152 protein-coding genes, 10 tRNA genes and 3 rRNA genes (1 of these 165 cut by a window edge) are annotated in these 165,443 nt (G+C 45.7%); 97 read left to right on the forward strand and 68 right to left on the reverse strand.

Features of this window, described 5'->3' with window-relative positions:
* Positions 1 to 820: the 5' portion of a site-specific integrase gene (locus BQ7489_RS13885; protein ID WP_072531541.1), read on the reverse strand. The gene continues 398 nt to the left of window position 1, outside the view; only the first 820 of its 1,218 coding nucleotides appear in the window; its start codon is at positions 818 to 820; its stop codon lies off the left edge, out of view.
* A gap of 269 nt (positions 821 to 1,089) precedes the next feature.
* Positions 1,090 to 1,165: transfer RNA gene (locus BQ7489_RS13890), tRNA-Lys, on the reverse strand.
* Between the two features lie 295 nt (positions 1,166 to 1,460).
* Between BQ7489_RS13890 and BQ7489_RS13895 the strand changes: the two genes are divergently transcribed.
* The 3 genes from BQ7489_RS13895 (at position 1,461) to pth2 (ending at position 4,030) form a co-directional block, all read left to right on the forward strand.
* Positions 1,461 to 2,135 (forward strand): zinc metallopeptidase, encoded by a 675-nt coding sequence (locus tag BQ7489_RS13895; protein WP_072531542.1) that lies wholly within the window; start codon positions 1,461 to 1,463, stop codon positions 2,133 to 2,135.
* A gap of 111 nt (positions 2,136 to 2,246) precedes the next feature.
* Positions 2,247 to 3,611, forward strand: coding sequence for a histidine--tRNA ligase (gene hisS, locus BQ7489_RS13900; protein ID WP_072531543.1), 1,365 nt, complete (start codon positions 2,247 to 2,249; stop codon positions 3,609 to 3,611).
* Positions 3,612 to 3,616: 5 nt separating this feature from the next.
* Positions 3,617 to 4,030: an aminoacyl-tRNA hydrolase gene (gene pth2, locus BQ7489_RS13905; RefSeq protein ID WP_072532199.1), complete on the forward strand. Its 414-nt coding sequence runs from the start codon at positions 3,617 to 3,619 to the stop codon at positions 4,028 to 4,030.
* Positions 4,031 to 4,102: 72 nt separating this feature from the next.
* Here the strand turns inward: pth2 and BQ7489_RS13910 are convergent, their stop codons facing one another.
* Positions 4,103 to 5,497, reverse strand: a complete 1,395-nt coding sequence (locus BQ7489_RS13910; protein WP_072531544.1) for a DNA recombination protein RmuC — start codon at positions 5,495 to 5,497, stop codon at positions 4,103 to 4,105.
* Between the two features lie 207 nt (positions 5,498 to 5,704).
* Here BQ7489_RS13910 and BQ7489_RS13915 point away from each other — a divergent pair, with 207 nt between their 5' ends.
* The 3 genes from BQ7489_RS13915 (at position 5,705) to BQ7489_RS13925 (ending at position 8,286) form a co-directional block, all read left to right on the forward strand.
* Positions 5,705 to 5,977 carry a co-chaperone GroES gene (locus BQ7489_RS13915; protein WP_007562047.1) on the forward strand — a complete coding sequence of 91 codons (273 nt, stop codon included), beginning with the start codon at positions 5,705 to 5,707 and terminating at the stop codon, positions 5,975 to 5,977.
* A 34-nt stretch (positions 5,978 to 6,011) separates the two neighbouring features.
* On the forward strand, positions 6,012 to 7,649 hold the full coding sequence (groL, locus tag BQ7489_RS13920) for a chaperonin GroEL (protein WP_072531545.1): 1,638 nt from the start codon (positions 6,012 to 6,014) through the stop codon (positions 7,647 to 7,649).
* Between the two features lie 169 nt (positions 7,650 to 7,818).
* Positions 7,819 to 8,286 (forward strand): nucleoside deaminase, encoded by a 468-nt coding sequence (locus BQ7489_RS13925; protein ID WP_072531547.1) that lies wholly within the window; start codon positions 7,819 to 7,821, stop codon positions 8,284 to 8,286.
* A gap of 289 nt (positions 8,287 to 8,575) precedes the next feature.
* Here BQ7489_RS13925 and BQ7489_RS13930 read toward each other — a convergent pair whose 3' ends face one another.
* The 4 genes from BQ7489_RS13930 to rsmA form a co-directional block, all read right to left on the reverse strand.
* Positions 8,576 to 9,073, reverse strand: a complete 498-nt coding sequence (locus BQ7489_RS13930) for an NUDIX hydrolase (RefSeq protein WP_072531550.1) — start codon at positions 9,071 to 9,073, stop codon at positions 8,576 to 8,578.
* 113 nt (positions 9,074 to 9,186) lie between these two features.
* Complete coding sequence (locus tag BQ7489_RS13935; protein WP_072531552.1) at positions 9,187 to 10,992, reverse strand: DUF349 domain-containing protein; 1,806 nt, start codon at positions 10,990 to 10,992, stop codon at positions 9,187 to 9,189.
* A gap of 122 nt (positions 10,993 to 11,114) precedes the next feature.
* Positions 11,115 to 12,455, reverse strand: coding sequence for a magnesium transporter (mgtE, locus tag BQ7489_RS13940; protein ID WP_072531554.1), 1,341 nt, complete (start codon positions 12,453 to 12,455; stop codon positions 11,115 to 11,117).
* Positions 12,456 to 12,511: 56 nt separating this feature from the next.
* The gene (gene rsmA / locus BQ7489_RS13945) at positions 12,512 to 13,321 is read right to left on the reverse strand and encodes a 16S rRNA (adenine(1518)-N(6)/adenine(1519)-N(6))-dimethyltransferase RsmA (protein ID WP_072531557.1); all 810 of its coding nucleotides are present in this window, start codon (positions 13,319 to 13,321) and stop codon (positions 12,512 to 12,514) included.
* Between the two features lie 101 nt (positions 13,322 to 13,422).
* On the opposite strand from rsmA, the gene BQ7489_RS13950 reads away from it, so the two are divergent.
* Together BQ7489_RS13950 and BQ7489_RS13955 are read left to right on the forward strand one after the other, a co-directional pair.
* The gene (locus BQ7489_RS13950; protein WP_072531559.1) at positions 13,423 to 14,421 is read left to right on the forward strand and encodes a lysylphosphatidylglycerol synthase transmembrane domain-containing protein; all 999 of its coding nucleotides are present in this window, start codon (positions 13,423 to 13,425) and stop codon (positions 14,419 to 14,421) included.
* Between the two features lie 4 nt (positions 14,422 to 14,425).
* Positions 14,426 to 15,886 (forward strand): aminoacyl-histidine dipeptidase, encoded by a 1,461-nt coding sequence (locus BQ7489_RS13955; RefSeq protein ID WP_072531561.1) that lies wholly within the window; start codon positions 14,426 to 14,428, stop codon positions 15,884 to 15,886.
* 54 nt (positions 15,887 to 15,940) lie between these two features.
* On the opposite strand, the gene BQ7489_RS13960 is transcribed toward BQ7489_RS13955, so the two are convergent.
* Positions 15,941 to 16,969 carry a DUF4435 domain-containing protein gene (locus BQ7489_RS13960; protein WP_072531563.1) on the reverse strand — a complete coding sequence of 343 codons (1,029 nt, stop codon included), beginning with the start codon at positions 16,967 to 16,969 and terminating at the stop codon, positions 15,941 to 15,943.
* A 12-nt stretch (positions 16,970 to 16,981) separates the two neighbouring features.
* Complete coding sequence (locus BQ7489_RS13965; RefSeq protein ID WP_072531564.1) at positions 16,982 to 17,806, reverse strand: AAA family ATPase; 825 nt, start codon at positions 17,804 to 17,806, stop codon at positions 16,982 to 16,984.
* Positions 17,807 to 17,923: 117 nt separating this feature from the next.
* Here BQ7489_RS13965 and BQ7489_RS13970 point away from each other — a divergent pair, with 117 nt between their 5' ends.
* From BQ7489_RS13970 to mscL, 4 genes are all read left to right on the forward strand, one after another.
* Entirely contained in the window at positions 17,924 to 18,853 is a 930-nt protein-coding gene (locus BQ7489_RS13970) for a DMT family transporter (protein ID WP_072532200.1), read from the forward strand.
* Positions 18,850 to 20,745: an AAA domain-containing protein gene (locus tag BQ7489_RS13975; protein WP_072531565.1), complete on the forward strand. Its 1,896-nt coding sequence runs from the start codon at positions 18,850 to 18,852 to the stop codon at positions 20,743 to 20,745. Before BQ7489_RS13970 ends, BQ7489_RS13975 begins: the two co-directional genes overlap by 4 nt.
* Before the next feature lie 119 nt (positions 20,746 to 20,864).
* Complete coding sequence (locus tag BQ7489_RS13980) at positions 20,865 to 22,463, forward strand: aspartate:alanine exchanger family transporter (RefSeq protein WP_072531567.1); 1,599 nt, start codon at positions 20,865 to 20,867, stop codon at positions 22,461 to 22,463.
* Positions 22,464 to 22,514: 51 nt separating this feature from the next.
* Positions 22,515 to 22,949, forward strand: coding sequence for a large-conductance mechanosensitive channel protein MscL (gene mscL, locus BQ7489_RS13985; protein ID WP_072531569.1), 435 nt, complete (start codon positions 22,515 to 22,517; stop codon positions 22,947 to 22,949).
* Positions 22,950 to 22,951: 2 nt separating this feature from the next.
* Here the strand turns inward: mscL and BQ7489_RS13990 are convergent, their stop codons facing one another.
* The 8 genes from BQ7489_RS13990 to BQ7489_RS14025 all read right to left on the reverse strand — a co-directional run bounded on the left by BQ7489_RS13990 (position 22,952) and on the right by BQ7489_RS14025 (position 31,590).
* A complete protein-coding gene (locus BQ7489_RS13990) occupies positions 22,952 to 23,857 on the reverse strand; it encodes an AraC family transcriptional regulator (RefSeq protein WP_072531571.1) in 906 nt (301 codons plus the stop codon).
* Positions 23,858 to 24,020: 163 nt separating this feature from the next.
* Entirely contained in the window at positions 24,021 to 25,175 is a 1,155-nt protein-coding gene (gene fucO, locus BQ7489_RS13995) for a lactaldehyde reductase (protein WP_072531572.1), read from the reverse strand.
* Between the two features lie 18 nt (positions 25,176 to 25,193).
* Complete coding sequence (rhaD, locus tag BQ7489_RS14000) at positions 25,194 to 26,003, reverse strand: rhamnulose-1-phosphate aldolase (RefSeq protein WP_072532201.1); 810 nt, start codon at positions 26,001 to 26,003, stop codon at positions 25,194 to 25,196.
* 16 nt (positions 26,004 to 26,019) lie between these two features.
* On the reverse strand, positions 26,020 to 27,057 hold the full coding sequence (rhaT, locus tag BQ7489_RS14005) for an L-rhamnose/proton symporter RhaT (protein WP_072531573.1): 1,038 nt from the start codon (positions 27,055 to 27,057) through the stop codon (positions 26,020 to 26,022).
* A gap of 86 nt (positions 27,058 to 27,143) precedes the next feature.
* Positions 27,144 to 28,400 carry an L-rhamnose isomerase gene (locus tag BQ7489_RS14010; RefSeq protein WP_072531574.1) on the reverse strand — a complete coding sequence of 419 codons (1,257 nt, stop codon included), beginning with the start codon at positions 28,398 to 28,400 and terminating at the stop codon, positions 27,144 to 27,146.
* 24 nt (positions 28,401 to 28,424) lie between these two features.
* Positions 28,425 to 29,885: a rhamnulokinase gene (locus BQ7489_RS14015; RefSeq protein WP_072531575.1), complete on the reverse strand. Its 1,461-nt coding sequence runs from the start codon at positions 29,883 to 29,885 to the stop codon at positions 28,425 to 28,427.
* Between the two features lie 125 nt (positions 29,886 to 30,010).
* A complete protein-coding gene (locus tag BQ7489_RS14020; protein WP_072531576.1) occupies positions 30,011 to 30,379 on the reverse strand; it encodes a thioesterase family protein in 369 nt (122 codons plus the stop codon).
* A gap of 11 nt (positions 30,380 to 30,390) precedes the next feature.
* Positions 30,391 to 31,590: a mechanosensitive ion channel family protein gene (locus BQ7489_RS14025; protein ID WP_072531577.1), complete on the reverse strand. Its 1,200-nt coding sequence runs from the start codon at positions 31,588 to 31,590 to the stop codon at positions 30,391 to 30,393.
* A gap of 153 nt (positions 31,591 to 31,743) precedes the next feature.
* Between BQ7489_RS14025 and BQ7489_RS14030 the strand changes: the two genes are divergently transcribed.
* The 4 genes from BQ7489_RS14030 (at position 31,744) to BQ7489_RS14045 (ending at position 35,967) form a co-directional block, all read left to right on the forward strand.
* Positions 31,744 to 32,223, forward strand: coding sequence for a peroxiredoxin family protein (locus BQ7489_RS14030; RefSeq protein WP_239496961.1), 480 nt, complete (start codon positions 31,744 to 31,746; stop codon positions 32,221 to 32,223).
* A gap of 125 nt (positions 32,224 to 32,348) precedes the next feature.
* Positions 32,349 to 33,236 (forward strand): electron transfer flavoprotein subunit beta/FixA family protein, encoded by an 888-nt coding sequence (locus BQ7489_RS14035; RefSeq protein WP_072531579.1) that lies wholly within the window; start codon positions 32,349 to 32,351, stop codon positions 33,234 to 33,236.
* Between the two features lie 5 nt (positions 33,237 to 33,241).
* Positions 33,242 to 34,261, forward strand: coding sequence for an electron transfer flavoprotein subunit alpha/FixB family protein (locus tag BQ7489_RS14040; RefSeq protein ID WP_072531580.1), 1,020 nt, complete (start codon positions 33,242 to 33,244; stop codon positions 34,259 to 34,261).
* Positions 34,261 to 35,967, forward strand: coding sequence for an acyl-CoA dehydrogenase family protein (locus BQ7489_RS14045; protein ID WP_072531581.1), 1,707 nt, complete (start codon positions 34,261 to 34,263; stop codon positions 35,965 to 35,967). Before BQ7489_RS14040 ends, BQ7489_RS14045 begins: the two co-directional genes overlap by 1 nt.
* 85 nt (positions 35,968 to 36,052) lie before the next feature.
* Here the strand turns inward: BQ7489_RS14045 and BQ7489_RS14050 are convergent, their stop codons facing one another.
* Together BQ7489_RS14050 and BQ7489_RS14055 are read right to left on the reverse strand one after the other, a co-directional pair.
* Positions 36,053 to 36,406: a hypothetical protein gene (locus tag BQ7489_RS14050; RefSeq protein ID WP_072531582.1), complete on the reverse strand. Its 354-nt coding sequence runs from the start codon at positions 36,404 to 36,406 to the stop codon at positions 36,053 to 36,055.
* The gene (locus tag BQ7489_RS14055; protein WP_072532202.1) at positions 36,406 to 36,951 is read right to left on the reverse strand and encodes an RNA polymerase sigma factor; all 546 of its coding nucleotides are present in this window, start codon (positions 36,949 to 36,951) and stop codon (positions 36,406 to 36,408) included. The genes BQ7489_RS14050 and BQ7489_RS14055 overlap by 1 nt, the downstream gene beginning before the upstream one ends.
* Positions 36,952 to 37,097: 146 nt before the next feature.
* Between BQ7489_RS14055 and BQ7489_RS14060 the strand changes: the two genes are divergently transcribed.
* Positions 37,098 to 37,496, forward strand: a complete 399-nt coding sequence (locus BQ7489_RS14060) for a DUF6249 domain-containing protein (protein ID WP_083580620.1) — start codon at positions 37,098 to 37,100, stop codon at positions 37,494 to 37,496.
* A 70-nt stretch (positions 37,497 to 37,566) separates the two neighbouring features.
* On the opposite strand, the gene BQ7489_RS14065 is transcribed toward BQ7489_RS14060, so the two are convergent.
* Both BQ7489_RS14065 and BQ7489_RS14070 read right to left on the reverse strand, forming a co-directional pair.
* On the reverse strand, positions 37,567 to 38,637 hold the full coding sequence (locus tag BQ7489_RS14065) for an alpha/beta hydrolase (RefSeq protein ID WP_072531583.1): 1,071 nt from the start codon (positions 38,635 to 38,637) through the stop codon (positions 37,567 to 37,569).
* Positions 38,630 to 39,472 (reverse strand): carboxymuconolactone decarboxylase family protein, encoded by an 843-nt coding sequence (locus tag BQ7489_RS14070; protein ID WP_072531584.1) that lies wholly within the window; start codon positions 39,470 to 39,472, stop codon positions 38,630 to 38,632. The genes BQ7489_RS14065 and BQ7489_RS14070 overlap by 8 nt, the downstream gene beginning before the upstream one ends.
* Positions 39,473 to 39,637: 165 nt before the next feature.
* Here BQ7489_RS14070 and BQ7489_RS14075 point away from each other — a divergent pair, with 165 nt between their 5' ends.
* Together BQ7489_RS14075 and BQ7489_RS14080 are read left to right on the forward strand one after the other, a co-directional pair.
* The gene (locus tag BQ7489_RS14075; protein WP_072531585.1) at positions 39,638 to 40,534 is read left to right on the forward strand and encodes a helix-turn-helix domain-containing protein; all 897 of its coding nucleotides are present in this window, start codon (positions 39,638 to 39,640) and stop codon (positions 40,532 to 40,534) included.
* Positions 40,535 to 40,555: 21 nt separating this feature from the next.
* Positions 40,556 to 40,957 (forward strand): BamJ family beta-barrel-assembly machinery protein, encoded by a 402-nt coding sequence (locus BQ7489_RS14080; RefSeq protein WP_072531586.1) that lies wholly within the window; start codon positions 40,556 to 40,558, stop codon positions 40,955 to 40,957.
* 54 nt (positions 40,958 to 41,011) lie between these two features.
* Here the strand turns inward: BQ7489_RS14080 and BQ7489_RS14085 are convergent, their stop codons facing one another.
* Positions 41,012 to 42,460: a glycoside hydrolase family 28 protein gene (locus BQ7489_RS14085; protein ID WP_083580624.1), complete on the reverse strand. Its 1,449-nt coding sequence runs from the start codon at positions 42,458 to 42,460 to the stop codon at positions 41,012 to 41,014.
* 23 nt (positions 42,461 to 42,483) lie between these two features.
* The gene (locus BQ7489_RS14090; protein ID WP_072531587.1) at positions 42,484 to 43,713 is read right to left on the reverse strand and encodes an anaerobic sulfatase-maturation protein; all 1,230 of its coding nucleotides are present in this window, start codon (positions 43,711 to 43,713) and stop codon (positions 42,484 to 42,486) included.
* A gap of 879 nt (positions 43,714 to 44,592) precedes the next feature.
* Here BQ7489_RS14090 and BQ7489_RS14105 point away from each other — a divergent pair.
* The 5 genes from BQ7489_RS14105 to cls all read left to right on the forward strand — a co-directional run bounded on the left by BQ7489_RS14105 (position 44,593) and on the right by cls (position 52,058).
* Positions 44,593 to 46,120: ribosomal RNA gene (locus tag BQ7489_RS14105) — 16S ribosomal RNA — on the forward strand.
* A 229-nt stretch (positions 46,121 to 46,349) separates the two neighbouring features.
* Positions 46,350 to 49,233 (forward strand): 23S ribosomal RNA (locus BQ7489_RS14110).
* 94 nt (positions 49,234 to 49,327) lie between these two features.
* Positions 49,328 to 49,438 (forward strand): 5S ribosomal RNA (gene rrf, locus BQ7489_RS14115).
* Together the 16S, 23S and 5S rRNA genes form the textbook arrangement of a ribosomal RNA operon.
* A 310-nt stretch (positions 49,439 to 49,748) precedes the next feature.
* The gene (locus BQ7489_RS14120) at positions 49,749 to 50,390 is read left to right on the forward strand and encodes a MarC family protein (protein WP_072531590.1); all 642 of its coding nucleotides are present in this window, start codon (positions 49,749 to 49,751) and stop codon (positions 50,388 to 50,390) included.
* 246 nt (positions 50,391 to 50,636) lie between these two features.
* Positions 50,637 to 52,058, forward strand: a complete 1,422-nt coding sequence (gene cls / locus BQ7489_RS14125; protein WP_072532205.1) for a cardiolipin synthase — start codon at positions 50,637 to 50,639, stop codon at positions 52,056 to 52,058.
* Here cls and BQ7489_RS14130 read toward each other — a convergent pair.
* The 3 genes from BQ7489_RS14130 to BQ7489_RS14140 are packed head-to-tail and all read right to left on the reverse strand — an operon-like array spanning position 52,018 to position 54,088.
* Positions 52,018 to 52,584 (reverse strand): RsmD family RNA methyltransferase, encoded by a 567-nt coding sequence (locus BQ7489_RS14130; RefSeq protein ID WP_072531591.1) that lies wholly within the window; start codon positions 52,582 to 52,584, stop codon positions 52,018 to 52,020. The genes cls and BQ7489_RS14130 overlap by 41 nt on opposite strands.
* Positions 52,575 to 53,393 (reverse strand): DUF3822 family protein, encoded by an 819-nt coding sequence (locus tag BQ7489_RS14135; RefSeq protein WP_072531592.1) that lies wholly within the window; start codon positions 53,391 to 53,393, stop codon positions 52,575 to 52,577. The genes BQ7489_RS14130 and BQ7489_RS14135 overlap by 10 nt, the downstream gene beginning before the upstream one ends.
* An 8-nt stretch (positions 53,394 to 53,401) precedes the next feature.
* The gene (locus BQ7489_RS14140; RefSeq protein WP_072531593.1) at positions 53,402 to 54,088 is read right to left on the reverse strand and encodes a hypothetical protein; all 687 of its coding nucleotides are present in this window, start codon (positions 54,086 to 54,088) and stop codon (positions 53,402 to 53,404) included.
* Positions 54,089 to 54,184: 96 nt separating this feature from the next.
* Between BQ7489_RS14140 and BQ7489_RS14145 the strand changes: the two genes are divergently transcribed.
* A complete protein-coding gene (locus tag BQ7489_RS14145) occupies positions 54,185 to 55,606 on the forward strand; it encodes an ATP-dependent DNA helicase (protein ID WP_072531594.1) in 1,422 nt (473 codons plus the stop codon).
* Positions 55,607 to 55,666: 60 nt separating this feature from the next.
* Here BQ7489_RS14145 and BQ7489_RS14150 read toward each other — a convergent pair.
* The 8 genes from BQ7489_RS14150 to BQ7489_RS14185 all read right to left on the reverse strand — a co-directional run bounded on the left by BQ7489_RS14150 (position 55,667) and on the right by BQ7489_RS14185 (position 62,515).
* Positions 55,667 to 55,748 (reverse strand) — tRNA-Leu (locus BQ7489_RS14150).
* Between the two features lie 75 nt (positions 55,749 to 55,823).
* Positions 55,824 to 56,864, reverse strand: a complete 1,041-nt coding sequence (locus BQ7489_RS14155; protein ID WP_072531595.1) for a S41 family peptidase — start codon at positions 56,862 to 56,864, stop codon at positions 55,824 to 55,826.
* A gap of 2 nt (positions 56,865 to 56,866) precedes the next feature.
* Entirely contained in the window at positions 56,867 to 57,718 is an 852-nt protein-coding gene (locus BQ7489_RS14160) for a DUF3316 domain-containing protein (protein WP_072531596.1), read from the reverse strand.
* Between the two features lie 12 nt (positions 57,719 to 57,730).
* Positions 57,731 to 60,361, reverse strand: coding sequence for a DNA gyrase/topoisomerase IV subunit A (locus tag BQ7489_RS14165; protein ID WP_072531597.1), 2,631 nt, complete (start codon positions 60,359 to 60,361; stop codon positions 57,731 to 57,733).
* A 272-nt stretch (positions 60,362 to 60,633) separates the two neighbouring features.
* Positions 60,634 to 60,873: a hypothetical protein gene (locus BQ7489_RS14170; RefSeq protein WP_162617815.1), complete on the reverse strand. Its 240-nt coding sequence runs from the start codon at positions 60,871 to 60,873 to the stop codon at positions 60,634 to 60,636.
* A 139-nt stretch (positions 60,874 to 61,012) separates the two neighbouring features.
* Positions 61,013 to 61,312 carry a hypothetical protein gene (locus tag BQ7489_RS14175; RefSeq protein ID WP_072531599.1) on the reverse strand — a complete coding sequence of 100 codons (300 nt, stop codon included), beginning with the start codon at positions 61,310 to 61,312 and terminating at the stop codon, positions 61,013 to 61,015.
* 63 nt (positions 61,313 to 61,375) lie between these two features.
* Complete coding sequence (locus tag BQ7489_RS14180) at positions 61,376 to 61,828, reverse strand: HU family DNA-binding protein (protein WP_072531600.1); 453 nt, start codon at positions 61,826 to 61,828, stop codon at positions 61,376 to 61,378.
* A gap of 243 nt (positions 61,829 to 62,071) precedes the next feature.
* A complete protein-coding gene (locus BQ7489_RS14185; protein WP_072531601.1) occupies positions 62,072 to 62,515 on the reverse strand; it encodes an HU family DNA-binding protein in 444 nt (147 codons plus the stop codon).
* Positions 62,516 to 63,465: 950 nt separating this feature from the next.
* On the opposite strand from BQ7489_RS14185, the gene BQ7489_RS14190 reads away from it, so the two are divergent.
* From BQ7489_RS14190 to BQ7489_RS14210, 5 genes are all read left to right on the forward strand, one after another.
* Positions 63,466 to 64,404 carry a hypothetical protein gene (locus BQ7489_RS14190; protein WP_162617816.1) on the forward strand — a complete coding sequence of 313 codons (939 nt, stop codon included), beginning with the start codon at positions 63,466 to 63,468 and terminating at the stop codon, positions 64,402 to 64,404.
* 12 nt (positions 64,405 to 64,416) lie between these two features.
* Positions 64,417 to 65,223, forward strand: a complete 807-nt coding sequence (locus BQ7489_RS14195; protein ID WP_072531603.1) for a hypothetical protein — start codon at positions 64,417 to 64,419, stop codon at positions 65,221 to 65,223.
* 12 nt (positions 65,224 to 65,235) lie between these two features.
* Positions 65,236 to 65,778 (forward strand): hypothetical protein, encoded by a 543-nt coding sequence (locus tag BQ7489_RS14200; protein WP_072531604.1) that lies wholly within the window; start codon positions 65,236 to 65,238, stop codon positions 65,776 to 65,778.
* Positions 65,779 to 66,065: 287 nt separating this feature from the next.
* Entirely contained in the window at positions 66,066 to 66,647 is a 582-nt protein-coding gene (locus tag BQ7489_RS14205; RefSeq protein ID WP_083580626.1) for a Panacea domain-containing protein, read from the forward strand.
* A gap of 90 nt (positions 66,648 to 66,737) precedes the next feature.
* Complete coding sequence (locus BQ7489_RS14210) at positions 66,738 to 67,124, forward strand: hypothetical protein (protein ID WP_083580628.1); 387 nt, start codon at positions 66,738 to 66,740, stop codon at positions 67,122 to 67,124.
* Positions 67,125 to 67,252: 128 nt separating this feature from the next.
* On the opposite strand, the gene BQ7489_RS14215 is transcribed toward BQ7489_RS14210, so the two are convergent.
* From BQ7489_RS14215 to BQ7489_RS14225, 3 genes are all read right to left on the reverse strand, one after another.
* Complete coding sequence (locus BQ7489_RS14215; RefSeq protein WP_072531605.1) at positions 67,253 to 67,828, reverse strand: porin family protein; 576 nt, start codon at positions 67,826 to 67,828, stop codon at positions 67,253 to 67,255.
* A gap of 122 nt (positions 67,829 to 67,950) precedes the next feature.
* Positions 67,951 to 68,487 (reverse strand): hypothetical protein, encoded by a 537-nt coding sequence (locus tag BQ7489_RS14220; RefSeq protein WP_072531606.1) that lies wholly within the window; start codon positions 68,485 to 68,487, stop codon positions 67,951 to 67,953.
* Between the two features lie 250 nt (positions 68,488 to 68,737).
* Positions 68,738 to 69,907 carry a serine hydrolase domain-containing protein gene (locus BQ7489_RS14225; protein ID WP_072531607.1) on the reverse strand — a complete coding sequence of 390 codons (1,170 nt, stop codon included), beginning with the start codon at positions 69,905 to 69,907 and terminating at the stop codon, positions 68,738 to 68,740.
* A gap of 235 nt (positions 69,908 to 70,142) precedes the next feature.
* On the opposite strand from BQ7489_RS14225, the gene BQ7489_RS14230 reads away from it, so the two are divergent.
* From BQ7489_RS14230 to BQ7489_RS14250, 4 genes are all read left to right on the forward strand, one after another.
* On the forward strand, positions 70,143 to 70,427 hold the full coding sequence (locus BQ7489_RS14230) for a hypothetical protein (RefSeq protein ID WP_072531608.1): 285 nt from the start codon (positions 70,143 to 70,145) through the stop codon (positions 70,425 to 70,427).
* 58 nt (positions 70,428 to 70,485) lie between these two features.
* Complete coding sequence (locus BQ7489_RS14235; RefSeq protein WP_072531609.1) at positions 70,486 to 70,809, forward strand: hypothetical protein; 324 nt, start codon at positions 70,486 to 70,488, stop codon at positions 70,807 to 70,809.
* A gap of 54 nt (positions 70,810 to 70,863) precedes the next feature.
* The gene (locus BQ7489_RS14245) at positions 70,864 to 73,311 is read left to right on the forward strand and encodes a BT4734/BF3469 family protein (protein ID WP_083580630.1); all 2,448 of its coding nucleotides are present in this window, start codon (positions 70,864 to 70,866) and stop codon (positions 73,309 to 73,311) included.
* 78 nt (positions 73,312 to 73,389) lie between these two features.
* Entirely contained in the window at positions 73,390 to 73,803 is a 414-nt protein-coding gene (locus BQ7489_RS14250; RefSeq protein WP_072531610.1) for a DUF5675 family protein, read from the forward strand.
* Positions 73,804 to 73,943: 140 nt separating this feature from the next.
* Here BQ7489_RS14250 and BQ7489_RS14255 read toward each other — a convergent pair whose 3' ends face one another.
* Positions 73,944 to 75,293 carry an MATE family efflux transporter gene (locus tag BQ7489_RS14255; protein ID WP_394334083.1) on the reverse strand — a complete coding sequence of 450 codons (1,350 nt, stop codon included), beginning with the start codon at positions 75,291 to 75,293 and terminating at the stop codon, positions 73,944 to 73,946.
* A gap of 277 nt (positions 75,294 to 75,570) precedes the next feature.
* On the opposite strand from BQ7489_RS14255, the gene BQ7489_RS14260 reads away from it, so the two are divergent.
* Together BQ7489_RS14260 and BQ7489_RS14265 are read left to right on the forward strand one after the other, a co-directional pair.
* Positions 75,571 to 77,115: a glycine--tRNA ligase gene (locus tag BQ7489_RS14260; protein WP_072531611.1), complete on the forward strand. Its 1,545-nt coding sequence runs from the start codon at positions 75,571 to 75,573 to the stop codon at positions 77,113 to 77,115.
* Positions 77,116 to 77,131: 16 nt separating this feature from the next.
* Positions 77,132 to 77,788 (forward strand): BamJ family beta-barrel-assembly machinery protein, encoded by a 657-nt coding sequence (locus tag BQ7489_RS14265; RefSeq protein ID WP_072531612.1) that lies wholly within the window; start codon positions 77,132 to 77,134, stop codon positions 77,786 to 77,788.
* A gap of 35 nt (positions 77,789 to 77,823) precedes the next feature.
* On the opposite strand, the gene BQ7489_RS14270 is transcribed toward BQ7489_RS14265, so the two are convergent.
* Positions 77,824 to 78,687: an AraC family transcriptional regulator gene (locus tag BQ7489_RS14270; protein WP_162617817.1), complete on the reverse strand. Its 864-nt coding sequence runs from the start codon at positions 78,685 to 78,687 to the stop codon at positions 77,824 to 77,826.
* A 98-nt stretch (positions 78,688 to 78,785) separates the two neighbouring features.
* Here BQ7489_RS14270 and BQ7489_RS14275 point away from each other — a divergent pair, with 98 nt between their 5' ends.
* From BQ7489_RS14275 to BQ7489_RS14285, 3 genes are all read left to right on the forward strand, one after another.
* Complete coding sequence (locus BQ7489_RS14275) at positions 78,786 to 79,745, forward strand: DMT family transporter (protein WP_072531614.1); 960 nt, start codon at positions 78,786 to 78,788, stop codon at positions 79,743 to 79,745.
* Between the two features lie 92 nt (positions 79,746 to 79,837).
* Entirely contained in the window at positions 79,838 to 80,389 is a 552-nt protein-coding gene (locus tag BQ7489_RS14280; RefSeq protein ID WP_072531615.1) for a phosphatase PAP2 family protein, read from the forward strand.
* Between the two features lie 45 nt (positions 80,390 to 80,434).
* Positions 80,435 to 82,144 carry a GH35 family beta-galactosidase gene (locus BQ7489_RS14285; protein WP_072531616.1) on the forward strand — a complete coding sequence of 570 codons (1,710 nt, stop codon included), beginning with the start codon at positions 80,435 to 80,437 and terminating at the stop codon, positions 82,142 to 82,144.
* A 97-nt stretch (positions 82,145 to 82,241) separates the two neighbouring features.
* On the opposite strand, the gene BQ7489_RS17480 is transcribed toward BQ7489_RS14285, so the two are convergent.
* The 11 genes from BQ7489_RS17480 to BQ7489_RS14335 all read right to left on the reverse strand — a co-directional run bounded on the left by BQ7489_RS17480 (position 82,242) and on the right by BQ7489_RS14335 (position 95,160).
* A complete protein-coding gene (locus tag BQ7489_RS17480) occupies positions 82,242 to 82,397 on the reverse strand; it encodes an ACT domain-containing protein (protein ID WP_204352756.1) in 156 nt (51 codons plus the stop codon).
* A 12-nt stretch (positions 82,398 to 82,409) separates the two neighbouring features.
* Positions 82,410 to 84,695 carry a TonB-dependent receptor gene (locus BQ7489_RS14290; protein WP_072532209.1) on the reverse strand — a complete coding sequence of 762 codons (2,286 nt, stop codon included), beginning with the start codon at positions 84,693 to 84,695 and terminating at the stop codon, positions 82,410 to 82,412.
* Between the two features lie 503 nt (positions 84,696 to 85,198).
* Positions 85,199 to 86,758, reverse strand: a complete 1,560-nt coding sequence (locus BQ7489_RS14295; RefSeq protein ID WP_083580632.1) for a tetratricopeptide repeat protein — start codon at positions 86,756 to 86,758, stop codon at positions 85,199 to 85,201.
* A 22-nt stretch (positions 86,759 to 86,780) separates the two neighbouring features.
* Positions 86,781 to 87,200, reverse strand: coding sequence for an ACT domain-containing protein (locus BQ7489_RS14300; RefSeq protein ID WP_072531617.1), 420 nt, complete (start codon positions 87,198 to 87,200; stop codon positions 86,781 to 86,783).
* Between the two features lie 18 nt (positions 87,201 to 87,218).
* Positions 87,219 to 88,520: a phenylacetate--CoA ligase family protein gene (locus tag BQ7489_RS14305; RefSeq protein WP_072531618.1), complete on the reverse strand. Its 1,302-nt coding sequence runs from the start codon at positions 88,518 to 88,520 to the stop codon at positions 87,219 to 87,221.
* A 48-nt stretch (positions 88,521 to 88,568) separates the two neighbouring features.
* Entirely contained in the window at positions 88,569 to 89,888 is a 1,320-nt protein-coding gene (locus tag BQ7489_RS14310) for an aminotransferase class I/II-fold pyridoxal phosphate-dependent enzyme (RefSeq protein ID WP_072531619.1), read from the reverse strand.
* Between the two features lie 12 nt (positions 89,889 to 89,900).
* Entirely contained in the window at positions 89,901 to 90,485 is a 585-nt protein-coding gene (locus BQ7489_RS14315; protein ID WP_072531620.1) for an indolepyruvate oxidoreductase subunit beta, read from the reverse strand.
* A gap of 2 nt (positions 90,486 to 90,487) precedes the next feature.
* Positions 90,488 to 92,092: a thiamine pyrophosphate-dependent enzyme gene (locus BQ7489_RS14320; protein WP_204352774.1), complete on the reverse strand. Its 1,605-nt coding sequence runs from the start codon at positions 92,090 to 92,092 to the stop codon at positions 90,488 to 90,490.
* A gap of 3 nt (positions 92,093 to 92,095) precedes the next feature.
* Positions 92,096 to 92,881: an amidohydrolase gene (locus BQ7489_RS17485; protein WP_072531622.1), complete on the reverse strand. Its 786-nt coding sequence runs from the start codon at positions 92,879 to 92,881 to the stop codon at positions 92,096 to 92,098.
* Between the two features lie 37 nt (positions 92,882 to 92,918).
* Positions 92,919 to 94,571: an AMP-binding protein gene (locus BQ7489_RS14330; protein WP_072531623.1), complete on the reverse strand. Its 1,653-nt coding sequence runs from the start codon at positions 94,569 to 94,571 to the stop codon at positions 92,919 to 92,921.
* A 10-nt stretch (positions 94,572 to 94,581) separates the two neighbouring features.
* Positions 94,582 to 95,160 carry a helix-turn-helix domain-containing protein gene (locus tag BQ7489_RS14335; RefSeq protein WP_072531624.1) on the reverse strand — a complete coding sequence of 193 codons (579 nt, stop codon included), beginning with the start codon at positions 95,158 to 95,160 and terminating at the stop codon, positions 94,582 to 94,584.
* Positions 95,161 to 95,949: 789 nt separating this feature from the next.
* Here BQ7489_RS14335 and BQ7489_RS14340 point away from each other — a divergent pair.
* The 11 genes from BQ7489_RS14340 (at position 95,950) to BQ7489_RS14390 (ending at position 111,226) form a co-directional block, all read left to right on the forward strand.
* The gene (locus tag BQ7489_RS14340; protein ID WP_072531625.1) at positions 95,950 to 96,540 is read left to right on the forward strand and encodes a DUF3575 domain-containing protein; all 591 of its coding nucleotides are present in this window, start codon (positions 95,950 to 95,952) and stop codon (positions 96,538 to 96,540) included.
* Positions 96,541 to 96,561: 21 nt separating this feature from the next.
* Positions 96,562 to 98,004, forward strand: a complete 1,443-nt coding sequence (locus BQ7489_RS14345; protein WP_072532211.1) for a DUF3868 domain-containing protein — start codon at positions 96,562 to 96,564, stop codon at positions 98,002 to 98,004.
* Between the two features lie 26 nt (positions 98,005 to 98,030).
* Complete coding sequence (locus BQ7489_RS14350; protein ID WP_072532212.1) at positions 98,031 to 99,671, forward strand: Mfa1 family fimbria major subunit; 1,641 nt, start codon at positions 98,031 to 98,033, stop codon at positions 99,669 to 99,671.
* Between the two features lie 13 nt (positions 99,672 to 99,684).
* Entirely contained in the window at positions 99,685 to 100,695 is a 1,011-nt protein-coding gene (locus BQ7489_RS14355; protein WP_072531626.1) for a FimB/Mfa2 family fimbrial subunit, read from the forward strand.
* A complete protein-coding gene (locus BQ7489_RS14360; RefSeq protein WP_162617818.1) occupies positions 100,692 to 101,909 on the forward strand; it encodes a hypothetical protein in 1,218 nt (405 codons plus the stop codon). The genes BQ7489_RS14355 and BQ7489_RS14360 overlap by 4 nt, the downstream gene beginning before the upstream one ends.
* A gap of 33 nt (positions 101,910 to 101,942) precedes the next feature.
* Entirely contained in the window at positions 101,943 to 103,085 is a 1,143-nt protein-coding gene (locus BQ7489_RS14365) for a fimbrillin family protein (RefSeq protein ID WP_162617819.1), read from the forward strand.
* Positions 103,082 to 104,419 carry a hypothetical protein gene (locus BQ7489_RS14370; protein WP_072531629.1) on the forward strand — a complete coding sequence of 446 codons (1,338 nt, stop codon included), beginning with the start codon at positions 103,082 to 103,084 and terminating at the stop codon, positions 104,417 to 104,419. Before BQ7489_RS14365 ends, BQ7489_RS14370 begins: the two co-directional genes overlap by 4 nt.
* Positions 104,409 to 106,181, forward strand: coding sequence for a hypothetical protein (locus tag BQ7489_RS14375; RefSeq protein WP_072531630.1), 1,773 nt, complete (start codon positions 104,409 to 104,411; stop codon positions 106,179 to 106,181). Before BQ7489_RS14370 ends, BQ7489_RS14375 begins: the two co-directional genes overlap by 11 nt.
* 1 nt (position 106,182) lies before the next feature.
* On the forward strand, positions 106,183 to 108,498 hold the full coding sequence (locus tag BQ7489_RS14380) for a fimbrillin family protein (protein ID WP_072531631.1): 2,316 nt from the start codon (positions 106,183 to 106,185) through the stop codon (positions 108,496 to 108,498).
* 47 nt (positions 108,499 to 108,545) lie between these two features.
* Positions 108,546 to 110,003: a fimbrillin family protein gene (locus BQ7489_RS14385; RefSeq protein ID WP_162617820.1), complete on the forward strand. Its 1,458-nt coding sequence runs from the start codon at positions 108,546 to 108,548 to the stop codon at positions 110,001 to 110,003.
* A gap of 401 nt (positions 110,004 to 110,404) precedes the next feature.
* On the forward strand, positions 110,405 to 111,226 hold the full coding sequence (locus BQ7489_RS14390; RefSeq protein ID WP_162617821.1) for a zinc ribbon domain-containing protein: 822 nt from the start codon (positions 110,405 to 110,407) through the stop codon (positions 111,224 to 111,226).
* A gap of 134 nt (positions 111,227 to 111,360) precedes the next feature.
* Here BQ7489_RS14390 and BQ7489_RS14395 read toward each other — a convergent pair whose 3' ends face one another.
* Together BQ7489_RS14395 and BQ7489_RS14400 are read right to left on the reverse strand one after the other, a co-directional pair.
* The gene (locus BQ7489_RS14395; protein WP_072531634.1) at positions 111,361 to 111,789 is read right to left on the reverse strand and encodes an amino acid-binding protein; all 429 of its coding nucleotides are present in this window, start codon (positions 111,787 to 111,789) and stop codon (positions 111,361 to 111,363) included.
* A 23-nt stretch (positions 111,790 to 111,812) separates the two neighbouring features.
* Complete coding sequence (locus BQ7489_RS14400) at positions 111,813 to 113,111, reverse strand: phenylacetate--CoA ligase family protein (protein WP_072531635.1); 1,299 nt, start codon at positions 113,109 to 113,111, stop codon at positions 111,813 to 111,815.
* Positions 113,112 to 113,407: 296 nt separating this feature from the next.
* On the opposite strand from BQ7489_RS14400, the gene BQ7489_RS14405 reads away from it, so the two are divergent.
* The 7 genes from BQ7489_RS14405 (at position 113,408) to BQ7489_RS14435 (ending at position 117,275) form a co-directional block, all read left to right on the forward strand.
* Positions 113,408 to 113,836, forward strand: a complete 429-nt coding sequence (locus BQ7489_RS14405; RefSeq protein ID WP_072531636.1) for a DUF3836 domain-containing protein — start codon at positions 113,408 to 113,410, stop codon at positions 113,834 to 113,836.
* Positions 113,837 to 113,872: 36 nt separating this feature from the next.
* Positions 113,873 to 114,478, forward strand: coding sequence for a DUF2975 domain-containing protein (locus BQ7489_RS14410; RefSeq protein WP_083580636.1), 606 nt, complete (start codon positions 113,873 to 113,875; stop codon positions 114,476 to 114,478).
* Between the two features lie 12 nt (positions 114,479 to 114,490).
* Positions 114,491 to 114,931: a DUF2975 domain-containing protein gene (locus BQ7489_RS14415; protein WP_083580638.1), complete on the forward strand. Its 441-nt coding sequence runs from the start codon at positions 114,491 to 114,493 to the stop codon at positions 114,929 to 114,931.
* A 22-nt stretch (positions 114,932 to 114,953) separates the two neighbouring features.
* The gene (locus BQ7489_RS14420; RefSeq protein WP_072531639.1) at positions 114,954 to 115,160 is read left to right on the forward strand and encodes a helix-turn-helix domain-containing protein; all 207 of its coding nucleotides are present in this window, start codon (positions 114,954 to 114,956) and stop codon (positions 115,158 to 115,160) included.
* 121 nt (positions 115,161 to 115,281) lie between these two features.
* A complete protein-coding gene (locus BQ7489_RS14425; RefSeq protein WP_072531640.1) occupies positions 115,282 to 116,223 on the forward strand; it encodes a hypothetical protein in 942 nt (313 codons plus the stop codon).
* Positions 116,214 to 116,879 (forward strand): ABC transporter ATP-binding protein, encoded by a 666-nt coding sequence (locus BQ7489_RS14430; RefSeq protein WP_239496962.1) that lies wholly within the window; start codon positions 116,214 to 116,216, stop codon positions 116,877 to 116,879. The genes BQ7489_RS14425 and BQ7489_RS14430 overlap by 10 nt, the downstream gene beginning before the upstream one ends.
* A gap of 12 nt (positions 116,880 to 116,891) precedes the next feature.
* Entirely contained in the window at positions 116,892 to 117,275 is a 384-nt protein-coding gene (locus tag BQ7489_RS14435) for a hypothetical protein (RefSeq protein ID WP_072531641.1), read from the forward strand.
* Between the two features lie 45 nt (positions 117,276 to 117,320).
* Here the strand turns inward: BQ7489_RS14435 and BQ7489_RS14440 are convergent.
* Positions 117,321 to 117,405 (reverse strand) — tRNA-Ser (locus BQ7489_RS14440).
* 161 nt (positions 117,406 to 117,566) lie between these two features.
* Here BQ7489_RS14440 and BQ7489_RS14445 point away from each other — a divergent pair.
* The 13 genes from BQ7489_RS14445 to BQ7489_RS14505 all read left to right on the forward strand — a co-directional run bounded on the left by BQ7489_RS14445 (position 117,567) and on the right by BQ7489_RS14505 (position 124,580).
* Complete coding sequence (locus tag BQ7489_RS14445; RefSeq protein WP_072531642.1) at positions 117,567 to 117,839, forward strand: ACT domain-containing protein; 273 nt, start codon at positions 117,567 to 117,569, stop codon at positions 117,837 to 117,839.
* A 26-nt stretch (positions 117,840 to 117,865) separates the two neighbouring features.
* The gene (locus tag BQ7489_RS14450) at positions 117,866 to 119,230 is read left to right on the forward strand and encodes a PFL family protein (RefSeq protein ID WP_072531643.1); all 1,365 of its coding nucleotides are present in this window, start codon (positions 117,866 to 117,868) and stop codon (positions 119,228 to 119,230) included.
* 6 nt (positions 119,231 to 119,236) lie between these two features.
* Positions 119,237 to 121,636 carry an ATP-dependent helicase gene (locus BQ7489_RS14455; protein WP_072531644.1) on the forward strand — a complete coding sequence of 800 codons (2,400 nt, stop codon included), beginning with the start codon at positions 119,237 to 119,239 and terminating at the stop codon, positions 121,634 to 121,636.
* 42 nt (positions 121,637 to 121,678) lie between these two features.
* Positions 121,679 to 122,842 (forward strand): carboxynorspermidine decarboxylase, encoded by a 1,164-nt coding sequence (nspC, locus tag BQ7489_RS14460; RefSeq protein ID WP_072531645.1) that lies wholly within the window; start codon positions 121,679 to 121,681, stop codon positions 122,840 to 122,842.
* A gap of 110 nt (positions 122,843 to 122,952) precedes the next feature.
* Positions 122,953 to 123,025: transfer RNA gene (locus BQ7489_RS14465), tRNA-Gly, on the forward strand.
* Between the two features lie 29 nt (positions 123,026 to 123,054).
* A tRNA-Leu gene (locus BQ7489_RS14470) sits at positions 123,055 to 123,138 on the forward strand.
* Between the two features lie 23 nt (positions 123,139 to 123,161).
* Positions 123,162 to 123,245, forward strand: a tRNA-Leu gene (locus tag BQ7489_RS14475).
* A gap of 8 nt (positions 123,246 to 123,253) precedes the next feature.
* Positions 123,254 to 123,326, forward strand: a tRNA-Gly gene (locus BQ7489_RS14480).
* 30 nt (positions 123,327 to 123,356) lie between these two features.
* Positions 123,357 to 123,440, forward strand: a tRNA-Leu gene (locus BQ7489_RS14485).
* Positions 123,441 to 123,445: 5 nt separating this feature from the next.
* Positions 123,446 to 123,518, forward strand: a tRNA-Gly gene (locus BQ7489_RS14490).
* A 26-nt stretch (positions 123,519 to 123,544) separates the two neighbouring features.
* A tRNA-Gly gene (locus BQ7489_RS14495) sits at positions 123,545 to 123,617 on the forward strand.
* A gap of 106 nt (positions 123,618 to 123,723) precedes the next feature.
* Positions 123,724 to 123,933 (forward strand): hypothetical protein, encoded by a 210-nt coding sequence (locus BQ7489_RS14500; RefSeq protein WP_072531646.1) that lies wholly within the window; start codon positions 123,724 to 123,726, stop codon positions 123,931 to 123,933.
* 38 nt (positions 123,934 to 123,971) lie between these two features.
* Positions 123,972 to 124,580, forward strand: a complete 609-nt coding sequence (locus tag BQ7489_RS14505; RefSeq protein ID WP_072531647.1) for a riboflavin synthase — start codon at positions 123,972 to 123,974, stop codon at positions 124,578 to 124,580.
* A 59-nt stretch (positions 124,581 to 124,639) separates the two neighbouring features.
* Here BQ7489_RS14505 and BQ7489_RS14510 read toward each other — a convergent pair whose 3' ends face one another.
* From BQ7489_RS14510 to BQ7489_RS14530, 5 genes are all read right to left on the reverse strand, one after another.
* Positions 124,640 to 125,413 (reverse strand): prephenate dehydrogenase, encoded by a 774-nt coding sequence (locus tag BQ7489_RS14510; protein ID WP_072531648.1) that lies wholly within the window; start codon positions 125,411 to 125,413, stop codon positions 124,640 to 124,642.
* Between the two features lie 25 nt (positions 125,414 to 125,438).
* Positions 125,439 to 126,506: a bifunctional 3-deoxy-7-phosphoheptulonate synthase/chorismate mutase type II gene (locus BQ7489_RS14515; protein ID WP_072531649.1), complete on the reverse strand. Its 1,068-nt coding sequence runs from the start codon at positions 126,504 to 126,506 to the stop codon at positions 125,439 to 125,441.
* A 27-nt stretch (positions 126,507 to 126,533) separates the two neighbouring features.
* Positions 126,534 to 127,730 carry a pyridoxal phosphate-dependent aminotransferase gene (locus BQ7489_RS14520; RefSeq protein ID WP_072531650.1) on the reverse strand — a complete coding sequence of 399 codons (1,197 nt, stop codon included), beginning with the start codon at positions 127,728 to 127,730 and terminating at the stop codon, positions 126,534 to 126,536.
* Positions 127,705 to 128,547: a prephenate dehydratase gene (locus tag BQ7489_RS14525; RefSeq protein ID WP_072531651.1), complete on the reverse strand. Its 843-nt coding sequence runs from the start codon at positions 128,545 to 128,547 to the stop codon at positions 127,705 to 127,707. Before BQ7489_RS14525 ends, BQ7489_RS14520 begins: the two co-directional genes overlap by 26 nt.
* 283 nt (positions 128,548 to 128,830) lie before the next feature.
* Positions 128,831 to 129,787, reverse strand: coding sequence for a tetratricopeptide repeat protein (locus tag BQ7489_RS14530; RefSeq protein WP_072531652.1), 957 nt, complete (start codon positions 129,785 to 129,787; stop codon positions 128,831 to 128,833).
* Between the two features lie 124 nt (positions 129,788 to 129,911).
* Here BQ7489_RS14530 and BQ7489_RS14535 point away from each other — a divergent pair, with 124 nt between their 5' ends.
* From BQ7489_RS14535 to BQ7489_RS14550, 4 genes are read left to right on the forward strand one after another with little or no spacing between them, the layout of a single operon-like run.
* The gene (locus BQ7489_RS14535; RefSeq protein ID WP_072531653.1) at positions 129,912 to 130,613 is read left to right on the forward strand and encodes a TapB family protein; all 702 of its coding nucleotides are present in this window, start codon (positions 129,912 to 129,914) and stop codon (positions 130,611 to 130,613) included.
* Positions 130,614 to 130,666: 53 nt separating this feature from the next.
* A complete protein-coding gene (locus tag BQ7489_RS14540; protein WP_072531654.1) occupies positions 130,667 to 131,563 on the forward strand; it encodes a DMT family transporter in 897 nt (298 codons plus the stop codon).
* The gene (locus tag BQ7489_RS14545; protein WP_072531655.1) at positions 131,560 to 133,200 is read left to right on the forward strand and encodes an AAA family ATPase; all 1,641 of its coding nucleotides are present in this window, start codon (positions 131,560 to 131,562) and stop codon (positions 133,198 to 133,200) included. Before BQ7489_RS14540 ends, BQ7489_RS14545 begins: the two co-directional genes overlap by 4 nt.
* Positions 133,115 to 134,491, forward strand: a complete 1,377-nt coding sequence (locus BQ7489_RS14550) for a vWA domain-containing protein (RefSeq protein WP_072531656.1) — start codon at positions 133,115 to 133,117, stop codon at positions 134,489 to 134,491. The genes BQ7489_RS14545 and BQ7489_RS14550 overlap by 86 nt, the downstream gene beginning before the upstream one ends.
* Here the strand turns inward: BQ7489_RS14550 and BQ7489_RS14555 are convergent.
* From BQ7489_RS14555 to BQ7489_RS14570, 4 genes are all read right to left on the reverse strand, one after another.
* Positions 134,488 to 136,389, reverse strand: a complete 1,902-nt coding sequence (locus tag BQ7489_RS14555; RefSeq protein ID WP_072532214.1) for a RecQ family ATP-dependent DNA helicase — start codon at positions 136,387 to 136,389, stop codon at positions 134,488 to 134,490. The two genes, BQ7489_RS14550 and BQ7489_RS14555, sit on opposite strands and share 4 nt — an antisense overlap.
* 81 nt (positions 136,390 to 136,470) lie before the next feature.
* Positions 136,471 to 138,192, reverse strand: coding sequence for a single-stranded-DNA-specific exonuclease RecJ (gene recJ / locus BQ7489_RS14560; protein ID WP_072531657.1), 1,722 nt, complete (start codon positions 138,190 to 138,192; stop codon positions 136,471 to 136,473).
* A 222-nt stretch (positions 138,193 to 138,414) separates the two neighbouring features.
* On the reverse strand, positions 138,415 to 139,605 hold the full coding sequence (locus BQ7489_RS14565) for a C1 family peptidase (RefSeq protein ID WP_072531658.1): 1,191 nt from the start codon (positions 139,603 to 139,605) through the stop codon (positions 138,415 to 138,417).
* Between the two features lie 42 nt (positions 139,606 to 139,647).
* Entirely contained in the window at positions 139,648 to 141,039 is a 1,392-nt protein-coding gene (locus BQ7489_RS14570; RefSeq protein WP_072531659.1) for an aminopeptidase P family protein, read from the reverse strand.
* A 135-nt stretch (positions 141,040 to 141,174) separates the two neighbouring features.
* On the opposite strand from BQ7489_RS14570, the gene BQ7489_RS14575 reads away from it, so the two are divergent.
* Entirely contained in the window at positions 141,175 to 142,023 is an 849-nt protein-coding gene (locus BQ7489_RS14575) for a patatin-like phospholipase family protein (protein ID WP_072531660.1), read from the forward strand.
* Positions 142,024 to 142,095: 72 nt separating this feature from the next.
* On the opposite strand, the gene rny is transcribed toward BQ7489_RS14575, so the two are convergent.
* The 3 genes from rny to BQ7489_RS14590 all read right to left on the reverse strand — a co-directional run bounded on the left by rny (position 142,096) and on the right by BQ7489_RS14590 (position 144,360).
* Positions 142,096 to 143,628: a ribonuclease Y gene (rny, locus tag BQ7489_RS14580; protein WP_072531661.1), complete on the reverse strand. Its 1,533-nt coding sequence runs from the start codon at positions 143,626 to 143,628 to the stop codon at positions 142,096 to 142,098.
* Between the two features lie 107 nt (positions 143,629 to 143,735).
* Positions 143,736 to 144,044 carry a cell division protein ZapA gene (locus BQ7489_RS14585; RefSeq protein ID WP_072531662.1) on the reverse strand — a complete coding sequence of 103 codons (309 nt, stop codon included), beginning with the start codon at positions 144,042 to 144,044 and terminating at the stop codon, positions 143,736 to 143,738.
* A 22-nt stretch (positions 144,045 to 144,066) separates the two neighbouring features.
* Positions 144,067 to 144,360, reverse strand: coding sequence for a hypothetical protein (locus BQ7489_RS14590; protein ID WP_072532215.1), 294 nt, complete (start codon positions 144,358 to 144,360; stop codon positions 144,067 to 144,069).
* Between the two features lie 203 nt (positions 144,361 to 144,563).
* Here BQ7489_RS14590 and BQ7489_RS14595 point away from each other — a divergent pair, with 203 nt between their 5' ends.
* Together BQ7489_RS14595 and BQ7489_RS14600 are read left to right on the forward strand one after the other, a co-directional pair.
* Entirely contained in the window at positions 144,564 to 144,896 is a 333-nt protein-coding gene (locus tag BQ7489_RS14595; RefSeq protein ID WP_072531663.1) for a 6-pyruvoyl trahydropterin synthase family protein, read from the forward strand.
* Positions 144,883 to 145,428, forward strand: a complete 546-nt coding sequence (locus BQ7489_RS14600; RefSeq protein ID WP_072531664.1) for a 7-carboxy-7-deazaguanine synthase QueE — start codon at positions 144,883 to 144,885, stop codon at positions 145,426 to 145,428. The genes BQ7489_RS14595 and BQ7489_RS14600 overlap by 14 nt, the downstream gene beginning before the upstream one ends.
* A 148-nt stretch (positions 145,429 to 145,576) precedes the next feature.
* Here the strand turns inward: BQ7489_RS14600 and BQ7489_RS14605 are convergent, their stop codons facing one another.
* A complete protein-coding gene (locus tag BQ7489_RS14605; RefSeq protein WP_072531665.1) occupies positions 145,577 to 145,945 on the reverse strand; it encodes a helix-turn-helix domain-containing protein in 369 nt (122 codons plus the stop codon).
* A complete protein-coding gene (locus BQ7489_RS14610; protein WP_072531666.1) occupies positions 145,945 to 146,289 on the reverse strand; it encodes a helix-turn-helix domain-containing protein in 345 nt (114 codons plus the stop codon). Before BQ7489_RS14610 ends, BQ7489_RS14605 begins: the two co-directional genes overlap by 1 nt.
* Positions 146,290 to 146,441: 152 nt before the next feature.
* Between BQ7489_RS14610 and BQ7489_RS14615 the strand changes: the two genes are divergently transcribed.
* The 19 genes from BQ7489_RS14615 to BQ7489_RS14710 all read left to right on the forward strand — a co-directional run bounded on the left by BQ7489_RS14615 (position 146,442) and on the right by BQ7489_RS14710 (position 162,416).
* The gene (locus tag BQ7489_RS14615; RefSeq protein WP_072531667.1) at positions 146,442 to 146,636 is read left to right on the forward strand and encodes a hypothetical protein; all 195 of its coding nucleotides are present in this window, start codon (positions 146,442 to 146,444) and stop codon (positions 146,634 to 146,636) included.
* Complete coding sequence (locus BQ7489_RS14620; RefSeq protein ID WP_072531668.1) at positions 146,620 to 147,180, forward strand: response regulator transcription factor; 561 nt, start codon at positions 146,620 to 146,622, stop codon at positions 147,178 to 147,180. Before BQ7489_RS14615 ends, BQ7489_RS14620 begins: the two co-directional genes overlap by 17 nt.
* 204 nt (positions 147,181 to 147,384) lie before the next feature.
* Positions 147,385 to 147,612, forward strand: a complete 228-nt coding sequence (locus tag BQ7489_RS14625; protein ID WP_072531669.1) for a hypothetical protein — start codon at positions 147,385 to 147,387, stop codon at positions 147,610 to 147,612.
* Positions 147,609 to 147,866 (forward strand): hypothetical protein, encoded by a 258-nt coding sequence (locus BQ7489_RS14630; RefSeq protein WP_083580640.1) that lies wholly within the window; start codon positions 147,609 to 147,611, stop codon positions 147,864 to 147,866. Before BQ7489_RS14625 ends, BQ7489_RS14630 begins: the two co-directional genes overlap by 4 nt.
* Before the next feature lie 61 nt (positions 147,867 to 147,927).
* Positions 147,928 to 151,128, forward strand: a complete 3,201-nt coding sequence (dnaG, locus tag BQ7489_RS14635; protein WP_072531670.1) for a DNA primase — start codon at positions 147,928 to 147,930, stop codon at positions 151,126 to 151,128.
* Between the two features lie 462 nt (positions 151,129 to 151,590).
* Positions 151,591 to 152,073, forward strand: a complete 483-nt coding sequence (locus BQ7489_RS14640; RefSeq protein ID WP_072532217.1) for a hypothetical protein — start codon at positions 151,591 to 151,593, stop codon at positions 152,071 to 152,073.
* A 57-nt stretch (positions 152,074 to 152,130) separates the two neighbouring features.
* Positions 152,131 to 152,547, forward strand: coding sequence for a hypothetical protein (locus BQ7489_RS14645; RefSeq protein WP_162617822.1), 417 nt, complete (start codon positions 152,131 to 152,133; stop codon positions 152,545 to 152,547).
* Between the two features lie 57 nt (positions 152,548 to 152,604).
* Positions 152,605 to 153,636, forward strand: coding sequence for a Clp protease ClpP (locus tag BQ7489_RS14650; RefSeq protein ID WP_072531672.1), 1,032 nt, complete (start codon positions 152,605 to 152,607; stop codon positions 153,634 to 153,636).
* A gap of 1 nt (position 153,637) precedes the next feature.
* Positions 153,638 to 154,633, forward strand: a complete 996-nt coding sequence (locus BQ7489_RS14655; RefSeq protein WP_072531673.1) for a hypothetical protein — start codon at positions 153,638 to 153,640, stop codon at positions 154,631 to 154,633.
* Positions 154,634 to 154,636: 3 nt separating this feature from the next.
* Positions 154,637 to 155,239 (forward strand): hypothetical protein, encoded by a 603-nt coding sequence (locus tag BQ7489_RS14660; protein WP_072531674.1) that lies wholly within the window; start codon positions 154,637 to 154,639, stop codon positions 155,237 to 155,239.
* 19 nt (positions 155,240 to 155,258) lie between these two features.
* Positions 155,259 to 156,059 carry a hypothetical protein gene (locus BQ7489_RS14665; protein WP_072531675.1) on the forward strand — a complete coding sequence of 267 codons (801 nt, stop codon included), beginning with the start codon at positions 155,259 to 155,261 and terminating at the stop codon, positions 156,057 to 156,059.
* The gene (locus tag BQ7489_RS14670; RefSeq protein WP_072543054.1) at positions 156,056 to 156,556 is read left to right on the forward strand and encodes a hypothetical protein; all 501 of its coding nucleotides are present in this window, start codon (positions 156,056 to 156,058) and stop codon (positions 156,554 to 156,556) included. The genes BQ7489_RS14665 and BQ7489_RS14670 overlap by 4 nt, the downstream gene beginning before the upstream one ends.
* Entirely contained in the window at positions 156,531 to 156,812 is a 282-nt protein-coding gene (locus BQ7489_RS14675) for a hypothetical protein (RefSeq protein WP_072531677.1), read from the forward strand. The genes BQ7489_RS14670 and BQ7489_RS14675 overlap by 26 nt, the downstream gene beginning before the upstream one ends.
* 2 nt (positions 156,813 to 156,814) lie before the next feature.
* Positions 156,815 to 157,438, forward strand: coding sequence for a hypothetical protein (locus tag BQ7489_RS14680; protein WP_072531678.1), 624 nt, complete (start codon positions 156,815 to 156,817; stop codon positions 157,436 to 157,438).
* A complete protein-coding gene (locus tag BQ7489_RS14685) occupies positions 157,435 to 159,042 on the forward strand; it encodes a hypothetical protein (protein ID WP_072531679.1) in 1,608 nt (535 codons plus the stop codon). Before BQ7489_RS14680 ends, BQ7489_RS14685 begins: the two co-directional genes overlap by 4 nt.
* Before the next feature lie 811 nt (positions 159,043 to 159,853).
* A complete protein-coding gene (locus BQ7489_RS14695; RefSeq protein ID WP_072531681.1) occupies positions 159,854 to 160,405 on the forward strand; it encodes a phosphoribosyltransferase in 552 nt (183 codons plus the stop codon).
* Positions 160,406 to 160,424: 19 nt separating this feature from the next.
* On the forward strand, positions 160,425 to 161,030 hold the full coding sequence (locus BQ7489_RS14700; RefSeq protein WP_072531682.1) for a JAB domain-containing protein: 606 nt from the start codon (positions 160,425 to 160,427) through the stop codon (positions 161,028 to 161,030).
* A gap of 319 nt (positions 161,031 to 161,349) precedes the next feature.
* Positions 161,350 to 161,907 carry a SocA family protein gene (locus BQ7489_RS14705; protein WP_239496963.1) on the forward strand — a complete coding sequence of 186 codons (558 nt, stop codon included), beginning with the start codon at positions 161,350 to 161,352 and terminating at the stop codon, positions 161,905 to 161,907.
* 8 nt (positions 161,908 to 161,915) lie between these two features.
* Positions 161,916 to 162,416 (forward strand): hypothetical protein, encoded by a 501-nt coding sequence (locus BQ7489_RS14710; RefSeq protein WP_072531683.1) that lies wholly within the window; start codon positions 161,916 to 161,918, stop codon positions 162,414 to 162,416.
* Positions 162,417 to 162,445: 29 nt separating this feature from the next.
* Here the strand turns inward: BQ7489_RS14710 and BQ7489_RS14715 are convergent, their stop codons facing one another.
* Positions 162,446 to 163,609, reverse strand: coding sequence for an IS4 family transposase (locus BQ7489_RS14715; protein WP_072531684.1), 1,164 nt, complete (start codon positions 163,607 to 163,609; stop codon positions 162,446 to 162,448).
* A gap of 121 nt (positions 163,610 to 163,730) precedes the next feature.
* Between BQ7489_RS14715 and BQ7489_RS14720 the strand changes: the two genes are divergently transcribed.
* Positions 163,731 to 165,170, forward strand: a complete 1,440-nt coding sequence (locus BQ7489_RS14720; RefSeq protein ID WP_072531685.1) for a hypothetical protein — start codon at positions 163,731 to 163,733, stop codon at positions 165,168 to 165,170.
* Positions 165,171 to 165,443: the final 273 nt, after the last annotated feature.

The raw sequence follows: 165,443 nt of genomic DNA on the forward strand, positions 1-165,443 counted from the left end.
AGGAAACCTTTATGTTCTCTGCCCGCAACTCGCACACATCCACATACGACAAGCCAGTATAACAGCTAAAAATGAACATATCACGCACCTGCTCCAGCCGCTTGCTAGCAAAAGTTTTTTGATATATGCGGTCTAATTCTGCCTGTTCAAGAAAATCTCTTTCTACATACTCAAATTTCAGTTTATATGCCCCGAATGGATTAAAAGTAATCAGTCCCAAGTTGTGGGCAAACAGAACAACAGTCCTAAACCGCTGTATAAACTTCATGGCTGTATTGTGGGTACACGGATAATTTTCTCGGATAAACAAGTAAAAACCCTCAATGAACACTACATTTATTTCCCGAAAGGTAATGTCTTCCAAATTATATTTATTGTGGATATATTCTGCAAGACGATTTTTAGTGAGTTCATAACGGGTATATGTTTTTTGTGTGGTTGTTTTCCCAACTTTCAGCGCATATTGTTCGTTATGCTGTGCGAACACTTGCAATAGGGTCTTAGCCTTTTCCTCCTTGCCTAAAAAGATGTTGCGTACTTTCTCTGCTGTTACATAGCCATCCCGTTCTAAAATGGTTTGATAGTGTCTGTGTAAGGTCGCCTTGATGCTATCCAGCATTTCATTAATGCGGGTAAATTCTGACCCTCTGCCAGTTACTTTTCCTGTTTGTGCAGACCAGTTCTTAGGATTAACTTCAAGTTTGGTGTTGAATTGAACTAATTTTCCGTCAATGGTAATACGTGCCATAATAGGCATATTACCATTCTTTTTTACTTTGTCTCGTTTCAGGAAAAACAATACTCGAAATGTTGATTTCATACCTCATTGTTTTAAGTTACAAAACTACTTTTATTAACTCATAATGAGATAAATGCAGGGTCGCCAATTCCCGACAACATTTCGCCATTTTCAGTCAAATCGTACCCCTTTTTTGAAGATTTTGTCAGGGGTACGAATAAGCCACTATTTTTTGTCTGTCAGTGACCTTTTAGTGGCGGTTAGGATAGCCAAAAGGCAATAAAAAAAGTCCCACAAAATATTGATTTTGTAGGACTTGTCTTTTTGTTGTCGCCTTTTGGCTTTTCTTTTGGTGATCCGCTTGGGGCTCGAACCCAAGACCCCAACATTAAAAGTGTTGTGCTCTACCTGCTGAGCTAGCGAATCAATCCTTTGTGCATCATTTCTTGATTGCGAGTGCAAAGGTAGATATTTATTTTGAATTGGCCAAATGTTTTGAGAAAAAATGAAAAGAAATCTTCTCCTCTTTTGCTAAGGGATTGGTTGTCAAGCCTGGTGTTATCTTAATTATAATATTATAAAAGTATATCAGGGGAAACTTAATAATCGTCAAAAATGGCTGACATTGGACGTAGTTTTATTTTTTTATTTACTTTTGGCAAAGTATTTGTACTTTTAATAACAAATTAAGTGATATTTATAATTAAGTAATCTGGATAATATGTATTGGATTTTATTTATTGTCATCGCTATTGTCAGTTATATCGTACAGTCAAGTCTGAACAGTAAGTTTGAGAAATATTCAAAGATACCTCTGGCCAATGGTATGACTGGACGTGAGATTGCAGAGAAGATGCTTCGTGATAATGGTATTTATGATGTGAGGGTGACAAGTACTCAAGGGATGTTGACCGACCATTATAACCCTACGAACAAGACCGTGAACTTGAGTGAGGGGGTCTATAATAATTGTAGCGTAGCAGCAGCCGCAGTCGCCGCTCATGAATGTGGGCATGCTGTACAACATGCCCGTGCCTATGGACCGTTACAGCTCCGTTCGGCTTTGGTACCGGTGGTGCAGTTTTCTTCATCTATTGTTTCATGGGTCTTGTTGGCCGGTATTTTTTTGGTAAATGTGTTTCCTCAACTGCTGCTTATCGGAATCTGTCTGTTTGCCATGACAACCTTGTTCAGTTTCGTAACCTTGCCGGTGGAAATTGATGCGAGTCGTAGAGCTTTGGTTTGGTTGAGCAATGCAGGTATCACCAATGCATTTAATCATAAACAGGCTCAGGATGCATTAAAGTCGGCCGCATATACTTATGTGGTGGCTGCATTGAGTTCATTGGCGACACTGGTTTACTATATAATGATTTATACGAATCGTCGAGAGTAATTCTTGTAGCGGATAAATATGTATAGACCAATCGTTCTATTATGGGACGGTTGGTTTTTTATTGAAATTTTTCCGTAACTTTGTGCGGTAAAAAATAAAAGATGATTCATTATGGCAACAAAACCAAGTATACCTAAAGGTACGAGGGATTTTTCGCCGGTAGAAATGGCGAAACGTAATTATATATTCAATACGATCCGTGAAGTGTTTTATCTCTATGGATTCCAGCAGATAGAGACGCCGGCGATGGAAAATCTGTCGACATTGATGGGAAAATATGGAGATGAAGGAGATAAACTGTTGTTCAAGATTCAGAATTCGGGAGATTATTTTTCGGGGTTGACCGATGAAGAATTGTTGAGTCGTAATGCAGCTAAGCTAGCAAGCAAATTCTGTGAGAAGGGGTTACGCTATGACCTGACAGTGCCTTTTGCCCGTTATGTGGTAATGCATCGTGATGAAATCAGTTTCCCTTTCAAACGTTTCCAGATCCAGCCGGTTTGGCGTGCCGACCGTCCTCAGAAAGGCCGTTACCGTGAATTCTATCAGTGTGATGCCGATGTGGTAGGTAGTAATTCGTTATTGAATGAGGTGGAACTGGTACAGATGATTGATACCGTATTTAATAAATTCGGTATCCGGGTGGCTATAAAGATCAATAACCGTAAAATCTTGACAGGTATAGCTGAAATTATCGGTGAGGCTGATAAGATTGTAGACATAACGGTGGCGATTGATAAACTGGATAAGATAGGGCTTGATAATGTGAATGCAGAATTGGCTTCAAAAGGTATTCCGCAGGAAGCTATAGATAAGTTGCAGCCGATTATCATGCTGAAAGGATCGAATGATGAGAAACTTCAAACGTTGAAGAATGTACTTGCTACCAGTGAAATTGGTTTGAAGGGCGTTGAAGAAAGCGAATTTATCTTGAATACCGTAGCTTCTTTAGATGTTAAATCGGAAGTTGAACTTGATCTTACTTTGGCACGTGGACTGAACTATTATACAGGGGCTATTTTTGAAGTGAAGGCTTTGGATGTACAGATAGGCAGTATCAGTGGAGGTGGCCGTTATGACAACTTGACAGGTGTCTTCGGTATGGATGGTATGTCGGGGGTAGGCATTTCTTTTGGTGCCGACCGTATTTATGATGTATTGAACCAGTTGGATCTGTATCCGAAGGAATCTGTAAATGCGACCCAACTGTTGTTTGTCAATTTCGGTGAAGCAGAAGCTGCTTATGTATTGCCTGTATTGGCTAAGGTCCGTGCGGCTGGTATCCGGGCCGAAATCTATCCGGACAGTACCAAGATGAAGAAACAGATGAGTTATGCCAACAGTAAAATGATTCCGTTTGTCGCTATTGTAGGAGAAGACGAAATGAAGGAGGGTAAACTTACGCTGAAGAATATGGGAAATGGTGAACAGTCAATGGTTACACCGGAAGAATTGGTTGCTGCCGTTAAAGGATAATGCAGATGAAACCGCGTAATGTAAAGCAGGTTATTGTAATGCGCAAGGATCTGAACATGCGGAAGGGTAAGATGATTGCGCAGGGAGCTCATGCTTCGGTCGACGTTTTGCTGTCACTTTTTTCATGTACTGAAAAAGAAGGAAAGGTGACTTATAGGCTGACATATGGTGAGGATTCTCCATTGGCCGAATGGCTGAATGGCATGTATGCCAAGATTTGCTTGTATGTAGAATCGGAAGAAGAACTTGTTTCATTATATGAGCGTATCCGGAAAGAAAATCCGTCTATACCTGTTTCAATGATTGAAGATGCCGGATTAACGGAGTTTCATGGAGTGGAAACCAAGACATGCATCGGTATCGGACCTTGGTGGTCTGAGGAGATAGATATATTTACTGGTGAACTGAAGCTTTTATAAATATAAGAATAAGAAAAGGAAGATTCATGCTTGTCGTGCACAGGCGGAATCTTCCTTTTTGTTCATATATAGTTATACAGATTGAGTAGGCATATTTTTATCTGATATATTATCTGCTGTATTTTTATCCTGCAGTCGGGAGGCAAACTTCTTTTTCGGAGTTATACCTAGTTCTTTCAGCATTTCGGCTTGTCGGATTACATTGCCTTTTCCTTCCGACAATTGGTTTAGAGCCGTTTCATAGGCTGTTGAGGCTGTTCGCAGGTTATCGCCTATTTTCAGGAATGTATCGGTAAAACTGACCAGCTTTTCATAGAGAGATGTACCTCTGTTTACTATTTCCTGGATATTTTTCTCCTGGTATTCGCGTTTCCATAAATCGAGGGCGAGTCTGAGAGCTGCAATCAGGTTTGTCGGGCTCATAAGGACGACTTTTTTCTGGTAGGCGTAATTCCATAGGTTCGGGTCATTTTGCAGTGCCAGGACGTATGCCGGTTCATTGGGAATGAACATCATGACGAAGTCGAGTGATGAAACATCATATTTTGAATAGTCTTTTTGGCTGAGTTCATCAATATGTGTTCTGATAGAGGCCAGATGGGCTTTCAGGAACTGTTCCTTCTGGGATTTGTCGTCTGTTCCTACATAATTAGCGTAAGCTGTCAGTGAAACTTTAGAATCTATGATGACTTGTCGGTTATCTGGATATACGACAAGTACATCTGGCTGCAGACGTTGCCCCTGATCATTGCGTATAGGTTCCCCGTTTTCATTTTTCAGGAATTCTTGTCGGAAATATTCTTCTCCTTCACGTAATCCGGAGTTTTCAAGAATTGTTTCCAAAATCATTTCTCCCCAATTTCCTTGTGTTTTTGATTCTCCTTTCAGGGCGCGGGTCAGATTATTGGCGTCGTCACTGATTTGTTTGTTGAGCTGTACCAGTTCCTTGATCCGGTCTTCCAGTGAAAAACGTTGTTTCGATTCCTTGTCGTAAACCTCTTCTACCTGATGTCTGAAGTCTTTCAGATTCTCTCCGAAAGGCTTCAGCAGGTTGGTCAGACTTTCTGTACTGAGTCTGTTGAATGTTTCTGCCTTCTGCTGGAAAATCTTATCGGCCATGTGTTCGAATTCAAGATGGAACTGTTTGTGCAGATTTTCAATCTCTTCTTTCTGATGGTTGAGCTTGTCTGCAAGGTTCTTGTTTTCAGTAAGTAATGTCCCGATACGTTGCTGACTGTCCATCAGCAGCCGGTTTTGTTCTTCTGTCTTTTGCTGAAGAATCGTTTTTTCTTGTTTTTCGTGGTTAAGGAGAGTTTGTGCATTTTGCTGTTCGTTTTTAAGCAGTTCTTGGGTATGGTTCTGCTGTAGTTCCAGTTGTGACTTTAGGATTCCGCATTTTCGGGATGCCAGCAGATATCCTGCTACAGCTCCTATAATGATGCTTATAATGAAATAAATAGTTTCCATATATTTTATGTGTTGAAAAGAATGGTTGGCAAATATAAAGAAATCTTTTGATTGTAGTTTTATGATATGTCAGTTAAAAAGGATATATGTCAGTAAAAAACCGTCATTTTGTCAGTCCTGTTGTTTTGGCATGGTTTTAGTTATATTTCTTGCGCTTGCGTAAGGCAAGTGAATATGTAGAATAATAACAATTAAATATAAAGCACTATGAACATTAAACCATTAGCAGATAGAGTTTTGATTCTTCCGGCTCCTGCAGAAGAAAAAACAATAGGTGGTATCATTATTCCGGATACAGCAAAAGAAAAACCGTTGCAGGGTGAAGTTGTTGCAGTAGGCCATGGAACAAAAGATGAAGAAATGGTCTTGAAGGTTGGTGATACTGTACTGTATGGTAAATATTCCGGTACCGAGATTGAATATGAAGGCGTTAAATATCTGATGATGCGTCAGAGTGACGTTTTGGCTGTACTTGGATAATTAATGTAGAATTTTAAAAGAAAGGAAAACTATTATGGCAAAAGATATTCTCTTTAACATTGATGCTCGTGATCAGTTGAAAAAAGGAGTAGATGAGTTGGCTAACGCTGTAAAGGTAACATTAGGCCCGAAAGGTCGTAATGTCATCATCGAAAAGAAATTCGGTGCACCTCACATTACAAAGGATGGTGTTACTGTAGCTAAAGAGGTTGAATTGGCTGATCCATTTCAGAATACCGGTGCACAGCTGGTGAAATCGGTAGCTTCAAAAACCGGAGACGATGCGGGAGATGGTACAACTACCGCTACCGTTTTAGCTCAGGCTATTGTAGGCGTTGGTTTGAAGAATGTGACAGCTGGTGCAAATCCGATGGATTTGAAACGTGGTATCGACAAGGCCGTTGCCAAAGTTGTTGAATCTATCAAGGCTCAGGCTGAAACTGTAGGCGATAACTATGATAAGATCGAACAGGTTGCTACCATATCAGCCAACAATGATCCGGTAATCGGTAAATTGATTGCAGATGCTATGCGTAAGGTTTCAAAAGATGGAGTGATTACCATCGAAGAAGCTAAAGGTACAGATACTACTATCGGTGTAGTAGAAGGTATGCAGTTCGACCGTGGTTATCTGTCAGCTTACTTTGTAACAGATACAGAAAAGATGGAATGCGTGATGGAACATCCGTATATCCTGATTTATGACAAGAAGATTTCTAACTTGAAAGATTTCTTGCCTATTTTGGAACCGGCTGTTCAGAGCGGACGTCCGTTATTGGTAATTGCAGAAGATGTAGATAGTGAAGCTTTGACTACTTTGGTTGTCAACCGTCTGCGTAGCCAGTTGAAGATTTGTGCCGTGAAGGCTCCAGGCTTCGGTGACCGTCGTAAAGCCATGTTGGAAGATATTGCCGTATTGACAGGTGGTGTCGTTATCAGCGAAGAAAAGGGCTTGAAACTGGAACAAGCTACTCTTGAAATGCTGGGTACTTGTGATAAGGTAACTATTACCAAAGAAAATACAACTATCGTGAACGGTGGCGGTAAGAAGGAATTGATTCAGGAGCGTGTCAACCAGATTAAGGCTGAAATCAAGAATTCTACTTCAGACTACGATAAGGAAAAATTGCAGGAACGTCTGGCTAAATTGTCAGGTGGTGTAGCTGTTCTTTATGTAGGTGCTGCCAGTGAAGTAGAAATGAAGGAGAAGAAAGACCGTGTAGACGATGCGTTGTGTGCTACCCGTGCTGCTATTGAAGAAGGTATCGTACCGGGTGGTGGTGTAACATACATCCGTGCCATCGATGCATTGGAAGGCATGAAGGGTGATAACGCCGATGAAACGACGGGTATTGAAATCATCAAGCGTGCCATTGAGGAACCGCTTCGTCAGATTGTAGCCAATGCCGGTAAGGAAGGTGCTGTCGTTGTACAGAAAGTGCGTGAAGGTAAAGGTGATTTCGGTTACAATGCCCGTACAGATGTATACGAACATTTACATGCAGCCGGTGTGGTTGATCCTGCAAAGGTTACCCGTGTGGCTTTGGAAAATGCTGCTTCTATCGCAGGTATGTTCCTGACTACAGAATGTGTCATTGTAGAAAAGAAGGAAGATAAACCGGAAATGCCGATGTCTGCTCCAGGTATGGGCGGTATGGGTGGTATGATGTAATTCTTTTGCTTGAAGACACTTATACAAAATAAAGAAGGACTCCTGGTCGAAAATCATTTCGGCCAGGAGTTTTTTTGTTGGGGCTTTAGGGGTATTTGTTACTTTTTTATTTTGTTTTTATATATATTATTTTTATTGTATATTTAGGCAAACTAAAAAGAAGAAGACTATGACAAAAGAGGAATTAATGAGGAGAGCTATAGAGCTCTCGATTGAAAATGTTGCAAAGGGGGGAGGACCGTTTGGTGCTGTGATTGCCCGTAATGGAGAAATTGTCGCTACGGGAGTAAACCGTGTGACTCCTGATTGTGATCCTACCGCTCATGCTGAGGTCAGTGCAATCCGTGCTGCAGCACGTAAATTAGGAACTTTCGACTTGAGTGGATGTGAAATCTATACATCTTGTGAGCCATGTCCGATGTGTTTGGGAGCCATTTATTGGGCACATCTTGATAGGATGTACTATGGGAATAATAAACACGATGCTGCTGCTATCGGATTTGATGATGCTTTTATTTATAAGGAACTTGATTTAAAGCCGGAAGATAGGAAATTGAAATCAGAGGTTTTATTGCCGGATGAAGCTAAAAAAGCTTTTGATGACTGGGGTAAGAAAACGGATAAGATAAAATATTAAGTGAATAAAATGAGGCTGAATGTACTTCAGCCTCATCTATTTCACATTTCCATCGCTTTTATGAATTAAATTTTGTGTATGCGTTCATTGTCTTGTTTGTGTAGTTAGTCTTTGTAGTGTTTTCAAATTTTATCAAATTCTCTATATGCTTAGAATTGCAATCTATAATTTTATGTTTTGCAACACAAAATTATAGATTTTTATAAAAAGGATACAGTCTTGGTAGATATATTTAGGAATGTTTGGTGAAATATTGATTTAAGTCAATTGTTTTGTGTAATGTTGTGGCTTAAAAATTTAGGCGTTTGAATTCATTGGAAAAATTAGGTGTAAATATCCCTTGATCCAGATTTTTCCGGATTTCGTCGAGTGTCCAGAATTTTCCTCCATCAAGTTCTTCACTGGGACAGATAGGGCCGTCATACGTTGTCCGGAAACAGAATACCAGTTCTTTTTCTCTGTCGGATTCAAACACATAATGAGCTATTGGTTCAGGAGTGAAATCTATGATGCCCAGTTCTTCTTCTACTTCGCGCTTTAAAGCAATTTCCACGCTTTCTCCCAAATCGATATGCCCTCCTACGGCAGTGTCCCATTTTCCGGGTTGGATGTCTTTCCATGCGGGACGTTTTTGCAAGTAGAGTTCTCCTTTAGTGTTGAATACATGAAGGTGTACTACCGGATGTAGTAATTTGCTTCCATTATGACATTCTCCACGAGTAGCGGTTCCGGTGATATTACCTTCTTCGTCTACTATCGGAAACATTTCCTCATTATTGTCTTTCATATATGTTTTTGTTGGTTGATTCTGTTTGGATACATAAATACCATTGTCATTGAAAGGTTAGTTTAAATCTTTCATGACAATGGTATTAGATATATGGTTTTATGTTAATGTGATTATTGTTCTTTTAGCTTTTCATCGATAGCAGCTATCTTTTTCAGAACAAGTTCCATATCACCTTTCAGGCGTTCAATCTTCCGGTTGATTTCAGTAACTAATGAATTCCCTTTCTTGGATGATGAGTTCAAGAATCCGAGATTATTTTCATAAGTCTTGATATCGTTTTTCAGTCCTTCATAGGTGCGGACTAGTTTTTCCCTGTCGCGGTATAAGTTGTCTCCTTTGCTTAGCCCTGATTTGAAGTTGTTCAATTTCTTTTCACTAGCCGACAGATTGAGTTTGTCGAATAGTTTGTCAATCAGTCCATGGAACTCATTGTAAAGTCTGTCTTTTTCTTTGAACGGTACATGTCCAACAGTGTTCCATTCTTTCATCAAGTCTTTTGTTTGCTGGGCTGTTGAATCATCTGTGGTTCCGGATGCGTCAAGGGCAGCGAGTTTCTTGATTATTTCCTCTTTCTTTGCCATATTTTCCAGCTCGACGGAACGTTGGGAGTTGGTTGCTTTATTCTTTTGTGCAAAGAAATAGTCACAGGCTTCAATGAAACGTTTCCATACCGCATCTGAATGTTTTTTAGCGACAGGTCCGATAGTCTTCCATTCTTTTTGTAACTGAGTAAGGATTTCGGACGTTGTTTTCCAGTCGGTGCTATCTTTTAATGATTCGGCTTTTTCGCATAAAGCTTTTTTCTTTTCGAGATTTTCGGCCATGCTTTCCTTTATAGACTTGAAAAAGGCAGCTTTGCGTCTGAAGAATTCATCACAGGCTGCACGGAACCGTTCGAATATTTTAACGTTCATCTTTTGCGGTGCATAGCCTATGGTTTTCCATTTTGCCTGTAGGGCCAGGATTTCTTGGGTCTTGTCTTCCCAGTCGGCAAAAGTCTTGAACGTATCATATTCCATGGCTTCTGCTATTTCACAGATAACGGTCTTCTGATCCAGATTTTGCTGTTCTTTTTCTTTCAGCATCTCAAAATGTTGTTGATGACGGCGGTTTACAGCAGTAGATGCCGCCTTGAATCTGGCCCATATGCTTTCACGTAAATCTTTGGTAACCGGACCGATGCTACGGAATTCCTGATGTAGTTTTTGCAATTGGTGGAATGCTGAGATGACATCCGGCTCTTCAGCCAATTTTTCAGCAGCCTCACACAAATGTGTCTTTTGTTCCAGATTTTTTTTGAAGTCATATTCACGGAACTCGTTGTTCAGCTTGACGATATCATAGAATTTTTCGGTATATGTCTGGTAGGTTTTCCATAATTCGTTGACCTTACCTGCTGGAACAAGTTTTATATCATTAAATTCCTGTTGCAGTTGCTTGAATTCGTTATAGATTTTACCGGTATCTTCAGTGGTTTCGGTAAGAGCCTTCATCTTGTTCAGAATATCCATTTTTCTTAGCAGATTGGTTTCTTTCTGTTGTTCCAGTTCTGCAGCCATGACACTCCTTTTTTCTTTTATAGAGTTCATTACTTCTTTGAAAGATTCTTCGAACGGGTCGGGCGAAGGAACAAAGTCATTCGGATTCCCTCCTTCTTCCACAAATTTTTTTTTGGCAGCTTCCTGGTCTGCCTTGTGTAATTTATAGAATGTTTGTTTTAGTATATCGATTTCTTGTTTATCTGCGTTGCAGGCATCTTCATTGATTTCTGACAAGCGTTTGATTACTTCTTCCTGAGTTTGTTTGGGTACATAGACTGTAGCATTTTCAGAATTTTCAGGAGTTGGGACTGAAGCTTCGGGAATACTGTCCACGGGTGCCTCAGTAATAGGGCGGTTTGTCTGATTTAATTCCATCGTATATAGATTTTAGAAATAATAAGCTATTTAATGTTACAAATTAAAAAAATAAAATCTTATTATCATATTTTTTTTCTGATTATTTTCAACTTTGATAACAGATTTTCATTAAAAAGTTTTTAGGCCAATAAAACTGTTATACCCATATACATGAGCATGCCGATGATATCATTGGTAATGGAGATGAACGGCCCTGTTGCAATGGCTGGATCAATCTTTAGTTTTTCTAAGGTCATTGGAACCAATGTGCCGAATATGGATGCGAACATGACTACAGCGAACAGACTGATGGAGACTGAGTAGCTTACTGTAGCAGTAGCTCCAAACCGGATAAAGTTATAGATATAGACCAGCATGGAAATGATAGTGGCATTGATTAGGGCCACTACGGATTCTTTCAGAACCTGCTGGATGGTTTTTTCAGCATCCAGCGAACTGTTGGCAAGGCCTTGTACTATCAGTGCTGAAGATTGTGTTCCTACGTTTCCTCCTGTACCACCGATTAATGGAATGTATAAGGCCATCTCAGGATGGGCGGCGAAAGTTGTGTCAAAGTTTCCTAGTATCATTGAATTCCCTATTCCTCCAAGCATGCCTATAAGTAGCCATGGAAGTCGTGCTGTTGTCTGACGGAATACATTGTCGTGAGTTTCTACGTCTTGTGACAAACCGGATGCCAACTGGTAATCACGTTCTGCCTGTTCACGTACTTCGTCCATGACATCGTCTACCGTTATCCGTCCTACTAGTCTTCCTATGCTGTCAATGACAGGAACAGCTACCAGGTCATATTTTTCAATGACTTGGACTACTTCATCCAAAGGAGTGTCAACATGAACCGCTATGGGATCCTTTTTCATAACATGCTTTACTTTGGAAACGGATGGACTTGTAATCATCTTTTTTAAAGGAAATACTCCGCGTAGGCGTTCATCGTCATCTACAACATAGACATAATAGATTTCATCCATATCTTCAGCCTGGATACGCATTTCTCGAAGACATTCGGGCATACTCCAGTTCTCATTGACGATTACCATTTCTGTACCCATCAGACCTCCGGCTGTATCTTCATCGTATTTTAACAGATCTACAATGTCACCAGCCTGTTCGATATCTTCAATATGGGAAAGAACTTCTTCCTGTTTGTCTTCATCCATGTCACGGATAATGTCAACGGCATCGTCCGAATCCATGTAGTCAACAAATCTTTTGGCAATTGTTTCGGACGGAAGTGCTTCCAGAAGACGTTTCCGGGCGTCTTCATCCATCTCCACCAATACATCGGCAGCTTTTTCATTATCCAGAAGAGGATAGATGACACGGGCCTCTTCTGCATCCAGTTCGTTGCAGAGCTCTGCAATATCAGCAGGATGGAGATCATTCAAGACCTCTTTAAGGCGATCGAAATTTTTATTTTCGATCAGTTCTGAAATTTTTCTTATATCTTCACTTTCCATACTGATGTATCATGATTAAGATCACAAGCCGATAGGTTTGGGACTTACATTTTTATTTATTGTTCTTTTACAGACATTGATTGTCCGGCAAGAGCTTGTTCTACACGGTTAGTCAGATCTATAAACTCTTGTACGGATAATTGTTCCGGCCGTTTGTCGAATACAGGATCAGAACTCAATGGATTTTCTTTGTTCAGAATAGTAGAAATGGAGTTACGTAATGTCTTTCTTCGCTGGTTGAATGTTGTCTTCACAATCTGTTTGAATAATTTTTCATTGCATCCCAAATCCTGTATTTCATTGCGCGTCATCCGGATTACAGCACTTTTTACTTTTGGGGGCGGATTGAATACGTGTTCATGTACCGTAAACAGATATTCTACGTGATACCATGCTTGGATCAATATGCTTAGAATACCATAGGTCTTGCTGCCAGGACCTGCTGCAATACGTTCGGCAACTTCTTTTTGAATCATTCCGGTACAGCAGGGAATCAGATCTTTGTTATCGAGCATCTTGAAGAAAATCTGGCTGGAAATATTGTATGGATAGTTACCTGTCAGGACGAATGGTTTTCCGTCGAACAGCTTTGACAAGTCCATTTTAAGGAAATCTTCTTCTATAATATTATCCCCCAATGTGGCAAAATTTTCTCTGAGATAAGCTACCGATTCGAAATCGAGTTCCACAACTTTGACCGGACGGTTTTTAGTGATGAGGAATTGGGTTAGTACTCCCATTCCTGGGCCGACTTCCAAAACTGGTAAATCTGGGTATGTATCTACGGTGTCGGCTATGTCTTTTGCAATCTGCAAATCTTTCAGGAAGTGTTGTCCTAAAAACTTTTTCGGCTTAACTAATTTCATTCCTTTTGTATTTTCTGGGGATAAATTAAAAATTATTCCAGCAAGATATTATCTTTGCATCATGCAAATTTAAGCATTAAATTTAAATAAATGGTCAGGTTTTGGAACGAACTGAAGTAAAAAAGCTTATAAATACGGTCTTTCAGATAAGTTTGTCACTGATTTTAGGGGCTGTAATTTTAATATGGACCTATCATGGTTTTGATTTTAAACGTGTATGGGCAGTACTTGATGGCGGCATGAATTATGGATGGATGCTCTTTTCCTTGATTTTCGGAGTATTCGGACATTTGTTTCGTGGTTGGCGTTGGAATCTGGCCTTAGCTCCATTGGGAGAATATCCGAAGCTGTCGAACAGTGTTTATGCCATTTTTGTTTCGTATGCGGCTAATTTGGTCGTACCGCGTGTCGGTGAGGTTTCACGTTGTGGAGTCTTAGCTAAATATGACGGGGTTTCTTTTTCGAAATCGTTGGGTACGGTTGTATCTGAAAGGCTGATAGATTCAATGTGTGTATTGTTGATTACGGCTGTAACTCTGTTGTTGCAATCCGGGATTTTTGCCCGTTTTTTTCAGGTTACCGGTACAGACAGGACTTTCTTTGTCCATTTGTTCTCTTCCAGTAATTTTTATATAACGCTAGTTTGTATATTGGCTGCAATTGTGTTGATTGTGTGGTTGATACGGAATCTTTCTATTTTTGCTCGGGTAAGAGGACTGATTGCCAATATCTGGCAAGGCTGTCTTTCTATCCGTCATGTAAAGCGTCCTTGGTTGTATGTCTTGTATACAATAGGAATTTGGGCTTGCTACTTTTTTCAGTTTTATGTAGCTTTCTTTAGTTTTGATTTTTCGGCTGGTTTGGGTTTGGTGGCAGGACTGGTCATGTTTGTTGTGGGCAGTATTGCGGTAGTGGTACCTACTCCGAATGGAGCAGGTCCTTGGCATTTTGCAGTGATTACTATGATGATGATGTATGGGGTAGGAAAAGAAGATGCTGGAATATTTGCGCTTTTGGTGCATGGAATCCAAACATTTTTATTAATTTTGTTAGGCATATATGGATTAGTGGCTTTGCCGCTTACAAATAAAAAGAAATAATATTATGAGTGAAATTCTTTCTTTAGCTCCACAGAATGTGTGGAAGCATTTCTATTCATTGACACAGATTCCCCGTCCGTCGGGTCATTTGGAGAAAATTCAGGCTTTCTTGCTTGATTTCGGTAAAAGTGTAGGCGTTGAATCATTTCAGGATGAAGCGGGAAATATCATTTATCGCAAACCTGCTACTCCAGGAATGGAAAATCGTAAGACGGTGATTTTGCAGGCCCATATGGATATGGTGCCTCAGAAAACTAAAGATACTGTTCATGATTTTGAAAAGGATCCTCTCCAAGTCTATGTTGATGGTGAATGGGTGAAAGCCAAAGGCACTACATTGGGTTCGGACGATGGCATGGGTGTTGCTGCTATTATGGCTGTAATGGAGGATAAGAATTTGAAACATGGACCATTGGTAGCCTTGATTACTGCCGATGAAGAGACTGGCATGTATGGAGCGTTCGGTCTGAAGCCGGGTACCATAGAAGGTGATATCCTGTTGAATCTGGATTCGGAAGAAGAAGGTGAGTTATATATCGGTTGTGCCGGTGGTGAAGATCTGACGGCTACGTTGGAATACAAGGAAGAAGAAACTGATCCGGAAGACGTTGCTCTGAAGGTAACTTTGAAAGGTTTGCGTGGTGGTCATTCAGGTATCCAGATTGGCTGGGGACATGCAAATGCCAATAAGTTGATGGCACGTTTCATGAATCAGGTGATTGCTTATGATGAGGCTTGTCTGGTTTCATGGGAAGGTGGTAACATGCGTAACGCCATTCCTCGTGATTGTGAGGTGGTAATTACTGTTCCTGAAACCGAAGTGGAAGATGTGTTGGCTTATGTAGGTGAATGTGAGCAGGTATGGCAGGACGAATATGCTACTATTGAGGATGAATTGAGCTTCAAAGCTGAACGTATTGATTTGCCGAAGATGATGGTTCCTGAGGAAATACGTGATAATTTGGTTGATGCCATCTATGCTTGTCCGAATGGAGTTGAGCGGTATATACCTACTATTCCGGATACGGTAGAAACTTCATCTAATCTGGCTATTGTGAATATCGGTGGCGGTAAAGCTTCTATCAAGATTTTGACTCGCAGTGCCCGTGATTCAATGAAGGATTATCGCAATACGGCTCTTGAAAGCTGTTTCTCTATGGCCGGTATGCATGTAGAGCGTTCCGGAGCTTATTCCGGTTGGGAACCGAATGTCAATTCACCTATTCTTCATGCCATGAAGGAATCCTATAAGGCTCAGTTCGGTGTCGATCCAGAAGTGAAGGTTATTCATGCGGGTTTGGAATGTGGTATTATCGGTGCTATTATTCCAGGATTGGATATGATTTCATTCGGGCCTACCTTACAGTGTCCTCATACTCCGGAAGAACGGTGTAATATTGAGTCTGTAAAGAGATTCTATGAGTTTCTGGTTGCAACTCTGGAAAATACTCCGGAGAAACTTTGATGCCTGATTCTGATTCATTCCATATAAAGATCCTCGATAGATTGATTGTCGTTTCTATCGGGGATCTTTTTTATGTGGTTGGTTCTTATTGATGATTTTCAAGAATATTTCTACGTCACGTTGCATCATTTTATAAAGTGGGGAGTCTTTGTAGTTAGTATTTTTATGTATGACAAGTTCTACCGGAACTTGGCTGCGCTGATAGCTGGTCAGCTCATTTTGCAGTTGGACGTCATGCAAGGCCAGCTGATGTATTTGCTGCTCCCTTTCTCTCCGTAGGACAGTACATATAGGATTGAGTAGACGCAGTATTACATTATCCATGATATGATGTCCTTGGATGAACATATAGGTATTGTCCGGATGTACCCCCAGATTGCGGAACTCCTTTTTCATTTCCTCTATTTCAGAGATGGCGTTAGGATGGTGATGTTCCAGATCTTTCAGTTTTCGGCTTACACGTTTGGACATGGCTTCCAGACTCTTTTCCGGATGGTGTGTACTTACCTGGTCAAGTTTTACATAAGAGCAGAAATCAAGCAAGGAAAATTCAGACAAAATATGTTTGCGATAGAACCATACCGACCATACAAATAAAGGATAGGCTATTTGTGAATAAAGTTTCATGAATGCGGGAAAGTCTATGATCATATGATCATTCAATGTGGCAAGTACACATACTTCGTGCAGGCCTTCTGCATAGCAGTGGTAGTTTTCAATGGCATAAGCATAGGTCTGCAACACATAAGGACTTTCAAGCATGTATCGGGAGGTTTGGGTACGCCCTTGAAGCAGATAGTCGTAATCACTATCTACGCAGGCGATCATATTTTCTCCAAGCTGGCTTCCCAATTGGTTCATCAGTACAGTCTTTTTTCCCTTGGCAAGTGAGGTTTGAGAAGGTAGCATAACTTCGAAGTAGCGGGTTTCATCTTCATAGTCAGCCAATAGGGATCTCCAGAAAGATATATCCTCATAACTTTCTACGTATGCCACGATTTTTCTTCTTGCTCGTTTGGGCTTCAGACTATTGGCCGCCGCTATATAGAGTGACGATAGATTATCAGTCAGTCTTTTTCCCATAAGAGTTGAGTTTTATAAGGTTATATCACTTACTTCAGTCACTGCATCCAACCATCCGTTCATGATGACGGCAGGTGAATGTGTGGTCAGTATGATCTGTACATTTGGATTCAGGTCTCGGATGAGGGAAATCATGCGTTGCTGCCATTCTACATGAAGTGATACCTCCGGTTCATCCATAAACAGGGCACAGTGTTGTTTGTCTTGTACCAGGACCGTCATCAGAATGACCAATATTTGTTTTTCTCCTGAAGACAGCTGGTATGAAGTCAGTACGTCACCGTCCTGCTCGAATAGAATTTCGTTGCTTTTGCGAATAATCTTTTTTTGAGTTTCACTGAAGAGGTCGTCTATCATGTCCTGAAATTGAGTCTTGGGTTTGGAAACCTCTGTAGCTTTTAACTGGTCTTCTGGATTTCCACTGGTCAATAATTCGATAATGCGGTTACCTATATTGACCTGGTAATCCAGATAGCGGCGCTGTAGCTGATAAAGCTGCCAGTCAAGTTCTGTCTTTATATGCTGATTCCCGACTTTTTCGAGCAGGCTGGCATTGATTAGAGGACGATCAAAACTGCGTATTACGTCGAAATGAATGAAAGTGGCGTCTTCCGGGCTGAAAACGAATGATACGCCTGGATGGATGCCGTTGGTCAATGGGGCTCCTTCCATTTCATCAAGGGTGCGTATCGTACTGTTCAGGATGGTGGTTTTACCTATACCGTTTACTCCACTCAAGATATTCACATCGGGGCGGAGATTCCAGGCTATGTTTTTTCGTCCTCCCCAAAGGCCTTTGATTTCTATTCTTTTAATGTAGTCGGCTTGTTTCTTCATGACTGTAGATATTTGATAGTGCCTTAACAAAAATAGAAAATATAAAGGAATAAATCAATGTTTCATTCTCTCTTTTTTGGAGAACTCTTACCTTTGTACTGTAAAATGGAAATAAAGATGGATGGTAAAGTTGTTAGGGCTCATGTAGCTTTGATTGCGGCTGCGGCCATGTGGGGATTAATGTCTCCTATAGGGAAGGCAGCAATGGATGCGGGAATTACAGGTCTGCTGTTGGCAAATATGCGTATGATTGGCGGAGCGGCATGTTTCTGGATAGCGTCTTTGTTTGCTCCGAAAGAGAAAGTGAATCCCCACGATCTGTTTCTGTTGTTTTTTGCCAGTATGTTGGGTATCGTATGTAATCAAGGTTGTTTTACATTCGGGTTGTCATTGACTTCTCCAGTCGATGCCTCTATCGTAACGACAACTATGCCTATTGTTACTATGGTTCTGGCGGCATTGTTTCTGAAGGAACCGGTGACTCCGATGAAGGTTTCGGGTATTTTTCTTGGTTCTATTGGAGCTTTGATGTTGATTTTGAGTAACCGTGGTCCGGTTTCGCAAGGCGGAGGAAGTATGTTGGGTGATGCGCTTTGTATAACTGCCCAAGTCAGTTTTGCCTGTTATCTGACGATATTCAAGAAACTGATAGCACGTTATAATGTGTTTACGTTGATGAAATGGATGTTTACGTATGCTGCTATCTGTTTTATTCCTTTTTCATATCATGATTTTGCAGTAACCGATTTTTCTGCCTGTACGGTAACGGTATGGTTGCAAGTGGGATATGTTGTCTTTTTCGGTACATTTGTAGCTTATATTTGTATGTTGGTGGGGCAGAAGACGCTTCGTCCCACAGTGGTAAGTATGTATAATTACGTTCAGCCGGTAGTCGGAGCAAGCGCTTCCATTCTTTTGGGGATGGGGCATTTCGGTTGGATCAAGGCTTTGGCGGCAATCTTGATTTTTACCGGGGTTTATGTAGTGACCCAGAGTAAATCCCGTGCACAGATGTTGGCCGAACGGAATCAAAAAGAACAGGAATGAAAGATAATTTAAATATACAGTCTCCTATATTGTATCTCCAGCATCAATATGATTTGTTGAAGATGGAATATGAATATGAAAAGGATCAGTTTAGACAACAGACTGAACTGATGGGAGTTGGACGTAAGATTAAGAGGGGTATCTGTTGGTATCCGTTGGATTTGGGACGCAGTTATTATAATGCCTTGAACCAGTTGGTCATTGAAGTCAGGCAGCGGGAAGATAAGGATATTGAGCATCAGTTCGAATACGGGCGTCCCGTCTGCTTCTTCACTCAGGATATGTCAGGTAAGTTGAAAAACCTGAATTTTGTAGCTTTTGTCAGTTATGTGGATAACGGTTGTATGGTGGTTGTGTTGCCTGATGCCGGTGCTTTGCTGGCTTTGCAGAGTAAAGAAGGAATGTTAGGTGTGCAGCTTTATTTCGATGAAACAAGCTATAGGCTGATGTTTGATGCATTGGGGAAAGTTATTCATGCGAAGAATAACAGGCTGGCCGAATTGCGCGATATTTTTCATGGAACATTGCCGGTTTCGACTTTCTCTTTTCAGCCGGTCCGTTTTCCTTGGCTGAACGCTACTCAGGAGGAGGCTGTGAATAAAGTTCTACATGCAAAGGATGTGGCGATTGTGCACGGACCTCCAGGAACCGGAAAGACTACGACTTTAGTGGAAGCCATTTATGAAACCCTGCATCGTGAGAATCAGGTACTGGTCTGTGCGCAAAGTAACATGGCCGTCGATTGGATCAGCGAAAAACTTGTTGACAGAGGGGTAAGTGTGCTTCGTATCGGAAATCCGAGCAGGGTAAACGATAAAATGCTTTCGTTTACGTACGAACGTCGTTTTGAATCTCATCCCGATTATCCGCAGTTATGGAGTATCCGGAAGGCAGTCCGGGAGTTGTATCAGAGAATGAGAAAATCTTCCGACCGGGATTCTATCCGTACGAAAATCAATTCATTGAAAGATCGTGCTACTGAACTGGAAATCCGGATTAATGATGCTTTGTTCAGCGAAGCCCGTGTAATATCCTGTACATTGGTCGGTAGTGCCAACCGCTTGCTGGAAGGGCAGAAGTTCGGTACCCTGTTTATTGATGAAGCGGCCCAGGCTTTGGAGGCGGCATGCTGGATACCTGTGAGAAAGGCCGATCGGGTAATTCTGGCAGGTGATCATTGCCAGCTTCCCCCTACGGTCAAGAATCCTCAGGCATTGCGTGAAGGTCTTGGAGATACGTTGATGCAGTCTATTGTGAAGAATAAGCCGGAGACGGTTTCATTGCTGGCTGTACAATACCGTATGAATGATGAAATTATGCATTTTTCCTCCGAATGGTTTTATCATGGACTGTTACGGTCGGCACCTGAAGTCAGATATCGTAGTATTCTTGATTTCGATACACCGATAGAGTGGATTAATACCGAAGGAATGGATTGTAATGAGGAGTTTGTGGGTGAAAATTACGGACGGATCAATAAGGCGGAAGCAGAACTGTCAATCAGCCAACTAAAGGCATATATTACAAAGATCGGTCGAGAGCGTTTTCTGGATGAACGTATCGATGTCGGGTTGATATCACCTTATAAGGCACAGGTACAATATTTACGCCAGCTGCTTCGAAAGGACAGTTTCTTTAAACCTTATCGACCGGCAATCACCATCAATACGGTAGACGGTTTTCAGGGACAGGAGCGTGACATTATTCTGATCAGTCTGGTACGTGCCAACGAAGAGGGGCAGATTGGATTTCTGAATGATTTGCGCCGGATGAATGTGGCCATGACCCGTGCCCGTATGAAACTGATCATATTGGGGGATGCTTCCACATTGACCAGACATCTCTTTTACAGAAAATTATATGCGTATATTACAGGACTTAAGGATAGCTGACAATGTGATTGCATCGTTAAGGGAAATATCTTGATGTTATGAGTCATGGAATGTTTGCATATCAAAGGTAAATGCTTATCTTTGTTTCCATAATAGTTGAAATCTTATAGACTGATTTTATGTTCATCGACTTACTGCAATCATCTTATTTTTCTGTATTCTTGATTGTAGCGCTCGGCTTTATGCTGGGGCGCATAAAAGTAGCCGGATTGTCGCTCGATGTCTCTGCTGTAATTTTTATAGCATTGGCTTTCGGGCATTGGGGCGTTTCCATTCCGAAGGAACTGGGGAATTTCGGACTGGTCCTTTTTATCTTTACTATTGGAATTCAGGCCGGACCTGGCTTTTTTCATTCTTTCCGGAGCAAGGGAAAGACATTGATCTTGATAACCTTATTAATTGTGGCTTCTGCGTGTCTGACGGGTGTCGGTTTGAAATATCTTTTCGATATTGATACTCCTAGTCTTGTGGGATTGATAGCCGGGGCCTTGACCAGTACACCAGGATTGGCTGTCGCTATCGACAGTACCCAGTCGCCGTTGGCTTCCATTGCTTATGGCATCGCCTATCCGTTCGGAGTCATTGGAGTGATTCTGTTTGTCAAACTGTTACCCAAGGTCTTGGGAGTTGATGTGGAACGGGAAGCCCGTATGCTTGAGGCTGAACGACGTAACCAGTTCCCGGTTCTGGATACATGTCTGTTTCGGGTTACCAATCCCATCGTATTCGGACGTACATTGCAGCAGTTGAATATCCGGGTGATGACGGGAGCTGTCATATCCCGAATCAAACGTGGGGACAAGATTTTGATACCGAAGGCTGATATTGTTCTTGAAAAGGATGATTATATCCAAGGGGTAGGGAGTCAGGAGTCTCTGAATAATCTGGCTTTGATGCTGGGAGTCCGTGAAGAAGGTGAACTTCCTTTAAGTAACATGCAGGCGATAGAATCTTTACTACTGACAAAAAAGGACATGGTGGGTAAGCAGTTATTTGATCTGAATCTCCAACATAATTTCGGCTGTACCGTAACACGGGTCCGTCGGAGTGGTATCGATTTGTCTCCGTCCCCTGAGCTGGAGTTGAAATTCGGAGATAAACTGATGGTTGTCGGCGAGAAGGAAGGGGTTCAGGCTGTAGCCCGTTTGTTGGGGAATGATGCCAAAAAGCTTTCGGATACCGATTTCTTCCCTATTGCCATGGGTATCGTTTTAGGTGTTCTGTTCGGAAAGCTGAGTATCTCGTTCGGTGGAGGAATGTCTTTCTCACCGGGGTTGACAGGAGGTATTCTGATGATGGCTTTATTCCTGAGTGCAGTAGGTAAGACCGGACCTGTTATATGGTCTATGTCGGGGCCGGCCAATCAGTTGCTCCGTCAGTTGGGACTTTTGCTCTTCCTGGCCGAGGTCGGGACGTCAGCAGGAAAGACCCTGGTTTCGACCTTTCAGGAAAGCGGTTTTCTGATGTTCGGTGTCGGAGCCGCCATTACATTGGTTCCGATGCTGTTGGCCGCGCTTGTCGGCAGGTTGGTCTTTAAGATAAGTCTGTTGGATTTGTTGGGAACAATAACTGGGGGAATGACCAGTACCCCGGGACTGGCTGCGGCCGATTCGATGGTCGACAGCAATATTCCGGGCGTCGCTTATGCAACCGTGTATCCTATAGCCATGGTCTTTCTGATATTGTTTATCCAATTGATAGCGGCGTTGGTTGTTTAGGAGGTATGTTCCGTATGTAAAGCAGAATTAAAAAATCAATATTATTGTCCGATGAAAAAAATAATTGAAGAATTCAGAAAATTTGCCGTACGTGGAAATGTCATTGATATGGCAATAGGTGTCATTATCGGTGGAGCTTTTGGAAAAATTGTATCTTCGTTGGTTGGGGATATCATTATGCCGGCAGTCGGTATTTTGGTTGGTGGTGTGAGCTTTTCTGATCTGAAGATTGTTCTTAAGCATGCTGTAATGGATGGTTCGACGATTGTCAGTCCGGAAGTTTCCATCAATTACGGTAATTTTATTCAGATGGTCTTTGATTTTCTGATTATTGCAGTTGCCGTATTTATGCTGGTAAAGGGTATCAATGCATTGAACCGTAAGAAAGAAGCCAAAAAGGCGGAAACTCCTGCTGCTCCATCGGCTGAAATACAGCTGTTGACAGAAATCCGTGATCTGTTAAAGGAGCAGAACAGAAAGGAATGAGCCTATTTCCCTGATTTTTTCCCGGCCGACCGGTACTCGGAAGGGGTTAGCCGGGTATTTTTTTTGAACAGGTTTGAAAAATGTTCAGTCGATGTATATCCTAGCATGAAGCATATCTCTTTGACTGAATGTGGAGTCTCTATCAGTAATTGCTTGGCTTTTCTGAGTTTCAGTTCCTGAAAATATTTGGCTGGGGCATATCCGGTATAGTCTTTGAACATTTTCCGGAACCATGAATAGCTGAGGTTCAGTTTCTGTGCAAGTTCTTCGGGATCGATTTCCTTATATACATTTTCATTCATGATAATTTTAGCCTGTTCTATTTTTTCGGCTACATTGTCTTTTTCAAAGGCCTTGTTTTTTGATATGGAAAGAATCATACCGATGATATGCATCAGAATTCCGGATAGATATTGTTGGGAAGCGGGTTTTTCTTCTTCAGCAATGTCGAGAGCCCTGGTGAATAAAGATACCAGTTCCTCATTCAAACCTACTTCCAGAACTTGGTTATCCTTATTTAGAAATGAGTTCTTGATAAGTTGGTCGATGAAAAAACCTTCAAATCCGATGTAATATTCGTTCCATCCTGTAGTAGTGTCCGGACTATATGTATGCCATTGTCCAGGGAACAGGATGATTATATTCCCTTTTTTGACCGGACGTTCGGGAGTATCTTCCGATTCGAATGTACCTTTTCCTTTTGAAATGTAGAGTAATTGATATTCGGGCAGGACGCGACCTTTATGGAAATTGAAAAAATAGCCCGAAGGATGGTCTTTTATGGGATAAGGGGAATTAGGGCGGATAGCTTGTACGCCCACTGTATTGACACATAGCCCGAAACGGCGGTCCCGGTCATTGACTATCAGGTATTTGAATTCTACTCCTAAATCGTTGTATGATGTCATATACTCTAATTCCCTTATTGTATAAATACAAAAATAGGAAATATTTTGGGATCTGACATGCTTTTGTCTGATTTATTGTGTTTTGGCGATAATATCCGGAAAGAAGAAAGCCGACGAAATTGTGTCGCCGGCCTTCCTATATAGAAAGTTGTTAGGGGACTTGTCAGAAAGCCTTGTGGTATAAGGCTTCAATCTCTTCGACAGATGTCGGGCGTGGATTACCTCCGGTGCAGACATCGTTGAAAGCATCAATAGCCAATTGATGCAGGTCTTCTTCCTTTACGCCGATTTCATGCAGTTTTTGTGGAATATTGATGCTGACAGACAATTGGCGTACAGCTTCTACAGCAGCTTTGACACCTTCTTCCTGCGTCATTCCTTCCGTATTGACACCCATTGCCTTGGCTATATTGATATATTTGGGAGCAGCCGGTGATTCGGCATTGTATTCCATTACATATGGCAGGAGCAGAGCATTGGCAACACCGTGAGGAGTATCATAGTGTGCTCCCAATGGATGTGCCATAGAGTGGACTATTCCCAGACCTACGTTGCTGAATCCCATACCGGCAATGTATTGCGCCTGTGACATAGCTTCACGGGCTTCGGTATCATTACCGTTGTCTACTGCCTTTTTCAGGTTTTGGGCAATCATTTCAATAGCCTGCAATTCGAACATATCCGACATCGTCCAGGCTCCTGGAGTAATATAGCTTTCAATGGCATGGGTCAGGGCATCCATACCGGTTGCTGCTGTCAGTCCTTTTGGCATTGAATACATCAGTTCCGGGTCGATGATAGCCACAGTCGGGATATCATTCGGATCCACGCATACCATTTTTTTTGTTGCCTCTTCATCAATGATGACGTAGTTGATTGTCACTTCAGCACCGGTACCGGCTGTAGTAGGCAATGCGAAAGTAGGAACGGCTTTATGACGGGTATCTGCAACTCCTTCCAGTGAACGTACATCTGCAAATTCAGGATTGTTTACTACGATACCGATTCCTTTGGCTGTATCAATGGAAGAACCTCCACCCAAGGCTACGATGAAATCGGCTCCGGATGCTTTATATGCATTGACGCCGTTCTGTACATTGGCAATCGTCGGATTTGCTTTGACGTCGCTGTAAATTTCGTAAGGTATGCCGTTCTTTTCGAACACTTCAATTATTTTGTCCGCTACATGAAAGCGGATAAGATCTTTGTCTGTAACAAAGAAAGCTTTCTTGAAACCTCTACGTTTAGCTTCTACCGCAATGTTTTCACGGCTACCTGCTCCGAAATAGGAGGTTTCGTTCAATATCATTCTATGCATAATTCTTGTTTTATATGGTTATTTGGGTAGGTTGAATGCAACCGACATTTCTTTCATCTGTTCCTGGCTCATGCCTTCGGGTTCAAATCCCATATTTTTAGCTGCAATGTAGATAAGAGCCGATTTGTTAAGAACGTCAACTTGGTCGAACGCAGCCATAATATCTGTATCAACGGCAAAGACTCCGTGCTTTTCCCACATCACTACATCGTAGTCATCGAGTTCTTTGATTGTCGCATCGGCCAGTTCTACGGAGCTGGGAAGCTTGTACGGAATCATGCCTAATCCGCGTGGACAGAAAGCCTTTGTTTCAGGTATCATGCTCCATAAAAGATTAGAGGCTACATCCTTTTCCAGGAATTTCCGGCAGTGTGTCATTGCTACCAGTTCAATGGGATGTGTATGTAGAGAAGCCTTGTAAGGTGATCCTTTTGATATCAGGTAGTTGTGTACGCTCAGATGAGAAGGCAATTCAGAGGTGGGGTTGACCACTTCGTCTGCGATGATTACATAGCTTGAGCAGTCGTCCAGAATACGGATGATGGAGCCGTTGGCCATCGGGTCACGGGCAAGGTCACGCATGCGTTTCTGAGTTCCTTTGCAATAGAAATAGCAGCCTTTCAGATGTGGGAGAGTCACCCCGATCTGTTTTACTTCACTTATTGCGGGCATGGCCTTGATGGCATCGTCTACATATTCCGTAATATTAATTGTAATGTTACCTCCATTACGCTCTGCCCAGCCTTTCTGCCACAGATATCCGGCTACTTCTGCCACTTTTGCAACTTCGGCTGCCAATGCCGGACGGTTATTTAAAATTGATTCCATATTATAAATATTCAAATTAGTTTTCCAGTAATTGAGGAAGGAATGACGATACAATCAGTACTATCAGTCCGATAATCAGTACAAAGATTGTCTTTGAAGAACATCCTTTCCATTCTTTCAGTATAATTCCCCATACGTTTGAGAACACTACGTTGAGCGCCATCAAGATACAGAATGCAAACGTCAGCAATACAGGAGATTCTGTCAGGAATCCTTTCCCTAGAGCTAATCCGAAGAACTGGCTGTACCAGAGTGCTCCGGCAATCAGGCAGAAAATGAGATTGTTGCCCCATACGTTTCCTTTGCGGTAATCATTCCACGTTTTGTTCTTGCTGTTCTGATAGAAGCAATAGACAGCGTTGGTGATAAACCCGCCTAATGTTACCAGCAGGGTAGCGGGAAGGGTCTTGAACATATCGGCCGATTCTTCAAAATGGATGGAAGAACCGAATTCCAACCCTACATTGAAGCAACCGCTCATCAGCCCGGCCAACAAGGCTATTGCTATTCCTTTCGGGAAGTTGAAGTCTTTTACGGCGGCTTTCTTTTCTTCCTCACTCAAGCTTTGTGACTTCATGTTGCCGGCGATACCGATAATGGCGATACCTATCAGGGTAACAACTACACCGATAATGACGGCTGCTGTCAATTTTTCCAGATGATGAGCTTCCGGATAGAAAATGTTCAGCATTACAGGGGCCAGGATAGTACCGAGGCCTGCACAGGTTCCTAACGAGATACTTTGTCCTAACGCTACGCCCAGATAACGCATAGACAGTCCGAAGGTAAGTCCTCCTACACCCCATAGCACACCGAAAAGCATGGTCATCATGACGTCCAGGCTGTTTGCACTGGCAAACAGACCGAGCAAGCTTTCACCTGAGGGTACGGCCAGCAGTGCTCCCAGAAGCGGGAATATCAGCCAAGCAAATACCCCCTGAATGATCCAGTATGATTCCCAGCTCCAGTCTTTTATCTTGTTGATCGGTACATAGCAGCTTGATTGGCAGAATGCACCGATAGCGATAATTAACAGTCCGATAACAATATCCATAATAATTGTTCTGTTGTCAAATAGATGTATCATTGCCGGTTATACCCATCCGGACGGAGGGCATCACCGACAATGAATCAAACTTTTCAATTACGTTTTGAGGTTACTTCTGCTTCGTATTTTTCGATGTCACCGATGAATTCTTCACCTACCGGAACATCATTCTTCAGACAGAACATATCCCATACAGCGTTCCAAGGCAATGCCTTTTCTTCTTCAAGCAAGGCCAGACGCTGGAAGCCTTTTCCTTCAGCTTCATACTTGCGCAGCATAGCCAGCGGTTCCAGTAATGCACGTAACAGGCTCTTCTGAGCTGCACGGGTACCGATTACGTATGCACCGATACGGTTAATGGAAGCATCGAAATAATCAAGTGCGATAGCGGTGCGGTCGAGGGCGTCGCAACGAACCAGTTCCTGGAACAGTTCGGTGGTAGAATCGTCCATCAAGGTGACATGGTCAGAATCCCAACGGATAGGACGGCTTACGTGCAGGATAAGTCCCGGAACAAACAGCAAGGCCGATGAAACTTTGTCGGCGGCCACTTCTGTAGGATGGTAGTGACCGGTATCGATAGTCAGATAAGTCTGATGTTTGGTTGCATATCCCATACAGAATTCGTTGGATCCTACAGTATAATGTTCCAGTCCGATACCGAATACCTTACTTTCCAGACCAGTTTTCATATGATCGTATTTTACGGCAAAGATCTGGTCAAGTGAGTCATTAAAGAGTTCACGGTATTTCATGCGGTTCAATGTGATGTCCTTGCTTCCGTCATGTACCCAAAGGTTCATGTAACAGGTGTCTCCCTGATGCTTTCCGATTTCTTCGGCTATCTGACGGCAACGTTTGGTATGTTCAATCCAGAAATCACGGATACCCTTGTCCGGATTGGAGAGGGAAAGGTTACCGCTCTTCGGATGAGAGAAGGATGAAGAGTTGAAGTCCAGTTTCACACCCAATTCATCGGCCCATTCCATCCAACTCTTGAACAGATCGATTGTACACTGGTCACGGTCAACGAACTTTCCTTTGAAGTCACCGTAGATTTCGTGAAGGTTGATACGCTGTTTAGCCGGCAGCAATGACATGGCGAATTCCAGGTCCTTGCGTACTTCGTCTATATTACGTGCTTTGCCCGGGTAGTTTCCTGTAGTTTGGATACCTCCCGATAAGGCTCCGGCTTTCGGTTCGAAACCTACTACATCATCTGTTTGCCAGCAATGCATGGAAATCTGGATATTCTGGAGTGTGTCCAATACTTTGTCTACATCTACTCCTACTGCTGCATAGCGTTCTTTTGCTATTTCATACGCTTTTTTTACGAGTTCTTCTTTCATGATATTGAATAATTAGTTTAAAGATTAAAGAGTCATTGTCTTATAGTGAAGGTAAGCTACTTCCCATGCTTCAGCGTGTGTAGGCTGGAATGTTTTCAGGGGAATAGCCTGACCGATCAGTTGTCTCATGGATGCTACTGATGTAGCTTTTCCTGCAGCCAGAGCCTGGATCATGATGTTTCCTACAGCTGTAGCTTCAGACGGTCCTGCTACCACTGGTAGTCCGATGGCATTGGCAGTCCATTGGTTCAGCAGATCATTACGGCTTCCACCGCCGATGACATGTAGGGTCTCGATCGGGAACGGGGAAAGTTTCTGCAGGTTTTCCAGAACCTGACGGTAGCGCATGGCCAGACTTTCAAAAATGCAGCGTACAACCTGACCTCTGGTTTCGATGGCTGGCTGGTTGTGGGCCACGCAATATTTCTTTATGGTTTCTTCCATATCTGCCGGATTGGCAAAGACCGGATCGTCGGGATTGATCAGGTTACGGAACGGTTCACTTTGCTGGGCTTCTTCAATGAGCTCCGGATAGGATGTTTCCCCCCAGTTGAGGCGGCAACGTTCCAGAAGCCACATGCCACAGATATTTTTCAACAGACGGATGGTGTTGTCTACACCGCCTTCGTTGGTAAAATTCAACGCTTCTGTTTCCGCATTGATGACCGGAGCTTCAGTTTCGACTCCCATCAGTGACCATGTACCGCTGCTCAGGTAGGCAAAATTCTTGTTGGATGCCGGTACTGCGGCTACGGCCGAAGCTGTATCATGGCCGGCTACAGCCACAACTGGAACTGCTCCCAGACCGGTCATTTCCTGGACTTCTTTTGTCAGTGTTCCGACAGTTTCTCCCGGATAGACAAAACGTCCGAAATTGTCTTCTGTCAGCCCCAGGCTTTTCAGCAGTTCAGGTTCCAGATGTCTGGTCTGTGCATTGACCAGCTGGGCGGTCGATGCGATGGTATATTCCGTTACTTTTTCACCGGTCAGCATATAGCTCAGGGCATCTGGAATGAACAGAATCTTGTCGGCAACTTCCAGAGCACTGTCATTATTTCTTCTCAGGGTGTCCAGTTGGAACAATGAGTTGAAGTTCATGACCTGGATTCCGGTACATGCATAGACTTTGTTGCGCGGCACCCGTTCGAAATATTTTTCGGGAGCTCCTTCCGTATGCGGATCTCTGTAGGAATAAGGTTGGCGGAGTATGCCGCCGTCTTTACCGATGCATACAAAATCCACTCCCCATGTGTCGATGCCGATTGAAGTGATTTCGATGTCTTTTCTTTGTGCCGCTAGTTTGAGGCCATCGATGATGTGACGATATAATGCGAACAGATCCCAATAGAAGTGTCCTCCGGTTTCAATGATATGGTTAGGGAAGCGGTTGATATCTTCCGTCTTCAGGCCTTCAGGAGTGAAGGTTCCTAAGATTGTGCGTCCGCTGGTTGCTCCCAGATCGACCGCTAGAAAACATTGTGTCATAGTTGTTTGTTCAGGTATTAGTGTTAATCAATATTGACAAGGCAAAAGTATGGATTTACATGATTTATTGTCATGCATATTTTGATAGAAGAAATATGTTATTTGATGTTCATACCATATTCTTTTTATAGCTTGCCGAGGAAGCGTTTCCTGTCTACGATATAGCGGATATGTGTCCCTTCTCCTATAGTCCCTTTGCTGTCGGCCGCTGTCACTTTGAAGGTCAGTTTTCTGTTCTCTATCTCTTCCAGGGTAGCTGTAGCCGTTATAGTTTCTCCTATGGCCGAGGGCCTGATGTGGGTGGATTCTATCATCGAGCCTACGGTAGTGGAGCCTTCAGGCAGATGGCTACAGACCGAATTCATAGCTGCGTTTTCCATCAGTGCCAGCATAGCAGGAGTGCCGAGGACTTCCATATCTCCCGATCCCAATGTCAATGCGGTGTTGTTTTTGTTTACAATTGTTCTGCTTGTGTATGTCAGACCTTTTTCCATAATTGTTTTTATTATTTGGTGGTTGTTATTGTTGTCAGGTCATTCCCTGCCGGCCGCTGGAAAATCCGGAGGCCGAATTGTGGCAATATGGCCAGGATATGGTTGAAGATATCTCCTTGTATCTGTTCATATTCAAGCCATTCGGTCGTATCGGTAAAACAATATATTTCAAGCGGAAGACCTTCTGCCGTAGGTTGCAGTTGGCGTACCATGATCATCATGTCTTTGTTTGTCCGCGGATGGCCGGCCAGGTATTGCTGGATATAATTCCGGAAAATGTGCAGGTTGACGGTTGGTTGTTGGCTTTGTGCCTCCTCTTCGGTAATCCACCCTTTAGTGACAAAATATTTTATCTCATCTTCTTTACAGAAATGAATGGTATTCATGTCGATGTTGATCCAGCGTTTGATCCGCCGTCCTCCACTTTCACGCATGCCTCGCCAATTCTGGAATGAGTCACTTACCAGAATATAAGGAGGTATGGTTGTAATGGTCTTATCGAAATTCTGTACTTTTACGGTTGTAAGGGTTACTTCAATCACATAGCCGTCGGCTCCGTATTTGCTTACGGTAATCCAGTCGCCCGGCCTTAGCATGTCGTTTGCCGAAAGCTGTACTCCGGCTACCAGTCCCAGAATACTGTCTTTGAAGATTAACATCAGTACGGCTGCCGACGCTCCCAATCCGGCAAGAATTGTAGCGGCATTTTCATTGATCAGTATACTGATGATGAGAATGAAGCCTATACCCATCGCTATTAGGTTGATCATCTGATAGATACCTTTCAGAGGCCGGTTGCGTAGCGCTTCATGTTCTATTGAGATTTCGTATAGAGAGTTCAGGAAACAGTTGATCAGCATCAGTGTCGTAATGACAATATAGATGGAGCATGCCTTCTGTAGAAAATCGAGCAGAACTGGTAAGTCTGAAAAAGCCAACGGAAGCTGGAAGAACAGAAGGATAGGAGGAATCATGCGGGAAAAACTCTTCAACATTTTGTGGTTGAAAAGATAATCGTCCCAAGTGGCTTTGGTACGGGATGTGATTTTCTGTATGGTTGGCATTACCAGGTGGCGGAATATTTTGGTAGCGATGTAGGTTACCAGAATGATGCAGACAATGATTGTAAGCCGTACGCTCCAGCTGGTATTCTCCGGACTGATACCCAAATGGGTCAGTTGATTGGCTATAAAGTTATTTAAATCGGTCATAATTTGTTTTCTGTGGATTGTTCTATACAAATATACAAAGGTTTTTTATAAATTTAGCAGCATGAAGAGCCGGATGCTTTTCAATTCACTTCTTTAAACATTTAGACTTGACCGATGATGTTGTATTGCCGTTGTTTTTTGGTGTTGTTATGTATGTTTGTAACGGTTTCGTGTATACAGGATGATATACCCGAAGCGGAGGAGCGTGTTATGGTAGGTGACGTATTGCCTTCGTTTGTTGTCAAGATGAATACCGGTGAAACTGTTTCTTCTTTTCAGTTTGAAGGAAAGACGGGGGTGATTGTCTTTTTCAATACGGATTGTCCGGACTGTCGGAAAGAATTGCCGGTTATCCAGCGGTTATATGACCGATATCGCGAAAATGACTCGGTTATGATTTGTTGCATCAGTCGTGAGGAAGGTGAAAGTCAGGTAGATGCCTATTGGCGGGAGGCCGGGCTTTCGATGCCTTATTCCGCTCAGGAAGACCGTTCTGTCTATGAACTGTTCTGTACTGTGACAATTCCCCGGATTTATATTGTCGGTCCGGATCTGGTTATACGGGCTGTCTATACAGATAATCCGTTACCTGCATTGGAAGAGCTTGAGGCAGCAGTCGGGGCTTGTCTTTGATCGGAGGGATATAACTCTTTTATAGATACTAGGTATCCTGCATTTTCTTGTTATATCTTTTTGCAGAACAAATCGTTTGATTAAATTTGCTGCCAGAAAATTACTAATACCAAAATAATAATCTAATGAGTTTGAAAATCGTAGTTTTGGCAAAACAGGTTCCCGATACCCGTAATGTCGGGAAAGACGCCATGAATGCCGACGGTACCATTAACCGTGCGGCGCTTCCGGCAATCTTCAATCCGGAAGACTTGAACGCCTTGGAACAGGCACTCAGACTGAAAGACACACATCCCGGTTCAACTGTCACTATCCTGACAATGGGTCCGGGCCGTGCCGCAGAAATTATCCGTGAAGGTTTATACAGAGGTGCTGACAACGGTTATTTGCTTACTGACCGTGCTTTTGCCGGTGCCGATACGTTGGCCACTTCATATGCATTGGCTACGGCTATCCGTAAGATCGGTGAATATGATATCATTGTTGGCGGGCGTCAGGCAATTGACGGTGATACTGCTCAGGTAGGTCCTCAGGTTGCCGAAAAATTGGGCCTGCCTCAGGTTACTTATGTAGAAGAGATTGAAGAAGTAGCCAATGGCCATATTCGTGTAAAACGTCATATCGACGGTGGCGTGGAAACCGTAGAAGCGCCGCTTCCTGTCGTATTGACGGTAAATGGGAGTGCGGCTCCTTGCCGTCCGCGTAATGCGAAACTGGTTCAGAAGTATAAACGGGCTTTGGGCGGTCAGGAAAAAGCTGCCATTACGAAAGAGGGGGCTGAGTTGCCTTATGCTTCCCTGTATGAGAGCCGTCCTTATCTGAATATTACTGAATGGAGTGTAGCCGATGTCAACGGTGATACCAAGCAATGTGGTTTGTCGGGCTCACCTACTAAAGTGAAGAAGATTGAGAATATCATTTTCCAGGCTAAGGAAAGCAAGACGATCACAGGTAGTGATGCGGATGTAGAGAATTTGATTGTTGAACTGTTGGCTAACCATACTATCGGATAAAGACTATGAATAACGTATTTGTATATTGTGAGATGGAAGGCAAGCATGTTGCCGATGTCAGTCTCGAACTTTTGACTAAAGGCCGTAAGCTAGCCAATCAGTTGGGATGCCAACTGGAAGCCATTTGTGCCGGCAGTGACCTTGCAGATGTAGAAAAACAAGTTTTGCCATACGGGGTAGACCGTGTACATGTGTTCGATGCCCCGGGCTTGTTCCCTTATACTTCACTCCCTCATACTTCTATCCTTGTGAATTTGTTCAAGGAAGAAAAGCCTCAGATCTGCCTGATGGGTGCAACCGTTATCGGCCGTGACCTTGGCCCGCGTGTATCTTCAGCTCTGACAAGTGGTCTGACAGCCGACTGTACCCAGTTGGAGATCGGCAGCCATGAAGACAAGAAGAGTGGTGTTACATACGAAAATCTGTTGTACCAGATCCGTCCGGCATTCGGCGGTAACATTGTAGCTACCATTGTCAATCCGGAACATCGTCCGCAGATGGCTACCGTCCGTGAAGGTGTGATGAAGAAAGAAATCGTAGATGCTGGTTATCAGGGTGAGGTAATCCGTCACGATGTGGCTAAGTATGTGCCTGAAACCGATTATGTAGTGAAAGTGATCGACCGTCATGTCGAAAAGGCAAAGCATAACCTGAAAGGTGCGCCTATCGTGGTTGCCGGTGGTTATGGTATGGGTAGTAAGGAAGGTTTTGATATGCTTTTCGAACTGGCAAAGGAACTTCACGCTGAAGTAGGTGCCAGTCGTGCCGCAGTCGACGCCGGTTTCTGTGAACACGACCGCCAGATTGGTCAGACCGGTGTTACGGTACATCCGAAATTGTATATCGCATGCGGTATTTCCGGACAGATTCAGCACATAGCCGGTATGCAGGATGCGGGTATCATCATCTCTGTGAACAGTGATCCGAATGCGCCGATCAATGCTATCGCTGATTATGTAATCAACGGAACGGTGGAAGAGGTGATTCCGAAAATGATTAAGTATTACAAAAAGAACAGTAAATAATGGCAAACTTTTATACAGAACATCCGGAACTCAAGTTTCACTTGAACAATCCGATGATGGAGCGTATCTGTCAGTTGAAAGAACGCGATTATAGAGATAAAGATGAGTACGATTATGCACCGCAGGATTATGCGGATGCTCTCGACTCTTACGATAAAGTGTTGGAAATTACCGGTGAAATCACAGGTGAAGTGATTGCGCCCAATGCCGAAGGAGTAGACCAGGAAGGTCCGCATCATGCCAATGGCCGTGTGGAATATGCATCGGGTACAAAGGCGAACCTGGATGCTATGGTCAAGGCCGGTTTGAACGGAATGACAATGCCCCGCCGTTTCGGTGGCTTGAACTTCCCGATTACACCGTACACCATGTGTGCAGAAATTGTGGCACAGGCCGATGCTGGTTTCGGTAACATCTGGTCTTTACAGGACTGTATTGAAACACTGTATGAATTTGGTAATGAAGACCAGCACAGTCGTTTCATTCCGCGTATCTGTGCCGGTGAAACAATGTCTATGGACTTGACTGAGCCGGATGCCGGTTCCGACCTTCAGAGTGTAATGCTGAAAGCCACATACGATGAGGCCAATAAGTGCTGGCGTCTGAACGGTGTGAAACGTTTCATCACGAACGGTGATGCCAATCTGCATCTGGTGTTGGCCCGTTCGGAAGAGGGAACTCACGACGGTCGTGGTTTGTCTATGTTCATTTATGACAAGAATGACGGTGGTGTAGATGTGCGTCGTATTGAGAATAAGCTGGGTATCCATGGTTCTCCGACTTGTGAACTGGTTTACAAGAATGCGAAGGCTGAACTTTGCGGCGACCGCAAGCTCGGTTTGATCAAATATGTCATGGCATTGATGAACGGTGCCCGTTTGGGTATCGCGGCACAGTCAGTAGGTTTGAGCCAGGCTGCCTACGATGAGGCGTTGGCATACGCAAAAGACCGTAAGCAGTTCGGTAAGGCGATTATCGAATTCCCGGCAGTGTACGACATGTTGGCTACCATCAAGGCCAAACTGGATGCTGGGCGTGCTTTGCTGTATCAGACTTCCCGCTATGTGGATATCTATAAGGCTTTGGACGATATTGCCCGTGAACGTAAGTTGACTCCGGAAGAACGTCAGGAACAGAAACGCTATGCTAAACTGGCCGACAGCTTTACTCCGTTGGCAAAGGGTATGAATTCTGAATATGCCAACCAGAATGCGTACGACTGCATCCAGGTACATGGTGGTTCCGGTTTCATGATGGAATATGCCTGCCAGCGTATTTACCGTGACGCCCGTATTACCAGTATCTATGAAGGTACAACCCAGCTACAGACTGTAGCCGCTATCCGTTATGTAACCAATGGCTCTTATGCTGCCACTCTGCATGAATTCGAGGCCATGCCGTGTGCTCCTGAATATGAGGCTTACCTGGACCGAATCAAGGAGATGACCCGTAAGTTCGAGACTTGCACCAATGCAGTGAAGGAAGCCCAGAACCAGGAACTGCTGGATCTGGTGGCACGTCGTCTTTATGAAATGGCGGCCGTAAATGTAATGAGTCATCTGTTGATGCAGGATGCAATGAGGGCGCCGGAATTGTTTGCCAAGTCGCTCGATGTATATGTGAACTATGCCGAGTCGGAAGTGGAGAAGCATTTCAATTTTATCCGTAAGTTCAAAGCTGAAGAATTGGCTAATTATCGCCAGTAACCGATAGGAACATACTGAAAGACAAGAAGCCTGCTCCGGTTCCGGAACGGGCTTCCTGTCTTTTATTGCATTAAGTAGGGAATGATTATTTTAACAGGCGTTGTCTGATATTCTTCTGCAGCCAGAAATTGAATATCAGCAGCAGGAATGCGGCGATAACCGCGGGTAGCCAGAATATGATTGTCGAACAATCGGGCAGTCGGTTGAAAAAGTCTGCCAGCTGTTCTTTGTATAACCGTCCCAATACGATGGCAGTACCTGTTCCTAGAGTTATGGCAATTATCCATATGGCAAGAAAAGTACGTCTTTCCTGTTTTTTTTCGTGCAGGTATGCATATTGGTTTACCTGCTGCATCATGCGGTAGGTAAAGTTGCTGGGCAGTTTGAATGTAGGTCGGTTTTCTGCCGCTTTCTTCAGTCCTTTGTCTGTTTTCATCATTAGTTGTCCTCCTGCATTAAGATATATAATTTTTTTCTTAACCGATGTAATTTTACTTTAATGTTTCCTTCTGCCTGATTCAGTATATGGGCAATTTCTGAAACAGGTTTGTTCTCTTCGTAAAAGAAAGTGATGAGTGCCCGTTCGTCGGGCGAAAGTCTGTCCAAAGCATGTTGCAGTTTGGCTATCTGTTCTTCCGAGTCATCATCGAGGGCATCGTCTACTTCCGTGTCCGACAGGTTTGACCAAAGCCGGTCATCAATGGACAATACCTCTGCATCTTTTTTTCTCAATGCTGTAAGTGCCGTATTATAGGCTATGCGGTATATCCAGGTGGAGAAAGAGCTGTTGCCATTAAAGGACTGTAGGTGTTCGAACGCTTTCATGAATGTATCCTGTGTCAGCTCTTCGGCGTCTTCCGGTGAACTGACCATGCGGACAATCAGGTTGAATACCTGTTGCCCGTAGGTATCGAGGAAATAGGCGTATTCATCGGTAGCACCGTTCAGGATACGGGTAATGATATGTAGTTCGTCACTTTTCATTTGTCCTATTAGACGCTGTATTACCAGAGAGGTTACAGAGAAATAAAAAAAATTTTTTGTTACCTGAAATGTAACCATTTGCAGGTATCTGCGTCTAATAGGGCAAAGAAACAAAATTATTCACATTTAATAAATAGATATTGATTATGGACGCTGTATTTATTGTCGGTATTTTATGGATTGTTATTTATAAGATATTCGAATTGTTTGTAGGCCGTCGTGAACGGATTATGGTAATAGACAAATTGACTCCCGAAGGCTTGAAAGAAAAGTTGCTGCACAATAATATGAATCTGATAGGAGGCTCCTATTCAGTCTTACGTCTGGGATGTCTGGCTATTGGAGTCGGGCTAGGGCTGTTACTTGGCTTTTTTCTGGAAGTCAGTATGAGGAGCGGTCAGGCTCGTGTTTATATTGATGATATGGATACACTTGTTTCTATTATCTATGGGGCTTCAGTCTTATTGTGTGGTGGTATAGGTTTGTTGGCAGCCTGGATTGTTGAAATCGTGAGGGAAAGAAAAAGCAATGATCGTCGTGTATAAATAAAAATGCACTTTGGCCTTTTTTACGGGACAAAGTGCATTATTTGTACAAAACTAAAACGATGGACGGTTATTTCAGATATTCATGAAAGAACTTCTCTATTTTATCGAATGGAATCTTTTGCAGATTGTCATATAAGTCTACGTGGCTGGCTCCTGGAATAATCATCAGTTCTTTGTTGTCTCCTTTCAGCTTTTTGAAAGCGTCTTCGCTGAAATAGCGTGAGTGTGCTTTCTCACCGTGGATAATGAGTACCGCATTTCTGATTTCACTGCTGTATGAAAGGATAGGCATGTTGATGAACGATAGGGCGGAAGTCTTGTTCCATCCGTTATTGGAATTCAGTGAACGCTTGTGGTATCCGCGTGGAGTCTTGTAGTAGGCATAATAGTCCTTCACGAACTGAGGAGCGTCGGCAGGTAACGGGTCTACTACACCTCCGGCAAGTGCATATGTACCGCTTTTGGCATCGGCGGTGCGTTGGGCGTTCAGTTGCTTGCGGAGCTCGTAACGCTGGTTCTCGTCCATTGAATCAAAATATCCGTTTGCGTTTACACGGCTCATGTCATACATGGTTGAGGCGACTGTAGCCTTGATCCGGGTATCGATGGCGGCGGCGTTCAGTGCAAATCCTCCCCATCCGCAGATACCGATGATACCGATCCGTTCCGGATCTACGTCGTCACGTATGGAAAGATAGTCGACTGCAGCGCAGAAATCTTCCGTATTGATGTCGGGAGATGCTACGTAACGGGGTTCTCCACCGCTTTCACCGGTGAAGGAAGGGTCGAAGGCTATTGTGAGGAAGCCTCTTTCGGCCATAGTCTGGGCGTAAAGCCCGGATGACTGTTCCTTGACAGCTCCAAACGGTCCGCTTACAGCAATGGCTGGAAGTTTGCCTTCCGCATTTTTAGGTATGTACAAGTCGGCTGCCAGTGTGATGCCGTAGCGGTTTTTGAATGTGACTTTGCTGTGGTTGACTTTGTCACTTTTCGGGAATACTTTATCCCATTCGTCTGTCAGTTGTAGGTTTTCCATAGATTGCTTGTTTGAATTATTGTTGTCGGTTGCCTTCAGATTGGGTATTCCTATCAATATGGCGGCCGTTACAGATATGATATATCTTGAAATATTAATCATGTGATTTTTCGGATAAGTGGTTATATAATTCATCGGTTACCGGTTCCAGCCATTCATTGTTGGTATTCTCACCGGAAATTTCAAATGCCAGATGGGCGAACCAACTGTCGGTAGCGGCTCCGTGCCAGTGTTTTACGTTGGCCGGAATATGGATAACTGTGCCCGGCAGGATTTCAACGGCCGGTTTGCCTTCTTCTTGGTACCATCCTCGTCCGGCTACTCCGATAAGCATCTGGCCTCCGCCTTTTGTGGCGTGATGGATGTGCCAGTTGTTCCGGCATCCCGGCTCAAACGTAACGTTGGCTATGCTCACCTGTTCGGATGAAATCGGAGCCAGATAGCTGTTCCCTGTGAAATAACGGGCATAAGCTGTGTTCGGTTCCCCGATTGGGAAGATCATTTCACGCTGGAATGTAGCTTTGGCATCTTCCTTTTCTGTAGTTGTCTCGTCATTCCATACTTCTTTGGCCAGATTGAATGCAGCCCATACTTTAGGCCATCCGGCATAGAAACCTATGTGGGTGAGGATTTCGGAAATTTCAGTACGGGTGATGCCATTCTTTTTTGCCGTCTGCAGATGGTATTTCAGAGAGGTATCTGTTATCCCCATACTGACCAGAGAAGTGACGGTTATCATACTTCTGTCACGCAGGCCTAATTTGTCGGTCCGGCTCCACACCTCACCGAAAAGTACATCGTCATTCAATTCCGCAAATTTGGGTGCAAAGGTACCCAACTGCTCTCTTCCTGCAGTTTGTTTGATTTTAGTCTGTGCCATAACAGTTGTTGTTAAATTCATTATTGTCAACAATAAATAGATCAAATATTTTTTCATAGCTTTTGGATTTTCGACATTGCAAAATTAACGGATGCCGGAAGGAATGGCTGTATACAGATTAAGGGAAGAATAACCCGGATTGCTGTTTATATATGTATAAGTATTATTTATTTGATTTTAGTTTTTACATTTGTGGTGTAAGTAGTAAGTAGAATGTGAAATATGGATCAGATTATTCAGTTAGACAGTATTGACACCTATAACCGGCTTTATGGGTTGCCTACCTTGCATCCGTTAGTGGCAGTTGTGGACTTGACCAAGGCTACGCGTATGCTGAATCATGTGAAAGTGAATTACGGTATTTATGCCTTGTTTCTTAAAAATGGGGTGAACTGTACGTTAAAGTATGGCCGTCGGAATTATGATTACCAGGAGGGGACCATTGTGAGCTTTGCTCCGGGACAGACAGTTGAGGTAGAGATGCTTGACAATGAGATTTCGCCCGAAGTCTATGGTCTGCTGTTTCATCCCGATTTGATTCATGGCACATCTTTGGGTGACAAGATAGGACAATATACTTTTCTGGATTATGCCCAAAATGAAGCCCTGCATCTTTCTGAAAAAGAACGTGATATTATTATAGATTGTCTGCATAAGATAGAGTATGAACTTGATTATCCGGTAGACAAGCATAGCCGTAGTCTGCTGAATGCACACATTGAGCTGGTGCTCAATTATTGCCTCCGTTTCTACGACCGGCAGTTCTGTACCCGTGCCAAGGTGAACAGTGATATCCTTACCCGTTTTGAACAATTGCTGAACGATTATTTTAACGGGGATGAGTCGAAGAACGGATTGCCGTCGGTAAAATTCTTTGCCGACAAGATTTGTCTGTCGCCCGGATATTTCGGTGATCTGATCAAGAAGGAAACCGGACGGACAGCACAGGAATATATCCAACGGAAAGTGATAGAGCAATCCAAGCACAGATTGCTGGGATCAGGTCAGAGTGTCAGTGAAGTGGCTTACTCTTTAGGCTTTCAGTATCCGCAACATTTTATCCGTCTGTTCAAGAGGGAAACCGGCGTGACTCCCGGGGAATATAGGAAACAGAGTTGAAAATGGCGTTTTTTTTAAATTATGGCAAAGAAAGAAGAATACAGGAAGGCGAATCTGGAGTTTCTGGAGAGGGTTGCCTCGGAAGAGGGGGTGGTGAAACATCCGTCGGGAATCCTCTATAAGGTTTTACAGCAGGGAACAGGAACCCGTACACCTGGTTTGCGCAGTATCGTATCGGTGCATTATAAAGGGACACTGGCCGATGGGCATGAGTTTGACAATTCATGGAAACGTAACTGTCCCGAGGCTTTGCGGCTTTCGGATGTGATTGACGGGTGGCAGATAGCCTTGCAGATGATGCATGTAGGCGACCGATGGTTAGTCTATATACCTTATGAGTTGGGATATGGGGCCCGTACTTCCGGTCCGATACCCGGATTTTCAACGTTGGTTTTTGAAATAGAACTATGCGGTATCGCATAATTCGTTGAAGGAACGGAAGAGGGGAGTGGTGAGTCATTCCCCTCTTCTGTTATGTTATTCCTTTACTTTTTTCCCGTTGATATACAGGTCTTTCATTGTAATGTCACTTACATTTTCAATGCGGTTCCCATCTTTGGCTACATTGTTGAAATGGCAGTCTTCTACCGAAATGTTCGAAACGTATTTGTCGTCATCCAGTCCGATGGCTACAATGCCGTATTGGCTTTTGTCGCAGGTCACGTTTTTCAGGTGTACGTTACGTACGATGGGGTTGAATCCCCGGTTGCATTTTTCGTTGCTTTCGTATTGCAGGTTGATTTTCAGAACTGCTTCTTTACATTGTCCTACTTTTATGTTGCGCACGAAGATATTTTCAATGACACCTCCCCGGCAGGTATTGGTCTTGATACGGATTACACGGTCCAGTTCAGGACTGTCCATTATACAGTTTTCGACATAAAGGTTGCGGTAGCCTCCCGAGATTTCACTTCCTACCACTACACCTCCGTGTCCGTTTTTCATCTCACAGTTGCGCACAATGATGTTTTCACTTGGACGGTTCCATTTGCGTCCGTCTTCATTGCGACCTGATTTGATTGCGATGCAGTCGTCGCCGGTGTCGAACAGGCAGTTTTCAATCAGCACATTTTTGCATGATTCCGGGTCGCACCCGTCGCCGTTAGGTCCACGGTTGTATATTTTTACTCCACGTACTATCAGGCTTTCACACAATAATGGATGGATAACCCAGAACGGGGAATTGAGCAGGGTTACGTCCTCAATGAGGATTGTATTGCACAGGTATAGGTTGATGAGCTGTGGACGCAGACCGTCTTCGGGTGTCATGACACGTTCATAGACGGGGCGTTTCAGTTCGGCATATCCCATCAGACGTTCACGGCTTCCCAGTTTCTGGCTCACGATGCCTTCTTTCCATCCGTAGTGCAAAGCTCCGCACATGGGCCACCAGGCTTCCATCGATCCCTGGCCGTCGATGGTTCCTTTGCCTGTAATGGCAATGTTTGTTTCACCGTAAGCATAGATAAGCGGATGTGCATTGTAGCAATCGAGTCCTTCCCAGCGGGTGAGGACTGCCGGGAAATATAACTTCTGGTCGGTTACGAATTTCAATGTAGCTCCTTCTTCCACATGCAGGTTCACATTGCTTTTCAGTGTGAGCGGTCCTGTATAGAAAGTTCCTTTGGGTACCAGTACGGTTCCTCCTCCGTTCTGACTACAGGTGACAATGGCCAGGTTAATGGCCTCGTGACAAGGTTCGTCGGGGGTATCCGGACGTGCGCCGAAGTCCCGGATATTGTAGACTTTTTCGGGGAAATTGGTACGTTTGATCTGTTTTTCAATGTTGGTACATTCACTGAATGCCTTGTCGAAGTCAATTTCTGATGCGTAGAGTGTGTTTCCTGTCAATAACACCAGAAAGGCGAGTGTCAGTTTTTTCCACCATGCAGAGGGGGGAATCGGATAGTGTTTTTTGTTTTCCATAATTGAGTTTAATAATTAATGTTTTAGGTTAAATAGTTTTTTGATATTGCTTCCATAATGTTTGCCGGTGCCCGTTGGGCTAACAGTTCTTTTTTCATGTAATCCATGTAGGGCGCAACGTGTTTGAAAAAAAGGAAATACCCTTTGCATAAGTAGTTCAGTCCCGGATCTCCCGACGGTGTATGAGTGAAACGGTTTTTGGGACATTCTCCGTTGCAGGCGAAAAGGTATTCACATTCCTTGCATTGACGGGGGAGTTTATCGGATTTGTCTTGTCCGAACTGTAGCTGGCGGGGACTGTACATCATTTCAACCAGCGTGTCTTTATAGATATTCCCCAGCTTGTATTGTGGAAAGACAAAATGGTCGCATGCGTATACGTCGCCGTTAAATTCCATGACTCCGGAATGGCCGCAGGTCTTGTCCATCGAGCAAAGTCCGGGAGCTTCGCCTACCCAGTTGGCTAAGGTCGAGTCGAACAGTTGGACAAAATAGTAACCGACATCATTTCTTACCCATTCATCGAATATGTTGCAGAGAAAAGTTCCCCATTCATCGGGGCTAACCGAAAAGTCTGTGACATCTGCCGTTTCAGTTTCATCGGGGGCAGCCAGGTATCTTCCGTCTTCATGTCTGTTGAGGCGTTCCACTACAGGTGTAAATTGGATATAACGGCATCCTATTTCTTTGAAAAAACGGTAGAACCGTAGCGGATCCTTTACATTGATGTTGTTGATGGCGGCCATGGCATTCCATTCTACGTGATATTTGTTCAATAGTTCAATTCCTTGCATTACCTGTTTGAAAGTACCTTCCTGTCTTTTATCTTTTCTGTACGTGTCATGGAATTCTTCCGGCCCGTCAATGGAAACTCCTACCAGCCATTTGTGTTCATGGAAGAATTTACACCAATCTTTGGTCAGTAGCGTTCCATTTGTCTGAATGCAATTGTCTATGTTTCTGCCTTTTCCGTATTTTTTCTGTAATTTGATTATTTTTTCATAGAAAAACAGGGAGCGTAGCAAGGGTTCTCCTCCATGCCAGGTGAATAATACGTTGGGGGTTGTCTGGCTTTCTATATATTCACGTATGAACTTGTCAAGAAGTTCATCGGTCATGATTTGCTTTTTGCTTTCTTTATATAGTTGGGATTTTTCCAGATAGTAGCAATACCTGCAGTGTAGGTTACATAATGCACCGGCTGGTTTGGCCATTATGTAGACCGGATAGCCAAATGGTGATGGTATATTCATAGGGTTTGTTTTTAAGGGCTAAGGTAAGTCATTTTTTTATTATTCCCATCATCAGGCTGGATATAAAGACTGAATTTTCGGAATATTTTTTCCGATTTTCCAAACGTCTTGTTGTTTTGTTTGAAAGATGCGTTCATTTTCCGTAGAAGATGAAGTCGTTTTGTGTATGATTCCAAGTCGTTTTTTACAGAAGATGAAGGTGTTTTCAGGAAATTCCAGGTTCTTTTTCGCGCTCACGTGCGCATTGCGCATGCGTGCGCCCGAATAGGAGTATGTGTCCCCCGTAAAGCCCCCTTCAGTCCTCCCGAAAAAATCTTCCTCCCTATATTCCTGCCTTCCAACGTGTTACAATCCGGTTACAGGAAAAGCGGAAAAAAATTCCGCGTGAGGCTTGCGGAATTCCGAAAAGTGCGTACCTTTGCAACCGCTTTCGAGAGAGAAACGCGGTAAAGATGCAAATCTGAGATTGACACAGTGTAAGCGGAGAGCGGACGTAAGGCGCTGCACCGAGTATCTTACCTTGCATGGAGGCAAGGGAGCGAGAAAGGATAAGCCCGGAATCCGCGGCCTGAATTTCCATTGTTGTTTACATACAATGGAGACGCGCTGAAAAATTTTTCCGAAAAAATCTTCGAAAAAATTTGGATGTTAGAAAAATCCGCCTTACCTTTGCAACCGCTTTCGAAAAGGAAGCAGGATCTTTGAAAGACTTTAGATAAACAAACAAGATGTAGTACAAGAAGGTCATGACCCCTTTGGGGTTGTGATTGAATGAAAGAACCGTCAATACTTTATAGTAATAAGGTAAAGAAATCGGCATCCTGGACAGAGCAAAAAGAAGATATGTACCTTCGGGTATGTGTCCGGAAAAGATATTCTACAATGAAGAGTTTGATCCTGGCTCAGGATGAACGCTAGCTACAGGCTTAACACATGCAAGTCGAGGGGCAGCGGGATTGAAGCTTGCTTCAATTGCCGGCGACCGGCGCACGGGTGAGTAACGCGTATCCAACCTTCCGCATACTCGGGAATAGCCTTTCGAAAGAAAGATTAATGCCCGATGGTATCCTAAATGCACATGCGAGTAGGATTAAAGATTCATCGGTATGCGATGGGGATGCGTTCCATTAGATGGTTGGCGGGGTAACGGCCCACCAAGTCGACGATGGATAGGGGTTCTGAGAGGAAGGTCCCCCACATTGGAACTGAGACACGGTCCAAACTCCTACGGGAGGCAGCAGTGAGGAATATTGGTCAATGGGCGAGAGCCTGAACCAGCCAAGTAGCGTGAAGGATGAAGGTCCTACGGATTGTAAACTTCTTTTATACGGGGATAAAGTGACCTACGTGTAGGTCATTGCAGGTACCGTATGAATAAGCATCGGCTAACTCCGTGCCAGCAGCCGCGGTAATACGGAGGATGCGAGCGTTATCCGGATTTATTGGGTTTAAAGGGAGCGTAGACGGGTCGTTAAGTCAGCTGTGAAAGTTTGGGGCTCAACCTTAAAATTGCAGTTGATACTGGCGTCCTTGAGTACGGTTGAGGCAGGCGGAATTCGTGGTGTAGCGGTGAAATGCATAGATATCACGAAGAACCCCGATTGCGAAGGCAGCCTGCTAACCCGCCACTGACGTTGATGCTCGAAAGTGTGGGTATCAAACAGGATTAGATACCCTGGTAGTCCACACGGTAAACGATGGATACTCGCTGTTGGCGATACACTGTCAGCGGCTTAGCGAAAGCGTTAAGTATCCCACCTGGGGAGTACGCCGGCAACGGTGAAACTCAAAGGAATTGACGGGGGCCCGCACAAGCGGAGGAACATGTGGTTTAATTCGATGATACGCGAGGAACCTTACCCGGGCTTGAATTGCAGACGAATTACGAGGAAACTTGTAAGCCGCAAGGCGTCTGTGAAGGTGCTGCATGGTTGTCGTCAGCTCGTGCCGTGAGGTGTCGGCTTAAGTGCCATAACGAGCGCAACCCTTGTCGCCGGTTACTATCAGGTGAAGCTGAGGACTCCGGCGAGACTGCCATCGTAAGATGTGAGGAAGGTGGGGATGACGTCAAATCAGCACGGCCCTTACGTCCGGGGCTACACACGTGTTACAATGGGGGGTACAGAAGGCCGCTACCCGGCGACGGGATGCCAATCTCCAAAGCCCCTCTCAGTTCGGACTGGAGTCTGCAACCCGACTCCACGAAGCTGGATTCGCTAGTAATCGCGCATCAGCCACGGCGCGGTGAATACGTTCCCGGGCCTTGTACACACCGCCCGTCAAGCCATGAAAGCCGGGGGTACCTGAAGTGCGTAACCGCGAGGAGCGCCCTAGGGTAAAACCGGTAATTGGGGCTAAGTCGTAACAAGGTAGCCGTACCGGAAGGTGCGGCTGGAACACCTCCTTTCTGGAGCGATGCCGACACCGGTTCTTTCCCTTGTACTGCAGGGTTTGTTTATTTGATATACAAGAGGATGAGGGAGGCTGGAGGCCGGCCCGCAAACGGTTCAAGCCCGTGATTCTCTCCACAAGAATAGGTCTATGACATGATGTAACAAGCAAAAAGTAATTTTCAGTACAGAGCTGAAAGTATATGTCATCCCACTCCGCGCAAAAGCGGAAGTGTGAACGTGATAAGGAAAGTAGAGAAGGGCGCATGGCGGATGCCTTGGCTCTCGGAGGCGAAGAAGGACGTGATAAGCTGCGAAAAGCTGCGGGGAGGTGCAAATAACCCTTGATCCGCGGATCTCCGAATGGGACAACCCGATACCTTGAAGAGGTATCATCCATCTTATGATGGAGGCTAACGCAGGGAACTGAAACATCTTAGTACCTGCAGGAAAAGAAAATAAGAATGATTCCCCCAGTAGTGGCGAGCGAACGGGGAAGAGCCCAAACCGCTCATGTTACGGCATGGGCGGGGTTGTAGGACCGCGACGTTGCAAGCAATCTCGTGAATGGAACTGTTTGGAAAATCAGACCGTAGACGGTGAGAGTCCGGTACATGAAGCGAGACGAAGCATAGCGGAATCCTGAGTATCGCGGGACACGAGGAATCCTGCGTGAATCCGCCGGGACCATCCGGCAAGGCTAAATACTCCCGAGAGACCGATAGCGAACCAGTACCGTGAGGGAAAGGTGAAAAGCACTTCGAACAGAAGAGTGAAAGAGTACCTGAAACCGTGCGCCTACAAGCGGTCGGAGCTTCTTTATGAAGTGACGGCGTGCCTTTTGCATAATGAACCTACGAGTTACCGTGTCTGGCAAGGTTAAGGGGCATGAGTCCCGGAGCCGAAGCGAAAGCGAGTCTGAATAGGGCGTCGAGTCAGATGCGGTAGACGCGAAACCAAGTGATCTACCCTTGGCCAGGATGAAGTCTGGGTAACACCAGATGGAGGTCCGCACCAATAAGCGTTGAAAAGCTTCTGGATGAGCTGAGGGTAGGAGTGAAAGGCCAATCAAACTTGGAGATAGCTCGTACTCCCCGAAATGCATTTAGGTGCAGCCTCATGAATTACTGCTGCGAGGTAGAGCGACTGATAAGATGCGAGGGCTTCACCGCCTATCAAGTCTTGACAAACTCCGAATGCGCATCAGTTCGATCATGGGAGTGAGGGCATGGGTGCTAAGGTCCGTGCCCGAGAGGAGAACAATCCTGACCACCGGCTAAGGCCCCGAAATGACAGCTAAGTTAAACTAACGAAGTCTGATTGCTAAGACAGCTAGGATGTTGGCTTGGAAGCAGCCATTCATTTAAAGAGTGCGTAACAGCTCACTAGTCGAGGAATCGGGCGTGGATAATAATCGGGTATGAAGTTGTCTGCCGAAGCCGTGGGATATGCAAGTATCGGTAGGGGAGCATTCCATTCGGCGTTGAAGGCGCACCGTGAGGTGTTCTGGAGCGTATGGAAAAGCAAATGTAGGTATAAGTAACGATAAAGGGGGCGGGAAACCCCCTCGCCGAAAGACTAAGGTTTCCTGATCAACGCTAATCGGATCAGGGTAAGTCGGGACCTAAGGCTCAGCCGAACGGCGAGGCCGATGGCAGAAACGGTCAAGATTCCGTTACTACCTTACAGGGTGACGTGGAGACGCAGAAGTGGCACTGCCGCGGGCTGACGGAATAGCCCGTTGAAGAGTGTAGGCGTAGATTCCCGCAGGCAAATCCGTGGGGAGAGCCGACCTTGAGAGTACACCAATTCCTCCGGGATGCGGTGACAGCGCAGGTAAGCAGACTGCCGAGAAAATCCGCTAAACATAACCTGTAAGGTACCCGTACCGCAAACGGACACACGTAGTCGGGTTGAATATACTAAGGCGCTTGAGTGAATCACGGTTAAGGAACTAGGCAAACTGACCCTGTAACTTCGGGATAAAGGGTCCCTCCTCGCAAGAGAGGGCGCAGAGAATAGGTCCAGGCAACTGTTTAACAAAAACACAGGGCTGTGCGAATATGAAAGTAGAAGTATACAGCCTGACACCTGCCCGGTGCTGGAAGGTTAAGAGGAGACGTCATCGCAAGAGAAGCGTTGAATTGAAGCCCCAGTAAACGGCGGCCGTAACTATAACGGTCCTAAGGTAGCGAAATTCCTTGTCGGGTAAGTTCCGACCTGCACGAATGGTGTAATGATCCGGACGCTGTCTCAACCGTGAGCTCAGTGAAATTGTAGTATCGGTGAAGATGCCGATTACCCGCGATGGGACGAAAAGACCCCGTGAACCTTTACTATAGCTTAGCATTGGATTTGGGCACGCGATGTGTAGGATAGGTCGGAGGCTTTGAGACGGGCACGCCAGTGTCCGTGGAGCCGCTGTTGAAATACGACCCTTCGTTTGTTTGAGTTCTAACTCCCGGGTGGAGGACATTGCTTGGTGGGTAGTTTGACTGGGGTGGTCGCCTCCAAAAGCGTAACGGAGGCTTCTAAAGGTGCCCTCAGGACGATCGGTAACCGTCCGCAGAGTGTAATGGCATAAGGGCGCTTGACTGGGAGACAGACAGGTCGAGCAGGTAGGAAACTAGAGCATAGTGATCCGGTGTTTCCGAATGGAAGGGACATCGCTCAAAGGATAAAAGGTACTCCGGGGATAACAGGCTGATCCCTCCCAAGAGCTCATATCGACGGAGTGGTTTGGCACCTCGATGTCGGCTCGTCACATCCTGGGGCTGGAGAAGGTCCCAAGGGTTGGGCTGTTCGCCCATTAAAGTGGCACGCGAGCTGGGTTCAGAACGTCGTGAGACAGTTCGGTCTCTATCTATCGTGGGCGTATGAAATTTGCGTGGCTCTGACACTAGTACGAGAGGACCGTGTTGGACCGACCTCTGGTTTACCGGTTGTGCCGCCAGGTGCATCGCCGGGTATCCAAGTCGGGATCGGATAAGCGCTGAAAGCATCTAAGTGCGAAGCCGGCCACAAGATTAGATTTCTCAGGGTCGTCAAAGACGATGACGTCGATAGGATGCAGGTGTAAAGGTGGAGACACCAAAGCCGAGCATTACTAATTGCCCGTATTCTTTCCTTGTCCCCCCCCCAAGAGGGACGGATGCCATATACGTTCGGCCAGTAAGGCTGGAGATTGCGGTTTGCTTGTGAGTCATGACATCATATAACGAAATTCAGGTGACTATGGCACGAAGGTTCCACCTCTTCCCATTCCGAACAGAGAAGTTAAGCTTCGTCACGCCGATGGTACTGCGTAAAAGTGGGAGAGTAGGTAGTCGCCGTCTTATCAAGGCCCCGAGGTCAGTCCGACTTCGGGGCTTTTTTTATGTCTATACGGAAAGAATTATGAGGGTAGATCGTTGCCGGTTATGGAGTAAAAGAGCTACCTTTGTAATGAACATAGATATTTAATAAATGAATATAGATAATTATAGATAATAGATAATAGTTAAGATAGTTAAGATAGTTAAGATAGTTAAGATAGTTAAGATAGTCAAGATGAATTAGATATTAAATGAATGAATATAGATATTAAATAATAAATGAATATAGATATTTAACTAATAGTTGTATTAACCTTATTTATCGATTTGTATGGATATCTTTTCTTTTGCGTTGCTTTGTTTTACATCGTTCTTTACATTGACTAATCCGTTAGGGACGATGCCTGTTTTCCTTACCATGACCAATGGTCTGGATGACAAGGAACGTCATCATATTGTGCGACGTGCAACAATCATTTCGTTCGTTATTCTGCTGGCGTTTACGTTTTGCGGACAATTCCTCTTTAAGTTTTTCGGTATTTCCACCAACGGTTTCCGTATAGCTGCCGGTATTATCATCTTGAAGATAGGTTATGATATGCTTCTGGCGCGTTATACCAATACGAAACTGAAGGACGAGGAAATCAAGACTTATGCCGATGACATCTCCGTCACCCCTCTTTCCATTCCGATGCTGTGCGGTCCCGGTGCCATAGCCAACGGCATTATTCTGATGGATGATGCTACCAACTGGGAGCTGAAGGTTACACTGGTCGTAGTGATTGCCATTGTATATGTCTTGACATACCTGATTCTCCGCCTCTCTACCAGACTGGTCGACCTGATCGGCGAAACGGGTAACAACGTGATGATGCGTCTGATGGGACTTATCCTGATGGTGATAGCCGTAGAATGTTTTGTCGGTGGAATGAAGCCGATATTGGTCGACATCATTGCGAACGCCCGGGCCTGAGCGATGAAAATATATTTAACAACATATCGCGTTTAAAAAATATTTATAAAATTTGGCTATATATCTAAAATATTTTATTTTTACATCAAAGTAGAAAACAAATAGAAATATTCTCTCTTATAAAGTTTACTATATGTCGGTGCAGTTGACTTTGTGAAAAGTTGACTGCATTTTGTTTATACATATGTCTTGTTATTATGGAAATACTTGTATATTTACGAGGATGACAATTCTGGAGTGGAAACCATGGTTATTAATGAATTATTTTCGGTTGTGTTTAACGTGCTGTATTTTGCCGTTATTTTGACTACAATCTTCATTGTGATACTGGATAACCGTAATCCGGTAAAGACAATGGCATGGATTCTCGTGCTGTTCTTTTTACCGGTTGTGGGGCTTGTATTCTATTTCTTTTTCGGCCGGAGCCAGCGTAAGGAGCGTCTTATCAGCAGGAAGGGGTATGCGAGGTTGAGCAAGCGTCCGATGGCGGAATACCAGGCCCAGCAATCCATCAAGGCCCTGGAGAAAAATCCGGTCCTGTCCTTTTTCTCGCGGGTGAATACGGCACTGGCCTTTCCCGGGAACGACCTGAAGATCTATACCGACGGATATTCCATGCTTCAGGCGCTCATGCATGACATTTCCCTAGCCCGCCATCATATCCACCTGCAGTTCTATATCTTCGAGAACGATCCGGTAGGACGTATGCTCCGGGATCTGCTTATAGACAAGGTAAAGGAAGGCGTCAAGGTACGTCTGCTTTACGATGACGTGGGTTGCTGGAATGTGGATCCTCTGTTTTACGACAGCATGCTTTGTGGCGGCATCGAGGTGAGGAGTTTCCTGAAGGTGAAGTTCCCCCGCTTTACGAGTAAGGTGAATTACCGCAACCACCGCAAGATTGTGGTCATCGACGGAAAGACCGGCTACATAGGGGGGATGAATATTGCCAGGAGGTACGTGAAGGGATTTCCCTGGGGGATATGGAGGGATACGCACGTAAGACTGGAAGGGAAGGCCGTATACGGGCTTCAGACGGCTTTTCTGACCGACTGGTATGCCATTGACCGTACGTTGTTCACATCGGCCGAATACTTCCCTAAAATGGGCGATAAAGGCAGTACCGTGGCCCAGATCGTGACCTCCGATCCGGTGGGCGAATGGCATGACATCATGCAGGGGCTGATGAAGGCCATCTGTTGCGCCCGCCATTATTTCTATGTGGAATCGCCTTATTTCCTGCCTACGGAGGAGATCATGACGGCTTTCCAGACGGCGGCCCTGGCCGGTGTGGATGTGAGGGTCATGCTTCCCAAACGGGCGGATACTTTTCTTACGCACAAGGGATCCATGTCGTATCTGGACGAGCTCATGAAGGCGGGGATAAAGGTTTACCTGTACAAGAAAGGCTTCCTCCATTCCAAGCTGATCGTTTCGGACGATGAAATCTCTTCCGTGGGGTCGACCAACATGGATTTCAGGAGTTTTGAACATAATTTTGAAGCCAATGCCTTTTTCTACGACAAGAGAACGGCACTGGCTTTGAAGGAGGTCTTTCTGAACGACCAGAGAGACTGTATGTTGCTTTCACCCAAGATCTGGGACAAGCGTCACTGGAAAAATAAGGTTACAGAGTCGGTTGTACGTCTGCTTGCTCCGTTGCTCTGAAGAAGGAGAAGTTCACGCTCCCGTAATGACGGTGCTCCACGAAGTTAGGATGTTTTTCGAAACTCAGGTCCTTCCCGTGTTCCAGGACGAACAGGCCGTCCGGTTTGAGCAGATTGGCCCCGAAAACCTTGTCGGGGATTTCCGGCAATTCCTTCAACGCATACGGAGGGTCGGCGAAGATAAAGTCGAACTGCTCGCTACACCGTTCCAGGTAGCGGAACACGTCGCCTTTCATGGGGAACCACCGGTCGGTCTTCACCTCTTTCATCACTTTGCAGATGAAGGCATAGTGTTGCGGGTCCTTTTCTACCGAGATGACCCTGTCGCACCCGCGTGAAACCAGTTCGATGCTGATGCTTCCCGTGCCGGCAAACAGGTCGAGCGCCGTCACGTGGTCCTCGAAATCGAAATAGTTCGACAGGACGTTGAAGAGGTTCTCTTTGGCAAAATCGGTTGTAGGACGGGCCTTGAAGGTATGGGGGACATCGAAACGTCTCCGCTTGTAGATACCACTGATTACTCGCATATAAGTAAGGATTGTATGTCAAACGGAATGTCTTCGATCGGGTTGGTATGCGATTCGTTGAAGTCCGCTTGCGGGTTAATAATGAATACACGCCGGATGTATTTCTTAAGCTGGAGGACGAGTCCGTTTTTCCATTCGGAGAGTCCTGTCAGATGAAGTTCGTCGTTTTCCTGGTCGTACCCGAGCTGGTTCCACACATTGAGCAGGTAGTAGCAGCAATCTTCCAGCGAAGTGACGGAATAGGAATTGACCAGTTGGAGCCTTCCCTTTTCGAAGCAGAACACGTCGACGCTGGCAGGATGCAGGTTGGCGTAGAGCTTGTAGTTGTTGCCTTGCCTGCTACGGCCCGACAGGTATTCTATCTGGGGGCTCACCGTCGAGAAGAAACGCGCTTCCGGAAATTGTTCGGAAAGGAAAAGGTGAGTCAGCTTGTCGATGGAGAACAGGATTGCCACATTGCTCTTACCCAATACGTTGCATAACACGATTTCATTGTTCTGTTTGGGCAGGTTCTGGTAGAAGAGGGTTTCCGATAGTTCGTCTTCGAACAGTTCGATGGGAACCGGAGTGTAGCGTGAGGAATGGACCAGAATGTTGGTCTGTCTGTATTTGTTTTTCAGCTCGTCGGTAGCGGCCAGAAAGGCTTTGACGTTGGCGGCCATGGACTGCTGTGTGTTGACGGGCCAGGAGCGGAAATAGAAGTCGCTCCCCCCCAACGGGTTATAGATAGAAAAAGAAAATCCATCCGTACTGAGACGGATGGATAATGTATATTGTTCAGATTTTGAAAAATCTATCTTATCGGTCATAATATGGATTATTCCCAGTTACCTGCGTTGTTGTTAGGCTGTTCGATATCACCGACTCTCAGACCGCAATATTTGCCTAATTTTTCCTGAACGTCTTTCAGGTTGATCAGTTCCTGCTTGTTCAGGTCGCCCAAGTAAACATCATATGCAACCTGTGCCTGGAACAGGTTCAGAGGAGCACCCGATTTGGTAGTATCCTGACGTACGGCCATTTCGAATTTGGCACCGTTACCGTAAGGAACGTATGGCAATGAATCCGGATTGAATCCTTTTTCAAAGATTGTATCCATAACAGCTACCCACATTGTATCACGACGGAAGTTGGTGAGGCCTGCTTCTTCAACTTCTTTCCAGTTACCGGTCTTCTTGGCTTTTTCAATCATGGCAACCGCCTTCTTTTCGGTCATACCGTTGTTCAACTGGTCGTCGGTCAAAGCACCGATTTTCATGATGAACGGAAGTTTGGCTGTTTTTACGAATTGGATCAAGGTATCGAAGCTTGCGGTATATGCGCCGTTGTGAACGCCACGATATTCTACCTGAGCTTTACGGATATCGATCAGACGAGTGATGATCGCTTTTTCACGGATTGCTTTTTCTTTGTCGAAGTTGATAGGACCCATAATACTGCCATAGCAGATGTAGACTAAGGCAATGACACAGACCGCCAGTACAAGATTAATAACTGTTTTCATGATAATATTCTTTTTTTTTAGTTTATATTCGTACCGCAAAAATAAATAAATTACTTGAACCGCATTAAAGTTGGGTGAACTTTTTATACGATATTTATGTTAAATGATAATTTATCGCAGCAAATTAAGCGAAATTTTTTCTATAAACCAACAGAAGAGCAAGAATTTGCTATCAATTCTTTCGCAAATTTTTTATTATCTTCCGATTTTGACGGTATCTTCCTCCTGAAGGGGTATGCCGGCACCGGGAAAACCTCGCTCACCAGCGCGTTGGTGAAGACCCTCGACCAGCTGAAGCAGCGTTGTGTCCTGCTGGCTCCCACCGGTCGCGCCGCCAAGGTCTTTTCACGCTATGCCTCGCACCCGGCCTATACCATACACCGGCGCATTTACCGCCAGCGCTCGTTTTCGAACAGCCTGGACAACTTTGCCGTCAATACCAACCTGCATCAATATACCTTATTTATTGTAGACGAGGCGTCTATGATAGCCAATGAGGGCCTCTCGGGGGGCATGTTCGGGAGCGGCCGCCTGCTTGACGACCTGGTACAGTACGTATACGCGGGCCAGGGATGCCGGCTGATGCTGATAGGCGATACGGCCCAGCTTCCGCCGGTGGGCGAGGAGGAAAGTCCGGCCCTGTCGGCCGCCATGCTCTCGGGCTACGGCCTGAACGTTACGGAGCGTGTCCTTACGCAGGTGGTGCGCCAGGAGCAGGATTCGGGCATCCTGTTCAACGCCACCCGCATCCGTGAATTCGTGACGGAAGACGCGTACGGCCTGTTCCCGGCCCTCCGCCTCCAGGGCTTTGCCGATGTCCGTACCGTGCCCGGAAACGAGCTGATCGAAACCATCAACGAGTGTTATGAGAAGGTAGGGATGGACGAGACGATGATTATCTGCCGGTCGAACAAGCGGGCCAACCTCTATAACCGGGGGATCAGGAACACGATCCTGTACCGGGAGGACGAGCTGAATACGGGCGACATGCTGATGGTGGCCAAGAACAACTATTACTGGGGGGCGGAGTGTAAGGAGATGGACTTTATAGCCAACGGCGACATCGCGGTGGTGCGCCGTGTGCGCCGCGTGCGTGAAATGTACGGCTTCCGTTTTGCCGACGTGACCCTGGCTTTCCCCGATTACGGCGATCTGGAGCTGGATACCCGTATCCTGCTGGACACGTTGCACTCGGACGCCCCTTCCCTCACGAAGGAGGAGGCCGACAGGCTTTTCTACGCCGTGCTGGAGGATTACGCCGATATCACTACCAAGGCGGGAAAGATGAAGAAGATGAAGGAAGATCCCTGGTACAATGCCCTGCAGGTGAAGTATGCCTATGCCGTGACCTGCCATAAGGCTCAGGGCGGCCAGTGGAAAAGGGTATTCCTGGATCAGGGCTATCTTACGGAAGAGATGCTCACCCCCGACTATTACCGCTGGCTGTACACGGCCTTTACCCGTGCCACGGAAGTGCTGTATCTGGTAAACTGGCCGGCGAACCAGGTAGAGGGATAAAAAAAATAAAACCCTCTACAATCACTTGCGGAGGGTTTCACCTACTTTTTTGAAAAAATGTGCGCCAAATAGGACTCGAACCTACACGTCTCACGACACCAGATCCTAAGTCTGGCGCGGCTACCAATTACGCCATTGGCGCCCTTTTCATGAGTTAACAAATTATTATTTTGGTGACGCAAAGGTATGTTTTATTTTTAAATCTGCAAAACATTTTCTAATTATTTTTTAAAATATGGCAGGCGGTTTCTATCAGGGTGTCTTTTCCCTTCTGCATGTCTTCACTGCTCATGTCTACTTTCACGTCCGGATCTATCCCGAATTCAAGCTGGTTCATCTGGGGGTCGAACATGGGGCTGGCCGAGAAACGTATGGACCACCCGTTGGGGATTTCCGAGGTATAGGGAAGTCCCGATCCGCCTCCGGTCTTGTCGCCCACCAGCGTGACGTTGGGGAACTGGTTCATGCTGTTCACGAAGTCGTTGGTAGCGCTGTATGAGCGCCGGTTGGTGAGCACCACCGCCTTTTTCTGCCAGCGTATACCGTCCGACGGTTCTATGTAGACGGGTTTGGGCTCTGAAAACTCATCGTGTCCCGGGCCGGTCTTGTGGCACATGTAGCCCACCAGCACCTTTTCGTTGGTGAAGCGTGCGGCCAGTTTCTGGGCGGTGGTGAGGTTTCCCCCGCCGTTGTTCCGCACGTCGATAATCAGACCGTCGCACACGGCCATCTGGTTCAGCGTCTGGTCCAGGTTGCCGTCGCCTATGCCGTCCGAGAAGCTCGATACATAGATGTAGCCGATGTTGTTTTCCAGAATCCGGTAGGTGAGCCCCGACGAAATGGTATAGTCCTTTCCCAGGTAGTTGCTCTGGATGCTGTCACTGAAGTTGCGCGGATAGCTGTCGAACCATTCGCGGTATTGCGACGTGGCCAGCGAGCTGCTCAGGTTCACATGACCGTCGCGCAACTCGTTCACCATGTCCGAGAGGACTTCGAACAGGGCTTCCGAGGGCATGGAGGAAGTGATGCGCCGGGCGTACCGTTCGTGCACCTCGTCCCAGTCCAGCCCGTACACCTCTTTCTTGTAGTCGAGGAAACAGTATTGCCGGTCTATGATCTGCCAGAGCGCTTCGAAATTGGCTTCGGGAGTGTTTCCGCTCACGTCTTCACGGATGCACGATGCAAGCGTGGTACCGCTCAGGACGGCGGTCCACACACATATCATATATAATAGGAAAAGATGTATCTTTTTTTTCATAATCAGAACGGTGTTTGTTTTTCGGGCATGCTTATCTTGTTCTTTCCCCGCAACATGTACATGTTACGTACAAATCCTATCATGAAGCAATGCGAATAAGAATGGCTTTTCAGGTTGTTTACCTTGGCCTGCCGGATGTCACAGCTATAGCCCGCCCGGATAACGGTAGTGTTTATCGGGAAGTCGAGGGTAAGCATCTGCCGGAGCGAAGGGCTGTTGTGCAGGGAGGTGAACACCACGTTCCTCCCCCCGTTGTGCAGGGAGAATATCTCGTAATACGATTCGCCGTATTCGGGCGAGAACATGGCTCCCAGCAGAGGCAGGTCGGCCTGGTAGCGTAGCGTGAACGGGCAGTGCCCGATGCGGAACTTATAGATGGCCATGGCAGATGCCCCGAGGCTTCCGTATGCCTTGGCCTGTGCCGGGTTGTTCGAGTTGCGCAGGTTATAGACCACACCCCCGTTGAGGTCGAGGACGGGGCCTGCCAGAATCTTGAGTTGCGGACTCAGGCGGAACCGGTAATGCAGGGCATAGCTCCAGTTCACCAGTCCGGCATACATGTGGGCGTTCCCCGCCGGGTTTTCCGTATACGACAGGTTGCCCTGTATGATGCTTTGGGTAGATACGTTTCCTCCCATCAGGCGTGTCATGCGCATGCGTTCATGCATGAACCTTATTTCGGCTCCGGTATATTCCAGCGGAGAGAGATACGTTTCGAGCGTATTGTTGTATCCGATGCCGAACAGCGTAGAGCGCATCACGTACCGTGTGGCCCAGAGGCTGTCTTCCTGCGCGTACACGCCTGTTGCGGCGCACAGGGCAAGTAGTATCAGATAAATCCGTATTTTCGTCATGTACACAGAGGGTTAGAATATGGTCATCTGTCCGTTCTCGTCGGGGGTATCGGCCTGTTCTTCATCGGCCGTGTCGGGCAGCTCGGGTTCCGGTTCGGGCATGCGTGTGGGTTCCAGCTCCTCGATGCGGTCTACGGTATAGGTGGTGAGCCTTTTCCCTTTCGCCTTGAAGCTCTTTACCCCCACAAAATCACTGGCTTCCACCACCAGCGGGTCGCGGAAGCTGTCGTGCCCCCCGAACACCACCTGGATGCGCGGGTATGCCTCGCCCGAAAGCAGGATGAGCCGGTTCTTCCGGTTCTCGCCCAGGTAATTCTGCCTTTTGGAAGAAGCCTCGAAGGCGAAGCGTTTCAGGTACGGGTAGTTCTGCTGGTCGGCGTCATAGAGCACGGCCGTGTAGACCTTGTTGGGGTCGAACTTCCCGATGAAGCTGATATCCGGGTCATAATGGTTGTTCAGGTCGAAGTCGGTAGTGTAGAAATCGCCGTTGCCGTGCACCACCAGGATGTAGTCGTCACTCTGGAACTCGCCCAGGAACTGGCCGCGCCCGTCGTAGTTGAGCCGGAGCACGTCATGGTCGAACCACACCTTCCTTCCGCCCAGCGTAGACCCTCCGCGCTGCTTGAGCCCTATCTTGTGCACCTCGAACTTGGTGAGCAGGTTACCCATAGACTGGCGTCCCTTGATGTTGATGGTGCTGAAGTCTTTCTCGAACACCAGCTTCTTGATGCGCGGGTTGGGGCGGAGCGTGATCTTGATCACCTCGGCTTCCCCGTTCGGGTTGGCGGTGAAGTACACGATCTTCGATCCCGGCGTACCCTGCGTCACGTCGTATTCCCGGTCGCGAATCCTAGACGTCACGTTGAAGCGCTTGATGTAGTGGTATCCGTTTTTCCCGTCGCGGTAAATCACGTTATAGATGGTACGCTTGTCGTTCTTCTTGAAGATGTTCACGTACAGGATGTTCTTCCCCACAAACAGCTTGTCCGAAACGCGTACTATCTTGTATTTCCCGTCCTTGAAGAAGATGATCACGTCGTCTATGTCCGAGCAGTTGCAGATGTATTCGTCCTTCTTCAGGCCGGTGCCGATGAATCCCTCCTCGCGGTTGATGTACAGCTTCTCGTTGGCCTCGGCCACCTTGGTAGCCACAATGGTATCGAAGTTGCGTATTTCGGTGCGCCGCGGGAAATCCGCCCCGTACTTCTCCTTCAGGTGCAGGAACCAGTCGACGGTATATTCGGTGATGTGCGCCAGGTGATGGTCTATCTCCTCCAGCTCGGACTTGAGGCGTGCTATCAGCTCGTCGGCCTTGTCCTTGTTGAACTTCAGGATGCGCGCCATCTTGATTTCCATCAGCTTGAGGATGTCTTCCTTGGTCACCTCACGCACCAGTTGCGGATAGTAGGGCGTGAGCCGCTCGTCGATGTGCTCGCAGGCGGCGTCCATGTTCTCGGCCTGTTCGAACTCCCTGTCCTTGTAGATGCGTTCCTCTATGAAGATCTTTTCCAGCGACGCGAAATGCAGGGTTTCCAGCGTCTCGTCGCGCCGGATGTGGAGTTCCTTCTGGAGCAGATGCAGGGTGTTGTCGGCCGATTTCTTCAGCACGGCGCTCACCGTGAGGAAGCAAGGCTTCTTGTTGTCTATCACACAGCAGTTGGGCGAGATGTTCACCTCACAATCGGTAAAGGCATACAGGGCGTCCAGCGTCTTGTCCGACGAGGTTCCCGGCGCCAGGTGAATCAGAATCTCCACCTTTTCGGCCGTATTGTCGTCTACCTTGCGTATCTTGATCTTGCCCTTTTCATTGGCTTTCAGTATGGAGTCTATCAGTGAGCCCGTGGTCTTTCCGTAAGGTATTTCACTGATGCACAGCGTCTTGTTATCCAGCTTCGAGATCTTGGCCCGCACGCGCACCACCCCTCCGCGTTCGCCGTCGTTGTAGCGCGACACGTCTATCGATCCCCCCGTCTGGAAATCGGGGTAGAGCCGGAAATCCTCCCCTTTCAGGTAGGCTATGGCGGCGTCACAAAGCTCGTTGAAATTGTGCGGCAGGATTTTCGACGAAAGTCCTACGGCTATACCCTCCACTCCCTGAGCGAGGAGGAGCGGGAACTTGACCGGGAGCGTTACGGGCTCGCGGTTACGTCCGTCGTAGGAAGCTTGCCACTCGGTAGTCTTCGGGTTGAACACCACGTCGAGGGCGAACTTCGAAAGCCTCGCCTCGATGTAACGTGGAGCGGCGGCGCTGTCGCCCGTGAGGATATTCCCCCAGTTCCCCTGGCAGTCTATGAGCAGGTCCTTCTGTCCCAGCTGTACCAGCGCGTCGCCTATGGAGGCGTCGCCGTGCGGGTGGAACTGCATGGTGTGCCCCACAATGTTGGCCACCTTGTTGTAGCGTCCGTCGTCCATGCGTTTCATGGAGTGCAGAATGCGGCGCTGTACCGGTTTCAGTCCGTCGATGATATGGGGCACGGCACGTTCCAGAATCACATACGAGGCATAGTCCAGAAACCAGTTCTGGTACATGCCGCTCAACTGGTGCTTTACCGAGTCGTCGTTCGTGTCGGCGGGTCTGTAGTCGGAATGTCCTTCTTTTTCGGGGTTCAACGTATCGTCTGTATTAAATGTATCTTCGCTCATAGACATGGTTTAAAGAAGTGGTGATAGGTCACGCAAAGATAAGAAAAAATTTTGTCCGGCTTCATGTTTCCCGGAGAATAAACCGGCCCGGAGGCCCGTTTTGTGATCTGTCCGGACTAGGAATCGGTGATTATGGCATATTCTTTGTGGGGCGGGGCCTGCGGATTTGTGGGCTGAACCTGCGGATTTGTGGGATAAGGCCTCGGGATTTGTGGGGCGGAACCTTCGGATTTGTGGGACAGGACCTCCGGAAACGGCGAAGCCCCCGGTTTTTATCCGGAGGCTTTTCTTACCAGCACCGCCACGCATACGGCTATGAGGGCGATGGGCAGGATGCGCGATGTGTGGTCCTCCCGGCCTCCGTCGGCCTGGGGAGCGGGGAGATACACCACCGAGTCGCGTTCAATGATGCGGATGCTGTCTCGGATGTTGTACACATCCAGTTGCAGGCGTGAGGCTTGTGGCTGGCGTGAGGCTTGTGGCAGGGTATCCAGGCGCAGGCTGTACCGCATGTGCGGGGTGGCGGCGGCGCTTACTTCGGCCAGGGAGATGCGTTTCAGGGTATCCACGCGTATCAGGGCGGTGAGCGACAACGAGTCCCTTGCGGCGAAGGTCCGCACACGCTCCGTCACCGTAGTGACGGGCAGGCGGTCAGGTGTCCGGCATGCGCATAGCATCGATGCGGCTATTAAGGCGATTGACTTCATCGCGCAATAACTGGTTTTCATGTACTAGCTGTTTGATTTTCAGGGTAAGGTCGATGTTGGTGGCTTTCACTTCGCACAGCTCCTTGATGCTTTCGTCGTACGAGGCGGCGAGCGAGTCGATGGAGTGCTGGAGCGAGGCGATGAAGTCGTTCCGCTTTTGCTTGCGGGTTACCAGGTAGGTGCCCGCCCCCGTGAGGGCGGACGCCACAACCGGGATGAGGAGGGAGAGCAGGGTTTCACTCATAGGGTTTCAAAGAGGTTACTCACAGGGTTAGGGTTACTTATAGGGTATCAAAGGGGAGCCGTATTACATGCCGAGCTCGTCTTCAACTCCGTCCTCTTCCGTTCCCGTGCCTGTCGTCTTGGCAGCTATGCTGCCGATGCTCACCAGCTTCACGCCCTGCTCGGCGGCGTTCTTGAGGTTCTTTTTCGGGCGCATGCGCACGTTCACCCTCTCGATGGCCGATTTGCTGAAGGCTTCGGGCGTTTCCGCACCCTTGCTGTTGAAGGTAACCTTGAACGATGCGAAGCCGTCCAGCGTTACGGTCCGGCCCGACGCCAGCGTTTCGGCTATGGCCGTGGCGCAGTCCTCGATGATGGTTTTCACGGAACCGGCGGAGCGTCCGGCGCGGGGAGCGATGTAGTCGCACACCTCGTTCAGTGTGGCTGTTCCTGTCATTTTCTGTGTCGCGTAGTATTTCACTTCCCCTTCGGGGTCTCCGGGCGTCTTACGTGGAATTACTTTGTAGAATACACTCATGGTTCGAAATTTTTATTGGGTTGTTAATCTTTTCCGTTAATGGTTCTTGTTAATCGTTTTTGTTGATCGTTCTTTCCGTTGATCGTTATCCGTTAATGGTTCTTTCGTTGATCGTTCTATCCGTTAATCGTTTTCCGTTAATGGTTCTTTCGTTGATCGTTCTATCCGTTAATCGTTTTCCGTTGATGGTTCTTTTGTTAATCGTTCTTTCCGTTGATCGTTATCCGTTAATGGTTATCCGTGTTACACCATTTCCTCTTCAGCTTCCTCTTCAGGAATACCGGCCAGGCTGTTGTAGAGCGATTCCGCATCGGTCAGGCTGGCGCCGTTAATCTGGCTGGTGATGGTGAATCCCGGAATGAAATGCAGTTTCTTCTCATCGATCTGCGACAGGTGGAAATCGTTTTTGGTAATGCTTCCCGACTTGTTGCGCAGGCGGAGCTGGATGATTCCGAAGTTGCCCAGGTCTACGTTCCGTCCCTGCCCGATGAAGTAGACAATCGCTTCGCACAGGTCGTACAGGATTCCGGCTACCGTTCCTACGGAATGTCCCGAGCGTCGGGCCACCTGGATGGCCAGGTCGTTCAGCGTGGCGCGTCCCATCGATGCGCCGGCGGCATAATACTTGTATGTTCCCTGAGGGTCGCGCGGGTCAACCCGTTTTACTACTCGATAATAGATGCTCATAATTGGATTTTTGAAGTTTTAAGGTTAGACGTTCAGGTTAATTTTCTGGTCGTTTTCAGGTTAGATTCAGGTTGTTTTCAGGTTGTTTCAGGTTCGTTTTCAAATTTGTTTCTCAGATTTCTTTCAGGTTAGATTCGGTTTGTTTCAGGTTAGATTCAGGTTATTTTCTGGTTGTTTTCATGTTGTTTTCTGGTTATTTTCTGGTTCGTGTTTTTTGGAATCCGATGCGGCCGTTCCGGAACCGCTCCGCATCAATTTTATACCGCAAAGCTAGGGAAGTTCAATTGTGATGCCAAAAAACGGGTGCCGCTAAGGTGTGAAAATCTGTTAACGAAGAAAAGTTTTTTTTTCGGAGTACTTCGGGGTGGGGTGATGCCGTCGTCTCTGTGGTGATGCCGTCGTCTCTGTGTGGTGATGCCGTTTGTTACCTGTGTGGTGCCGCCGTCTCTGTGGTGATGCCGTTGCTTGTGTGGTGATGCCGTCATTACCTTGGGTAGCGATACCCGTTGCCTCCATAACGGTGCCCCTCTTTTGCGTTACAGCCCTTACATTACAAACCTTACAGTTTATTAAAAGTGAAAAACGGCATTGCCTGCATGGATACTTCCACTATAAATTTTATATTATATATATAATATATATATTATATATATAATATAAGAAATATATTTACATTTTTACAATTATCCGTTAAAAGCGGATTTATGTTTGTGTAATGCTGTAAGTTTTGTAATGTAAGAATAAATATGCAATAAATATATAGAAATGCATATGCAAAAAAATTTTCAGCTTTTTTAATAAAGTTAATTAAAAACAAGTGTAAAATATTATCTTTGCAAAAATGGTTACTAATTGACTGACGCATACGCATACGGGAGTTCTGTGTCTTTCCTCATGGCGGCATGGGTTATTCGCTTAACCTTAATCAGACAGAAGAAGAACAGAAAAACATGAGTACATTCAGCTATTACAATTACCAGTTCTCCCGGCTTGTGCCCTCCTCGTCCGTGCAGGATGAGTTTTCTACTACCACCGCTTCGACCACCGTCCATGCCGACGGAAATTTCGCCCGCAAACAGGAAATCCTATCCGAAATTCTGGCCGCCGACAGCGACGGCTCACGGAAAATCGTGTTCAGAAGTCCGCGGGGCAAGAAGCGCCACCTGCACAGCTACCTGGTTCCGTATGCCGACGGGATGGCGGTAATGAAGATCTCGAACCGCCGGGCGCATGTGGTAGAGAAGGAAGACTTCACGAAAGAGACGTGCGACGAGTTCCCCTCCTGTATCGTGGTGATAGACAACCGTCCCGGCATCCAGCGTATCGTCATCGAGAAGCGGGCGCTGGCCTTTGCGGGCGTTGACCAGGTGCAGGGCATCCTGCAGAGCACCCTGCGCCGCCTGCTGCGTCCTTACGGCCTGAGCGTGAGCATCGACCAGCTGCATACCCGTTCGGCCTTCTGGGATGTGGCGAACGATGCGGGGCGGTATCCGCTCGGGTTCCGCCGCATCAGCTTCCGGTTGCCCCACCTCAACCTGGAGCGCCTGCGCAAGGCGATGGAAAGTTACATGACCATGGCCCGCGAATCGTACGGGAGCGACCTCTCCTGGAGCCAGGAATCTGTGAAGGGAGGCCGCCTGAAGCTCGACGAGAACGATACCTTCCAGGCTTCGCTGGTGGGCGCGCTGATGGAGGAGGTGGGAGGCAACAACGTGATTACCCTGCTTCCGAACGGCAAGGGGCGGAAACCCGTCCATGTGGGCAAAGACAACTACCTGACGGGGGATATAGCCGCCGATGTGTTCGACAGGCTGGCGGAAAGTGACTCCGCCGGCAGGGATGAGGCGATGGAACGGATCAAGGCATTTACCAGTCGCTTTATCGATTAGGGAGGGGAAGTCATGACCGCATACGAAAGACGCAATCTGTTTGACCGATATAAGCAGGACGCCCTGTTCAGGCAATGGCTGCCTACGCTGGGCGTGCTGGCCCGTGCCGGACATGGGGGCGAGGTGGAGGTGTGGCACGAAGTGGAACGGATGCTCCGCCTGCTGGGGCGCGAACCCGAATGGCGTGAAGCGGAGGTAGAATTTCTTTACACGGAGCTTTGCGAACGTTATCCGTCGGCGCCCGTATTCCGTGCGGCGGTCATGGCGGTTCTCTTTACCTGCCTGGCCGATGCCACTCCCGCCGCCGACCGTGTACACGAGAATCCGCACGCTCCGGTGTGTGTGGCCATCTGCGTCATGATGGGCGGCGAAAGACGCTTCCATGCCCTGCTCGACGCCTTTTTCCGGCGTACGAAAGATAACCGCGGCAGGCGGGTGGTGCTTCCGGTAACGGATTACCTGGCCGGTGCGGACGGCGGAGGGACGGTAGAACCGGAGGATGCCCCGAAGAAGGCGGAGATCGGTGTGGAGCCGGTGAGGGTGGAAGAAGCGGTCGATGTGGAAATGCTGGAAAATCTGGTGATGAATGCCTTGGAGCGGGATGATGTGAACAGGCTGAACACCCTGAAGCTCAGGCTGTACGAGCTGAAAAGGCCACATGTAACCAATCCGCTTATAGCTCGCATCGACGAGCGGATTTCACTCTTGGCCGGCGGACAGATGGTGACGCAGAACATCTTCCATGCGGGAGCGAACCAGTTTTATAAAAGTAGCCTGCAAAGTCCGGTGATAGGCAGGACCGAGCGGATAGAACCTTAACAGAAAAACACTATGGATAGTAAAAATGACGGACAACAACCGGTTGTAAACAACATCTACGGCTTCCAGTTCAACGGTTGCCAGATAACGAACCCTACCTTCCAGACGGTAATGCCCAGCAGTACAGGCGCAGAGAAAACGGAGGCGGACGGGGAGCGGAACGTAAGCCGTGAACACGATGTAGACCGGGAAAACGGTGTAAGCCGTGAACACAATGTAAGCCGGAAACAAGATGTAGCCCCGGAGCAGGAAGCGGCTTTGCTGGCGGATGATCTTCTTCCGGAACCGTTGCGTACCGCCGAGGCGCAGGCCCTCTTGGAGCGGATGTGCTCGGCAGGTATTCTGGACGGACGGTGGCAGCCCGTCGGCCTGTCAATTACCCAGAAGGGCGTGCTCGCCTCGGAGCTGGCCGACAGGCTGGGGATAAAGCACCTGTGGAAAACCTTCGGCGGTTTGTGGCACATGAACTCCGAAACCTTGCGGACAGGGTGCGGGAAGTCGATGGACCAGAGGCGTATAAGTGAGTTCAGGGAACGGATCAGGAAGGTGATGTGAACGGTAGAGCGGCAAGAATCAAGTTTATAAAGCACACTATTTTGTTAATGTTCCTTAAAATAGAAGGAAATGGAATAAAACTTTTCATTATGCTGCGTTATATATTCGACACTTCAATCATAGCACCGGCAGATATGGTTAACCTTTCCCTATGCCGGGGTTTGTACCGTGATGAAGATTATTGAAAATATTTTAAAACACTGAATAGAGAAAGATGAAATAGCAGAAAATCAAGATAATTTCGTAAATTTGCCACACAAAGATTCTAACCATTCATTCATTTTATCATGGCACATGTTCAAGCACTGACTCATGATGATATCCTCAAGCTGAAGGCTATTGTCCTCTATATCGTCAACCAATGCGGAACCGTCGATATTTTCCATATCCTGAAGATTCTGTATTTTGCTGACCGTGCGCATTATGCCGAATGGGGAACCCGGCTTTCAAACGATACCTTTTGTGCCATGGATAACGGTCCTGTGGCTTCGCACCTGTATAATGCTTTGAAGGACGTAACCGGAAAGGAACCTTTACGTGCGGGATCACCTTTGAAAATGATTTCGGATGCGCTTTATCAGGCCGACCCGTTGTATGAAAACTATGTCTGTGCCCGTGAAAAGGCGGATATGGATGAATTGTCGGCCTCGGATATCGAGTGTCTGGACCGGTCGATTGCCGAAAATAAAGGTCAGGGTTTCGGTGCGCTCTCTCAGAAGTCGCATGACCGGGCTTGGCAGGAAGCCTACGCCAGGCAGAAAAATTCGGAGATGGACCCGCTTCTGATGGCCGAAGCAGGAGGAGCTTCGGAAGAAACGCTTGAGTTTATCAAGGAGAACAGGGAGTTTGACCGGTTGTTGGCTATCTGATTTTACGGTTATGGTTTCGTTGAAGGATCTGTTGTCGCAGGAATCGAAAGAAAACCTGCTTCAATCAATAGGGAGGGGGATATAATCCGTATGAAGCTGACGACGGCTGAAGGTATTACTCCCAAGAATCCGGGCGATACGGATCGGAACAAATATTTTGTAGTATTAGGCAAGACCCCCGACGGAGGTCTGATAGGTTTTGTTATAATCAATACCCGTATTAATGAGAAGTTGTCTCCTAAGCTCAAAGCCCTCCATTATCCGATTTCTTCTTCCAAATATCCTTTTTTGGAAATAAACCGTTTCGTCTTTTGCGGAGATTTGAAGGAAATTTCTTCTGACGTCTTTGCCCATCGCTACAAATGTGAAAGTTTCGGTAAAATAGCAGATGATGACATGGAACTGATTATAGCAACCGTTATCCAGTCGGGTAACGTATCGCCGAAGCGTTTGAAAAAGTTTGGCCTCTTGAAGTAATGACGGCTTGATAATCAGTCATTTTCCCATTCACGTACCATCTACGCTGTATCATCCCGTACCAGTTCTTTTCCCGTACCATACCTTTGCCTTTGTAACCGGAACGGATACCGATTGCCCGATATATGTTAATGAATACGGAATCTGTAACCAAGGGTCAGGGTGAATGCCAGATTTCTGGCATAGCTGTCATCAAACGGTGAGATGAATCCGTGCTGGCCGGTCAGGTTCAGCAGAATATTGCCGAATTCGGCCCCTATGCCATATTGGAGTCCCAGGTCGGAACGCCTGGCTTTGCCTTCTCCGAAATAATTTGTGCTGACTAACATCCCTTTATCTTCGGTTTTCGTCTTTCCGCCGAGACCGAAGGCCAGGTAAGGCCCTGCGTTGGCAACGAAATTCACGTTGTCGGATATGGGTACCTTGAAGGCGGCCAGCAACGGGATTTCAAGGTAATGCGCCTTGGCCTTGATGTGGGATACCTTGTAACCTTTTCCGGTGAACATCAGTCCGGTCTGGAAAGCCCATTTGTTGTTGATCGGGTAGTCCATACCCACGCCTAAGGCGTATCCCGTTTTCATGCTGGTGGTGTTGTTGGCGTTTACGTTGGCCATCAATATTCCCACTTTGGCGTCGAACCGCACCTGAGAGAATCCTGCCAGGGCGTAGCCCCCCAATAATAGCGTGAACAATAGTTTCTTCATGATCTGTCCGTTTTGGTAAAAGCCCTTGTCCCCGTAGGCTTTTGTTTGTAGATCAGGCGGGGGACTTCCTCTTTCCGGGGAGGAGCGCCGGGTGGTAATGTGGTGAATGGTTAGATGAATGGTTATGGAGTGCCGAGTGTTATGACCGCCAGTGAATAGTTGTTTTCAATTTGCAGAGGGGTATATGCCCTTCCTTCATATTCTATGCGGTAACATTTGGCCTGTCTCCCGTCTTTAGGTATAAGGCATAAATCCCAATAGGTTATGAATTCATGTATATCTTCATCTCCAAAAACATAGGGACATTTTATTTGATAAGTGATTTTTCTAAGATCTTGACTTAATGATGTATATGAAGCTGTCAGTGTGGTACTTATATTCTTGAAAGAAATTATATTCAGGTAGCCTTCGTACTTGATCTGAAACCTGTCGGGCCCTTCCAGCTCTTCTCCGTTTCTGTAGTTTTTAGGAATTATGTAAAGTTCCCGTACCGTTGACTCATTGATTCCACCCAATAGATTATTACCGGAAGAATCTCTGAAATTGAATGCCAGATTATAATAATGCGTATCATTAAACATACGATTACTTTGAAGGTCACAAGATGTTGAACAGGCAATTGCTATAATCAGTAATATCGTATTTATGATTTTCATCATGTCATTTTTAATATTTGGTTACCGTTACGGTTGCTTAAAAGATTATGTAATTGCTAAAAATAGTAAACATAATTCACATATCAAAAATTTATGATGGATTTTATTTTTGCCCGTACCATACCTTTGCCTCTGTAACCGGAACGGATACCGATTGCCCGATATATGTTAATGAATATTAAATATCGAACAAAAATAATCAAACTTTTCATTATGCTGCGTTATAAGGGTGTATGTATGGCCGAAGTGTCGGTTAAATACCCTCGTTTTTTCCCAGTATCTTCATGGCTATATCCATATACCGTGTGATGTCGGTTGTAATCTCACGGGTATATACGTCGCTACGTTTGCGGCCCAGGCGCACGACGATGGCATCCAGCGCGGGGATGGCGATGATGTATTGCCCCAGCATCCCGCGCATGTAGGGACAACGCATCCCGCGATAATCCATTATCCACGTTTGGAAGCCGTAGTAACTGAGGGGGTCCTTGCCCCATTGGTCTTTCAGGTACGAAGCGGGACGCATCATTTCGTCCATATAGGCTTCGGAAACCAGTTGGCGGCCGTGCCAGTTGCCGCGATGCAACAGGAGACTGGCGAAACGGGCCACGTCACGTGCCGTAGTGTGGAAACAGCAGAAAGCCTTTTCGTCGCCGTCTTTCTTGTCGAGCAACCAGTAGGCATCCCGTTCGGCCTGCATCGGACGCCAGAGCTTCTCTTCGGCATAGTCGCTCAGCGTTTGCCCGGTGGCGGCTTCGATGACGAATGCCAGTAGTTGCGTTTCGCCGCTTCGGTAGGAATATTGCACGCCGGGGCGGTCAACCACTTCCAGGCCGGTTACCAGGTCGTAGAGGTCATTGCCGTAATAGCCGTGTGTGGTGACGGAGAAAAGTGAAGCGTATGCCTCGTCCCACGCCATGCCGCCGCTCATGGTCAGCAAGTGGCGCAGGGTGACGTCGGCCTGCATCCCTTTCGTATAGGAAGGTATGTAGCGTGATACGGAATCGTCCAGACTATGAATTTTCCCTTCGTCGAGGGCGATACCCGTCAGCAGTCCCACGATGGTTTTTGTGGCGGAATAGAGGTTTGAGGTCAGCGTGTCGTTCCATCCGTCACGGTAGCTTTCGAACAGGATGCTGTCATGCCGGATGACAAGGAATGACACGGTGCGCAGGCTATCCAGGTAGTGCGCGTCATCCTCTGCCAGTGGGTAGCGGTTATAGTCGGCCGAGAGGGGCCAGTGCCACACGTCAGCGGGATTATGGTGTACCGTATGCCGGTGAAAAGTTTCCAGGTCGTCGATGACGGGCATCCAGTGGATGAGTGCCTGACGGGCGTAATAGGGCAGGGAGGCATACACCACACCAATCACTACAACCAGGGCGATGAGCAGGCGGATGATGTTTTTCTTCTTCTTTTTCATAGGGATATGTTTTCATCGGAACATGCTTCCATGGGGATTCCATAAGGCTATGTTTCCACAAACTTAATAAAAATCTCTGGAACGTCCTTCTTTTTCCCGTACCACCTACGCCGTACCATCCCCGTAGCAGTTTTTTATTTTCCCCCTACCATACCTTTGCCTCTGTAACCGGAACAGATACCGGTTGCGGGGGCATTTCGTTTTGTATGCCTCCAACCTCTAAAATAATGGAACTATGAAAAAACTGATGAAGGTGCTCAGGCAGGGCGAAGCGTTTGCCGTGCAGAGTCAGAAGGCCGAGGGCGGACAGGTGATGAAGTGTAACATCGTGTTGCAGGAACTGGGCGGAAAGTACGAAGATTCTTATGTGGCGGTGATGCTGGGAAGCCTGGCTTCGTGCCGGTTTTATGCGGGCGACCTGGTGTATGCCGCACTCCGTTTCCAGACGCGCGAGTATAACGGACAGGTGTTTCAGGACATCCTGGTGCAGGACCTTGTGAAAATGAACGCTATCGGTTGAAGCTTTATGAAACCGCGTGAAAATGCTGATTGGTTGAATCTTTTAAAAACGGAATCGTATGGAACTGACTATTCAATTGAGCGACAAGATTTATGAACGGCTCCTTTCTACCGGTAGCCGTATTCAGGGAACCATCGGGCTGACGAGCCCCCATGCCGGGAATTTCAATGAACACGTGCGGCATACCGACGCCGACGGGGGGATAGGTGCCCGGTACATCCGCCTGCGCCACGGAAGGGCTACGGTCAATGAAAAACGGGTGTGCCTCTCGCTACGCATCAGTCTGGACGAGGCGAATATCATCCCTTCGGAGGCCATCGAGGTGGAGAGCCGGCAGGCCAGTAATTTCGTGGACGAGGCGCTGTATCTGATCAACGGCTGATGCCGGGAAATGTAGAATCTTGTCGGTTGACTCACAAAAAAATAATGATCAAGTATGTTTGGAATAGGTAACAATGTAAGAAGCCGGGTGGTGCGTGAATGTACCCCCGAGCTGTTCTATAAAGCGATAGACTCGCCATCGGTGGCAAAGGTGTGCGCTGAGATAGAGGATGCGCTCGAGGCCGTCCGGCGGGGCGAGATGAGTAAGGAGGATTATGATATCCTGAAGGCCGACCGCAAGAAGAGGCTTCCGGTCATCACCCCGCACGCCACGTTCAGGAACGGGCGGAGGCTGAATGTCGATGCGGTGCCCAGCGGACTCTCGATGTATGATGTGGACCACATCAACGACCCGCGGGGTTATTACCGGGAGCATGTGGCCGGACGGGAAGCCGAATTGGGGGTAGTGCTGGCGCACATCACGCCCAGTACGGAGGGGTTGCGCCTGCTCTTTGTGATTCCCCGTGCAGACATGGGGCTGGATGCCGCACAACGCTGGATGAGCGGACGGCTGGCAGGTGCCGGATATGATGAGGCGGTGAAGGACCTGGCACGTTGCTCGTTCCTGGTGCCGAGGGACTATATCCTGTTTCTGGACGAGGAAAGGCTTTTCAGTTCCGGAAACATGGAGGCGGAAAGTAAAGAACCTGCGGAAAACGAAAATCCTTCAAGTCCCGAAGAATCTGCAAGTCCCGGAAAACTTTCAAGTCCCGAAGAACCTGCAAGTTCTGAAAAGCTTGCGAAAGGGAAACTACCTGCGAAAGGGAAAGCGTCTGCGGAAAATAAAGCACCTGCGGAAACACCTCTCAGTGATCTTAGTGATGAGGCCCCGGAAAAGGGCGGTGATGCTTTCTTACCCCATACCGATGGGGATGCTTACGGCGATACTTCCTTAACCTTCAAGGGGATTCCCTACGCCGGAATCATCCGCCAGTGGTTCCTCCTTACCGGGGGCGAGCCGCAGAAGGGGGAGCGGAACACACGCCTGCATCGCCTGGCCTCGCACCTGCGCTACATAGCCGATAACGACGAGGAGCTGCTTCTGCGCATCATGCCCCGCTACGGCCTGACGGAGGAGGAGATGCGCGGACTGGTACACTCGGCCTGCTCGGCCCGCTTCTACTCTACGCCGAAGGAAATGAAGCAGGCCATCGACAAGGCCCGGGAAACGGTCGACGGGGCTCCGGCGGAGGAGGAAGAGCGTGACGGACCGCCGGCCATGCCCAGGCGTCTGCCGGCACTCATCGCCCTCTTGCTGAGCCGCACGCCGGATGTGTACAAGCCTGCCGTGGCTCATGCGGTGTTCCCTTCGCTGGCGGCGCATCTGCACCGTACACGTTTCAGGTACATCGACAATGTGCTGCATGAGGCTACCCTGATGAACGTGCTCATGGCGGGCACGGGAGCCGGGAAGGACTGCATTTCGGAACCTATCAACCGCATCATGGCCGATATCCGCCGCCGCGACGAGGAGAACCTGCGCCGGGAGCGGGAATGGAAGAACGAGGTGAGCTCGAAAGGGGCCAACAAGGACAGGCGTGCGCGCCCCGAGGGACTGGTCATCCAGGAGATTGACGCGGACATGACGAACCCGGCCTTCGTGATGCGTACCGCCGAGGCGGACGGGCATTTCCTTTATACGAAGCTGAATGAGATAGACCAGTTCGACTCGTTGAAGGGGAGCAATAGGAGCCAGCAGCAGTTCCAGATCATGTGCCTGGCGTTCGACCCGGGAAACCGCTACGGGCAGACCCGTGTGGGGGTGCAGAGCGTGACCGAGAAGGTTACCATCCGCTTCAACTGGAATGCCGCCACCACGGTTCTGAAGGGGAAACGCTACTTCAGCCGGGTGCTGACCGACGGACCTGTATCGCGCATCAACTTCTGTACCATCCCCGAGCGGGAGATTGGGGCGGAGATGCCGGTCTACGGTGAGTATGACGCGGGTTTCGACGAGGAGCTTCGGCCTTACATCGAGAACCTGACGCGGGCTACGGGCGAAGTGGAATGTCCCGAAGCCTTCCGCCTGGCCCGGAAGCTGAAGGAGGAATGTGCCGACTTCGCCCGCCTGTCGCAAAGCAGGGTGTATGAGAACCTGAGTTTCCGGGCCAACGTCATAGCCTACCTCAAGGCGTGTGTGCTCTATGTGGCTTCCGGCATGAAATGGGACAAGACGATGGAGGAGTTCATCCGGTGGTCGTTGCAATACGACCTGTGGTGCAAGATGGACTTTTTCGGCGCGGACATCGAGGAGGCGATGTGCCGGATGGCCGATGAGGGGAAGAAGCGGTACAGACGGACAAACCTGCTGGGCATGCTTCCCGATTTGTTCACGCTGGAGGAGGCCGTCAAGGTGCGGATTTCGCAGGGGATGGACGCGGCGGGCACCCGCAACATGCTGGCGCAATGGACGCATCGCCATTACATTACAAAACTTACAGTTAATGAAAGTGGAATAAAGGGCCTACATGCCTCGGCCGTAGTCTATAAAAAGATAATATGATGGAATGACTCTTGCTAAAATGATAAATGGCTCTTGCCAAAAGATAAAATGACTCTTACTGACTAAAAGGATAAAATAATGGAAATGACTCTTACCAGAATAGCGAAACGGCCTGCCTATACCATTGGCCGGCTGGAGATAGACGGCACTTACTTCTGTGATACGCTGGAACCTACGTGGAGGGATGTAGGCTGGGGAAGACCGGGCCGTAAGGTGGCGGGCCGGACCGCCATCCCCGAAGGGCGGTATGCGGTGGCGGTGACGTTGAGCCCCCGTTTCGGGCGGTGGCTGCCCCTGTTGCTTCACGTGCCCATGTTCGAGGGGATACGCATCCATGCGGGAAACTCGGCGCAGGATACGGCCGGGTGCATCCTGCCGGGACTGAATACGGTGAAGGGACGGGTTACGGACTCCCGCCTGTGGGAGAGGCGCATCGTGCGCAAGCTGGCGGAACGCCCCGAAGGTGAGGGGGTATGGATTACCATCCGGTAAACGGGTAAAAAAGTATTAAGTATACCGGTAAAAGGTAAGAATACTAGCAAAAGGTAGTAAGTATACCGGTAAAAGTATAAGTATACCGGGTAAAAGGTAAATATACCGGTAAAAAAGTGTAAGGATGGAGGAATGTTCCTCTATCCTTTTCTTTTCATTTCGTTCAGTACAGGTACGGTGAGCGGGATGGCCATCAGGAACGAACAGAGGTCGGACACGGCCTGTGCCATTTCCACCCCTTGCAGACCCAGGAAATAGGGCAGGATCATGATGGCCGGTATGAAGAAGAGGCCCTGGCGTGCCGCCGACATGGTTACGGCCCGTACCGGCTTGCGTATGGTCTGGAGCAGCATGTTCGAGAGGATGACGAAGGTGCCCAGCGGGAGGGTGATGAGCTGCCAGCGCAGGGCGCGTGCTCCGGTAGCTATTACCAGCGGGTCTTCTTTGCGGAACCATGTCACCACTTCGGGCGCAAAGATGTATCCTACGATGGAGCATACCAGCAGGAATACTACCCCCGATTTCACGCAGAAGAAGAATCCGGCGCGTACCCGCCTGAAGAGTCCGGCCCCGTAGTTGAAGCCGCATACCGGCTGGAACCCTTGTCCGAAACCGATCACGAACGAGTTGATGAACATGCAGATGCGGGTTACGATAGACATACCGGCTATGGCGGCGTCGCCGTAGGCTCCGGCCGATACGTTCAGGAGGATGGTGGCTACGCTGGCCAGTCCCTGGCGGAAGATGGAGGGGCTTCCTCCGTACACTATTTCCTTCAGGAAGGGAAGCGTGGGGGTGAAGTTCCTGTAATGGATGCGGATGTTTTCACCCTTCCGGTCCATCAGCATCAGCACCACGAAGCTGCATATCTGGCTTATCAGGGTAGAGTAGGCGGCTCCGGCTATGCCCATGTCGAAAACGAAGATCAGAAGCGGGTCGAGCCCGATGTTCAGTACGGCCCCTATGGTGATTCCTACCATGGCGTAGACCGCGTTTCCCTGGAAACGCATCTGGTTGTTGAGCACCAGCGAGGAGGTCATGAACGGCGCTCCCAGCAGGATGATGCCCAGGTAGGTCTCGGCATACGGAAGTATGGTGGGGGTGGAACCCAGCAGCTTGCAGATGGGGGTGAGCAGCAGCAGGCAGGTTACGGTAATGACGATGCCCGAGAAGAAGGCGCAGAAGAATCCCGTAGAGGCCATCTTTTCGGCGCTGCCGTAATCCTGGGCTCCCAGCTTGCGTGAAATGAAGTTGCCCGAGCCGTGCCCGAAGAAGAAGCCTATGGCCTGGATGATTGCCATGATGGAGAAGGAAATACCTACGGCGGCGGTCGACTGGGTATTGATCTTTCCCACGAAATAGGTGTCTGCCATTACATAGAATGAAGTGACCAGCATGCTGATGATGGTAGGTACGGCCAGCGAACAGATGAGGCGCGGTACCGGAGTGGTGGTCATTCGGGTAAATTTATCGGTTGTCGGATGTGCCATGCTCATACGTCTGTATTCAAAAAATCGTGTAAAATTACAGAAAAGTTTCCAGAATGTGGGGCGTAGGGGTTTTCCTTTAATTAAATTTTGCATGTGGGCCGTAGTTTATGCCGGCATAATGGGCTTTTGGTTATCTTATCTCGGCATAATAGGCTATAGTTTATGCCGGCATAAGATAAATTAATATACCGATTATTCTTTTTTATTTATAAATACCTATCTTTGTGACCTGTTTATGTGAAGATAAAAAAGTAAGAAATCCAAATAACAAAGAAAAATGGCACAAGAAGACGTTTTCAAGAAACTTGTTTCGCATTGTAAAGAGTATGGTTTTGTGTTCCCGTCAAGTGAAATCTATGACGGTCTGGGAGCCGTTTATGACTACGGACAGATGGGAGTGGAACTGAAGAATAACATCAAGCAGTACTGGTGGCAGAGCATGGTATTGCTGCACGAGAATATTGTGGGAATCGATTCTGCCATTTTCATGCATCCTACCATCTGGAAGGCTTCGGGACACGTTGACGCGTTCAATGACCCGCTTATCGACAACCGTGACTCGAAGAAACGTTACCGTGCCGATGTGCTGATTGAAGACCAGATTGCCAAGTACGACGAAAAGATCAACAAGGAAGTGGCCAAGGCCGCCAAGAAATTCGGCGACGCCTTCGATGAAGCCCAGTTCCGCAGCACAAACCCGCGCGTGCTGGAGCACCAGGCCAAGCGTGACGCCTTGCACGAACGCTATACGAAGGCCATGAACGCCGGACCCGATTTGAATGAATTGCGCCAGATCATTCTGGACGAAGATATAGTATGCCCTATCTCGGGCACGAAGAACTGGACCGAAGTACGCCAGTTCAACCTGATGTTCTCTACCGAAATGGGTTCTACCGCCGAAGGTTCCATGAAGGTATACCTCCGTCCGGAAACGGCTCAGGGTATTTTCGTGAACTACCTGAACGTGCAGAAGACCGGCCGTATGAAGATTCCGTTCGGTATCGCACAGATAGGTAAGGCTTTCCGTAACGAGATCGTGGCCCGTCAGTTCATCTTCCGTATGCGTGAGTTCGAACAGATGGAAATGCAGTTCTTCGTAAAGCCGGGTACCGAGCTTGAATGGTTCCAGAAATGGAAACAGATCCGCCTGAAATGGCACAAGGCGCTGGGCTTCGGCGATGACCACTACCGTTTCCACGACCACGAGAAACTGGCTCACTACGCCAACGCCGCTACCGACATCGAGTTCCTGATGCCGTTCGGATTCAAGGAAGTGGAAGGTATCCATAGCCGTACCAACTTCGACCTGAGCCAGCACGAGAAGTACTCGGGCAAGAGCATCAAGTATTTCGATCCGGAAATCAACGAATCCTATACTCCGTATGTCATCGAGACATCCATCGGTGTAGACCGTATGTTCCTGAGCGTGATGAGCGCTTCGTATTGTGAAGAGAAGCTGGAAAACGGCGAAACCCGTGTGGTTCTGAAGTTGCCTGCCGCACTGGCTCCGGTAAAACTGGCCATCCTGCCGCTGGTAAAGAAGGACGGACTGCCCGAAAAGGCCCGCGAGATCATGAACGACCTGAAGTTCCACTTCCATTGCCAGTATGACGAGAAGGATTCTATCGGCAAGCGTTACCGCCGCCAGGATGCCATAGGTACTCCGTATTGTGTTACGGTAGACCACCAGACTCTGGAAGACAATTGCGTTACGTTGCGTAACCGTGATACCATGGAACAGGAACGTGTGCCTGTTTCGGAACTGAACAACATCATTGCCGACAAGGTGAGCATCACCAGCCTGTTGAAGACTTTGCAATAATTGATAATAAAGTATAATGAAGAGGAACATTTTTTGGTTTATAGGAGCTCTGGCGGTTTTGTGCTGTACCTTTGCATCCTGTAACGATGATGATACGCCGATGGCCGATCCGTACAGTGAATGGGCCTTGCGGAACGCCGCCTACATTGATTCCATAGCGGGTGTGGCCAAGAATCCGCCTGCCGGCGAAAGCTGGGGGATGTACCTGAACTACAAGTTGCAGAACCAGAATGTGGGAGGGATAGGTTCCGGTATCGCATGGGCCAACTCGGATTACGTCTACGCAAAGATCCTGCCCTACAAGGAAGGGGAGGTGACGGAGCTGGGCGCTTATCCCCAGTCGGACAAGGATACGGTGGTGGTGCACTACCGTGGCCGGCTCATAGACGGGACGGTATTCGACCAGAGCTATTCGGGCGATTGGGACGAACGGGTGTCCGTTCCCGCCGAATTTACCGTGGGCGGAGTGATTACCGGCTGGTCTACCATGTTGTGGCACATGCGTGAAGGCGAACATGTAGAGCTGTACGTTCCGCAGGGAATGGCTTACGGCTCTTCTTCCTCGACGAACATTCCGTCATATTCCACCCTCATATTTGATATGCGCCTGGAAGAGATCAAGCATGCCAAGGGACCCGACGACCGATCGCGGAAATTGGAGCTGAATGAGTAACGGACAGACAAGGTAACTTAATATAATCAAGTTTTTTACCCGGGATTGCGGCTTTCGGCCGTTTTTCCGGGTATTTTTTTGTATGCCTGCAACCGGTATTTCAGGGGGGTGATGTTCCGGTACCGCTTGAAGGTGCGGGTAAGGTGGCTCTCGTCGGTAAAGCCCAGCCGCAGGGCTATTTCGTTGATGCGGATGTCGGTATGGGCCAGCAGGTTGTCTACGGCCAGCAGCCTCGATTGCATGATGTAGTCCTGGAGGCTCAGGCCGAAGTGCGCGTGGAAGTATTTGCCGATGTAGTTGGCCGAGAGGTTGAACTTCCGGCTCAGTTCGTTGCTCCGCAGGAGGTTGGGCCGGCCCAGGTTCGCCTGGATGTACTGGAGTATGGTCATGAGGCGGTTGTCCTGCTCGAGCGCGCTCCTGTTTTCGGCCAGGTGATGCTTCATGTTGCGCAGGCAGATGTACAGGATGCTGCTTGTCCACCATTCTCCCAGCCGGATGTTGTAGAAGGCGTCGGCGGTATACTCCGAGGCGATACATTCCATGTTGAGGCGTATGAGGCGCGTGTCCTTTTCGGGAAGGCCCGAAACGCACGCCGACGGGAACGAGTAGAGTATATCCTTGTCGTAGGGCGTGAAATAGCGGTCCAGGTACGCGTCGTTGAAGCGGAGGTAGATGAATTTGCTGTGCGTGTCCAGCCGGTAGCGGTGGGTTACGTGCGGCCTGACGATGAAGAACGAGTTGCCTTCAAAGCCGTACTCCTCCTGTTCGGTGCTGAATATCCCCTTTCCTTCCAGTATATAGCCCAGCTCGAAAAAGGAATGTTCATGCTCCTCGATGGGGAAGTGGTCGTATTCGCGGACCAGTATTTCGCAGGTATGGAACAGGTTTTCTTTTTTCATGGCGTGAAAATACAAAAAAATGGTCGATAAATACAAAATCTTCCCTTCTTATTCATGTAGTTTTGCGCTCCGAAAAAATTAAGTATCAGTCGTTCATTATGAAAGCAAATGAAATTAAAGGGCATGGAGCCATGCTTACAGCCAATGTTATCTGGGGTCTGATGTCGCCGGTCACTAAATTCGTGTTCCTGGGCAGTGCCGTCACCCCAATTCTGATGGTCGATTTCCGGGTTGTGTTCGCCGCAATCCTGTTCTGGATCACTTCTCTGTTTACCAAGCAGGAGCATGTGCCCCACAAAGACCTGTTGAAACTCTTCTTTGCCGCCTTGTTCGGGGTAGTATTCAACCAGGGGCTGTTTACGGTGGGCTTGGGAATGACCTCGCCGGTCGACGCCTCCATCATTACCACCAGTACCCCTATACTTACCATGATCATAGCCGCCTATTACCTGAAGGAGCCGGTAACGGCCAAGAAGATTCTGGGTGTATTCCTGGGTGCGTGCGGCGCCCTGATGCTGATTCTGAGCAGTAGCAACGTGTCGAGCGGCAATGCGCAGGAAGGGAATATCTGGGGCGATGTGATATGCATTTCGGCCGAGGTATGCTTTGCGGTCTATCTGGTCATGTTCAAGGGACTCATCAGCCGCTATTCGCCCGTTACCCTGATGAAATGGATGTTTACCTATACCTCCATCTGCATCATTCCTTTCTCTTATACCGAGCTGGCCGCCCTCGACTGGGCATCGGTTTCCGTGACGGTATGGGGAGCGGTTGCCTTCGTGGTGGTGGGCGCCACTTATCTGAGCTATCTGCTGGTTCCGGTTGCCCAACGCAACCTGCGTCCTACCGTAGTGAGCATGTATTGTTACGTACAGCCCGTGGTAGCCACATGCTATGTAGCCGTATGCTGGGGTATGGAGTCGTTCGGAATACTGAAGGGGATAGCCGTTGCCGCCATCTTCTCGGGTGTGTTCCTGGTTACCCAGAGCAAGAGCCGTGCCCAGATGGAAGCCTATGAGCAGGCCCGGATGGAAAAACAGGGGAACAATCCGGAATGACGCATCCCGGTTTGCACAGATAGATTTGCACAGATAGATTTGCACGGAATCATATTTGGAATTATTTTTGCGACCGATAGCTAGTTACGTTTATGGTTAGATCGGTCGCATTTTTTGTTCTGACGGTTTTTTGTGTCTGGAGCGCAACCTTGCAGGCACAACCCCGCAAGGCGGTAGAGAAATCTACCGATGTACTTATGTTCGCCCCTTCGGCCGCCGGCCTGGCGGCCACGCTTGTGCTCAAGGACTACAAGGGTACCGGGCAACTGGCTTTGGGGGCCGCCACCAGCCTGGCCACTACATTGCTCATCAAATACACGGTGAGCAAGGAACGGCCCGACGGGAGCGACGACCATTCGTTCCCGTCCAACCACACGGCCGTAGCCTTTCAGGGTGCGTCCTTCATCCAGCGCAGGTACGGATGGAAATACGGTCTTCCGGCCTATGTGGTCTCCACCTATGTGGCGTGGGGGCGTGTGTTCGCCCGCAAGCACGATTGCTGGGATGTGCTGGGCGGGGCGGCCATCGGCATCGGATGCAGCTACATCTACACCCGTCCGTTTGCGCGGAAGCTCGACCTGGCCCTGTCGCCGGCGGTGTTCGGCGATGACAAGTTCGGCATCTATGCGTCACTGACCTTCTGACGTAACGCATGAAACCTTAGTACTGACACTTAAAATCCTGATCGGATGAAAACACAAGTCTTATTGATTGCTTTCCTGCTTCTTGTGGCGGGAACGTTGCGGGCGCAGGACCTCCCTCACTGGAAAAGACAGGGAACGGCCACGCAACTGGTAGTGAACGGCCGGCCCATGCTTCTTCTGGCCGGTGAGCTGGGAAATTCTTCGGCGTCTTCGGCCGGCGACATTGAACGTATCTTCCCCCGCCTGGAACGTATCGGACTGAATACCGTACTGGTGCCCGCATACTGGGACCTGATAGAGCCCGAAGAAGGGACGTTCGATTTTTCCCTGATAGACAAGACCATCCATGAGGCCCGGCAGCACGGCATGAAGGTTGTGTTCCTCTGGTTCGGTGCCTGGAAGAATTCCATGAGCTGCTATGCCCCGCTATGGTTCAAGGCCGACTACAGGAAATATCCCCGGTGCTATACCGAGGCAGGAAAGCCGCTGGAAATAGCCAGTCCGTTTTCGGAGAACGTATTCGAGGCCGACTCGAAGGCTTTCGTGAAGCTTCTGGAGCATATCAGGCAGACCGACGAGAAGGAGAATACCGTCATCATGATACAGGTGGAGAATGAAATCGGGATGCTGGAGAGTGCCAGAGACCATTCGGAAACGGCCGACAAGCTGTTCCGCTCGGCCATCCCGGACCGCCTGGGGAAATTCCTGGACGAAAACCGTAAGACCTTGCACCCCTGGCTTGCGGAGAAATGGGAGAAGGCCGGAGGGAAGGTGCGGGGCACCTGGCAGGAGGTGTTCGGCCGCGACATCTATACCGACGAGGTATTCATGGCATGGCACTATGCCTCGTACGTAGAGAAGATGATCCGGAAGGGGAGGGAGGTGTATAACCTGCCCATGTATGTGAATGCCGCCATGAACAGCCGCAACCGGAAGCCGGGCGAATATCCGTCGGCCGGACCGCTGGCACATCTCATCGATATATGGCATTGTGCCGCTCCGGGTATCGACCTGTTGGCGCCCGACCTGTACGACAAGGGTTTCACCGACTGGGTGTCAAGATACAAGTTGCCCAACAATCCGCTTTTCATTCCTGAAATAAAGCTGGAGCCCGACGATGCCGTCAGGGCCTTCTATGTGTTCGGGCAGCATGACGCCATCGGGTTCAGTCCGTTCTCTATCGAGGACGCCCCCGACGACGGGAGCTACAGGCTCACCAAAGGCTACGCGAAGCTGGAGGAGCTGATGCCCCTCATTGTCCGTTACCAGGGGAAAGGGATGATGAAAGGACTCCTGTTCGATGGGGTCAACAAGGAGCAGCGCATAGACTGGGACGGGATGACGCTGGTGTGCAAGCATTTCTTCACCCTTCCGTGGGATCCGCGTGCCACCGACGGGAGCCCGTGGCCCGAAGGGGGAGGACTGGTCATCAGGCTTGCCCGCAATGAGTTTATTGTGGCCGGAAGCGGCATCGTCATCGAGTTCAAGAACCCCGGAGAGCTGGCCGGCCTGGTACAGCAGAAGTTGGGTGAGGACGGTTTCGTGGCCGCCGGCGGAAACGCTTCCGGGGTGGAGACATGGAACGGAGGCCGGCGCATCGGCATCGGCTCGGTCGATGAAGTCAGCGTCGGTAAAGAGGGAAATCTGGAATACGTCCGCCGCCTGAACGGTGACCAGGACCATCAGGGAAGGCACGTAAGGATAGGGGTAGACGATTTCAGCATCCTGCATGTGAAGTTGTATGAGTACAGGTAAATGAGTATTTCTATGTCCGTATGCCAGTTCGGCCTGCACTCAGGTAGTACGGATGTCCGTGATGGTCCGTCCATTCCATACGTCCGGATACGGGTCTCTACAGGTTTTGTCCTGTCAGTACATCACATTTGTTTTCTTCCAGCACTTCCAGGCAGGCCTGGAGGTCGGTAGGACGGATCACCACGTTGGCCTTGTCGCCCTGGGCGAAGGCGTACATGTTTCCGATGATATGTATCTGTCTATTATGTTCCATTGCGGATTAGGGTTAGTTGACTTTCATGATAGCCGAGTTGATGGTGCGGTCTACATCGTTCTTGTCGCGTGAAGTCTTGCGACCAAAATCGAAGGTATAAGCCACCTTCACATATCCCGTTTGCTGGTTGATGCGGCTGGTCCGTACTTGGCTATACTTGTAAACGCCGTAATCCGCATGTTCCTTATAGCGGACATGTTTCGTAAACGGGTTTTCCGTACCGGCTTCCAAGTACCAGCCTTTGTGGCTCCAGCTTACGGATGCACCATAAGAAGCCGGTTCCTTTACTGTTACCAATGAATTCATATCCAACTGGCTGGATGCGGTACGTCCGTAAACATTCAATGCAAAATCTTTTAAGAAATAGTTTACATCTAATATCCCAAGAAAACCGTTTTGATTCATGGAAAGGTTCGTTACATGGACGTTTACATATTGCCCTGTAAATTTAGCATGTAGATGATCTGAAAACTTATAGGAGAGTGCAAGTCTGGCACCTAAATTATAAGCGTTCGAATTGGAAAGGAAACTGGAAACAAGCTTATCCTCTTCTATATAATAATGCGTACGGATATTATTATCCGCATAATTACAAGCTACTATTGCTTGTGCATTAAAACGATTTATTTGCAAATTATAGATAATCCCAATATCGTAATATTTAGTATTATCCAAATATGGATTGCCTCTTTTTACTTGAATAAAATCTACTGCCTGATCCACATTATTTATATAACTAATATCTGCTTGTTCATTTGATAAGTTTACTCCTAAAGATAATTGCTGTTGCTTGCTTATATGATATACAAACTGGGAACGCAAGCGCATGGACCAATGTCGTTGCGCATCCGTTCCGTGCAATTTATAATTGACCATAGAGACCCCCGGACGGAAATTCAGACTAAACTTCTCACCCAAACGTTGGTTATAACTTACGTGCAGCATGGTCTCACTCATCCATAAATGTTGCCAAGAATCATAATCCCCTTTATAATCCGAAGAGGTAATGTCATGGATATGCCGGAAATCAACGCCGAAAGAATTGTTGTGGCGGAGCGGGAGGTTGTATTTCCCGAAGAAATTAAAGGAATATAAATCTTCGTTTACATCACTCAATGATGTTTCGTCCGCTTCTTGATAGGTACGGGTATAAGCATTCCGTCCATACGAACCTTTGAGTGTAAATTCCAAGTTTTGTCCTTTAGGCAACTCAAAGTTTCCATAAAGCCGTAAAGAAGGCTTTAAGTTGTTCTCGTCTTTAGTATCAGCAGAAGAAACCTGACGGTTATAATATCCCGAATAAGCCAACAAGGTTTCGCTCCCGTTTTCAGGAGTATCATCACGCACAAAGGCCACTTGTGCCGAAAGGTTATGCTTCTTCGTTACATTACTTACTTTAAATTGCGCATACTGTTGGTTATTCTTATAGCGTGAGGCGGAGGTTGTATGTTCCCTGTCTATTTCATAATCGGGAAAGAAAATGCTTTCATGTTTTTCGGTACGGTCATCCTCGTATTTCTTCATCGCATATCCGCCCCATAACGTATAGCTGGTATTTCCGTGCGATACTTTGGCACTCACATTGTAATCCCCGTTCAAATAGCCGACGGTCTGTTGTCCGTCCAATGATACGTATCCGCCCGAACGGTATTGCTTCGTAATGTAATTGATAGCGGCAACATCACCCGAATAACGTCCGGTAGGCACATCGAAATATTCCACCTTTTCTATATCGCGCGGACGGAGGCTTTGCACGTCCCGATAATTGGCTTCTTCCCCATTGATATACAAAGTCACCGTTCCCAAAGCATTCGATACTTCTCCATTCTTTCGGTTTACCTCAATATCAGGAATCATCAGGTTGTAAAGCAGGTCATAACCGGTATTCGCATGCTTGACTTGTTGCTTATCAGGAATAATCAAAACCCTGTCTTTCTGACGAATGAACGAGCTGCCTTTAACTACAATCTCTCCCAACATTACATTATCACTTTCCAACGTAACCATAGGAACCGTCACATCTGCGTTTCTTACGGTTACGGGAATCACTTTCGACTTATAGCCGATTGTACTGAAAGCAAGCAGATAATCATTAGAAGGTACTTGATCAAGATAATAATACCCCAAACTATCAGTTATGGTACCCGACACAAAAGTGGAGTCGATATGCAGCAAACGTACATTCGCATAAGGTAAAGCTTCATTCTCTTGCGAATATAGACTTCCATCTATTTTTACTTGTGCCCCAAGAGACATTCCCCACAACAAACAAACAAAAATTGTACAAAATACTTTCATCAAATTCAAGAAATAAAATGAGGATGTGCATAACAAGTGTTACAATAGCCACTTTTTTGTACACACCTTCCTTATCAATAAATTTAGATTTCTATCACTACCCAATTATCCAATCTGAAAGCCATTACAAGTCTTATCACAACCAGTGACATTCGTAGACAGAAGCGTGGAATCAGAAGATGATGCTGAACCTAACGGTCCACCGGTTGCCAACAGGTCTGTTTCCAGACGTTCTTCCAATTCCTCAACATTCAGTTCTGATAATTCTTTTACTTGGTGAATTGGCTGGCAATGACAAATGTTTTATTCACCGACAAAAGTATAGGAAATGCATATTGGAGGGTGAAAAACGATTACGTATTTTTTACGCATTATGAAATCGGTTTGATAACCAGTTGTTTAAGCTGTTGAAAAGAGGGGTGCGAACGAATGCTTATAGAATGAATTTAACTAAAAAATCCACATTAATTGAACAAAAAATCCACTCCTTTATACAGGAAATATCATTCCAGACGTTTCAAAAACTCCCTGGCTACAGACATGTTTGTCTTTTCTCCTGTCATTTTATGATACAAACGGGTCAGTATCGAATTGACGGCAGAAGGAGAGTGGGCGATAAGTGCTGATATCCTATTGGTCGATATCCCGATTTTAATCAGGCAACAGGTACGGAGTTCCAATTCGGTCAATTTAGGATTCAGGCTGTATAGTCTGGGTATAAATGTGGGGTACACTTGGTTTAAAGCATTGGCCAGTTGCCGCCAATTTTCTTCACTCAGCTCCCGGCTTTGGGTAACCTGGCAAAAATGAAGATAAATGGCAGATTGATGAAAAGCTTCCAGCCGTTCCTCCAACGTCCGCTTTTGCTCGGGCGTTGACACTTGCGGATTCTCTTCGAGGGCAGGTCCTTTACCCGGTTGCCGCTTCTTGCGGAAAATATGGGTATTCCTGCCCATGTAAATCATTCCTGCCACCAGTATAATTAGTGCCAGCGCCAGTATATACCGTAGCCTTTTCATGTGCGAGAGCAGATCAAGTTTTTCTGCCTCGTGATTGATGCGTACTGTCGCTTCTGTACGTGTCATTCTGCTGATGGAGTCGGACACCTCCCGATAGCAGCGGGCGTAACGGTGTGCATCTTCCTGTTTGCCTTGTGAGAGTGCTATTTCCTTCAATATGCCATAGGCTGTGCGGTGATGGTAAATGTCGGTTCCCTGTAATGCTTTGCGACAATATGCTTCGGCAGAATCCGGACGGTTTTCAGCCTGGTAAGATTTGGCAAGTGTAAGTGCTGACAATGAACTGAAACGGTGTTCCAGCACTTCGTATGCCATGTCTTTTGCCTGCTCTGTTCTGCCGTTTCCATATTTGAAGTCGGCCCATTCGCTCAGTACACCGTATGCCGGTCTGGTGAATCCTTTTTCTTTCATCAGGTTATATGCCTTGCTGTAATACACTTCTGCGCTGTCCGGACTGTACTGCCGGTCGAATATTCGTGCCATATCTCTCCAGCTGTAGGCAATTCCCAGATAATCATCGCATTTTATGTTATATACCAATGCCTGCCGTAAAGCTTTCATGCTTTCATGGTATGCTTTTTGATAAGCATACAGGACCGCCAGTTGCCCGTAGATACGTCCGTTCAGCGTATCGTGTTCGCATCCCACTTCGGCGGCACGCAGGTATGTACGGATGGCACGTGACGGGTCGTTGCAGTCTCGGTACACGCCTCCCAAGTAGTAAATAGCTTCCGCCAGGCGTCGGTCGTCGCCCCAGCCTTCGTAGAAGCGTACGATGCGGTTGATAAGGGTGTCGGAAGTATGAAGTACGTAAAGCTTGTCTTCGGCCTTGATGCGGAGCAGGTGGCAGTACATCCTTGCTTCTTCGTCCAGTACGGGCGATGAGAGCTCAAACGAGTCCAGGCATGCCAGTGCACGTTCTGGATTGGATTCGGTCAGCCCGATGGCACGTTCCATCATTGGCGGATAATGGTAGCTCCGCTCGCGGCATCCGCCGGAGATAAAGAGCAGGAAAAGTACGGAAACAAGTATTACGTTCTTCATACGTCGCAATGGTATAGGCCGTCTACAGGTTTTGCCCTGTCAGTACATCACATTTGTTTTCTTCCAGCACTTCCAGGCAGGCCTGGAGGTCGGTAGGACGGATCACCACGTTGGCCTTGTCGCCCTGGGCGAAGGCATACATGTATTCGATGAAAACCTTCCGTTCGGCCAGATGTTCCAGAATGACCGCCAATGATCCGGCCACGTTGGGGCAACTGATGCAGATCACATCGGTCTGTATCACCGAGAAGTTGGCCGCACGCAGCACTTCCACGGCACGTTCCACGTCCGAAACGATCAGGCGCAGGATTCCGAAATCGGTCGTTTCGGCCATGCTGAAGGCGTGCATGTTGATACCCGCCTTTCCCAATGCCTTGGTCACGTCGTTTATTCTTCCGCTCTTGTTCTCGAGGAACACCGAAATCTGTTTGATAGTAGTCATATAACAACCTCCGTTTCTTTATTTAAGTTTCCTGTTATCGATTACATGCTTGCCCTTTCCTTCGCTACGCGGAATGGAGTTCGGCTCCATGAGCTTGACGTTGGCGCTGATGGAAAGGACACTCTTCAGGCGGTCGGCCAGCTTCTTCTTCAGGCCCAGGAGCGTACCCATCTCGTCGGAGTAGAGTTCCTTGCGCAGCTCTACCTGGATTTCGAGGGTGTCGAGCATGCCCTGGCGGTCTACCACCAGCATGTATTGCGGCTCGAACTCCTTCATCTCGAGGATGACACTTTCCACCTGCGACGGGAATACGTTGATGCCCCGGATGATGAGCATATCGTCCGAACGGCCGATGATGCGGGTCATACGCACGTTGGTACGCCCACATTCGCAGGGCTCACCTATGAGTGAAGTGAGGTCCTTGGTGCGGTAACGTAGCAACGGCATGCCGGTCTTGGTCAGGGTAGTGAACACCAGTTCGCCCGTTTCGCCGTAAGGGAGCACTTCGCCCGTATCGGGGTTGATGATTTCGGGGTAGAAATGGTCTTCGCAGATGTGCGAACCGCACTTGCAGGCACATTCGTATGAAACGCCGGGACCGGAAATCTCGCTCAGTCCGTAGATGTTATAGGCCTGGAGCCCCAGGCGCGATTCGATTTCCCGGCGCATGTTTTCGGTCCACGGTTCGGCTCCGAAGGCTCCTACACGCAGGTGCAGGTCATCTTTCGTCATGCCGTATCTGTCCATGGCTTCGGCCAGGTAGAGCGCGTACGACGGGGTGCAGGCCAGTCCCGTCACCTTCAGGTCGCGTAGCAGGTGCAGGTGCTTCTCGGTGTTTCCGGTCGAAGTGGGTACAACCGTGGCTCCCAGGTGTTCCACGCCGTAGTGGAGACCCAGACCTCCGGTGAACAGGCCGTAGCCGTAGCCCACGGAAAAGACATCGTCGCGCGTAATGCCGTAGGCCGCCAGGCACCGGGCGGTAGCTTCCTTCCAGATGTCCAGGTCACGGCGGGTATAGCCCACCACGGTAGGGTTACCGGTGGTACCCGACGATGCGTGTATACGGACGATTTCCTGAAGCGAAGCCGCCTGGAGCCCGTACGGGTAGTTGTCGCGCAGGTCCTGCTTGGTGGTGAACGGGAGTTTCACGATATCGTCTATCGTCTGGATGTCATCGGGGGTGATGTCCATCTCCTGTAGTTTGTTCCGGTAGAACGGGGTGTTGTGATACACCAGTTCCACCAGCTTGTGCAACCGCTTGCCCTGGAGTTCCCTCATCTCTTCGCGGCTCATGCACTCTTTGCTTTTGTTCCAGATCATAGTGTTTTTCTTGGTATTGGTATGTATTGTATGAATATTCAAGGTTGTTCAGTCCAGCGGATGGTCCATGTGGAAGGCCTTCATGCGTTCTTCCATGACGGGGTAAAGCTCGTCGCGCATCCGCGATGTGCAGGCACGTACACCCTGCTGCTCGCTTCCGGTGGTGCCCAGTGCGATGCTGCTCACCCCATAGTACAGGAGCTCCTTCAGGAGCTGGCCGCTGGAAAGATTGCCGTAGCCCAGGGTAAAGAAGAATCCGTCGCCCACGGGCCGTGTCACGTCATAGTCGTAAACGATGTGGAAACCGTTGTCCGTAAAGATCTTCTTCATGCGCTCGGCACGGCGTGCATATTCACGGGTATCTGCCACGAAGTCGATGCGTCCCTCCACCGCCGCGTCGAGCATGGCGGCGTATGCGTATTGGGTAGATGCCGTGCATCCGGACGTGATCATGTAGAGGATGGATGCGATGAGGGTCTGCCCGAATACGCCCGAATCGCCGTAACGTTCCGCCAGAGCCGGATAATAGGTGTTGAAGAGCTTCTCGGGGACACAGATCACCGCCATGCGCTGGCCGGCGTAGCTGAATATCTTCGATGAGGAGAGCATCAGCACATAATTGTCGGTATACTTGCCCACGGTAGGCGGGAAGGGCGGTTCGTAAGGCTTGCCCATGTCCTGGCGGAAGTCCATGCAGAAATAAGCCATGTCTTCCATCACCACCGCATCATAGCGGGTAGCCAGTTCGCCGATGATCTTCAGCTCGGAGTCTTCCAGGCAGATCCATGCCGGGTTGTTCGGGTTCGAATAGACGATGGCGGCTATGTCGCCCTGGCTGAGGTATTCCTCCAGCTTGGCGCGCAGGGCCTCGCCACGGTAATGATAGATGTCGAACCATTTCCATTCCACCCCGATGATGCGTAGTTGCGACTTCTGTATGGGGAATCCCGGATCGATGAACAAGACCTTGTCCTTTCCCGGAATGCGCTGGGTGCAGGCGATGAACGCTCCGAACGAAGCCGCAACCGAACCGGTGGTAGGGATACAGCCTTCGGCCGGGATATCGATGTCTACAAAAGCTTTCACAAACCTGGAGGCGGCGGCCTTCAGTTCGGCCACTCCGGCGGCCGCGGGATATTGCGAGCCCACGCCACGGTCCAGAGCCTCCTTTTCGGCCTCTATCCCGATGCGGTTGGCCGGCAGGCCCGGCGATCCCTGGTCCATACGGATGAACGGGATACCGGTAAGCTCTTCCAGGCGGGAGGCTACCAGCAGCACTTCGCCTATGGTGGCCTGTTCCAGGTTGGCGACCTTCAGCTCCTTCACTACCTGGGCCACCAGTTCTTCACTGAATACTTGATGTTTCATACGCCTCCCTCCTTATCCTTGTTTTTCGGCGGCCGCATAGCCTATGTCGAACGCCTTCTTGTTCATTTCAACCACGGCTTCGCCCTTCGCGCCGAATACCCGGCCGATGCTTTCGCGCAACTCTTCCACCGAAAGGATACCCAGGAAGCGGGAAGCCGCCCCCAGCAGGATAACGTTGGCCGCCTTGGGCATGTTATGTTCGTGGGCCAGACGGTCTACATCTACCAGTATCACGTGCGGAAGCGCTTTCAGCTCGTCGGTCAGAGCCTGGTCGTCCGGATAGTTCGGGATATTCTTGAACGGAGCCGACGACGTGATGATCCACCCGCCCTTGTTGAGGTAAGGCAGGTAGCGGAGGGCTTCCATCGGCTCGAGCGACAGGATCATGTCGGCCGTGCCCAGCGCAATCAGGTCGGAGGCAATCTCACCGTCGGAGAGGCGGAGGTTCGACTGGACGTCGCCTCCGCGCTGGCTCATTCCGTGTACTTCGGCCTGTTTCAGTTGCAGGCCGGATTTAGTGGCTGCCTCGCCGATAATCGTGGCGATGGAGAGGATACCCTGTCCTCCCACGCCCGAAAGTATAATATCTGTTTTCATGGTTACTGGTTCTTTCTTTGTTGTTTCAACTTACGGTTGAGGGTCTGGATACATTCGCGGCGCGGAATGATGACAGACACCCCGTTATACTCGATTTCCTCGCGGATGGTGCGGGTAATCTCTTCCATGTTTTTGGGGAGCGGCACTACCACGCGCACGTGTTCCGGTTCTACACCCAGTCCGAGGCAGATGGCTTCGAACTTGTTGGTTCCGGCCGAATCCTGTCCGCCGGTCATGGCGGTGGTCAGGTTGTCCGAGATGACCACGGTGATGTTGGCACGGTCGTTCACCGCGTCAAGCAGTCCGGTCATGCCGGAATGAGTGAAGGTAGAGTCGCCTATTACCGCAATGGCCGGGAACAGTCCTGCGTCGGCGGCCCCTTTCGCCATGGTAATGGATGCACCCATATCCACACAGCTGTCTATGGCGCGGAAAGGAGGCAACGCCCCCAGCGTATAGCAACCGATGTCGGCAAATACACGGGCGTCGGGGTATTCCTTCACCACCTCGTTCAAGGCATTGTAAACGTCGCGGTGGCCGCAACCCTGGCAGAGAGCGGGCGGGCGCGGAACCAGGTTCTTGGGAGTATCGAAATAACGTTGTGAAGCCTTTCCCATGGCAGCCGCCACACAATCGGGAGTCAGCTCCCCGGTACGGGGCAGGTGGCCGGTGAGCCGTCCTTTCACCACATATCCGGCACCCAGGATGCCCGGAACCTGTTCTTCCACGAAGGGCTGTCCGTCTTCTACCACCAGAATTTCACTGCTACAGGCGGCCAGTTCCCGTATCTTGTCTTTCGGCAACGGGTATTGTGACACCTTCAGGATGTGATAGCCTCCCTTTCCGGCTTCGGCTTCCTTCACGTAGTTATAGCCGATGCCGCAGGCTATGATGCCCGGTTTCTTTTCCGTTCCGTCCTTTTCCAGGCGGTTGTATGCGGCAGCCGCCTGCTCCAGCACCGTCTGTTTTCCGATCAGTGAGATGTATTGCCGGCGGGCATTGGCGGGCAGGAGTACCCACGACGACGGATCCTTGGCATAAGGAAGGGCCTGGAGCTCCTGTGGCGTATCGGCCACTTCTACGGCCGCACGCGAGTGGGCCATACGGGTGGTAACACGGAGCAGTACCGGTAGCTTCTCCCGTTCGGAGAGCTCGAAGCCGTAAGCCATCATCCGGTAGGCTTCCTGTTGTGAAGAGGGTTCCAGTATCGGCATCAGCGAGAACTTCCCGTAGAAACGGGAGTCCTGTTCGTTCTGGGAAGAGTGCATGGTGGGGTCGTCGGCCACAATGACTATCAGTCCGCCGTTCACGCCCGTAATGGCCGAATTGACAAAGGCGTCGGCCGCCACGTTCAGACCTACATGTTTCATGCACACGATGGCCCGGCGTCCGGCATACGACATGCCCAGCGCGGCCTCCATGGCCGTCTTCTCGTTGGTACACCAGCTGGAATGGATTCCGCGTTCGGCGGCCAGCGGCGATTTCTGTATGAATTCCGTAATTTCCGTACTCGGCGTTCCGGGGTAGGCATACACACCCTTGATTCCGGCGTGCAGGGCTCCCAAGGCAATCGCCTCGTCTCCTAATAAAAGTTTCTTGTTCATGATGGTTCAGTTGTTTTTCATGGGCATTAAATTAATTTCAAAGGTATCCGCATCGTCCAATACCGGAAATTTCCGGCGGAAACGTTCCAGTTCCTCCAGGTCGATGTCGGCCGTCACCTGGTCTTCTTCTCCCTGACGGCAGGCTTCCAATGTACGGCCGTACGGGTCAATCAGTACCGTGCCGCCGCAATAATGGCAATACGGGTCTTCACCCACACGGTTCACGCCGGCCACGTAACACTGGTTTTCGATGGCACGGGCGCGCAACAGGGCGTTCCAGGCTTCTACGCGGGGGGTAGGCCAACTGGCCACATAGATGGCCATGTCATAATCCTTGCGGTTTCGCGACCATACCGGGAAACGGAGATCATAGCATACCTGTAGCAGGATGCGCACGTTCCGGTACGTCACGATGACGCGTTCCTTTCCTGCGGTGAACGTCTTGTGCTCCCCGCCGTAGGTGAAGAGGTGCTTCTTGTCGTAGAAACACCACTTGCCGTCGGGGTATACAAAGTAGAAACGGTTATAGAATTTCCCGTCCTCCTTGACGGCTACGCTTCCGGCCAGAGCACAGTTGCGGGATGCGGCCACACGTTGCATCCATGCCAGCGTACCTTCGTGTACGTTCTCTTCGGCTATCCCTTCCGGGTCCGTGCAGAACCCGGTAGAGAACATCTCGGGGAACACATACAGGTCGGCTGGAGGCAATTCGGCCAGGCGTTGTTCCAGCCGTTGCCGGTTGGCCTCCGGGTCGGCCCAACGGATATCTGTCTGTAATAAGGTTGTTTTCATAAGCTGATCTTATTTTTTCTGTATTTCCGTCTGAGGATCAGATGACTTCTATGCCTTGTTGCCGGCAAAGTTCCAGTCCGATATCCTTCAGTTTGAATTTCTGTATCTTTCCGCTGCCCGTCATCGGGAAGCTGTCTACGAAAAAGACGTATTTCGGTATCTTGTAGCGGGCTATCTTCCCCTGGCAGAATTCACGCACGTCGAATTCGTTCATGCGGTATCCTTCATGCAGGATGATGAACGCCCCTACGGCTTCTCCGTATTTGGGTGAAGGTATTCCTGCCACCTGCACATCCTTGATACCCGGCATCTGGTACAGGAATTCTTCGATTTCGCGCGGATAGATGTTCTCTCCGCCGCGGATAATCATGTCCTTGATACGGCCCGTAATGCGGTAATTGCCGTTTTCGTCCTTGATGCCCAGGTCGCCCGAATGGAGGAACCCGTTCCGGTCGATCACTTCGGCCGTGGCCTGAGGGTTCTTGTAATATCCCTTCATGTTGTTGTATCCGCGGTTGCACATCTCACCCTGTACACCTACGGGACATTCCTTGCCGGTTTCCGGGTCGATGACCTTAACTTCGGTGAACTCGAAGTCATGTCCTACCGTCGTGAAGCGTACTTCCTGCGGGTCGTCTATGCGGCTATGCGTCATACCCGGCGAAGCTTCGGTAAGTCCGTATACGCTGGTCACCCGCATGAACATCTTCTCTTCCACCTGCTTCATCAGCTCTATCGGGCAGAGCGATCCCGCCATGATGCCGGTGCGCAGGCAGGAAAGGTCGAACATGTCGAACATCGGATGATTGAGTTCGGCAATGAACATGGTAGGTACCCCGTACACCGCCGTACAACGTTCCTTATGGATGGAGGCGAGTACCAGCAACGGGTCGAAGCGTTCTATCATGACCTGGGTACATCCGTGTGTAAGGCAGTTCATGGTAGCCAGTACCACGCCGAAGCAATGGAACAGCGGTACGCATACGCAAAGCTTGTCGGCGGAAGTGAACTTCATGTGTTCGCCCGTCAGGAAACCGTTGTTTGTAATGTTGTAATGGGTGAGCATCACCCCCTTGGGGAAGCCGGTCGTTCCCGAAGTATACTGCATGTTTACCGTATCGTGGCAGTTCACCTTCTTCTTGGCTTCTGTCAGCACGTCATCGTCTACGTTGTTCCCCAGCAGGAGGATTTCTGCGGTGTTGTACATCCCCCTGTATTTCTCCTGGCCGATATAGATGACGTTGCGCATGCAGGGGAAGCGTTTGCTTTTCATGTGTCCGCGTTCGAAGGTCTTCAGTTCGGGCAGCATGGTGTAGGTCATCTCCACGAAGTTGCTGTCCTTTTCCCCGTCGACGATGCAGAGCGTGTGCATGTCGGAGTTTTCACAGAGGTATTCCAGTTCCGACTGCTTGTAGCTGGTGTTTACCGTAACCGCCACCGCACCGATCTTGGCGCAGGCATAGAGGAAGGTCAGCCAGTCGGGCACATTCCCCGCCCAGATCCCTACGTGGGTTCCGTGCGTGACGCCGATGGCCAGCAGCCCTTTCGCCATGCTGTCCACCCGCTGGTTGAACTGTTTCCAGGTAAACCGCAGGTTACGGTCGGAATAGACGATGTATTCTTTGTCGGGGGTCGTCTCGGCCCAATGCTCTACCCATCCGCCCAATGTCCTTTCTGATAACTGTAACATAGCTTTGCTTTTAAATGGGTGTATAGATTACCGCCAGGATCTGTGCGGCCTGTCCTTCGAACGCATGTACGTGATGAGGCACGATGGAGTCATAATAGATGGTGTCTCCCTCTTCCAGCAGGTAGGTATGTTTCCCGTAGTTTATTTCGAGCGTACCTTTCAGCACCATGATGAATTCTTCGCCTTCGTGGGCCGAGAGGCTGAACTGCTGACCGTCGTCGGGAAGGATGTCGATGATGAACGGTTCCATGTGGCGGTCGGTCTTGGAACGGGAGAGCGAATGGTAATGCATGTGCTGGCGTGCGTCGAGCGCGTTGTTCGAGAAGCTGATGGTGGCGTCCGATTCACCTTTCCGGCAGACTACCGCCCCGACTTCGTCGGTCACATCGTCGAGGAAAGTTCCCAGCCGTACTCCCAGGGCGCGCGCTATCTTGATGAGCGGTGCCAGCGACGGGATGTCGATATTGTTTTCTATACGGATAATCTGTTCTTCGGCCAGTCCGGTACGGTCGGCCAGTTCTTCTATACTGATTTCCTTGGCGGTGCGCAATGCCGCAATCTTTTCTCCTATAATATTGGTGCAGTCCATAGATATAGATGTTTTGTTAGGGGTAGACCGTTATTTATCTTCTCGGGATAAAGGTCTTTATGAATTGCAAATATATAAATATTATTTAGTTGCCGGCATAAGTCTGTTGAAAATCGTTCCATAGTGTAACAGCTTCCGTATATTTATTCCGTCAAATGTCAGAATAACCGCTGTCCCGAAAACAATTTGAAATATTGTTCCTGACACCTTGACGTTTTTTCTGAAACACCTTGTAATTTCCGTTCAAGGAACTTGATCTTTCCGGCAGAAGAACTTGATGTTTTCCGGAAAGGCCTTCATCTTTTTTTGAGGCTGCTGATTTTAAGTTACATCCGTTTCCTGAGGGCGTACAGCTCTGGAAATACCCAAGCTCTAATTGTTCTTAAAATTTAATTTATGTGAATCTTATACATGCTGCCTATTCCTTTTTTGCGTGTAAAAAGTTGTCAAGTCAACTGTATATATACTTCATAATATTAATAATGTGTATCTGGTAATTTATATAGATAGTATGTAGTATTACATATTTGATTATAAGATAAAATATGTTGTTGAATAGATAAAATGAAAAAATATTTTCATTCTGTTTATTTTAAAAAATATTTTCTTTACTTTGTCTCGAAATTTATTGTAGTTTAGGCCTATGTAGAGTTTTATATGAAGGAATATTGAAGCTAGATTTTGTTGGTACATTTTGTTATATGTCTTGTAATAAATAATTGAGCTAGATGTGTCGTTTAGGGCTGTCTGTTTCAGCTTGAGGTTTAGTAAATAATAGGAGAACAGATTATGAAAAGAAGTCTCTTTTGGGTATTTTTATCGTTGTTTGCATTGGAAAGCTATGCACAGAAAAATGTGGAAGATATATCAGGCTTTACAATGGGTGTGAAGACAAATCTGCTATATTGGGGAACTGTTACCCCTAATATAGGGGCAGAGTTGCGTCTGGCAAAAAAATGGACCTTGGATATAGAAGCCGGTCTGAATCCTTTTGATGGAAAGAATGATGATGGAAGTTATGGAAAGTCTATCAAACACTTCCGTCTGCATCCGGAAATCCGTTATTGGTTCTGTGAAAGTTTTTATGGCCATTTCCTTGGCTTGCATGTACCTTATTTAATATATAATGTGTCCGACATCAAACTGTTGGGTACGGAAAATGAACGTCATCAGGGATGGGGAACTGGAGTTGGATTAAGTTATGGTTATTCCTGGCTGTTGTCCAAGCATTGGGGGCTGGAAGCGACAGTCGGTGTGGGGTATCTTTACCTCAATTCTGAAAAGTATCCTTGTGCGAATTGCGGGAACAAGATTGAAACCATAAAGAAACACTATTTCGGTCCGACTCAGGCTGCCATCAATTTAATCTATCAATTTTAAAAAGGAAGGAGGAAACAGATGATGAAAAAGATGTTTTTCATAGTTGTATTGGGTAGCTTCTTCTTCCTGTCGTCTGCAGTAGCGCAGAAGAATGAAGAAGCACATGTCGTGGTTCGTCAACAGTTAGTGGAGCGTGTAGATTCGTCTCTGGTTGTCAGTATGATCATTGATCTGAGCCAGACTGAAGTGGCTTCCGGAAAGAGTCTTGTATATACACCTGTAATAGAACGCGGAGACAGTGTGGTAGCATTGCCACCGTTGCTTGTAAACGGACGAAGCCGCCATATATTATATGAAAGGTCCGGACGTAATCCTCAGGACGACGGCGAATTTGAGTTGCGTCGCAGGAACGGTAAGGAGCAGACTTTCGATTATTATGCCCGTGTGCCTTTCCGTAAATGGATGGAAAAGTCGGAAGTGTCGTTAATAACTGATTTATGCGGTTGTGGATGGGAAAGCCTGCAGAATGATAAAGATCCGCTGTTTCCTATCAATATGGCTCAGCCTATCGTATTGAAGCCTATGCTGGCATACGTAGTACCGCAGGCCGAACAGGTAAAGGCGCGTTCCATTGAGGGAAGTGCTTTCCTTGATTTCCCTGTCAACAAGATAACCATCTATCCGGATTATCGTAAGAATCCTTCCGAATTGCAGAAAATCCGTGAAACGATCGATAAGGTGCGTAACGATAAATATGCCACCATTACTGAAGTACACATCAAGGGTTATGCTTCACCTGAAGGTTCATATAGCAATAATGCCTATCTGGCAGAGAACCGTGCCAAAGCGTTGCTCAATTATGTACAGGGCCTGTATCATTTCCAGAATGCCCGGTTTACCGTCGATTTTGAGCCTGAGGATTGGGTAGGGCTGGAACGTATGGTCAATGAATCGTCTCTTGAAGGAAAGGACGAGATTTTGGCAATCATAAATGCCGATACTCCGTCGGATTGGGATCAGCGTGAGTGGAAGTTGAAGGAAGTAAACGGAGGAAAAGACTATCGTATTATCCTGCGTGATATCTATCCGGCATTGCGCCATTCGGATTATACCGTGAAATACACCATACGTAATTTTACTGTCGATGAGGCTAAAGAGCTTATCTATACTGATCCCAAACAGTTGAGCCTGAACGAAATGTTCCAGGTTGCACAGACATTCGAGCCGGGAAGTGAGAGATACAATGAAATATTCGAAATAGCTGTACGCATGTATCCGGACGATCCTGTTTCCAATCTGAATGCTGCTGTTACAGCTATCGGTACAAAACGTCTGGATGCCGCACGCCGTTATCTGACTAAGGCTGCCGATGTACCCGAAAAGAAGTTGGCCGAGGCGTCTTTGCTTATGCTCGAAGGAAATCTGGACGAAGCAGAGGCTCTGCTCAAACAATTGGAAAATACGTCAGTAGCAGAACAGGCTGCTGAAAACCTGAAGCAGATTGCTGCCAAACGTAATGAATGATTAAAGAACAAGAAACAGAAAAAAGAATGAAACGATTCTATAAATATTGTATTTTGGGATGCCTTGTTGCTTTCTGTTTCGCCTGTAAAGATGAGGTGGCAGACAGCCAGGGACAAACGGATATGGATTCTTCTGTATATATCACTTTTACGGTCAAGATGAATGAAGGAGGATTGCCTGCACGTAGTGTGACAGACGATCCTGACGATGACGGTTATGTCACGTCCGACGACGGCAATGAAATAGGTAAGGACCGTGAAAATAATATTTCGGAAGTGATTCTGATTTTTGCCGATGAGGAGGGAAATTTCGTTTATGATGGAACGGCTCCTGTAACTAAGGCGACATCCAATCAGTACACGTTGAATGTACAGGCCGAAGAATTGGAGTATTATAAACAAGCTGGTGATTTACAGGTATATCTGTTCTGTAATCCGGACGATAAATTGAAAGAAGCTGCAGGAGCGCTTGCTTCCGGTACACCGGTTTCAGATTTCCTTGATCAGGCATACACAATTCCGCAAGGAGAAAGTGAAAACTGCCGTGCGTGGGAGGATAACCGCTTCTTTATGTCGAATGCGGTTCCTCATACGGCTTATTTTCCGGGCAATGTAAGTGAGTTCAGCAAGGTCAATCCATGGAATTTGGGTACAATCCGTGTGGAACGTGCTGTGGCCCGTTTTGATTATAGGGCTAAGATGACCGACAATATATACCGTGTGTACGACAAGACTGACGGATCCGAGACATATCAAAACAATCCTGGAGTATCTGTCCAGCTTACCGACATAGCTCTTGTCAATATGAGCAGGAGCTTTTATTACTGGAGAAGAGTTTCGAATGCCGCCGACGGATATTCAAATCCTGTTATCAGCGGAACAGAGACTGTTTCGAACTATGTAGTCGATACAGACGCTACGCAAAAGGTCGGATATGTTGCCAACGGTTGGGCTGACAAGCAGGATTATTATTTCTATAATCTTGAGACACCGGACGATCGAAAGTTTACAAGTCTGAGTGACATATCTGATAATGAAGAGGATGAAGATGAGTCATGGAACGACGACCAGAAGTATAATGGATATCATATCTGGAGATATGCATCAGAAAATACGGTTCCATATATGAGCAGCCAGTCTAATGCTTTGCTTACAGGCATCCTGCTGAAAGCTGTCATTATTCCCGATAAAGGCAACAGCCTGGAAGGTGTGATGGACAGCGGTAAAACCATATACGTTTTCGATAGAGTTCTGTATGGCGATTGGGATGCTGTAAAAGAAGCTGCCTCCAAAGGCGACAATACACGTCTGAAAGAAGCATATGAGGCGGTAAATGGCGGAATGGGATATCTGGAAGCCGGATTTACAGCTTTTATGCCTAATGCAGCCGACGGTAAATACTATACACACTATTATTATTGGAACAAGCATAATGATAATTATGACGACGGCAATACAGGTCCAATGGAATTTGCTGTAGTACGGAATAATGTATATAAGCTTCAGGTAGATGCCCTTTACAGTTTTGGAGATCCCGAAAATCCGGATCCCGAAAATCCGGAACCTGATCCGGAACCGACACCGGTACCGGATGATGGTCCTCAATTGAAACTTACCGTTAAGGTACTTCCATGGGTAACGCGTAAATTTACAATAACTTTTGATTAAATAATGAAAAGCCATGAAATATATAGAAAATAAAAAATTATCCTATCTGATACTCCTGCTTTTGTGCCCGTGGATGATATTCACCTCATGCGAATATATCCACGAAGATCTTATGCCCTGTGAGCGTGGTGTATCATTGCGTTTTGTGTACGATTATAATATGGAATATGCCAACGCATTCCCGAGCAAGGTGGATTGTGTGACGCTTTATATTTACGACGGCCAGGGAAACTATGTAGCTACCCGTGAGGAAACCTCTGATGTTCTTAGTGACGAGAACTACCGTATGCGTATTGACCTTGAACCGGGCGACTATCATCTGGTGGCATACGGAGGATTGGCCTGCGAGCAACATTCTTTTGCCGTAACGGACGAGCCTGTAGATGCTACCGACGTACTTTCCGGTCTGTCTGTCCAGATGCAACACGATAACCTGACGTCCGACAAGCTCTTGCACGATTTCTTCTTCGGTTCGCTGGATGTAACGGTAGAGGAAGACCTGTATAAGGACGAAACGGTGTATATGATGAAGAATACCAACAATATCCGGATTATCCTGCAGCAGCTGAACGGTCTGCCGGTATCGGATGAGGATTTCACATTCCGTATTGTGAACGATGACAATACCTTGTTTGCCAATGATAATTCATTGATTGAGAACGGCTATATTACGTATATGCCTTGGGTTCAGGGCCAACGTACTGTTGGCGAAGGCGAAGAGGGTAGCGGTAAGGTTACTGTAGCTTACGCCGAATTTTCCACTTCACGCCTTACTACAGGCAACCATCCGCGACTGATTATCACTAATAATGCAACGGAAGACGAAGTGGTAAATATACCATTGAATGATTACCTGCTGCTCCTTAAGAGCGACCGTTATGCCGACATGGGTGATCAGGAATACCTCGACCGTGAGAATGAATGGTCGATGATTTTCTTCCTCGACAGAAATCATATGTGGGTTGACGCTCAAATCATTATTAACGACTGGGTAGTACGACTGAATAATATTACGATGCCATGAAAAGAGTGATTAAAATAGCAATGCTAAGTATCGGTTGGGTATTCGCCTGCTGGATGCTGTCTGCATGCTCGTCGGTTATGGAAGAACCGGATAACGGCATAAGCGACGGCTCTACTGCTACGCTGACTATCCACACAGCCGTGCCAGGCGCCGGTACAAGAGCTGACGATAATATTCCGGAAAGGGAAAAAATAGAGCGTTTACGTATAATTGTAGTCGATGAAGAGACCAACATTGTGGATTACAATCGTCTGCATAGCTTCCCTAATCGTGATGGAAGTACTTACACCATCGGTTTGGATAAGGGAGGGAAAAAACTTCTTTACCTGTTGGCTAATACCGAAGATTTAGGTCTTGTTATCCCTTCTAAGGGTGATACATGGAATGATGAAGTTGATAAGCATGTCATAAATCTGTTACCTGAAGGCCGTCTTCCTTTTACTTCGAAATACGAAGTTGAGGTAGCCGAAGAAGAGGAAGACACAGCCGGTGATGAAAATAAGGATGGTGATACTCCAGCCGATGGCGATGGAACCACAGAAGGTGATACTCCCGCAGATGTTGTTCCTGAGATTCCTGAAGATTACACATGCTACATTGCCATTGCTGCTGTCAAATTCTCGTTTACGTTTACTAATAATACTGGACAGGAAATTACAGTCTCTGACTTTAAAATTTCAAGTATTGCCGACTGTTCTTACCTGTTACCACATAATGAGAAATGGGATGAGTGGGTAGAAAATGTAACGGGAGATGGTGCAAAGGAATATTTCACGAAATATGAAATACCGTCTGGCGCTGAGCATGGTGTATTTTCTGTTCCTATTCCGTCATCTGGAAACGAAGGAGAGTCAGAAGCAGGTACAGGAACATCAACATCGTCTTTTACTGTACTTGCAGAAGAAGGTAATAATACATATACCATTCCAGATTTTTATTGTCATGAAAGTAAATATCTTCCTTATCCTGATGTAACTGAGCAACATTATACTATTCATTTTAGTATAGATGGTAAATCTTATGATGCTGAAATTAAAGATAAAACTGGAGCTTTGAAATCCTTGATACGCAGTACTCATGTGATTGTAAACATTGAGATAAATAAGCTGGCGGGTTCAGACGATCGTCAGATTGTCGTATGGGGAAAAATTACTGATTGGACAACTGATACTGCAATAGAAGGCGGATTGGAAGAATTGCTTTCGGAACCTTAAATGAATAACTGAATCAATTAAATGGTAAACTATATGAAACAGTTGAAATATATTATATTATACGTTGGACTGCTGGCGATAAGTGCCTGTACAGCGGAAAAGGTTGCCCCAACAGCTGAAACGGTTCAGAATACAGAGGTTCGTTTGGTGGCAGACATATCCGAATCAGGAAATGCTTCGCGCGCAGACGCAGATTACATTAAGAAAACTTTTACTAACGGTGATCAAATACGCTTGGTGAATACAGTATTCTACAATACCCCTAACTTTAATGATAAAAAGACTATTTTTACTTTTTCTAATGAATATGATCCGGAAAAAGGATATAAGTTTACACAATCCAGTCAAACAGGTCAGGGAAATAGTGATAATGAGACTGAAAATACAGAAGATGAAGTAGAACAGACACAATCAGTCCTGACATGGAATGATTTTTCACCAACATCTTTTGTTTACATATTTGAAGCTGTATATTATCCAGGAAATACACTGTTTAATTCTGTACAATTTGATCAAAATAAAGATAATGGTATCGGCTTTAAAAACAGTGATCTCCTGCTTGCTCACCATCGTATGCTGTTGGAAGATAAGTATAATGATATAGAACTGTCCTTCCATCATGCTTTAGCTATGGTAAGGGTGAACGTAAGTGTTCCAATAGGCGTAGGAGGACTTCAAAAAGATGCATTTACTGAGGCGAAAGTGCATGGTGTCCAACCTGGATTTACAGTGAACTATTCATCAACAATTTCCAATGATGGATTACGTACAGTATACGGTACTGGAGGAAAAACAGATATTACGATGTGGCGTCAAAGTAGTAAGGTATCTTCAGATAACAAGACTCAGACATATACTTTCCTGGCCATAATTCCAGTACCAAATGATGAAGAAGGAGTAAATATTGATCAGGAAGATTTTGTCCGTTTTAAAGTTAAAATAGATAATAATAAAGAAAAGACTTATCGGTTTGTTAGAAATGAAGGTGCTGGTGCCATAAGTTTAAGTCAGTCTCACATCACGGTATTAAACTTGGAATGGGACGTGAACGAAGGTCTTCCTTTACTTTTATCTGCTAGTATAGAACCTTGGAAGGAAGCATCTGCAGATATGATTTTAGATGGAGAAGATAGTAATTCTAATGAAAATAATCAGGAAGGAGGTAGTAACCCATGAAAAAAATACAGATTATGGTAGTGGCGGTTATGGGTGTTTTGATAGCTGCCTGCTCGAACCACGAACTGAATGAAGAAACTGGATTGAACGTAAATGATCCTCTGGAAATAAGTGTTACCATTAATGAAACTTTACAGTCAAGAGCTGAAAGTGAACCGGCTGTTGGTGATTATTATTTTTCATATATAGGTAAAGGTACAACAACTAATTATACTGTATTAAAAGTGCTACTTGATCAGGAAGGAAAAGGTACCCCAATTTTAAATAATAAAAAGCTGACATGGAGTGATATCAATACAAATGTAAATAATTCTTTTGTGTTGGATAATGTTCCTAAAACAGATGGTTTTACCACAACTACGTCTAAAGCTTCAATAAATCTGCAGGAGATAAAATTAGAGGATGGAAGTGATGTTTCCCTTTATGATGCCGCCCCTGCTCCGGAACAAAACGGTACAGGAAATGATTTGGTATGGGGAACGGTTAAAGTAAAAGATGTAAGTAATGCTCCATTAAGTTATGTGCATTTTGGTTTGAAGCATCTGATGTCAATGCTGACATTTAACATAGAATCTAATGACGAGACAATAAAATCTATTTTGAATAATCCTGAAAACATTGATGTAAAGTTATACCGTGTAATTACTAAGCCTTCTACCTATAATAGACTGACAGGAGCGATTTCGATAGGTAGTAATATTGATCCAATTGATGAGGAACATTCCATTACTTTAGACATAATAAAGACTGAACAAAATGGATCAGTAACTACTGAAAATTGGATTTTTCCTCCACAAGAGTTCATAAAAAATTCAAGGCCAATATTGTCAATTACTTTAAATAACGGTGATGGTACGACCAACACATTCAAAGGTGTGTTGCCCGAAACCATGTCCTATGAAAATAGTTATGAGTTGTTGGAATTTATTTCCGGTTGCCATCTGACTGTTAACGTTGAGTTGGGTAATTGGGAGAATCCACAAATACAATTCAGGCCTGTACTGGTAAAAAAATGGGTTGACAAGGGTGATGCACAGTTAAATTCCAATCAAGTTGGGGTCTATACAGCCGAAGAGCTGAAAGAATTGGTTAATGCTTATAATGAGGATCCAAGCGGGGATAATTTGACATTGTGGAAGTATGGAATATTAAACGGTGATACTTGGACGTTCTATTTATGGAAAACTTTCACAGATGATAGTATTACTGGAACAAGTTTAGGCTTTGAATTAAATAAAACCCCAGGTTTTACTTTTGTATCTAACAACCATCTTATTAATGGCTATAAAGTAGAATCAAACGGTACTTTAACAACAACAACTGATGGAGATTAATAATATGAAAGCAATAATAAGAAACAGTATACTTGCCTGCCTGGCATTCGGTATAGGTACAGCATGTACTGACGAATCAGGTGTAGAGGGCATTACCGGCGCCAAAGGATATCTGGAGGTTTTTGCCAGAATCGGAGAGGTTTCTACTGCACCAAGTAGAGGCGAAGGGGATGCAGGAGCTGAGAATACACCTTCTTATGAGGATAAATATGGCGTACCGATGAATGAACTCTATTCATACCTTTCAACAGATGTTGCCGGAGGCGGATTTCATGATGATTGTAAGATAGGTATCTATTCTCTTAATGGAACAGATGGAACTGAAACTAATCCACTGGTGAATACTCCTCTGATTTTTAAAGGCTCAAGTTTCGTAAATGAAGGTATACAAATACCTAGTATGACCAACCTTGGGAAAACATTTGCTTACTATCCTTATTCTGAGATAAATAATTATGAGAATACAACAGAAGGTGAAAAGAAATATCCGATAGACATTTATATCAAAAAAAACAATAATCCGTATTACAAGGATAATAAGAATGAAGTTATTGACTTGCTTACCGCAAGCAATACCGGTTCTCTTGATGACGGTAAAATATTTTATAGTTTCAAGCATGCTTGCTCTATGTTAATGATTTATCGTGGAGACGGATTTGATTCAGAGACCATTTCTGATCCCACAGTAAAGGTTAAGCTGAAGGAAGGATTAAAAGCATTTGTGGTTTACGATAAAGGTGAATTTACTCTTAAAACATATACGGATGAAAGTGTCCAACAGATATTCGAAACCAACTATTGCAAAAGTTATCAGGCTGTTGGTCAAATAGATGCCAAACCTGTATATTCTGTAATATTGCCCCCTGGTGCGGAAGTGGAATATATTCAGATGATGGATAATTTCGGCACGATGCAATATATATATCCAGAAAATAATCTGAAATTGGATGGTGGATATAGATATCCGGTTACTGTTAAGTTGGATGGATTATTCCCGACTATTTATCCGCATGAGATTAAGGAATGGACTAATGAGACGATTTTGATAAGTAAGAATGGTGGTATTTATACTACTGAGGATTTAAAAGGATGGATGGAAGCTTATAATAGCAATTCCCAAAGTGATGATCAGTTAAAAGAGTATGGTACTAAAAATGATGAAAGTGGTAAATGGACGTTTCATTTATATGCCGATGTTGATTGCAGTACCATTGAGAATTGTCAATCTTTTATCACGACATTTACAGACTGTTTGGAAGGACACGGACATACTCTTAGTAATATTAAATTGACTAAAAAAGAGAATGGCAATATTGGTTTTGTTGGTGAGCTGAATGGCGGTAGCATAAACAATCTGAAGATAGATGGTATTTCCATCAGTGGAGGAACGGAAGATAATGATTGTACCGGTACTATAGCGGGTACTATTACAAATGGAAGTATTAAAGAGTGTAAAATAACAGGTATCGAAATCTATAGTGAAAAAGGATATGTCGGTTCACTTGCAGGAAAAGCCACATTCGGAACTGTTGATAAATGTCTTTTGGAAGGAAATCTGCGGTTAGGAAAAGATGCTTCTATAGCAGACGGTCAAAAACTGTTCGGAGAAAAGGCTGAAGATTTTAATTTAGGTGATACAAACACCAGCGGTGTATATGTATTCAAGGCTGCAGTAGATAATGCAGAAACCGGAGAAAATGTAGGTTCTGCAGGTGATGATAGCGGTACTGATAATGTAGACGATACAACAGGAGGAAACTGATATGAAAAGGTATATAACATTTATAAGTTGTTTTATCATTCTGTGCGGCTTGTTGGGCTGTACAGATGAACGATGGCTTGAAAACGGTAGTGCTGCCGAAAATGCCGGTGGTCTTCCGATAGAATTTGTAATGGATTTGGCACCAATCCAACCTGTCACTCGGGCAGATGGAACTACAAATTATGGCCAAAAGACAGAGTTCGTTAAAGATGACATTATCCAGATTGTAGCAAATTTTTATAAAAAAAGTGAGACTAGTGATGATACGTTTGAATTGATGCAGGGAAAATCTGTTTCTTGTATTCTTACTTACAATGGTGAAAAATGGGAGGATAAATCAGGAGCGAATTTATATTGGCCATGGGATTCAGAAATAGCAGATTTTACAGCTTTTTATTATCCGGGATTTGACGGTGTATTATCGGTAGGTTCAACTCCTTCTGTATTATTGGATTCTCTTGAAGTAACAACAGACCCTTTAATGGCTAAAGTAAGTGACATCTCCTATGGCAACGCCGTCTCTCTTAAATTTGAACACAAATGCGCACGTCTGATACTGACTGATTTGGATGCTGTAACAGGCGGAGCATCATATTCTGAATTATGGATGGAAAATCTGAATTCGAATACTGATAATGCTAATACTAATGCTTTTTCATTGAAGTTGAGTAATACCGATAAAGAATTAAGTCTCGGTTTTAATTTTGAAACTGTCCGTGATGAAAATGATAGAGTATTAATAGGGGGTAAAACAGCAGTTGATGAAAATAATGAGGATGTAGCAAATTCAATGCTATTTTTTCTTCCTCCCGGAAATTACAGTAAAGTAACGCTGACGCGACGTTTTGGTCATCCCCTTTTCAGTTGGGATTCTGTGGATGATTTGAATAAACTTGAAGCCGGTAAATCCTACATTGTTTCTTTGAAAGATTTGTTGGGATATATCACGATAGATAATGATGATGATTGGTGGGACGATGAAAATGAAAATTATATAAAACCCGAAGAAGGAAAATTTAATTTGAATGATTTTTTAGAGTGTGTAGGTAACGGACGTTCATATTCATATTATGAGGATGGAAAAAGGATTGTTGTTTTGGAAAAGATAACAGACAAATATATCGCATTGAAAAAAAATATTGATTTTGATTTCCAGGAATTTACATTACGCAATATAGATACCGGTATTACATTTGATGGGGATGGACATTTTTTTAAAAATGTAACTCATAATTCTATATTTAACAAAATTGACGGTAATGTAATGAATTTAGGAATAATTGATAGTGAAGTTACCAATATAAGTTTAACTGAGGAAGAAGTTGGAGCACAGGGAGATTATAAAGCAAATATGTTTGGCCTTTTGGCACGCGAATGCTTAGGTAATATTGACAGAATACGTTTAAGTAATATTACAATCAACGTGTCAAGTCTTGAAGAAGGAGGTACTTTCATGGTTGGGGCTTTAGTTGGAGAGAATAATTTAAGTCCAATTACGAACATTGAGGTAAACGGTAATATAACTGTAACAGTAAATGATAAAGTATCTAATGGTTCAATGATATTGGGAGGATTGGTTGGGCAGAACGGAAAAGATGCTTCACTGGAATCTGTTACAGTTTATGATAATGCTAAAATTAGTGTGACAAATAATACCCAAATAACGAAAGGTAGTGTTTATACGGGTGGTTTGGTAGGACTTTCTTCCAGTGATATTAAAAACTGCAAGGTGCTGGCTGATGTAGATGCTTCCGGTGCTACTGGAATATGGGTATATACCGGTGGAGTAGTAGGTTCATTGCGTAACTCAACGGATTCAGACGGATCGGAAACACTTGATACGACTGAAGAAAAAAATCCACATATTAAATTGGAAAACTCTCAAAATATTGGAACAGTAATTGGAGGTAGATGTTTACAAAATGTAACAGAGGATGAGGCAGCTTCTGGACATTCATCTACAGGAGGTCTGGTAGGTTATTCCCTTAGGGCGGATATTACCAATAGTCTTGTAAGCGGAACCGTTTCGTCCACTATTGAAGTAGAAGAAGGGAAATCGGAATATTACACAATCGGTGGTGTTGTGGGCGCAGTCCGTGCCGTTAAAAGCGGAGATGTGCATGATTATCCGGTTGTACGAGATAATTCTATTTACGCAAATGTCAAATCACAACCGAATGAAACTTTTTGTTTTGTTGGCTGGCTGGCTGGGATTGCACCACAAAATATAATTGAACAAACTAATCTCAATTCACTTTATGTTGTGACTGAGCTTGGTAAAGTTGGTCGTATAGATGATAGTGCACCTGGTGAATAGCCTGATTTCAGATTACAATAATTATATTATAACAGATTAGTAGTCGTATGAAGAAGAATTTATTATATATACTGATGCTTGTTTGTGTCGCAATTTTTACGGCCTGTAACGAGAATGATTTGGTGGACCAAGATTATGATTCTGCTTATGATAAAGTTCATTTTTACGGAGCTGTCAAGAAACAAAGTAGTATACAGGTTACCTCACGTGCAACACCGGATCCTAATCTCTATATCACGTTGAATGAAACCACTGAAGATTTCGGTATCTTTTATATCTGGCAAAATGTGGCTGATGGTAATGAGACCGAACAAATATTTCAACAGTATAAAGAGACAAACGGAACACAGGGTAATCTGGAAATTAATGATAATGGTACACCTTTGAATTGGCACAATAAAACTTCAAAGCATACTTTTTATGCATGGACGCAACCTTGTGTTGAGGGTAAAGGTGGAGTACAAATATCAACAGAAAAGTTTCCTACTTTTGGGACACAAACGGGCAATATTGAAGAGATTGGAACAGTAAAGTATGGTACAAATGAAGATACAGGACTTGAAAAATTTATAGTAGCACAAAAAGGTCCTATTTCCTATAATGAATGGGGGCAGGATGTTGCTTTGTATTTTGAACGCCCTATAGCAAAGATAACGCTAAAAGGAGTAACATATATTACAGCCAGTGGCGCCGAACATCCAAATATTGAAACATGTACCATTCTTTTCCCAAATATGTTTAATACTGCTGTGTTCAAACCCCTTAACTGGCAGGATGGTGTTCAAAATGTATTGCTGGCAGTTAATGAAGATGAAAATAAGGGTATTACTTGGGTGTGGTACAAAGAAAATGAAGATGCTGATGAATCGAATAAGCATGATGCTCATTCACTATATGTGCATCCGTTCAAATTCGGAAATGAAGGTGAAGCAGTGTCTGCAGGTAATAACGTAAATATTCATAATGATCCTGGATTTTTTATTGTGAAACTTGAAGTTGAAAATAATGTAAAATCCTATACTGGTACATTGAATTCCTTATCAACGATTAGACAGCTTAATGCTGGTGAGCACATGCAGCTTTATCTCACGGTGACAGATGGTGGAGGTGTTGGTGTCGGATATGAAATTGTAGATTGGACTGATAAAGGGTCACAGACACTCCCACAATACCGCATCCCAGGCGTATATAATGAGGAAGATGCCGATAGGTTGTTGGAAGCATTGACATCTACAGACCCAAATGCACTGGATGAGATAAAAGATTTGTTGGTATTGACATCTGACGAAGGAGTTACTCCAGAGACCTATGTTATCAATCTCTTCACCCATGTAAACTGGTCTGGACAAACCATTACTATTCCTACGGGTTACACCTTAAATGGAAATGGTTATAACGTAACGCTGGGAGAAAACGGATCAATAACTGGTCAACAGAAGAATATCTATATTGATAATAAATATAAATCTGAATCAAGTGAATCAAGTGATTCAAGTGGTAATTGATTGATTATTTACGATAATTTGTAACGGGTGTGTTACATATGGCTAGCAGATAATTTCTGGAGAATTTAATGAATGGACCCTAAAAGTCGTGTAAGGCTTTTAGGGTTTATTTTTGTAGTAAATGCAGAGAAGACGTTTGTGTTTGTTGGTTGACTTTTTCCCCTTTAAATTTATTGATGATTTTTAAAAATATATCAACAAATTTATTTATATTTGCAATGAATCATAAGCAATTTAAATTTACGTTTTTCATTATTTCTTTCAGGGATTTGTAAAAACAGGCAGACCGTAATTATAATACTATGGAACCGAAAAATACACTTAAAATTTCCGTTTTGCAAGGAATTTGCTGCTCACTTATCCTGCTATCTTATTTTTTGCCTTGGGTTCAGGTTTCTTTTATGGGCTTAAAAGGATCGTTTTCGTTATTTGATGGCATGATATATGTGACCAAGCTCGGAAGTGCAGCTTCCGAAATAAATGAAATGCCTTCAGCCGTTAGAGATGAGAATTATGTTTGGTTCTTGTTTCTTGTTCCTGCTGTAGCTTTTATCAACGCTATAATTCAGTGGATCGGTCGCTATCCGCGTTGGGCTTTTTATCTGAATATATTGCCTGTATCGATAGGTATAGGAGGGATGATATTTTTGCGTAAGGGAATGCATGTTGATATTACGGATGTGGCAGGTATTGGGTTGTATCTGGTTGTGATTTCCGGTGTTGTATCTATTGTAGAGGCCTGGACTACCATAGGGCGTCACTATTCTGTTTATTATAAGAAATATATGCGTTTCCTTTCATATGTTATATTGGGATGTATTATTTTCAATATTCTTTATTTCGGCTTGCTTTCCATCTTCGGTTCATCCTTGCATGACAAGCCGGAATTTGTTTCTGTATTGTTTTCTGTTATAGAATTTGTGTCGGGTATAGCTTTCATCCATGCACCTTTTGTAATTTATGCATGGATTGTGTATGGATGTACCCGTCGGAAACAACAGGCTGAACTGACAGCTGCTTTGGAGCCTGAAACAATTGCCGCTGTTTCTCCTACGGGTGTTTCTTCAGTAGTTACCGATATCCTTTGTCCCCGATGTGGTAGATCGGTTTCTTCCGATTGGGCATTGTGTCCTTATTGCTGTAACAATCTTAAGGAGGAACAGGGTAATGAAGAAGATGATAACCTTCGTTATGCACCGCCTCAATATAGAAATAAGAATTAATTTGATAGAACAGGGTATCATGTAGAAATAACATATCCAGACTTTCTTCTTGTGTTCGTGTCTTTTCTAGTATTAAAAGGAACTGGAAGTAAGTCTGGATATGTTATCGGGGTTTCGCTTGTGTTCAAGAATTCTCAGACCAGTGAAAGCAGGGTATTGTTGTCGAGAGCCTGGATGCCCTTTTCTTCGATGACTTTGTTGGTCTTTTCCGGGTTGTCTGTCCGGAAAATCAGGATACCCTTTCCTGCCAGCATGAATGAATAGAGATAGGAGATGCCGATTCCTGCTTCACTGATGAGGCGTACGGCATCGGCGGCCCGTCCGGGAACGTTGTCCAGCTTGATGGCAAAGACATCGGATACGTTGGCCGAGATACCGGCCTGTTTCAGGGTATCCAGGGCACGTGCCGGTTCGGAGCAGATGATGCGGTAAATCCCGTATTCTACGGTGTCGGAGATGGTGGAGGCGATCAGTTGGATTCCGGCCTCCTTGAACAGTTCGAGTACCTGAAGCAGGGTTCCCGATTTGTTTTCTACGAAAATGGATATTTGCTGTACTGTCATAGCTGTTTTGTTTATAGCGGTTCTTATATCAATGTCCTGCGCAGGTCTTTTACGCGCACTGCCTTTCCTTCCTGTTTGGGAAGCGACCCCTTCGGTACGAGGCGTACAACGGGGGTGATAAGTATCTCGTCCTTGAGCTGCCTTGTGATTTCTTTGGTCAGTGCCTGCATGCGTGGATAGTCGTCACAGAAGTCCTTCAGTTCCACTTCCACCGTCATCAGGTCGTTTGCTTCCTCGTTGGTGAGCGTAATGAGATATTCGTTTCCGAGTTCGGCGAATTGCATCAGGATGGTCTCTATCTGGATAGGGAAGATGTTGACTCCCTTGAGGATCATCATGTCATCACTCCGTCCTTTCATTCTGTCCAGACGCAGGTGGTTACGACCGCAGGGACATGTGCCCGGCAGGATGCGGGTAAGGTCGCGTGTACGGTAGCGCAGCAACGGCATGGCTTCGCGGTTGATGGTTGTCAGTACCAGTTCGCCCACTTCCCCTTCCGGTACGGGTTCGAGTGTGACCGGATCTACAATCTCTACAATGTAATAGTCTTCCCAGATGTGGAGCCCGTTCTGTTCCTGACATTCGAACGCTACTCCGGGACCGCACATTTCCGACATGCCGAACGAGTTGTAGGCTTTTACGCCCAGCATCTGTTCGATACGTTTCCGTTGTTCTTCCGAGTGCGGTTCGGCTCCGATAATCAGGGTGTGCAGTTTGGTATCGCGGCGCGGGTCGATGCCCATTTCTTCCATCACTTCATACAATCTGCCCGCATAGCTGGGAATGGCGTGGAGTGCCGTAGTACCGAAATCCATGATGAACTTGATTTGCCGTTTGGTGTTTCCGGCCGCGGCGGGTACCGTAAGCATGCCCAGGCGTTCGGCTCCGTACTGGAAACCCAGTCCGCCTGTAAACATACCATATCCGGAAGTGTTCTGGAAAATGTCGCCCGGACGCAGGCCTACCATATAAAGGCATCTGGCTACGGCATTGGCCCATTCATCCAGGTCTTTTTGGGTGTGCAGTATGACCGTAGGTGTTCCTGTAGTTCCGCTTGAAGAGTGCAGGCGCACTACCTGGCTCAACGGTACAGCCGACATCTTGAACGGGTAGTTGTCGCGCAGGTCCTGTTTGGTTGTGAACGGAATCTTGCTCAGGTCGGACAATGACCGGATATCATCAGGGGTTATATGACATTCTTCGAAGCGTTTTCTGTAAAATTCGGTATTCATGCATTGCTTTACCGTTTTTTTCAAACGTTCAAGTTGTAAAGCTTCAATTTCTGATCGGGTAAGCTTTTCAATTTCCGGGTGCAGATACATAATATTCTTTTTTTTAAGGTTATGGTTGCGAAGTTATGGAAAAAAGTGGGAAAAAATATTTTTTTGCTCGGAATTTTTCATCTGTCCTGTCGTTAAGGTCAATGCAGGCATCTGGCGTTTATGGTTAAATAGCCCCTTAATTATCGCATTGGATTAAAAATATATCGTTTTTCGATAAATTTTTCTTGTTTTTCTTTTGTAGTTCAAAAATAGTATATACATTTGCATATCGAAAAACGATAAATAATTATTGAAAACAAGTAAAGAATATAATTAACTGATTAAAAAATACAATTATGAAAAAGACATTAGTTTTAGGTATTGCGATGGTTTCTATGGTTTTGTCAACACAATTGGCCAATGCTAAAGATACATTTGTTTATGGTGAAAATGGAAATGAATTGATGGTTTCGACATTAAACAATGACGGTAAGACCATTACTCCGAAATTAAAGTATAAATACCTGTATGATGATAATGGAAAGATGGTCGGGAAGAAAGCGTATAGATGGAATTCCGAACGGAAACGTTGGGATCCTTCATACCTCATCACTATGAATTCCAGTGAAAACATTTCAATTATGGATTATGCGGAATGGAATGTAGAGACGGCTTCATTCACTGAAAACCAGAAGCAGAGTATCTATTACTCCGACAGCGTAAATCATCTGGTTACTTACACAAATGATTCTCCCGCATTTGAAATTATTAGTGATATACATTAATCTTCCTGGTAAAGTTTAATCATAAATATTGGGCTTATGAAAACAGTACGTATTTTAGGATTTATAGTAATAGTTATTATTGTAGTATTTGCTTCTACAGACGGTTTTAAAGGGGCTAAGGATGGATGGAACTCGGTTCCGGATATTCCGTCTGACGTCAATTCGGTTTCATTGTCTGTTGTTCCGGATAAGACGTTGGTGCCAGACAGTGTCTATAATACTGAATTACAAAGAAATGTGCCGTATAGGATGAATGGCATTGAAACTTATGTTGCACACAACAACAATGTATATAATAAGTTTGTTCCTTTTAGTTTACCGTTTATCCTTTTCTTCATTTATGGTTTCTACTGTCTGGTACGGTTGTTGGTAGATATCTGCCGTAATCAGATTCTTACAAGGAAGAATGTACGCCGTATGCGTTTCTTCATCTATTCTTTTATGTTACTTCTTGCATTTATGGAAATAATAAGATACATAGAATACACACAGGTTATAAATGAAATATCTTTGCCATCAGGATATATGGTAGAAGATTTTGGATTGAAGTATCCTTGGCTCTTATTTATTATTCTGGTATTGTTTGTAGAAATATTTGCCAAAGCAGAGAAAATAAAGGAAGAAAATGATTTGACAATTTAAATATGCAAGATTATGAAAAATAGCATATCACAAAAAAAACAATTGACAATGTTCTGCAGCTTTACGGTTGCATATGCAAGTTTGCTTATTGGAATACTGCGTTTCGGTCTTGAAATTGCTGATGTAATTTTTATGGATACAGCATTCAATTATGAGACCTGTACAAGATTGGTAATATATACATGTATAATCCTGTCGGCAATATCCATAGTACGTTTTCTTAGAAACGTAGATAAAGGATTTGTTTTCGATAAAAAGAATATATATCCTTTGCGATTCTTTGCGTGGACTGTTACCTTGGCAGGGATAATCCTGACAGTGATAAACTCAATTTGTGATTCCGACAGTCAGACATATATGTTTTTCCTATTAATAGGGATCTTTATAAACATACTTTCAGAAGTCTTCAATTTGGGGGTAAAAATGAAGGAAGAACAGGATTTGACCATTTGATAGATTAAAAAAACTTATATATATGCCTATAATAGTAAACTTGGATGTAATGATGGCGAAACGGAAGATTTCGCTTGGTGAACTGGCCGAACGCATAGATCTTACTCCGGCAAACCTTTCTATCCTTAAGACTGGAAAGGCTAAAGCTGTGCGTTTCTCTACTTTGGAGGCTATCTGTAAGGAACTGGACTGCCAGCCGGGAGATATTTTGGAATACAGGGATGAATAACGCCTTAACCTAAGATAATGTAGTGATAACATGAACTCTTGTTCTTTGCACATATTTTTGCAGCATAAGCATAACGAAACTGGCTTTTGTCGCTATTTTTGCTGCCGTATAATTTGAGGCTATGGATAATAATATTGCACTTTATCTGAATCTGCGCTCAAAACAGATTGTGCGTCTATTTGCAGGCATCGGACCGTTCCGATGTCTGTTCCTTTTCGGTATTGCGGCCATTCTGTTTTATGCTTTTACGAAAGTAACGGGTGTATGGATTTTGCCAGCCTGTTATCTGCTCATGCTCTGGCTGTATCATAACAATAGAAAAGACAAGGAGTTTCTGTCTTTACAGGTGCAAGGAATCAAAAGATTGTTTACGGCAGAATATTTATTGCTCGGATTACCATTTGTTATTTCAGAGATTATTGCTGCAAATTATATTTCTATACCGGTTATCATGCTGACTGCGGTAGTTATGCCGTGGATCCGTCCTGTCAGGTTTCATTCTATAGTTCTGCCTATGCCTTTATTATACAGTGGAGATTTGCTGTATAGAAGGATGTTCCGGAAACAAGTACCACTGTATGTGGTATTGCTCTTTTTGTCTTTCATGGGAGTACTGCATGACAATATCAATCTCTGTAAAGTATGCCTGATATTGTGGGGAGCTGTTCAGGGAACGGCATATATGGCGACACCTCCGAGACATGAACTTTCTGCTTATAACAGTTTCGGAATGTATCAACTTATACTGATTAACTCAGGGTTGAGGAACGTAATTGTGACCATATTCCCGTTTATTGTACTTCAGTTTATTTTTATGCCTGATATGGATGTCCTCCTTTTCTGTCTTATGTTGTATTCTGCAGCGGTGCTATATCTGTGGAATATGGGGACGGCAAGATTCTTCTTTGAGACACAAACCGTAATGGGAATATACTGGCTGTTTTTCCAGTTGCCTCTGTTTTTAGTTTCGATTATGAACCATGTCATGTTGATTCCTTATTTGGCTTTGAATATTGGTCTGACACTTTCAGTCAAGAAAAAATATAAACATATATGGAACTGATATATATAAAAGAATTGAGCAAGGCATACGGTAAGACGAGAGTGCTTGACAACCTTTCCATTTCTTACGAATCCGGAAAAATCTACGGGCTGGTGGGAGAAAATGGAGCCGGGAAAACTACACTCTTCAATTGCATTATGGGAGTAACTGATTATGAAGGCGAAATAAGGAAGTCATCCCCAATGACTGTTGGCTATATGCCGGCTGAAAGTTTCTTCTACTCCCTTATAACCGGAAAGGAGTATCTTGAGTTCTGTATTAAGGCAAAAGGGAAGAAGATGGATTCTATAGCCATAGATTCATTGAATAAAGTCTTTCAACTGCCTCTGGAAAGATTCGCTTCAGATTATTCTACCGGCATGAAGAAAAAGCTTGCACTTATGTCCCTGCTCCTTCAAGACAATGACCTGTACATCCTTGACGAACCTTTCAACGGGGTAGATCTTTATGGATGTATCCAACTTAAAAGAATCATATGCGAACTGAAGGACAAAGGGAAGACTGTCATAATTTCATCGCATCTCATCAATACGTTACATGAACTATGTGATGAAATTGATTTTCTGGATGGTCATACCATTCGGAAAAGATATATCCAGGCGTCAATTGATGAGATAGAGCAGGATATATTAAATAGGGGGAACAGTAATATGTAAAAAAATGATATCATGATTGACAATAATACATTTCATAAAATACCGGTAACTTTCTTTGATGAGAGTTACAATAAATATCAGAATGAGGTAATGAACCTGTTGCATTTTATCAGGACATTCCACCCTGTCAGTATAGTTAGCCCTGAGAGATTCAACATGATTGAAAAACAGGCAAAGAAAGTATGTCATGATATGAAAGACGGGATAGACTTACAGCACTTCCAGTTTGCTCTGAATTCTCTGTTAGCCATACTTGAAGACGCACATACTTATTTCATGCCTGAAGATGGATTAATTTATCCATACGAGATAAGATGGAATTTCAAGCGGCAGATAGATGGTAAATTCCGTAAACTCTCCTTCGATGCCGTTGACTTTGATATTGGGTTAAAATAAAAGAGGTGTAAATCTTGTAATTACTTGATTTACACCTCTTTCTTGCGGAGAGACAGGGATTCGAACCCCGGGTGCCTCGCAGCACAACGGTTTTCAAGACCGCCGCAATCGACCACTCTGCCACCTCTCCAAAACTTCCTTCGGGAAGCGCTTTCTTTCAAAAGCGATGCAAAGGTACGGATATTTTGGAAATATCCAAGCGTTAAGGGAAAAAAGTTTTTCTGTAAGGGCCCTTTTGGTTAGAAATATTTATCTTTGCGGCAGAAGTCTAATTTTTCAAACGCTTGATTTATGAATAAAGCTATTATTACTGTAGTGGGTAAGGATACCGTAGGTATCATTGCGAATGTGTGTACTTATCTTGCTGAAAATAAGGTGAACATTCTGGATATCTCACAAACCATTGTGCAGGAGTATTTCAATATGATGATGATCGTTGACATGGGGGTGATGGAAAAACCTTTCGAACAGATTGTTAATGAACTGGTGGCAGTCGGCAATAGGATGGGGGTACAGGTCAAGTGCCAGCGTACCGATATCTTTGACAAAATGCACCGTATCTGATTCTTAACCATGTAAATCCTTTATTTATGATTAATATATCCGAAGTTCTCGAAACCAATAAGATGATCGAGCAGGAAAATCTGGATGTGCGTACCATTACAATGGGCATCAATCTGTTGGATTGTGCCGACAGCAATCTGGAAGTGCTCTGTCAGAATATATATAACAAGATTACAGGTCTGGCCCGTAACCTGGTGAAGGTAGGCGAAGACATTTCAAAAGAATACGGTATTCCTATCGTAAACAAGCGTATTTCCATAACTCCGGTTGCTCTGGTAGGCGGTTCGGCCTGTAAGACTCCGGAAGATTATGTACAGATAGCCAAGACTCTGGACCGTGTGGCTTCCGAATTGGGTGTGAACTTTATAGGAGGATATTCGGCTGTTGTATCGAAAGGGATGAGTCATAGTGATGAACTGCTTATCCGGTCCATTCCGCTGGCCATGGCCTGTACGGAACGCATCTGCAGTTCTGTCAATGTGGGTTCTACCAAGACCGGCATCAATATGGATGCAGTACGCCTGATGGGGGAAATAATCAGGGAAACGGCAGAGCTGACAAGGGAACAGGATTCGTTGGGATGCGCCAAGCTGGTAGTGCTGTGCAATGCTCCGGACGATAATCCCTTCATGGCAGGAGCCTTTCATGGTGTATCGGAAGCCGATGCAGTGATCAATGTGGGCGTAAGCGGACCGGGGGTGGTGAAGTATGCGTTGGAGCAGATCCGTGGAGCCAGCTTTGAGGTATTGTGTGAAACAATCAAGCGTACGGCGTTCAAGATAACCCGTGTAGGACAGCTTGTGGCTCAGGAAGCGTCACGGCGTCTGGGAGTGCCGTTCGGAATTATCGATCTCTCTCTGGCCCCGACTCCGGCTATAGGCGACAGCGTGGCCGATATCCTGAAGGAGATAGGTCTGGAACATCCGGGTGCTCCGGGTACTACGGCTGCCCTGGCTCTGCTGAACGATCAGGTAAAGAAAGGTGGTGTAATGGCTTCTTCTTATGTAGGTGGCCTGAGCGGTGCCTTTATTCCTATAAGTGAAGACCAGGGGATGATTGATGCGGTTGAGGCGGGTGCGCTGACCATCGAGAAGCTGGAGGCGATGACTTGTGTATGCTCGGTAGGGCTGGATATGATTGCCGTTCCGGGAACGACTTCGGCTGCAACCATTTCGGGAATCATTGCCGATGAATCGGCTATCGGTATGATCAACCAGAAGACGACAGCTGTACGTATCATTCCGGTAGTGGGTAAGGAAGTAGGCGATTCCGTTGAGTTCGGAGGATTGCTGGGACATGCTCCGGTCATGCCGGTGAACCGTTTCAATTGTGAAGCTTTTGTCAACCGTATGGGACGTATTCCAGCTCCGATCCACAGTTTCAAGAACTGATTTTTCATGGCTGATTATCTGGATGAACTGAACGACAGCCAGCGTGCGGCTGTTTTATATAATGACGGCCCTTCTCTCGTGATAGCGGGAGCAGGGTCGGGCAAGACACGTGTGCTTACCTATAAGATTGCTTATCTGCTTGACCATGGTTATGAACCGTGGTCTATCCTGGCACTGACCTTTACCAATAAGGCTGCCCGGGAGATGAAGGAGCGTATTGCACGTCAGGTAGGCATAGACAGGGCACGTTACCTGTGGATGGGGACGTTCCATTCGATGTTTTCACGTATTCTGCGGGCGGAAGCGGATGTACTGGGATTTTCGTCCAACTTTACCATTTATGATGCATCCGATTCGAAGAGTCTGGTCAAGACCATCATCAAGGAAATGCAGCTGGATGACAAGGTTTACAAGCCTGCTGCGGTGCAAAGCCGGATCAGCAATGCGAAGAACCATCTTATCCTGCCGGATGCCTATGCCGCCAGCCGTGATATGCTGGAGAGTGATACGGCGGCCAAGATGCCGGCTATACGTGACATTTACCGCCGTTACTGGGAGCGTTGCCGGTTGAGTGATGCGATGGATTTCGATGATTTGCTTGTGTATACTTACCTGTTGTTCAGTACTCATCCGGAAGTGTGCGAAAAATACGCTTCCCGTTTCCGTTATGTGCTGGTCGACGAGTATCAGGATACCAACTATGCCCAGCATTGCATTGTGTTGCAGCTTACCGGAAAGTATCGCCACGTGTGTGTGGTAGGTGATGACGCACAGAGTATCTATTCTTTCCGGGGGGCGGATATTGACAATATCCTGAAGTTTACGCAACTCTATAAGGATGCACGTCTGTTCAAGCTGGAACAGAACTACCGTTCCACGCAGATGATTGTAAAGGCAGCCAACAGCCTGATAGAGAAGAACCATGACCAGATCCGTAAGGAGGTCTTCTCGGAAAAGGAAAAAGGGGAACCGCTTACCGTATTCAATGCCTACAGTGATGTGGAGGAAGGGGAGATTGTGGCCAATAAGATTGTACAGCTCCATGCAAAAGAGAACTGTGCCTATAACGATTTTGCCATTCTGTACCGGACCAATGCACAGAGCCGTATCTTTGAGGAAGCGTTGCGTAAGAGGGCTTTGCCTTACCGTATTTATGGTGGCCTGTCGTTCTATCAGCGGAAGGAAATTAAGGATATCATCGCTTATTTCCGTCTGGCTGTGAATCCGAACGATGAGGAGGCATTCAAACGGGTCATCAATTATCCGCCTCGGGGCATAGGCGACACTACGCTTGGAAAGATCATCGATGCGGCCGGAACAGGTGGCGTGAGTCTGTGGAAGGTGCTGGGTGAACCGTTGGCCTACGGCTTGAAAATAAATAAAGGAACACATGCCAAGTTGCAGGAGTTCCGTAACCTGATAGCCGGTTTTGTGGAAGACGCTTCCCATAAGAGCGCTTATGAGCTGGGAAGTGATATCATACGCCGGGCGGGCATAGTCACTGACATTTATCAGGACCGGAGCCCTGAAAGCATCAGCCGTCAGGAAAACGTGGAAGAACTGATGACCGGTATCCATGATTTCTGTGCAATCCGTGAAGAGGAAGGGAATGAACATGTTGGGCTGACCGACTATCTCTCGGAGGTGTCATTGCTGACCGATCAGGACAGTGAAAAGGATGACAGCGAACAGAAGATTACGCTGATGACCATCCATTCGGCAAAAGGATTGGAATTCAAGACCGTTTTTGTGGTAGGTCTGGAAGAGAACTTGTTTCCGAGTCCGATGGTTGCCGGTTCTCCCCGCCAGATGGAGGAGGAACGCCGTCTGTTCTATGTGGCTGTAACCCGTGCCGAAGAGCACTGTTTCCTTTCGTTCGCCAAGAGCCGGTTCCGGTATGGGAAGCAGGAGTTCAGCGCACCGAGCCGTTTCCTGAAAGATATTGATGCGCGTTACCTGAATATGCCTCAGGACGAGATTCTGTCCCGGAGGATTGATGAAGGGGCCGGACGTTTCCGCCGTGAACTTGCGTCTGGTGGTCTGTCGCAGTCGGGAAGAGACGGCAGTGCATCGCGTTACGATAGAGGGACGTGGACGGACAAGGGACCTTCCATGTTCGACGGCGGTCCGCTACCGGAAGAACCGCGTCCCTTCGTAAAGCCGGCGTCTCCACGTAATCTGCGTAAAATTACTCCGTCTGCTACAGGAAAGGCCATGGGAGGTCCGGTTCCGGAAGCCGGAAGTCCGGTTTCGGCAGGACAGGTTATAGAACATGAGCGTTTCGGCATCGGTGAGATAGTCCGTGTAGAAGGTACGGGTGATAACTGCAAGGCTACGGTCAGATTCCGTAATGCCGGTGAAAAGCAGTTGCTGCTCAAGTTCGCGCGGTTCAAGGTGATAGGATAGTGGAAAATAGAGTTTCGTGCTGATAATAAAACTTTTTCATATATGTTGGATATAACGAAAGTGCCTTCTCCCTGCTACGTCATGGAAGAAGATTTGCTCAGGAAGAACCTGAGCCTGATAAAGAGTGTGGCCGACCGTGCCGGTGTGGAAATCATCATGGCATTCAAGGCATTTGCCATGTGGAAGTCTTTCCCGATTTTCCGTGAGTACATCCGTTATACTACAGCCAGTTCGGAATATGAGGCCCGTCTGGCGTTCGAGGAATTCGGAAGCAAGGCCCATACCTATTCGCCGGCCTATACCCCCCAGAATTTTCCGGCTTTCCTGAAATACAGCAGCCATATCACCTTCAATTCACTTTCGCAGTTCGAACGTTTTTACCCGGAGACAAAAACTTGTTCCGAGCATATTTCCTGTGGCATACGCATAAATCCGGAATATTCCGAGGTGGAAGTGGAACTGTATAATCCGTGTGCGCCGGGTACACGTTTTGGAATTACTGCCGACCAGCTTCCCGAGCGTCTGCCGGAAGGAATAGAAGGGTTTCATTGCCATTGTCATTGCGAGTCCAGTTCGTATGAACTGGAACGTTCTTTGGAACATATTGAGAAGAAGTTCTCACGCTGGTTTTCCCAGCTGAAATGGCTGAACCTGGGGGGAGGGCATCTGATGACCCGTAAGGATTATGATGTGGAGCATCTTATCAGACTGCTGAAAGGGCTGAAAGAACGCTATCCGAATCTGCAGATTATATTGGAACCAGGTTCAGCCTTTACCTGGCAGACCGGTCCGCTGGTCGCGTCGGTAGTGGATATAGTGGAGAACCGCGGTATCCGGACGGCTATTCTGGACGTAAGCTTTACCTGCCATATGCCCGACTGTCTGGAGATGCCGTACCAGCCTAAGGTGCGCGGTGCAGAAAGCCTGCCGGCCGATGCGGTGAAGTCGGCACCGATGGAAGAGCATGTATACCGGCTGGGGGGGAACAGTTGCCTGAGCGGAGATTATATGGGAAGCTGGCGGTTCGACCATGAACTGCAAGTAGGCGAGCGGATTGCCTTTGAAGACATGATCCATTATACTATGGTAAAGACAAACATGTTCAATGGCATACATCATCCTTCTATTGCCCTACTACATAGTAACGGGGAGCTGGAAGTGTACAGGACATTCCGTTATGAAGATTACAGAGACAGGATGTGCTGATGATATGATGCTTTTTGTGAAAAAAAACGCTCAAAGTTTTGGAGATTTCGGAAAAAGAGCTACCTTTGCACTCGCAATCGGGAAACCTATCACGGTTGTTTAAGAGAAAGGCGGAAATAGCTCAGTTGGTAGAGCATAACCTTGCCAAGGTTAGGGTCGCGAGTTCGAGTCTCGTTTTCCGCTCGAAGCACAAGGAAGATTTGCGCGAAAATGCCCAGGTGGCGGAATGGTAGACGCGCACGTTTCAGGTGCGTGTGTCGAGAGGCATGCAGGTTCGAGTCCTGTTCTGGGCACCATTTGCAAATCTTTCTTTTTTCTTGGAGGAATGGCGGAATTGGTAGACGCGCCACTTTGAGGGGGTGGTGACAATTATGTCGTGTGAGTTCGAGTCTCATTTCCTTCACATGATATGCGGAAATAGCTCAGTTGGTAGAGCATAACCTTGCCAAGGTTAGGGTCGCGAGTTCGAGTCTCGTTTTCCGCTCAAAGCACAAGGGTGACTTGTGTGGAAAATGCCCAGGTGGCGGAATGGTAGACGCGCACGTTTCAGGTGCGTGTGTCGAGAGGCATGCAGGTTCGAGTCCTGTTCTGGGCACCATCTTTGCGGAAATAGCTCAGTTGGTAGAGCATAACCTTGCCAAGGTTAGGGTCGCGAGTTCGAGTCTCGTTTTCCGCTCCCCCGTAAAATATTCTTTTTTAGTTGCGGAAATAGCTCAGTTGGTAGAGCATAACCTTGCCAAGGTTAGGGTCGCGAGTTCGAGTCTCGTTTTCCGCTCGGAATGGAAACCGGCTGATGTCGGTTTCTTTTTTTATCGATTCGCTTGTTTTTTATTCCATAAGTTTGATATATTTGCGCCTGCAATATAAAACGTTCATAGATTATGAAGACATTCGATATTTATTTTTCTGATGAAACATCCAGTGATAATAAAGGGTTTTCGATCAAGACCGAAGAGAAGGCCATCCATATGGCGGAAGATATGTTGCTGAAAGGTACCGGATTTGTGGAGGAATACCGTGGCGGAGAAATTTCTGTAGTGGATTCCGACGGAGTCAAGGTATGGAGCAAGCCTATTCCGAAGGTGAAGTGACAAGCGGTTCTAGTTCTAACGTTTTTTTAATCATAAATATGTTCTCGGGAATTGTAGAAGAGTATGCAGAAGTGGTGAAGGTGGTCAAGGATCAGGGAAACCTGCACCTCACGTTAAAGTGTTCATTTGTGGATGAACTGAAAATAGACCAGAGTGTTTCGCATAACGGGGTATGCCTGACGGTGGTAAGCATCCAGGACAGTACGTATACCGTTACGGCCATGAAGGAAACGATAGAACGTTCCAACATCGGTCTCCTGAAACCGGGCGACAAGGTGAATGTGGAACGCAGTATGATGATGAACGGTCGGCTGGACGGTCATATCGTGCAGGGGCATGTTGACCAGACTGCCGTATGTACGGCTATCGACGATGCGGAAGGAAGCTGGTATTTTACGTTCAAGTATGATTTTGATCCGGAGATGGCTAAGAGAGGATATTTTACGGTGGACAAGGGTTCGGTTACAGTGAACGGGGTCAGTCTTACCGTATGTAACCCTACCGAAAATACGTTTCAGGTAGCCATTATTCCCTATACTTACGAACATACCAATTTCCATACATTGAAGGTAGGGAGTGTGGTGAATCTGGAATTTGACATTATCGGCAAATATTTGAGCCGGATGATGCAGCTTACCGGTAAATGAAGTTCTGTCGTTTGGTATAAATGAAAAACGGATGCCTTGAAAGGCATCCGTTTTTTGTCTTATTTGATGTGTTGCCTGATTTTTTCCAGATAGGCGTGCATCCGTTCGCCGTCTTTCTTGTTGATAATGTCGAGCAGCTCGTTCAATTCGGTCCGGATACCTTCTACCTGAGCAGGAGTACGTGGATTGAACAGAATTTCCTGAAGCAGGAAATCATCTTCACTCAACACTCCTTTGGCGATAGCCATGTGGCGCTTGAATGTGGTTCCTGGTGCATCCTGATGTTTCATTACTGCTGCAAAAGCAAAAGTTGAAACAAACGGGATAGACAATGAATAGGCAACGGTTTCATCGTGCTCTTCGAACGTATATTCAAAAATGTTCAGTCCCAGCCGCTGGTAGATATCCTTGAAGAATATCTTGCCCAGATGGTCGCCTTCCTTGATAATGATGGCATTTTCGGTACTCAACTTATCAAGGTTGGCAAATGTAGGTCCGAACATCGGGTGGGTCGATACGTAACGGAATCCGCTGTTGTCATAAAATTCCTTCAGTCCCGTCTTGACCGAAGCTATATCACTGATGATACAGTCTTTCGGAAGCAGCGGGAGGACTTGCCGGAAAGCGTCAAGAGTGTATTTTACCGTAGCTGCATTGATGACCAGTTCGGGTTTGAATTCCCTGATTTCTTCGGGATCGGTAAACCGGTAGCAGTTATACATGAAACGCAGGCGTTGCGGATTTACGTCGTATACGGCCACTTCATGTTCGAAACTCAATACATCGGTAAAGAAGGAGCCCATCTTACCGGCTCCCATGATTAATATTCTCATATTCTTATACAGCTTTTATGCTTGTTTATTTGTTGATAATTTCCAACTGCTGGCGGACACTTTCTTCATGGATTGCTTCGAATACCTGTTTGATGAAATCGGCATCCATTCCGCAAAGTGATCCCTGAGCACCACGTTTGTCGAGAATCTCGTTATAGCGGTTGGTCTGGAGTACGGTCATGTTATGTTCTTTTTTGAATGTACCTATTTCACGGCAGACACGCATCCGTTTTGCCAGAATATCCATCAGCTCATTGTCACATTCATCAATCTGGCGGCGCAGGTCATTCAGGTTTTCTGTTGTCTGATGCTCGGAACGGATGACCAGCAGATTCAGGATGTAGTCAAGAACATCCGGGGTTACCTGTTGTGAGGCATCGCTCCAGGCCTTGTCCGGGTTGCAGTGAGACTCAACGATCAGTCCGTCGAAGCCCAAGTCCATAGCCTGTTGGCAGAGTGGAGCTACCAGTTCACGTTTTCCGCCTATATGACTCGGGTCGCAGAGGATGGGCAGGTTAGGGATACGGCGACGCAGTTCGATAGGAATATGCCATTGCGGCAGGTTCCGGTAGATCTTTTTGTCGTATGAAGAGAATCCGCGGTGGATAGCTCCCAGACGTTTCAGTCCTGCGTTGTTGATACGTTCCAAGGCACCGATCCAGAGCTCCAGGTCCGGATTGACCGGATTCTTGATAAGTACAGGTACATCCACACCTTTCAATGCATCGGCGATTTCCTGTACGGCAAAGGGGTTAGCTGTGGTACGTGCACCGATCCACAGGATATCTATCCCGGCTTTCAGACATTCGTATACATGCTTTGCCGTAGCGACTTCTGTAGCTACATACATGCCGGTTTCTTTTTTCACTTCTTTCAGCCATGCCAGGCCTTCTACGCCGATACCTTCAAATCCTCCCGGTTTCGTACGGGGTTTCCAGATACCTGCACGGAATATTTTAATACCTTTGTCCGACAATTGACGGGCTGTTGACATTACCTGTTCTTCAGTTTCCGCACTGCAAGGGCCGGCAATGACCAGCGGGCGTTCCTTTGATACGCCTTCCAGTTCGATAGGTTGTAAATCGAGTTCCATAATCTTACGTTTTAGTTTATTTATATTTCAGTTTTTCTGTAGGTCAAGTGCCTTGATTCGTTTCAGGGCTTCAGCCAGTTTGTCTTCTTTGGCACAGAGGGATATGCGGATGTAGCGTTTGCCGTTGCTTCCGAATATGAATCCTGGAGTGATGAATACCCGTGCCTCATGCAGGACCTTTTCGGTAAGCTCTTCCACGTCATTGTACATGTCCGGAATTTTTCCCCAAAGGAACATTCCGACTTGTTCGGGGTCGAATGTGCAGCCCAATGCAGCCATAATCTCTTCGGCCAGTTTACGGCGGCGGCTGTATACGTTGAAGTTGGCTTCTTCATGCCATTCCGCACTGTTGTGGTAGGCTTGTGCCGCAGCCAGCTGCATGGGACGGAACGTTCCCGAATCGATGTTGCTCTTTATTTTCAATATCCATTGTACAAAAGTGGCATTTGTAGCCAGCAGGCCTACACGCCAGCCCGGCATATTATGGCTCTTGCTCATGGAATTGAACTCAATACAACATTCCTTGGCTCCCGGAATATTGAGAATGCTGATAGGCTTTCGGTTCAGGATGAAGCTGTAGGGATTGTCGTTTACAATTACGATATTATGGCGACGGGCAAAATCGACCAGTTTCTGGTACAGTTCGATTGTGGCGTTAGCTCCTGTCGGCATATTCGGATAGTTGGTCCACATAATCTTTACGCGGCTCAGATCCATTTTTTCCAGTTCATCAAAATCGGGTTGCCAGTGGTTGTCTTCACGCAGGTTATAGTTGACTATCTTGCTTCCCAGAATCTTGTTCAGTGAAGTATAGGTAGGGTAACCCGGATTCGGGACCAGTACCTCATCGCCCGGATTGACAAATGCCAGGGTTACGTGCAGGATACCCTCTTTCGAACCGATAAGCGGTTGGATTTCGGTTTTCGGATCCAGGTCGACGTTGTACCAGCGTTTGTACCAGTCGGCCATTGCCTGCCGTAGCTCCGGAATACCTACGGTTGGCTGGTATCCGTGGGCATCGGGTTTCCGGGCATTTTCGCACAGCACCCTGATGGTCTCTTCGGATGGGGGCATGTCCGGGCTTCCGATTCCGAGGCTGATTACATCCTTTCCTTCGGCATTCATCTGTGCCACTTCTTTCAGTTTCCGGCTGAAATAGTATTCGCTCACACTTGCCAGTCTGTCGGCCGGTTGTATGTTATAATGTTGATTTTCCTTCTGCATATTCTCCTAATATTTTAAGTGCTTTGGTGAGCGGTGTTACCGCATCTATAGCTTGTTTGTATCTCAGATAATCTTTGAACATCACGTCTACGTAGAACAGATATTCCCATTCACGTCCGATAATGGGCAGAGACTGGATTTTTGTAAGGTTGATGTTGTAGAATGAAAAGATGGACAAGACCTGTGAGAGGCTTCCTTCATTGTGGGGGAGTGAGAAAACGATATTGGCTTTGTTTATCTTGGAGCGGTCTTTCAGGTCGTCGGCTACCCAAGGATCGCAAATAATAAGGAAGCGGGTAAAATTATGTTTGTTGGTTTCTATTCCTTCCTGCAGTATTTTCATTCCGTACAGTTCGGCCGCATATTTGGAACAGATGGCTGCATGTCCTTTCAGGTGCTTTTCCTTGATGGCCTGCGCGCTGCCTGCGGTATCTTCCTTTTCCACGATTTTCAGTTCGGGGTGATGCATGAGGAATTCTCTGCACTGCGCCAGTGCCACCGGATGCGAATTGACTTCTGTCAGGTCTTTCCAGTCTTCTTCGGGCAGGCACATGATACTGTGGCTGATGCGCAGTTTATGTTCGCCGATAATGGTTGCGCCACTTGCACGGAGCAATTCATAATTGTGCAGCAGGCTACCGGCAATTGTATTTTCAATGGCTACAGCACCGATTATATTGTTGTCCTTCCTCATCTGTTCGAAAAGGTCTTCGAATGTATCACAGCAGATCAGTTCGATTTCTTCACCTTCGAAAAACTTGTGGGCGGCAATGTCATGGTATGAGCCCGGAACACCTTGTATAGCTACTCTTTTCATTTGTCTTTATTTATTCTTAAAAAAAAATCCCACTTCATCATGAAGCGGGATTTTGATATATAGGTTTATAAATTTTTCATTTCAGAACACATGCAAACTCCCGCTTCACTTCATTGCTAAAGTAAAAGTAAAAGAAGAAAAAGAAGAAGTATGTTGCAAATGTTTTCATAACTACTATTTGTTAGCTTTACGGATGCAAATGTAATACTTTTCCTGAAAAAGTAACGGTTTGGCTGCAATTTTTTTTTAAAAAGTTGGATATAGCAGATTAAACAGGGCCTTATCAGTAAATGTTGGAGGGTTCCGGACGGTTAAAGTTGTCGTAATTCCCGTTGATCTGCTTTTCACTATCCGGATTCAGTTCGATGGCCTTTTTCATATCTTCTATCGAACCGTCTTTGTCTCCTCTCAACAGCCGGGCACGTCCGCGTTCCTGGTAGAGGTGCGGATTTTGTGGCATAAGTTCCAGGGCTTCCGTATAGAGTTCAGTAGCCTGGCCGAACTTTTTCTGTTCGATGAGCATTTCCCCTTTCAGCAGATAGGCTTTTTCATTGAACGGATTGATTTCCATAATGCGTTCGAAACAGCTGTATGCTTCTTCAATTTGTCCGTTGGCTGCCAGAATCTTTCCTTTCAGGATGAGAGCATCTTCTTCTTCGGGAGCAGTATTCTGCGCCAGGATAGCCTCGATATCTTCCATTGCGTCTTTAGCCTGCCTCATGTTCCAAAGTACTTCGGCACGGAGCAGATAAGCTGATGTGTAGTTTTCTTTACTCTGAATGGCTTTTGTAAGCATGACAATGGCTTGGATGTCATTGTGCATGGCATGGGCGGCTTTGCCGGCCAGGTAATAGGCTTCCGCATTCTTGTCATCCAGCTGCAGTGCCTTCTGGCATGCGTTGTCCATACTTTCATAGTCTTCCTGCATGTAGCACAGATTGGCCAGCGTAAGGAAGGCATTGATGTTTTCCGGATCTTTTTCTGTCAGTTTGTCGAGTGTAATCCGGGCGTCTTCGATGCGGTCGGAGGCCGCATAGGCCGCTGCGAGTAACTGCATGGTTTCTGTATCTTCGTTGAGGGCAAGTGCCTGTTCGAAGCACTTGATCGCATACGGAAGCTGATGCATGTTACGGGCACGGATTCCGTCGTATTTCAATATGTCGAAATTCTTTTTTTCCTGTCTGGACTGTTGTTCCTTTTGTGGTTCCTTACTGCCGAACAGGGATGATAATAAACCCATAATAGAATGTTTGAATAGTTAACTGTCTGCAAAGATAAACAGAAAAATCAAGGGTATTGCTCTGTTTGCTTAAAAGAAATTAGTATGTTTGCACAAAAGAACAAGAATAGAAAAACTGGAATATATGAAGAAGATTTTGTTTTTTGCCGTACTTCTGCTGGCTTGTAGTTCCATAAAGGCCCAGTATTTCTGTACCACGGAAGGTACTCAGTTGCAGTATGTAAATTATGATGATGCCGGGCAGAGTGTTTCGAACGAGACCATGACCGTGAGGAATGTAGTCCGCCATGATAATGTGACCGCACAATATATATCCAAAATTGTCAATACGAATTCGAAAGTAAGCTATACTCTGTTTGACTGGAGCTATGACGGTTTTCAGACTGTATGTCGGGAAGACCTGCTGTATGGTCCTTATATAGAATCGGATCTGGATCCGGCCAAATATGACAATACCGCCCGGAAGGTGATGGAGGATGAACGCAAATTCAAGGGGGATAACTCCTTTGTTATAAAGGATGACGCGAAAGGTGGAGAATCCATGCCCGACCGTTCTTATTCCCTTATCCAGAATCTGCTGAAGAATGATGTGAACATTTCGGGGGCTGCCTATATGGGGAATGAGACCGTGAGTACAACTGCAGGCAAGTTTACCGACTGTATCAAGATTTCTTATCTGAAACGGACGAAGATTGTATTGAAAAGCCAGACAGTCCGTGTCACCGAATGGTATGCGAAAGGAGTGGGTCTGGTCAAGTCGGAATCGTTCGACACAAAGGGAAAGTCGTACGGGAAGACGATTCTTGTCAAGATTGTAAAACCATAAATATTGGGTATTCTGATGATTGTAGGGCGTGAGCCTGATAAATCGGTTGGTTCATGAAAGAAGCTTTTTTCAAACTCCATCTTTCTGTCTTGCTGGCAGGAGGGACAGGAGTGTTCGGACGTTTGATAACGTTGAATGAAGGTTTGCTGGTGTGGTACAGGATGCTGCTGGCCACTGTGATGTTCTTTTTCATATTGCTTGTGCTGAAGAAGCTGCACAAGGTTTCATTCAAGGATATTCTTCGGATTTCGGGTGTGGGGATACTGTTGGCCATACATTGGTTGTTTTTCTATGGAAGCATCAAGGCTTCCAATGTCTCTATCGGTGTAGTGTGTCTTTCATTGATGAGTATCTTTACAGTTATATTCGAATATCTCATCGACCGTTATCGGGTATCGTATAAGGAAATCCTTTTCAGTGTGATAGGGGTATTGGGTATTGTACTGATCTTCCATTTTGATACCCGTTACCGCCTGGGGATTTTCCTGGGGGTTATTTCGTCGGCTATGGCCTCCTTGTTTACAATCAGCAACAAGAAGGTTTCGGCAGGTTTCCCCTCCAGTACCATGCTGCTGTATGAAATGTTGGGAGGATTTGTAGGGCTTTCTCTTTTCCTGCCGTTTTATCTGAAGTATTTTCCGGTACCGACCATACTTCCTTCCATGACCGATTTTATTTATCTGCTGGTTTTTGTTTCGGTATGTACGGTATGGCTCTATATTCTGCAGATACAGGTATTGAAGAAGGTTTCGGCTTTTACGGTGAACCTTACTTACAATCTGGAACCTATTTACAGCATTATTCTGGCTATGATTATCTTCCATGAGGCGAAAGACTTGAATTTCAGTTTTTATGCAGGGTTGGGGATGATTGTCTTTTCGGTTGTACTGCAGACGTTGAATGTAATCCGTAATGTACGTAAGGTAAAGAAGAAAGGTGACGCTGTATGAAAGATGGTCTGAAAGAGCGTATCGGGTGTTTGTTGGAACGGCTGAACGAACGTGTGTTCGGTAAGGAACATGTCATAGCGTTGACGTTGCTTTCGGCGGTTGCCGGTGAAAGTATTTTCCTGCTGGGTCCTCCGGGGGTGGCGAAGAGTATGGTGGCCCGACGCCTGAAGCTTGCATTCCGTCGGCGTGTGTCATTTGATTACCTGATGTCGCGTTTCAGTACGCCCGACGAGATTTTCGGTCCTGTTTCCATTTCCAGATTGAAGAATGAAGACCGTTTTGAACGGGTGACTGACGGGTATCTTCCGTCGGCTACCGTTGTTTTCCTGGATGAAATATGGAAGGCGGGGCCGGCTATACAGAATGCCCTGCTGACGGTTATCAATGAAAAGATATACAGAAACGGCAGTTTTGTGATGCATGTTCCGTTGAAGGGACTGGTTGCCGCTTCGAATGAATTGCCTGCGTCGGGTCAGGGGCTGGAAGCTTTGTGGGACCGTTTCCTGCTGCGTGTATCCGTTGAAGGAGTGGAAGATATCGCTGATTTTGACCGGATGGTCACTTCTTCCGACGAGAGTGAGCCGGAAGTGGGGGAGAATCTGGCTATAGGAGATGATGAGTTTGACAGATGGCAGGAAGAGATATGTAGGATAAAGATACATTATTCGATACTGGACGTGATCCATACACTGAAAGAAAAGATAGAAGAGTATAACCGGCAGCTTGACGATGACGGGACAGCATCGTCGCCATTGTATGTTTCCGACCGCAGATGGAAAAAACTGGTGAAGGTGTTGCGGACATCCGCTTTTCTCAACGGACAGGATGAAGTACATCTTTCCGATTGTCTGTTGTTGTCGTATGGTTTGTGGAATGAACTGGGGCAAATGAAGATGGTAGACGAAATGGTGCGTTCGGCTGTCGGTCAGAGTGTAGACGGATACCTGCTCGGACTGAAAGATATAGACCGTGATCTGGATTTCTTGAAAGGGGAACTTTCGTCCAGTGCCGCAATCCGTGAAAATCAGGATCCAGGGCTGCAACTGGTAGACAGTTACTATTACCAGATAGAACGGGTACGTCTGGCCGGAAAACTATTGATGTTTGCCTCCGATTACCAGTCGCTCGATGATACGGGAAAACTTTTTTACCTGCATAAGGATAAATATAAGACTCAATGTTATATATTGAAGAAATATGATCTGTCCATGCGCAACAAGGTTCCTCAGAAAAATATTTATTCATTGAAGAAAGGACGTCGGTCTGTCTTGATTAACGGGTATGAATATCCGTTGCTCTGTACACCGGACTGCCTTCCGTTGCCAGCGGTTGAAGCCGACCGGACGGAAGATGTTTCCGTTCATTTCCATAGTCTGGAGGAACGGATTTCCCGGACGGAGAATGACAGCAGGGAGTTGCTTGAACGGGAAGTCCTTTATAGCGGACAACACCTGTTCCTGAATGAGGAGCAGCGTGGTTGGATAAACGGAATGTTGCGTCATCGGCAAGCTGATATAGTGCAATATAGGAACGAATTGAATGAATTGAGACATGCATACCGGAAAGAGAAAGAGGAATATCCGACTGAAGGAACTGAAAACGATCTATTTGGAGGAACTTCGTCGCCGATGCTTTAAGCATTTGGAAGGAGCCTTACAGGAACGTACAGTCTTGCCGGGGGAGCTGGAGAAAGAGATCTGGAGTTATTATCGGAAGACGTCTCCTTCACTGCAGGAATTCTACTCCCGCTATACACCGGAATGGGAGTCTTTTTACGAGCATGAGTCATTGCTTCCTTCCGATTTCCTTGACTTTCTGTACCGGATGCAACCGATTTTCGGCAGACGCTATTCCTTACTGGAACTGGATGTAGCTTATTATATAGGGGAACTGGAGCGGTTTCCGCTGATGAGTGCTGAACGGAAACGGATTCAGGAACTTTTCCTCGACAAGTGGTACAGGCTGCTTACGGCAAAGGAGTTCGATTATCAGTATCATCATATAGAGACTCTTTGTGACGGTTTCCAGGTGTTGGATAAGGAGTATGGTCTGAAAACCGGTTCGGGCCTTACCGGCTCACGTATCCAATGGCTTTTGTTGAACCATCCACAGCTGTACCGCCAGGTTGTACCTTATGAGAAAGTCATGGAGAGAAACCGCCATATCAAGGAGCTTGTCCGTGTCTTGGGTAAACGGGGAAAAGGAAAGCCGGAACGGTTTGATTCATTGTCGGGGATACAGAGGGAAGAATTGGTTCACCAGACAGTACACAGTGATATCGAGGGCATCACTTTGGGTGACGACCTGAACCATCTGTTGCCTCTGGAGTATTGTTACCTGACGGATGATTCGTTTTATCCGGCATTTGTACAGCGGTATGTAGAGAAACGTCTGCAGGTATTCGATTGCCGTTCTCAGGAAGAGCAGTCTGCCGCATTACCCGGAAAAAAGCGGGTGAGCGGCCAAGGTCCTTTTATCGTTTGCCTGGATACTTCCGGATCCATGCAAGGGAAACGTGAGATTCTGGCCAAATCGGCTTTGCTGGCTGTAGCCAGGTTGACGGAGCGTACCCGGCGCAAATGCTATATCATTAATTTTGCTGAGGATATACATGCGTTGTTAGTCAAGGACCTGAAAGCCGACCTGCCCTTGCTGGTCGATTTCCTGAACCACCGTTTTGACGGGGGAACCAATATCGGTCCGGCTCTTGATGAAGCCATACGGATAGTACGGAGCAACGGGTGGCAGGATTCGGATATAGTGATGATTTCCGATTTTGAAATGCCTCCTGCCCCGGAGGAACTGATGAGGCAGATACTGGCTCTGAAGCATTGTGGCACATCATTCTATGCCTTGGTGTTCGGAACTACGCCTGAAATGGATTATCTGAATATCTGTGATCGTATGTGGAATATGGAAATACCTTAACTTTTCAGATAAAGGGATCCGTTTTTCTGTACAATCTCTTCTTCTGAGAGGAGGAAAGCAAATACTTTTTCCGTTTTGCTTTGTTCGAAATCCAGTCCGTTGATCAGGTCGTGAGGATTTCGTGGAGATTCTTTCAACCTGTTAACCAGTATTTCACGGATTTCTTCGAACTCTCCTTGCTTCAGACCCGATTCATGTTTCTGGAGGCATACGTCACATTGTCCGCAATTATGTCCGTTCTTCTCTCCGAAATAGCGTAATAACATGCGGCTTCGGCACACATGGTCACTGTCGGCATATTCCAGCATGGCCTTGATCCGGCGTTCATAGCTGGCTTTTCGGTCTTCATAGACTTCCTTGCTGAAATGGAGGCGGTCGGTTTCCTGCCTTTCACGGGTGTAGACGATGTAGGGGGTCTTTTTCCCGGGTATATAATGAAGAATATTCTGACGGGTTAATGATATCAGACATTCGTATACTTGCTGACGGGTAAGTCCGCTCCGTTGTGCCAGCAGGTCTTCATTGATGTATGCGTAATCACTGAACACGCCGGTATAGGAACGCAATATGATACGTAGCAGTTTTTCGGTGTCGGGACTGCCTTCGTTGATGCGGTAAAGTTCGTCACGCCGTAATGTAAACATCAGTCGGGAGTTGTTGTCCTGCTCGTCGGTATATTCCAGGTAACCGGCGCGTGTCAGAATTTTCAAGGCACTGTCTACCTGTACCGGAAAATGTTTGAAATTGTGACAGAATTCATCTATGTTGAACGCATAGGTGCGTCCCAATCCGTCTCCCATAGCCATCTGGTAGTAAAAATTGATGTGCTCATAGACCTGCCGGATGTATTCTTTTTCGGGGAAAGTGTCAGCCAATCTTTTTTTCAGGATTGTCTTGTCACTCCGGGCGTAGAGGAGTACGGCGTAAGATTTCAGGCCGTCACGGCCGGCTCTTCCCGCTTCCTGGAAGTAGGCTTCGGGAGAATCGGGGAAGTCGATATGTACAACCAGGCGTACATCGGGCTTGTCGATACCCATACCAAATGCATTGGTAGCGACCATTACCCGGGATTCGCCGGTCGACCAGCTTTTCTGCCGCTGGTCTTTCGTATCGTTGGTTAGTCCGGCATGATAGAATGTTGCCGTGATTCCTTCCTGATTCAGATACTGGCATATTTCTTTGGTCCGCTTGCGGTTACGTGTATAGACAATGGCGGAACCGCTTACGTGATTCAGAATATGAAGCAATTCTTCCTGTTTGTTTTCGGTTCGACGGACAATATACGCCAGATTTTTCCGTTCAAAACTCATCCTGAATACATTTTCCTTCTGGAAAGCCAGCCGTTGCTGTATGTCTGTGACAACTTCCGGAGTAGCTGTAGCTGTCAGTGCCAGTACAGGTATGCCGGGAAGTAGTTTACGGATGTCGGCAATCTTCAGGTAAGCCGGCCGGAAATCGTATCCCCATTGTGAAATACAATGTGATTCATCGACCGTAATCATACTTACCTTCATGCTCTTGAGCTTGATACGGAACATTTCGGTATCAAGTCTTTCGGGAGAGATATAAAGGAATTTGTAGTCTCCGAAAATGCAATTCTCAAAGGCTGTCAGGATTTCCTCCTTCGTCATTCCGGAATAGACCGCTACCGCTTTGATCCCTCTTTTTTTCAGGTTCTGGACCTGGTCTTTCATCAAGGCAATCAGCGGTGTGATGACCAGGCACAGTCCTTCATGGGCAAGTGCCGGAACCTGGAATGTTATGGACTTTCCTCCTCCTGTAGGCATAAGTCCCAAGGTGTCCTTCCCGCTTCCGATACTGTTGATAATATCTTCCTGAATGCCTCGGAAACTGTCGTATCCCCAATATTGTTTCAGTATGCTGAGATAGTCGGTCATATAGATGGTTTTCGGATAAATAAAGAAACGGAGGAACAATATTACCGTGAATGATTGTTTCTCCGCTTGAGATATCTTGCTTTAGTGTCTGCTCGGTTTTATGTCTTCTATCTGTAACTGGATTTCCCCTCGTTTGTGAGTATTTTCTTCGATGGTATAGCAGATATTGAAAGACTGTTTGGTCTTGATATATCGGACTTGCGAGCTTTGTCCGAAAGCTATACCGTTCATTACATTGTTCGACTTGTTGTCCACCAGTTCCAGTTTGATGTGCTCCTGATCCCGGCCTACGACCTTACTTGTCCCATAATCGTAAACGTTCAGGGTTGCAAAAACCGGTTTCGGATTATCAGGCCCGAACGGATTGAACTTTTTCAGGTCGAAGAAGAATTTCGGAGTGATGTCCCTGAAATCCAGTTGGGCATTGATATCAATTGTTGCACTGGTCTGTTCAGGGAGTATATGGTTGGTTACATATTCTTCAAACCTACGTGCGAATTCCGGTACATTTTCTATTTTCATGGAAAGGCCGGCAGCATAAGTGTGTCCACCGAAATTTTCCAGCAGATCACGGCAATATTCGATAGCCTTGTATACATCAAATCCGGATACTGATCGGGCCGATCCTGTTGCCAGGTTGTCTGTGCGTGTCAGGACTACGGCCGGACGATAATAGATTTCAGTCAGTCGGGATGCTACGATACCGATTACTCCTTTGTGCCAGGCTTCATTGTACAATACTACCGAACGGCGTTCCGAAAGATTGTCCAGTTGCTCTACAATCTTGTTGGCTTCTTCGGTCATGCTCTTGTCGAGGTCCTTACGGGTTTCATTGTATTGGTTGATCTGGTTGCTTTTTTCCAGAGCCGAATGGAAGTCCTTTTCTATCAGCAGGTCGACTGCTTCCTTTCCATTCTGGATACGTCCGGACGCATTGATGCGCGGACCTATCTTGAATACAATATCACTCATGCTTATTTCCCGGTCCGACAATCCACATACATCAATGATGGCCTTCAGTCCGATACTCGGATTTGAGTTCAGCTGCTTCAGTCCATGATAGGCCAGGATACGGTTTTCTCCCATAATAGGGACAATATCGGATGCTATACTCACGGCCACCAGATCCAATAGGGGAGTGAGCTGATGGAATTCGATGCCGTTGTTCATGGCAAAAGCCTGCATGAACTTGAAACCGACTCCACATCCTGAGAGATGATTGTAGGGGTATATTGAATCGAAACGTTTCGGGTTCATGATCGCAACGGCCGGTGGTAATACATCATCGGGAACATGATGGTCACAGATGATGAAATCGATTCCTTTTTCTTTTGCATAGGCAATCTCTTCCACAGCCTTGATTCCACAATCGAGCACGATAACCAGTTTGACTCCGGTTTCGTAGGCATAGTCTATTCCCTTTTTTGAAACTCCATATCCTTCGGTATAGCGGTCGGGAATATAGTATTCGATATTCGAATAGAACTGTTGAAGAAACTTGTAGACCAATGCGACGGCAGTTGTTCCGTCCACGTCATAGTCTCCGTAAACCAGAATACGTTCTTTCCTTCCCATAGCCTTATTGAGACGGTCTACTGCGATGTCCATGTCCTTCATCAGGAACGGATCATGCAACTCACTCAGCTGGGGACGGAAGAAGCGCTTCGCTTCGGCTGCAGTCGTGATTCCTCTTTCCTGCAGTAAGCGGCAAAGTATAGGGCTGATTCCTATTTCCTTAGCCAGGGCCCTGGCTGCTTCTCGTTGTTCTAGTGTAGGAGGTTGATAATTCCATTTGTAGTTCATTATATTATTTTTTTCTTTTTTCTGAATCTCCGGAAGTGCCCGGCGTTTTGTACATATTTTTGTATCTCTTACGTTGAGGCGGGCACCTATTACCCTAACTTAAATAAAAGTCAAGGTTATTCAATTCGTAAAGTTAGGAAAAAAGAAAGAAAAAAGCGGTTAATCCCTTATTTATTTTTCGGAATTAACCGCTTTTGTGTATGAAATACCTGAGGTATAAAATTACAGTCCTAATTTTTTTGCAATGTCGGCTGGTATTGCATCTTTGTGGACTAAGATGTTCAGAGTCTTGTATGCGGCGAATGCTTTGGAAGCATACCAGATACCTTTGTATTTGCCTTCAGTACCCCAAGAGTTCTTTACCATGTAATATTCTTTTCCGTTCTGATCTTTGGCGATACCATAGATGACCATGCCATGATCGTCGGTCGTTTCCCAGTTGTCAAAAGCTTGTTGGCGCATTTCCTGAGTTACCTTGATTTCCGGAAGAGGTTTGCTGGTAAGTTCCTTACGTTTGTCGGCTTTGCTCAGTCCCAACCAATGTGCCATGTCAGATCCGGTCAGTTCGGCACCTTTGTCGGCATCCGGGCATACAGCTACACCATCGCGGGTGAATCCTTGTTCGCTTACGTCGGCACCCCATGCAAAGGTATACCCGTTGTTGATGGCGTTATCCATTACTGCCATAAGCTCATCGATAGGGAGGTTGTATGAAAGGGCGTTACGCCAGTTGTCCTGAACCTCAATATTGAATTGTGTATAGAACGGATGGTGGGTAAATGAAGTGAGAGACACATAGTCATCCATGTTCAGGCCCAGCACTTCATCGGCAAATGTTCTCGGAGTATATGTCTTACCTTTGTAGGTAAATTCCTTCGGGCATACTCCCAGGTAGTTGTCGTAGATGGCAGTTACACCATTCTTCCATACGGGTGACAGCTTTTGTAGTTTCCCTTTGCCTATAGCCTGTACATAGGCTTCGGCTACAGCATCCAGCTCGTTGTGGTTAGGAAGTGAATCGCCGTACATGATTCCCGGCATTGCTTCCTGAGGAACCATACCATAGTTCTCATAGCAGTATACTATATCCTCAAAGCTTCCGCCCGGGCTGAATGAGGCGTCTCCGTGATAGCGTACATAATTTACGGCTCGGTCTTCCATGGTCTTGTGGACAACAAACATTTCCGACAGGTCAAAATCACCTTTTCCCAGACGGAGAAGTTCGGCTTCCAGAAAACCGATTGTTGAGAATGACCAGCATGTACTGGACTGGTTTTGGTCTTTGATTGAGGTAATGGGGTTTTCTTTTACAGTAGTGAAGACAAAGCCTTCTTCGGCTTTCTTCTTCGGACTTTTGGCATATACGTTGCTGAAGCATATACCCAATGCCAATAAAGCGATAAGTTTGTTCATTGTCTTTATGTATTAAGTTATTGTTTGATTTTTATTATTGACTTATTCGTTCATGATTTTCTCCACTTCTTCGATGGTGATAGGTATGTGTCTGTCACCAGTAAAGCGTGAGCCGTTTGAAGTGATGAGGATATCGTCTTCCAGACGGATTCCTTCAAAATCTTTGAATTTGTCGATTGCATCGTAATTCAAGAAATCAGTATGCATTTTTTCAGCTCTCCATTTGTCAATCAGGGCAGGGATAAAGTAGCATCCAGGTTCATCGGTAATGACAAAACCTTCCTGCAACCTGCGCCCCATACGTAAAGACGCTAGACCGAACTGGTCGGATGGACGGACTTCATTGTCGTATCCGACATAGCATTGTCCCAGATCTTCCATATCGTGTACGTCAATTCCCATCATGTGCCCTAATCCGTGCGGCATGAACAGGGCATGTGCTCCGGCTGTTACTGCATCGTCTATATTTCCTTTCATCAGGCCAAGATCCTTCAATCCCTGTGCCAGGACCTTACATACCTTCAAATGGACCGATTTATAGGTGACCCCCGGATGAGCCAGTTCCAGAGCGTGGTCATGACATGCCAATACAATGTTATATACGTCTTTCTGCCGTTCCGTGAATTTGCCTCCTACCGGAATGGTACGGGTATGGTCTGAACAATAGTTGGTTACACTTTCTGCTCCGGCGTCGGTCAGCATCAGACGTCCTTCTTTCAGAATATGGCTATGGTCATGGTTATGGAGCGTTTGTCCGTTTTGTGTAAGAATGGTAGCGAATGATACCATACTTCCGTATGAGGATGCAATTCCGTCCAGTATTCCAGCTATATATTGTTCTGTTACTCCCGGTTTGCACAAACGCATGGCGGCCGTGTGCATTTCATAACCGATGTTACATGCTTTGTCGATTTCTGCAATTTCGCAGGGCTCCTTTACAGAACGTAGAGAAACTACGGCCTTGATCAGTTCTACTGAAGCATGCTGTTTGGTCATAGAAGCACGTATCCCGGTCAGGTCTTCCAGTAGTAGCATGTTGTCATAACGGTAGGGAGGCAGGAAATGGACTTTCCGTCGTTGTGCTATGGCTTTGCTTACCATCTCTTTGAGTTTTGCAAATGGAAAGCTTTTCTCTATTCCGACTTGCGCTGCCAGATCTTTTACTGCAGGTTGAGGCCCCATCCAGATGATGTCATCCATTGTGACATCATCTCCGAAAAAATAATCTTCTCCGGCTTCGATGTCAAGAATGCCGGCATATCCGGGATGTGCATGTCCGAAAAAATACAGAAATGAACTGTCCTGACGGTATTTATACGTATTGTCGGGGTAATTTGCGGGTGCTTCATTGTTTCCGAGAATTAAAATGATCCCACTGCTCATCTTTTTTCTCAACGCTTCGCGGCGTTTGCGGTATGTTAAAGAATCGAACATAGTGTAACAATTTAATAAAACCTCTGTTATAATGGTTACAAAAGTAGGAAATTAAAATGAATTACGTTCTACTTGTCAAACTAAAAATATATCTTTGTGTAACTAAACTACTTGAACTCAAATCATATTTGTAAGATGGAACTGGATTTTAATAAAATGGGACTGGTTCTGGAAGGCGGGGGGATGCGTGGAGTATTCACCTGTGGAGTACTCGATTATTTTATGGATCATCAGATTGAGTTTCCATATGCGGTAGCCGTGTCGGCAGGTGCGTGTAACGGACTTTCCTATTTATCCCGCCAGAGGGGAAGAGCAAAGTACAGCAATGTGGATATGATGAGGGAATACCATTATATAGGATTGAAGTATTTTCTTCATCAGCATAGTATCATTGACCAGCATCTGTTATATGAATTGTTTCCTGATAAGATTCTTCCTTTTGATTATGAAACTTGTTTCAACAATCCTATGCGTTTTGAAATGGTTACTACCAATTGTGTGACAGGGCGTGCCTGTTATCTGGAAGAAAGGAAGGACCGTATCCGTCTGGTTACGATAGCCAAGGCATCGAGCAGTTTGCCTTATGTCTGTCCGATTACGTATGTCGACGGGCGTCCGATGCTTGATGGGGGTATCGTTGACTCTATTCCGGTATTACGGGCTGTGGAACAGGGATATGAAAAGAATGTAGTTGTCTTGACCCGTTCCCGTGGTTACCGTAAGAGTGAGAAGGATATCCGTGTTCCCCGTTTCATTTACAGACGCTATCCGCGCCTGCGCCTGGTGTTGAGCCGTCGCTGCCAGGTGTATAACCAGCAGCTTGAAATGGTTGAACAGATGGAAGATGCAGGGAAAATTCTTGTCATACGTCCGGAAAAGCCGGTTACGGTCAATCGGATTGAGAAGGATGTGAAGAAACTTGAAGCTCTTTATAATGAAGGTTATGTATGTGCCGGGCATGTCATGAGCCGGTACTTGAAATAACGGATTTGGATATAGAAAAATGGCGGAAACCCCAGCAGGGAAATCCGCCATTTCTTATTATGGTTCAGTCTTTTATTTTGCGAAGCTTACTGCACGGGTCTCGCGGATAACTGTAATTTTGACTTGTCCCGGATAAGTCATTTCATCCTGGATCTTCTTGGCGATTTCGGTTGACAGGTTTTCTGTCTGTTTATCGTCAATCTTGTCGGCTCCTACAATTACACGCAGTTCACGGCCCGCCTGAATTGCATAAGTCTTGGTTACGCCCGGATAGGACATGGCCAATTGTTCAAGATCGTTCAGACGTTTGATATAGGCTTCTACAATTTCCCGGCGTGCCCCCGGACGTGCTCCTGAAATGGCGTCACATACCTGCACGATAGGAGCCAGCAGGCTGGTCATTTCCACTTCGTCATGGTGTGCACCGATGGCATTGCAAATGTCTGGCTTTTCCTTGTATTTTTCGGCAAGCTTCATACCGAGTAATGCGTGTGGTAATTCCGGTTCTTCATCGGGGACCTTTCCTATATCGTGCAGCAGGCCGGCACGTTTTGCTTTTTTCGGGTTAAGTCCCAGTTCAGATGCCATTACTGCACATAGATTTGCTGTTTCGCGTGCGTGTTGCAACAGGTTCTGTCCGTAGGATGAACGGTATTTCATTTTACCGATGATACGAATCAGTTCCGGATGCAGGCCATGGATGCCTAAATCGATGGTAGTGCGTTTACCGGTTTCAATGATTTCATCTTCCACCTGTTTACGGACTTTGGCAACCACTTCTTCGATGCGTGCCGGGTGGATACGTCCGTCGGTAACCAGCTGGTGCAATGCTAGGCGTGCGATTTCACGGCGTACTGGATCGAATGCAGAAAGTACGATTGCTTCCGGTGTATCGTCAACAACAATTTCAACTCCTGTAGCTGCTTCAAGGGCGCGGATGTTACGTCCTTCACGTCCAATGATCCGGCCTTTGATCTCGTCTGACTCAATATGGAACACAGTGACGGAATTTTCGATAGCAGTTTCTGTAGCGACACGCTGTATTGATTGTATGACGATACGCTTTGCTTCACGGTTGGCGGTGAGCTTGGCATCATCCATGATATCGTTGATGTACGATTGTGCCTGTGTCTTGGCTTCCTCCTTCAGAGATTCAACCAGACGTTCTTTGGCCTCTTCTGCAGAAAGTCCGGACAGAGCTTCCAGTTTTTCTCTTTCCTGTGATTGCAGAGAATCCAGTTCTTCTTTCTTTTTCTCGATAATGACCAACTGTGCATCCAGGTTTTCTTTGATGGCTTCGTTCTCGTTACGTTTCCGCTGAAGTTCCTCGTTCTTTTGGTTCAAGACCATCTCACGTTGTTTCAGCTTGTTTTCCGCTTGCTGGATTTTCTGGTTACGGATAGCAACCTCTTTTTCCAGATCGGCTTTTTTGTTCAAGAATTTTTCCTTTACTTCAAGAAGCTTGTTCTTTTTGATAACTTCGGCTTCCGTTTCGGCTTCCTTTATTATTTTGTCATATCTCGATTTCAAACCATACTTGAAAAAGACATATGAAATTGCTCCTCCGACTAGGAAGGCAATTATTACCCCTATTACTGTTAACATTACGGTTTAAATTTAAAATGTATATATAATAAAAATGCGCACAAACTCAAGTGAACATATTGTATTCACTAAAAGCTTGTGCGCTGAATTCTTTCTCAGACTAAACTTTATTTGGCTTCTTCATTGTCTGTCCCCATGCACGCATCCAGATCTTCGGTCAGTTGCCTGATTTTTTCCAGATATGGTTCCGTATCATTCCGGTCTTTGAGGGACATGTTTTCAAAAGCCAGTTCCAATGCTACCATCGCCCAATGCCTGGACGCACTGAAATCCGGGAAATTTCTCCGGTATTTGTTTAGTTTATTGTCAATCTGTTTGGCAGCATCACGGTACAGCTGTTCCTTTTCTCTTGAAATGGTAAGCGGATACCGTTCGTTGTTAATCAGCAGATTAATTCTCAATTTGTCGTCTTCCATGATGCTTCTTTACCGTTTTATGTCATTCATTCAGCAAAGCGATACATTTGTCGACCTCACGCACAAGTCTCGCCAATCTTTGTTTCGTATCACGTAATTCATTGTCATTGATACTGATAATGCGAGCTGTCTTTAAGTTAGTATATTGGATTTCAAGGTCTTTTATCTTTTCATCCAGGCGGGAGATTTCAGCTTCTTTATCTGAAAGGAGCTGTCGAAGTGAAGTGTTTTCTTTCTTCAGTTCTTCAAAAAGGTACATGAAATGCCTTAATTTTCCTTCGAAAGTATTCAGTAACTTTTTATCTTCTTCCGTCATTTTATACCAAATTGTATACAAATATAGTAGATTGAGAAGAAACACAAAAATATTTTGCATTTATTTTCAAAAAATACTTCATTTCATGGATGTTCATTCGCTAAAAGTTGGATCTTTTCGTGATTTCAGGTTTTATTTTTATTTTTGCAAGGCACTGAGGTGACATTAGGTGCAGATTCGTTTTTAATTTAAATTTAGGATTTATGTATACAGTTATCAAACGTATGGAAGTTTCGGCTTCACATTCCCTGAGTCTGTCGTATCGCAGTAAATGTGAGAATTTGCATGGTCACAACTGGATCATTACCGTATATTGCCGTTCCAATGAACTAAATCCGGACGGTATGGTAGTTGATTTTTCTCATATTAAGGAGGTGGTAATGGGGCAGCTTGATCATAAGAATCTGAATGATGTCTTGTCTTGTAATCCGACGGCAGAGAATATTGCCCGTTGGGTTTGCGACCAGATACCGCATTGCTATAAAGTTGAAGTACAGGAATCGGCTGGGAATACGGTGGTCTATGAAAAAGATTAATGAAATATTCTATAGTTTGCAGGGAGAAGGGTATTATACTGGCACTCCGGCTGTCTTTGTACGTTTTTCGGGCTGTAACCTGAAATGCGATTTTTGTGATACACGCCATGAACAGGGAAATCTGATGAGTGATGAGATGATTGTGGCCGAAGTTTCCAAATATCCTTGTCGTATGGTGGTTCTTACCGGAGGGGAACCGGGGTTGTGGATCGATAAAGGCTTGGTTGATGCCCTGCATCATGCCGGAAAATATATAAGTGTCGAGACTAACGGGACTTGTGTGTTACCGTCGGAAGTGGATTGGGTTACGTGCTCTCCAAAGTTGGGGGCAGACTTACGTCTTACTCGTATTGATGAAGTCAAAGTGGTTTATTTAGGGCAAGATGTTTCTGCTTATCTGGACTTGCCTGCAAAACATTTCTTTCTCCAGCCCTGCTCCTGTAAAAATACCGCTGAGGTTGTCGGGTATATCAAGGTGCATCCGCAATGGCGTTTAAGTTTGCAGACACACAAGTTGATAGATATTCCTTAATTGTAATATAGAAATAGTGTAAAAATAAAAAAGCCGGACTAATTCCGGCTTTTTGCACGGGAAGAGAGACTCGAACTCTACAGAAACTTTGTCCTTCTTTCCCGATTCTGATATTCAAGCTGTTACGTTTTCGACTTATGTTATTATTTTATATTGTCTGTCCCGAATCAGTCCGACCTTCAGTGGAGTTAAGCAGCTGATTCATTTGCTCTAAGAGCGAAATCCTTTTATCTTTTTCTTCAAGTAGACGTTCCAGCAATGCAATTTTATCTTTGTATTGCTGTTCACTATCTCTATGAGTAGATGGATAAGCCTTAAAAGGTTTCTCCCGTTCAAAGAACACATCCATTGATACCCCGAAAAAGTCGGCTATTTTTTCCAGACGTTTTACTGTGGGATTTCCATTTACAATTTGACTAAGAGAAGAATTGGCTTCTGTTCCAAGGTAATTTAAAAGTTCCTTGTTTGGAATATTTTTCTCTACCAATAATTGCTTAATTATTTGTCCATTATACATTATCGTTTCATTAAAACTTGAATCAAACGTTCTTTTTCGTTAAGTAACTCCTTCAGGTGCATAATTTCTTTCTGACACTCACTTAACATGATATCGCCTGACACACTATTCCCATTTCCTGTTACCTGATGACCAATATTAAAAGCATGATTATCACGGTCAAAGAAATAATCGATGGATACATTAAAGAAATCTGCTATTCGTTCAAGTTTTCTTGAACCAATCTCGGCACCCTTTAATGTATTATCCAATGTCTGTACAGATATTTCCACCCGCTTACAAAAGTCTTTCTTTGTCAGCTTATTGCTTTCAATTAATTCAAGTATTCTTTGAGGTTTAAACATATTATTTTATTTATATTAAATCTAAATACATAGTTTTATATGATATAATTCAAAAATACTTTGAATTTAATCAAAGAAAACTTTATGTTTGCACTATAAATTTAATAATAAATACGATTGCAATAAAAATAAATCTCTAAAAAGTAACATATATGATTATATCTGACTATTATTCATCACTCGAAATCAAGCAAAAATCCGAGTTTATTAAGAAGGTTATTGAAATATGTGGGTTCTCCTATCCGACCTTCATGACCAAGATGCGTAAAGGCAGTTGGTCCAAATTGGAACGTGAAGCCATTGAAAAAATTATTCATAAGGAGTTAAGCCATGCAGACACAGATTGAATTTTATAATACTCCTTCAGGCAAGGTTGGATATTGGAAAGATAACCGGCAATTCATATTAACAGAAAATACAGTTGACGTCATTGAAGAGGTTCTGATGACCGTACATGATTGTTACGCGGATGCATACAAGGCCTTGGAGCAATGTTACATCCGTTCAGAGCAAAACAAGCGATATTATCATTTCCTGATGGCCAGCCGCTTTCTCCGATGTAACTGCGGTGAATTGGATACACTTAAATGGGATTTAGACCAACATGGAAACGTAAACATTGAACAAGTACATTGTCCTCTGAGAGGTAACGGAGATTGTCGGTATGAAGGTATTATTTGTATGCCGCAGCGTACCTCCATTATCAAAGGTAGACAACTGGAGGTAGCTGGATTACTTGCCGAAGGATATAGTAACCAAGAGATAGCCGATTTGTTATATATCTCGATCCATACAGTACACAACTTGATACAACAGATAAAGTTCAGATTGAAAGTAGGCAATACCAGAGAAATCGTTTCCTGGTATAATAAAATTTATGGAGCTGTATAAAAGATCATGAATAAAAATTAGAGGATTGAAGTATGAAAAAGCATAGATACAGAGTTTGGAGGGCTATGGTACGGAAGGGTGATATACATCTTATTATTCGCTGTCGGATAGATACCGATAATCTTGATGAAGTCCGTTCTCATTATCGTACCCTTTTTACCAATAAGGTTTTAATTTCTTTGTGTTATACAGATTTTACACACCATGAATGAACTGAGTGACAAAAACCGTGATCCGGAAATACAAGCAGAAATATCCGGTATCGGTTATCTTTCTCCTCATGGAGAAGCACTGAAAGAGATTGCCAGAGTAGAGCTGGCATTCATTTATGAACATTTGAAGTCTTACACTCCAAATGAACAAATCTTCATTCTGGAGTATATGTGTATTAAAATGAATTGGAGAACAGCAGAAATCGAAAATGGACTATGAACAAACTACATAAAATGCATGAATGGGAAAACTGTAATCCCGGTTATACCTTCGAACACGTTTTTTATACGGACAAATCTCAGGAGATCCGTAAAATTATCGGTGCGGTGCCGATACTGAAACGGGTACTTGTAAATGGAATAAAGCAGAATGTTACATGGCGCAGGAGAGTAAGATGGGACGGCTTCGGCCACTGTTATGCTATAAACAGCAACTCTCGGTTGCGTCAGTATGATATCCCATTATCCAAATAGTACCCAGTTTTTATTTACACGACAAATCATCGATATTCGTCGTATCTAAACACTCAAAGACATGATATCGAATAGTGATATTGAAAAAATTCTCGACCGTGCGGACATTGTGGACGTTATATCCGGTTTTGTGGAGCTTAAGCGTGCCGGTGTCCGATATAAAGCCTGCTGTCCGTTCCACTCAGAAGATACTCCTTCCTTCATGGTGGAACCCGGACGTGGTACTTGGTATTGTTTCGGTGCCTGTAAAGAAGGCGGGAATGTCATTCGGTTTGTGCAAAAGTACAACCATATGAATTTCCGAGAGGCCTGTCTCTGGCTGGCCGATAAATACGGGATACATATCGACGATGAACAGGAGAAACCTTCAGCCGACGAGATACGTCGTCAGAAGAAACGCGAATCCATGCAGATCATCAATCAATTTGCAGCCGAAGTATTCCTTCAGAACCTGTCACGTCCGGAAGCAGACGCAGCACGTGCCAAGATCCGACAGCGCTGGGGTGATTCATTTCCGGTAGAAATGGGAATCGGATATGCCCTGGCAGACTGGTCCCAGTTATCAGATATGGCAGCATCCAAGGGATTGTCATTGGAATTGATGGAAGAAATGGGACTGATCCGTAAAAAGAAAAACGGGGGATACTATGATTTCTATCGTGACCGTATTATGATTCCAATCCGTGATCGCTTCCGGAATATTATCGGATGGACTGCAAGAGACATGAGTGAAGTAGACGGTACACCGAAATATCTGAATTCCTGTGAAAGTGATTTGTATCACAAAGGAAGCAGTATTTTCGGTATAGATAATGCAATCCGTCAGGCGGCCAAAGAGGAGAAATTCTATTGCGTAGAGGGGGCACCCGATGTCATGCGCTTGCAATCCATTGGAGTCAACAATACCATCGCCTCGCTGGGTTCAGCCTGGACTAAAGGGCAGTTTGAACAATTGAAGAGATACGCTACAACGCTGTGTTTTCTTCCGGACGCTGACCCAAAACCGGTTGACGCCCCATACGGTACCGGCATTGCAGCCGTGATAAAGAGCGGTGTGCTGGCTATGGAGTGTGGTTTCTCTGTATCCGTACGTGAGATACCACTGGGTGAAGGCAACCAGAAGAATGATCCGGATTCGTATTGTACCAATATCAGCCGCTTCAACCAGCTGGAGGAGCAGGACTTCATTACTTGGTATGCCGGGTATGCGTTCAATAAAGACGGTACCACCGAAGACAAGAGTGCCGCAGTCAGTCAGATAGCCAAACTCGTGGCCATGGTTGGCGATGAGGTCAAAGAAGCCATGTACCTGGCTAAACTGAGAGATACATACAATAACAAGAACCTTTGGTCGATGGCCATCAACCGGGAAAAGAAGAAGATCAATGAATCCAAGGCCGGTAAATCGCAGGTCATCAACCGGGATCTGCTGGCAAAATACGGTTTCTTTGAATCCAACAACTGCTATTATTCCACTAACGACGGCAAGGAGTTCCAGTGGTCTAACTTCATCATGCTGCCGATGTTCCATATCAAAGATTCCCTGATGCCTAAACGTCTGTATCGTATCAAGAACCAGAACCGTCAGGAGGAAATTGTGGAAATGAAACAGGAAGACCTGGTATCTCTCTCCAAGTTCAAGCAGAAGGTCGAGGGATTGGGCAATTATATCTGGCTGGCCAGTGAAAAAGAAATGACACGCCTGAAAATGTATCTTTATGAACAGACCGAAACGGCTACTGAAATCACCCAGTTGGGATGGCAGCGCAAAGGGTTCTATGCGTTCGGTAATGGAGTATTTGATACGGAATGGCATCCGGCTGACGAATATGGCATCGTGCGGTTGGGTGAGAAAGGCAATTTTTACCTTCCGGCAAGTAGTCTGATCTACCGTGATGACGACAAGCTGTTCCAGTTCGAACGTAGGTTTGTTCACCTTAACTACTCTTCCATCAGCCTGAAGGAATACTTTTCCAAGCTGGTCGGGGTATTCGGTGACAATGCCAAGGTAGGAATCTGTTTCCTGCTGGCTACTTTGTTTCGTGACATTATCACTGGATATACCAAGAGCTTTCCCATATTGAACCTGTTTGGTCCCAAAGGATCAGGTAAGTCTGAACTCGGACACAGTCTGATGGCATTGTTCATTATCGAGAACATTCCGCCCAATATCCAGAATGCTACCATTCCGGCGTTGGCCGATCTGGTGGCACAATGTGCCAATGCCCTGGTACATATTGACGAGTTCAAGAATAACATTGATATTGATAAGCGCGAATACCTCAAAGGACTTTGGGACGGTGCCGGTCGGTCACGCATGAACATGGATCGTGACAAAAAGCGTGAGATAACTGCCGTAGACTCCGGAGTTATTCTGTCCGGTCAGGAGATGGCAACCGCCGACATCGCTCTGTTCAGCCGTCTGATATTTCTGACCTTTGCCAAATCGGAGTTTACAGAGGAAGAGAAACGCCGATACAACGAGCTGGTAGAGATTCGTAAACGGGGGCTCACTCACTTGACACTCCAGATACTCCGTCACCGAGCGCGGATGGAACAGCAGTTCATCAGCAACTATCATACCTGCCTGTCCGACGTATTAGAAGCTCTCGGAGCCGAAAAGGTGGAAGATCGAATCCTTCGCAACTGGATCATACCGCTGGCCGCATTTCGTACGCTCGAGGGAGTGCTGGATATTCCGTTTTCTTATCCGGATATCCGGCAGGTGACAGTAGACGGTATTCTGCGGCAGAATGCAGAGTGTAAGAGTAACAATGAACTGGCCAACTTCTGGAATGTGGTATCTTATCTGCAGCAGGATGGCGAAATCTTCATCGAGGGGGATTACCGCATCGAATACCTGAATCGTTTCAAAAGCAGTCTGATTAAGATTGAACAACAATACCAGGAACCAAAAGCTATCCTGATGATGCGTAAAAACCGTATCTTCATGTTGTATAAAAAGTTCAGCAAGCAGGTTGGCGATTCCATACTTCCTGAAGGTTCGCTTATATACTACCTGGAGAACTCCAAGGAGTACATGGGGAAGAAGAACTCTGTCCGCTTCAAGAACATTCAGCGAGGGGTAGAAGTGCAGAAGGTGGAAACGACTCCTACCGGAGGTATTTCCTACAAGAAAACCTCCACTCCCGATGTGGCCCTTTGTTTCGACTACCGCATGATTCGCGAAACATATAACATTAATCTTGAGGTAGAGGTAGAAGGGAAAGAAAGTGATGAATTGATAGATGATAATGAATGAGATATTATAACTTTAATTGATTGTCTGAGAGTGTAAAGGCAGCCGCTGTGAAGTGGTTGCCTTTTTTATTTTCATATCCATTCTTTGGGATGCTCAGGCTATTTCCACGGGGAGAAAACGGCTTCTACACCTTCTACACCTTCTACACTTTCTACAATGTTGAAAAAGAGGTACTTATATATTCTACATACCTTCTACAATCTTTCTACATTTTTCTACAAATTGAAGAAAAACATAAAACCTTCTACAAAATGTTTCATTTTCTACAAGATTTCTACACTTGTAGAAAACCTAAAATCGTATAAATTGTTGATAATCAATATTTATCCGATTTTGTAGAAAGTGTAGAAGGTGTAGAAGACAAAATATGTGTCATAGCTGGAGGAATTCTTTTGGATTCTAATATCAAAAGCCTTATTTTTGATATATATAATTGAAATCAAACATAAATACTACTTTCCTATGAGCAGCATTGTTTTCTATCTTCGTCTGGAGCCTTATCTTCGGCAATGGCTTGTCCATTCTTTAGGCGATCCAGTTGTTTTTCCGGCACAAAGTAACGAGAATGCAGTGATTCGACGCTTCCTTCGCAAACGCCCGGAAGACATTCGCCCGGAGCTGGCAGCTGATGGACTTACTGCCATTTGCATACCCGACAGCAAGGCTAAACCTCCACAGTATTACAATTTCCTCGGCAAAAAAGCTAAAGCTGCCGTAAAAGAAACAATTGAGGACTTGTTTCGTGCCAATCTTTGGAACGAAATAAGCGATCTGACTCGCCGGAACTGCGGACTTAACAAGACCATTGCTGCCTGGTGCGAAATGCATGGTATCGATGATGATTATTCCGAAACCGTTCGTCAGAAATATTACCGTATGAGAGATTCCTACAATAAAAAAGGTATCTTTTTAGGTTCTTTAACCCGAAATCGCACGGACGAGTGAGGCGATTTTAAACAGTACCGTACAACACCGAACACGCATAACCTAACAAAGATAATTATGGTACATTTAATTCAGAACATTAGAAAAGTTGAATGTATTGAATCCTATCACTTGCAACATTCAGACATTATAGCCGACCGCGGAGTATGGTTGAATGTCTATCAACAATTCAACCCAATTTCAACCATCGGGCTGAGTTCAGTAGAGATTTCCGACAAAATCGAGAACAAACAGCGAGTTTTCACCACCAAACTCACCATGTTTCGGACAGAGAAGCTGTTGCCTGGTTCCAAGAAGTTCTGCTTTAAGGTGACAACCATCACCGGCTCCCAGTTCCTGATCGGATGCGCAGACAAGCCTTATCCGGTCATTCAAAATGAAGAGTCATTTCCTTCCGCAGCCAGCGGAAAATCGGGTGTGACAGTTACTGTTACCCTGACTTCTACCATTCCGATGCTTTCCATATTAGATTAAGGTCTTTTTATACAATATATATAAGGTATAATATTGCGTAGACTAATTTTCGCTAATATGGAATATAACCTTATTATTGATTCACACATCGGTCCTTGGGGATATTCTAAGAATTATATCCGCAGTCAGATGTCAAGTTACAGGAACAAACCTGTCAGTGTGCGTATATCTTCGTTGGGTGGTTCGGTAGATGATGCGCTAGACATCCGTCAGCAATTTATTGATCACGGGGATGTGACTTGCTATCTTTTCGGTTATGTGGCGAGTGCGGCTACCATCTTGGCTACCGGTGCCAAGAAAACCTGTATGTCCAAATATGCGTTTTATCTTATTCACAAAGTATCAAATTGGGTAGATGCATGGGGCAATTACAATGCCGACCAGATTCAACAGCTCATTGATGATTTGAAGGCTAACAAGCTGGAGAATGATAAGATGGATTTGGTTCTGGCCAATCTTTACGCCAACAAGTGCAAGAAAAAAGTAGATGACATTCTTCCTGTTTTAAAGGAGGGTCGCTGGCTTACTGCACAAGAAGCACTTGAATACGGATTCATTGATGAAATCGTAGAAGAAGGTTCGAAACTGAACTTCGACGACTCGATGAAGACAAAGTTTAACATGTTCCACCTGCCGGCATTGCCCGCCATAGATACCAGGGCACAAAGTCCGGAAGCTGATACAGCTCCCAGCTGGTTCAATAACTTCGTCAATAAGTTCTTGAAAGGTCATCAGCCGGAAGCTGCACAGACACAAAATAAATCACTTAATCAGTCAAAACAAATGAAAAAGGATTATCAGAAAGTCAATTCCATCTTGAAAATCGAGGGTGTGGAAGTTGACAAAGATGGTAAGGTGACGCTTACCGAAGATCAGGTCAAGGCCCTCAATGACCACATCGCCAATCTGGAGCAGGAATCTTCTGATAAAGACAATCAGATTTCCGATCTGAAGAAGCGAAATGAGAACCTGCAAAAAAATGATGGTGAGGAAACCACACACATCAATGGTGATGAAGGTGAGGATGACGACATTGCAAAACTAAACACTGCTAAAGAATTATTTAACGACGTAAAAGATTTGTTATAAGATGGCAGATACAACAGGATACGTAAAAATTACGGATGAGCAGCTGGCCAAGTCGGCTGTTCGTTATCGAAAAGAATTACTGATGATGCCGGTATTGGCATTGGGTACAACATTACAGCACATGACACAAAGACCGGGTGTCCGCGGTAAAGAAGTGGTAGGCGAATTATCTGGCGATATTGAGCTGGGACCTTATGACGAAGGACGTGAAGATACTGATGGAGTATCTATTAATCCGCGTACATTAGAAACCTTTCTCGGTAGTGTAGTAAAGAAGTTTTCTCCTAACTCTGTATGGCAGACCATTTATGGCAATCTGATTACAAAAGGAGAGGCTTTGAAAAATGTAGATATTGCCCGTCAGGTGCTGGCTTTCCTGACTGCGAAAATGGGTGGTAACTTGAATGCTTCTATTTGGAACGCGAAACGTAACGACAGTGGAACCAAGACCAAAGAACTTTTCAATGGTTTTGACACCATTACCAAAACCGAAAAAGACGCAGCTAAAATCTCTACTGATTTGGGTAATATGTTCACCATCGAAGCAATCAGTAAAGATAATGCCGTAGATGTCTTGAAAGAATTTTACCGTGCAGCTGATCCGGTTTTGCGTGAAACGCAAACTAAATTGTTTATTCCTCAGGGAGTGTACGATAATTATGTAGACGATTACCAGGCGACTGCGGGGCATGTACCTTATAACACCAGTTTTGAAAAAACGGTACTCGAAGGTTCCAATGGTCGTTGCGAATTGGTTCCGCTGGCGAATAAGGCAGGTTCGCCGTTCATTCACCTGACAACCAAGAGCAATATGCTCGTAGGTTTTGGCAATGGTGCCGATGCGGAGAACATTACCGTTGAGAAGCATCATGCATTCAAGCTGGATTACATCGCTACAATGTACTTCGGTACAGAATTCGAATCAATTTCTAAAGAGCGTCTGCTGGTTGGTACCGTCGACGGTTCAACTCCGGTTGTCGCTGGAATAGGAGGTTAAGTTATGGCAGTAGATTGTGCAAGCAAAGGGATGTACGAATCCCTTTCCTGGTGTCCAGGTCAGACATCGACACCGGGTATTAGACGTAAAGTATACTTTATTCCGAAAAGTTGGATCGAAAAATGGCCGGCACTTCCGGCGATTGACGGGGCAGAGAGTATGGCTGCTTTGGCAACCTACGAAGGTGACTTTGTTTTGGCTGCCGACAAGAAATGGCAGTACATTGAATTGCTGACAACGAAGTCGTCCATCAGTGCAGAGTCACAGGGTGAAGTTCCATCTAAGACCTTCCTGAATAAAGCCACGTTGGTCCATGCTGGTACTGACGAAGAAGCGTCAGGCTTTTGTCGTCAGGCTAATGTCGATGAGCTGATATTTCTGTGCCAGCAGAAGAATGGTAAGTTCCGTGTACTCGGCTCTGAAGCTTTTGATCCTTCAGTTACCATTTCTCAAACTTCGGGAGAAGGGGATACCGGTACCGCAGGCACCACTCTCGAGGCACAGTGTACAGATATTTGCCCGTCACCGTTCTATACGGGTAAAATCGAAACGGAAGATGGCGAAATTTCCGGAGCAGATGGTAGTACCATCCTTCCGGGAGGCTAATTAAAAAGAGAATACAGTTATGTATATAGATGAACAATTAACTACAGACATGCAAGGCTGGCTCAATACGGAGCCGGCTAAGCGTGACCTGATGAAAGGTGCGGAAATGGTACTCAAGCTGACCAGGAACCGCATTCTGTTTCAGAATATTTCCCGCAATCCGCAGAAGTTTGCGAGCAAGATTGAGTATGAGCTGAAGAAATATCTGGCGATCCGTCTGGACCGCAAGACGATTCAAGATGTAGTCAAGATGGACAAAGAGCTGGTTCCGGCAGTAGCGGAAACGCTGGCCACCTTCCAGCCTGAAATTAGTTCCGATGACGACATTCCGCAAGAAGCTACTATCGCAAAGGGTAAACGCGCGGATCACGATTCATTGCCCGAAGAGATCCGCCAGCTTTGGGAAGATAATAAGGCTATCTACTTCCGCCTGAAGCAGACTTTTGAAACATTGAAAACCATGAAGGATGCTCTTCCATGCGACAGGTACGAATACCTGAAGCAATTGGAAGAGCTGGATGCCAGATATCGGGATAACATGGACAAGTACGACCATTTCAATCCGGATGCTCAAGGTACCGAAGAGACAAAAGGTGAATCTCCTGAAGATCCGGCTGAAATGGCAAAGAAAGTCAGTGCAGCCCGCGGTTATCTGTCAGACAACAAAAAGAAACTGGCAGAGCTGAAAGAATCCGGAGATCAGGAAAAGTACGAGAAGCTGCTGGCTAAGGTACAGCAGAGATACGACTTCCTGATTTCTACTGGAAACAACGTAGGAGAGGACCAGGTGAATGCCTTACGTGAATTAGGGTTGAAATGAAACATGTAAACCGATTGCTGAAGCCGTTATCCGATGTGCCGTTACAAGCATACCTGGATAACCGGCTTCAGCTTTTTGATGTACTCGAGTACATCCTGTCACAGACCGGACCGGCTAAGGTCTATGTATCCACCTTTTCTACATCCGAAGAGTTCTTGCGCCGGTTGTTTTCGCTTCGCAAACGGAAGATGATCCTTCACTCCGTTCTGCTTGCTGACCTGAAGGCAGCTCGAAAGACCGTCAACTTGTACACCTTTATGTCTTCCGTATTCGATGACGTGTACCTCACGGAAAACCATTCCAAGGTGTTGCTTATCGAGAACGATCGCTGGATGGTTACAGTCGTTACCAGTCAGAACCAGACGCGAGGTAACCGGACAGAATGTGCGATGATCACGACACAGCCTGACATCTTTCTCACTTTGCGAGACCAGTTTTCAGAGATTATTAATACCCGAAGCCTACACCTCAATGGAATTCACTTCAACACAGATTAACAGAATTAAGGAACTCGCTACGATGCTTACTCCAGTGTCGGATATCGCTGTTTTGATGGACGTAGACGAACGCCGTCTGCGAGAAATCATTTCCGACAAGTCCCATCCGGTCAGTATTGCTTACCGTAAGGGGAAAGCCGAAAGAGCTTTGCAGATCCGGCAGAATGAACTGGAACTGGCCGAAGCCGGTAGCCCGCTGGCGGTACAGCTAGTCGGTTCTTATATCCGAGATATGGATTCCGACGAAGATTTATAACTATGCCATTACCCGCAACAATTGATATTGCAAAAGAAAATCTCTTTGCTTCGGTCGATGAGATGAAAGAGCGTAACATTCCCGAAGTCATTCAGCAGCGTCTGCTCAGACTTCGGGACATGTATAATTATTGGCTCCAGTACCCGCGCATACGAGAACAGGAAATCGTTTTGGAACTTCAGAAGCGATACCAGATACAGAAGTCAGCTGCTTACGAAGATATTCGGATCATCAAGTATCTGCTGGGTGATCTGAACAAGGCTACAAAGGACTACCATCGATACCGCTTCATCCAGCGCAATGAAGAGAGCTACGAGATGGCCAAGCGAATGAAGGATGCCAGGGCGATGGCCGCTTGTGACAACTACTACGCCAAGTATATGCAACTCGACAAAGAGGATGCCAAGGATTTAGGCTACGACAAGATTGTCGTGCAGCCGTTCCAGCCGGACAGCGATCCGACAATTATCGGAATCAAACCGATACCGAATATCCGGCAACGCATTGCGGATAAGATCAAACAATACATGAATGAGGATATCCAGGACATCCAGTTCGAAGATGCAGACTTCAACGAAGACGATATCTTCAATCCGAAGAAATCACAGGAGGAACCTAAACCATGAGAGAATACTTCCACGAAACCCAGCAACAAGTTCTTTTCACTCCAGCTAAGGATATAGTATTGTGTGCCGGACGTGGGTGGGGTAAAGGTCCGATTCATGCCGCTATCAACCTGCGTAACATGCAGCGTATGCCCGGAAGCATCACCGGCTTTGTGGCGGCCAATTGCAAACGTGCCCTCACTAACACCATCCCGTCCATGCTGATCCACTGGCAGCGATGGGGATTCAAACGTGATGTGCACTGGACCATCGGAAAGAAGCCGCCGAAGTCGTGGGGGTGGGGTGAACCTATCTTCCAGCCTGACAACTGGGAAAATGTGATTTCATTCTACAACGGATCCATCGGCTATATCATCAGCCAGGACCGTTCCGGAACCTCCAACTCCTTCTCCCTTGATTATCTCGACATCGACGAAGCAAAGTATATTGACTTCGAGCAGCTGAAGGATGAAACCCTTCCGGCGAACCGAGGTAACAAACAATACTTCGGTCATCACTACTTTCATCACGGCATGCTGATTACTTCTGATATGCCGGTGACGAAGAAAGGTTCCTGGTTTCTGGACTACGAGAAGAAATGCGATCTGGAACTGATTGAAGTCATCCAGGCGACAGTGCATGAGATTTGGCGAACAAAGAAACGAATCCGTGACCTTCAGGCTAAATCAGAACCTGTACCTTTATATCTGAAAGACTATCTGCGCACCCTGAACCGTGATGTATGCCGGATGGGTTCTGTTGCTGTTTTATATCGTGAGTTTTCCACAATCGAGAATATGCAGCTGCTGGGCGAAGCATTCATTAACCAGATGAAGCGTGATCTTCCTCCGCTTACCTTTCAGACTGCTATCCTATGCAGGCGTATCGGTATCAGCAAGGACGGGTTTTATTCCAGCATGACGGAAGGACACAAGTACAACGCTACAGACTTTAGTTACCTGGACAGCCTGGAATATCAGTTCGACAAAATCAAGGAACCATCGTGTTTGATGGATGCTGATCTGGATCGAGACAAACCTATCTGCATTGCCTTCGACTTTAATGCCAACATCAACTGGCTGGTAGCCGGTCAGCCGGATCGGAACCGGCTGAGGGTGATTAAGTCTTTCTGGGTAAAGTATGAGCGCAAGCTCGAGGCCCTGGTAGATGACTTCTGCAAGTATTACCGGCACCAGCGGAGTAAGGAGGTTATCTTCTATTACGACAGCACGGCCTTGGGCTCAAACTATGCGGTCAATGACGAAGACTTTCATTACGTCGTTGAGCGTGCTTTCAAGGATAGAGGTTGGGAAGTTAATTCCATCTATATAGGTTCCCCGATGAAGCACATCGAGAAGTGGTTGCTCATCAATCGTATGTTTGCAGGGAAGGCAAAGCTCATTCCATTCTTCAACGAACAGAACAACGAGGATCTGCTTATCTCCGTACAGACAGCTGGTGTGTATAATGGTGGCAAGGATAAGCGAGGGGAAAAGCTGGCAGAAACAGAAGAAGACCAGCTTCAGGCAAGAACGGACGGTTCGGATGCTTTCGATACGTTGTGTATCGGTTGTGAGCGTTTCCCCCAGATGACCGACGATATCTTCGTGACATCATCAATGTGAGTTTCAATAGCTAATTAGTTTTATATTAAGGTGTAGCCCTGGCGACCGTGTGTATGGTTGTCGGGGCTGTTTTTTATGCGTGCGATAGCGTGTACCGTGCGTGTAGACGTTTGTGCCGTTACATATTCCGCTTTTATCAAAGGTGCTAATTAGGTTTATGGCGTAGGGCGGTGGGGGGTCGGAAAACCGACGTCCGCATAAAATGCGGTATTTTGAGGGGATAATCGATTGATTGTGTGCTGTTTTTGTATCGGATGAGCGGAAAATCAGAATAAATTCACTTGTTTAAGCCTGTTTTTACAGGCTAATCGACTGGTTCACAACCTGCTGGCGCCCGATAAATCCCCAGGATTTCTCGGGTAAAAAGGTAGAAAGACACTCGATAGTCTTTCTGACTGGTGATGGCGTTCACGCAGCGACCCACCCGCCCCGTTGCTCTCCCTCTTGGCGGTATAGCTAAAGCTATGTATTGTTTGACTGCTCTTCTTTGTCTGCTCTTCGCCAATAATTCGGTATCACTTCCGCTATGGTTTATGCCTTTTGTACCTGCAAAGGTAAATGTTCCGCTTCGTATGCCAAGTTCAGGCGCTGTTCTCGAAAAAATCTCCACCCTCACAGGACTCAGGTAGTATTCAAGGCTCTGCTTTTCGTGAAAACTTGTCTTTATACGCTTCGGAACACCTTTGCTGGCAGGTGTAAAAGGCGAAAACAAACCGTAGCGACAGCGAACGGAATAAAAAAAAGCTCAGAGCAGGAAGAGCAGAAAAAAGGCTCAACTCCCGAGCTCGGCACCAGAATAAATTTTAAGACTATGAAAACCTTTACCGAATCCATGCTAAACCAGTGCAGAAAGTACATGTTCAATTTCTTTGACTACCTGCCAACAAAATATAAAGCCAGTTCAAGAGATTGGCAGGTGAGAAACTTTGTATGGGCTTTCAAGGATGGGAAATGTGCCGTTTCAGCTGCCCAGCTTGTTGCCAAGAAAATTCGTGAGCAGTACGGTAACGAAGCGAGTGACATCGTGTTTGCTTGTATTCCTGCCAGTAGCCAGCGGAAATATGAAGTCCGATATAAGCAGTTTTCAGAGGAAGTCGCAAGGTTGTCGGGTGCAGTCAGTGCATACGACCATATCACGGTAGAAGGTGAACGGCTGGCAATCCATGAGAGCAAGTCAGGAAAGCACGTCGATAATGTGCAGATAGTCAATTTCGACAAGGAGTTTTTCAAAGGAAAGAAAGTACTCGTTTTTGACGATGTAATTACCCGAGGTTATTCCTACGCCTGTTTTGCTTGCCATCTTGAAGCACTGGGAGCTTCAGTTTTGGGAGGTATGTTTTTAGCAAGAACTTTATTTGTATAACAATTTAATAACCAACATTATGAAAGATTTATTCGAACTTAGTGGAGAGTGCAGGCATTTGTCTGATAGTGAAGTAGTCTATCAGTTGACGAACAATAGAGAAACCAGTAAACGAGTTAATGAGATGTTATTGCGTGGCGACAATGTGTCGATAGAAGATGTTTGCCAGCTTTTGACACCGGCACGCAGGGACATGGCTTTCGCTGTGATTGAACTTTACAAACGTATCACAGAACGTAGGAGCAGCAGGGTAATAATCCGGCATAGTGAGGACATTTATAACTTGATGAAACCTTATATGGAAGATTTGGAAGTAGAGGAGTGCTGGGCTATTTACTTGAACCAGTCTAACCGTGTTGTCAGAAAACAACGTATCTCTGTAGGAGGCATAACCAGTACGCAGGTAGATATAAGAGTTATTTTGCGGGAAGCCCTGAAATGTAATGCCACGTCACTGATACTTTGCCACAATCACCCGTCAGGAAACTGCCGACCCAGTAATGACGATAACCGTTTGACTGAATGTTTGAAGAACGCAGCTAATACTATGAATATAAAGCTCTTAGACCATATCGTTTATGGAGATAAGGAATACTTTAGTTATGAGGATGAAGGACGCTTGTAGGGGTTGTAATCGGCTGTAGCAGCGTTTTAGGGAGGTGGGTAGCGTAACAGCCGCCCGCCGCCCGATTTTTACCGCTTTGTCACTTCGTTGGCGGAAAAAATCGGGCGGCGGGGAATAAGGTATTTGTTTTCTACGCAAAATATTTGCGAAATACAATAATAATTTTAATGTTATTATAATTTCAATTAGAAAAATTTAAAATATTACTATAAGAAAAAGGATAAAAATATTGCTATAATTTCTATTTTTTTTCTTTCTTTGCGGGAACGTAAGTAACAAATATATTCTCAAATATGAGAATATATTTTATTTTTTATATATGGATTATATAGATATATCAATGGACATAATATCTAATAAAATAAAAGCTTTTGATTACATGCTTCAGCAATTCGAACAGTGGAGAACAGATTATTTTAAAAGTCAAAATGTTTCAGTTAAGCCATTGTCTAAACTTATTGTGCTTAAGCTTTTATTTCTTACGGCTGTACCAAAGACGAATAAAGGAAAAGATCTTCTTGATATCTTTAATAATTTTTATGCCTTACCTTATGGACCTGTAGAAAGTGATATATATAATGCTATCCAAGATAATTTATTACCATCTTATTGCATCAAAGAAAGATCTGTAGAAAGAAAAACACTACAATCTTATGACCAGCAAGATTCATTAATTATTGAAGTAGATAATGCTCTAGAGGAATTAAAAAATATTAATCCTGATATTATTGGTTTGAGCTCATTCGAATTAGTTGAAATTACTCATAAGTGGGATAGTTGGAACAAATCAATAAAGTTTGCTGAATTTATGGGTCGCGGTAGTGCTAAAATGTTGACAGAGGCGATACGTTCTGATTCCAATAAATGTTTTAAGTAAAGATTTTTATGGAGTTAAAAAAATGTTTTGATAAATATTCATCAGAATTTAATAATGACAGTTGGCTCCCCTCTAACTTTGAAAATGATGAAGCTATCAGAAATCTATTTAATAAGATTTCTGATTTTATTGATTTCAGTTTTATTCAGTTAACACGTTCTATTATCTCTGGAGAATATATTGAGTATGCCGAAATAGAGAATATATTGAAGAACTTTTTAGAGATGATCACAGGTTTTGATAACATTAATCATCTTGATGAAATTGGTTCATATAGTGATCTTGATCGTATTAAAATGAAATTTAATGAGTTAAATAACTCATTATATAATGCCCTCAGATATTATCAAAATTTTATAGAGGAATCAAAGAGAAAGTTTGATTTAAACTTACCTAATGAAAAATATGGTGCATTTCAAATTAGAAGTAATATAAGAGAAAATACACTTTCTTTTTTTACGGATTTAACAATTCCTTTATGTAGATATGATTATAACTTACCTCATTAGTGTCCAATAAAAATGGACGAGTTAAAAATTTAATCAAATAGTCCTTCAAAAAGGGGACAATCGAGTTCTTTGACATCATTGAAATTAGTCTTATCGAACAGGTCACGTAAGTGGGTTTTGTCCGTTAGAGAGATACTTAGAATCTGCAAAACTTCGTAAGTTGAGCGTTTCAATTGCATATCGTGTTGAACTATAGCTACAAGACAGTAAGTAATGATCGCCACACTGATTTGAATGCGGACAGCGTTTTCTGTTGTACCCCAGAACCTCTTTATTTTAAGGTGTTGCTTTAGCCATTTGAAAAAGAGCTCGACCAACCACCTTTTCTTATAGAGATTGGCAATATCCAATGCAGAGACATGTGTTGCATTCGTTAGGAAAATAAACTCACGGTCATCCTCTTCATCGTAGTAACGAATGAGTCGGAATGACTCGGGATATTTCTTCTCTGAGAGATATCCCCTCAGTTTCACTTCAGCATCGGTCAGTACATACTTAGGCATCCTGCGCTTCCATTTAACCGTTGTACATTTCAAGTTCGTCTTAGCTCTGACAACGAAAAAGGAACCTGTCAGGTGAATCCGATATAGTTCCTTAAAAGAGTCATAAGCCCTGTCGAATATATAATAAGCATTTGGTTCATAATGGATTGAGTACATCGCCGTAGAGTCATGTTTCGATGCTGCGGTTACAGTATAGAAGGCAGGAACTTGTGCTTCAATGTCATATAAGACATGAGCTTTGACACCTCCTTTCTTTCTTCGGAACTTCGCCCATGGAAATGTGGCTAGACACAACGGAATAGTTGTTGAATCAAAAGCATACTTATTTCCTGGAATTTCCAAGATATTGGTTGCTCGCTTTTCGCAAGCTTCCTTCATCATATAGAATGCGAAGTCTTCAAAGATTCTGTAGTCACGATTCTGATTAGCATAAGCGAGGGTGGCTTTGGCTATTGGATTGCGTCCCAAGCCAAGATGATATTGCTTGGAACGATGCGCTTCAAAAGCTACAATTAGGTCGCGAAGGCTCTCACGATTGCTCAGTTGTCCGAACATCATAGCAAGTAACTGATTCCAGCAAGTGAATTGCTTCACATAGCGATTACCATCATACTTGCGAACGAAGTTGTTGAACTGTGTTCTGTTCAGAAAAGCGGTAAGTTGAGCGAATACGTATTTATCTTGGTTCATAAGCGGTCTTCAATTTGACCGCTAAGCTACAAATTCAAATCCGTTTCATTCAGGAATACCACTTAAAAGACTGTATTTCAATAATTTCAAAGACCGATTAGCCAACTTTTATTGGACAGTAGTGAACTTACCTATAAAATCAAAAGATTTTCAAAATATTCTTCTAATTAGGAATCGTTTAAATTTTGAGATCGAGCATATAACATCTTCAGATTTAAAAGATATATTTTCCCTTTTATTATATAAATGTAATTATATAATTCAACGTGTAAAAACCTCTCCTTTTGAAAGTAATAAAAATTTTATTGCTGAAGTAATATATCCTCAGAATCTAGAATTGGGTGATTATGTGTCTTTTACTAAAATGCCAATTGATGATGAGAACAAATGTCTGGATAGTATTAAAAGCAATCAACAGGTCATTCTTCCATTTGTGTATTTAATGAAATATTATAAAGATAATCTTATCGATTCAAAAGATATTAAATTGATGGACTATGTAATCGAAAGATATCTTGAAAAATATAATAATTTTTTACATACTCCATTTACGAATGATAAACCATTTAAGCGTAAGTATGATACTTTTTCTTGGAATTCTGTTCTTAATTACTTACATAATTGTAGATTTTCTTTTTATGTTCAACGGGGCAATCCTAATTTGAAAGAAATAAAACGTGAGATCAATAGAATACAAGATATTCAAGGAAGTACGTATATAAAAAACTTTCATCCTTATGAAAAAGCTATAGAAGCAATTATATCTTGTGTAAAAGGGCATCTTAAAAGTAACAAGTTTAATGATTGGCTAATAGAAGATAAACTAGATGAGTTAAATCGTCTGTTAAATAAATATGAAGCAGCTTTACAATGGAGTGAGAATCATAAATTTTTCCCATTCCAACTCCCTTTTGACGAATCCTGTTGTAACTCGGAATCTTATAAATTAAAATTATTTGTTCCATCAGCATTTGCAACTGATATAGATTATAAATCTTTAAAAAATACATTGACATCCTTTAAAAAAGAACGCGATAATTTGGCTTTTCTTTTTAGCTTGTCTAAAGAACGTAGAGATATTGAGGTTATAAAAGAAACTATAAAAACAACAGATAAAAAAGCTTTTGATTTGATAGCCATTTTTACTGCTGCTATTACATTTTTATTTGGAACTATAAATATTTTTGTAGTTAATGAAACAACAAATCTGTCACAATTAATTTGTAATACGACAGGACTTGGGGTGATTTTAATTTTATTTACATCTTTATACGTATTAGTTTCTCCTATATTTATTCAACGTATAAATTTAATTGATTATTTAAAGAGTAGGAGGCTATGGTTTGGTCTTTTAGGACTTATATTCTATGCTTCATTGATAGTATATTTATACCAGGATACAAAATCGCTAGAAAATAATATAGTGAAAGATAAAGAACTAAAAAGAATGGAAATGGTAATAGATTCTTTGAAGCAGGAGCAGAAGTCTATTTCCCTTATAATTAATGATAACAATAAAAAGACTAATGCTAAAACAAATTCATTACAGAGTCATAAATAAAATATATTTTATTTTCGTTGTATTCTAGCGGAAACTCTCCCCAAAAGTTTCCGCTTATTTTTTGCCCTCCTCTAAACATTTTATTACATTTGAACTATTATTTTTATAATAAATTTAATAGACACAAATGGAAACACAAGATTTTGTGTAAGCATTCGAAGAAATGCACCTTTTACATTTTGAGGTTTGGTTGTAGCTTTGCGGCAGTGAATACAATCAAACCTCAATTATTATGAACAGACAAGAATTTGAAGAATTAGAATTGCAGGTGCA

It is taken from the genome of Bacteroides ilei (assembly GCF_900128495.1).
GTDB lineage: Bacteria > Bacteroidota > Bacteroidia > Bacteroidales > Bacteroidaceae > Phocaeicola > Phocaeicola ilei.

What these genes read in the sequence shown, in the direction of transcription:
- BQ7489_RS14610 (WP_072531666.1), bottom strand. Translation starts at nt 146,289, where the DNA reads ATGTTTAAACCTCAAAGAATACTTGAATTAATTGAAAGCAATAAGCTG.
- cls (WP_072532205.1), top strand. Translation starts at nt 50,637, where the DNA reads ATGGTTATTAATGAATTATTTTCGGTTGTGTTTAACGTGCTGTATTTT.
- rhaD (WP_072532201.1), bottom strand. Translation starts at nt 26,003, where the DNA reads ATGGAATCAATTTTAAATAACCGTCCGGCATTGGCAGCCGAAGTTGCA.
- BQ7489_RS14230 (WP_072531608.1), top strand. Translation starts at nt 70,143, where the DNA reads ATGAAAAAACTGATGAAGGTGCTCAGGCAGGGCGAAGCGTTTGCCGTG.
- rhaT (WP_072531573.1), bottom strand. Translation starts at nt 27,057, where the DNA reads ATGGATATTGTTATCGGACTGTTAATTATCGCTATCGGTGCATTCTGC.
- groL (WP_072531545.1), top strand. Translation starts at nt 6,012, where the DNA reads ATGGCAAAAGATATTCTCTTTAACATTGATGCTCGTGATCAGTTGAAA.
- BQ7489_RS14380 (WP_072531631.1), top strand. Translation starts at nt 106,183, where the DNA reads ATGAAAAGGTATATAACATTTATAAGTTGTTTTATCATTCTGTGCGGC.
- BQ7489_RS14650 (WP_072531672.1), top strand. Translation starts at nt 152,605, where the DNA reads ATGGAATATAACCTTATTATTGATTCACACATCGGTCCTTGGGGATAT.
- BQ7489_RS14410 (WP_083580636.1), top strand. Translation starts at nt 113,873, where the DNA reads ATGAAAACAGTACGTATTTTAGGATTTATAGTAATAGTTATTATTGTA.
- BQ7489_RS14170 (WP_162617815.1), bottom strand. Translation starts at nt 60,873, where the DNA reads ATGCGGTACAGCCTGCGCCTGGATACCCTGCCACAAGCCTCACGCCAG.
- rsmA (WP_072531557.1), bottom strand. Translation starts at nt 13,321, where the DNA reads ATGAAATTAGTTAAGCCGAAAAAGTTTTTAGGACAACACTTCCTGAAA.
- BQ7489_RS14565 (WP_072531658.1), bottom strand. Translation starts at nt 139,605, where the DNA reads ATGAACAAACTTATCGCTTTATTGGCATTGGGTATATGCTTCAGCAAC.
- BQ7489_RS14305 (WP_072531618.1), bottom strand. Translation starts at nt 88,520, where the DNA reads ATGATCTGGAACAAAAGCAAAGAGTGCATGAGCCGCGAAGAGATGAGG.
- BQ7489_RS14205 (WP_083580626.1), top strand. Translation starts at nt 66,066, where the DNA reads ATGGCACATGTTCAAGCACTGACTCATGATGATATCCTCAAGCTGAAG.
- recJ (WP_072531657.1), bottom strand. Translation starts at nt 138,192, where the DNA reads ATGAACTACAAATGGAATTATCAACCTCCTACACTAGAACAACGAGAA.
- BQ7489_RS14365 (WP_162617819.1), top strand. Translation starts at nt 101,943, where the DNA reads ATGAAACAGTTGAAATATATTATATTATACGTTGGACTGCTGGCGATA.
- BQ7489_RS13990 (WP_072531571.1), bottom strand. Translation starts at nt 23,857, where the DNA reads ATGACATCATACAACGATTTAGGAGTAGAATTCAAATACCTGATAGTC.
- BQ7489_RS14535 (WP_072531653.1), top strand. Translation starts at nt 129,912, where the DNA reads ATGAAGAAGATTTTGTTTTTTGCCGTACTTCTGCTGGCTTGTAGTTCC.
- BQ7489_RS13935 (WP_072531552.1), bottom strand. Translation starts at nt 10,992, where the DNA reads ATGGAATTAAATCAGACAAACCGCCCTATTACTGAGGCACCCGTGGAC.
- BQ7489_RS14620 (WP_072531668.1), top strand. Translation starts at nt 146,620, where the DNA reads ATGCAGACACAGATTGAATTTTATAATACTCCTTCAGGCAAGGTTGGA.
- BQ7489_RS14235 (WP_072531609.1), top strand. Translation starts at nt 70,486, where the DNA reads ATGGAACTGACTATTCAATTGAGCGACAAGATTTATGAACGGCTCCTT.
- BQ7489_RS14250 (WP_072531610.1), top strand. Translation starts at nt 73,390, where the DNA reads ATGGAAATGACTCTTACCAGAATAGCGAAACGGCCTGCCTATACCATT.
- BQ7489_RS14265 (WP_072531612.1), top strand. Translation starts at nt 77,132, where the DNA reads ATGAAGAGGAACATTTTTTGGTTTATAGGAGCTCTGGCGGTTTTGTGC.
- BQ7489_RS14225 (WP_072531607.1), bottom strand. Translation starts at nt 69,907, where the DNA reads ATGAAAAAGAAGAAGAAAAACATCATCCGCCTGCTCATCGCCCTGGTT.
- BQ7489_RS13960 (WP_072531563.1), bottom strand. Translation starts at nt 16,969, where the DNA reads ATGGGAAAAAGACTGACTGATAATCTATCGTCACTCTATATAGCGGCG.
- BQ7489_RS14020 (WP_072531576.1), bottom strand. Translation starts at nt 30,379, where the DNA reads ATGGAAAAAGGTCTGACATACACAAGCAGAACAATTGTAAACAAAAAC.
- BQ7489_RS14600 (WP_072531664.1), top strand. Translation starts at nt 144,883, where the DNA reads ATGAAAAAGATTAATGAAATATTCTATAGTTTGCAGGGAGAAGGGTAT.
- rny (WP_072531661.1), bottom strand. Translation starts at nt 143,628, where the DNA reads ATGTTAACAGTAATAGGGGTAATAATTGCCTTCCTAGTCGGAGGAGCA.
- BQ7489_RS14140 (WP_072531593.1), bottom strand. Translation starts at nt 54,088, where the DNA reads ATGAAAACAGTTATTAATCTTGTACTGGCGGTCTGTGTCATTGCCTTA.
- BQ7489_RS14695 (WP_072531681.1), top strand. Translation starts at nt 159,854, where the DNA reads ATGAAAACCTTTACCGAATCCATGCTAAACCAGTGCAGAAAGTACATG.
- BQ7489_RS14135 (WP_072531592.1), bottom strand. Translation starts at nt 53,393, where the DNA reads ATGACCGATAAGATAGATTTTTCAAAATCTGAACAATATACATTATCC.
- BQ7489_RS14015 (WP_072531575.1), bottom strand. Translation starts at nt 29,885, where the DNA reads ATGACACAATGTTTTCTAGCGGTCGATCTGGGAGCAACCAGCGGACGC.
- dnaG (WP_072531670.1), top strand. Translation starts at nt 147,928, where the DNA reads ATGATATCGAATAGTGATATTGAAAAAATTCTCGACCGTGCGGACATT.
- BQ7489_RS14500 (WP_072531646.1), top strand. Translation starts at nt 123,724, where the DNA reads ATGAAGACATTCGATATTTATTTTTCTGATGAAACATCCAGTGATAAT.
- BQ7489_RS14335 (WP_072531624.1), bottom strand. Translation starts at nt 95,160, where the DNA reads ATGGACTGCACCAATATTATAGGAGAAAAGATTGCGGCATTGCGCACC.
- BQ7489_RS14210 (WP_083580628.1), top strand. Translation starts at nt 66,738, where the DNA reads ATGAAGCTGACGACGGCTGAAGGTATTACTCCCAAGAATCCGGGCGAT.
- BQ7489_RS14160 (WP_072531596.1), bottom strand. Translation starts at nt 57,718, where the DNA reads ATGACGAAAATACGGATTTATCTGATACTACTTGCCCTGTGCGCCGCA.
- BQ7489_RS14395 (WP_072531634.1), bottom strand. Translation starts at nt 111,789, where the DNA reads ATGACAGTACAGCAAATATCCATTTTCGTAGAAAACAAATCGGGAACC.
- BQ7489_RS14220 (WP_072531606.1), bottom strand. Translation starts at nt 68,487, where the DNA reads ATGATGAAAATCATAAATACGATATTACTGATTATAGCAATTGCCTGT.
- BQ7489_RS14045 (WP_072531581.1), top strand. Translation starts at nt 34,261, where the DNA reads ATGGCAAACTTTTATACAGAACATCCGGAACTCAAGTTTCACTTGAAC.
- BQ7489_RS14290 (WP_072532209.1), bottom strand. Translation starts at nt 84,695, where the DNA reads ATGAAAGTATTTTGTACAATTTTTGTTTGTTTGTTGTGGGGAATGTCT.
- BQ7489_RS14345 (WP_072532211.1), top strand. Translation starts at nt 96,562, where the DNA reads ATGAAAAAGATGTTTTTCATAGTTGTATTGGGTAGCTTCTTCTTCCTG.
- BQ7489_RS14505 (WP_072531647.1), top strand. Translation starts at nt 123,972, where the DNA reads ATGTTCTCGGGAATTGTAGAAGAGTATGCAGAAGTGGTGAAGGTGGTC.
- BQ7489_RS14255 (WP_394334083.1), bottom strand. Translation starts at nt 75,293, where the DNA reads ATGGCACATCCGACAACCGATAAATTTACCCGAATGACCACCACTCCG.
- BQ7489_RS14060 (WP_083580620.1), top strand. Translation starts at nt 37,098, where the DNA reads ATGGACGCTGTATTTATTGTCGGTATTTTATGGATTGTTATTTATAAG.
- BQ7489_RS14670 (WP_072543054.1), top strand. Translation starts at nt 156,056, where the DNA reads ATGAAACATGTAAACCGATTGCTGAAGCCGTTATCCGATGTGCCGTTA.
- BQ7489_RS14385 (WP_162617820.1), top strand. Translation starts at nt 108,546, where the DNA reads ATGAAGAAGAATTTATTATATATACTGATGCTTGTTTGTGTCGCAATT.
- BQ7489_RS14090 (WP_072531587.1), bottom strand. Translation starts at nt 43,713, where the DNA reads ATGAATATACCATCACCATTTGGCTATCCGGTCTACATAATGGCCAAA.
- BQ7489_RS14705 (WP_239496963.1), top strand. Translation starts at nt 161,350, where the DNA reads ATGGATTATATAGATATATCAATGGACATAATATCTAATAAAATAAAA.
- BQ7489_RS14595 (WP_072531663.1), top strand. Translation starts at nt 144,564, where the DNA reads ATGTATACAGTTATCAAACGTATGGAAGTTTCGGCTTCACATTCCCTG.
- BQ7489_RS14180 (WP_072531600.1), bottom strand. Translation starts at nt 61,828, where the DNA reads ATGAGTGTATTCTACAAAGTAATTCCACGTAAGACGCCCGGAGACCCC.
- BQ7489_RS14065 (WP_072531583.1), bottom strand. Translation starts at nt 38,637, where the DNA reads ATGATTAATATTTCAAGATATATCATATCTGTAACGGCCGCCATATTG.
- BQ7489_RS14640 (WP_072532217.1), top strand. Translation starts at nt 151,591, where the DNA reads ATGAGCAGCATTGTTTTCTATCTTCGTCTGGAGCCTTATCTTCGGCAA.
- BQ7489_RS14420 (WP_072531639.1), top strand. Translation starts at nt 114,954, where the DNA reads ATGCCTATAATAGTAAACTTGGATGTAATGATGGCGAAACGGAAGATT.
- BQ7489_RS14075 (WP_072531585.1), top strand. Translation starts at nt 39,638, where the DNA reads ATGGATCAGATTATTCAGTTAGACAGTATTGACACCTATAACCGGCTT.
- BQ7489_RS14190 (WP_162617816.1), top strand. Translation starts at nt 63,466, where the DNA reads ATGAGTACATTCAGCTATTACAATTACCAGTTCTCCCGGCTTGTGCCC.
- BQ7489_RS14155 (WP_072531595.1), bottom strand. Translation starts at nt 56,864, where the DNA reads ATGAAAAAAAAGATACATCTTTTCCTATTATATATGATATGTGTGTGG.
- BQ7489_RS14625 (WP_072531669.1), top strand. Translation starts at nt 147,385, where the DNA reads ATGAATGAACTGAGTGACAAAAACCGTGATCCGGAAATACAAGCAGAA.
- BQ7489_RS14590 (WP_072532215.1), bottom strand. Translation starts at nt 144,360, where the DNA reads ATGACGGAAGAAGATAAAAAGTTACTGAATACTTTCGAAGGAAAATTA.
- BQ7489_RS14575 (WP_072531660.1), top strand. Translation starts at nt 141,175, where the DNA reads ATGGAACTGGATTTTAATAAAATGGGACTGGTTCTGGAAGGCGGGGGG.
- BQ7489_RS14215 (WP_072531605.1), bottom strand. Translation starts at nt 67,828, where the DNA reads ATGAAGAAACTATTGTTCACGCTATTATTGGGGGGCTACGCCCTGGCA.
- fucO (WP_072531572.1), bottom strand. Translation starts at nt 25,175, where the DNA reads ATGCATAGAATGATATTGAACGAAACCTCCTATTTCGGAGCAGGTAGC.
- BQ7489_RS14295 (WP_083580632.1), bottom strand. Translation starts at nt 86,758, where the DNA reads ATGAAGAACGTAATACTTGTTTCCGTACTTTTCCTGCTCTTTATCTCC.
- mgtE (WP_072531554.1), bottom strand. Translation starts at nt 12,455, where the DNA reads ATGGAAAGTGAAGATATAAGAAAAATTTCAGAACTGATCGAAAATAAA.
- BQ7489_RS17485 (WP_072531622.1), bottom strand. Translation starts at nt 92,881, where the DNA reads ATGAAAACAACCTTATTACAGACAGATATCCGTTGGGCCGACCCGGAG.
- BQ7489_RS14260 (WP_072531611.1), top strand. Translation starts at nt 75,571, where the DNA reads ATGGCACAAGAAGACGTTTTCAAGAAACTTGTTTCGCATTGTAAAGAG.
- BQ7489_RS14665 (WP_072531675.1), top strand. Translation starts at nt 155,259, where the DNA reads ATGTATATAGATGAACAATTAACTACAGACATGCAAGGCTGGCTCAAT.
- hisS (WP_072531543.1), top strand. Translation starts at nt 2,247, where the DNA reads ATGGCAACAAAACCAAGTATACCTAAAGGTACGAGGGATTTTTCGCCG.
- BQ7489_RS14300 (WP_072531617.1), bottom strand. Translation starts at nt 87,200, where the DNA reads ATGACTACTATCAAACAGATTTCGGTGTTCCTCGAGAACAAGAGCGGA.
- BQ7489_RS14375 (WP_072531630.1), top strand. Translation starts at nt 104,409, where the DNA reads ATGGAGATTAATAATATGAAAGCAATAATAAGAAACAGTATACTTGCC.
- BQ7489_RS14360 (WP_162617818.1), top strand. Translation starts at nt 100,692, where the DNA reads ATGAAAAGAGTGATTAAAATAGCAATGCTAAGTATCGGTTGGGTATTC.
- nspC (WP_072531645.1), top strand. Translation starts at nt 121,679, where the DNA reads ATGTTGGATATAACGAAAGTGCCTTCTCCCTGCTACGTCATGGAAGAA.
- BQ7489_RS13980 (WP_072531567.1), top strand. Translation starts at nt 20,865, where the DNA reads ATGTTCATCGACTTACTGCAATCATCTTATTTTTCTGTATTCTTGATT.
- BQ7489_RS14630 (WP_083580640.1), top strand. Translation starts at nt 147,609, where the DNA reads ATGAACAAACTACATAAAATGCATGAATGGGAAAACTGTAATCCCGGT.
- BQ7489_RS14275 (WP_072531614.1), top strand. Translation starts at nt 78,786, where the DNA reads ATGAAAGCAAATGAAATTAAAGGGCATGGAGCCATGCTTACAGCCAAT.
- BQ7489_RS14245 (WP_083580630.1), top strand. Translation starts at nt 70,864, where the DNA reads ATGTTTGGAATAGGTAACAATGTAAGAAGCCGGGTGGTGCGTGAATGT.
- BQ7489_RS14530 (WP_072531652.1), bottom strand. Translation starts at nt 129,787, where the DNA reads ATGGGTTTATTATCATCCCTGTTCGGCAGTAAGGAACCACAAAAGGAA.
- BQ7489_RS14025 (WP_072531577.1), bottom strand. Translation starts at nt 31,590, where the DNA reads ATGACCGATTTAAATAACTTTATAGCCAATCAACTGACCCATTTGGGT.
- BQ7489_RS14350 (WP_072532212.1), top strand. Translation starts at nt 98,031, where the DNA reads ATGAAACGATTCTATAAATATTGTATTTTGGGATGCCTTGTTGCTTTC.
- BQ7489_RS14455 (WP_072531644.1), top strand. Translation starts at nt 119,237, where the DNA reads ATGGCTGATTATCTGGATGAACTGAACGACAGCCAGCGTGCGGCTGTT.
- BQ7489_RS14165 (WP_072531597.1), bottom strand. Translation starts at nt 60,361, where the DNA reads ATGAGCGAAGATACATTTAATACAGACGATACGTTGAACCCCGAAAAA.
- BQ7489_RS14405 (WP_072531636.1), top strand. Translation starts at nt 113,408, where the DNA reads ATGAAAAAGACATTAGTTTTAGGTATTGCGATGGTTTCTATGGTTTTG.
- BQ7489_RS13925 (WP_072531547.1), top strand. Translation starts at nt 7,819, where the DNA reads ATGACAAAAGAGGAATTAATGAGGAGAGCTATAGAGCTCTCGATTGAA.
- BQ7489_RS14055 (WP_072532202.1), bottom strand. Translation starts at nt 36,951, where the DNA reads ATGAAAAGTGACGAACTACATATCATTACCCGTATCCTGAACGGTGCT.
- mscL (WP_072531569.1), top strand. Translation starts at nt 22,515, where the DNA reads ATGAAAAAAATAATTGAAGAATTCAGAAAATTTGCCGTACGTGGAAAT.
- BQ7489_RS14655 (WP_072531673.1), top strand. Translation starts at nt 153,638, where the DNA reads ATGGCAGATACAACAGGATACGTAAAAATTACGGATGAGCAGCTGGCC.
- BQ7489_RS14710 (WP_072531683.1), top strand. Translation starts at nt 161,916, where the DNA reads ATGGAGTTAAAAAAATGTTTTGATAAATATTCATCAGAATTTAATAAT.
- BQ7489_RS14510 (WP_072531648.1), bottom strand. Translation starts at nt 125,413, where the DNA reads ATGAGAATATTAATCATGGGAGCCGGTAAGATGGGCTCCTTCTTTACC.
- BQ7489_RS14040 (WP_072531580.1), top strand. Translation starts at nt 33,242, where the DNA reads ATGAATAACGTATTTGTATATTGTGAGATGGAAGGCAAGCATGTTGCC.
- BQ7489_RS14185 (WP_072531601.1), bottom strand. Translation starts at nt 62,515, where the DNA reads ATGAGCATCTATTATCGAGTAGTAAAACGGGTTGACCCGCGCGACCCT.
- BQ7489_RS13930 (WP_072531550.1), bottom strand. Translation starts at nt 9,073, where the DNA reads ATGAAAGACAATAATGAGGAAATGTTTCCGATAGTAGACGAAGAAGGT.
- BQ7489_RS14355 (WP_072531626.1), top strand. Translation starts at nt 99,685, where the DNA reads ATGAAATATATAGAAAATAAAAAATTATCCTATCTGATACTCCTGCTT.
- BQ7489_RS14370 (WP_072531629.1), top strand. Translation starts at nt 103,082, where the DNA reads ATGAAAAAAATACAGATTATGGTAGTGGCGGTTATGGGTGTTTTGATA.
- BQ7489_RS14715 (WP_072531684.1), bottom strand. Translation starts at nt 163,609, where the DNA reads ATGAACCAAGATAAATACGTATTCGCTCAACTTACCGCTTTTCTGAAC.
- BQ7489_RS14195 (WP_072531603.1), top strand. Translation starts at nt 64,417, where the DNA reads ATGACCGCATACGAAAGACGCAATCTGTTTGACCGATATAAGCAGGAC.
- BQ7489_RS14685 (WP_072531679.1), top strand. Translation starts at nt 157,435, where the DNA reads ATGAGAGAATACTTCCACGAAACCCAGCAACAAGTTCTTTTCACTCCA.
- BQ7489_RS13965 (WP_072531564.1), bottom strand. Translation starts at nt 17,806, where the DNA reads ATGAAGAAACAAGCCGACTACATTAAAAGAATAGAAATCAAAGGCCTT.
- BQ7489_RS14340 (WP_072531625.1), top strand. Translation starts at nt 95,950, where the DNA reads ATGAAAAGAAGTCTCTTTTGGGTATTTTTATCGTTGTTTGCATTGGAA.
- BQ7489_RS14450 (WP_072531643.1), top strand. Translation starts at nt 117,866, where the DNA reads ATGATTAATATATCCGAAGTTCTCGAAACCAATAAGATGATCGAGCAG.
- BQ7489_RS14645 (WP_162617822.1), top strand. Translation starts at nt 152,131, where the DNA reads ATGGTACATTTAATTCAGAACATTAGAAAAGTTGAATGTATTGAATCC.
- BQ7489_RS14435 (WP_072531641.1), top strand. Translation starts at nt 116,892, where the DNA reads ATGATTGACAATAATACATTTCATAAAATACCGGTAACTTTCTTTGAT.
- BQ7489_RS14525 (WP_072531651.1), bottom strand. Translation starts at nt 128,547, where the DNA reads ATGAAAAGAGTAGCTATACAAGGTGTTCCGGGCTCATACCATGACATT.
- BQ7489_RS14330 (WP_072531623.1), bottom strand. Translation starts at nt 94,571, where the DNA reads ATGTTACAGTTATCAGAAAGGACATTGGGCGGATGGGTAGAGCATTGG.
- BQ7489_RS14445 (WP_072531642.1), top strand. Translation starts at nt 117,567, where the DNA reads ATGAATAAAGCTATTATTACTGTAGTGGGTAAGGATACCGTAGGTATC.
- BQ7489_RS14070 (WP_072531584.1), bottom strand. Translation starts at nt 39,472, where the DNA reads ATGAAAAAATATTTGATCTATTTATTGTTGACAATAATGAATTTAACA.
- BQ7489_RS14285 (WP_072531616.1), top strand. Translation starts at nt 80,435, where the DNA reads ATGAAAACACAAGTCTTATTGATTGCTTTCCTGCTTCTTGTGGCGGGA.
- BQ7489_RS14615 (WP_072531667.1), top strand. Translation starts at nt 146,442, where the DNA reads ATGATTATATCTGACTATTATTCATCACTCGAAATCAAGCAAAAATCC.
- BQ7489_RS14555 (WP_072532214.1), bottom strand. Translation starts at nt 136,389, where the DNA reads ATGACCGACTATCTCAGCATACTGAAACAATATTGGGGATACGACAGT.
- BQ7489_RS14660 (WP_072531674.1), top strand. Translation starts at nt 154,637, where the DNA reads ATGGCAGTAGATTGTGCAAGCAAAGGGATGTACGAATCCCTTTCCTGG.
- BQ7489_RS14130 (WP_072531591.1), bottom strand. Translation starts at nt 52,584, where the DNA reads ATGCGAGTAATCAGTGGTATCTACAAGCGGAGACGTTTCGATGTCCCC.
- BQ7489_RS14175 (WP_072531599.1), bottom strand. Translation starts at nt 61,312, where the DNA reads ATGAGTGAAACCCTGCTCTCCCTCCTCATCCCGGTTGTGGCGTCCGCC.
- pth2 (WP_072532199.1), top strand. Translation starts at nt 3,617, where the DNA reads ATGAAACCGCGTAATGTAAAGCAGGTTATTGTAATGCGCAAGGATCTG.
- BQ7489_RS13915 (WP_007562047.1), top strand. Translation starts at nt 5,705, where the DNA reads ATGAACATTAAACCATTAGCAGATAGAGTTTTGATTCTTCCGGCTCCT.
- BQ7489_RS14280 (WP_072531615.1), top strand. Translation starts at nt 79,838, where the DNA reads ATGGTTAGATCGGTCGCATTTTTTGTTCTGACGGTTTTTTGTGTCTGG.
- BQ7489_RS14415 (WP_083580638.1), top strand. Translation starts at nt 114,491, where the DNA reads ATGAAAAATAGCATATCACAAAAAAAACAATTGACAATGTTCTGCAGC.
- BQ7489_RS14545 (WP_072531655.1), top strand. Translation starts at nt 131,560, where the DNA reads ATGAAAGATGGTCTGAAAGAGCGTATCGGGTGTTTGTTGGAACGGCTG.
- BQ7489_RS14270 (WP_162617817.1), bottom strand. Translation starts at nt 78,687, where the DNA reads ATGAAAAAAGAAAACCTGTTCCATACCTGCGAAATACTGGTCCGCGAA.
- BQ7489_RS13970 (WP_072532200.1), top strand. Translation starts at nt 17,924, where the DNA reads ATGGATGGTAAAGTTGTTAGGGCTCATGTAGCTTTGATTGCGGCTGCG.
- BQ7489_RS14390 (WP_162617821.1), top strand. Translation starts at nt 110,405, where the DNA reads ATGGGCTTAAAAGGATCGTTTTCGTTATTTGATGGCATGATATATGTG.
- BQ7489_RS14605 (WP_072531665.1), bottom strand. Translation starts at nt 145,945, where the DNA reads ATGTATAATGGACAAATAATTAAGCAATTATTGGTAGAGAAAAATATT.
- BQ7489_RS14540 (WP_072531654.1), top strand. Translation starts at nt 130,667, where the DNA reads ATGAAAGAAGCTTTTTTCAAACTCCATCTTTCTGTCTTGCTGGCAGGA.
- BQ7489_RS14200 (WP_072531604.1), top strand. Translation starts at nt 65,236, where the DNA reads ATGGATAGTAAAAATGACGGACAACAACCGGTTGTAAACAACATCTAC.
- BQ7489_RS14425 (WP_072531640.1), top strand. Translation starts at nt 115,282, where the DNA reads ATGGATAATAATATTGCACTTTATCTGAATCTGCGCTCAAAACAGATT.
- BQ7489_RS14080 (WP_072531586.1), top strand. Translation starts at nt 40,556, where the DNA reads ATGGCAAAGAAAGAAGAATACAGGAAGGCGAATCTGGAGTTTCTGGAG.
- BQ7489_RS14520 (WP_072531650.1), bottom strand. Translation starts at nt 127,730, where the DNA reads ATGCAGAAGGAAAATCAACATTATAACATACAACCGGCCGACAGACTG.
- BQ7489_RS14430 (WP_239496962.1), top strand. Translation starts at nt 116,214, where the DNA reads ATGGAACTGATATATATAAAAGAATTGAGCAAGGCATACGGTAAGACG.
- BQ7489_RS17480 (WP_204352756.1), bottom strand. Translation starts at nt 82,397, where the DNA reads ATGGAACATAATAGACAGATACATATCATCGGAAACATGTACGCCTTC.
- BQ7489_RS14085 (WP_083580624.1), bottom strand. Translation starts at nt 42,460, where the DNA reads ATGGAAAACAAAAAACACTATCCGATTCCCCCCTCTGCATGGTGGAAA.
- BQ7489_RS14680 (WP_072531678.1), top strand. Translation starts at nt 156,815, where the DNA reads ATGCCATTACCCGCAACAATTGATATTGCAAAAGAAAATCTCTTTGCT.
- BQ7489_RS13895 (WP_072531542.1), top strand. Translation starts at nt 1,461, where the DNA reads ATGTATTGGATTTTATTTATTGTCATCGCTATTGTCAGTTATATCGTA.
- BQ7489_RS14120 (WP_072531590.1), top strand. Translation starts at nt 49,749, where the DNA reads ATGGATATCTTTTCTTTTGCGTTGCTTTGTTTTACATCGTTCTTTACA.
- BQ7489_RS14050 (WP_072531582.1), bottom strand. Translation starts at nt 36,406, where the DNA reads ATGATGAAAACAGACAAAGGACTGAAGAAAGCGGCAGAAAACCGACCT.
- BQ7489_RS14030 (WP_239496961.1), top strand. Translation starts at nt 31,744, where the DNA reads ATGTTTGTAACGGTTTCGTGTATACAGGATGATATACCCGAAGCGGAG.
- BQ7489_RS13975 (WP_072531565.1), top strand. Translation starts at nt 18,850, where the DNA reads ATGAAAGATAATTTAAATATACAGTCTCCTATATTGTATCTCCAGCAT.
- BQ7489_RS14675 (WP_072531677.1), top strand. Translation starts at nt 156,531, where the DNA reads ATGGAATTCACTTCAACACAGATTAACAGAATTAAGGAACTCGCTACG.
- BQ7489_RS13910 (WP_072531544.1), bottom strand. Translation starts at nt 5,497, where the DNA reads ATGGAAACTATTTATTTCATTATAAGCATCATTATAGGAGCTGTAGCA.
- BQ7489_RS14315 (WP_072531620.1), bottom strand. Translation starts at nt 90,485, where the DNA reads ATGAAAACAGATATTATACTTTCGGGCGTGGGAGGACAGGGTATCCTC.
- BQ7489_RS14010 (WP_072531574.1), bottom strand. Translation starts at nt 28,400, where the DNA reads ATGAAAGAAGAACTCGTAAAAAAAGCGTATGAAATAGCAAAAGAACGC.
- BQ7489_RS14700 (WP_072531682.1), top strand. Translation starts at nt 160,425, where the DNA reads ATGAAAGATTTATTCGAACTTAGTGGAGAGTGCAGGCATTTGTCTGAT.
- BQ7489_RS14310 (WP_072531619.1), bottom strand. Translation starts at nt 89,888, where the DNA reads ATGAAACATCAAGTATTCAGTGAAGAACTGGTGGCCCAGGTAGTGAAG.
- BQ7489_RS13955 (WP_072531561.1), top strand. Translation starts at nt 14,426, where the DNA reads ATGAGTGAAATTCTTTCTTTAGCTCCACAGAATGTGTGGAAGCATTTC.
- BQ7489_RS14570 (WP_072531659.1), bottom strand. Translation starts at nt 141,039, where the DNA reads ATGTTCGATTCTTTAACATACCGCAAACGCCGCGAAGCGTTGAGAAAA.
- BQ7489_RS14035 (WP_072531579.1), top strand. Translation starts at nt 32,349, where the DNA reads ATGAGTTTGAAAATCGTAGTTTTGGCAAAACAGGTTCCCGATACCCGT.
- BQ7489_RS14400 (WP_072531635.1), bottom strand. Translation starts at nt 113,111, where the DNA reads ATGTATCTGCACCCGGAAATTGAAAAGCTTACCCGATCAGAAATTGAA.
- BQ7489_RS14550 (WP_072531656.1), top strand. Translation starts at nt 133,115, where the DNA reads ATGCATACCGGAAAGAGAAAGAGGAATATCCGACTGAAGGAACTGAAA.
- BQ7489_RS14585 (WP_072531662.1), bottom strand. Translation starts at nt 144,044, where the DNA reads ATGGAAGACGACAAATTGAGAATTAATCTGCTGATTAACAACGAACGG.
- BQ7489_RS14515 (WP_072531649.1), bottom strand. Translation starts at nt 126,506, where the DNA reads ATGGAACTCGATTTACAACCTATCGAACTGGAAGGCGTATCAAAGGAA.
- BQ7489_RS14145 (WP_072531594.1), top strand. Translation starts at nt 54,185, where the DNA reads ATGTTAAATGATAATTTATCGCAGCAAATTAAGCGAAATTTTTTCTAT.